At 40.7% G+C, this 230,686-nt stretch carries 177 protein-coding genes, 1 other RNA gene and 2 pseudogenes (2 of these 180 only partly in view); 67 read left to right on the plus strand and 113 right to left on the minus strand.

The window, feature by feature from the left end; genetic code table 11:
- Nucleotides 1–1,226 carry the 5' portion of a YfcC family protein gene (locus tag HMPREF1532_RS03265; protein WP_005924765.1) on the minus strand. It extends 370 nt beyond the left edge of the window, so only the first 1,226 of its 1,596 coding nucleotides appear in the window; the start codon lies at nt 1,224–1,226; its stop codon lies beyond the left edge, outside the window.
- A gap of 215 nt (nt 1,227–1,441) precedes the next feature.
- Between HMPREF1532_RS03265 and HMPREF1532_RS21470 the strand changes: the two genes are divergently transcribed.
- The 5 genes from HMPREF1532_RS21470 to HMPREF1532_RS03285 all read left to right on the plus strand — a co-directional run bounded on the left by HMPREF1532_RS21470 (nt 1,442) and on the right by HMPREF1532_RS03285 (nt 6,665).
- Nucleotides 1,442–1,579 (plus strand): hypothetical protein, encoded by a 138-nt coding sequence (locus tag HMPREF1532_RS21470; protein ID WP_005924766.1) that lies wholly within the window; start codon nt 1,442–1,444, stop codon nt 1,577–1,579.
- 158 nt (nt 1,580–1,737) lie between these two features.
- On the plus strand, nt 1,738–2,241 hold the full coding sequence (locus HMPREF1532_RS03270; RefSeq protein ID WP_005924768.1) for an RNA polymerase sigma-70 factor: 504 nt from the start codon (nt 1,738–1,740) through the stop codon (nt 2,239–2,241).
- 71 nt (nt 2,242–2,312) lie between these two features.
- Nucleotides 2,313–3,155, plus strand: a complete 843-nt coding sequence (locus HMPREF1532_RS03275; RefSeq protein WP_005924770.1) for a FecR family protein — start codon at nt 2,313–2,315, stop codon at nt 3,153–3,155.
- Complete coding sequence (locus HMPREF1532_RS03280) at nt 3,152–5,653, plus strand: TonB-dependent receptor domain-containing protein (RefSeq protein WP_005924771.1); 2,502 nt, start codon at nt 3,152–3,154, stop codon at nt 5,651–5,653. The genes HMPREF1532_RS03275 and HMPREF1532_RS03280 overlap by 4 nt, the downstream gene beginning before the upstream one ends.
- A 7-nt stretch (nt 5,654–5,660) precedes the next feature.
- Complete coding sequence (locus HMPREF1532_RS03285) at nt 5,661–6,665, plus strand: DUF4249 domain-containing protein (protein WP_005924773.1); 1,005 nt, start codon at nt 5,661–5,663, stop codon at nt 6,663–6,665.
- An 11-nt stretch (nt 6,666–6,676) separates the two neighbouring features.
- On the opposite strand, the gene dinB is transcribed toward HMPREF1532_RS03285, so the two are convergent.
- The 4 genes from dinB to ssrA all read right to left on the minus strand — a co-directional run bounded on the left by dinB (nt 6,677) and on the right by ssrA (nt 12,435).
- Complete coding sequence (dinB, locus tag HMPREF1532_RS03290) at nt 6,677–7,765, minus strand: DNA polymerase IV (protein ID WP_025819683.1); 1,089 nt, start codon at nt 7,763–7,765, stop codon at nt 6,677–6,679.
- A gap of 130 nt (nt 7,766–7,895) precedes the next feature.
- The gene (locus HMPREF1532_RS03295) at nt 7,896–8,792 is read right to left on the minus strand and encodes a response regulator transcription factor (RefSeq protein ID WP_005924777.1); all 897 of its coding nucleotides are present in this window, start codon (nt 8,790–8,792) and stop codon (nt 7,896–7,898) included.
- Nucleotides 8,793–8,923: 131 nt separating this feature from the next.
- Complete coding sequence (locus HMPREF1532_RS03300; RefSeq protein WP_005924778.1) at nt 8,924–11,644, minus strand: ligand-binding sensor domain-containing protein; 2,721 nt, start codon at nt 11,642–11,644, stop codon at nt 8,924–8,926.
- 394 nt (nt 11,645–12,038) lie between these two features.
- Nucleotides 12,039–12,435, minus strand: a transfer-messenger RNA (tmRNA) gene (gene ssrA, locus HMPREF1532_RS20745).
- Between the two features lie 309 nt (nt 12,436–12,744).
- Here ssrA and HMPREF1532_RS03305 point away from each other — a divergent pair.
- The 6 genes from HMPREF1532_RS03305 (at nt 12,745) to HMPREF1532_RS03330 (ending at nt 20,108) form a co-directional block, all read left to right on the plus strand.
- Complete coding sequence (locus tag HMPREF1532_RS03305; protein ID WP_005924782.1) at nt 12,745–13,884, plus strand: ABC transporter substrate-binding protein; 1,140 nt, start codon at nt 12,745–12,747, stop codon at nt 13,882–13,884.
- Entirely contained in the window at nt 13,881–14,897 is a 1,017-nt protein-coding gene (locus HMPREF1532_RS03310) for a FecCD family ABC transporter permease (RefSeq protein ID WP_005924785.1), read from the plus strand. Before HMPREF1532_RS03305 ends, HMPREF1532_RS03310 begins: the two co-directional genes overlap by 4 nt.
- Entirely contained in the window at nt 14,894–15,649 is a 756-nt protein-coding gene (locus HMPREF1532_RS03315) for an ABC transporter ATP-binding protein (RefSeq protein WP_005924789.1), read from the plus strand. The genes HMPREF1532_RS03310 and HMPREF1532_RS03315 overlap by 4 nt, the downstream gene beginning before the upstream one ends.
- 153 nt (nt 15,650–15,802) lie before the next feature.
- Nucleotides 15,803–18,643 (plus strand): glycoside hydrolase family 3 C-terminal domain-containing protein, encoded by a 2,841-nt coding sequence (locus HMPREF1532_RS03320; RefSeq protein ID WP_005924793.1) that lies wholly within the window; start codon nt 15,803–15,805, stop codon nt 18,641–18,643.
- A gap of 2 nt (nt 18,644–18,645) precedes the next feature.
- On the plus strand, nt 18,646–19,770 hold the full coding sequence (locus HMPREF1532_RS03325) for a lactonase family protein (protein WP_005924796.1): 1,125 nt from the start codon (nt 18,646–18,648) through the stop codon (nt 19,768–19,770).
- 104 nt (nt 19,771–19,874) lie between these two features.
- Entirely contained in the window at nt 19,875–20,108 is a 234-nt protein-coding gene (locus HMPREF1532_RS03330) for a hypothetical protein (RefSeq protein WP_005924799.1), read from the plus strand.
- 195 nt (nt 20,109–20,303) lie between these two features.
- On the opposite strand, the gene HMPREF1532_RS03335 is transcribed toward HMPREF1532_RS03330, so the two are convergent.
- Nucleotides 20,304–21,662 (minus strand): transposase, encoded by a 1,359-nt coding sequence (locus tag HMPREF1532_RS03335; RefSeq protein WP_005924805.1) that lies wholly within the window; start codon nt 21,660–21,662, stop codon nt 20,304–20,306.
- Nucleotides 21,663–22,046: 384 nt separating this feature from the next.
- On the opposite strand from HMPREF1532_RS03335, the gene HMPREF1532_RS03340 reads away from it, so the two are divergent.
- The gene (locus HMPREF1532_RS03340) at nt 22,047–22,526 is read left to right on the plus strand and encodes an ATPase (RefSeq protein ID WP_005924808.1); all 480 of its coding nucleotides are present in this window, start codon (nt 22,047–22,049) and stop codon (nt 22,524–22,526) included.
- Between the two features lie 64 nt (nt 22,527–22,590).
- On the opposite strand, the gene HMPREF1532_RS03345 is transcribed toward HMPREF1532_RS03340, so the two are convergent.
- From HMPREF1532_RS03345 to HMPREF1532_RS03375, 7 genes are all read right to left on the minus strand, one after another.
- Complete coding sequence (locus HMPREF1532_RS03345) at nt 22,591–23,250, minus strand: B3/B4 domain-containing protein (RefSeq protein ID WP_005924811.1); 660 nt, start codon at nt 23,248–23,250, stop codon at nt 22,591–22,593.
- Between the two features lie 164 nt (nt 23,251–23,414).
- Nucleotides 23,415–24,227: a peptidoglycan editing factor PgeF gene (pgeF, locus tag HMPREF1532_RS03350; RefSeq protein ID WP_005924816.1), complete on the minus strand. Its 813-nt coding sequence runs from the start codon at nt 24,225–24,227 to the stop codon at nt 23,415–23,417.
- A complete protein-coding gene (gene obgE / locus HMPREF1532_RS03355) occupies nt 24,224–25,384 on the minus strand; it encodes a GTPase ObgE (RefSeq protein WP_005924818.1) in 1,161 nt (386 codons plus the stop codon). The genes pgeF and obgE overlap by 4 nt, the downstream gene beginning before the upstream one ends.
- A gap of 50 nt (nt 25,385–25,434) precedes the next feature.
- Nucleotides 25,435–25,800, minus strand: a complete 366-nt coding sequence (locus HMPREF1532_RS03360) for a four helix bundle protein (RefSeq protein WP_005924820.1) — start codon at nt 25,798–25,800, stop codon at nt 25,435–25,437.
- Between the two features lie 45 nt (nt 25,801–25,845).
- Nucleotides 25,846–26,415, minus strand: coding sequence for an adenylate kinase (locus HMPREF1532_RS03365; RefSeq protein ID WP_005924822.1), 570 nt, complete (start codon nt 26,413–26,415; stop codon nt 25,846–25,848).
- Nucleotides 26,416–26,576: 161 nt separating this feature from the next.
- On the minus strand, nt 26,577–27,113 hold the full coding sequence (hpt, locus tag HMPREF1532_RS03370; RefSeq protein ID WP_005924824.1) for a hypoxanthine phosphoribosyltransferase: 537 nt from the start codon (nt 27,111–27,113) through the stop codon (nt 26,577–26,579).
- A gap of 40 nt (nt 27,114–27,153) precedes the next feature.
- The gene (locus HMPREF1532_RS03375; RefSeq protein WP_005924826.1) at nt 27,154–28,698 is read right to left on the minus strand and encodes a peptide MFS transporter; all 1,545 of its coding nucleotides are present in this window, start codon (nt 28,696–28,698) and stop codon (nt 27,154–27,156) included.
- Nucleotides 28,699–28,902: 204 nt separating this feature from the next.
- Here HMPREF1532_RS03375 and HMPREF1532_RS03380 point away from each other — a divergent pair, with 204 nt between their 5' ends.
- From HMPREF1532_RS03380 to HMPREF1532_RS03390, 3 genes are all read left to right on the plus strand, one after another.
- Complete coding sequence (locus HMPREF1532_RS03380; RefSeq protein ID WP_005924828.1) at nt 28,903–30,414, plus strand: bifunctional ADP-dependent NAD(P)H-hydrate dehydratase/NAD(P)H-hydrate epimerase; 1,512 nt, start codon at nt 28,903–28,905, stop codon at nt 30,412–30,414.
- A gap of 71 nt (nt 30,415–30,485) precedes the next feature.
- Complete coding sequence (locus HMPREF1532_RS03385; protein ID WP_005924831.1) at nt 30,486–31,547, plus strand: DUF4831 family protein; 1,062 nt, start codon at nt 30,486–30,488, stop codon at nt 31,545–31,547.
- Nucleotides 31,548–31,577: 30 nt separating this feature from the next.
- Nucleotides 31,578–31,859 carry a hypothetical protein gene (locus tag HMPREF1532_RS03390; protein WP_005924834.1) on the plus strand — a complete coding sequence of 94 codons (282 nt, stop codon included), beginning with the start codon at nt 31,578–31,580 and terminating at the stop codon, nt 31,857–31,859.
- Here the strand turns inward: HMPREF1532_RS03390 and HMPREF1532_RS03395 are convergent.
- The 36 genes from HMPREF1532_RS03395 to HMPREF1532_RS03565 form a co-directional block, all read right to left on the minus strand.
- Nucleotides 31,849–32,199, minus strand: a complete 351-nt coding sequence (locus tag HMPREF1532_RS03395) for a PqqD family protein (RefSeq protein ID WP_005924837.1) — start codon at nt 32,197–32,199, stop codon at nt 31,849–31,851. The two genes, HMPREF1532_RS03390 and HMPREF1532_RS03395, sit on opposite strands and share 11 nt — an antisense overlap.
- A 5-nt stretch (nt 32,200–32,204) precedes the next feature.
- Nucleotides 32,205–33,599, minus strand: a complete 1,395-nt coding sequence (locus HMPREF1532_RS03400; RefSeq protein ID WP_005924840.1) for an MFS transporter — start codon at nt 33,597–33,599, stop codon at nt 32,205–32,207.
- 156 nt (nt 33,600–33,755) lie between these two features.
- Nucleotides 33,756–34,139 carry a preprotein translocase subunit SecG gene (secG, locus tag HMPREF1532_RS03405; RefSeq protein WP_005924843.1) on the minus strand — a complete coding sequence of 128 codons (384 nt, stop codon included), beginning with the start codon at nt 34,137–34,139 and terminating at the stop codon, nt 33,756–33,758.
- A 6-nt stretch (nt 34,140–34,145) separates the two neighbouring features.
- Entirely contained in the window at nt 34,146–34,919 is a 774-nt protein-coding gene (locus HMPREF1532_RS03410; protein ID WP_005924846.1) for a hypothetical protein, read from the minus strand.
- A gap of 5 nt (nt 34,920–34,924) precedes the next feature.
- Entirely contained in the window at nt 34,925–35,452 is a 528-nt protein-coding gene (locus HMPREF1532_RS03415) for an LptE family protein (RefSeq protein ID WP_025819665.1), read from the minus strand.
- Nucleotides 35,439–36,638: a sigma-54 interaction domain-containing protein gene (locus tag HMPREF1532_RS03420; RefSeq protein WP_005924851.1), complete on the minus strand. Its 1,200-nt coding sequence runs from the start codon at nt 36,636–36,638 to the stop codon at nt 35,439–35,441. The genes HMPREF1532_RS03415 and HMPREF1532_RS03420 overlap by 14 nt, the downstream gene beginning before the upstream one ends.
- 32 nt (nt 36,639–36,670) lie before the next feature.
- Nucleotides 36,671–37,768, minus strand: a complete 1,098-nt coding sequence (gene pdxA, locus HMPREF1532_RS03425; protein ID WP_005924854.1) for a 4-hydroxythreonine-4-phosphate dehydrogenase PdxA — start codon at nt 37,766–37,768, stop codon at nt 36,671–36,673.
- A gap of 6 nt (nt 37,769–37,774) precedes the next feature.
- Entirely contained in the window at nt 37,775–38,821 is a 1,047-nt protein-coding gene (locus HMPREF1532_RS03430; RefSeq protein ID WP_005924857.1) for a DUF4837 family protein, read from the minus strand.
- A 74-nt stretch (nt 38,822–38,895) separates the two neighbouring features.
- Nucleotides 38,896–39,930, minus strand: a complete 1,035-nt coding sequence (gene rlmN / locus HMPREF1532_RS03435; RefSeq protein WP_005924860.1) for a dual-specificity RNA methyltransferase RlmN — start codon at nt 39,928–39,930, stop codon at nt 38,896–38,898.
- A gap of 162 nt (nt 39,931–40,092) precedes the next feature.
- Nucleotides 40,093–42,231 (minus strand): peptidylprolyl isomerase, encoded by a 2,139-nt coding sequence (locus HMPREF1532_RS03440; RefSeq protein ID WP_005924863.1) that lies wholly within the window; start codon nt 42,229–42,231, stop codon nt 40,093–40,095.
- 120 nt (nt 42,232–42,351) lie between these two features.
- The gene (locus HMPREF1532_RS03445) at nt 42,352–43,608 is read right to left on the minus strand and encodes a hemolysin family protein (protein ID WP_005924865.1); all 1,257 of its coding nucleotides are present in this window, start codon (nt 43,606–43,608) and stop codon (nt 42,352–42,354) included.
- A gap of 3 nt (nt 43,609–43,611) precedes the next feature.
- Complete coding sequence (gene lptC, locus HMPREF1532_RS03450) at nt 43,612–44,190, minus strand: LPS export ABC transporter periplasmic protein LptC (protein ID WP_005924867.1); 579 nt, start codon at nt 44,188–44,190, stop codon at nt 43,612–43,614.
- Between the two features lie 42 nt (nt 44,191–44,232).
- Entirely contained in the window at nt 44,233–45,558 is a 1,326-nt protein-coding gene (locus HMPREF1532_RS03455) for a hypothetical protein (RefSeq protein ID WP_005924869.1), read from the minus strand.
- A 45-nt stretch (nt 45,559–45,603) separates the two neighbouring features.
- Nucleotides 45,604–46,866 (minus strand): BamG family beta-barrel-assembly machinery protein, encoded by a 1,263-nt coding sequence (gene bamG, locus HMPREF1532_RS03460; RefSeq protein WP_005924871.1) that lies wholly within the window; start codon nt 46,864–46,866, stop codon nt 45,604–45,606.
- Nucleotides 46,853–47,584: a type III pantothenate kinase gene (locus HMPREF1532_RS03465; protein ID WP_025819658.1), complete on the minus strand. Its 732-nt coding sequence runs from the start codon at nt 47,582–47,584 to the stop codon at nt 46,853–46,855. Before HMPREF1532_RS03465 ends, bamG begins: the two co-directional genes overlap by 14 nt.
- Nucleotides 47,585–47,718: 134 nt before the next feature.
- Entirely contained in the window at nt 47,719–47,814 is a 96-nt protein-coding gene (locus HMPREF1532_RS21240) for a smalltalk protein (RefSeq protein ID WP_005924877.1), read from the minus strand.
- A 119-nt stretch (nt 47,815–47,933) separates the two neighbouring features.
- Entirely contained in the window at nt 47,934–48,407 is a 474-nt protein-coding gene (locus tag HMPREF1532_RS03470; RefSeq protein ID WP_005924880.1) for an HU family DNA-binding protein, read from the minus strand.
- Between the two features lie 168 nt (nt 48,408–48,575).
- Entirely contained in the window at nt 48,576–50,135 is a 1,560-nt protein-coding gene (locus HMPREF1532_RS03475; RefSeq protein WP_005924883.1) for an ATP-binding protein, read from the minus strand.
- A 505-nt stretch (nt 50,136–50,640) separates the two neighbouring features.
- Nucleotides 50,641–51,780 (minus strand): DegT/DnrJ/EryC1/StrS family aminotransferase, encoded by a 1,140-nt coding sequence (locus tag HMPREF1532_RS03480; protein ID WP_005924886.1) that lies wholly within the window; start codon nt 51,778–51,780, stop codon nt 50,641–50,643.
- 14 nt (nt 51,781–51,794) lie between these two features.
- Entirely contained in the window at nt 51,795–52,415 is a 621-nt protein-coding gene (locus HMPREF1532_RS03485; RefSeq protein WP_005924889.1) for an MBL fold metallo-hydrolase, read from the minus strand.
- Complete coding sequence (locus HMPREF1532_RS03490) at nt 52,393–53,154, minus strand: SDR family NAD(P)-dependent oxidoreductase (protein WP_005924892.1); 762 nt, start codon at nt 53,152–53,154, stop codon at nt 52,393–52,395. Before HMPREF1532_RS03490 ends, HMPREF1532_RS03485 begins: the two co-directional genes overlap by 23 nt.
- Nucleotides 53,151–54,209, minus strand: a complete 1,059-nt coding sequence (locus tag HMPREF1532_RS03495; protein ID WP_005924895.1) for a 3-oxoacyl-ACP synthase III family protein — start codon at nt 54,207–54,209, stop codon at nt 53,151–53,153. The genes HMPREF1532_RS03490 and HMPREF1532_RS03495 overlap by 4 nt, the downstream gene beginning before the upstream one ends.
- Nucleotides 54,210–54,211: 2 nt before the next feature.
- A complete protein-coding gene (locus tag HMPREF1532_RS03500) occupies nt 54,212–54,433 on the minus strand; it encodes an acyl carrier protein (protein WP_005924898.1) in 222 nt (73 codons plus the stop codon).
- Between the two features lie 21 nt (nt 54,434–54,454).
- Nucleotides 54,455–55,102 (minus strand): acetyltransferase, encoded by a 648-nt coding sequence (locus HMPREF1532_RS03505; protein WP_005924901.1) that lies wholly within the window; start codon nt 55,100–55,102, stop codon nt 54,455–54,457.
- A gap of 6 nt (nt 55,103–55,108) precedes the next feature.
- Nucleotides 55,109–55,717, minus strand: coding sequence for a sugar transferase (locus tag HMPREF1532_RS03510; protein ID WP_005924903.1), 609 nt, complete (start codon nt 55,715–55,717; stop codon nt 55,109–55,111).
- Nucleotides 55,710–56,828, minus strand: coding sequence for a glycosyltransferase family 4 protein (locus HMPREF1532_RS03515; RefSeq protein ID WP_005924906.1), 1,119 nt, complete (start codon nt 56,826–56,828; stop codon nt 55,710–55,712). Before HMPREF1532_RS03515 ends, HMPREF1532_RS03510 begins: the two co-directional genes overlap by 8 nt.
- Nucleotides 56,825–57,967 carry a polysaccharide deacetylase family protein gene (locus HMPREF1532_RS03520; RefSeq protein ID WP_005924909.1) on the minus strand — a complete coding sequence of 381 codons (1,143 nt, stop codon included), beginning with the start codon at nt 57,965–57,967 and terminating at the stop codon, nt 56,825–56,827. Before HMPREF1532_RS03520 ends, HMPREF1532_RS03515 begins: the two co-directional genes overlap by 4 nt.
- Nucleotides 57,968–57,969: 2 nt before the next feature.
- Entirely contained in the window at nt 57,970–59,178 is a 1,209-nt protein-coding gene (locus tag HMPREF1532_RS03525; protein ID WP_005924912.1) for a glycosyltransferase family 4 protein, read from the minus strand.
- A gap of 1 nt (nt 59,179) precedes the next feature.
- Nucleotides 59,180–60,331 (minus strand): glycosyltransferase, encoded by a 1,152-nt coding sequence (locus HMPREF1532_RS03530; RefSeq protein ID WP_005924915.1) that lies wholly within the window; start codon nt 60,329–60,331, stop codon nt 59,180–59,182.
- Nucleotides 60,332–60,335: 4 nt separating this feature from the next.
- A complete protein-coding gene (locus HMPREF1532_RS03535; protein ID WP_005924918.1) occupies nt 60,336–60,896 on the minus strand; it encodes a serine acetyltransferase in 561 nt (186 codons plus the stop codon).
- Nucleotide 60,897: 1 nt separating this feature from the next.
- Nucleotides 60,898–62,022, minus strand: coding sequence for a hypothetical protein (locus HMPREF1532_RS03540; RefSeq protein ID WP_227097001.1), 1,125 nt, complete (start codon nt 62,020–62,022; stop codon nt 60,898–60,900).
- A gap of 20 nt (nt 62,023–62,042) precedes the next feature.
- Nucleotides 62,043–63,137, minus strand: a complete 1,095-nt coding sequence (locus HMPREF1532_RS03545) for a glycosyltransferase family protein (protein ID WP_005924924.1) — start codon at nt 63,135–63,137, stop codon at nt 62,043–62,045.
- Between the two features lie 2 nt (nt 63,138–63,139).
- Entirely contained in the window at nt 63,140–64,399 is a 1,260-nt protein-coding gene (locus tag HMPREF1532_RS03550) for an EpsG family protein (protein ID WP_005924927.1), read from the minus strand.
- A 72-nt stretch (nt 64,400–64,471) separates the two neighbouring features.
- Nucleotides 64,472–65,446: an ATP-grasp fold amidoligase family protein gene (locus HMPREF1532_RS03555; protein ID WP_005924929.1), complete on the minus strand. Its 975-nt coding sequence runs from the start codon at nt 65,444–65,446 to the stop codon at nt 64,472–64,474.
- A 1-nt stretch (nt 65,447) separates the two neighbouring features.
- Nucleotides 65,448–66,587 carry a CapA family protein gene (locus HMPREF1532_RS03560; RefSeq protein WP_005924932.1) on the minus strand — a complete coding sequence of 380 codons (1,140 nt, stop codon included), beginning with the start codon at nt 66,585–66,587 and terminating at the stop codon, nt 65,448–65,450.
- The gene (locus HMPREF1532_RS03565; protein ID WP_005924934.1) at nt 66,574–68,064 is read right to left on the minus strand and encodes an oligosaccharide flippase family protein; all 1,491 of its coding nucleotides are present in this window, start codon (nt 68,062–68,064) and stop codon (nt 66,574–66,576) included. The genes HMPREF1532_RS03560 and HMPREF1532_RS03565 overlap by 14 nt, the downstream gene beginning before the upstream one ends.
- Before the next feature lie 90 nt (nt 68,065–68,154).
- Here HMPREF1532_RS03565 and HMPREF1532_RS21245 point away from each other — a divergent pair, with 90 nt between their 5' ends.
- Nucleotides 68,155–68,463 (plus strand): hypothetical protein, encoded by a 309-nt coding sequence (locus tag HMPREF1532_RS21245; protein WP_148301720.1) that lies wholly within the window; start codon nt 68,155–68,157, stop codon nt 68,461–68,463.
- Between the two features lie 224 nt (nt 68,464–68,687).
- Here HMPREF1532_RS21245 and HMPREF1532_RS03575 read toward each other — a convergent pair whose 3' ends face one another.
- The 7 genes from HMPREF1532_RS03575 to HMPREF1532_RS03605 all read right to left on the minus strand — a co-directional run bounded on the left by HMPREF1532_RS03575 (nt 68,688) and on the right by HMPREF1532_RS03605 (nt 76,190).
- A complete protein-coding gene (locus tag HMPREF1532_RS03575) occupies nt 68,688–69,914 on the minus strand; it encodes a nucleotide sugar dehydrogenase (RefSeq protein ID WP_005924937.1) in 1,227 nt (408 codons plus the stop codon).
- A gap of 42 nt (nt 69,915–69,956) precedes the next feature.
- The gene (gene wecB, locus HMPREF1532_RS03580; RefSeq protein ID WP_005924940.1) at nt 69,957–71,132 is read right to left on the minus strand and encodes a non-hydrolyzing UDP-N-acetylglucosamine 2-epimerase; all 1,176 of its coding nucleotides are present in this window, start codon (nt 71,130–71,132) and stop codon (nt 69,957–69,959) included.
- Between the two features lie 18 nt (nt 71,133–71,150).
- Nucleotides 71,151–71,765 carry a serine O-acetyltransferase gene (locus tag HMPREF1532_RS03585; RefSeq protein WP_005924943.1) on the minus strand — a complete coding sequence of 205 codons (615 nt, stop codon included), beginning with the start codon at nt 71,763–71,765 and terminating at the stop codon, nt 71,151–71,153.
- Nucleotides 71,766–71,784: 19 nt separating this feature from the next.
- Complete coding sequence (locus tag HMPREF1532_RS03590; protein WP_005924946.1) at nt 71,785–74,223, minus strand: GumC family protein; 2,439 nt, start codon at nt 74,221–74,223, stop codon at nt 71,785–71,787.
- 19 nt (nt 74,224–74,242) lie between these two features.
- Nucleotides 74,243–75,034, minus strand: a complete 792-nt coding sequence (locus HMPREF1532_RS03595) for a polysaccharide biosynthesis/export family protein (protein ID WP_005924949.1) — start codon at nt 75,032–75,034, stop codon at nt 74,243–74,245.
- 40 nt (nt 75,035–75,074) lie between these two features.
- Nucleotides 75,075–75,557, minus strand: a complete 483-nt coding sequence (locus HMPREF1532_RS03600; RefSeq protein ID WP_005924950.1) for a UpxZ family transcription anti-terminator antagonist — start codon at nt 75,555–75,557, stop codon at nt 75,075–75,077.
- Between the two features lie 81 nt (nt 75,558–75,638).
- Nucleotides 75,639–76,190 (minus strand): UpxY family transcription antiterminator, encoded by a 552-nt coding sequence (locus tag HMPREF1532_RS03605; RefSeq protein ID WP_005924953.1) that lies wholly within the window; start codon nt 76,188–76,190, stop codon nt 75,639–75,641.
- Between the two features lie 1,056 nt (nt 76,191–77,246).
- Here HMPREF1532_RS03605 and HMPREF1532_RS03610 point away from each other — a divergent pair.
- Both HMPREF1532_RS03610 and HMPREF1532_RS03615 read left to right on the plus strand, forming a co-directional pair.
- Nucleotides 77,247–77,594 (plus strand): SH3 beta-barrel fold-containing protein, encoded by a 348-nt coding sequence (locus HMPREF1532_RS03610; RefSeq protein WP_005924960.1) that lies wholly within the window; start codon nt 77,247–77,249, stop codon nt 77,592–77,594.
- 211 nt (nt 77,595–77,805) lie between these two features.
- A complete protein-coding gene (locus tag HMPREF1532_RS03615; protein WP_005924962.1) occupies nt 77,806–78,579 on the plus strand; it encodes a DUF4373 domain-containing protein in 774 nt (257 codons plus the stop codon).
- A 130-nt stretch (nt 78,580–78,709) separates the two neighbouring features.
- Here HMPREF1532_RS03615 and HMPREF1532_RS03620 read toward each other — a convergent pair whose 3' ends face one another.
- The gene (locus HMPREF1532_RS03620) at nt 78,710–79,978 is read right to left on the minus strand and encodes a sensor histidine kinase (RefSeq protein WP_005924964.1); all 1,269 of its coding nucleotides are present in this window, start codon (nt 79,976–79,978) and stop codon (nt 78,710–78,712) included.
- A 590-nt stretch (nt 79,979–80,568) separates the two neighbouring features.
- Between HMPREF1532_RS03620 and HMPREF1532_RS03625 the strand changes: the two genes are divergently transcribed.
- From HMPREF1532_RS03625 to HMPREF1532_RS03655, 7 genes are all read left to right on the plus strand, one after another.
- Nucleotides 80,569–81,318 (plus strand): class I SAM-dependent methyltransferase, encoded by a 750-nt coding sequence (locus tag HMPREF1532_RS03625; protein WP_005924967.1) that lies wholly within the window; start codon nt 80,569–80,571, stop codon nt 81,316–81,318.
- A gap of 23 nt (nt 81,319–81,341) precedes the next feature.
- Nucleotides 81,342–81,857: a P-loop nucleotide/nucleoside kinase family protein gene (locus tag HMPREF1532_RS03630; RefSeq protein WP_005924970.1), complete on the plus strand. Its 516-nt coding sequence runs from the start codon at nt 81,342–81,344 to the stop codon at nt 81,855–81,857.
- Between the two features lie 296 nt (nt 81,858–82,153).
- Nucleotides 82,154–83,359, plus strand: coding sequence for a lipoprotein N-acyltransferase Lnb (gene lnb, locus HMPREF1532_RS03635; protein WP_005924973.1), 1,206 nt, complete (start codon nt 82,154–82,156; stop codon nt 83,357–83,359).
- The gene (locus tag HMPREF1532_RS03640) at nt 83,356–84,930 is read left to right on the plus strand and encodes an alkaline phosphatase family protein (protein WP_005924975.1); all 1,575 of its coding nucleotides are present in this window, start codon (nt 83,356–83,358) and stop codon (nt 84,928–84,930) included. The genes lnb and HMPREF1532_RS03640 overlap by 4 nt, the downstream gene beginning before the upstream one ends.
- A 48-nt stretch (nt 84,931–84,978) precedes the next feature.
- Nucleotides 84,979–88,296 carry a preprotein translocase subunit SecA gene (secA, locus tag HMPREF1532_RS03645; RefSeq protein WP_005924977.1) on the plus strand — a complete coding sequence of 1,106 codons (3,318 nt, stop codon included), beginning with the start codon at nt 84,979–84,981 and terminating at the stop codon, nt 88,294–88,296.
- A 219-nt stretch (nt 88,297–88,515) separates the two neighbouring features.
- The gene (locus HMPREF1532_RS03650) at nt 88,516–89,613 is read left to right on the plus strand and encodes a DUF6340 family protein (RefSeq protein ID WP_005924980.1); all 1,098 of its coding nucleotides are present in this window, start codon (nt 88,516–88,518) and stop codon (nt 89,611–89,613) included.
- A 66-nt stretch (nt 89,614–89,679) separates the two neighbouring features.
- Nucleotides 89,680–90,126, plus strand: coding sequence for a hypothetical protein (locus tag HMPREF1532_RS03655; RefSeq protein WP_005924983.1), 447 nt, complete (start codon nt 89,680–89,682; stop codon nt 90,124–90,126).
- A gap of 114 nt (nt 90,127–90,240) precedes the next feature.
- Here HMPREF1532_RS03655 and HMPREF1532_RS03660 read toward each other — a convergent pair whose 3' ends face one another.
- Nucleotides 90,241–92,874, minus strand: a complete 2,634-nt coding sequence (locus HMPREF1532_RS03660; protein WP_005924986.1) for a valine--tRNA ligase — start codon at nt 92,872–92,874, stop codon at nt 90,241–90,243.
- Nucleotides 92,875–93,049: 175 nt separating this feature from the next.
- Here HMPREF1532_RS03660 and HMPREF1532_RS03665 point away from each other — a divergent pair, with 175 nt between their 5' ends.
- Nucleotides 93,050–94,114, plus strand: coding sequence for a DUF3810 domain-containing protein (locus HMPREF1532_RS03665; protein ID WP_005924989.1), 1,065 nt, complete (start codon nt 93,050–93,052; stop codon nt 94,112–94,114).
- A gap of 51 nt (nt 94,115–94,165) precedes the next feature.
- Nucleotides 94,166–94,954 (plus strand): aspartate dehydrogenase domain-containing protein, encoded by a 789-nt coding sequence (locus HMPREF1532_RS03670; RefSeq protein ID WP_005924992.1) that lies wholly within the window; start codon nt 94,166–94,168, stop codon nt 94,952–94,954.
- Here the strand turns inward: HMPREF1532_RS03670 and HMPREF1532_RS03675 are convergent.
- Nucleotides 94,937–95,821: an NAD(P)-dependent oxidoreductase gene (locus HMPREF1532_RS03675; protein WP_005924995.1), complete on the minus strand. Its 885-nt coding sequence runs from the start codon at nt 95,819–95,821 to the stop codon at nt 94,937–94,939. The two genes, HMPREF1532_RS03670 and HMPREF1532_RS03675, sit on opposite strands and share 18 nt — an antisense overlap.
- Before the next feature lie 219 nt (nt 95,822–96,040).
- Here HMPREF1532_RS03675 and mazG point away from each other — a divergent pair, with 219 nt between their 5' ends.
- Nucleotides 96,041–96,826: a nucleoside triphosphate pyrophosphohydrolase gene (gene mazG / locus HMPREF1532_RS03685; protein WP_005925003.1), complete on the plus strand. Its 786-nt coding sequence runs from the start codon at nt 96,041–96,043 to the stop codon at nt 96,824–96,826.
- Nucleotides 96,827–96,977: 151 nt separating this feature from the next.
- On the opposite strand, the gene HMPREF1532_RS03690 is transcribed toward mazG, so the two are convergent.
- The 8 genes from HMPREF1532_RS03690 to HMPREF1532_RS03725 all read right to left on the minus strand — a co-directional run bounded on the left by HMPREF1532_RS03690 (nt 96,978) and on the right by HMPREF1532_RS03725 (nt 104,591).
- A complete protein-coding gene (locus tag HMPREF1532_RS03690) occupies nt 96,978–97,415 on the minus strand; it encodes a hypothetical protein (protein ID WP_005925005.1) in 438 nt (145 codons plus the stop codon).
- A gap of 25 nt (nt 97,416–97,440) precedes the next feature.
- Nucleotides 97,441–97,848, minus strand: coding sequence for a hypothetical protein (locus HMPREF1532_RS03695; RefSeq protein ID WP_005925007.1), 408 nt, complete (start codon nt 97,846–97,848; stop codon nt 97,441–97,443).
- Between the two features lie 17 nt (nt 97,849–97,865).
- A complete protein-coding gene (locus HMPREF1532_RS03700; RefSeq protein ID WP_005925009.1) occupies nt 97,866–98,417 on the minus strand; it encodes an RNA polymerase sigma factor in 552 nt (183 codons plus the stop codon).
- 14 nt (nt 98,418–98,431) lie between these two features.
- Nucleotides 98,432–100,249 carry a L,D-transpeptidase family protein gene (locus HMPREF1532_RS03705; protein ID WP_005925011.1) on the minus strand — a complete coding sequence of 606 codons (1,818 nt, stop codon included), beginning with the start codon at nt 100,247–100,249 and terminating at the stop codon, nt 98,432–98,434.
- Between the two features lie 7 nt (nt 100,250–100,256).
- Nucleotides 100,257–100,619, minus strand: a complete 363-nt coding sequence (locus HMPREF1532_RS03710) for a T9SS type A sorting domain-containing protein (RefSeq protein ID WP_005925013.1) — start codon at nt 100,617–100,619, stop codon at nt 100,257–100,259.
- Nucleotides 100,620–100,650: 31 nt separating this feature from the next.
- A complete protein-coding gene (locus HMPREF1532_RS03715; RefSeq protein WP_044097411.1) occupies nt 100,651–101,565 on the minus strand; it encodes a ribonuclease Z in 915 nt (304 codons plus the stop codon).
- 72 nt (nt 101,566–101,637) lie between these two features.
- Nucleotides 101,638–103,434 (minus strand): 30S ribosomal protein S1, encoded by a 1,797-nt coding sequence (gene rpsA, locus HMPREF1532_RS03720; protein WP_005925017.1) that lies wholly within the window; start codon nt 103,432–103,434, stop codon nt 101,638–101,640.
- Nucleotides 103,435–103,598: 164 nt separating this feature from the next.
- Complete coding sequence (locus tag HMPREF1532_RS03725) at nt 103,599–104,591, minus strand: GIN domain-containing protein (protein WP_005925020.1); 993 nt, start codon at nt 104,589–104,591, stop codon at nt 103,599–103,601.
- A gap of 319 nt (nt 104,592–104,910) precedes the next feature.
- Here HMPREF1532_RS03725 and HMPREF1532_RS21250 point away from each other — a divergent pair, with 319 nt between their 5' ends.
- A complete protein-coding gene (locus HMPREF1532_RS21250; RefSeq protein ID WP_005925022.1) occupies nt 104,911–105,051 on the plus strand; it encodes a hypothetical protein in 141 nt (46 codons plus the stop codon).
- A gap of 126 nt (nt 105,052–105,177) precedes the next feature.
- Here HMPREF1532_RS21250 and HMPREF1532_RS03730 read toward each other — a convergent pair whose 3' ends face one another.
- From HMPREF1532_RS03730 to HMPREF1532_RS03750, 5 genes are all read right to left on the minus strand, one after another.
- Complete coding sequence (locus HMPREF1532_RS03730; RefSeq protein WP_005925025.1) at nt 105,178–107,727, minus strand: M6 family metalloprotease domain-containing protein; 2,550 nt, start codon at nt 107,725–107,727, stop codon at nt 105,178–105,180.
- Between the two features lie 99 nt (nt 107,728–107,826).
- A complete protein-coding gene (locus HMPREF1532_RS03735; protein ID WP_005925028.1) occupies nt 107,827–108,726 on the minus strand; it encodes a T9SS type A sorting domain-containing protein in 900 nt (299 codons plus the stop codon).
- A 42-nt stretch (nt 108,727–108,768) separates the two neighbouring features.
- Nucleotides 108,769–110,529, minus strand: coding sequence for a RagB/SusD family nutrient uptake outer membrane protein (locus HMPREF1532_RS03740; protein WP_005925032.1), 1,761 nt, complete (start codon nt 110,527–110,529; stop codon nt 108,769–108,771).
- Between the two features lie 29 nt (nt 110,530–110,558).
- The gene (locus tag HMPREF1532_RS03745; protein WP_005925035.1) at nt 110,559–113,645 is read right to left on the minus strand and encodes a SusC/RagA family TonB-linked outer membrane protein; all 3,087 of its coding nucleotides are present in this window, start codon (nt 113,643–113,645) and stop codon (nt 110,559–110,561) included.
- 12 nt (nt 113,646–113,657) lie between these two features.
- The gene (locus HMPREF1532_RS03750; protein WP_025819112.1) at nt 113,658–116,228 is read right to left on the minus strand and encodes a zinc-dependent metalloprotease; all 2,571 of its coding nucleotides are present in this window, start codon (nt 116,226–116,228) and stop codon (nt 113,658–113,660) included.
- A gap of 136 nt (nt 116,229–116,364) precedes the next feature.
- Here HMPREF1532_RS03750 and HMPREF1532_RS03755 point away from each other — a divergent pair, with 136 nt between their 5' ends.
- Nucleotides 116,365–118,863 (plus strand): leucine-rich repeat domain-containing protein, encoded by a 2,499-nt coding sequence (locus HMPREF1532_RS03755; protein WP_005925041.1) that lies wholly within the window; start codon nt 116,365–116,367, stop codon nt 118,861–118,863.
- A gap of 330 nt (nt 118,864–119,193) precedes the next feature.
- Here the strand turns inward: HMPREF1532_RS03755 and HMPREF1532_RS03760 are convergent, their stop codons facing one another.
- Nucleotides 119,194–121,380 carry a DUF5686 family protein gene (locus HMPREF1532_RS03760; protein ID WP_005925045.1) on the minus strand — a complete coding sequence of 729 codons (2,187 nt, stop codon included), beginning with the start codon at nt 121,378–121,380 and terminating at the stop codon, nt 119,194–119,196.
- Nucleotides 121,381–121,755: 375 nt separating this feature from the next.
- On the opposite strand from HMPREF1532_RS03760, the gene HMPREF1532_RS03765 reads away from it, so the two are divergent.
- From HMPREF1532_RS03765 to HMPREF1532_RS03775, 3 genes are all read left to right on the plus strand, one after another.
- Nucleotides 121,756–123,945 carry a glutamine synthetase III family protein gene (locus tag HMPREF1532_RS03765; protein ID WP_005925048.1) on the plus strand — a complete coding sequence of 730 codons (2,190 nt, stop codon included), beginning with the start codon at nt 121,756–121,758 and terminating at the stop codon, nt 123,943–123,945.
- Nucleotides 123,946–124,178: 233 nt separating this feature from the next.
- A complete protein-coding gene (locus HMPREF1532_RS03770) occupies nt 124,179–124,880 on the plus strand; it encodes a Crp/Fnr family transcriptional regulator (RefSeq protein WP_005925051.1) in 702 nt (233 codons plus the stop codon).
- 42 nt (nt 124,881–124,922) lie between these two features.
- Nucleotides 124,923–127,358: a family 20 glycosylhydrolase gene (locus tag HMPREF1532_RS03775; RefSeq protein ID WP_005925054.1), complete on the plus strand. Its 2,436-nt coding sequence runs from the start codon at nt 124,923–124,925 to the stop codon at nt 127,356–127,358.
- A 100-nt stretch (nt 127,359–127,458) separates the two neighbouring features.
- Here the strand turns inward: HMPREF1532_RS03775 and trxB are convergent, their stop codons facing one another.
- From trxB to HMPREF1532_RS22000, 4 genes and pseudogenes are all read right to left on the minus strand, one after another.
- A complete protein-coding gene (gene trxB, locus HMPREF1532_RS03780) occupies nt 127,459–128,406 on the minus strand; it encodes a thioredoxin-disulfide reductase (protein WP_005925056.1) in 948 nt (315 codons plus the stop codon).
- Nucleotides 128,407–128,457: 51 nt separating this feature from the next.
- Nucleotides 128,458–129,099, minus strand: a complete 642-nt coding sequence (gene lolA1, locus HMPREF1532_RS03785) for an outer membrane lipoprotein periplasmic chaperone LolA1 (protein WP_005925059.1) — start codon at nt 129,097–129,099, stop codon at nt 128,458–128,460.
- A 19-nt stretch (nt 129,100–129,118) separates the two neighbouring features.
- Nucleotides 129,119–130,762, minus strand: a pseudogene (locus tag HMPREF1532_RS03790) (DNA translocase FtsK); the annotation flags it as partial.
- A 119-nt stretch (nt 130,763–130,881) separates the two neighbouring features.
- Nucleotides 130,882–131,632, minus strand: a pseudogene (locus HMPREF1532_RS22000) (DNA translocase FtsK 4TM domain-containing protein); the annotation flags it as partial.
- Nucleotides 131,633–131,876: 244 nt separating this feature from the next.
- Here HMPREF1532_RS22000 and HMPREF1532_RS03795 point away from each other — a divergent pair.
- The 9 genes from HMPREF1532_RS03795 (at nt 131,877) to HMPREF1532_RS03835 (ending at nt 140,826) form a co-directional block, all read left to right on the plus strand.
- Nucleotides 131,877–132,536, plus strand: a complete 660-nt coding sequence (locus tag HMPREF1532_RS03795; protein ID WP_005925063.1) for a DUF5063 domain-containing protein — start codon at nt 131,877–131,879, stop codon at nt 132,534–132,536.
- Nucleotides 132,537–132,545: 9 nt separating this feature from the next.
- Nucleotides 132,546–133,187, plus strand: a complete 642-nt coding sequence (locus HMPREF1532_RS03800; RefSeq protein WP_005925065.1) for a 3'-5' exonuclease — start codon at nt 132,546–132,548, stop codon at nt 133,185–133,187.
- A 50-nt stretch (nt 133,188–133,237) separates the two neighbouring features.
- Nucleotides 133,238–134,416: a class I SAM-dependent rRNA methyltransferase gene (locus tag HMPREF1532_RS03805; RefSeq protein WP_005925068.1), complete on the plus strand. Its 1,179-nt coding sequence runs from the start codon at nt 133,238–133,240 to the stop codon at nt 134,414–134,416.
- 376 nt (nt 134,417–134,792) lie between these two features.
- The gene (locus HMPREF1532_RS03810; protein ID WP_005925070.1) at nt 134,793–136,046 is read left to right on the plus strand and encodes a nucleoside permease; all 1,254 of its coding nucleotides are present in this window, start codon (nt 134,793–134,795) and stop codon (nt 136,044–136,046) included.
- Nucleotides 136,047–136,048: 2 nt separating this feature from the next.
- The gene (locus tag HMPREF1532_RS03815) at nt 136,049–136,618 is read left to right on the plus strand and encodes a bifunctional nuclease family protein (protein WP_005925073.1); all 570 of its coding nucleotides are present in this window, start codon (nt 136,049–136,051) and stop codon (nt 136,616–136,618) included.
- 9 nt (nt 136,619–136,627) lie between these two features.
- Complete coding sequence (locus HMPREF1532_RS03820; protein ID WP_005925076.1) at nt 136,628–137,320, plus strand: 16S rRNA (uracil(1498)-N(3))-methyltransferase; 693 nt, start codon at nt 136,628–136,630, stop codon at nt 137,318–137,320.
- A gap of 79 nt (nt 137,321–137,399) precedes the next feature.
- Nucleotides 137,400–138,956 (plus strand): DUF4836 family protein, encoded by a 1,557-nt coding sequence (locus HMPREF1532_RS03825; protein ID WP_005925079.1) that lies wholly within the window; start codon nt 137,400–137,402, stop codon nt 138,954–138,956.
- Nucleotides 138,957–138,966: 10 nt separating this feature from the next.
- Nucleotides 138,967–139,611, plus strand: coding sequence for an ATP-binding cassette domain-containing protein (locus tag HMPREF1532_RS03830; RefSeq protein ID WP_005925081.1), 645 nt, complete (start codon nt 138,967–138,969; stop codon nt 139,609–139,611).
- A 9-nt stretch (nt 139,612–139,620) separates the two neighbouring features.
- Nucleotides 139,621–140,826 (plus strand): ABC transporter permease, encoded by a 1,206-nt coding sequence (locus HMPREF1532_RS03835; RefSeq protein WP_148359702.1) that lies wholly within the window; start codon nt 139,621–139,623, stop codon nt 140,824–140,826.
- A gap of 401 nt (nt 140,827–141,227) precedes the next feature.
- Here HMPREF1532_RS03835 and HMPREF1532_RS03840 read toward each other — a convergent pair whose 3' ends face one another.
- The 9 genes from HMPREF1532_RS03840 to HMPREF1532_RS03870 form a co-directional block, all read right to left on the minus strand.
- The gene (locus HMPREF1532_RS03840; RefSeq protein WP_147398872.1) at nt 141,228–141,644 is read right to left on the minus strand and encodes a hypothetical protein; all 417 of its coding nucleotides are present in this window, start codon (nt 141,642–141,644) and stop codon (nt 141,228–141,230) included.
- A 120-nt stretch (nt 141,645–141,764) separates the two neighbouring features.
- Entirely contained in the window at nt 141,765–141,914 is a 150-nt protein-coding gene (locus tag HMPREF1532_RS21255) for a hypothetical protein (RefSeq protein ID WP_153881779.1), read from the minus strand.
- On the minus strand, nt 141,911–142,435 hold the full coding sequence (locus HMPREF1532_RS03845; protein ID WP_005925086.1) for a hypothetical protein: 525 nt from the start codon (nt 142,433–142,435) through the stop codon (nt 141,911–141,913). The genes HMPREF1532_RS21255 and HMPREF1532_RS03845 overlap by 4 nt, the downstream gene beginning before the upstream one ends.
- Nucleotides 142,435–142,929 carry a hypothetical protein gene (locus HMPREF1532_RS03850; protein ID WP_005925089.1) on the minus strand — a complete coding sequence of 165 codons (495 nt, stop codon included), beginning with the start codon at nt 142,927–142,929 and terminating at the stop codon, nt 142,435–142,437. Before HMPREF1532_RS03850 ends, HMPREF1532_RS03845 begins: the two co-directional genes overlap by 1 nt.
- A gap of 108 nt (nt 142,930–143,037) precedes the next feature.
- Nucleotides 143,038–143,541 carry a hypothetical protein gene (locus tag HMPREF1532_RS03855; protein WP_005925092.1) on the minus strand — a complete coding sequence of 168 codons (504 nt, stop codon included), beginning with the start codon at nt 143,539–143,541 and terminating at the stop codon, nt 143,038–143,040.
- Between the two features lie 7 nt (nt 143,542–143,548).
- Complete coding sequence (locus HMPREF1532_RS21690) at nt 143,549–144,295, minus strand: C39 family peptidase (protein ID WP_244266401.1); 747 nt, start codon at nt 144,293–144,295, stop codon at nt 143,549–143,551.
- 175 nt (nt 144,296–144,470) lie between these two features.
- Entirely contained in the window at nt 144,471–144,917 is a 447-nt protein-coding gene (locus tag HMPREF1532_RS21695; protein ID WP_005925099.1) for a hypothetical protein, read from the minus strand.
- A 50-nt stretch (nt 144,918–144,967) separates the two neighbouring features.
- The gene (locus HMPREF1532_RS03865) at nt 144,968–146,314 is read right to left on the minus strand and encodes an O-antigen ligase family protein (RefSeq protein WP_224206952.1); all 1,347 of its coding nucleotides are present in this window, start codon (nt 146,312–146,314) and stop codon (nt 144,968–144,970) included.
- Between the two features lie 474 nt (nt 146,315–146,788).
- On the minus strand, nt 146,789–148,555 hold the full coding sequence (locus HMPREF1532_RS03870; RefSeq protein ID WP_224206951.1) for a hypothetical protein: 1,767 nt from the start codon (nt 148,553–148,555) through the stop codon (nt 146,789–146,791).
- 605 nt (nt 148,556–149,160) lie between these two features.
- Here HMPREF1532_RS03870 and miaA point away from each other — a divergent pair.
- The 13 genes from miaA to HMPREF1532_RS03935 all read left to right on the plus strand — a co-directional run bounded on the left by miaA (nt 149,161) and on the right by HMPREF1532_RS03935 (nt 164,582).
- Nucleotides 149,161–150,081 (plus strand): tRNA (adenosine(37)-N6)-dimethylallyltransferase MiaA, encoded by a 921-nt coding sequence (miaA, locus tag HMPREF1532_RS03875; protein ID WP_005925111.1) that lies wholly within the window; start codon nt 149,161–149,163, stop codon nt 150,079–150,081.
- A 148-nt stretch (nt 150,082–150,229) separates the two neighbouring features.
- Complete coding sequence (locus HMPREF1532_RS03880) at nt 150,230–151,156, plus strand: diacylglycerol/lipid kinase family protein (protein ID WP_005925113.1); 927 nt, start codon at nt 150,230–150,232, stop codon at nt 151,154–151,156.
- Between the two features lie 163 nt (nt 151,157–151,319).
- Complete coding sequence (gene kdsA, locus HMPREF1532_RS03885) at nt 151,320–152,123, plus strand: 3-deoxy-8-phosphooctulonate synthase (RefSeq protein WP_005925114.1); 804 nt, start codon at nt 151,320–151,322, stop codon at nt 152,121–152,123.
- 181 nt (nt 152,124–152,304) lie between these two features.
- Nucleotides 152,305–155,124 (plus strand): M16 family metallopeptidase, encoded by a 2,820-nt coding sequence (locus tag HMPREF1532_RS03890; protein ID WP_005925120.1) that lies wholly within the window; start codon nt 152,305–152,307, stop codon nt 155,122–155,124.
- The gene (locus HMPREF1532_RS03895; protein ID WP_005925123.1) at nt 155,121–156,608 is read left to right on the plus strand and encodes a DUF5687 family protein; all 1,488 of its coding nucleotides are present in this window, start codon (nt 155,121–155,123) and stop codon (nt 156,606–156,608) included. Before HMPREF1532_RS03890 ends, HMPREF1532_RS03895 begins: the two co-directional genes overlap by 4 nt.
- A 149-nt stretch (nt 156,609–156,757) precedes the next feature.
- On the plus strand, nt 156,758–157,519 hold the full coding sequence (locus HMPREF1532_RS03900) for an ABC transporter ATP-binding protein (RefSeq protein ID WP_005925126.1): 762 nt from the start codon (nt 156,758–156,760) through the stop codon (nt 157,517–157,519).
- 120 nt (nt 157,520–157,639) lie between these two features.
- A complete protein-coding gene (locus HMPREF1532_RS03905; protein ID WP_025819107.1) occupies nt 157,640–158,152 on the plus strand; it encodes a C40 family peptidase in 513 nt (170 codons plus the stop codon).
- A 19-nt stretch (nt 158,153–158,171) separates the two neighbouring features.
- Nucleotides 158,172–159,050 (plus strand): TraB/GumN family protein, encoded by an 879-nt coding sequence (locus HMPREF1532_RS03910; RefSeq protein ID WP_005925131.1) that lies wholly within the window; start codon nt 158,172–158,174, stop codon nt 159,048–159,050.
- Between the two features lie 199 nt (nt 159,051–159,249).
- Nucleotides 159,250–159,906: an HAD-IA family hydrolase gene (locus HMPREF1532_RS03915; protein ID WP_005925134.1), complete on the plus strand. Its 657-nt coding sequence runs from the start codon at nt 159,250–159,252 to the stop codon at nt 159,904–159,906.
- A gap of 222 nt (nt 159,907–160,128) precedes the next feature.
- Nucleotides 160,129–160,446, plus strand: a complete 318-nt coding sequence (gene rplU / locus HMPREF1532_RS03920; protein WP_005925137.1) for a 50S ribosomal protein L21 — start codon at nt 160,129–160,131, stop codon at nt 160,444–160,446.
- 21 nt (nt 160,447–160,467) lie between these two features.
- Nucleotides 160,468–160,737: a 50S ribosomal protein L27 gene (rpmA, locus tag HMPREF1532_RS03925; RefSeq protein WP_005925140.1), complete on the plus strand. Its 270-nt coding sequence runs from the start codon at nt 160,468–160,470 to the stop codon at nt 160,735–160,737.
- A 145-nt stretch (nt 160,738–160,882) separates the two neighbouring features.
- Nucleotides 160,883–162,157, plus strand: a complete 1,275-nt coding sequence (gene serS, locus HMPREF1532_RS03930; RefSeq protein WP_005925143.1) for a serine--tRNA ligase — start codon at nt 160,883–160,885, stop codon at nt 162,155–162,157.
- A gap of 136 nt (nt 162,158–162,293) precedes the next feature.
- Nucleotides 162,294–164,582, plus strand: a complete 2,289-nt coding sequence (locus tag HMPREF1532_RS03935; protein WP_005925146.1) for a bifunctional dihydroorotate dehydrogenase B NAD binding subunit/NADPH-dependent glutamate synthase — start codon at nt 162,294–162,296, stop codon at nt 164,580–164,582.
- Nucleotides 164,583–164,675: 93 nt separating this feature from the next.
- On the opposite strand, the gene panD is transcribed toward HMPREF1532_RS03935, so the two are convergent.
- Together panD and panC are read right to left on the minus strand one after the other, a co-directional pair.
- Entirely contained in the window at nt 164,676–165,029 is a 354-nt protein-coding gene (gene panD / locus HMPREF1532_RS03940) for an aspartate 1-decarboxylase (RefSeq protein WP_002559520.1), read from the minus strand.
- Nucleotides 165,030–165,051: 22 nt separating this feature from the next.
- The gene (panC, locus tag HMPREF1532_RS03945) at nt 165,052–165,900 is read right to left on the minus strand and encodes a pantoate--beta-alanine ligase (protein WP_005925152.1); all 849 of its coding nucleotides are present in this window, start codon (nt 165,898–165,900) and stop codon (nt 165,052–165,054) included.
- A 246-nt stretch (nt 165,901–166,146) separates the two neighbouring features.
- On the opposite strand from panC, the gene HMPREF1532_RS03950 reads away from it, so the two are divergent.
- The gene (locus HMPREF1532_RS03950) at nt 166,147–166,971 is read left to right on the plus strand and encodes a glycogen/starch synthase (protein WP_005925155.1); all 825 of its coding nucleotides are present in this window, start codon (nt 166,147–166,149) and stop codon (nt 166,969–166,971) included.
- A gap of 25 nt (nt 166,972–166,996) precedes the next feature.
- Complete coding sequence (bamH, locus tag HMPREF1532_RS03955; protein ID WP_005925158.1) at nt 166,997–168,541, plus strand: BamH family beta-barrel-assembly machinery protein; 1,545 nt, start codon at nt 166,997–166,999, stop codon at nt 168,539–168,541.
- A 92-nt stretch (nt 168,542–168,633) separates the two neighbouring features.
- On the opposite strand, the gene HMPREF1532_RS03960 is transcribed toward bamH, so the two are convergent.
- The 3 genes from HMPREF1532_RS03960 to HMPREF1532_RS03970 are packed head-to-tail and all read right to left on the minus strand — an operon-like array spanning nt 168,634 to nt 173,303.
- A complete protein-coding gene (locus HMPREF1532_RS03960; RefSeq protein WP_005925161.1) occupies nt 168,634–170,064 on the minus strand; it encodes a glycoside hydrolase family 57 protein in 1,431 nt (476 codons plus the stop codon).
- Nucleotides 170,065–170,079: 15 nt separating this feature from the next.
- Nucleotides 170,080–171,348, minus strand: a complete 1,269-nt coding sequence (locus HMPREF1532_RS03965) for a glycosyltransferase (protein ID WP_005925163.1) — start codon at nt 171,346–171,348, stop codon at nt 170,080–170,082.
- A gap of 14 nt (nt 171,349–171,362) precedes the next feature.
- Nucleotides 171,363–173,303: a glycogen debranching enzyme N-terminal domain-containing protein gene (locus HMPREF1532_RS03970; protein WP_005925166.1), complete on the minus strand. Its 1,941-nt coding sequence runs from the start codon at nt 173,301–173,303 to the stop codon at nt 171,363–171,365.
- A gap of 165 nt (nt 173,304–173,468) precedes the next feature.
- On the opposite strand from HMPREF1532_RS03970, the gene HMPREF1532_RS03975 reads away from it, so the two are divergent.
- Nucleotides 173,469–174,170: a rhomboid family intramembrane serine protease gene (locus HMPREF1532_RS03975; protein WP_005925169.1), complete on the plus strand. Its 702-nt coding sequence runs from the start codon at nt 173,469–173,471 to the stop codon at nt 174,168–174,170.
- Nucleotides 174,171–174,256: 86 nt separating this feature from the next.
- Here the strand turns inward: HMPREF1532_RS03975 and HMPREF1532_RS03980 are convergent, their stop codons facing one another.
- The 19 genes from HMPREF1532_RS03980 to HMPREF1532_RS04070 form a co-directional block, all read right to left on the minus strand.
- On the minus strand, nt 174,257–178,549 hold the full coding sequence (locus HMPREF1532_RS03980; RefSeq protein ID WP_005925172.1) for a hybrid sensor histidine kinase/response regulator transcription factor: 4,293 nt from the start codon (nt 178,547–178,549) through the stop codon (nt 174,257–174,259).
- A 165-nt stretch (nt 178,550–178,714) separates the two neighbouring features.
- Nucleotides 178,715–182,434 (minus strand): pectinesterase family protein, encoded by a 3,720-nt coding sequence (locus tag HMPREF1532_RS03985; RefSeq protein ID WP_005925175.1) that lies wholly within the window; start codon nt 182,432–182,434, stop codon nt 178,715–178,717.
- Nucleotides 182,435–182,465: 31 nt separating this feature from the next.
- Complete coding sequence (locus tag HMPREF1532_RS03990) at nt 182,466–184,418, minus strand: GDSL-type esterase/lipase family protein (RefSeq protein ID WP_005925177.1); 1,953 nt, start codon at nt 184,416–184,418, stop codon at nt 182,466–182,468.
- A gap of 172 nt (nt 184,419–184,590) precedes the next feature.
- Nucleotides 184,591–186,477 (minus strand): GxGYxYP domain-containing protein, encoded by a 1,887-nt coding sequence (locus HMPREF1532_RS03995; protein WP_005925179.1) that lies wholly within the window; start codon nt 186,475–186,477, stop codon nt 184,591–184,593.
- A gap of 25 nt (nt 186,478–186,502) precedes the next feature.
- Nucleotides 186,503–189,034: an alpha-L-arabinofuranosidase C-terminal domain-containing protein gene (locus HMPREF1532_RS04000; protein WP_005925181.1), complete on the minus strand. Its 2,532-nt coding sequence runs from the start codon at nt 189,032–189,034 to the stop codon at nt 186,503–186,505.
- 3 nt (nt 189,035–189,037) lie between these two features.
- Nucleotides 189,038–191,554, minus strand: a complete 2,517-nt coding sequence (locus HMPREF1532_RS04005; RefSeq protein ID WP_005925183.1) for a glutaminase family protein — start codon at nt 191,552–191,554, stop codon at nt 189,038–189,040.
- An 8-nt stretch (nt 191,555–191,562) separates the two neighbouring features.
- On the minus strand, nt 191,563–193,254 hold the full coding sequence (locus tag HMPREF1532_RS04010) for an alpha/beta hydrolase-fold protein (RefSeq protein WP_005925184.1): 1,692 nt from the start codon (nt 193,252–193,254) through the stop codon (nt 191,563–191,565).
- Nucleotides 193,255–193,276: 22 nt separating this feature from the next.
- The gene (locus HMPREF1532_RS04015) at nt 193,277–195,910 is read right to left on the minus strand and encodes a family 78 glycoside hydrolase catalytic domain (RefSeq protein ID WP_005925185.1); all 2,634 of its coding nucleotides are present in this window, start codon (nt 195,908–195,910) and stop codon (nt 193,277–193,279) included.
- A 12-nt stretch (nt 195,911–195,922) separates the two neighbouring features.
- The gene (locus HMPREF1532_RS04020) at nt 195,923–198,616 is read right to left on the minus strand and encodes a family 78 glycoside hydrolase catalytic domain (protein WP_005925186.1); all 2,694 of its coding nucleotides are present in this window, start codon (nt 198,614–198,616) and stop codon (nt 195,923–195,925) included.
- 31 nt (nt 198,617–198,647) lie between these two features.
- Complete coding sequence (locus HMPREF1532_RS04025) at nt 198,648–200,894, minus strand: GH92 family glycosyl hydrolase (protein WP_005925187.1); 2,247 nt, start codon at nt 200,892–200,894, stop codon at nt 198,648–198,650.
- Between the two features lie 34 nt (nt 200,895–200,928).
- On the minus strand, nt 200,929–201,801 hold the full coding sequence (locus HMPREF1532_RS04030; protein WP_224203893.1) for a secretion protein Por: 873 nt from the start codon (nt 201,799–201,801) through the stop codon (nt 200,929–200,931).
- Complete coding sequence (locus HMPREF1532_RS04035; protein WP_005925189.1) at nt 201,794–203,809, minus strand: GxGYxYP domain-containing protein; 2,016 nt, start codon at nt 203,807–203,809, stop codon at nt 201,794–201,796. The genes HMPREF1532_RS04030 and HMPREF1532_RS04035 overlap by 8 nt, the downstream gene beginning before the upstream one ends.
- Before the next feature lie 12 nt (nt 203,810–203,821).
- Nucleotides 203,822–204,592, minus strand: a complete 771-nt coding sequence (locus HMPREF1532_RS04040) for a DUF3823 domain-containing protein (protein WP_005925192.1) — start codon at nt 204,590–204,592, stop codon at nt 203,822–203,824.
- 18 nt (nt 204,593–204,610) lie between these two features.
- Nucleotides 204,611–206,404 (minus strand): RagB/SusD family nutrient uptake outer membrane protein, encoded by a 1,794-nt coding sequence (locus tag HMPREF1532_RS04045; RefSeq protein ID WP_005925195.1) that lies wholly within the window; start codon nt 206,402–206,404, stop codon nt 204,611–204,613.
- Between the two features lie 14 nt (nt 206,405–206,418).
- Nucleotides 206,419–209,568, minus strand: a complete 3,150-nt coding sequence (locus HMPREF1532_RS04050) for a SusC/RagA family TonB-linked outer membrane protein (RefSeq protein ID WP_005925198.1) — start codon at nt 209,566–209,568, stop codon at nt 206,419–206,421.
- Between the two features lie 131 nt (nt 209,569–209,699).
- Nucleotides 209,700–211,013, minus strand: coding sequence for a T9SS type A sorting domain-containing protein (locus HMPREF1532_RS04055; RefSeq protein WP_005925201.1), 1,314 nt, complete (start codon nt 211,011–211,013; stop codon nt 209,700–209,702).
- Between the two features lie 105 nt (nt 211,014–211,118).
- On the minus strand, nt 211,119–213,374 hold the full coding sequence (locus HMPREF1532_RS04060) for a GH92 family glycosyl hydrolase (RefSeq protein WP_005925204.1): 2,256 nt from the start codon (nt 213,372–213,374) through the stop codon (nt 211,119–211,121).
- 8 nt (nt 213,375–213,382) lie between these two features.
- Nucleotides 213,383–215,683, minus strand: a complete 2,301-nt coding sequence (locus HMPREF1532_RS04065; RefSeq protein ID WP_005925207.1) for a GH92 family glycosyl hydrolase — start codon at nt 215,681–215,683, stop codon at nt 213,383–213,385.
- A gap of 686 nt (nt 215,684–216,369) precedes the next feature.
- Entirely contained in the window at nt 216,370–217,410 is a 1,041-nt protein-coding gene (locus tag HMPREF1532_RS04070; RefSeq protein ID WP_005925210.1) for a glycoside hydrolase family 43 protein, read from the minus strand.
- Between the two features lie 222 nt (nt 217,411–217,632).
- Between HMPREF1532_RS04070 and HMPREF1532_RS04075 the strand changes: the two genes are divergently transcribed.
- Nucleotides 217,633–220,197 carry a hypothetical protein gene (locus HMPREF1532_RS04075; protein WP_005925213.1) on the plus strand — a complete coding sequence of 855 codons (2,565 nt, stop codon included), beginning with the start codon at nt 217,633–217,635 and terminating at the stop codon, nt 220,195–220,197.
- Nucleotides 220,198–220,364: 167 nt separating this feature from the next.
- Here the strand turns inward: HMPREF1532_RS04075 and HMPREF1532_RS04080 are convergent, their stop codons facing one another.
- A complete protein-coding gene (locus HMPREF1532_RS04080; protein WP_005925215.1) occupies nt 220,365–220,970 on the minus strand; it encodes a MarC family protein in 606 nt (201 codons plus the stop codon).
- Nucleotides 220,971–221,200: 230 nt separating this feature from the next.
- Here HMPREF1532_RS04080 and HMPREF1532_RS04085 point away from each other — a divergent pair, with 230 nt between their 5' ends.
- Both HMPREF1532_RS04085 and HMPREF1532_RS04090 read left to right on the plus strand, forming a co-directional pair.
- Nucleotides 221,201–221,887: a Crp/Fnr family transcriptional regulator gene (locus HMPREF1532_RS04085; RefSeq protein ID WP_021937388.1), complete on the plus strand. Its 687-nt coding sequence runs from the start codon at nt 221,201–221,203 to the stop codon at nt 221,885–221,887.
- A gap of 62 nt (nt 221,888–221,949) precedes the next feature.
- A complete protein-coding gene (locus HMPREF1532_RS04090) occupies nt 221,950–222,597 on the plus strand; it encodes a porin family protein (protein ID WP_005925219.1) in 648 nt (215 codons plus the stop codon).
- Between the two features lie 93 nt (nt 222,598–222,690).
- On the opposite strand, the gene guaA is transcribed toward HMPREF1532_RS04090, so the two are convergent.
- On the minus strand, nt 222,691–224,214 hold the full coding sequence (gene guaA, locus HMPREF1532_RS04095) for a glutamine-hydrolyzing GMP synthase (protein WP_005925221.1): 1,524 nt from the start codon (nt 224,212–224,214) through the stop codon (nt 222,691–222,693).
- A 122-nt stretch (nt 224,215–224,336) separates the two neighbouring features.
- Here guaA and HMPREF1532_RS04100 point away from each other — a divergent pair, with 122 nt between their 5' ends.
- The gene (locus HMPREF1532_RS04100; protein ID WP_244266402.1) at nt 224,337–225,086 is read left to right on the plus strand and encodes a DUF5039 family protein; all 750 of its coding nucleotides are present in this window, start codon (nt 224,337–224,339) and stop codon (nt 225,084–225,086) included.
- Nucleotides 225,087–225,102: 16 nt separating this feature from the next.
- Here HMPREF1532_RS04100 and mscL read toward each other — a convergent pair whose 3' ends face one another.
- Complete coding sequence (mscL, locus tag HMPREF1532_RS04105) at nt 225,103–225,546, minus strand: large-conductance mechanosensitive channel protein MscL (RefSeq protein WP_005925225.1); 444 nt, start codon at nt 225,544–225,546, stop codon at nt 225,103–225,105.
- Between the two features lie 141 nt (nt 225,547–225,687).
- Between mscL and gap the strand changes: the two genes are divergently transcribed.
- The 5 genes from gap to HMPREF1532_RS04130 form a co-directional block, all read left to right on the plus strand.
- The gene (gene gap, locus HMPREF1532_RS04110; RefSeq protein ID WP_005925227.1) at nt 225,688–226,689 is read left to right on the plus strand and encodes a type I glyceraldehyde-3-phosphate dehydrogenase; all 1,002 of its coding nucleotides are present in this window, start codon (nt 225,688–225,690) and stop codon (nt 226,687–226,689) included.
- Nucleotides 226,690–226,908: 219 nt separating this feature from the next.
- The gene (locus tag HMPREF1532_RS04115) at nt 226,909–228,969 is read left to right on the plus strand and encodes a M3 family metallopeptidase (protein ID WP_085930780.1); all 2,061 of its coding nucleotides are present in this window, start codon (nt 226,909–226,911) and stop codon (nt 228,967–228,969) included.
- Nucleotides 228,970–228,985: 16 nt separating this feature from the next.
- Nucleotides 228,986–229,504 (plus strand): DUF4847 family protein, encoded by a 519-nt coding sequence (locus tag HMPREF1532_RS04120; RefSeq protein WP_005925231.1) that lies wholly within the window; start codon nt 228,986–228,988, stop codon nt 229,502–229,504.
- Nucleotides 229,505–229,516: 12 nt separating this feature from the next.
- Complete coding sequence (locus tag HMPREF1532_RS04125; RefSeq protein ID WP_005925233.1) at nt 229,517–229,936, plus strand: dCMP deaminase family protein; 420 nt, start codon at nt 229,517–229,519, stop codon at nt 229,934–229,936.
- A 61-nt stretch (nt 229,937–229,997) separates the two neighbouring features.
- Nucleotides 229,998–230,686, plus strand: partial view of a S41 family peptidase gene (locus tag HMPREF1532_RS04130; protein WP_005925235.1) — the start only. 1,057 nt of this gene lie beyond the right edge of the window; only the first 689 of its 1,746 coding nucleotides appear in the window; the start codon lies at nt 229,998–230,000; its stop codon lies beyond the right edge, outside the window.

Genomic DNA, 230,686 nt, shown 5'->3' on the forward strand with positions numbered 1-230,686 from the left:
TGAAGAATAGGATCGATAATATGACCGTCTTGTAATATTTGAATAATCCCACCGGCAAGGCCGACTACTATGGCAGCCGAAAGCATATCCTTTGCCCCGTCCAGAAACTGCTTGATAATCGTATCCGTCTGTTCGCTGTTGGCAAAACCGGAAAGTATCCCCATCGCCAAAAAGATAGCGGAAATCTCGGGCAGATACCAACCATGCCCCATTACACCGACAATCAAATACAGAATAGTAAAAGCAAGCAGGACAAGAATAAAAAAATGATTGGATTTACGCAACCCTAACCAACCGAAAACAGCATACAACACAGTAAGAAAAGGAACAGCATACCAACTGACGGACGATTCTCCTAACACAAACGTACTTTGAGGATAACAAACAGAAAATACAACCAATGCCATCAATACCAATACATAGACTATATACGCCGAACGTGTGGTAGCATAAGCAATCTGTTCCGACATCCCTTCTCCTCTTTTTCTCCAATAAGCATCGGCACGATACATTGGCGACTTCTCCGGATTCCTTTTAATGACAGAGGCATAACGGAGCACACAAGCTATAAGTAGGACAGTGAGCACCACCCAGCAAAACATACGATATTCAAAGCCCGAGAACAGGGGTAAATCGGAAAGTCCCTGAGCAATACCTATCGTAAAAGGATTGAGTACAGCACCGGAAAAACCTACATGAGCCGCCACATACACCATACAAAGCCCCGTGATAGAATCATACCCCATAGAAATAGCCAACGGCACAATGATAATAACGAATGCCAGCGTTTCCTCACTCATACCGAACACTGCTCCAAAAAGGCTGAACAATATGATAATCAAAGAGATTACCACATTATTAACTCCCAGCATCTTAATAAACCGATACCTCTCGAGCCCTTTCGTGAATCCTAAAAAAGAGAATATTCCGGCATCAATGGCCCGGCTGCTATTCATAATCTGAAAAGCTCCTCCCATGATTAAAAGAAAAGCGATGATGCCGGCCTGGCGTTCAAAGCCATCCAGCAAAGCACTGAACACCTGCCAAGTCTGCGGAGCCTGTTCTACCGGATGAAAAGAGTGGTCGACAATCACGGTACGCGGCACTCCATTGACCTCCACTGTCTGACGCACATATTCTCCGGCAGGGATAATCCAAGACAATACAGCACAAAGTAATATCACAGAAGAGATGATCGTGTAGGTGTGAGGAATTCGTTTCAGCATATTTCAGGTAATTGATCTGCCACAAAGTTATGTAATATATTTGTAATATTCATCCGGACATACACACTCTTTCGAGAGAAAAGAGTCTCAAAAGCATATTTTTTATGTTGTAGAACATATTTTCGTGAACTTTTTGTATCTTTGCAACGTTATTAAAGAAAACAAGATGTAAAACCCGCTCTTCAAAACGTGGAGAGCAAAAAAAGATGAAGATTATGAAAAAGAATTCAAATGAAAAGATTATGATGTTGCAGTACCGTATCAAACGTTATCATGCAATGGGAAATGGAACCATGTGCCAAACCTTGAATGGCCAACTTCAAAAACTGCTTTCAAAGCAGACTGCCATGTAAAATACACTACCTCATTATATGAATAAAGCAGAGAATCATTTACCGGTTCTCTGCTTTTTTTATATGGTATTTTACAAAACACAATTCTCACTGATCATTTGTTTTACTGAAAAGTATTCTTACTTTTGCATCCAAACTAACGAAACTCTAAATAAAAAATGACAGACATCTCAGAATTTGAAACAATTTTCCGATGCCATTATCGTCCACTCACCATGTATGCTTTGCGTTATACGGAAAACATAGATGACGCAGAAGATATTGTACAACAATCATTTATAGATATATGGGAAAGATTGTCCGGCGGAATGGCTATTGATAATTTGAAAGCTTATTTGTATACAGTAGTTCGAAATGGCAGTCTGACCCGTGTTATCCATTCCCCTCAGAAAAGTACGATTCAAGAAAACGAAATGGAAGATATCAGCGAAGAAGAACGAATCATCCGTTCAGAACGGGATGCACAATTATGGACAGCCATTGACAGACTGCCTAAAGCTCGAAAACGTATTTTCTTGCTATCAAAACGTGACGGACTCACTTATAAAGAAATAGCCGATGAGTTGGGAATATCGATCAAAACCGTCGAACACCAGATCAGTAAGGCCATTAAAACCTTACGAAATACAGCAATCAAAGTTTATTTTTTCTTTTTCTCATAAAAAAACAAAGGAAATGATGGGGGGATTTTCCTAAAAACATGTCTTACTAATAAAAGACAAACTTTCAAAACATGGAAAAGAATCCTAAATACCCCACACCGGAAGAAGAGAGTATCCGGTTCATAAGTCGTTTTTACAGTGAAGGAAAGGCCGACACTTCAGCAGCATGGAAAAAGATTACCAGAGCCATCCACAAACAACCTTCCTCCAAACGCCGTATCCCGATATACCGCATCGGTATAGCAGCGGCTATCCTTACCGGAATTATTGCAGGGATAGGTTACCACCGGATGAAAACACAGGCAGACTGGATCATAATTGCTGCACAAGCTGAAAAGCAGGAAATCGTTTTACCGGATCATAGCGCCATAACTCTATCTCCGGGAAGTTCCATCCGATACGACCGTTTGTCTTTCGGTAAAAAGGAACGATATATAGAATTAGCCGGAAAAGCATTTTTTAATGTGAATCACCTCAAAAATGTCCCTTTTCATATCAATACCCCCTTAGCTGATATACAAGTATTAGGAACACAATTCCAAGTGGTTTCCACTAAAGACAGCACAGTGACATGGATTGTTTCCGGGAAAGTCCGCTTCAGCACTTCAAGGCAGTGTACAGACCTTACACAGAATATGCGGGCCATAGTAAACCGGGAAAACGGACAAATTCAAGTCTCCGTAAAAGATCATCTGAACGAACTGGCCTGGAAAACCCACCGACTCGTTTATCAAAACACCCCGTTGCGAGAAGTAGTGGCAGATTTGGAAAAACTCTATCAAATAAAACTAAAAAATATACCTCCACAAAATCTGAAACTAACGGCAACTTTCGACACAATGGAGATTTCAGACATACTTTATATTATCAACCAAACACTCGACACGAACCTAACTATCACCATACAACAATGAAAGAATCTGTTATCTGTTTCAAATTTCTGTTGATCGTGCTGCTGAGCCTCTTGCCTACGGCAAAGGTGAAAGCAGCACCATCCGGCGAACCGCTCATCAGTCTGGAAGTTGCCAACGCCAGCCTGCAAAAGTTGTTACCCTTGTTGGAAGAGCAGGCCGGAGTTACTTTCACTTATGAATCTTCCCTGCTAAAAAATATGCCACAAATTAATATTTCTTTTTACCGGACTCCATTTTCCGAATGTATGCGTAAACTGTGTGTGCTTCTGTCTATCAGCTACAAGCAAGAAGGACATTTTATCATTCTGAAACGGACAAACATACATGAAGTTTCTACCAACGGATTACAATTCGACAGTATTCAGCATCTGCAAGAGGTCGTTATCAGTGCAACGTCTTTGCAAAAAAACTTATTGCTAAACCCACAAATGGGACAAGCCCGATTCGGCTATGAAAATATTAAAAGTACCCCTGTTCTTTTCGGAGAGGCCGATATTATAAAGATAATACAAACACAGCCGGGAGTATCGCCCGGAATAGCCGGATTTGCCGATATGTATGTACGAGGCGGCAATAACGACGAAAATCTCTATCTATTGGAAGGAAATCCACTCTATCAAGTGAACCATGCGGCAGGACTCTTCTCCGGATTCAATGTCGAAGCGATAGAAAGTACAGATTTCTATAAGTCAGCCTTTCCTGCACGCTACGGAGGCAGACTTTCCAGCGTAGTCGACATCCGGACTAAAGACGGAAATTTAAGAGAACACCACGGTAACATCATGTTGGGACTCACCTCTGGCAGCTTCAATCTGGAAGGTCCCCTTATTAAAGATAAAACTTCTTTCAATTTAAATCTACGACGCACCTGGTTTGATATACTATCGGCTCCGGCATTGGCAATCATGAATGCAACCAAACAGGACGGAGCAGATAAAACCATAGCCCGCTATGCCTTTACTGATCTCAACTTAAAACTCACACACCATTTCAACTCTCACAGCCACGCCTTTGCCGGTATTTATTTTGGTCGTGATTATCTCAAAGGAGGAAGTAAAAGTACAGACGAAAATGACAAAGAAGAAGATATCAGCCGATTACGCTGGGGAAATGTCATGGGATTTGCCGGATGGTCACATTCATTCAATTCCAGATTTTACAGCAACATCAACGTTGCCTACACCCATTACGCCTCCAAACTTCAAAGAAATCTTAAGGAACAGAATGACGAAAAACAAACCTATTACCAAACATCCAGCCTAAATGGAATAGATGATATCAGTCTACGAACCGATTTTAATTATCTACCGACAACCAACCAGCACATCCGCTTCGGAAGCCAGTATATCTATCACCGTTTCCGACCAGAATATAGCTCCGTCCGATCCTCTTCCGATGCAACCCTCAACAGAGACAATCGGAATCAGCAACTCCATGCACACGAATTAGGAATTTATGCCGAAGACGAATGGAAACTCAACAATGCAATCCGTTTAAACACCGGTCTACGTTTCAGCCTATACAAAATAAACAATAAAACATACACCAATTTAGAGCCACGCATAAGTACCGCATTCCATGTTGCCCCCCAATGGAGCATAAAAGCATCATATGCCAGAATGAATCAATATGTACATCAGATCAGCGAAAGTTACATCAATTTACCTACGGATACATGGATGCCCGTAAATAATAAATTCAAACCCTTGTGTAGCGACCAACTTTCCGCAGGAGTTTATTACACTCCAAATAAGAATTATGCTTTTTCTGCCGAAGGATATTATAAATGGTTGAACCATATTTTAGACTATAAAGACGGTTACAACTACCTGTCTTCCTTTGCCGAATGGGAAAACAAATTCACTGCCGGTAAAGGTAACACGTATGGTATAGAACTTTTTGCCCGAAAAGAAACGGGGAAAATAACCGGCTACATCGGTTACGCTCTAAGCTGGAATAACCGCCAATTCGACGAAATCAACCATGGAAAATCTTTTCCGGCCAAATTTGACAATCGCCATAAATTAAACATTGTAGCCAACTGGCAAATAAACAAAAAGGTCGAACTGAACGCATCGTGGACCTATATGACGGGAAATAGAGTGACCGTATCTTTTGAAAATCAGCAAATTCTGGGACAGGTACAAAGCCCACAAACCGGGAATATCTACCCGGGACAGTCACTGCTCCCTCACTTCCATCCGGATGAAGGAGTCGGATATTACACCACCCGAAATAATTTTCGTCTGCCGGCCTACCACCGTCTGGATTTAGGTATCAACATTTATCGTTCACTAAAGAAAGGTAGAACCGGCATATGGAACATCAGTATCTATAATGCTTATTGTTATATGGCGCCTGTAGGTATATACAAAAGATTCTGGACCCAGAATCCAATGGGATCGGGTTACTACCCGGAAAATAAATCAGATTGCTATTTTGAAACTCTCCGGCTTATACCAATAATACCATCCGTATCGTACACTTATAAATTTTAACATTATCATGAAACAGAAATATTATACATTTATTCTTTTACTTCTCAGTTTGTCATTAAGCAGTTGCTACAAAGAAATAGACTTGGATAAATACCGTACACAACCCAAAATAGTCATAAACTGTGCCATTTCACCGGATAATGTCATCATGGCCAGTGTCACACGCACCTGGTTCTATCCCGAAAGTACCCCTTACGTTAAACTTCCTCATGCCAAAGTAGATTTATACATCAACGACGAATATGTCGAACAAATGAAATGGGAACAATACAACAAAAATGACCATTCAAGCGCCTCTCCCGATTCAGTTTTCACATCGCACATCACTCCAAAAGAACAGGACAAGGTAAAAATTGTAGTTTCCGCCAAAGGCTATGAAACCGCTGTTGCCGAAGAGACAGTTCCCCGTCATGTTCCCATCCTAAAAACCGGTTATCATAATATCACCAAACGTCCTAATACGGATGTTACATATATCGATCCTGACGGCAACCTCATAGAACAATTTATTTATGAAATAGAATACGAAATCACTTTTCAAGACAAAAATGAGACATCCGACTTTTATGCGTTGACTACTTCAAGAACAAAAACATATTCCTGGGGAGAGGATTTCTATCAAAACGAACTGCAAACAACAGATCCGGTTTTATCCGAGAATATAAATATCTTGGACGGTGCTATGGGATTTGATGGTTTGGATAATCATTCTTTCCTATTCACAGACAAACAAATATCCGAGCAAACATATACACTCAAATTTAAAGAGACTTGTAAAGAAAATCCCGACGGCAGTACAATCTCAATCTATCTTTACAGCCTGTCTCAATCTTATTACCAATACATCCTGTCAATACAGAAAATATCAGGAAGTACTCTGGAGGGAGCATTGGGAAATCTTGGCTTCGGAGAACCTATCCGTGTATACAGCAATATAGAAGGGGGAAGCGGCATTTTAGGTGCCTGCAATATATCTGTTCAAAAAACAACTATCCACTACAAAGAGCCATAGACTTTGACCGATCACTCCCAATCACTGAACTCAAAACTCAGTTGTTCCCAAGCACCATGCTCCTCTGCTTCTTCCTTCGGATTGGAAACAGAAAGCCCAATCAGACGGATCGGATGATGTTCGTAGTCCACCTCTTTCAACAGTTGTTTGGCCAAAGGAAGTATTTTATCCAAAACCGTTAATTCCTGTGCTTGAGTGATGCTACGTGTAATCTGACTAAAATCATGAAATTTGATCTTTAATGTCAGTGTATTCCCTTTAAAATCTTTCCGGTTCAAACGTTCGACCAACTCTACCGCCACATGATACAATTCTATAATAACAGAGGAATGCAAAGAGATATCTTTTTCCAAAGTTCGTTCACAACCGATCGATTTACGTATACGGACAGCTTCTACCGGACGCAGATCCACACCGCGGGCAAAATCATAATACAATGCCCCCACTTTGCCAAACTGCCGTACCAACATATCCAATGAGCACATACGCAGTTGCAATCCGTTATGAATCCCCAATGTATGCATTTTTTTTGCCGTTACCGGTCCTACTCCCCAAAATGATTCGATAGGCAAAGCACCGATAAAGTTCATAGCCTGATCCGGATGGATGGTACAAAGCCCGTCGGGCTTACGATAGTCCGAAGCTATTTTAGCCAGGAATTTATTATAGGATACACCTGCAGAGGCTACCAGATTCAGTTCGCCACGAATACGTTTTTTGATCTCTTTCGCTATATCCACAGCCAAAAAGATACCTGCCTTGTTCTCTGTAACGTCCAGAAAAGCCTCATCCAAAGAGAGCGGTTCGATGATATCCGTATACTCGTGAAATATTTCATGTATCCGGCGTGATACGGATTTATATACCTCCATTCGTCCGGGAACAAAAATCAAATGAGGACACAAACGCTTCGCCTTTTGCGACGACATAGCCGAACGTACTCCATACCGGCGCGCCTCATAACTGGCTGCGGCAACTACTCCCCGCTCTTCAGCATGTCCTACAGCAAGAGGTTTACCACGTAATTCCGGATTGTCCCGTTGCTCTACAGAAGCATAAAATGCATCCATATCAATATGTATGATCTTTCGTTCCATGATCTTGATTCAAGAGTCAAATATAAGGAAATGCAGGTATACACGGCAAGCATTTATTCACAAATTTCGATAATAGAAACAAAAAAATCCGCATGCCGGTCATGCGGATTTCTTTCTCATTATCCTCCTTTCCTTACAAACTATTCACAAACTTCCTGGGAGATTCTCCATAATATTTCTTAAATACCTCCCGAAAATATTTCGGATCACTAAATCCGGTAAGCTCGGCTACTTCCGTCACCGTATACTTCTTGCTTATCAGTAAAACCAGTGCTCTGTTCAGCCTTACGGTACGAATATAATCGGCCGGTGCCTGATTGGTAACCAACTTTATTTTTGCATAAAAGCCGGAGCGGCTCATATTCATCTCCGCACTGAGCATATCGATATTAAAATCCGGATTAGAAAGATTCTCCTCAATCAATTTGCGTACCTTGCCAATAAAGTCCTGTTCGTCTCCCGGCAACGTATTTTCAATGTCCGGCCCTAACATGTCCTCAGCCCCCAATACCAGTTTGATGTATCTTTTCCTTATAATACCCCGGTTAAATATCAAGTTGTCTACTTCGGCCCGCAGACGGGAGATGTCAAGAGGCAACGTCAGACAGCAGTCGGCTATCCGATGACTGTCGTTCCCTATATTTACGGGGTCTTTCAACAATACAACGGGGATATGAGCGGTTTTTACATCCGATTTAACTTGCAGACAAAGCGCTTCTCCCGACAAATTCGTAAAGGTACTGGCCAGTAGAATAACATCCGGCTGTTCTTTAACTATTGTTTCACAAGCAGACTCCGCCTCGGATACGGCACAAATATTATACTCCCCTGATAAAACCTGTATCAGGAAAGAACGTAATTCTTCATTTTCTTCAACCAGCAGAATGGTATTTTTTTCTTTCAACTTCTTTTGGGAAAAATTTTCCGAAGTTAAAGCACGCTTTATAGAAGAGAATGTACCGTCTTTTTCATGGTTCTTATCGACAGGCTGTGACCGAAACAACGAAGTTCCCGGCAGTAGTTCCGGCAACTTTGAGAAAGACTTAAGAATGATAGGAAAAATCAAAATGACAGAGATACATCCATTTTTCTTTGAAGAAAAGACAACTTTTCCTTTATGTAATTGTATTAATCTCCGGATTAACAACCAACTTGCTACACCTAATGAATTGGTACCGGTTCCTTTTTTGCTGAATAGAGTTTTTTTTTAACACAACCACCATCAGAAAATTCCAGTTTCATCTCCCAACTTCGGGAAGTATAGGCAGTGGTCAATTCAATTTCTTCCCCATCGTCCACATTATCCACGATTATTTCCAACATTCCTCTTATGATAGCCGTCATTTTCTCTTTATCAATCCAGACGCGCAGAAAACCGGGAGTACCATCCCAATGCAATTCTACGTTTTTCTGTTCTATTACCGGAGTTAACTGTTCTATGGTTTCATTCAAAAACATAGTCAGCTCCGTTTCCAGTAAGAAAAGTTTCTTAGGATGCGATGAAATACGCCCTATGGTAACTAAGTTAGTAAACATATAATCTATTCCCTTCACTTGCTGCAAGATGTCTTTAAATGTGTCAGAAGAATACTTTTGATATAAATTCTCCAACGGGCTCTTTATCAATGTCAAAGGCATACATATATCTTTGGCGGCATTGATAAAAACCTTTATAGTCTCGTGTGACAGATTCCTGTCTCTCCAAATCAATATGAACCGTACTGACAATATTCCAAGCAATACGACAACAATACCGTAAAACAAAAAAGCCCCTTTTGTTTGCCACAAAGGAGGATGTATGATTATTTGCATGTTTCTTTGTGCAATAGGATTACCATTTCTTACAGACAGGGCACGTACGGATACAAGATGTTTTCCCGAACTAAGATTTGAAAAATGAATAAGGTTCTTTGAAGTAGGCGTAGTCCATGCCTGGTTATTCAATTTCCATGAATACACAATACCCTCCGGTGCATCATAATTGATAGAAGTGGCAGTGAAAGAAAAAGTGTTCTGATTATGATTCAATTTCAGAATTCCAGTATAATTGATAGATAACTGTAAAGGAGACTTCTCTGAGGAAACCGTTACAGGCTGATGGAATACACTGAAATTATCCAGATATATGCACGGATGATTCCTATACAAAGTTTGAAGCGTATGTTTACCAAATCGGAATACCCCGTCGGACGTGCCCAACATAAAAGTTCCGTCGTCCAATAAAACACCGGAAGTCAGATAACCGTTCACACTGGATGAAAGCCAATGAAACTGTTTGGTATCCGGAATAAAGCTATAAAGAATTTTATCCGTACCGACCAACAACTTTTCCTTATCCGGCAAAATGAAAGAAATATTACGAATATCCCCGGATGTCTGTAATTTCGCTTCTTTTTGTCCCGGTGTTACTACAAACATCCCATACCCCCGGGTACCAATATACAAACCACTTTTCTCCTCATACAAAGCACATACAGGAACCCTGTGATATCCGGAAAATCCGATCGGCTTCAATGTGGTATCTTTCACATTAAAAAGCGATAATCCGGCATCCGTACCAACCCATATGTTGTCAGCATCCTTCCGAAGCAAAACATTGACAAAAGGAATATCGGCATACCTACTTCCGGTTTTCATCTTATCCTTGCTAATGATAAACAGTCCATGCATATAATTGCCCGCACAAATCTTTCCCGGAGATATTTCACAAAGAGAAGTATATTGCTTACAAGATAAATCGGAAGCCACATGTCTCCATTTTCCCGTTCGCGAAAAATAACAGGAAATACCATTATCCGTAGCAAACCAGATATCTCCTTCCGAATCTTTCAACAATGCATTTACCCGATCGTTGATAAGTGACTGTTCATCTCCCGACACATGTTTATACCATCCATGTTCCTCCAAATCGAGACCATCTACCATACTGACCCCGTCCGGAAAATCAGCTACCCATATACGTTGATGCTCATCCACAAATAAATCGGAAATCCGGTTGCTGCGAATCGATCCCCCTTTCTCAGAATCAGCATTCAGAAAGGAGGAAATCTGATAATTATCCATATTCAGACAATAGACACCAATTCCTTCGGTAGCAATCAGCACTTTTCCATCCCTATACTTTTTCAAGGAGGAGACCCGGTGTCCTTTCCAATCGCTTCGCGCATGCAACAACTGTTTCGTAGAACAATCATATACCTCCATTCCAGCCGAACGGTCGGCAAGAACAAGACGATGAACTTCCGGAACATAAAGCATCTTATAAACCTGCGTACATTCACTGAACAAATCAGAAGAGACGTTGATCGGAGTATCACCGGAAGAGACAAAAGAATAAACTCCTGTTTCGGAAGCTAAATAATATTTCCCGTCTCCCACAGATAGTAATCCGGAAATATTTCCAAAAACATGCTGCATCCGATGTAACTTTCCTGTCGGCAAATGAAAAATGTATAGCTCCTTATTACTACCTAACCACGCATTATCTCCATCATCCATACAAAGGAAAGAGAAAGTCCCCCTAACTTTCTCTTTTAAATCAATGTACTTTTCAAACCGATCGCAGAGACGATTGTATAACCATATATTCCCATCTTCGCTAAACAGCCACAATTCATTCTTACTATCCGTACATAAATTATAAGAGTACAGACACGAGCGAACAGAATCATTACCCCAATTTAAATCATACCGCTTCAGGTGTGTACCGTCATAGCGGTTTATTCCATCGTAAGTCAAAAACCACATATATCCGCACAGATCTTTCTGTATTTTGAGAACAGACCGGTTATCCGTTTCGGTACCTCCCGAAACATGCTTACAGATGGCTGCATGACACAATATGCCTTGTATCATCATAATGATGAATAAAATATATCTCATTGTTTGTATAATTTTAAAATAAGAAAGTCACTTGTAAGAATACCACACAGAAAGAATGAGGGGGGAAAAACAGCCCTATCCATACACAATGGGTAGGTGATCTGATTCTTTGTGTCTCCGTCATACGCGCTAACATACAATCATACATGGTATAGGAAAACAATCAAAGAAGCCAATTGAATCATCATACACTAATTATTAATCAACTCATAAATACAAAATACGAATTTAGCGATTACATATTATCAACAGACTTATAGACTAACGAATTTAGCTTTTGAATTGTTTAGCAGAATAGCAAAGATGAACAAAAAAGAAGCTACAACATTCACACCACCGACAAAAACAATAAAAGCCACTTCCAATATTATATTGAAGTGGCTTTTATTATCTCCGGTGGACCTGGAGGGAATCGAACCCTCGTCCAAACGAGGAAATCATAAGCTTTCTACATGCTTATCTTTGCCTAATTTTTCGTGTAACGGCAGAACCAAAGCCATCAACCATTACCTTATCCTCTTAATTTTCACCAAAAGTGCGAGGCCACTTTAGGCTATCCCCGATGTAACTGCACCACTGGATCGGAATACTTCGGAGCAACAGCTTCCGAGTGATGTCTCGTCCTGGCACCTTGTGCCTGGATTAAGCTAATCTACTATGATTCGATTAAGCAGCAAGAGCGTAATTAGTTTCGCCAGATAAAATTTTGAGGACTGAGATTTAAGTGCCAATCAACGACGCACTGCATGCTTACTCACCATTTCTGCCCGCTGTCAAATCCAGTCAAGCCCAAATTATGATTTTGCAAAGATAAAACTTCTTTTGCTATGTTGTGCAATGTATTCACAAATATTATCAATAGCAGGAATAATAAGACAATATGCAAATAGGTTAATGTGCCAATTGCCATATGACATATCAGCACAACCTATCGGCACATTATTAAATTAAAAAGTCAGTGGAAAAAGGGGAAATATTCTCAAAGAGAACTATCTTTGTGGCATTATTTTTATTCTTTGACGCAGTACTTTATTGGATGCATAATGTATTGTAAAAAAGCTAAAGCTCAACAATAGAATAAGTTGTCAAATTCAATAATCATGAAAAAGAAATCGACCATTTCAATTCTTACATTACTATGCCTTTTTGTTCTGACAGGCTGCGTATCTAATAAAAAAACTTCTTTAGAAGCATTCAAACAGGATGTATATACGCCTGAATATGCCACCGGATTCAAGATACTGGGTGCAGATAACAGTGCCAGTACTCTGATACAAATCTCTAATCCGTGGCAAGGTGCCAAGAATGTAGAAATGTCCTATTTCATTTCGCGCAATGGCGAACAGGCCCCAACCGGATTTACCGGCCCGGTGATTCGTGCCGGCGCCAAACGTATTGTGTGTATGTCTTCTTCCTACATTGCCATGCTCGATGCCATAGAACAGACAGACCGGATTGTGGGAGTATCAGGCATCGACTATGTATCGAATCCCTATGTCCTTGCACATAAAGAATCGATCAGGGATATGGGTGCTGAAATGAATTACGAACTATTAATCGGACTGAAACCGGACGTCGTTTTGCTTTACGGCATCGGAGATGCCCAAACTTCGGTAACGGACAAAATGAGGGAACTTTCGATTCCTTACATGTATGTAGGAGAATATCTGGAAGAATCGCCACTGGGCAAAGCCGAATGGTTAATCGCACTATCCGAACTCACAGACAGCCGGGAAAAAGGGATCGAAGTATTCCGTGAAATTCCGAGACGCTATCAAGCGCTGAAAACTCTCACAGAGTCTGTTGAACAACGTCCTACGGTCATGTTCAATACCCCGTGGAACGACAGTTGGGTAATGCCTTCAACTCAAAGTTATATGGCGCAATTGGTTGCCGATGCAGGAGCAGACTACATTTATAAAGAGAATGTTTCTAACAGCTCGACACCTATCGGACTGGAAACAGCCTACGAACTGATACAGAAAGCAGACTACTGGATCAACGTCGGTGTTGCCTCCACGCTGGATGAACTGAAAGCGGTCAACCCTAAATTCGCAGATGCAAAAGCCGTACGTGAAAAAACAGTCTATAACAACAATCTGCGACTGACTCCCACAGGAGGAAACGATTATTGGGAATCGGCTGTCGTACGTCCCGATGTAGTTTTACGCGATCTGATCCATATCTTCCATCCCGAACTTGTAACCGATTCACTCTATTACTACCGACACCTGGAATGAGACAAACCCGTAAACGCAATGTTCTTTTATTTACCACATTAGGAATTGTTGCCGTACTGTTACTACTGACAGATATGGCAACAGGAGATGCTTATATTCCTATCTCTAAAATAGGGGCGGTACTGACCGGAGGTGAATGCGATGAAATGACACGCAACATTCTCCTCTCTATCCGGTTTATACGGGTAGTAGTGGCGGCACTGATAGGTATTTCCCTATCCGTTAGCGGTTTGCAGATGCAGACCGTTTTCCAGAACCCACTGGCCGATCCCTATCTGTTAGGAGTCAGTTCCGGGGCAGGATTGGGAGTAGCCCTGTTCATATTAGGAGCTCCATTATTGGGATGGTCGGAATTTCCATTACTTCAATCGATGGGAATCGTAGGCTCCGGATGGATAGGAACTGCCGTTATCTTACTGGGAGTGGCCATCATCAGTCGGAAAGTAAAAAACATTCTCGGTGTCCTCATTATGGGAGTAATGATCGGCTATGTAGCAGGTGCCATTATTCAGATTCTGCAATATCTGAGTTCCGCCGAACAACTCAAGATGTTCACATTGTGGTCGATGGGATCACTCAGCCATATCACAACGACTCAGTTAGGAATCATGATCCCTATCGTATGTATCGGTCTGCTGATTTCCATCTCCTGCATCAAATCACTGAACTTATTATTGCTCGGAGAGAATTATGCGCGTACAATGGGAATGAATATCAAACGTTCGCGTACCCTTATCTTTGTATCCACCGCACTACTGACAGGAACCGTCACCGCTTTTTGCGGACCGGTAGGTTTCATCGGGCTGGCAGTGCCACACATCACCCGATTGATATTCAATAATGCCGATCACCGGATACTCATTCCCGGCACAATGTTAACAGGATTAATCGGTATGTTGCTTTGCGATATTATTGCTAAAAAATTTCTATTACCGGTCAATTGTATCACCGCTTTATTGGGAGTTCCGGTTATTTTATGGGTAATCGCTAAAAATCTGCGTATAATCAAATGATTCAACTCAAAGAATTGACATTAGGATACGGGCAACGAATCTTGTTGGATAAAGTTTCTGCCCGGATAACAGGGGGGCAACTCGTTGCGCTGTTAGGACGTAACGGAACAGGAAAAAGTACCCTGCTCCGTGCTATAATGGGACTGGAAAAACCGCAAACCGGAGAAATCGTGCTACAAGGAAAGAATATCGCTTCACTGAAACCGGAAAAGCTGGCCCGGAATATCAGCTTTGTAACAACTGATAAAGTACGCATCGCCAATCTGCGTTGCGAAGATGTCGTTGCATTGGGACGCGCTCCCTACACCAACTGGATCGGGCAATTACAACCGGCAGACCAGGAGCGCGTAGACAAAGCCATGCAACTGGTAGGCATGTCCGGATATGCCGATAAAACAATGGATAAGATGTCCGATGGTGAATGCCAGCGTATCATGATCGCACGTGCGTTGGCACAGGACACTCCTGTCGTCCTCCTTGATGAACCGACTGCTTTTTTGGATCTGCCCAACCGCTACGAACTTTGCCTGTTGCTTAAAAAGTTGGCACAAGAAGAGGGAAAATGTATTCTCTTCTCCACGCACGACTTGGACATTGCTCTGTCTCTCTGCGACTTTATCATGCTGATAGATAATCCGCAACTATATAGCCTGCCTACCCCGGAAATGGTGACCAGCGGGCATATAGAAAGGCTTTTCCGAAACAAATCCGTCACATTCGATGCACGGGAGATGAGAGTCCGAATCAAATAAGTACAAGTAATCATACGGTAAATCATACTGAGACGAAGCTCACTTTCAGACCTCTTGGATATTTTCACTCCCGTTTATGGACAATTTTATCCATCTTTTCTCACAAAGATGCATTATCTTTGACACTCAGAACATAATTAATAAAAAGATACCATGAAAAGACTAATCATCGCAACCCTTTTATTAGGAAGTATCTCGCCGCTACCGGCACAAAAATCAATGAAAATACCGGCCGTATACAAACCTGTGAAAACCGAAATGTATAAAAAAGGCTGGATCGATTTTAATAAAAACGGAATAAAAGACATATACGAAGATCCGACTGCCCCGATAGATGCACGCATCGAGGACCTGCTCAGTCAGATGAATCTGAACGAAAAGACCTGCCAGATGGTGACTCTTTACGGATATAAGCGGGTATTGAAAGACGATCTGCCTACTCCCGAATGGAAGCAGATGTTGTGGAAAGACGGCATGGGTGCCATCGACGAACATCTGAATGGTTTTCAACAATGGGGGTTGCCGCCATCGGACAATGAATATGTATGGCCTGCTTCCCGTCACGCCTGGGCACTGAATGAAGTACAACGCTTTTTTGTAGAAGAAACCCGTCTGGGAATACCGGTGGATTTCACCAACGAAGGTATCCGGGGAGTGGAAAGCTACAAAGCAACCAATTTCCCGACACAACTCGGTTTGGGACATACCTGGAACCGTAAGTTGATTCATCAGATAGGACTCATCACCGGCCGTGAAGCCCGAATGTTAGGATATACCAACGTATATGCTCCCATCTTGGATGTAGGGCGTGATCAGCGTTGGGGACGTTATGAAGAAGTATATGGTGAATCACCTTATCTTGTTGCCGAATTAGGCATCGAAATGGTTCGGGGCATGCAACACAACCATCAAGTTGCCGCTACGGGAAAACATTTCATCGCTTACAGCAACAACAAGGGTGCCCGTGAAGGGATGGCGCGTGTAGATCCGCAAATGTCACCTCGCGAAGTAGAAATGATTCATGTATATCCCTTCAAACGGGTGATACAGGAAGCCGGATTGTTAGGAGTGATGAGTTCGTACAACGACTATGACGGATTCCCGATACAAAACAGTTATTATTGGCTGACAACACGCCTGCGCGGTCAAATGGGCTTTCGCGGATATGTAGTTTCCGACAGTGATGCCGTAGAATATCTCTACACCAAACACGGCACAGCCAAAGATATGAAAGAAGCCGTGCGTCAAAGTGTGGAAGCCGGACTGAATGTACGCTGTACTTTCCGCTCACCGGACTCTTATGTACTGCCACTACGCGAACTTGTACAGGAAGGCGGATTAAGCGAAGAAGTCATCAACGACCGTGTACGCGACATCCTGCGTGTGAAGTTCCTTGTCGGATTGTTCGACGCTCCTTATCAGACGGACTTGAAAGGAGCAGATGACGAAGTAGAAAAAGAAGAGAATGAAGCGGTAGCTTTACAGGCCTCCCGCGAATCGATTGTCTTGTTGAAAAATGAAAACAACACCCTTCCATTGGATATAACTTCTGTGAAGAAGATTGCAGTTTGCGGTCCGAATGCAGCAGAGAAAGCATATGCACTGACCCATTACGGCCCATTGGCAGTAGAGGTTACTACGGTAGTAGACGGACTTCGCGAAAAGCTGAACGGAAAAGCGGAAGTGCTCTATACCAAAGGTTGTGATCTGGTAGATGCCCACTGGCCGGAGTCGGAAATCATCGATTATCCACTAAGCAAGGATGAACAGTCGGAAATTGATAAAGCCGTGGCCCAAGCCCAAGAGGCAGATGTAGCCGTAGTAGTGCTGGGAGGAGGACAAAGAACTTGTGGAGAGAATAAATCGCGCAGCAGCCTCGACCTTCCGGGACGCCAGTTGGATCTGCTGAAAGCAGTACAAGCCACAGGAAAACCAGTGATATTGGTACTCATCAACGGCCGGCCGTTGTCTGTAAACTGGGCGGATAAATTTGTACCGGCCATTCTGGAAGCCTGGTATCCGGGATCTAAGGGAGGAACGGCGATTGCCGATGTACTGTTCGGTGATTACAATCCGGGAGGTAAACTCACGGTGACTTTCCCAAAGAGTGTAGGACAAATACCGTTTAATTTCCCTCATAAACCTTCTTCACAAATCGACGGTGGAAAAAATCCGGGAACCAAAGGAGATATGTCACGCGTCAACGGTGCTCTTTACCCTTTCGGATACGGTTTAAGCTATACCACATTCGAATATTCGGATATAAACATCTCTCCCAAAGTAATTACTCCCAATCAAAAGGTACAGGTACGCTGCAAAGTTACCAATACAGGCAAACGTGCAGGAGATGAAGTGGTTCAGCTTTATGTACGCGATCTTCTCAGCAGTGTCACAACATACGAAAAGAATCTCGAAGGCTTCGAACGCATTCATCTACAACCGGGTGAAACAAAAGAGGTATCCTTTACCCTCGACCGGAAAGCACTGGAACTTCTGAATGCGAAAAATGACTGGGTAGTAGAACCCGGAGATTTCAGTATCATGTTGGGAGCCTCCTCAGAAGATATCCGGCTAACCGGTACATTGACCGTAAAAGAGCACGGAAGCATCGACATGGAAAAAGCAAAAACAGACAATCCCGTCAGTGCCAGCACCAATATGGAGATGACCGGCAATACGCTTGATCATAATTTATCCACCTCTTGGGAGGGAAATAAAGGAGATTATATTACCTTTGCCTTAGAGAACGGAGCCAAAGTGGACGGACTTTCCATCGCTTTCAGCCGTGAAAACGGACTCCCGGCAGAATTCGAAATTCAACTTTCGGGTGGTGGAGGACAGTTCCTCACTGTGTATTCCGGAACAGTCAATGAATACAACAAACTGCTCCCGTTCCGCTTTAAAGGAACCACCGCCAGCGACCTGCGTATTGTATTGGGCAGTGACCGGGTAGGTATCTCCGAAGTGAAACTGGAACAATTGAAAAAGAAATAATTATGTTCAGTAAATTGATTATGGGAGTGTGTGCCGTCAGTATGCTGTCATCAGCCTGCACCACCCGGAATGCTTCACAGCAACGGGCAGAAAATGAATTGACTATGCTTGTGGGGACTTATACTTCGGGCAATAGCAAGGGAATCTATACTTTCCGTTTCAACCAGGAGACAGGGAGTGTGTCTCCACTCAGTGAAATAGAAGTGTCCAATCCGTCTTATCTTACCTTATCGGCAGATAACCGTTTCGTTTATGCTGTCAGCGAACAGAACGACAGTACGGCAGCCGTCCATGCTTTTTCCTTCAATAAGAAGAACGGGACGCTCCAACTGCTGAACAGTCAAAAAACAAGAAGCGAGGATCCCTGTTATGTATCTACGGATGGCCGAAAAGTACTGACCGCCAATTATAGTGGCGGTACCATGTCCGTTTTTCCTATCCGGTATGACGGTTCTCTCGATCCTTCTGACACGTTGTTCCAAGGATCGGCCTCGGGACCGGATACCGACCGGCAAGGCACACCGCATATTCATTGCGCCATCTTCTCACCGGATAGTAACTATATTTTCGCTACAGATTTCAGTGCAGACCGTATCCTACGATATGCAGTACACTCCAAAGAGGAACTTCCACGCCCCCTATCCGAAGCTGTCGACATACAGCCCGGTTCGGGCCCCAGACATCTGATATTCAGCAAAAACGGGAAATACGCCTATCTAATCAATGAACTATCGGGCAAGGTAATTGCTTTTGCATATGCCGATGGAAGATTGAATGAAATCCAAACCATCACAGCCGATACCATTCAAGCCCAGGGCAGTGCAGACATTCATCTGAGCCCGGATGGTAAATATCTATATGTCAGCAACCGATTGAAAGAAGACGGTATCGCCATCTTTGAAGTCAATCCGGAAAAAGGGACATTAGCAAAAGTAGGTTATCAGCTAACGGGAAGTCATCCACGCAATTTTAATATCACTCCGAATGGGAAATACCTGTTGGTAGCTTGTCGGGACAGTAATGCCATACAGATATTCGAACGGGACATCGTAAGCGGTTTGCTGAAGAAGACGGGAGAAGAAATAAAAATGGACAAGCCGGTATGTATTCAGTTTGCTGGAGAATAGTAAAGAATGAATAGTTTTCTGTAAAATAGGATAAAACAGTTGTCAATACAGACTAAAAAGCTTATATTTGAAAAAACTCTTAAATCAACAAAAAAATAAAAGGTATGAATAATAAAAAGATTGGAAAAGAGACAGATGAGGAAGTTCTGATACAAACTGCTTTATCAAAATATGGCAGAAGAGCTTATGATACCTCTATTGCTGAAGGGCATTGTGTTTCTGTCCTTCGCGGAAACAGCATCCTTTGGGTAGATTCAAGTGGGATCAGAAAAAAAATAGCGACCGTTAAGCAAGCTAAGACTAAAATTACCCAACGGAAATTCAGTTTAAAAAAATAAAATGAAAAGGTTAAGAAGGGACATTCAGTAAATGTCTTTAAAAAGACACTGGCATATGAAGATGACTTATTACTATCATCTCATATGCCATTTTTATTATATATTTTCTCTCCCTGACCTAAAATTTTATCCGTTTGGGCATGATGTTCTGGAAGAAGCCTGACAGCTTCTTCTAATAGTTTCTTTATACTCATGCTATGCGGCTTTCTTCTGTCTGTTTTTGGTTTTATCAATCATCAATATGGCGTTTGCTGTATGTATTCCAAAGAAAATCCACAGGATTTCCGTTTTCCTGTTCCGTGCTTTGACTTTCGATAGCGAGTAATGCTGTTTTTGCGTACCGAAACTGCCTTCAAGCCTGGTGGCTCTTTCCCTGGAGAGTTCACTCCTGAGAACCTTCCTCACCGCCTCGTCCTTTGCTGCTCTTCCCTTGCGTACAAAGGAGGTTGATATCCCATATCTTGTACAGAACTTCCTGTTGGCATTATTGGCATATATAGAATCGGCGGCCACACACCTTACCCTTACATTCATCAACTTCTGATGCATACGGATACAATCCTTCAGACGTATTCCTTCATTGAATGCCTTGAAAGAGACGTGCTCGATGAACGAGATCCCGTCTATCTGTATGTTATTAACCTTTGCACCGAACTCGACAGATTTTGTCTCCTTACCCCTTACGATAGGGTGTACGTAATGACGGTCAATACTGACAATACGGTCACTGACCTTCTGACCTTCAAAGAGTTTCTTTTCCTGTACAAGAACCTTTCTGATTATGGAAAGCCGTTTCTGATAATCCTGTGTGTATCTGAGTGAAGATCCGTGTTCCCTGTGAATGTCATCCCGTTGTATGATGAGTTTTTCCAGAAGGCTGATCATGCGACGTTTCAGCATCCTTGTCCTCGAAGCCTTTCTCTTTCTTTTCTTGCAATAGGATAGATAGGATGCTGCAATATCTGTGTATTTGTTACGGGGACGTCTTATGCCGAGTTTCCCACAATGCATGCAGATATGTCGGTAGAGCCATTCGATGCTTTCCCAAAGGAGCTTCATGTCCGTAGGGAAACGCATATGACTTTCATAGCATGTAGCATCGGTCATACATACGTGAAGGTTCTCAAGATAAGGTTTCCAGTGTGAGGCAAGAATCTTCTGAAGGGAATCGATGTCAAGACGGGATGCAACCTCATTACGGATCGCACTGATTATCTTGTAGTTGGTCATAGGGCAGGACGGGTCTATCATGATACCGCAAAACAGCTGATAATGTATGTTTCCGTTAAGATGTTCTACCAGCAGCCGGTCAGAGAAGCCCGTGTAAGCCTTCAGTACCATAAGAGCTATCTTCGAGGAAGGACTGAAACAGTTCCTGCGACCCAAGCGGGATTGTGAAAGGCCGATCTCTTTGGCTATCCTCTCGAACGGAAACACGGAATAAAGGCTGCCAAGTTCACTCGCATGAAAACTCTTACGGTATTTTTCCAGAATATCGAATTCTGTAAAACCCAAAGTAGGGTGAATTTCTGAAATATTTTGTATCTTCGCCATATCTTTGTGTGGAGATTTCCCCCGTTTTGGTCGTCAAACCCTATTTTAGGGGGAATATCTAAAGATACAAAAAAGCCAACTAATTCGCAATACTATAAGTATGAATTAGTTGGCTAATTTTATAGGATTTACTGAATACCCCTAAGAATATTTGCCGGTCCTAATGGTTCCGGCAAATCTACTATTATAAAAGTAGTAACTGATGCAGGAGTTCATCTTGGTTTGTATATAAATGCAGATGAATATAAAAAAGAACTGAATAAGACACATTGCTTTAACTTTTCCAATCTAAATATCATACCATCCGAACAGGATTTTCAAGACACATACCATAATTCATTATTATTCGATTCATCGGATGGAAAAAATATTTCCCGACTAATAATGTTCAACAAAGAGGGATTTGCATTACCTTCAGAATATATGGTAAATGATTATTTCACCTCCTTTCTTGCCGATTATGTGCGAAATAAGCTATTAGGTAATTGCAATAAGTTTACATTCGAAACAGTCATGTCCCATCCTTCTAAATTAGATTTTATTTGTAAAGCCCAAGAAATGAAATATAAGGTTTACTTATATTTCGTTTCATTAAGCGATCCTACCTTAAATCTAAATAGGGTACAACAACGAGTTCAACAAGGAGGCCATGACGTTCCACCAGAAAAAATAAAAGAAAGATATTATAGGACAATGGAACTTCTACTTGATGCCATCAAACTTGTAGATAAAGCTTATATATTCGACAATAGTTATTCCGAACCTAAGCTTTTTGCATCAATTGAAAATGATGAAATTAAGATTAGTGACAATATAGACTACATTCCTACTTGGTTTCAAGAATATGTACTGAATAAGCTATAAATCACCACTACTATACTATCATTTCTCATACAATGAACAATCCCGGAGTTACCGCAGAAACGTATTACTCAAAGAAAAATACTTCACCGCCATCAGAGCCGGCATATTTTCTCAATAAATCCTGTATCATAGCAGCAGCCTCAGACAGACCTGCCTTTCCGCTATATCCATTGACAATAGCAAGGATATGAGTCGTATCCAATCCCATTTTTGTACGTTCATTATCACTGGTAGGCGTACCGATACCTCCGATTTCATCCCTATACACCGGAAGCCCTTCAATATTCAATATCCCCCTGCCGATACCTTCAAACGGTTCGCCGGATTTGCCTATTCCGAGTTCCAGTGTCTTGCCCTGTATCTTATCGGCATCAAACCCACCGATGGAATACCCTGTACGAAGTGAAACCAGATTAATCAAATCCACCAACGTATCAATCTGATACAACGGAATCCCCCGCATCAGACGCCGGCGCAAAGCTTCGGCCGAAGGACGATAACGTCCGGGATCTTTTCCACATCTTTTATATGCCTCACGCGTAGCGGCAATAGCAGGTTGCAACTTGATATCTTCCATCTTTGTGTTCGAAGTCAACTCCCGGGTAAAGGCATCGATTTCCTTCCAAAGTCCTTCACTGTAAGTTGTATTTCTTACTTCCGCATAAACAGCTACTCCTGCAAAACCAGGACATGCAGCTTTTATTTCATTTGATAATGTAATCATAAATAATGTGTCAATGAGTCAATATGCCAATGTATCAATAAGTCAATATGCCGAATGCCATGCCATGCAGAACAACACAGTTCAAACATCCTAAATAACAACGCAATGAATATACCCAAACCGAATGCAAGCGCAGCCAATTGACACATTGGCATATTGGCAAATTAATTAATTATTAGTATTCCCGACAAAATACGACCGGAAGCAATTCCCAACCGTCGAGCCGAAAAGAACTCTTCATGATGAATATAGGTACAAATACCGGCTACCTCGATTTGTGAAGAAGGAACACCGAAATCCAACAACTGCTGACGGTTTGTTTCCCATAAATCGATATGAAACTTTCCCGTATTCGCATTCCGGCAAGATATCCGTGACATATCGAAACCATTCAAACGAAAAGCTTCATAAACCTCATCGCCCACTTCAAAAGATTCCAATGAGATGCCAGGACCGATACAAGCCACAACCTCTTCTCCCACCGTACCATAAACCGCCCGCATGCGCTCCAATGTATGGCCGACTATAAAATTCACCGTTCCCCGCCACCCGGCATGCACCGCAGCAATTGCCTGATGCTGCTTATCGTACAATAATATAGGAATGCAATCGGCCGTAGAAATACAGATACAGCAGCCGGGAATATCAGTCATCAGCGCATCGATACCTTCCAACCGCACACGTCTTTCTCCTTCCGAAAGCGCAAGAAAAGCTCTGTCTATCACCAGATTTTTCACACCATGCGTCTGATGCGGAATAATCAGTTCCGAAAGTTTCACGGGCATCGCCTCAAACAACAACTCCTGATTCCGGCGTACATGCTCCATTTCATCATCGGTAAAAGGCGAACAATTAAATGTGGCATACGCATCCTTGCTGCAACCGCCTCTACGGGTCGTCACAAAATGAGAAATGTTGGAATACGAACCAAGCGACCCGTATCCCAACATCTTTTTATCTTCTGCAAGCGAAATCATTTCTCTTCCCAGTCTTCTTCTTCGTACTCGTATTCCAAGTCATCGTCATCATCCTCTTCCTCATATTCATATTCAAGGTCTTCATCCTCTCCCATGGCTTTGAGTTCGTCCTGCAATTTACTTACGTCCTTCGGACGATGTACGATAGCCTCTATTTTATTGCTCTCTTTGTTCAATTCTTCCCACAGAATGTCTTTCAGAACAGAAATACCGAGACCGGAAACCGAAGAGATAAACATGTGTGGAATATTATCCGGCAACGTAGGTTCTATTTCATCCATCAGCTCCTGATCGAGCATATCGCTCTTGGTAATAGCAAGCACCCGTTGTTTATCGAGCATTTCCGGATTAAAGGTTCGCAATTCATTCAGTAAAATCTCATACTCCTTACGGATATCATCACTGTCCGCCGGTACCATGAATAACAACAGAGAGTTACGTTCAATATGACGCAAGAAGCGCAATCCGAGCCCTTTTCCTTCACTGGCCCCTTCAATAATACCGGGAATGTCTGCCATCACGAATGATTTTCCATCGCGATAAGAAACGATACCCAAATTCGGCTCCAATGTGGTGAAAGGATAATCGGCTATCTTCGGCTTGGCAGCAGAAACAGCCGACAACAATGTAGACTTGCCCGCATTCGGAAAACCTACCAGGCCGACGTCCGCCAAAAGCTTTAACTCCATAATTACCGTCATCTCCTGCATCGGTTCGCCAGGCTGTGCAAAACGAGGCGCCTGTCGGGTAGCTGTCTTGAAATGCCAGTTACCCTGTCCGCCACGGCCGCCCTTCAGCAGAATTACTTCTTGTCCGTGTTCGGTTACATCGCAAATGTACTCTCCCGTTTCGGCATTGTACACTACTGTCCCACAAGGTACTTCAATTACTTTATCTGCTCCGTCCTTGCCGAAACTCCGGTTTTTACTACCCGACTCTCCATGACCGGCCAATGCATGACGGTCATATTTCAGATGAAGCAGCGTCCAATAGTTACGATTACCGCGCAGAATAATATGGCCTCCTCTTCCGCCATCGCCCCCATCGGGACCTCCGTTAGGAACATATTTCTCGCGCCTCATGTGCGTAGAGCCTCTTCCGCCCTTACCCGAGCGACAGTATATCTTTACGTAGTCAACAAAATTCGATTCAGCCATACTATTTAGTAGTTAGAATTTAGTAGTTAAGTAGTAAGTAGAAGATAGATTTAGTAATATTTCAGCAAACCCTGACAATATGCATTTAACATTTTACTCACTTCGGAAGCCGACACCAACAGTATCGTTTTATCTTCCTCTGTTATATACTCCAAGTCTCTGGAAAGAATAACAAAATTTCTTGTTTCTTCTAACGATCCTTGTGATATATTGTAAAAATGCAATTTATCTTTTTGCCCTATTCTTACAAACCCTTCTGCGATGTTAGCAGTAATAGAAGCAGAAGCACGCCTCATCTGATTAACCAACCCAAACATTTCTTCTTTGGGAAATCCCTTAGTTATCCGGTAAATGCTTAAAACATACTGATGAGCCTTTTGCCATACTAAAAGATCCTCAAATGATTGCGTCGACATTACTACTTTACTACTTACTACTCACTACTTAACTACTTTCATTATTTATAATGCACTCACCGCCTTGCAGATGTCCTCAAAAATAGCTTCCATCGAACCGAGTCCGTTGATATGCTGATACTTACCCTCACCTTTATAGAAATCTTTTAGCGGGGCAGTCTGAGTATTATATACAACAAGGCGTTTCTTAATTGTCTCTTCATTATCGTCGGCACGACCGGAATCTTTACCGCGTTTGATCAGACGGGTCATCAGTTCATCCTCAGGCACATCCAGATCGATCATTACAGAAATATCCTGTCCACGTTCTTTCAACATGACTTTCAACGCTTCTGCTTGCGGAATAGTTCTTGGAAATCCATCAAAAATCACACCTTTACTATCTTTGAAGCTATCAAATACATTTGCCAGTATATCCACCATTAATTCATCGGGAATCAATTGTCCCTGATCGATATACCCTTTAGCAGTTTTACCCAATTCTGTGCCGTTTTTAATTTCTGCACGCAATACATCTCCGGTAGAGATATGGTTGATACCATACTTTTCTACGATACGTTCGCTTTGTGTTCCCTTTCCAGAACCGGGAGCACCGAAAATTACAATGTTCAACATTTTGTTATTAACAATTTTACAATTTAAATCTATTACCTATCTTGCAATCTATTATTTTTATTCTCATTTTATTCTCAATCAGCAGTTCCATCCTACTTAACTACTCTGACTACTTGACTACTTAACTACTTTATTACTCTGACTACTTAACTACTTGACTACTATTCTACCACCGTATAAATATCAGGATAGTTACGTCCGAATCCATCATAGTCGAGTCCGTATCCCACGATAAAATCATTAGGAATCTCCATTGCAACGTACTCAATATTCAAATCGACCTTGAGTTTTTCCGGTTTCACCAACAATGAAGCAATATGAATCTCTTTCGGACCACGCGTACCTAAAGTCTCGAGCAAACGCTGCATAGTCAATCCCGTATCCACAATGTCTTCTACAATCACTACCGTGCGTCCGGAAATATCCTCGTTAATACCGATCACCTCCTTTATCACCCCGGTAGACGATACCCCCTGATAAGAAGCCAACTTTACAAATGAAATTTCACAAGGGATTGTAATATGTTTTATCAAATCGGCCGTGAACATGAATGATCCGTTCAGCACACTGAGGAACAGAGGATTTTTACCTGCCAAGTCGCGGTTAATTTCGTTCGCTACGCGAATCACTTCTTTTTGAATGTCCTGTTCTTTGATAGAAACAGTAAATAGTTTGTCTTTTATCTGAATGGTATTCATAACCGGTAGTTTAAAAAAGTTGGATGCAAAAATACGATTTTTATTCCACTCCATGCATCATCTTTTGCAATTTCTTTGATAGAAGGAACAGAATCAGAGAAGCAACTCCCGACATCACGACAAACACCATAAAGAAATCATACATGCTGGCAATCTGATATCCAAAGAGACTTTTCACCTTTCCTGCTTCGGGATAGAGACCTGCAAGCATCCCGGCAAACTTATTGGCCGTAGCCGTAGAGAGATACCAGATGCCCATCATCAGTGAAGCAAAACGAATCGGAGTCAGCTTGTTCACCATTGACAACCCGATAGGTGACAGAGCAATCTCTCCCATTGTATGTATAAAATACAGCCCTGTCAGCCAAATAATACTTACTTTTACTCCCGGTTGGGCATCTTTCACCCCAAAACAGATGAAAAGATAACCTAAAGAAAGAAGCAGTAATCCGATGGCCTGTTTGGTAGGTGAAGAAGGCTCCATATGACGCTTATTAAGAAATCCCCAGATACCGGGCATGATATAAGCAAGTAGCACGACAAAGAACGGATTGAAAGATTGGAACCAGGATGCCGGCATCTCCCAACCAAAGATATCACGGTTGGTCTGATCGGCTGCAAAAAGAGTCAAAGAAGCTCCTGCCTGCTCATAAGCCGCCCAAAAGAAGATAACAAAGAATGCCACAATATAAATTACAAAAATACGGCTACGCTCTATTTTTGTCAAAGAGCCATCCAGCAAAATGGTAATCGGAAACACGATACAAGCTGTAAAAATGCCGATGCTGATCCAATCGTCACCGAACCATGCGTAAAAAAGAGTTCCCAATACCAACGTCAATGCAATCAGGATTACCGCATTCCGCTTTTTCCGGCTATTACTCAATTGCGGATGTATTTTCTTCTCTTCCGCATCTATCTTCTTTTCTTTCTTCGCATCCGGAATGATCCCCAAAGGTTCTCCCGTAGGAGAAATCAGATACTTATTCTTTTGTGTTTCGAACAGCAGAATTGTCAGTACAATCATAAATGCCGCTATCAAGAAACCCCATTTGAAATCTTCGGGATTACCCGTATCCCCGAAATATCCGCATACCAACGGAGCGATAAACGAACCGACATTCACCCCCATATAAAAAATGGTATACCCGGCATCAAGCCGTTTATCTCCGGGCTTATAAAGCTGTCCCACCAACGATGACACAGTAGGCTTAAAAGAGCCGTTTCCTAAAATCAGGAAAGTCAATCCACCATACATCAGCCAATGAGACAATACCACCCTATCCAACATAGAAGCACTGAGGAACATCATCAACTGCCCGATTCCCATCATTACGGCACCCCAAAAGACGGAACGACGTATCCCCCAATATTTATCGGCAATGTATCCGCCAATCAAAGGAGTAAGATACACCAAACCGGTATAACTGCCATAAATAGATGCCGCAGACTCGGTATCGAATAATAAAGCTTGAGTTAAAAAAAGAATAAAGATGGCGCGCATTCCATAATAGCTGAAACGTTCTGCCGTGCTTGTAGCAAAAATAAGATAAAGGCCTTTCGGATGGCCTTGCAATGTCCCCATGAAATTCTATGTTTTGTAGTTTATGGGACACAAAGGTACGAAAAAACGACAAAAAACAAATTTATCTCCCACAAAGAAAAACTTATCTATTCACCTTCCACAAGCTATCTACCAACAATTAGCATGTTTTCTTCATGCAACAAACGGAAAAAGTCGGAAGAATCATGTACATTTGTAAGTCGAAAACTAAAAAAGAACATCACAATGAAAATATTTCCAAGTAGTACTATCAAAAAACTGGATGCTTATACCATTGAACATGAACCGATTCAATCGATCCAACTAATGGAACGTGCCGCCCATGCATTAACAGAAGCCATCATAAACCGATGGGACAATGGAACGCCCGTTACGGTTTTTGCCGGACCGGGCAATAACGGTGGAGACGCTTTGGCAGTAGCCCGCATGATGGCGGAAAAAGGATATAAAGTAGAAGTTTTTCTCTTCAACACCAAAGGAGAACTTTCACCGGATTGCCAAGCCAACAAAGAACTGGTAGAAATCATGGACGAAATAACTTTCCACGAAGTCAGTACCCAATTTGCTCCTCCCGCTCTGACAGAAGACCATCTGGTAATCGACGGCTTGTTCGGTTCAGGGCTGAATAAACCACTTAGCGGAGGGTTTGCAGCCGTAGTAAAATACATCAACGCATCACCGGCCACTGTAGTAGCCATCGATATCCCGTCAGGGTTGATGGGAGAAGAAAACACCTTCAACATCCGGGCCAATATCATTAAAGCGGATGTTACCCTCAGCCTCCAATTACCCAGACTGGCCTTTCTCTTTGCTGAAAATGCAGAATTCCTCGGAGAATGGGAATTGCTCGACATCCATCTGAGTGAGGAAGGAATCGAAGAACTGGATACCGATTATGAAATGTTGGAAGTGGAAGAAATACGTTCCCTCATCAATCCCCGAAAGAAATTTGCCCACAAAGGCAACTTCGGACATGCACTATTAATAGCCGGTTCTCGAGGAATGGCGGGAGCATCCGTCCTGTCAGCCCGTGCCTGCCTGCGTTCCGGCGTAGGGTTACTCACCGTACATGCTCCCATTTGCAACAACGACATTTTGCAAACTTCCGTACCGGAAGCAATGGTCGAACAGGATGCCAGTGAAACCTGTTTTGCCGTGCCAACCGATACGGACGATTATCAAGCAGTAGGCATCGGTCCCGGATTGGGGCAGAACGAAGAAACGGAAGCTGCCCTTCTGGAACAATTGGACGGTTGCCAAACTCCCCTTGTCGTAGATGCCGATGCGTTAAATATATTAGCCAATCATCGCCATACGCTCACCAATCTCCCTAAAGGTTCTATACTCACTCCCCATCCCAAAGAGCTGGAACGCCTCGTCGGCAAGTGTCAGGATTCTTACGAACGTCTGACCAAAGCCATCGAACTGGCTCATGCAGCCAAAATCCACATTGTCTTGAAAGGAGCCTATTCAACCATTATCACTCCTACAGGAAAATGCTTTTTCAATCCTACCGGTAATCCGGGCATGGCAACTGCCGGAAGCGGAGACGTACTTACAGGTATCATTCTGGCACTACTCGCCCAGGGATATCCGGCCGAAGAGTGCGCTAAAATCGGCACATTCGTACATGGACTTGCCGGTGACTGTGCCTGTAAAAAGTTAGGGACAATCAGTCTGACGGCAGGAGATATCATTAGCCATCTGCCGATGGCATGGCGCCTTGTAAGCGAATAAAGGTTAAGAACTTATGGATTTATCAATAAGTTCATTAACTTTGTTATCAAATCAGTTAAAAAGAAACCAATATGAAAAGACTAATTATACTGACAGGATTGCTGGCTACCACCATCATAGCATCTGCACAGACAGAAGTTGTAACCGGCGTGATGCGCGGCAAAGATTACGGAGTGACTTATGCACTTCCGAAAACCCAGATAGAAATCGAAGTTAAAGCCAATAAAATAACCTATATCCCCGGAGAATTCAGCAAGTACGCCGATCGTTATCTTCGTTTGAATAAAGTATCCGCCGATCCGGAAGAATATTGGGAATTGACGAGCGTACAAGTCAAACCGGTAGGTATACCGGACAAAGACAACGTATATTTCGTAAAGATGAAAGATAAAACCGTTGCCCCACTCATCGAATTGACCGAAGACGGTATTATCAAGTCCATCAATGTCCCTATCGATAAGAAAGCGGCAATTCCGGTCCAATCATTAGTACCTGCACAAAAGAAAAAAGTAAATCCGCGTGATTTTCTTACAGAAGAGATACTAATGGCAAACTCTACCGCAAAAATGGCAGAACTTGTCGCTAAAGAGATCTATAACATCCGTGAAAGCAAAAATGCCTTAGTACGCGGACAAGCCGATAACATGCCCAAAGACGGTGCACAACTCAAACTGATGCTCGATCATCTGGATGAGCAAGAACAAGCTATGACTGAAATGTTCTCGGGAGTACTCAACAAAGAGGAAAAAATATATACCATCCGCCTAACTCCCGGTAAAGACATGAACAACGAGGTCGCTTTCCGCTTTTCTAAAAAGCTGGGAATAGTAGCCAACAATGATCTTGCAGGTGAACCGGTATACATCACTCTTAAGAATCTGAAAACGGTCAAAATGCCAGAAGACGACGGAAAGAAAAAGGTAGACGGTGTAGCCTACAACGTCCCCGGTAGGGCTTCTATCGTATTGAAACAGGAAAAAGAGATATTGTTTGAAGATGAGGTGCCTGTTACCCAATTCGGAACAGTAGAGTATTTAGCTCCTACTTTGTTCAATAAAAATTCAACGGTAAAAGTAACATTCAATCCCGTAACCGGTGGATTGGTAAAAGTAGATCGCGAAGAGAATAAATAACCGATTATCCTACAAAAAACAACTTATGATATGGGTGGTGAAGGACATATGCTCGACATGATCCGTCGACTGAAAGAGGGAAGAGATTCTTCCCGCCTGCGGCGTGAACGGACCAATGAAAGGATGAAACGCCTGCAAAAAAGAGAGCCTTACCCCATGCCCGATACATCCCCAGAAGAGATGGGACGCATTATCCGTCAATCAGAAGAGAAAAAAGAGGCGGACGACCGTTATTTCGTATTCGGGACCCTCATCATCATAGGAATCCTTCTCCTATGTGCCGTTATACTATGGGCCATCTTCATTCGCTGACAGCTAATTTAATGAACCCGTCTTTTTGTAACTGAGAGAAATAAGCCAATACACGAGACTCGTAGTTCTCTTCATCGTTGAAGTGGGCTGCGAGTTTCTCTATAATCTCACGCACTGTACTTTTACCATCGATCAGCTCCCACACAGCAGTACCATGTTCCTCCAGACGGACATGAATATCAGGAGACATTCCTTTAGGAAGCAGAAAGCGACGCATCCAGTCGTATTTAAACCGGGGAAAAGCGATGACAACAGTGCCATCGCTTTCTTTTTCGGTCGTTATATGCGTACTACGGAAAGGAATAACATCCAACAGGTTTATTTTTTCTTTCGTAGCCATATCGTTTATTTCTTTATGTTAGCTTCCTGCAAACCATAACCTTTCTTCTTGTCTTCCGCTTTCAGCATCAAGGCTACAATCAAAGCCAAAACACCGAACACAGCAAAAATACTCATTGGCAAAGTATAGTCATACGTCTGTATACCATCTACAACAGGCCCCTTGCAGAAAGAGTTCAATACCCATCCTATCAAGAGAGGAACCAGCATCAATCCCCAATTCTGCACCCAGAAAATAAGTGCATAAGCTGTTCCCAACTGGTTTTCGGGAATAATTTTAGGTACGGAAGGCCACATCGCAGAAGGAACCAAAGAAAAAGCAATCCCCAACACGATCATTACAAAAGTAGCAAACCACCATGCATTCAGAATCGGAAGTGCAAAAAGCACGTGTACACCGATCAACAGCCAAGCTCCCGTAATCATCAAAGAAGCACCTTTTCCTATACGGTCATACAAAGTTCCGAAGAGGGGAGTAAGGAATAAAGTCCCCAATGGCAAAAGACTTGGAATGGTACCGGCCAACTCCGGATCCACATGATATTTCTGTACCATCAGATCGGCTGCATACTTAATGAACGGGAAAACAGCTGAATAGAATAATACACATAATAAAGCGATCAGCCAAAAGCCTTTATTGCGCATAATAACAAACACATCTTTTGCGCGGAAAGGTTCCTCCGGTTCTTCACCTTCCGCTTCAAGAGAAGCATCCAGCTTTTTATCATAGAAAGTATAAATGAAAAATGCAATGGTTCCTACACAAAGCATCACCAGACAGAACAATACAGGAGCCGGAATATTAGAATGGAATACTCCGCTTTCATCCGTATGCCCGAAGAAGTTGGAAATAGGTACGGTTATTGCCATAGCCAGCATGGTTCCGATACGAGCCGTAGCCATTTCAAGTCCCATAGCTAAAGCCATTTCCTTCCCTTTAAACCACTTTACAATAATCTTGGAGACCGTAATACCGGCAATCTCCACTCCTACACCAAAAATAGCAAATCCCAATGCGGCCAATGCAACTTGAAGTTTCAATGTCATTCCGAAAAATTCCAGATTTCCGGTAATATCCGTAGAAATGGCATAATATTTAAGTCCGCAACCGAAGACCATGAATAAACAGGCTCCCATTCCGGTGAAACGTACCCCCATTTTATCAAGAATGATACCACCGAAGATAAGCATCAATAAAAATACATTGAACCACCCGTAAGCACTGGTAAAAATACCATAATCCAAACTATCCCAAAGGAGTTCTTTTTCAAGCATCGGTTTTAACGGAGACATTACGTCAGTGAGGAAATAGCCGCACAACATTGTAAAAGCGACCAAGGCGAGCACACTCCAGCGTAGTGCTTTAGAGTCACTCAGATTTTTTTTCAATTGTTCTGTCATTGTAATATTTAAAATCTTTATTAGTATTAGTACAGTTTACAAAGGTAACTAAATATATAACAAAAAGATAGATTTATAAACAAAAAAGAAGCGAAACTATAACTTTCAAATGAAAATTATAGCTTCGCTTATAACCAACCAAAAGCTTCTCTGTTATTAGTTAGCAGGCGCTTCTGTTGCCGGTGTTTCTGTTGCAGGCGCATCAGCGGCAGGTGCTTCAGTAGCAGGTGCGGCTGTACCTGTAGGCATATTGTACGGATTTGTTTTTTCTTCTTGCTTAGCTTGTTCCAGAATCACATCTTGTGTTTTTGAGGAAGAAGTAGGAACAACATAAGCTGTAGCGATGCTCATTACAACCATAAATGCAGCTAATCCCCAAGTAGCTTTTTCCAAGAAATCTGTAGTTTTGCGAACACCCATAATTGCATTAGATGATGAAAAGCCTGATGCAAGACCTCCACCTTTTGAGTTTTGAATCAGTACGATAAAGCACATCAATATGGCTGCAATAACCATTAAGATAACGAATACTAAGTACATTTTTTGTTATTTTGATTTAGCGTTAATAATCAGTTTCTCCAAAAATCTTATTTGGTCTGCAAAGTAAGCATTTTTTTTTGGATATTTCAAACTTAATTTTTTAATAATTTCAAGAGCTTTGGAATATCTTTGCTGTTTAACATAGATTTTCGCCAATGTTTCGGTAAAACAACTATCATCTTCCTCCTCTTCAGACTTCGATTCGTCAGAAGACAAATCCTTGGCAGCTTCCTCTGCGACGGAATCCTCTCCGGGCAGAAGAGGTTTCAATCGGATAGCCGATTCATTCTCACTCTTTTCTATAAAGCCGTCGATCAGTTCAAATCCGCGAAGTTTAGGAGCTTCAGGCTGTTCGCCGACAGAAGCGTCATTGTCTTGCAACAAGTATGCCGTATAATCCATCGCATAATCCAGATCGGTCCGGGCAGTAACTTCCTCGGGAACCGTAGACAAAAAAGCGTCGATCAATGTCAATGTCCGATCAAGACTGAGCTCTGTTTCCGGCAACTCTTCCGTAACCGCCTTCTTCTTACGGGAAAGTACATACTTGTCCCCTTCGATCAGATAAAACAGTGAACGCCGATCGGCTACGTATAAAATCGCTTTCCGTAATTCCGCCCCGAAAGTGATATCATGCAATAAATACAAATTCTTAAGATACAACAGACGGAGCGACTGAAAATAAGGATAACGTGTGAGCTGCGTACGAAGCTCATACAACGTGTCTTTATTCAACATTTCAGGATGCTGAATCCATTGTCGAAGGTTAGCAGAGATCATTTAAATTACCAATTTGCCACAGTCGCGTTAAATATCTGATCAGTTATCTCTTTGGTTATTTCAGCAATCGTTGCGTCCGGTATATTGGGCAATAAAGAGTTCGGGTCGAGGTCGGAACGGAAAGCCGAGAATTGTTGTTCAAAATCTTCCTGATGGTTCGTGTTGTTCACATAACGTACATTTACCGTAATGGTCACTTTGGCTTTCGAAGAATAACCATCGGCTGCAACGGCCTCATTATATACATTAATACCGGTTATTTCTCCCTCGATCTGCAAATCTGCATTGGCCGATCTTACCAATTGCAACCGGGTCTGGCGGGTAAAGATGTCTTTCAAATCATCATTAAACTTATTAGCCAAAGGCTGATAAACGTAAGTAGACTTTATAGGGAAATCAGCAATCGAAATCGTCTTTACCTTATCATAGTTAATAGACGCCCCGTTAAACTTATAAGAGACGCTACACGCCAGAAGTATTGCCGGTAAAACCAGCAATAACATCCATTGTGGCATTTTTTTAATCCAAACCATATTCTTTTATTTTTCTATAAAGGGTACGCTCGGAAATATTCAGATCCTGTGCTGCACTTTTTCTATTTCCGTGATGCTTTTCCAAAGCTTTGCGTATCATTTCTTTCTTCACTTCGTCCAACGAAAGGGACTCTTCCACATATTCCTCTGTATCTTGTATATCGTCATCTACCGGACAGGGAGCTTTCACCGGATGAATAATCGTAGGTACCGACGCAGGAGGTACCGGTGTCACAAGCGACACATTTCCCTTTTCCGCCATCAGATTATGTACCATCTTCTTCAATTCCGATACTTCCTGTCGCATATCAAACAAAACAGAATAAAGAATCTCACGCTCGCTCTCGAAGTTCTTACTGTCCTTTATCCCGAACAAAGCAGGAAGCCGTTGCGTGTTCTGCACCGGAAGATACCCTTGCAGAATAGCAGCGTTAATTTCCCTATTGGTCTCTATTATCGAAATCTGCTCTGTTATATTCTTCAACTGGCGTACATTACCCGGCCATGGATAGGCAAGCAATACCTGCTTGGCATCTTCCGTCAGTTGAATGGCAGGCATACGGTATTTCTCTGCAAAATCACCGGCAAATTTACGGAACAACAATAAAACATCCTCCCCACGCTCACGCAAAGGAGGTATCTGGATAGGAACCGTATTCAAACGATAATACAGATCTTCACGAAAACGACCGTCAGCAATCGCTTGTGTCAGGTTCACATTCGTTGCGGCAACAATACGTACATCTGTTTTCTGCACTTTTGACGATCCTACTTTGATAAATTCACCGCTTTCAAGCACACGAAGCAAACGCGCCTGAGTAGGCAAAGGCAACTCCCCTACTTCATCCAGAAAAATCGTTCCACCGTCCGCTTCACCAAAATATCCTTTGCGCTCACCGATAGCACCGGTAAAAGCACCTTTTTCATGTCCAAACAATTCCGAGTCGATTGTCCCTTCGGGAATGGCGCCGCAATTCACTGCAATATACTGTCCATGCTTCCGACGGCTATATTGATGAATGATCTGCGGAAAGCTCTCCTTTCCCACCCCGCTTTCTCCGGTTATCAGTACGGACAAATCAGTGGGAGCAACCTGGATGGCTACATCAATGGCGCGCGACAAAGCCTCCGTATTACCAATAATACCGAACCTGAGTTTTACTTGTTGAATCTCCGCTTTCGTCATAACTGCACTATAAATTCCTTCTCCAATTTCATTTATACATCATCGTCCACAGTGTCAAGTTTCAGCTTGTCACTATCGTCACGTTTCTCGTAATATTGCTTTCTCAACGGATTGGCATGAGCAGCCTTATCACGCTGCCGGTTACGGAATACATCTATCGCCACATATACCGCCTGACGGAAAGAATCTTCACAAGCCAATCCCTTACCGGCGATATCATAGGCTGTTCCATGGGCAGGTGAAGTACGTACCACCGGAAGACCGGCCGTATAGTTCACTCCTTCATCCATAGCCAATGCCTTGAATGGCGCCAACCCCTGATCGTGGTACATAGCCAGCACACCATCAAAATGAGTAAAGTTACCTGATCCCATAAAACCGTCTGCCGGATAAGGTCCGTAGCAGAGCATTCCTTTCGCAGCCATTTCCTGAATAGCCGGAATGATAATTTCCTGTTCCTCCGTACCGAGCAATCCCTCATCCCCGGCATGCGGGTTCAGTGCCAATACAGCTATGCGAGGTGCACCGATTCCAAAATCCTGTTTGAGGGACTGATGGAAAATAGTCAGCTTGTCTTGAATAAGCTCTTTAGTGATAGAAGAAGCAATTTCACGAACGGGAATATGTCCGGTCACTAATGCTACCCGGAAATCATCCTTCATCAGAATCATCAGCGACTTGCTGCCATTGCCCAATTTCTCCTCGATATATTCAGTATGGCCGGGAAATGAAAATCCCTCCGACTGAATCGTATGCTTATTAATGGGTGCCGTCACAATGACATCGATCAACCCTTCTTTAAACTCTTCGATTGCTTTTTCCAGCGCACCGAGAGCAGCCTTACCGGCTTCCGGATCGGGTTTCGAAAATTCTACTTTCACCTCGTCGTCCGTACAATTCACTACACTCAAACGATTGTGAGCAGCTTCCGAGGCAGAATTAACAATACTGAAGTTAGTCGGCAAATCCAAAGACTTACGATGATAAGCAGCCACTTTAGGCGAACCGTAAATAATCGGAGTACACAACTCCAACATAACCGGATCTGCAAAAGCCTTCAATATCACTTCATAGCCGACGCCGTTAATATCTCCCTGGGTAATACCAATCCGTATTTTAGAATCTTCCATGTGTCGTTATTTATTAGTTTGTTCCTCTCTGGCGACGTTGCCCATCGGAATTTCTCCCTGTACTTTCTCTGCAGGAAGTTTCAGCGTATAGAGTGATGCTTCGAGCATGCGTACCAGATTGCGTTTTAATTTATCAGGTGAATATACAAAAATCTCTGCTGTAATTATACGCTGGTTGGCTTTATCCAAACGGGTATGCGATACGAACGGGCCACCCATAAAATCGCCCTTCATTCGCCAAAGCCCACGGGCTTCCATCGTATAATCTCCATGTACATCAATAGGTCTCACGTCCACCGTTATAGAATCCGTAGACATATACATCCCTTCTTTTGCCCCCGGAATATTCGCTTTCATCACCGAATCACGCTTATGAATAAAATATTCCTTCGTGAATGTATTCTTATCGGTATACGGATAAGAATATATAACAAAATTCTGATCGCCGGTAGCTGTATTGGTAGATGCCCAGAAGAAATCCTTTCCCTCTTTGGAAGAAGCGAGTTCCGCCGGAAGCCAGATATCACAATCGAATTTACTACCTACTTTAGTAGATATATAATCATTGTGCTTATGCTGCAACTGAGCTATCTGACGATTCATCTCGGCGCGCGTAAAGAAATCGATAATCTGCTGCTTATTCTCTTCTACAAATTTCTCAAATTCCTGTTCATTAGGTGCCTGTATGGTAAGAATCAACTGCGGGGCCGCATAAACATCCTTAGCATATTTAAAAGCCGGTTTTGTATAAATATCGCGTACGTCCACGATGATGATATTACGTATCAGCTTCAAAGTAGAATCGTAATCTTTCGGAGAAGTATACATAATCCTAAAAGAACGTTCCGACTGCGGCAAACCCGGCACATCCGTGTCGAGCACATCATACAAAGCCCTTCCTGCCGGACGCTCCCACAAAGCATGATCAACAACTACAAGAATCTCATACGCACGACCGCTGGAGGTCGGGGTAAATACACCCTTCTTACCATTACAAGAAGAAAAAATCAATGCTACAAGAGCCATACCGAGGAAAAACAGATACTTCTTCATATTGATCATTTTTTATGTTTTTACAAAACTACGACAAGTTCGTATATTTTCATCCGATAAGTTAATAATTTATATTAATTCTTGTTATTCTCTTCCTGCTTCGCCGTAGACAACATACCACAAGCAGCAAATATATCCTCCCCTCTTGAAGAACGGATAGTAGAGAACAAGCCATGCGAAGTCAGATAATCACGGAAAGCCGTCATCGTCTCCATATCAGCACCGTTCAGATCGACATCGGGAATAGCATGAAAACGAATCAGATTCATCCGGCAATCCAACCCACGAAGCAATTTCACAAGTTCCTTAGCATAAATCAACGAATCATTAACACCCCTAAAAACAATATATTCGAACGAAAGTCTACGTTGTTTACTAAAATCATAGTTCTTTAACAAATCTACGATTTCAACTATTGAGAAAGCACGTTCGGCAGGCATCAAATCCGAGCGTTGAGAAGGAAGCGGCGAGTGCAAGCTAATCGCCAGATGGCAATCGCTCTCTTCTATAAAATGCTGCAGCCCCTTACGCAATCCCACAGTAGAAAGAGTGATCCGTTTAGGACTCCACGCGTAGCCATAAGAAGCTGTCAAAATTTCCAAAGCCTTCAGCACCTCATCCAAATTATCCAAAGGTTCACCCATTCCCATCATGACAATATTGGTCAGCTTATCGCACTCCGGCAATGAGTTTATCTGATTCAGTATTTGATTAGAAGTCAGATTCGCCGTAAATCCCTGCTTTCCGGTCATACAGAACTTGCAATTCATTTTGCACCCCACCTGTGAAGAGACACAAAGAGTAGCACGGTCGTCATCCGGAATATACACTGCTTCCACGAAATGATTCTCTCCTACCCGATAAAGATATTTAATAGTGCCATCGACCGAATGCATGGCATCGACAGGCGCTTCCCCTCCTACTTCATAATCGGCCTTCAATGCTTCCCGGTGTTTCAATGACAAATTAGTCATTTCATCAATAGTAGCCACCTTTTTATCATAAAGCCATGATGCAATCTGCTTAGCGGCAAATCCCGGCATTCCCAAGCCTCTGACTACCGATTGCAACTCAGCAAGAGTCATTCCCAAAAGAGGATATTTAGACATATTCTTTACAAATCAACGTTATTTATGCAAATGTAAGGAATTAAAGTTAATTTCAGAGCAGACTACAGACAAAAGTTAACGTAAAAAGGCCGTTCCCATCCAGGAACAGCCTTTTACATATCTTCATTCAGTTTTAGACCCTATTTAAACAGCCTCTTATTATCAGAAGAATAAATAACGTGAATCCTTCACTTCACCCTTCAGATAAAGATCATTCATCAAACGTCCTGCCAAACGAGCGTGCATATTTTCCAATGTAGCTTCTTCTGTTTTCGCATCAAACGTTTCATTTAGCTTATCTTTCGCATACATCTGCAGCACAAACACTCCGGCATTTCCTTTAATCGGAGCACTCAATTTATTAAGTTCTGCTACTGAAGCATAAGCACCTACCAACGGCTCACTGCTACGCAAAGCGGCAATATAAGCAGGAGCAGCGAAAGTAACATGTTTCACAGAATCACTCACCGCATTGGCCATTGACTTGTACTGATCAAAAGAAGTTGCATTAGCAGCTTTCATATCGGCCATTATCTTTTCAGCCTTCTTATCTTTTACAATCTCCGCTCTCAACTGATCTTGTACCTGTTGCAACGAACGATAGCCTTCAGGAGTTACACCAGCCAGCGCAACCACCAGCAGTCTGTCGCTTTCACCACATTCATATAATCCGGAAACTTCACCCGGCTTAGCAGAGAACGCCCATTTCAAAGCTTCTTTGGTACCTCTGACACCACCAATTCCATGCTCAGAGCTATACAAATCGTTTCTTTCCAACAATCTATATCCGGCTTCTTCTGCATTCGCCACCATTTTATCCAAAGAAGGATTAGCAGCAATAAACTGGCTGAAATTATTATAAGCTCTATTATAAGTTTCCTTGCTGAAATTTACCGGACGCTTGATCACGGCTACTTTATATTTATCCTTAACAGCCTTTTTATTGGTCACTTGAAGAATAATATTAGCCTGTCCGAAAGCCAAATTAGCTACCTCTTTTACTCCCAAATTATTGATAGTAGAGATAAATTTCAAATTCTCATTATCAATCTGTTGATTCTCATAACTTGCAGCAGCCAGCCAGTTGGCATCTCCGGTCTGACCATACTTCTTTGCCAGTTCAGCAAAGTCCGCACCACCTTTAATGGCATTATAAATACTGTCGGCCAATGTTTTTGTTTTGGCAGCATCTTCTGCATATACCTGAATCTGACGGAATTCGATTGAGTCGGGGGCAGCCGCCTTTGCAACTACCTTGAAAGAATTAATCGTATTATCAGCACCGTTATAATAAGGACCATATACTTTACCGATCGCAGCAGAGTCCATACGGGCAATTACATCTCTCGGGAAAGCTGTTTTGTTATAAAACAAATCAACATACGGCTGTTCCGAACCGGTAAAACGGATGAAAGAAGTATAATCATTATCCGTAGCAGCCAACTGCTGAGTATAATCCTCAACCTCTTTTTCGATAGCAGCTCTGTCTTCAGGGCTTGCAGTTACCTGTACATCGATATATTTGATGTCACGGGTTTCCACATACTGTTTGAACTGTTCCTTTTTCTTATTATAAAGATCTTTCAATTCCGATTCCTTCACTGTAATTGTAGAATCCACGATAGAAGAATAAGGCACTGCTGCAAGCAACACATCCATTTGATTTACTCTTGCATCAAAAGCATCCTGTGCCTCTATCGGATTAGACAAAAGTGATTTCGAAATCAAAGCCTGATATTTTTCTGCCAGACGGTTCTGAATCAAACTCTTTTCTACAAACGACCAGAATTTATACATCATAGTGTATTGTTCCACGTACTGAGCCGGCATTTGAGAAGGATTCATTTTCGAATACTCTACCAAGAACTTCTTCAACATATCTTTATCAAAAGCACCTGTTTGTGGATTCCGGAACGGAGTCTGCTGCAAAAGCGGATGAACACCGGCATCGATGATTGCCTGAATCTCTGCTTTTGACACAGTAAGTCCGAGTTTTTTTGCTTCGTTTTCAAGAAGTTTATTATTTACGTACGTACGCCATACTTCATCTTTTACTTGATTGGTCTGATCGTCACTCAACGAAGTCGTCCCACTTGAGAACTTTATTATGTCAGTATACTCTTCTACCAATGCCTGATAGTCTTGAGCGGAAAGTGCGTCCCCGTTCACCTCTCCTACGTCATGTGACTGGTGCGGCTGCAATACTTTCCATGCGTCACCCGCAATGAAAGCAAACAACGCCAAGCCAATAACGATCACCAATAAAGGTCCTTTCGATCTAATGTTTTGTAATGTTGCCATTTTAATTAATACAGTTTATTTGTTTATTATTATTTTCTCCTTAGTTGTTTTAGCGCACGAAGATACAAAAAATGCTAATATACATCTATTTATTAGCGAAAAAAATGGAGGTATACAGCATTATTCCGCAACTTTCAGCCGTACAAGCTCTATTTTTGTCGGTGTAACCTTAATAATTTTAAACTCATACCGCCCGATAGAAATAATTTCATGCAATTTCGGGAAGCTCTGATATTGACTAAGAATCAATCCGCCAACCGTCAGATAATCGTCTGATTCGGGCAGGTCAAGATCAAAGGTTTCGTTCACTTTTTCTATTTCCAGACGTCCGGAAAGCACATACTCCCCTTCTCCTATCTGCTTACAAATATAAGATGTATTATCGTGTTCATCCTCTATATCACCGAATATTTCTTCTACCAGATCTTCCAAAGAAACAATTCCGGAAGTTCCTCCGAACTCATCCACTACCACGGCAATTGTTTTCTTTTGCTGCATAAAAAGTTTCATCAATTTGTGGGCGGCCATTGTCTCCGGTACGATAGGTACCTCCTTTACGTTCTCCCGCCAATCTTTGGGATTACGGAACATTTCCGACGAATGAATATAACCCACCACATTATCGATGTTCCCATCATAAACAATAATCTTGGAAATCCCGGATTCCACAAACCGGTTTTTCAAATCTTCCAGCGTAGTAGACAGATCGACAGCTACCACCTCTGTACGGGGCACAATACAATCCCTTATTTTTATCGTTGAGAAATCCAGAGCATTCTGAAATATCTTCACCTCCGTATCCAGTTCTTCACTGTTATCGGCATTATCTATGCCGGACTGCACAAAATAATCCAAATCGACCTTTCCAAATGCCTTTGCGGATGCCTCCTTGTTTATTTTCATCCCGAACAGACGCAGGAACAAATAAGATACTCCGGAAGCAAATTTAGAAATAGGATAAAGAATAATATAACAAAAGAACAAAGGAACCGCACAGACATTCAATACCAGATTAGGGTTAATTTTAAACAGCGTTTTGGGCAAAAACTCCCCTGTCACCAAGATAATCAGAGTTGAAATAACAGTCTGTACCAGAACCATCACAAAGTGATTCGTAATAAATCCGGATAAAAGATTATCACCAATAATCTGTGCCATCAAAATACCGTAAATAACCAATGCTATGTTGTTACCCACCAACATAGTAGAAATAAAGTTATTCGGATTTTTAAAAAAGATAGATAAGATTCGCGATGAGATTCCTCCTTTCCGTTCCAGTTCAAATCGCAATTTGTCTACTGAAATGAAAGCAATTTCCATTCCCGAAAAGAAGGCTGAGAAAGCCATGGTTATCAAAAGGTAAATAATAATGCTCATAATCTAATTTACAGAATCCGCAGGTGCCTTTTGATCTTCTTCGTCCACATAGAACACCCCTCCCATATTTCTTATCTGATAATTCGTCATTTGCTGGTTCGAATCAAAACCATATCCGGTGATAATCCGATCCGGTTGCTCGATACGTATGAAACGATCCGAATAAACCTTTTCCGTCGCTTGATTCCAATACAACAGCTCCGTATTGAAACGTTCCCCTTTCCGGTTCTTAATATCAACATGTCCCATCAACTTCCAGAGTTTTTGCTTATCATAATAATAAGCAGTATCCGCTTTTATACTGGCATCCACATTAAACACAGAATCGAACTGTTCCAGATAGACCCCTTTTTCAAAAGCCCAATAGGAAGGCTTCTTGCGGTCGTATACCAGCCATTCGTCAGCATCCATGCGATAGCGCGTCACTCCTGAATCAGAGATATAGGTAACCACGTCCATAGTAGCCATCGAAGGCAATGAATCCCGTTCCGTTATGGCCTCGCCGAGTTTTTTCTCCTTTCCTCCGCAAGAAGGAAATAAAAGAAGCATAACAATTGCCCCAAAGGCAATTGTTATGCTCATATTTTTACTAAATAAAAAGTTACTTTTCTGTTGTAACATATATTATCTGATCGTCGTAGTCTCCCCGATCCATCCACCAATAGTGATACGGTCTCCTGCTTTATAACCCAACATAAAGAGGTCTTTAGCTTCCGGAGTATAAGCTGAATAAGAAGAGATTAACTTATTTGCTTCTTCAGCAACACTGGGATCTACCGCTTTTGCTCTTTGCAACTTGTCAATAGCAGCAAAGAAAGTACATTTATTCAATGCCGGCTCATCGTTCCATTTATAATTACCTGCATACAGCTGCGCAATCAAAATATAAGGAGCCCCAAAGTTCTCATTGAAGCTGATAGCCTTTTGTGCATAACTTCTTGCCTGAGAAAGTTTTTTAGCTGAAGCCAATACACTCGCAGCTTTATAAGCGTTATCCGCTTTCTTTGCATTGTCTGTTTCAAGGTTTATAGCTTCATCAAAAAACTTAACCGAACCGTCGATATCTCCTTTCTTGAATGCCATTGCAGCACAACCTACGGCAGCATCCGCACTCGGTTCCAGTTTGTATGCATATAAAGAAGCCTGCAGATATGCATCACTGTCTTTACAGCCCATTAATGCCATTACCTTGATCACTTCTTTCAGCGCCTCCAGATTAGCCTGGTTAGCTTCAACTTTCGGAGCATATATTTCCTGTAATGATTCACAAGTAGCAGCACCACTGTTAATAAACTGAGCGTCCAATCCTTCTCTTACCGATTTCAAAGCAGTCTTAAGAGCTTCTTTATCTGTATTGGCAATAGCTTCATCCGTATATTGAGTATCAAGCAGATAATCCTTGATAAACTGCTCCTTGTGAGACGGATCAGCTTTCAACTTCTGCAAAGACATATCCAAGAAGAAATGCATTACATTAGGAGAAGCTTCCGCTTTCGTGTTTTCAAGAGATTCTTTAAACCATGCATAAGCTTGGTTCACATCTGGTGACGGAGCATACTGAATATATGCAAGCGCCTTATCTCCAAGCGCATCCGCAACAGAAGGTACTCCTTTCATTCTCGTCTGGAAATCTGGAATATACTTCATACGTACATCATGCGTATGCATCAACTCCTCAAAATACTTTTTATATTCAGGACTGTTCTTATCACTGATTTGTTTCATTAATCCCTCTAAAATCAAGAATCCGTCCTTAAATGTATAATAACGAAGTGTAGGACAAGTTTCCAACACAATCTTCCACGGCGCATAGGCATCCTTGAAGTTACCTGCTTTCACAGCTTCATGTGATACACTACTGTTAGGGATACAGATACTGTCACTCTGTGCCATAACAGAGGTTGCACCCGCCGAAAGGAACAACACAGCCATTAGCGTTTTAATCTTCATTGTATCTAAATTTTAGTTGTTATATAATTTGTCTATTCTTCAATATTAATCCACCTTACGTTTAAAGAACCAACGTTCATTAAATGTAATGCCGATACTGAATCTCAAAATATTTTCATTCAGCATGCCTGCCTGCAAACCTTCCACGCGCACATATTGTGCCGTAACACTGACAATCGAACGTGAACGGGGAACAGGCAAACCAAAACCGGCCGTTACACCATATTCACGAGAAGCTCTTTCACCGGCTTCCGTTTTATAATAAGGAGTCGTATAATACCCTCCCAAACGATATTTTACATGTCCGAAATAGTTTCTTCCTATTTTTGAAGGAATATACTCCGCACCCACAGAAATCTTCGTACGGTCACAAAAAGCGTTCGGTTGATTCATGTACGTTACATCTCCCCATTTCTGCAGACTATAGTCAACACCTACAGTCAGCCGGTCGTCGTATTTATAAGTAACACCTGCCCCGAAGCAATTCGGTGTACCAAATGTCGCTATCGTATCTTTTACGGTAATTACGCTCGTATTTGTCTGCACATAAGTATCATTATTCAAATTGTGCTTCGGGGTAAACACCGCTCCCAGCGTCACAGAATGTTTCTTCCCAATCGGCTGAGTATACTGTATACCAAAATCCAGTTTATAATCACGCACTGACATACCGGTAGTTTCTACATACGAATTCGACACCGTCTGTCCGTAAATATCCGTGTAAGAAGGATAAACCATACCCAATGTCCGTGTGATATCTCCCCAAAAATAAGAGACATTCGCACCGATAGACAGGTTATTCAAAACCTTCACACCCAATCCGACATATAATTGATGCAAACCGCCGTCACCAAGCAATTGTTTTGTATAAGCAGGGCTGGTAGATGTTTCCGAATACGATTGCGACACATTGTATCCCACATTCGAAAAAGGTAACAACCCGATACTCATCGCCACTCTTCTATGCAGACGGAACTGCATGGCAATATAATCAAAGCTGGAATTCTTTACATTCAGCTTTACCGAACCGTCACTTATGTTAGAATTCTGCAAACTCGCCCCACCTTCAAACAAGAATGTCAGCGAATCGATAGCTGTATATGAAGCAGGATTCAACGGATTAATCTGTGAGCCGTCTCGCAATCCAAAAGCAATCCCTCCCATTGCTTTGCTGTTTCCAAAATTCTGATTGACTAAATCGCCATAGCCATATCGTGTATAGGGAGAGTTTGTATTATTTTGAGCGACTGTCACCCCTGCAAAAGCCATGAGCAAAAGCGCACAAAGTGTCTGTTTAAATCCTACCATTATTATAGTTTAAAATTCTATTTAATCCTTTCAACACTAAAAATCTATCTGCAAAGATGACACTTTTTACGTTCGTATCAAAAGAAAAATCATCTCCACCCGTTAAAAAAACCAAAAGTTCAGGATATTTATGTTTCATAGCCGTAATATAACCTGATATTTCATACTCGATTCCTTTCTTCACACCGGCACGTATGGCAGTCTCCGTATCCTTTCCCAAATCCAAAGAACGTCCTTGAGGGTCAACCAGTGGCAGGCGTCCGGTAAATTGATGTAACGCTTTGAAGCGCATCTGCAGCCCCGGTGAAATATTTCCACCATGATATTGTCCTTCAGAATCAATAAATTCATAGGTTATACAGGTACCGGCATCGATCACCAATATATTTCTATCCGGAAATTGTTCATGGGCAGCCACCACAGCCGCCATCCGGTCATACCCCAAAGTATCAGGAGTTTCGTACAAATTGATTACCGGTAAAGGAGTATCTTTATCCAGCCAGAGCAAAGGTATAGGAAGTTTACGCAAACGCTCGGAAACACATTCATTCAGATCGATAACAGTGGCTACAATTCCCTGTTCAACCGGATGCTCAATGCAAATATTCTCCAGGCAATCCAATGACTGATTAGAATCATAAATTACATTCACCATCGTCTCCCCATCAAAAAGGGCTACTTTGGCTATCGTATTTCCTATATCGACAATTAAATTCACTATACTTATCGTTTTTGAGCGTGCAAAGATAGGCATAAAAATTAAAGCATGTAGCACACTTATACAAAAAACTCCCGGGAAGTTCTTTCACCAAACTTCCGGGAGTCTCCTTAAATCAATTATATTTTCTTATTTTAGAATGTCATTGCCTGACCACCTATTACGCCTGCAATAGCACTTGCCACTGCAATAACCACTTTCAAAATTGTATTCCAAACCGTTTTCTTCATATTTCCGTTCTTTTTAATAATTAAGGAGCAAAAGAATCAAGTTCTGCGCAGCCACCTTTTACCCCTCAACTTTCAATTTTCAACTCTCAACTTTTAACTAAATAAGGCTTTCAGCTAAATTAAGCTGCCGGATCTTCTCCTTCTCCGGCTCCCCCGACATTGCTATCCACCACTTTTCCTATCAAGTCGGCATGGGCAAAAGTCATTCCCTGTGTCAATGCACGAGTAGTGCCCACTGCTATCGGACGGAAATATTCGGGAGTAAACCGGCAATGTACCGAGGTGATCTGATTCGGATTCACCTTTTCTTCCGTATCCACCCCTTTTCCTCTCGACCGTATTCCCATGGTAAAAGTTCCCAATCCTTCCAGACGTACAGAATGGCTATTCAACAGATGCACACGCATCACCGAGAGCAGGTTTCGCACCACATTCTGTACATCACCCGGCGTCAGTGAAGCCTTCTCTGCAATCCCTTCCGCCATCGTTTGTGTATTAATCACTTTTTTCATTTTCACCAAAGCCGGATGCCATGTTTTCACCCCCTCCTTATTTGCTTTTGCAGCTTGTATTCCCTTGTAAAATAAAGGCATAGTTACCTCCTGTTTTTAATGTTACCAATCGTTTTTTTCATTCACTTGTTTTGTTGATCAACGATACAAAGGTGAAGTTTTATTTTCAGTGCACCAAGCAAAAAAATACCTCCGAAGCAATTGGCAACGGAGGCATTTTACAATTATCTATATATCAGCATTTTACTTTCACAGATTTTCATCTGATTTTACTTTCCAACCATCTATATTTCTCGTCTTCGAACTAAAATTAACCCCCATTACGATCAATTGCCTTGGATCTTTCCGGAAAGGAACGGCATATCTTTCTTCTATCTGCTTCAAAGCCTCATCGGCCGTACCATCAAATTTAAACTCCATCACATAAACATACTTATCCGTTTTCAATATCATATCGATACGACCATTAGAAGTATGATATTCCGCCTGAACATAAAAGCCGAGTAATTTATAGATGATAAAAAGAACATTCTGATAATGCAACTCCAAATCGCGTACAAGCTCATAAGGAGTATCGGCAAAGAAACTTTGCAAGCGACAGAGAAAAGCATCATAATCGCCGTGCTCTATTTCATAAACAAAACGGGATATATGAAATATGGATTTCCCTTCGTCCATATTGACATAAAAAGGAAGCAGATACTTTATAAAAACCTCTTCCACCTCGCGATTGGGAAATCCCAAACGGTACAGATCGAAGCGTGCGTCATATCCCTTGATAGTCAGATAACCGCTCTGATAGATCACCGGCAGAGGATTTCTTGAAGCAGAATCAATGCTGTTCAACATATCGGAAGTGACTTCATCATGTGCCAAACGCTGCAAGTCATAATGATCACGTTGCAAGAGTTTCACCAGATAAGAAGGAGTACCCGTCTCGAACCAATAACTGCCGAACGACATCTTATAAAATGTATTGAGCAGACTAAAAGGATTGTATATCCCCACGGAGTTGTAAGTGAAATGATAACCATCATAACGTTCCTTTAACTCCTGACACGTCTGTTCATATGTCATCCCTTGAGATTCGGAAAGTTCATACAGATCAGGCTCCAGATCACGGTGAATTTCTGATTCCGTGATGCCACATAGTTCCACGTATCTCCTGTCCATAGAGATATCATTCAGATTATTCAAGTCACTGAACACGCTGACCTTGCCAAACTTCGTGACACCCGTCAAAAGAGCAAAACGGATATAGCCATCCAAACTTTTCAGCACCCCGTAAAAAGGTTTCAATGCATTGCGATATTTCTCCTGCAAGTCCTCGTTACCAATAGTTTGCAACATCGGTTTATCATATTCATCCACCAAAACAACCACCCGCTGTCCTGTCTTCTCAAATGCTTTTTGAATCACCCAATAAAAGCGTTCTTCCGGTGCACGGTCTGCATAAGGGGAATCATATTCTTGCTCCCACTTTTCCAGATGCTTGTTCAACTCTTGCAACAAAGATTCTTCTTTGTCGTATTTCCGGGCATTAAGATCCAAATGCAAAACAGGGTATTTCGTCCAATCTTTCTCCAATTGCTCTATAGCCAAGCCCTGAAACAACTCCTTCTTTCCTTGAAAATAGGCTTCCAAAGTAGAAATAAGCAGACTCTTCCCAAAGCGACGGGGACGGCTCAGAAAATAATATCGACCGGTATTAGCTAATTCATAGACAAGTTTCGTCTTATCAATATAAAAATACCGATCTTTTCTTAAACTTTCAAAGTTCTGTATGCCGATAGGATAAAGCTTAGCCATAACACTTATTCAATTAACGTTTCACTCACAAATATACAGGATTAGTCCCATTTTAATAGCGGATATGACAAAAATAAATTTCCTGTATAAATGGAATACAAATATGATTTTTGAGATCTTTAAAATCAAAGATAGCCAAACTCCTCCATAAAACGGAGAAATTTGGCTATTGATAGCTACATTTGAGATGAAAAGAATGCAGCATCATTATTTTAAAAAGGATACATCCAAATAAAGGCCCTCCTTTAATTTAATAAACCACGCCAGGCCTTATAAAGGAGGGCTACACAAACAAACAATAATATTAAGCAGAATTACTATGATTCACATCAGAGTAATCCGGCATTCCTTACGTCATCTAAATCTTTTTAGTAAGGAAGAAAGCATTGAACGAATTCAATGTTTACTTTATACGGTCGTTTTCTTCTGTTTCCAAACAAAATAGGGAACGCAGAAAAACAAGAAAAGTCCTTTCAGTAAATTCAAAAAAGTACTCATCAAGAGCTTATTTCTTCATACAGTTTTTAATCTCTGTAACTATATAAGTTACATTCTCATCCGTTACACAAGGACCTGCAGGGATACAAAGTCCCTTATTAAACAGTTTCTCGGAAGTACCGTCTATGTAACAGGGATTATTTTTGAATACCGGTTGCAAATGCATAGGTTTCCACAACGGTCGTGTCTCGATACCCTTAGTATCAAGAGTTACCCGCAGTTCTTCATAATCAAACCCCGTAAGTTCCTTATCGATCAGAATTGTGCACAACCAATAATTCGCATTAAAACGGCTGTCCGGATTAGACATTAAAGTAATACCTTCCATATCGGCAAAAGCCTTCTCGTACAAATCATGTACATGCCGGTGATGGGCGATATGGTCATCCAGAACCGTCATCTGCCCACGACCGATACCGGCACAGATATTACTCATACGATAATTATATCCGATATGTTCGTGTTGGTAGTACGGAAACGGTTCACGAGCCTGAGTAGCATAATACATCGTCTGTTTCTTGGCAGCTTCATCCGCTACGACCAAAGCGCCTCCACCGGAAGTCGTGATCATTTTATTACCATTAAAACTCAAAGCGCCGAATGTACCGAACGTACCACATTTGCGCCCATTAAATTCCGAGCCTAAAGCCTCCGCAGCATCCTCTAATACAGGTATTTCATATTTCTCAGCTATCGCACAAATCTCATCGATCTTTGCCGGCATGCCATAAAGATGAACGGGAATGATCGCTTTGGGCTTCTTACCTGTCTTCGCCATCCGGTCTTTAATCGCTTTTTCCAAAAGAACCGGACTCATATTCCAGGTATCCTCTTCACTATCCACAAATACAGGTGTAGCGCCTAAGTAAGTAACCGGATTGGCGGAAGCACAAAAGGTAAAAGACTGACAGACCACCTCATCACCGGACTGTATCCCCAATTGGATCAATGCCAAATGGATAGCAGCCGTACCGGCAGACAAGGCCACTACTTTTTTATTATCACCTACAAAACTTTCAAGTTCTTCCTCAAAAGCATTCACATTAGGACCAAGAGGAACTACCCAGTTGGTATCAAAGGCTTCCTTTATAAAACCCTGTTCTTTACCGCTCATATGAGCGAGACAAAGATAAATTCGTTTGTCCATTGTTCTATTATTACTTAATTAGTTACAGATTCGACATTCCCATGACCAGGAAAGATTTTTGTTATATCAGCAAGAGTCAATATTATTTCTGTAGATTTTGCAGCTTCTATCCGATTACTCTTAGGAAAAGTCGTCACGACTTTTAAGCCGGGTATGTAAGAGTCTCCCGTAAACAACCAACTACCAATTTTGTAAGTCAAACAACTCCAATCATGACCAGGTGTTTTAATTATGTGTAACATAACACCAGGCCACAACTCCATTATCTGTTTATCCGACAAAATACACACATTACTTCCCGCATAAATAAACGGACAATGGTGATATCGAGAAAAATTCCATTTATCAGAATACAATCCTTCCCGGCCTTCCGGTGAAGTGAAAACTATCATATCCGGATACCTATCCAGTAATTGATTCAATCCATAAATATGGTCAAAATGAGTGTGAGTCAACAATACCCCTTTCAACTTTTTTGAATGTTCTTCAATCCATCGGATAATAACGTCCGCATCTCCTACATCCACCAACCATGCTTCATCGTGCTGAAACCGGTACAATATGTAAGAATTCGAAGCATATACCCTATTTACAATTTGCGTCACTTCCATGTCACCTGGCAGTATATCCTCCATCGACACACAAATCAATACCTGTCACCCATTTTGAAGCATCGGACAAAAGGTAAATACATGCATTAGCTACGTCTTCCGTTTCACCCAACCCAAGGAGATGCTGCTGTTCTAAAACAGCTCTTCTTTCGGGATCAGCAATATGAGGTAAATTATAATTAATAGGAGTAATAACAACTCCAGGAGAAACCGTGTTAACACGGATCTTTTTCTTTGCAAGTTCACAAGCCAGAGATCGTGTACCGGAAACTAATGCCCCCTTAGTCATCCCATATAAAGATTTTCCATTTTCACCGACCTTTCCCATTACAGAAGAAAAAAAGACAATGCTCCCCCCTTCCTTTGAGAAGTTCCCCATCTTACAAACCTCCCTTGTCAGATTATAGGCTGAGAAAACATTTGCTTGAAAGAACTCATCCAATTTCTCAGGAGTAACCAACTTTAAAGGTAACGTGGTCGAGATTCCCGCACAATGTAATACTCCGCTAATTCTTCCAACCTGACTTACGATATTCTTAACCACCAACTCTACCGTGGCATACTCTGTCAAATCAACAGGAATAATAACATGCTTATCCGGATTATCCATTATTGATAGAGTCTCATGTAACCGTTGTTCATTACGCGCCAACAGAACTACAGTTGCCCCCATCCGGCTACAACTTACAGCACATTGTCTGCCTATACCGGAAGAAGCACCGGTCACACAAATCACCTTATTACTCAGATCAAAGGGATTCATACCTCCACGATATCACTAATTTTACAATTATTGAAGTTAATTATTGCAGTAGCCCAAGTCATACCAACCCCAAAAGCGCTCAATAATAACTTCTTATCACCATCCAATTTCCCTCTAAGCTCGCTTACAATGGTCAAAGGGACAGAAACAGATGAAGTGTTTCCGTATTTGGCTATAGTAGAAGGAATCTTAGTTGTGTCCAACTTAAGCTTTTTAGCCAGATAAGAATTAATAAAGTTATTCGCCTGATGAAAAACCATATAATCAAATTCATCCTTATCAGTTTCCGCATATGCAAGCAGTGCCTTAATATCTTTAGGAATTTCCCTTATCACAAAATTAAAGACATCCCCTCCATACATATATCCCTGTTCCTCACTACGTATATTACCATACTCATCAACAACGCGCTCTTTCACAGTCTCTACAGAACTCATTTTTCGGTAACCTCCCGCATCAACCTTAATAAGTCCTTCACGTGATCCGTCCGAATTCAGTGAGAAATAACTTTTACCAAAACATTCACCTCTCTCTACCAATGCAGCTACCCCTCCATCGCCAAAAAGAAATGCAGTACGTCTATCTTTTGGAGAGTAAACTTTAGAGCGTGTTTCCCCATCCAAAATCAAAGCCTTACGCAATCCTTTTTGTTGCATCAAAGCGTATACCACACTCATGCCATACATAAATGCCGAGCAACCTAAATTTATATCAAACGCAATCGTAGAGTTAGACAAGTGCAACCGATCCTGCAAAATAACCGAAGTAGCCGGCATTCTATAATCAGGGGTTTGAGATATGAACACAAGCAAATCTATTTCCGATCGATCTATATTATTATCGGCAATCAACTTTTCAGCCGCAGCATAACACAAATCGGAAGAACAGGTATTCTCATCAGCAAACCGACGTTCAAATATTCCCACTTTATCCACAACCTCTTTTACCTGATCAGCCGGAAAATACTGGGTATACTCATAATTATTTATCACAGTGCGAGGTACAGCTGCCGCCAGTGCAGTAATACCTACTCCTTCATATTGCAAAAAGGCCATTATTATTTTTTTATTGCAGCGTTATACAAATCTCCAATTGTCTGTAGTTTACGAAAATCAGCTTCTTCTATTTGGCAATCGTACTCCTCGTCCAGCATTGCAATAACAGACAAATAAGCTAATGAGCTCCATTCTTCATATTCCCGAAAATTATCATTCATATTTATTTCACGGTCTTCAATTTCCAAAACATCTTTGATTAATTCTATAAATTTCTCTTCCATAACGTTTATTTTATTGATTAGTTATTGTATTCTTATCATTTTCGCTGGGTTACCAAAATAACTCATGCCGTCTTTTGTTTTTCTCATAACAACGCTTCCGGTCCCTATCCTCACACTATTTCCTATTGTCAAACCTTGCAATACAGTACATCTGACTCCTAGAAAGTTAGCATTACCGATATTTGTTTCTCCGGATATTCGAACCTCCGGCTGCATCACGTTACAATCTCCGATTGTAACATCATGTCCCAATGAGACACAGCCATTCATCAGATTGAAATTTCCGATCGTGACACCGCAACTTACCCTTCCTCCGAATGTAATTACATTTCCCTGTCCGATACGAATTGACTCCTCATCAAAAAAAAGAACATTAGGTGCTATAATGTTAGGAAAATAGATACAAGGATTATGAATCCTGCCTGTGATGTTTTGCAATACAGCAGGAGAAGCAATAGCCATTACAATAGCAAGTGGTGATCCATTGTACTGATTTACAGTTTCCATATTCCCCAAAACCCTGCCATATTTATTCGCTTCTCCAACAGAATGCCCGTCATCAAAATAGCCGATAAAATTCCATGTCGGAGTAGCTTGATTGATGGCATTGATGACACAAGCTATTTCCCGGCCAAATCCACCAAATCCATAAATTGCAATATCTTTCATAATCTGCTAATTCTTACCATTAAAAGGTTCCATCGTGGTCTGCCCTTCCTGAGAAATCCCCTCCCGTATGAATACCTTTTTTATTGTTTTAAAAATAATACACAGATCCAGCCATAACGAACAATGATCTACATACCACACGTCAAGTTCAAACTTCTTTGTCCAACTGATTGCATTACGCCCATTCACCTGTGCCCAGCCGGTAATACCGGGACGGACTTCATGCCTGCGCGCCTGTTCCTTCGAATAAAGCGGAAGATAACGAACCAGTAACGGCCTGGGACCAATCAATGCCATGTCGCCTTTCAATACATTGATTAACTGAGGAAGTTCATCAACAGAAGTAGAACGAACCAATTTGCCGATTTTAGTAATTCGCTGAGAGTCCGGTAATAATTTGCCATCGGCACCCCGTTCATCGGTCATTGTTTTAAACTTAATTACTTTAAAGATTTTTTCATTTTTCCCTGGACGTTCCTGAAAAAAGAAAATTCCAGCTCCTTTGTTGGCAAAATGGAGCCAAATACTTATAATAAGTAAAAAAGGCCAAATAAGCAGAAGAACTATTAAAACAATGATAAAGTCAATTGCACGTTTAAAACAGTTTTTATACATAATTTTGTGCATTTCGATATGTAAAATCTTTCGCTGCATTGAATGAATTGCCACTCAATCGTTTCTGCAATTCCGAATTGTTTTTTAAAGTTAAAATATAGTCCGCCATTAAACGAACCTGTTCCTTATCAAAACAAGCCCCATTATCATAACGATCCACCAAGTGTGCCAATTCCGAACATTTAGGTGCTATACATAACAATGGAGCTCCTACAGCCAATAAATTGTACGTTTTACTAGGTACGCTCACTTGTGCCGTTTCATCATTCAAGGTCACCACTCCCACATCAGCAGCAGCCAATGAATAAGGTAATGTATCCCTATCCTGCCATGTAAAGAAACGGCATGAAGACAATCCATACTCTTTCGTCAGGTTAATCAGAGTCTCTTTCTTTTTTCCCTCTCCAATTATTAAAAACTGAATATCAACTTCGTTTTTAAGCAAACGTGCAACTTCTATCAAACACTCCACATTATGTGTATATCCAATATTGCCAGAGTACAAAACGATAAACTTTTCACCCAAAGAATGCTTATGTAAAAACAAATTGTCATTTTTCTTTACAGGACGAAATTTTTCAGATGCAGTCCAATTAGGAATCACACGAATCCGGCCTTTATCCACATACTTCTCCAAAACTTTCCTCATACCTTCACTTAACGTAATTACGTTTAATGCTTTGGAGAAGACAATTCGATTCCATCCTATCCACCATTCATACAAAAAATTACTTTCCTTTATGCCTATATTCCGCAATGCATCTGGATATATATCATACACGATCACCGAAAAAGGATGACGAAGTAATAAAGGCAACAAATAACACATAGGCGGGTTAGTAACATACACTATTTCATATCCCCTATAATTAAATAAGAGTTTAAAAAAAATTTGTATGGTTCCCCAACACCATGTAAAAATCCTTTTCAAAGAAGAATCTCTGTTGTATGCTATTATTTTATCTACTTCTACCCCATCTTTCAGAGAACGTTCCGTTACCTTGATACTGCCTGCCATTAAAGAAACGCGATCGTATTTACTTGCATAGGCATTAACAATATCAACCATTAAATATCCTGTACTCTGATTGATCAGAACTACTTTTTTCATTTCTGTTCCGAAGCTATTAAATCCCCCAATTCGCTCGATGTCATAAACTCTATATCCGGCCATTTTTTAAGCATTCTGCTCAATAACTCTTCCAACTTCTTCAATGATCTTTCCCTGTTTTCCGAGTGCAGAAAGCCAATATAATTCACACGGTGAGAACTGATAGTAGCCGGTTTACGCCACAAAAATGCAACTTCCATCTCTTTCAGACAATTCCCCACCCAATCCGTACTGGCAGGGCTTTCCATACTGGAAGGCTCAAAAAAACAGTTACGTGTCAGATAAATCTGCCCTACCCCATTCTTTTGTCCCAAAAAACGTATATGCTTTTTAAATTCCCCATTACCTAAAGGTTCCATCTGAATTTTTCCGGAATTAACATACCTCACCCCGTTATCAAACAGAACTTTTTCCAACGAATTATTAAAAGGTCCATTAGTAGGAACAAAATACTTCGAACGATAACCGTATAGTCTTTCAAATAGATCCAATCCTGTATTTAAGACCTCCTCCATATAAGGAAGGTCATCCATCGTATCCAAATCGAATGCCGCTTGAAATTTGGGTATCGGTTCTCCATCAATTCCATTATAGATTCCTGTAACGCCATTTTCAAAAGCAAGTAAAGTAGAACGATGCCCACTTCTTAAAGCACGTAGCCAACGTTGTACATTCAGATGCTCACGTCCATGAAAAATAGGGACAAACAATCGTTTCTCAATACCTTCTTTCCATAATTCATACACCCTGTCATGAGCCGGATAACGTTTTAAAGTTTCCGTATAAGGTTCATAAAAATATTCCGTATATCCGGTTTCTTTAATTCGCTCAAATACCGGATTGGCGACAACGTTCACTCCCGTCATTACCGGTGCTTTCCCATTCTTATCCTTAAAATTAGATAACGTTTCAAACAAGCACTCCAAATCACGATTGCTTTCCAATGAGTCATACAAATTATAATGATTGCGATCCTCTCTCATACCTGCTTTTAATAAATTTTTAAAAGCTTCTAAAGAAGACATCCGAATGCTACCCCAATCGTCAGATTCAATAACGACTATTTTTCTATTTGTACGCCATCCCGGTATATTGCTGACATGTACCGACAATAAAGATTTCCATGTATTTCTATACATAATTATAATAACGCTTTATATAGTTCTATATAATCCTGATAACGTTCTTCTTTATTGAAAAGAAGTTCGGCACGTTGCCTGCAAAAAGTCTGATAATATATTCTATCTCCGCTTAAAACCTCTGATATAGCTTGATATAAAGCTGAAATATTCCCTTTTTCAACCACTCGTCCTGTATCTTGCGAGATAGCTTCCGGACTCCCCCCGGTTTGATATGTAATCACAGGGGTTCCACAGGCCAAAGCCTCTATATTAGTTGTAGGAAAATTATCTACCCAAGTAGGATTAACAAAAACATCTGCCATTGAATATAGCGCGGCTAACTCATGCACATTTTCTGTGCGATTAATCCCTATTATTCCTTTTGGCAAACATCGAATTTGTCCTGAACTTAATCCTACCAATACAATCTGTTCGTTTTTTGCCAGTAATTGGTTTAGTTGGACAAAATCGGCTAATCCTTTTCTACGATCCCATATACTGGCAACTCCTAAAATAATTTTGTTATTAACATCCAGACCATACTTTATCTTTATACTTTCAGAAACTACAGGTTTGAAAACAGCTAAATCCACTCCATTATGAATTACCCTCACCGGATACGCACTCAAAAAGGAACGTTTAACAATATTCTTTAACCAATGGGACGGAGTCACAAAAGTTATATTATCAACAGATGTAAAAGTTTGCTTTTTTCTAACAAAATTATCTTTCGACCTGTCTACGAACATGGTAGCAGGATACCCTTTCAAATTGGGACACTTATGACATTCCGTTTCCCACTTATTACAGTTCACATAATCAAAATAGGAACAATGTCCGGTCATTGGCCAGCAATCATGTAATGTCCAAACGACCGGTATTTTTGTCTGAGATAAATAACGAAATAATATTTCTACATTCAAGTAATAACCGTGCAAATTATGAAAATGAATAATATCCGGATTTATTCTTTCCAGTTCAGCAATAAGCTTTTTGGTTACACGAGTAGAAGAAAAGCCGTGCCCATCCCACAACCGAGTAGCCAAAACATGACATTTCACATCCCAATCATCTCCTATACGGATAAGAGTAGATTGACTATCTCTAGCTACCCTACCGTAAGCAATGTAACTCTCCATCCCATTACTAATGGCAGTTCTACCGATTTCTTCTGCAATACGTCCGGTACTGCCAGTATTCACGGTAGTATTTAGTTGAAGAATTTTCATTTCAAATTATAAATTTCTGTACTACATTTTCCGGTAATACATTATGAGCAAATCTAAAAGGTAGATTCTCATATTTCAATAAGTCAATATATTCCAAAGCCCATTTCAAATTAAATACATCAATTTCTGAATCACCAGTATTAGATGTTATAATTCCGTCCTCAGCTATATAATAACCTTTTAACCGAGGATTATATTTTTCCACACAATTCAAGATTTCCCATACACCCTCTGAAGAATTTGTAGAAATAACAGGAGTATTCAAAAACAAAGACTCTATTAATACACCAGGTAATCCTTCACTAAAAGAACAGGAAACTAAAACTTTAGCCATTCTCATATACTTATAAGGATTTTTTCTTACTCCCAAATAATGTACATTTTCAGTTATTCCCATTCGAGCCGCCATTGTATCCAATCCATCCCACAAATGATCAGTATCTGTACCGATATATACCAAATGATATGAATTTTGCAATAAATTAGATTCTCCGAATGCCCTTAATAATCTCTCTGGAGCCTTATTTCTATCCAATCGACCACAATAAAGAACCACAGGGTTTTTAAATATCTTTTTTTCCTCATCATTCAAAGACTCAACAGATAAAGTAGAGATTCTATCCGTATCGTGAATGTTATATACTACTTCTACTTTCTTGGATGATATAAATGGAAAGGATTCCAAAATGGATCTTTTCACCTCATTACTAACACAATATAATTTATCCAAAAAAGGATATACTATATTATAAATTAACAGAGTCGATAAATATACAAACATTCCCAAAGGCTTCACTTGTTGGTGAGGAGAGTGAAATATTCCTATTTTAAAATCTCCTCCTCCAGTAAAGACATTTATCGTAGAACAACTAAATAAAGTAGAAATAGTAATATCCGGAACGAAATTCTTTTTGATTTTTTTTAACCAAATAAATTGTCTAATAGCTTCCCTAAAACGTTGTATCCCCGATGAAACATAATCGACACACCATTCACAATCTTCAAATTCTTTAAATCCGTCCGAATATTTATGAATTACTACACATTTTACAACTATGTTTTCAACCTTTCGTAATGCAGTATATACATTCAATGAGCACAAAGCTATTGTCCCTTTATTACTTGGCACAACAATAAGTACTTTTTTTTTCATTACATCAATTGAAGTTTACTTTCATACCATCTTTCTTGATAATTTTTGCAGGAATTCCAGAAACGACACAATTATCCGGTATATCTTTTACCACTACTGAGTTCGGAGCTATAATCACGTTATTCCCAATAGAAACTTTACCTATAATCTTTGCCCCTAAAGCAATCTCCACATTATCTCCAATGGTTGGTACGTTATCAAAAGTATGTTTCGTTCCTATTACTACTCCTGGAGTTATTATGCAATTTTTCCCTACTCGTGATCTTGCTACAACTATAAGAAAACCAATATGAGGTATATACAAACCCGGTCCGCAGGTATTTATACCAATCCTCATTTTTGTTCTAAAACATAAACGTCTATAATTCCAAAAGGCATAATAATATTCTATCTTCCGAAAAATATTTTTCTTTATATTAGTTAAATACTCCAAACGGCGTAAAACTCTCAGATACTTCAATGTCTGATAATTCTCACTGAATATAAAACGATCTATAAACCTTACATGATATCGTTTCAAATCCTCTGCAAGATAATACTTGTAGTCAACTTTATTCCTTATCATATTAATTACCTACTATATTTCTTCCTAACTCATCAGAAGATATAAATTCAACATCAGGCCATTTTTTCACAATCCCATTTAATAGCTTTCGAAATAGAATCAAATTTCCATCCCTATTTTGGCTATCTATATTTCCAATAAAATTCAACCTATGCGAACTTATTACTGCCGCTTTTCCCCACCTAAAAGCAATATTAATTCGTGATAAGCACTCATCTACCACATCAAACTTACCTCTAAAATGGGACGGTTCAAAAAAACAATTCCGCATCAAATACACCTGACCTAATTTAGTTCTCTTTCCTTGATAATTATTTTTCTTAAAATAAAATTTTGTTCCCGAATCAAGAGGAATACGTTGTGATACTAATCCTTGAATATATTTAACCCCATTTAAGTTCAAACTTGATTCAATAAGAGGACTCCATGTATATGTAGTAGCAATAAAAGATTCCGAACGGTATCCAAATAAATTTTCAAATAAGTCTAAACCTTCTTTAATTATCTTATCATATCGCTTAATATCATCTTTCTCTGCAGAGTCAAATGCTCCCATATAATTACCTTGTATACTCTGATTCACTTTAGAAGTCAACCCAAAAGTACCTAATTCAAATGCCCTTTTAGTAACAAGGTCTTTCCCTTCTCGAAGTACAGAAAGCCATTTTTTTACATTCAAATGCTCTCTCCCGTGAAACTGTGGATGAAAAATACCTTCTTTAATCCCTTCTTTCCATAAATCAAAGACACGCTCATGAGCAGGACTATTTGCCATAGTCACAGTAATTGGTTCATAAAAATACTCACAAAAATCAGCTTCCCGTATCTTTCTGAAATCAGGATTAGCTACTACTGCATCAGCTGTAAATACAGCATAATTACCATTTTTATCCTTAACAGAAGTCAATACATCAAACAATGCTTCCAGATCTTCCTTATTCGCTAAACTATCATATCGACAATAAGGATCATTATCTACCCTAATTCCTTCCTTTAAAAACTGATTATAAGCCTCCTTAGATGGCATACGTATAGCTCCCCAATCATCCGATTCAATAACCACTAATTTACGCTTAGTATACCAACCGGGAATATTAATTAAATTATGTGATAGTGTCTTTATCATTTTATCAAAAAACATGCAGTTTATTTTATCAAATTAAGAAACTGAGAAGCAACATTCTTTATATCATATATTGACAAATCAGGCACTTTTAATTGGTTATTATATATTCCAGATAAGAACTCATCTACCTTCTTTTTATCCAACACATATGAATTTATAGATAAAATCGGTCGATTTGCTAAAGCATAATCAATTAATTTACTCGGAGACTGAACAGATGTTACACCATTTTCAATATTAACTAAGAAATCAGCTCTGCTCATCTCTGTTATCAGTTCTATTCGTGAAATATACCCTTTTATAATTAATTTATGCCCAAGAATATGCCTAAACGAATCAATCAAGTTACTATTATTTGTATAAATTATAAACTTGAAATTTATTGAAAGGTTAGAAAGATATTCTAAAAATATTTTAGGATCTCTTATATGTGGAATTAATGTACCTGCATAAATAAATGTCGGCACTTTATTTTTTGAGAAATTAGAATTTAAATTTATGCCATCAAAATCAAATCCTTGAGGAATAATACGTATTTTATCATGAAACTCAGAATAATATCCAGACTTCGCAGATTCAACCGGAATAGTTATATAGTCACAAAGCCGACACCACCGTTTCTCTATATATTTAAAATAAAATAAAGGTTTAAAAGAATCCGTTTTACAACCCATATACGGATCTCCACAATCCGCTACCCATGTTTTACATAAGTCTTTATGCGATTGTATATAAAATGAAATACCCCAATGAATTTGATGCGGAACAGCAATAGATACAAGTAAATCATACCCACATTCCTTTTTAAGTATCATTGGCATTTTACAAGATATTTCAATGGCCGGAAATGCAATCAACAAAGATAGAATTCGATTAATACTTCTTGCAATCAATGACTTACTCTGAAAAATAGAACACTTTAAGTTCACAATTTGAACTTCTACATTATGCTCTTTCTCAAAACCGGAATAATCCACATCAGATAGTAATTTACTAAATACAATCACTTTTACTTGATGTCCCTGTCTGCCGAGTTCTTTGGCCAATTCAGTAGTTCTAAAACTGCGAGGTGTATTTATCGGCTCAAAATAGCCGGATACAATCAATATTTTCATAATCAAATTAAATTTTTTATCCAACTAATAATCGGTACATCCGTTTGTATAAAAAAAGCTGTTAAATAATTGCATATCAATAACGAAGCTCCATAATAATCAATACCGACACGTAATTGGAAAATAATAGAAAACAGCAATACAGGCAATACCACATTACATTTTTTAATTAAATCATTATACAGATATTCTATCGAAAAAATAATAGTAGGCAAAACAAACATATGTGATAGAATTACGAAACGTCCACCAGAGGGTATTAAAGCCAAAATATTGGATATGCCATAAATCAACAATGAAAAAGAGAATAATTTTAATATTTTCTCATTTACCATATAAGATTTCCTCACCGCCATCCATGTCAATACAATATAAAATTGAACAATCCAATATGCAATCTTGTTAGCCAAAACAACGTGTAAAGACAATTGCTCTTTTGCTTCAACCACCTTTTCCATATACATTTCTCCTACATAACTCAACATGCGTTCTCCAACAATCGGTACATTTACTAACAGGTTTCTAATAAATTCAACATCAATTTCTTTTATAAATAAAGTGACAATATAAAACGCGAAAAGGGCATTCAAATTAGTTACTTTCAAAAAAGAATAAAAAATCAGTATAATCAATGGAATAAAAAATGAAAAATGAACAAATAGTGCCAGAACACAAAACAATAGTTTTGATTTATTCCCCTCATAAACAAAAGGCATTGCACCATAAATAAATATATGCAAAGCTGTCCACATACGAACACCGTTAATATTCCATATAGGACATATCAATATATAAAATAATATCAAAATCCATGTATATTTTTTCAGATTCAGAGGTAAACGGTCAAAAACATACCATAAATTACGAGTATAGAAAAACCCAAAAACCAATGAAAAACATGCAAACAGGACATGAGGGTCATCTGTAAATCTTGACACAATGAAAGTCAATATGGGCTGATATAAATCAACATTACCTCCTTCTATCCATATATTCCCCAAAACAGCAGAAAGAGAACTCAGATTATACATCCTATACAAATCCAAAGCATATCTACCCGCATCAATTCCATCACCTAACATAGTACCTTCAGGATGGTATATAAATATCAGTCCAAGAAAAACACAAATCAGCCATGAAATATTCTTTGCCCACTTGCTTCTCCAATGCAATATTGTACAGACAAGACCACTTATAGGAGATAAAACTGTTATAAACAGAGCTAATTGTTTATTTATTATATACCTATTTACACCGAGCATAATAATTTAAAGTTAGTACTCAAATTAGAGCCAATCTGTTTAATTCATATTTCAGTTTGCATTTATGTAACATCACAATTTTGGCTTGTTCATTTCTCTCAATTTCCTAACTTTACTCAAGTCTATTTTTGAGCCAAGATATTCATACCAAACTTCACTATGAGAACCATAACCACTGGTAAATGTCATCTCTCCCAATACAAGACGACCATCGATGTCATAGAAATCTACCCGAACCTCAGGGAAATCAGCAGAAAGGATGGTTGCATACTTTATCATTCCATCCAAACACTTCGGTCTTGGCAAATCAATGCCATCAAAATGGCAGCTGTTTTTGTTGAGTGCCTTATCCGAAATGTTATTCCAGCCGAGATCGTAGGCTGATGTTTTATAACCCTTGCCTGGACCTCTGATAATCCTATCGTGGACGACAAGAATATACTCCGGCTTTCCTTCAAAACACCATACCTTATAATCTATCAAAGATTGACGCTTTTCATTTACAGACAGATATTCTTCCGCAATAATACACGGTTCAATGCGCGAGTAGTGAATCTGTGCATCGATAAATCCGTATTTTAGTCTCATCCACGTGTTCAGCAATTTGTTTGTTTCCAAAATATTGAGTTCGGACTTATCCGGGACAATAAGCACTTGTCCACAACCATTCGTTGTTTTCAGTACGAAACTTTGCGGTAATTTGTCGTAGTCAATATCTTCCGCCACTTCCCAATGACCATATAATTTAGGAAGCAGATGACCGCAACCCTTGCTTTCCACATATTCACGCATACGATATTTATCAGCGCATTTTGTCCACAGTGTCGTGTCTGTAAACAGTTGCAGCCAATAAATTTTTTCAATAAGATTCCGAGGGGATTCCCAATCAATGTCTTTATGAAAGACATTTTTGTACTCGCGATTAGCATTGATACGGGGATCTTGCAATGCTCTTTTTCTAAATGTACGTTGACGATAAAGTTTCAGTATCTGCTTCGAACCGGGAATTCTTTCCATAACAGCGACAATCTGATTCTTAAAGCTCATATTATAATTCTGTTTTAGATAACAATTTGTTTGCACGTATCATAAGCCAACGTGTACTCTCTTCACGTAATTGGTGCAAAAAAAGACGCCTGTTCACTTTCAATTTTAAAAATCCCACAAAAATGCGGCACATTTGTCGTAATGACTTCGGGTACATTCCAACAGCCCCATAACCACTCAACAGCCATTTTTCGTATTTGGAATATAGAGAGAGAACGAAACGGTTGACCTCTTTCATATAATCGGAGTCATCGGTCAGTATGTTGCAAAGGTGACGGAAGTGTCGTATAGACTCCACCCTCGCGTCAACCTCAACGACATGATCCTCGTTAAGGTAAGTCAGTATAGGCTGCACTTGTACGTCCTTTTCGGTGATTTCTATCAACACTGCCACACTATTGTACCAATGCAACAAAGCGCACCGATCATCCTTCTCAAAAGCGAAATTCCCAAGACTATAGAAAATAGGTTTTCCTGCATACATTTCAAAACCTTGCGGAACATGGGGATGGGATGCCATGACGGCATCCGCACCTGCATCAATCAACGACTTGTAAATATCCCTCCATTCAGGAAGAGGTACATCCATATATTCCACTCCGGCATGCGGCAAAACAATGAGATAATCACATGTACCCTTTGCTTCTGAAATAATCGATGATACAGAAATATGATTTATCCACGCACAACCATACTTACCATCGTCAGTCCATCTGTCTTTCAAAGTAGCCAAATCCGCAGAAGAAGCCGAGAAAAAGCCTATAGTCTTATTCTTTACTTTCAAATACTTTACCCCGTAAGCCTCATTCCATTTCCCACAACCGATAGCAAGGACGCCTTCGAATGCTTTCTTGGTCGCCTTTAGCCCCTCTTCTCCGAAATCGAAAGCATGATTGTTAGCAAGCCCGATCACATTGAATCCATTATTCAACAGCCATTCCGGAGACAGGTGAGATTGCCTTAAGTAAAATTCACCGGCTGTATGTTTCTCCCCTACTTGCAGAGGACCTTCAAAGTTAACAACTCTGATATCACTGAGGTTTATGATTTTTTTCAGCTCATGACCAAGTGACATCCTTTCGGGATGATATACACAGAAGTCACCTGCTATAAAAATTTTAATTCCGTTACTTCTTTCCATTCCTACGCGAATTAATGAGTAAAACAACCGACTCAAGATATTTGAGACCAAAAACTTTTTGGGTAGCAATCAACAGAAGATAGAAAAAGCATCCTGAGATTACGATAAACAAGAACACGTTCATTTGTGACATTAAGGTATGGCGTAAAATCAACAGCATGCCAAGAACGGTGCAACAATGCAAAGTGAGCTTCCCCACATACCGAAGAACCTGTCCCGGAACAAGTGAAATATGCGTCTTCTTAAAAATGAAGATAAAAGCCGTAATAGAACATGACAGATGAAAAAGACTGCTGACAAAAACAATTGAAGGAGGCGGAACAAAAAATCGAACCAAAAGGAAATCAACCGTCCAAATGGCTAAAGCTCCAACAACGTGCATATTCATGTACAGCCTTGAATAACCGAGAGCCATGAGCACAGAGAAATAGGGGAATATTTGTAGAAAATCCCTAATTATGTAAAGGCGCAGATAACCTTGCGAAACACTGTATTGTCCACCAAACAATACGACCATGACATCACCGGCAAAAAACAGACAAAAGAACAGCATCGGCATGATAATAGTCGCTGTCTTCTTAACGGCATTGTTATAGGACAAGACGGCACTACTCATGTTGCGTTCCGCATCGGCTTTCGAGAACAAAGGCAGCAGTACATTCTTGACACTGGCCGCAACCATTCCTACTATAGGGATGCTAAAACAACCGCTGGAAAACTCGGCAAATGCCTGTGTACCATAATAGCGGCTAACAAAAAACTGGTCTGCCGAATTGCAGAAGAATCCCGCTATGAAAGCGCCTGTAAGAGGAAGCGAATAACTAAATACCTCCTTATACAAATTCGGTATCGTCTTGTTGTCAACATTCTTGTAAGGAGAGTTTTTCATGTACATTGCCACAAGAAAGGTTACGAAAGAAGCAAATCCCCACCCTATGATGGCTTCCCGATAACCTGTATGCCACACCATAACGGGTAGGACGATACAGAAAAACATCAACGTTTTAGAGAATATATGATAAATGGCAATCTCCTTTGTCCTACGGATTGCCGTGTATATTCCCTCAACCCCCATGGTAGGCAATGTGAACAACGGAAATGGAGAAAACAACTTAATACCAGTAGAAAGTTCCGGATTCTTCAGCAAACCTGCTATGAGGTCAGCTCCAAAGAACAGTGCCAAAGAAAAAATAGCACCTAAACCAAGAAACATCAAAGTGAGCCTGTTTATGAGCAACTTCTGTTGTCCCGTATTCAATCTCGGAATGAAATAAGCGAACACGGAAGGAAGCCCCATGGTAAACAATGCCTGAAGGCTTGAATAGACATATAGGATTTGCCTGTATGTGCCGTATTCATTTTTATCAAAATATCTAACAAGGATGGGCGCGGTAAGAAACGCTATGAGAAATGTACACAGCGAACCTATTCCTAACCATAGGGCCTGATTGAAGTTACTACTTTTATTATTATCCATTATCTTATTTTACAAGTTATTATTTCTTTACTGTCATACCAAGTACTTCGCGATGGGACTTTCTCTCAACAGCCTACTAACTACAACCCTTTGAACAGAATATATAATGACAGCAGACATAAAAACCAAGTGGTACCTTGTCGTCCAATTGGGGAGACAGTTTACCCACTATGGAAGTACTGCAATGCCATTAAAATACTGACACACACCAGCACACCTACATCCGACCTGATTTTCCTATTGACGAAGATCACAAGCGGAGTGACCAGCAGCAGAAACACCTTAAATCCAGATATAGCCTATACCGTTGTGAAGCAGGAACGAGTCTATAACAGTTTCCACTTTATAGAAATCAAACACGATGCCGGTATGATAGGCTACATAAAAAATAAGAAATAGACGACAAGGACTATCCAAACCGAAAAAAACAACCGTTGGGTACGCTTCCTTATATATTCTTTGTAACCCGTAATAGTTTTTTTGCCCGCTGCCAACCCCAACACGAACACCATCAAGCAAACATCAAACGCCCTTAGCTGTTTAAGCATGCATGTACTATATGATCGAAGCAAGCCCCAGAAAATGCAAAAAATCTATATAAGCGTCTCTTTTCATTTATATACTTAGATATGATATATTTTCTCCCCATCCATGTGAATGACATTACAGCAGTCGAGGACTATTTTACCACGCAACTTTTCCTGATTTTCTATAATTTGAGAATGTTTCACCATTACAACAACAAGGTCTACATCCCCAATGAACTCATCAAGGTCGTGGAACTGATTCTGTACCACATCCTCCCCGATGAATGGATCATAAACTTTCAGTGGACGGGCAAGATGACACGCTTGTGACTCAAGCATCTGGAGAGTCGGACTCTCGCGACAATCATCAACATTTTCCTTGTATGTCAAACCATAGAGACCTACCTTGCGGTTATCAGTAATGTTATTTTCTTCCATGATATCATAGATACGGTTTAACACATACTCCGGCTGTGCATCATTGGTTTTCATTGATTCATCAATAACCTTGGCAAGACGTGGATAGTCACCAACCAAGAACCAAGGATCAACAGAGATACAATGACCACCCACCCCGGGACCGGGCTGTAGGATGTTGACACGTGGATGCATGTTGCATATCTTGATGATTTCATAAACATCCATGTTGTCGTGGCGGCAAATACGTGCAAGTTCATTAGCAAAGGCGATGTTGACAGCACGGAATGTATTCTCAACAACTTTGGTCATCTCCGCTGAGCGAATGCTTGTCACTACAATTTCACCCTGACAGAACGAAGTATAATATTCTTTCACTCTTTCACCGATAACACGATCATCAGCACCGATAGTACGGTTGTTATGGATCAACTCGTAAACCATATTACCCGGGATAATACGTTCTGGAGCATGGACGAGGTTGATATCCTCACCAATAACGAAACCAACTTCCTCGATAGCAGGACGGACAAAACGGTCTATAGTACCGGGGCTGACAGTTGACTCGATAACCACTATTGCACCTTTCCGGCAAACCTTCATAACTTCCTTGACAGCAGCCACTACGTAACAAGCGTCAACTTTCTTCGAAAATTTGTCATAAGGAGTAGGAACGCTGACAATGTACATGTCGGTCCTCTGATACTCGGTTGAGAACTTGATACCGGCTTTCACCGCAGCATCGAAAAGTTCATCGAGACCATCCTCCTTAAAAGTGGTCTTCCCTGCATTAAGAGTTGCTACAAGCTCCTTGTTATAGTCTGTTCCAATCACTTCTACACCATGCGATGCCATCATCAATGCTGTAGGCAGACCTATGTAGCCCAATCCGATTACGTTTACCATAATTCTATACAATATTAAAGTTCTAATTATTATTTTTTCATTTTAGCACACATCATAACGATCAGTTTCCTTGCCTGCAAGCACATCTGCAATTCGGCGGCATGCTTGTCCGTCACCATAGGGGTTAACAGCCTTGCTCATTGACTCGTATGCCTTAACATCATCAAGGAGAGTACTGACCTCATTCATAATCTTATCGTAATCAGTACCTACAAGATGAACAGTACCGCTGGCGAGAGCCTCCGGACGCTCGGTGGTGTCACGCATCACGAGTACAGGCTTGCCAAGGCCTGGAGCCTCCTCTTGAATGCCACCTGAGTCAGTAAGAACGATGTTAGCTTTGCTCATTAGATAAACAAACTCAAGGTATTGCAGTGGTTCGATGAAGAAAAAATTGGGACGGCTGAGGTTTTCACCAAACACTTCGTGGACGGACTTGCGTACGTTGGGATTGAGATGCATAGGGTATACGAAATCAACCGTGGGATACTTCTCAGAGAGATCCTTCATGGCGGTCACCATGCGAATAAAACCATCACCAAAGTTCTCGCGGCGATGACCGGTGATCAGAACAAGTTTCTTACCATTAGCAAGACGAGTTATATCATAACCTGCTTGTGAAAGTACATTGTCCTGCTCCCTGGCAAGGGCATCGTCAGTCTTCAACTTATCTATCACCATATGAAGAGCATCGATTACGGTGTTTCCTGTTACATAGATGCTTCCGTGAGCCTTCTCCTCCTTCAGATTCTTCTCAGAGAGTGGAGTTGGTGAGAAATTGTAGACAGCGATGCGACCTGTTATCTGACGGTTCATTTCTTCCGGCCATGGAGAGTAGATATTATGAGTGCGTAGACCTGCTTCTACATGACCGACAGGGATCTGTGCATAGAAAGCAGCAAGGGCACCTGCAGTAGAGGTTGTAGTGTCACCATGAACGAGAACAATGTCCGGATGACACTTTTTGAACACATCACGGAGTCCGGTGAGGACTCGAGCTGTTACATCGGTAAGATCCTGACCTTGCTTCATGATGTTGAGATCATAATCCGATGTCACATCAAAGATTTTGAGAACCTGATCAAGCATTTCGCGATGCTGACCGGTTACACAAACGACAGTTTCGAATTCATCCTTACGCGTCTGGAATTCCTTTACAAGCGGACACATCTTGATAGCTTCAGGACGGGTGCCGAAAACAAGCATAATCTTTCTCATATTTAAAATTGTATCTTTTTACAGAGGTATATTACATCTTACACCATCTTTTTTCTTTATAATAGCAGGATTACCTACTACCAGACAATTATCCGGCACATCTTTAACCACTACACATCCAGCTGCTATGGTTACATTATCACCTATATTTACTCCACCTATTACGATTGCACCAGTCGCAATTCGAACATTGTCACCTATTACAGGTGATTTTACCCCTACTACTCCAATGGTTACATTCTGGTTTACATAACAATTCTCCCCCATTGATTTACAATTAATAAATGTAGAATCTCCATGGACTACTACTAATCCTTTGCCTATTCGAGATCCAGGAAAAATATGTAAAGTAGGATTTCCTTTCATGAAAAAATTTAGAATTATACCAATTTTACCAAATCGATAGTATAAAACATTTCTAAATTCTTTATTTATTACTAAAACTCTTAGTAGATTTAATCCCCCTCGATATTGTAGTCGGTATAAATCTGCATCTATTATACACCGCCTTTCTTTATTAAAGAAATAAAGAAAGAGACAAATGACTAAAACAGGAGAATATATTATAAACTTGAAGAAATAAATTATACGCATTGTGTAAAAAAAAATAATAGAACTGTTATTATGATCCATATCTTTTAAAGATAATGTTTCAAAATCGGGAGAAAAGATTCTTCAAGCTTTTACGCTTTTTGTTATGACTATGGCTCTCGTTTCCATAACCATAACCATAGCCATAACCATAGCCATAACCATAGCCATAACCATAGCCTTTATGGTCTGAAGGAACACCATTCAATATCACAGACATATTACGAAGCTGCTCCTGACGATACATATTCTCCAATTCTGGCAACTGACGACGATCCATCACACCCGAACGGACTACGAAAATGGTAAGATCGGCTACACGATTGACAATAGAAGCATCGGCAACCATACCGGCAGGAACATTGTCAACAATGATATAATCATAACGTTTACGAAGTTCCGTTATCAGACGATCAAAACGTTCGCTCAACAACAATTCGGCAGGATTGGGAGGAACAGGACCGGAGAAGATGACATCCAATTTATCATACTCCTCACTCCTACCAACAATATCATCTAACTTATCCGTACTCCCCGAAAGGTAATGCGTCAATCCCATACGGTTGGAGGAATTAGAAAAAATACCGCTCAAGGTACCTTTACGGATATCAACGTCAATCAGAACAACCTTCTTGTTCGTCTGGGCAATACTCATAGCGAGATTGCTCGATACAAACGTCTTACCTGCCCCAGGATTCGCAGAAGTAAACATGACTACCTGTAACTTTTCAGACTTCACACGCATAAAGTCCATGTTTGTACGGATGATACGGAAAGCCTCGGAAACAGAATCACGACTGTTCTCACGGACAACAATACCATCCGAATCCTCACCCTTATTATTGCCGTGACGGGGAATATTGCCTAAGAAAGGAATAGTAAGCACTCCATCCAATTCCTTACGAGTACGAACCTTGGTATCAGTCACATTCAACAACCAAAATACACCTACAGGAATAGCTAATCCTAAAACAATGGAAGCCAAGAAAATTGTCATTGTTTTAGGTGCCACCGGAGCACTGCTACCCGAAGCAGCATCTATGATACGGGCATTACTCTCGGTAATAGCCTGTGTCAAGGCATTCTCCTCACGCTTATTCAACAAGTAAAGATAAAGTTCCTCCTTGATCTTCTGCTGACGCTCCACTGTAAGCACATATTTCTGCTGGGCAGGCACAGCCTCAATTCGCTTCGTGGTCTGTTCTTCCTGTTCACGAATATTCTTCAACTGGATATTCAGACCGACAATCAGATTATCAACCGAACGGATAATCGTCTGCTTCATAGCACCTAAAGAATTGTTCAAATCCATCACAATCGGATTTTTACTGCTACTGCCTACCACCAGTTTATCACGTTTCAAAAGAATATCATTGTATTCCTTGATCTGGGATTCGACACTGTTATCCGATATACCAGTATTGGCAGGAATCAGATCCGAACTTTTCTGAGGATCCGTCAAATACTCTTTAATATATTTGGCAATACTCAACTGGTTCTCCAGACTAAGTCCCTCCTGCTGATAACGACTCGTATTGGCAAGATACATACCCGTCTCGGAAGTGATGTCCGTCAACTGGTTCTCGCGTTTAAAGCTTTCAATATTGGCATCCACGCTACCCAATTCACGTTCAATGATAATCAGACGTTCATTGATAAACTTGGAGGTATTTACAGCTATCTGGTTCTTGTCATTGATCACATCTTCATTATAGACGGCAATAAGCATATTCAAAATATCTTCCGCACGGGCAGTGGATACATCCTCCAAAACCAGGTTGATAATAGTTGTTGTTTTACCGGCAAGAGAAACTTTCAACCTGCCACGATACCCTTCGATGATACCCTCCAAATTGGATTTAACCACATTTACGGGCTTACCATAAAATACATCTGTATAATATAGCGTAGGGGTAATTACCATCGGACCGATCGGAGTAGAAACCGTATCATTCAGATGTACATCCAAAACTTCCTCCGAATGAATTTCCCCTTCGCCTACAGCCAAAGAAAAACCGGAAAGACGTACCGTAGCGGAATCAACAGGAGTAACCACTACTTTTATAACCTGACGCTCCTCCGCCTCAGGAAAAGAAACTGTTACCGGAGCATGGGTGTAAAGCTCATCATTACGCAGGCCATTCTTCACTTGATAACTCATATCCAAATGCAAACGGCGGGCAACCTCTTCCATCAAATGACGGGATTGAAAGACAAGTACCTCATTATCCACATTACGCTTACCACCCAAAAGAGAAAGGTCAGAAAAAGCCGCCGACTCACTCATACCACCACCTTTGGAATCATCGCGGATAAGAACGGATGCCATACGGCTGTATACCTTGGAAGAAGATTTTAAATAAAAGAAAGCTACCCCGCCACAGACCAGAACAGAAAGTACAAACCAGTACCAGTTAGCCAATACAAGATGGAAGATATCGCTGATATTAATTTCAGACTCCTGCTTACGGGCATCGTTGTTTTTATATTCAGTATTCATTGTTCTTTTTATATCCGGATTATTTAAACATGGTTACCATTAAAGAAGCTACGGAAGCCAATACCGAAACGGCAGACAGCCAAACACCTACAGAATTATTGGAGTTAATACGACTCTGTCCTGTCTTCGCCTTGTTAGGTTCTACATACACGATATCATTCTGCTGCAAATAGTAACAGGGAGACTGAAAAATATCAGAAGAGCGAAGATCATGATAAAGAATACGACGTTTACCGTCTTTTTCACGGATAACAGCCACACGGTCACGACGGCCATAAATAGTCAAATCACCTGCCATACTCAAAGCTTCCAATAGCGTTATTCTATCACCGGAAATATCAAATGTACCCGGACGAGCCACTTCACCCATTACAGAAACTTTAAAATTCAGAAACTGAACAGTGACAATAGGATCCTTTATCAAATCCTCATTCATTAATTTCTGTTTTATCAATTCCGTCACCTGCATGCGCGTCAGTCCTTCTACATGAAGCCTGCCTAAGATGGGAAAATCAATATCACCATTCTGGTCGACAAGATAACCTAATACACGCTGTTGTCCCAAATTTTGATTTCCAATTTGGAAACTTATCAACGGCATATTGAACGGCAACGCCAGTTCCGGATCTTTACTGTTCACCAAAATAGCCAATAAATCATCTTTATGAATGATTACCTCATAATTCTTATCGATAGTTTCTTCTTTCAAAGAAGTAATATCCTGCAAATAAAGTACCTCTTTAGGAGCAGAGCAGGATGCCAAAAGTGCCAATAAGCACAGCAAACAATTATTCAGAAATTTCATTCTCATATAATAGCTATAAATGATTTCTTACCGTTATTTATCTTAATTATTCATCCAATTCCCAAGCTGTCCAGGGATTAGTTTCCAAACTATTCAGATATTCAGAAACTTCCAACTCTGCCGGAGACAATTCATGATCTTTCCAAGTATCGATAATGGCATGCGCTTCTTGGGCCAGTTTCTCATCATAAACCTCACCATAGCAAGCTACTAAAAGCTGGCATTTCAACAACGAAACAGAAAGCTGTTCGAGCACGTTCCAACTACGGTTAAGAATAGATTGTATTTTTTGATTCTTATCACCATGATCATAGATGGTGGCATGAAAACCGGTCAGCAGAGCATAACAAAGCCGTGCTTCTTCTTCGGCAGTAGAACCATGTGAAAGAAAAAGAGCCTCGGACTGACGATAAACCTCCGTATTCAATTCACAAAAACGATTGGAATAAAGAGGAGTGCCATCAAAACCTAAATTGAGAAGCTCATTGGTAACATGACACAGAGCGTCAATTTGTGATTGCAAAGACATATATTTGAATATTTAGATTGAACGATGACTATTTACAATTGAAATAAAATCAATATGGATAGAGTCCAAATGAACAGGTCGCTATTTATGAACAGGGTCGGAAACAAGTTCCATTAAAGAAGGATGAACATAAGCAGTAGCCACCGCCATAACTCCTTTGATGCAGACTGATACACGACGATCGCCTTTGACACGAAGAATAATTCCTTCAACTCCCTCAAAAACGCCACCGGTGATACGAACACGGTCACCTTTCTGTAAAGCGGTGACAGCAGGGTCGAGATAAACGATCTGCTCTTCATAATTGCCCGAAACGGCAATAAAGCTACGCATCTGCGAATCCGGTACAATAAGAGGCCGATTGGTCTCACGATCGATAATATAACGGACGGCTAAAGAAAGTCCGACAGATTGTTTTATCCGATCGATACACGCAAGTGAACTATGAACAAATACGAGATTGTGCACTACGGGCACTAATTTACGCACCTTACGATCTGCTTTTTTCACATACTCGTAATGCATCGGAATGAAGTTCTCGATATTTTCGGCATCAAGAGCTTCCTTCAAAAGAAGTTCACGGCTATAGGTAACACGGAGCGGATACCAAAACACATCGGTAGATTTGTTCACGAATGGATATTCTTTAGGGACACCGAAATTATAGAATTACTTTCGGTCAAGCGTGTATAAAACAAAAATTTAATATTTTAGTACACTGGCTCTCAACTGTATCCCTATCCCAGGAGATAAACAGGAGGAGAGAAATATGTAATGCACAAAGTTTTGTTCAATTTAGTGCACAAATCACTATAAACGAGATATTTGACACATAAAAGTGTTTCAATAAACGTTCGTTTAATGGCACACTTATATATCGTCTTCTCGTATTAGATTAATATTCGACAATATATAGTAGGTGTACATATACTTATTTAATTTTATTTATTGATTAATAAATTAATATCTATATAAATGAATAAGTATAAAATCATCAAATTGGGAAATATTAATCTCATTAGAAAATCGGAAAAATATTTGTGCCATTAAACGAACGTTTATTGAAACACTTTTAGGAAAAATAAAGTCCAAAATATCAATATTATATTCCGTAAAAGTACTTTTCTCAATTTTTTCATCATTTAATCATCTCCGAATCATCATTTTTAACAATCTTTGCACGATATAAAAATCATTTAAAACCTAAAAAAATGACAAGCAAAGAAGAAAAAAAACGGATTTTAGTGGACACATTAAAATCGAACTCACCGATGGAATAATCATAGAAGGCAGTATTAAAGCACAAAGCCATGACAAACAACCGATTGATGACAGGACAGTTATCAGAATAGCCAAAGGAGAATTGATAAAAGCACTTACTCGTTCGTTGACAGATGAAAAAAGAAACATCACAACCGCTACTGACATTGCCAAAGAAATCAGAAGAATATTCCGCATTGAATATAGAGATCATGGAACTTACAAAGAAATGGAATACAAATCATTAGTAACAGAAGTGAGAAGAATTTTAAATAGTATGAAAAGAAAATAGAGATAGAAAAAAGAAGACATAAAAAATCGCCCAAAAGGCGATTTTTTATGTTAAATAGAGCGATTAGTTCTATCCAAATATAATCCCGACATTGCGGCCTTAATTCAAAAAAATACAATCTTATTAAAGTAAACGCAATGAAAAAAAGAAATTCAAATTTTATCATGGAGAACACAAAAAATCAGTGGGTAAAACTTATTATGCAAGAAAAAGGATATACGGAAATTACTGCCACATGGATGTCAAATCGTATTGAAGCCTTAATAAATCATATGCAGTACGGACATGCAGTTATTGCTTATCGCCGGGCTATCGATGGAGAATTTCAATTTGTAAAGGCAACCCTGATTTATTACCGGCATGATTTCAAACGGGAATATGAAGGAAATAAAATACAAGAAGCTGTCATGTATTGGGATGTAGAAGAGAGAAAATGGAAGCGTTTCCGTATAGAAAACTTCTTGGAATGGAAACCAGTGGTATAATTGATAGTTAGGAGCTGGTAGTTAGGAGTCAGAAGTTAGGAGTTAGGAGTTAGAATCTATGCAGAGGGTTAGTTTTGGCATATATACAGAAAGAATTTTAACTATCGGCTACTTACCACTAACTTCCAACTACTAACTTCTAACTACCAGCTTCTAACTACCAACTTCTAACTACCAGCTTTTAACTACTAATTACTAATCACCAACCATCATGGCTACAGAATTTTTCGGGATCGTTTATTTCCCTACCAAATCGGCTTTCTTTGAGGGGGCTATTCCAGAATCAATGGAAGCAAAATACGGCATCAAAGGACCTTATTTTCTTATAAAAATACTTTGCAAAATCTATAAAGAAGGATATTACATCCCATGGGATGAAGAACAGTGTGAAATATTTGCCTACAAATTGGGTAGAGAATACAGCAAAGAAGAAGTGACAAGCATGGTAAGCCTGCTACTCGAAAAAGGATTTTTCGACAAGGAGAGCTATCAGAAACAGCAGATACTGACTTCGCTGGATATTCAACGTGTCTGGTTGGAGGCTACAAGCCGCAGAAAAAGAGATTTGACCAAACTCCCCTATCTGTTGGAAGAAATAAAATGCAGACAGAACACAAGTTCGAAGTCAGAATGTGCAGACATTCCTCCTGCTCAAATGGAATTGAATCTGGAAAATGCAGACATTTCCCGACAAAGTAGAGTAGAGGAAAGTAAAGTAGAAGAAAATAGGAAGAAGAAGGACGAAGATCTTGTCTTATCTCCTCCGCCGGAATACGCACTCAATACAAAAACACACAATTACGGTGGCCTGCTATTGGCACTGGAGCAAATCAAGATAATCGATATCGGAGAAAAAAAAGCGATTTTACGAATGTCCAATTATGGAGAAATCGGTACAGCCGTATGGAAAATACTGGCACAAACTCCGTGGAATAAAATCGGAATGCCCGGGAAATATCTTATAAAATCACTTAGAAACAGTTGATAATCAACAGATATAAGAATATATATTTTTGTATACCAAGAGTGTATATTCTTATCATCCAAAAGTGTATATCTCTGTACAAAAGAAGTTTATACCTTTATAAAAAGCTTATAATCATCACTGAAAAAAGTCACAGGGAGATAGCACGATGAGCAGTCATTTTCTCATAAGGCAGCGTAAACCAGAAAGTAGAGCCTTTCCCAAACTCGGACTCCACTCCTATCTCGCCTTTAAGCTCCTTGATGATGTTCTGCGAAATGGCCAATCCCAATCCGGTACCTTGCTTGAAAGAATCCAACTTCACAAACCGGTTGAATACATCCTGCACATTTTCGGGTGGTATACCGGTACCGGTATCTGTCACGAAAAAACGAATATGTCCGTCTCGAGGTTCTTCATACCCGAACAGGACGCTTCCGTTGCGGGTAAATTTCATGGCATTGCTGATAAAGTTGTTCAAAACCTGTGTCACTCTGCGCCGGTCGGTATACAAAAAAAGATCGGGCAGAGATGTCACCGCACGTATAGTGACCTCCTTGTTCGTTTGCTGCATTCTGGCAGCTTGTTCTATTTCCAGCAACATACTATTGACATCTACGTTCACATAGACATACTCCAACGTACCTGCTTCCATCTTCGACAAATCCAGAATATCACTGATGAGTTGCAGCAATATGGCATTGTTGTGCTCGATAATACTCAGATATTCAATTCTTTCCTCTTCGGAAACATCCGTAGCCAATAAACTGGAAAATCCGATAATGGCGTTAAGCGGAGTACGTATCTCATGACTCATATTAGCCAGAAAAGCCGACTTTATGCGATTGGATTCTTCGGCCTCTTCCTTCGCCAAGCGCCAGTTCCGCTCCAATTTCTTCATGTCGGTAATGTCCCAGGCCGTATAGATGATCCATTTGCGCCCGTTGGAAAAAGAGAGCAGATTATTATTCTGAAAAGTAAACCGTTCTTCGTTCTTATTAGTAAAGAAATGCCGGACACCGGACTGTGCGATACCGGTTCGTACCAATTCTTCGTCCTCTTCCCTTATCATCCCGGCAGCTTCGGGCATGGTATCGAAATCAGTCTTCCCGATAGCACTTCCGGCCGGATATTCAAAAAGCTCTTCAGCCTTCTTGTTCCAGAAAGTATAACGCCAATTATTATCCACGTCTTTCACCTTGGCGGCAATCGGAAGGTTATCAAGAATCCCTTCCAACAGGCGCAAATGTTCTTCCTGATCCTTTTCTTTCAACGCCTTTATACGCATCTGCATAAAGAAAAACAAGGTAAGCACAATAATCACTCCTGCTATACTTACCATATAAACAATATCTTTTTCTATGAAACCGACCGGAGCGGCATCATAAAAAAGACATAAGAACAGATTCTGATTAGGCATATTTAAGGTAATATTTTAATATAAAACAGCAAAGAATCACTCGTTTAGTTTTCGCAAAGTTAGAAAAAAATAAATGATTCAGCAGTTTCCGCCTCCTTTATTATACTGTCTATCAGCGAAATATTTACAAAATTCCTCATATTTGTACTGTTTTAAAAAAACACATAGCGGAATTGCAAATTTGAGCAAAGTGTAGCGAATTAGCTAAAACAGCGTTCGTTACGTTTTGCTTTTCTATTGGGCAGAGCCAACGGAATGCCACCTCGAAGCCAAACGGTGCAGAAATTCAGTTACCACCTCATTACCCCCGCAACGGGTGCGGATTTCTTGCTAAATAATTCTTTTACTGTGTTTTGCGGCATTTTACATAGTTGTCGGTAACTCACTATAAACTACTGAAACTGTAATTCCCTCATTACATTAAAGTACAATAAAAAGTGCCGCTCATAAACGGCTGATGTGCGGTATTTTTGCTAATTTTACATCGAATAATATGAAAAATGAAAAGCAAGAGAGGTATAAACACTATATAAAAACAAAGTAATTAATCTTACAGAATTAAATAATTGAGAATAATATATTTACATAAGATGCTTGAAGAGAAGAACTATTACGGAAACCTTTGTACAGAGATGTACGAAATCTTGCATGCAGAAGCACCGCAAGACGAATTGAATTTTTATCTTTCTTATGCTGAAAAAGGAAAAAAGATTTTAGAACCTTTATGCGGCAGTGGACGTTTTCTTGTCCCATTCGTGGAAAGAGGGCTTGATATAAGTGGCATAGACTTATCCAATGAAATGTTACAAAAGTTAAAACAGAAATTGCCTGAGGCAAAAGTCGTTCAGGCTGATATTATGAAATATTCTCCAAGAGAAAAGTTTGATTATATATTTATCAGTTCGGGCTCTGTGTCATTATTTACCGATATTGATTTGTGTAAACAAATCTTGTGCAGAATAAAAGAATGGTTGTCTCCAATGGGTAAGTTTGTATTTGCTGTTGATACAATCGCCAATAGATGTACGGATGACAATGATTATGCGATTGCGGTTTCTGTAAAGACAAAGGAGAATTTTGAACTGGTGCTAAAGTCGAAGAACCATTACGATGAGCAAAGTCAGACCCAGCTCTCTCCCGGAATTTATGAAATGTACAGTGATACGGAATTGATTCAAAGCGAATTTATGGATTTCCAGACGCACCTTTATAAGTATGGTGAAATGGAAGAATATTTGAAAGAAGTCGGGTTTACTCAAGTCAAAACTTATTCTTCTTTTGACAAGGAAATAGCCATTAACGATCGATGTGAAATGTTTTTATTTGAATGTGGGTTGTAACAACCATAATAACAAAGTCTAAAATGATTATTCTGATTGCGGGAGATACCCATACGGGGAAGACCTTGCTGGCGCAAAGGTTATTGGAATACTATAAATACCCTTATCTGTCAATAGACCATTTGAAAATGGGGCTTATCAGAAGCGGGCAGTGTGGTCTTTCCGCTGACAGCAGCGATGCAGAACTGACGGAATATCTGTGGCCGATTGTTCGGGAAATGATAAAGACCTGTATTGAAAATTCTCAGAACCAGATTGTGGAAGGCTGCTATATTCCGTTTGGTTGGGAAAAAGATTTCTCCCTTGAAGATTTGCGACAAATCAAGTATATCTGTTTAATATTTAGTAGAAAATATATAGAAACTCACTTGGATGATATTCTTCGATTCGAAAAAGTCATAGAGAAACGATTGTCTTCTGATGTAATCTTAGACGAGATAATAAAAACAAACGAGTATAACTTGGAACAATGTGTGTTACGACACTATAACCATATTCTGATTGATGATACTTATCAAATTGACATTGACTGCATATAGTTTTTTGATTGGGACATTGTAGTTTTGAATATTTGTTCTAACTTTGCATTTAGAAAATTTATTTGACAGCATAGCAACGCAAAACGCTGAAATTTGCACGGTTGCTAAATCGTTACCTATATATCTCAATAATCCGTTAAAAGTTTATTACTCAATCGGTTAAATCAAACCGATAAAAATCTAAAATAATTAAAAAGCATGTTTTTCCTTTTTTTTCGTTAGAGATACAGATTTAATATAAGCTTTGTATTACTTTTGCATGCGATTGTGGTAATCACTCTGAATAATTGTTCATTATGAAAAGAATAAAAACAATATTAATTCTATTTCTCGTATGCCTGACAGCGAAAGGAGAAGACGTTTTCCGTAACGATAACGATTCTATCCGTCTCAGCCTTCTGACTTGTGCCCCCGGAGAAGAGATATATTCTTATTTCGGACATACTGCCATCCGTTATGAAGATCCCGGCAAAGGAATCGATGTTGTTTTCAACTACGGATTGTTCAATTTCGGAGCGCCCAACTTTATCTTCCGTTTTGCCCTCGGACAAACCGACTATATATTGGGAGCCACTCCATACAACCGGTTTGCAGCCGAATATATATTCGAAGAACGCAGTGTATGGCAACAAACATTGAACCTGACTCCGGATGAAAGCCGGAAGTTAGCTTCACTACTCATAGAAAACAGCAAACCGGAAAACCGGACATACCGGTATAACTTCTTTTACGATAACTGTTCGACCCGTCCGAGAGATAAGATAGAAGAGTGCATCGAAGGAAAAATTATTTATGACTACCCGGCAAAAGACGGCACGAAGTCATTTCGGGAAATTGTGCATCAATACACCCAAGGACATCCGTGGTCGCAATTCGGCATCGACCTTTGTATCGGCAGTGAGGCAGACCGCCCCATCACCAGCCGCCAGATGATGTTTATTCCCTTTTATCTGGAAGACGCAATAGCATCGGCCAGAATTGTAAACAACGGTAATGAACGCCCTCTGGTACTGGAAAGCACATCACTTATCAGTTGTGAAGACGACGGCTCGTCACCCGGAACGATAGGATTTTGGGACCTCCTGACTCCCATACGTGCAGCATTGCTTCTGCTCATACTCACAGCAGCAGCTACCATCTACGGTATCCGGAGGAACAAAAGTCTTTGGGGAATAGACATTATATGGTTCGGCACTGCCGGCATTGCCGGTTGCATACTTGCCTTCCTCGCCCTGTTTTCCGAACATCCTACTGTCAGTTCTAATTATCTCCTTTTCGTTTTTCATCCGGGACAGCTTGTTTTCCTCCCGATCATGATAAATGCCGCCAGAAAAGGCCGAAAATGTTGGTATCATGTGTTGAACTTTACAGTTTTAACACTTTTTATACTGCTTTTTCCGCTAATACCGCAAAGAATTGATTTAGCTGTCGTACCTTTGGCACTTAGTTTGTTGATACGTTCTGCAAGCAATCTTATTTTGACTTATAAAAAAAAGAAATGAAAGGATTACTGACTTCCATAATAACCGTACTTACCATTACCGGACTACAGGCCCAGCCGATGTCATCTACTCCCAAACTGGTGGTAGGACTGACAATCGACCAGCTTCGTACGGACTATCTGGAAGCGTTCTCCTCCTTATACGGTGAAAAAGGATTCAAACGGCTCTGGAAAGAGGGAAAAGTATTCCGCAACGCCGAATATAAATTCAACAGAGTAGACCGGGCATCGGCCGTGGCCGCTATCTACAGTGGAACCACTCCGTCGATAAACGGCATCATCGCCAATCAATGGCTGGATATTTCTACCCTGCGATCGATGAGTTGTGTAGACGACCCCGCTTTTATGGGGAACTACACGGACGAGAACAGTTCACCGGCCCTGTTACTGACTTCCACCATCGCCGACGAGCTAAAAATCGCTACACGCAATAAAGGACTGGTATATGCCATTGCCCCTTTCCGCGATGCTGCCATCTTTGCAGCAGGACATACCGGGAACGGTGCTTTCTGGCTGAACGAAAATACCGGAAAATGGTGTAGCACTACTTATTATACGGAATTCCCCTGGTGGGTAAGCCAATATAACGACCGGCAGGCAATCGATTTCCGCATCGGAGAGATCACCTGGACACCGGTTCATCCGATGGAGAAATATGTATATCTCCCTGAATGGAGAGATATGCCGTTTAAATATAAATTCGACAATGAACGGCAAAATAAGTTCCGCAGATTCATTGCCAGCCCTTTCGTCAATGATGAAGTCAATCTTCTGACCGAAGAGTTGCTGGATAAAAGCACTATCGGGAAAGACGAAGTGCCGGATATGCTCTCACTGATGTATTATGCCGGCAATTATGCCCACAAGACATCACAGGAATGCGCGATGGAGCTGCAGGACACGTATGTAAGGCTCGACCAGAGCATTGCTCACCTGCTGGAAGTGCTCGACAAGAAGATAGGGCTTCAAAACATACTTTTCTGTATCACCTCTACCGGATATGTAGACACGGAAGCTGCCGACCACGGGCTTTACCGCATTCCGGGCGGTGAATTCCACCTGAACCGTTGCGCCGCCTTATTGAATATGTTTCTGATGGCTACTTATGGTGAAGGCCAATTTGTAGAAGCTTATCAGGACCAGCAAATATACCTCAACCATAAACTGATTGAAAAGAAACAACTCGACCTGGCCGAAATACAGGATAAGGCGGCTGATTTTCTGATACAGTTCAGTGGCGTGAATGAGGTTTATTCCGCACACCGTCTGCTGTTAGGCGCATGGACACCGGAAATCCATATGATCCGCAACGGTTTCCACCGCAAGCGTTCCGGAGATTTATTAATCGATGTGCTTCCGGGATGGACGGTTGTCAACGAACACAATCCGTCGGAAAATAAAATTATCCGCCACGCACATATACCGGCACCGCTTATCTTCTTTGGAAATTCAGTAAAACCGGAGGTAATACAAACACCTGTTACCGTAGACCATATTGCACCCACTCTGGCCAATGCCATGAGAATAAGGGCTCCCAATGCCTGCACTGCAACTCCGCTTACCATACGGTAAAAACACTTTTTTCAATCTAAGTAAATAATAAATAAATAGAATACACAAATGGGATTTAATGAATTTTTAAGCTCGATTTTCGGAAACAAATCCACGCGAGACATGAAAGAAATTCAACCTTGGGTAAACAAGATCAAAGCTGCTTACCCGGAGGTTGCTAAATTGGATAATGACGGTCTCCGTGCGAAAACACAGGAACTTAAGCAATACATCCACGACTCTGCAAACAAGGAACGCGCTAAAGTGGAAGAACTGAAAGCCAGTATCGAAACCGTAGAGTTGGAAGACCGTGAAGAGATTTTCACTCAAATAGACAAACTGGAAAAAGAAATTCTTGAAATATACGAAAAAGCACTCGACGAAGTATTGCCGGTGGCTTTTTCTATCGTGAAAGATACCGCAAGACGTTTTACGGAAAACGAAGAAGTGGTGGTTACGGCTACCGACTTCGACCGTACACTGGCTGCAACAAAAGACTTCGTACGCATCGAAGGCGACAAGGCTATCTATCAGAATCACTGGAATGCCGGCGGTAACGACACGATATGGAACATGATTCACTATGATGTACAGCTTTTCGGTGGCGTAGTGCTTCATAAAGGTAAAATTGCCGAAATGGCGACAGGTGAAGGAAAAACCTTAGTGGCTACCCTGCCTGTGTTCCTGAACGCACTGACCGGAAACGGTGTGCACGTTGTAACCGTGAACGACTATCTGGCAAAACGTGACTCGGAATGGATGGGACCGCTTTACATGTTCCACGGACTGAGCGTCGACTGTATCGACAGACACCAGCCTAACTCGGATGCACGCCGTCAGGCTTATCTGGCAGACATCACTTTCGGTACAAACAACGAATTCGGTTTCGACTATCTGCGTGACAACATGGCCATCAGCCCGAAAGACCTCGTACAGCGTCAGCACAATTATGCGATCGTCGATGAGGTAGACTCGGTATTGATCGATGATGCCCGTACACCGTTGATTATTTCCGGTCCTGTACCTAAAGGCGAAGACCAGCTTTTCGAAACTCTCTGCCCGATGGTGGAACGTCTTGTGGAAGCACAGAAAGTATTGGCAACCAAGTATCTGACAGAAGCGAAGAGACTGATTGCTTCTGATGACAAGAAAGAGGTGGAAGAAGGATTCCTGGCTCTTTTCCGCAGTCACAAGGCACTCCCGAAAAACAAGGCATTGATTAAATACCTCAGTGAACAAGGTATCAAGGCAGGGATGCTGAAAACAGAAGAAATATACATGGAACAAAACAACAAGCGTATGCATGAGGCTACGGACCCGTTGTATTTTGTTATCGATGAAAAACTGAACAGCGTAGACCTGACAGACAAGGGGGTAGACTTGATTACAGGCAACTCGGACGACCCGACATTATTCGTCTTGCCTGATATCGCAGCACAGCTCTCCGAACTGGAAAATGAAAAAGATCTGAGCGACGAACAGAAGTTGGAAAAGAAAGATGCCCTGCTTACCAATTATGCCATCAAATCCGAACGTGTACATACCATCAACCAATTGCTGAAAGCATACACCATGTTCGAAAAAGACGATGAATATGTCGTTATAGACGGACAAGTGAAAATCGTTGATGAACAAACCGGCCGTATCATGGAAGGCCGCCGCTACTCGGACGGACTGCACCAGGCTATTGAAGCGAAAGAACGTGTGAAAGTGGAAGCTGCCACACAGACTTTTGCAACGATTACCCTGCAGAATTACTTCCGTATGTATCATAAGCTGTCCGGTATGACCGGTACTGCCGAAACGGAAGCAGGCGAACTTTGGGACATCTACAAACTGGATGTGGTAGTAATCCCCACCAACCGTCCTATCGCCCGTAAAGATATGAATGACCGCGTTTACAAAACCAAACGCGAAAAATACAAAGCCGTTATCGAAGAGATCGAGCAACTGGTTCAAGCCGGACGCCCTGTACTGGTAGGTACCACTTCCGTAGAAATTTCAGAAATGCTGAGCAAGATGCTTACCATGCGCAAGATCGAACACAACGTATTGAACGCCAAACTGCACCAGAGAGAGGCGGACATTGTAGCCAAAGCCGGTTTGAGCGGTACGGTTACCATCGCTACGAATATGGCAGGCCGTGGTACCGACATCAAGTTGAGCCCGGAAGTAAAAGCTGCCGGCGGTTTGGCCATCATCGGTACGGAACGTCACGAATCCCGCCGTGTAGACCGTCAGTTGCGTGGTCGTGCCGGACGTCAGGGTGACCCGGGTTCGTCCGTATTCTTCGTCTCACTGGAAGACGACTTGATGCGTCTCTTCTCATCCGACCGTATCGTCAGTGTGATGGATAGATTAGGATTCCAAGAGGGAGAAATGATCGAACATAAGATGATCTCAAACTCCATCGAACGTGCACAGAAAAAGGTGGAAGAGAATAACTTCGGTATCCGTAAACGTTTGCTTGAATACGATGACGTAATGAACAAACAGCGTACGGTAGTCTATACCAAACGCCGGCATGCATTGATGGGTGAACGTATCGGAATGGATATCGTAAACATGATATGGGACCGTTGTGCCGCAGCCATCGAGAACAATGCCGACTACGAAAGCTGTAAACTGGATCTGCTTCAGACTTTGGCCATGGATGCTCCTTTCACAGAAGAAGAATTCCGTAATGAAAAGAAAGAGAAATTAGCAGAAAAGACATTCGATGAAGCAATGGCTAACTTCAAACGCAAATCGGAACGTCTGGCTCAAATAGCCAACCCGGTAATCAAACAGGTATATGAGAATCAGGGACATATGTATGAAAACATTCTGATTCCTATCACAGACGGCAAACGGATGTACAACATCTCCTGCAACCTGAAAGCGGCCTATGAAAGCGAATCTAAAGAGGTGGTGAAATCTTTCGAAAAATCAATCCTGCTCCACGTTATCGATGAGTCGTGGAAAGAGAACCTGCGCGAACTGGATGAATTGAAACATTCTGTACAGAACGCCAGCTATGAACAGAAAGATCCGTTGTTGATCTACAAACTGGAGTCTGTCAACCTGTTTGACACAATGGTAAACAAGATCAATAATCAGACAGTCTCTATTCTGATGCGCGGACAGATTCCTGTACAGGAAGCCCCCGAACAGCCACAACGCGTGGAAGTACGTGAAGCCGCTCCCGAACGTCGTCAGGATATGAGTAAATATCGCGAACAGAAACAAGATCTGAACGATCCGAACCAGCAAGCCGCCGCACAGCAGGATACCCGCGAAGCAGTAAGACGCGAACCGATACGTGCTGAAAAAACAGTAGGACGTAACGATCCTTGCCCATGCGGTAGCGGTAAGAAATACAAGAACTGCCACGGGCAAGGGAAGTGATTAAAAGATAGGAGATGGAAGGTAGGAGTCAGAATCCATGCAGAGTATTAGCTTTGGTACACATGCCGAAAGGATTCTAACTACCAACTACTAACTTCTAAATTCCACCTCCTAACTACCTGCTCACCTCCTAAAAAAGTTCAAAACAATTAAATATTGTTTTGGACTTTTTTTTATCCACACAAAATCGTATTTTTGCTAAATAAAGAAAACAAGACTATGGCAAAATATTCATTCTTTCTTACATTGCTTTCTTGTCTGATATTTGGTTCATGCCAAACCATCGAACAGATATCCATCGATTACATGATGCCGGCTGAAATCAATTTTCCTCCCGAACTGCGTCGGGTAGCTATTGTAAATAATGTCAGTGCAATCCCCGACAATAAATGGATAGAAGCAGAAAAGCCGATATCGGGTAATGAAGTAGCCCGTGCCATAGCCTACACCCACGGAGATGCGGGCATAGCAACAGAATCATTGGCCAGAGCCATAGCGGACGGAAATTATTTCGATGAAGTCGTCATTTGTGACTCTGCATTACGTGCCGATGATAAAATAGCACGTGAAGAGACATTAAGCCAAGAAGAAGTAGGCGAACTGACCGACAAATTAGATGTAGATTTTCTGATAGCTTTGGAAAACCTGCAATTGAAAGCCACAAAATATATTCACTATCTTGCCGACTGGCAATGTTATTATGGTACTATCGACCTGCTGGCACAGCCAACGGTAAAAATTTACGTTCCGAACCGGATACGCCCCATGCTAACTATCACTCCGAGTGACAGTATTTTTTGGGAAGAATACGGCAACACGCCTGCTTATGTGGAAAACCATATGATCAAAGAAGAACAGATGCTGAAAGAGGCCTCCGAATTTGCCGGAACCATTCCCGTCAAGCATCTCCTGCCCTATTGGACTTCGGCAACACGCCAGCTTTATGCCAACGGCTCTGTATATATGCGAGATGCCATCATATACGTCCGTGAGAATTCATGGGACAAAGCTTTCAATCTCTGGCAACAAGCCTTTGAAACAAGCAAAAGTGACAGGAAGAAGATGTATGCAGCGCACAACATCGCCGTTTATCATGAGATGAAAGATGACATCCCGGAAGCAGAAAAATGGGCATTAAAAGCACAGGAACTCGCCCGGAAAGTAGAAAAGATCGACGATGAAAAGAAAGGGAAACAAGATCTTTCGCGAATACCGAATTATGTGATGATCAGCCTTTATTTAGTAGACTTGCAGAAAAGAATGAACGGATTATCGACATTAAATATGCAAATGAGCCGATTTAATGATGATTTTTAATGAAATCATATGAAGGTTGGCATTTTTTTTATACCTTTGGACTAAATAACTAAGGAGGAAAAACCCATGAAACTGAGTCAACAATCACAATCTGTAATCGAATCGGCTATCCGAAAGGCAATCGGCAAGTTTGCTTGCGGTTGCGAACAAACGATCGTTACAGATATTCATATACAGCCTAATCAGAATTCCGGCGAGCTTTGCATCTTCGATGACGAAGATGATGAACTGGCAAACGTACTAATAGAGGAATGGTCAGCATACGAAAATGATGATTTTTATGAAAATGCCGAGCGTATACTACGTCCCATTCTCTGTAGAATGAAGGAAAGCGGAGAATTTGACAAACTCACCATCCTCAAGCCGTATTCTTTTGTCCTGGTTGATGAAGAAAGAGAGACCATTGCCGAACTGCTTCTGGTAGACGATGATACGTTACTGGTAAACGACGAACTACTGAAAGGCTTGGACCAGGAGCTTGATGCATTCTTGAAAGAATTGCTTGAAAAATAATAACTGCTTCTTTTCCTCTCCTATTTTCCGATAATAGTTTTACAAATAGAAATACCTAATAAAAAAGGCATCCCAATAATTGAGATGCCTTTTCTATTAGACGAAAAATGAAAATCATGCTTTCTTTAAAGCAGCAATACTTTCTTTCAAAGATTTTATAATACTCTCCGCATCCGACTGCTTTTTGCGTTCTATCTCGATCACAGCTGCCGGAGCATTGTTTACGAATTTCTCGTTGCTTAGCTTTTTAAGCACGCCTTGCAAGAATCCTTCTTTATGCTTGAGTTCGGCTTCCATACGGGCAATCTCCGCTTCCACATCGATCATATTTCCCAATGGTACAGCAAATTCCGTAGTTCCCACCATAAAGGATGCCGCTCCTTCGGCTTTGGCATCTACAACTGTAATAGCAGATAAATTACACATCTTGGTAATCACTGCATTGAACTCGACTACCGGATGCTCTCCTACCACCTGCAACTCGAGCGCCTCTTTCTGTGCAATGTTCTTCTGCAAACGAATAGTACGGATATTACTGATTACCTCCTTCACCACTTCAAACTGCTTCACAAAATCCGTATCTACGTACGAATCCAATGTAAGCGCACTTACCATCAGACTTTCGCCATCTTCACGCTCACACATCTGCTGCCATAACTCCTCGGTAATGAAAGGCATAAACGGATGAAGCAGATGAAGCAGATTATCCATGAAACAAAGGGTAGCATTATAAGTGCAACGATCGATGGCCTGTCCGTAAGCCGGTTTAATCATTTCCAGATACCAGGAAGAGAACTCATCCCAGAACAACTTATAAACAGCCATCAACGCTTCGCTTAGGCGATATTTACCGAACAAGTCGGCTACTTCCGCTGCCACTTCGTTCTGTTTCGATTCAAACCAATGTACAGCCAGACGGGAAGCTTCTGGTATTTCGGCATGGTCGTCCACCTGCCATCCCTTGATCAGACGGAAAGCGTTCCATATCTTATTGCAGAAATTACGTCCCTGCTCGCACAATGCATCGTCAAAGAGAATATCATTACCGGCAGGGGCTGCAAGCATCATTCCCATACGTACGCCATCAGCACCGTATCTATCAATCAGCTCCAACGGGTCTGGTGAATTGCCCAGTGATTTTGACATCTTACGTCCCAGTTTATCGCGAACGATACCGGTGAAATAGACATTCTTGAACGGCATCTGGCCTTCGTACTCATAACCGGCCATAATCATGCGGGCTACCCAGAAGAAAATAATATCCGGACCGGTGACAAGATCACTCGTAGGATAGTAATATTTTATCTCTTCATTGCCCGGATTATTAATTCCATCGAACAAAGAAATCGGCCACAACCAAGAAGAGAACCAGGTATCCAGACAGTCCTCGTCCTGACGGAGATCCGCCATCGTCAATGCCGCATTTCCGGTCTTCTCTTTTGCCAACTTCAATGCTTCCTCGTCCGTAGAAGCTACCACATAGCCACCCTCCGGCAAGAAATAAGCCGGAATACGGTGTCCCCACCACAGCTGACGGCTGATACACCAGTCTTTGATGTTCTCCATCCAGTGACGATAGGTATTCTTATATTTGGGAGGATAGAATTTCAGTTCGTCATTCATTACAGGAGGCAATGCCATATCGGCAAAATGCTGCATCTTGAGGAACCATTGCATAGAAAGTTTCGGCTCGATCACAACATTAGTACGTTCCGAATAACCTACTTTGTTGGTATAAGCCTCCGTCTTTTCGAGCAATCCGGCAGCATCGAGATCTTTCTCTATCTGCTTGCGGACATCAAAACGATCCATACCGATATACAGGCCGGCAGCTTCGCTCAGTGTTCCGTTATCATTGAAAATATCGATGCTCGGCAGATTGTACTTTTCACCCAACATATAGTCGTTCACATCGTGGGCAGGAGTTACCTTCAGACAACCGGTACCGAATTCGATATCCACATAATCATCTTCAATAACCGGAATCACACGGTTTACCAATGGCACAATCACCTTCTTACCTTTCAACCAGGCATTTTTAGGATCGTTCGGATTGATACACATAGCCGTATCACCCATAATCGTTTCCGGACGAGTGGTAGCCACCACGGCATAACGTCCTTCCGGATCACCTTCTACTTTATAACGCAAGTAATAAAGTTTTCCATGTTCTTCTTTATAGATTACCTCTTCGTCCGAAAGAGCAGTCAATGCTTTCGGATCCCAGTTCACCATGCGCACACCGCGATAGATAAGTCCTTTATTATAAAGATCGACAAATACTTTCAGCACACTTTCACTACGCTTCTCATCCATAGTGAAAGCAGTGCGATCCCAATCGCAGGAAGCTCCCAGTTTACGAAGTTGTTTCAGGATAATTCCTCCGTGTTCATCCGTCCATGCCCAGGCATGTTTCAGAAACTCATCACGGGTCAAATCCGTCTTTTTAATACCTTCCGAAGCAAGTTTATTTACGACTTTCGCTTCCGTTGCAATAGAAGCATGGTCCGTTCCCGGCACCCAGCAAGCATTTTTGCCTTCCATACGGGCACGACGAACCAAAATATCCTGAATGGTATTATTAAGCATGTGTCCCATGTGTAACACACCAGTGACGTTAGGAGGCGGAATGACGACGGTGTAAGGTTCACGGCCATCGGGTTTCGAACTGAATAATTTGTGGGTCAACCAATACTGGTACCACTTTCCCTCCACGTCAGCGGGACTGTACTTACTTGCTAATTCCATGTTACGTTTCTATATATTTAATTTATTTCGAATAATGGGTGCAAAATTAATAATTTAAATTCAAATCTTACCACTCTCCGGTTGTTTCTGCATATGGAAGGAAAAATATAGAAGTAATTTTTCGTGCAGCATTTAATAAATGCATATTTTTGTTTCCTGAAAGGAAAGACGGATCATGAAGCGAAGACAAAAAATACGATATATTGTTTTAGGAATTCTTTTATTGGTTGTGTGGAGCACTCAGGCAATATCCGTCATGGGCGAATTTTATGCACGATCCGTCTATCCTGTCATCTCACTGTGTCTGTCTTCTTTTTCCCGTCTGTTTCCTTTCGCCATAGGCGATCTGTTCATATTCCTCAGCATTATCGGCGTAATTGCTTACCCGATTTACGGACGGATAAAAAAACAACCGTGGAAAAAGATAGTGCTACGTGACGGTGAATATCTATTATGGATATATGTGTGGTTTTATTTGGCATGGGGGTTGAATTATTCGCAAAAGAATTTTTACGAACGCACCCATATTCCTTATGTGGCATATACCCCCGATAAATTCAAGGCATTTGTAAAGGAATACATCCGGCATCTGAATAATTCGTATGTGCCAATTACCGGTATCGACAAAAATAGAGTCTGCAAAGAGGCTGTCAAAGGATACAAGCAGATTAGTGACACCCTGGGGATACACCGCCCTCCCTATGATTCGCCCAGAGCAAAAACGATGTTATTCACTCCTCTCATCTCGATGGTAGGGGTAAGCGGCAGCATGGGACCTTTCTTTTGTGAATTCACCCTGAACGGAGACTTGCCTCCGTCACAATATCCGGCAACGTATACACATGAACTCGCTCATCTATTGGGAATAACCAGTGAAGCCGAAGCCAACTTTTATGCTTACGAGGTTTGTACCCGCTCTCAGGTGGAGAGTATACGTTTCAGTGGGTATTTCTCCATACTGAGCCATGTTCTCGGTAATGCACGAAGACTCCTGACAGAAGAGGAATATACGGAACTATTCAACCGTATCCGCCCGGAAATTATAGAATTAGCCCGTTCCAATCAAACCTATTGGATGGCAAAGTACAGTCCGCTGATCGGTAACATACAGAATTGGATATACGACCTTTACCTCAAAGGAAACAAAATAGAAAGCGGACGGAAAAACTATTCGGAAGTCATAGGACTATTGATCTCATATCATGCTTCCCGCACGGAAGAGAAGTCATCAGGAAAGTAAATATCACAAAGAGAGCTCATGGATTATACATAAAAGTCCTATCTTTGCTACATGAAAAAGTTAGTAATTGTTGGATGCGGACGACTCGCCGATATCGTTGCGGACGCAGTTGTCAATGGTTTATTGCCCGAGTATGATTTAACGGGCGTTTATTCGCGTACGGCATCAAAAGCCGAACGTATTGTGACAAAAATGGAAAAACACGGGAAAACATGCCGTGCATGCGCCACATTGGAAGATTTGTTGGTACTGAAACCGGATTATCTGGTAGAGTCGGCTTCTCCTGCGGCCATGAAAGAGCTCGCCTTGCCGGCACTAAAGAACGGTACTTCCATTATTACTCTGTCTATCGGTGCCTTAGCAGACACCGGATTCTATCAGGAAGTGATGAAAACAGCCAAAGCAAACGGTACACGTGTATATTTGGTTTCCGGAGCTACCGGAGGATTCGATGTACTGAGAACTGCTTTTTTAATGGGAAATGCCAGTGCACGCTTCTTCAATGAAAAAGGACCGAATGCATTAAAAGGAACGGCTGTATACGATGATTCCTTGCAATCGGAGCAACGCATAGTATTTTCGGGGAATGCAACGGAAGCAATAGGAATGTTTCCAACTAAAGTAAATGTAGCAGTTGCCGCTTCACTTGCTTCGGTAGGACCGGAGAAAATGCAGGTATCCATGCAATCCACACCCGGATTCGTAGGAGACACTCAAAGGGTAGAAATAAAGAACGACCAAGTGCACGCTGTGATAGATGTATATAGCGCTACATCAGATATTGCAGGGTGGTCGGTTGTGAACACCCTGATCAATATTACATCACCCATTGTATTCTGACAAATTGGCAAGCACCTTTTCGCTCAGGCGGTCAAACGCCTGACGGGTGCGCCCTGTAGACACCTGCATGCAACGCACATGAGGATGATCGAGAAAACGGGTTCCCCCCAATGCGCCTACCGTATCACAAAAACAAAGGTTATCTCCTTCCAGCCATCCGGCAAAAGCCGCTTCATCCCATGCCGGGGACAAACCTGTATTAAACAATATTTTTCTGTTGCCAAGCCGACGGAATTCGGCATCATGTAATAAAACCGTGTTTTTGTTAAGGCAGCAACACACAACTTCGCTATGGACAAGCAATTCCTCCAATGGCAAGAAACGATATCCTTTTTCTGCGGCATCCTGTTTCACGCTACGGGCATAATAGGTAATATCAGCACCCAGAAAATTCAGAGCATCCGCTATCATCCCGCCGGACTTTCCCAATCCCACGATCCCGACTTTCAATCCGGTGATTTCACGAGCCATCCCGTCCCACGGTTCCTGGCCAAACCCATGCAAACAACGCACTAATTCGCTGATCACATACTCTACCACTCCTTCATCCCCATAATCACGAATGCCGGTCACAGTTATCCCCCGCTCATTGGCATAACGGATATCTACATTGGCACTTTCGGGAGAATAGAGCGAACAGCACATACCGATATATTTAACATTCGGGCATTTCTCCAAAGCCTCCCGAGTAATTCGGGAAGTATAACTCAAAAGAACGGCATCGGCATCACCGATACGGGCAGCCACTTCCTCATCCCCCGCCGGTACATCGGGAAACAGGATCACTTCCTCTGCAAATGAATACAGTTCTTTTTCTGCTGACGGAACCAGACTCACCGGCTCTATTGCTACAAGTTTATGGAACATAATTATTTCAATTTGATTTGTGCGGTAAAGTTAATAAAAAGGAACCGGATAAGAAGAACGCCTTGTGATGAATTTCCTTATCTTTGCCCAGAGCGAAGACAAGCCGCACCTCGGCATAAAAAATGAACGAGTTCATTTTATTCTGCTCTCGGTTTGCATTATCTTTGCAAGAGATTTCAAATTCTAATATTCTCATATCAAACTCATATTTATAAAAAGATGCATTCAAGAAAAGAACAAATGGAAGCTTTCGGACGCTTCCTGGATATACTGGATGAACTACGTGTAAAATGTCCTTGGGACCGAAAACAAACCAATAAGAGCTTACGCCCTAACACCATTGAAGAAACTTACGAACTCTGTGATGCCATCATGCGTGATGACAAAAAGGAAATATGTAAAGAATTGGGAGATGTACTGCTACATGTCGCCTTTTATGCCAAGATAGGATCGGAAACAGGAGATTTCGATATCAAAGATGTGTGCGACCGGCTTTGTGAGAAACTGATCTTCCGCCATCCTCATGTATTCGGAGAAGTAAAAGCCGATACAGCCGGACAGGTGTCTGAAAACTGGGAACAACTGAAACTAAAAGAAAAGGATGGAAACAAAACTGTGCTCAGTGGTGTACCGTCTGCTTTACCTTCACTTATAAAAGCCTATCGCATACAGGATAAAGCCCGGAATGTAGGGTTTGACTGGGAAGAAAAGGAACAAGTATGGGATAAGGTAAAAGAGGAAATTGCCGAATTCCAAGTGGAAGTAGCCAATATGGATAAGGAAAAAGCAGAAGCCGAATTCGGGGATGTAATGTTTAGTCTTATCAATGCCGCCCGCCTATATAAGATCAATCCGGATAATGCACTGGAACTTACCAACCAGAAATTCATCCGCCGTTTCAATTATCTGGAGGAACATACCATTAAAGAGGGAAAAAACCTTAAAGACATGTCATTGGAAGAAATGGATGCAATCTGGAACGAAGCAAAAAAGAAAGGATTATGATAAATAATGTGCCAATTGAGCAATGTGCCAATATGCCAATGAAAGAATGCTTTAAATAATGTGCCAATTGGGCAATGTGTCAATGTGCCAATTATCCTGTGGAAACATAGCGCAGCTAATTGGCATATTGGCACATTGTCATATTGGCACATTATTTCTTCGCTTTTTTCAGTAACTCCTTATGAAAACGCATTTCGGCTTTCTGTACCATATAAATCTTCTTATTTGATAGAATTTTCTTATATTTCTCATAATAGGTTCTTTCCAACTGATCCGAAGCGATACGGGCATCGTACACTCCTTCCATTATTTCAGCATATTGAGCCTCTGTTGTCTTATCGTCTTTTCCTTTGCGAATCAAGCCCCAAGCTTTATCATTCAATGCTTTCTTTTTATCCTGAAGCTCAAAGTATACAGGAAAGAATTTTGCAGCTTCTTCTTTGGTCAAACCTGCCTTCTCAATGATAAACGCTTTTTGTTTGGCACGGAATTCCTCAGGCGACAAGCGTTCTTGATTACATCCATCCACCGCCCAAATCAAAGGAGAAAAACCACAAATAATAAACAGCAGAATTATCAGTCTTTTCATTTCTATAAAATCAATTTAGTTTATTTTATTCCACACTGGCATCAGTGAGATATACATACAACGAATAATCATCCATCATCGATCCTTCGAGCACCGCGTTGATATACTCGTCGGCATCGCTGTCAACTTCTACTGCTTCAATAGATGCTGTTTCAGTAGTTTCAGGCTTATAGTTTACAGAGGCCACACGAATAATAAGTGCCGCTCCGACAAACATGGCTGCCATATAAAAAAGTGGTTTCAATTTATCCCACTTCGTTGGTTCTTTCACTTCAAAGGCAGGTTGTTTTTGCTCGGGAAGCTTGTCCATAACTTCTGAAGTAAGATTTTCAAAGTAACCTTCGGGTACTTTAAAAGCATTCCCCGTGCCCACTTTCCTCAATATTTCATCTTCTTCTTTCATATAATCTTCTCCTCTCTTTTTCTTAGACATTGAATGATTTAAAAGGTTTAATCGATCCCTTCCAAAAACTTTTCGATTTTCTTCACCGCGTGATGATAAGATGCTTTCAAGGCACCGACGGATGTTCCGAAGATATCCGACATCTCTTCATATTTCATTTCCTGATAATATTTCAGATTGAAAACCATACGCTGTTTCTCCGGCAAAGACAACAAAGCCTTTTGCAACATCAATTGTGCCTGGTCGCCCGAGAAATAAGGATCGCTCTCCAGCCTCTGGACAACTGCTGCTTCCGGATCGTCAATGGCTACGGTATTCATGGCACGTTGCTTATTCAGAAAAGTAATACATTCGTTTAAGGCGATACGATAGAGCCAGGTGGAAAGCTTCGCTTCCGCCCGGAAATAATCAATATTCATCCATGCCTTGACAAACGTATTCTGAAGCAAGTCGTTCGCATCATCGTGAGAAAGCACCATCCGCCGGATTTGCCAGTACAACTGTTCGCTATATTGCGACACAATCATCTCAAATCCTTTCCGCTGTGTACTCTCATCCTGAAGGAGCAACAAAACCTCTCGTTCATTATAAGGGTTCATAAGGTTATTAGTATTCAGTATGTTATGTTTTTATGGTTCAATTTATTCAATGCTTCAAGTAAAGGAGCATCGTATTTATAGATATCATCACAGTAACTGAGCTGCCCGGCGGCATCCAGATACATTGTCTGATAATCCAGATACACAGGAACAGACTCCTTCAAACTATAATGTTTGAGTTCCCGATACGCCTGGCTGCGAGTCAGTTTCTTTCCTTCATCGCTTTTCGGTGCTATATCCATTGCGATCCGTATGCGGTCTTCCAGCAGTTCATCGGGTTCTTTCAACAGAAAGAATGCAAAATCCAATGCTTTCTCCAATCTCACACAGCCATGACTCACAGCACGATTAGCTCTGGCAAATGTTCGCCGGGAAGGTGTATCGTGCAGATAGACAGCAAAAGAATTAGGAAAACGAAAAATAATACGGCCCAATGAATTACCTTCTTTATTATCCTGTTTTACAGTAAAAGGAACACCTGCCTTGTATTTAGACCATTTTATATCACGAGGGTTTACCCGAACTCCGTTTTTATCGTATACTTTCATACGATTTCGGGTAAAATAAGTCGTATCACGAAGGTAAGACGGAATGATTTCCTTACGTATGATATTCTGGGGAACATTCCAATACGGATTTAATTCCATATAATAAATCCGGCTGGAAAGCAAAGGTGTCTTATTTCTTACTGAACCGCAACAAGTACGCATTTCAAGAATAGAATCAGTTTCTTCATTAAATGCCTGAAGCATGCAAGCCGCCACATTGACAAAGACGTATTTAGTTCCTTTCTCCAATGCATACTGCCAACGGGCACGCTCCATATTGATATGCAGCAGATCTTTGTAATAAGAAAAAGGATGATTCAAATAGCGAATGGTATAAGTACCGATTGAATGATCAGTAGCCAAGCGGTTGTTTATCCGAAAGCGGTTGACAGCTTCCAGCAAAGCAGGAGTCAACACATTCTCTATGGAATCCGAATCCTGTTGCAGTTCTCCCGTTTGCAAAAGCCTTTGTGCTATCAACGGTACAATCCGGTGTCTCTCTCCTACTTTCAATAATGTATCACCAATAAGAGGAATCGGCTCGAACTCAAATTCACCTAAAGAATCCAGACGATCCGACTCTTTCTGCAAACTCAAATAGAACCGGGAAGACGGCTGAACCTGACGAAAAGCGGAACAGGCATCTTGTTTTAACCTATCCAATGCTCCTTGCGCAAACTCCTTATCACATTTCTTCAACGGAATAAGAGATACATCTTCTTTCTTCGATTTCGTAATTGCCAGTTTACGGACATCGGAAGCCTTTTCTTCCAGATTGTTCAGGATTTCGGAAGGAGAAAGAAAACCGAATGCAAGCCCACAAGCATAATGTAAATAGGAAGCCGTCAATCGATATTCCAGACCAGCCAATAAATGGTTGACACTCTTTTCGTTCAACTGCAAAGAACGAAAACGTTCCAGATCACTGCGCATACCGGAAACAGCAAAAAGTTCGGGATTTATACCGTGGCGATAAGAATTCTCCAACCAATAAAGCAAGGAGTCCGTACGTGAACCGATTTCATCTCCGAACCAGATCAGGGTATCATTAGCAGTATAATATTCGGTAACGACCGAATCCCAAACAGCAGTATCACGGACGGCCGACAGATTCATACGGATATACCGGCGAATACTATCGGAATTTATCAAATAAGCAGGATTTACCAATTCATGAAAGGAAGACAAAGCAAGAGCTTCCAAAGTTTTCGGTTCCTTTTGCTTTTTGCAAGCAGACAATGCAACGAGCAGAATAAAAAAGCTTAATAATATCCGCTTCATCATCCGCTCTTTATTTTATTACTACTTTCCGGACCGTATCGCCTACTTTAAAAATATAATATCCTTTAGGCAAGTTCAAAGTAACTGTTTTATCGGCTGTATCAATACGTACAGACGTAATCTTTACTCCGAGAATATCATATACTTCCATCGTTGAACCCGGAGTAGCATTCTGAACACGGATCGTTGTTCCGGACACGGTAATAGTAAGAGAAACCGGCTCATGTTGAACCGTCTCCACCTTTCGTCCGTCCTGTGCCATCACAGAAGAAAAAGACAAAAGAGCCAAAACCAAGAAAAAGTATAAAAATAACCTTTTCATCTGATGCGCATATGAATCTATTTTATTCTCTACAAATATACGTTGTTCCATTCTATAAAACAAACTTTGCCCCCGAAAGTTGCTATAGATTAATACAGAGATTCTCTTTTGCCAAAATCGTAGAAGGGAAGATGGCAGCAGCCTCATCCAGCAACACCTGTTCATTTTCATAGCGGGCAGAGAAATGCCCAATGACAAGTTGTTTCACCTCTGCATCCAAGGCAATCTGAGCCGCTTGAGCAGCAGTCGTATGGAAAGTCTCTTTTGCACGGGCCGACTCTGTCTGTGCAAAAGTTGCTTCATGAAACAATAAGTCCACTCCGGAAATCTGTTGAACTATTTCTTTCCGATAAATCGTATCAGAACAATATGCATAGCGTCTGGGTGGAGCAGAAGGTCTTGTCAAGCGTGAATTTGCAATAACATCCCCTTCCAGAGTTACAAAATCTTCACCATTCTTAATACGATTCAATTCATATACAGGCACTTGATAGAAATCTATCATTTCGCGAATAATATGATTGGGACGAGGTTTTTCAGCAAATAAAAAGCCACAGCAAGGAATGCGGTGTTGTAAAGGAATAGTCGTAACCGCTACTGAACGGTCTTCGTAAATCACACTGGGTTCTTTCGTTGCAAACTCATGAAAAACGACCCGATAACTCATGTTCTTACAGAAGAAAGCCAACAACGGAGAAAATAGTTCCTCAAGTCCCTTAGGAGCATGAATATGCAATTCGGCTGTACGCCCGAGCAGTCCGAAAGTCGAGATAAGCCCAAGCAAGCCGAAGCAATGATCACCATGCAAATGTGAGATAAAAATATGATTCAAGCGCGAAAACTTCAACCGGGACTTACGAAGCTGCATCTGTGCCCCCTCGCCACAGTCTATCATAAAAAGTTTATCACGCAGGTTTATCACTTGTGAAGTTGAAAAATGCCGTGTAGTAGGTAGCGCAGAGCCACATCCCAATATATGTAATTCAAATCTCTCCATAACGGACACAAAGATAAAGAAAAAAGGGTATCAGCATGCTGATACCCTTTCTAAAAATATATTGGAAAAGAATTATTTCTTACCTTCCAACTGTTCTTTCAAAGCTGCCAGAGCGTCAATGTCACCCAAAGTTGTAGAAGCAGCCTGATTTTGGATCATCGGAGCGTCTTCTTTCTTTGAAGATGCTTTCTTTGCATTAGAAGCTGCTTTCTTTTCAGCTCTTTCTTCTGCTTTTGCAACATCTTCGAAAATGCGGCTATGAGAAAGGATAATTCTCTTAGCATCCTTGTTGAATTCGATCACTTTGAATTCAAGTTTCTCATCCAACTGAGCCTGTGAGCCGTCTTCTTTTACAAGATGTTTCGGAGTAGCGAATCCTTCAACACCATAAGGAAGAGCAACTACGGCACCCTTATCCAACATTTCGATGATTGTTCCTTCGTGTACAGAACCTACAGTAAATACAGTTTCGAATACATCCCAAGGATTTTCTTCAAGCTGTTTGTGACCAAGGCTCAAACGACGGTTTTCTTTGTCGATCTCCAATACCTGAACTTCGATGTCTGCACCGATCTGAGTAAATTCTGAAGGGTGTTTAACTTTCTTCGTCCAAGAAAGATCAGAGATGTGAATCAATCCGTCAACACCTTCTTCGATTTCTACGAATACACCGAAGTTAGTGAAGTTACGAACTTTTGCAGTATGCTTAGAACCTACAGGATACTTCTCTTCGATTGTTTCCCATGGATCTTGTTTCAGTTGCTTGATACCCAAAGACATCTTACGTTCTTCACGGTCCAGAGTCAATACAACAGCTTCTACTTCATCGCCCACTTTCATGAAGTCTTGAGCAGAACGCAGGTGCTGTGACCATGACATTTCAGATACGTGAATCAAACCTTCAACACCCGGAGCAATTTCGATAAATGCACCGTAATCAGCCATCACGACTACTTTACCCTTCACGTGATCACCTACCTTCAAGTCCGGATCAAGAGCATCCCATGGGTGCGGAGTAAGTTGTTTCAGACCCAAAGCAATACGTTTCTTTTCGTCATCGAAATCAAGGATAACAACGTTAAGCTTCTGATCGAGTTCAACCACTTCTTTCGGATCGCTTACACGTCCCCATGATAGGTCAGTGATATGGATCAATCCGTCTACGCCACCCAAATCGATGAATACACCGTAAGAAGTGATGTTTTTAACGGTTCCTTCAAGAACTTGTCCTTTTTCAAGCTTACCGATAATTTCTTTCTTCTGTTGTTCCAGTTCAGCTTCGATAAGAGCTTTGTGAGAAACAACCACGTTTTTGAATTCCTGGTTGATTTTAACAACTTTGAATTCCATTGTTTTTCCAACGAATACATCATAATCACGGATCGGCTTAACGTCGATCTGGGAACCCGGCAAGAATGCTTCGATACCGAATACGTCTACGATCATACCACCCTTAGTGCGGCATTTGATGTAACCTTTGATAATTTCTTCATTTTCCAAAGCAGCATTCACACGATCCCAAGAGCGAGTAGCACGTGCTTTTCTGTGAGACAGAACCAACTGTCCTTTTTTGTCTTCCTGATTTTCGATATATACTTCTACAGTATCACCTACTTTCAAATCGGGATTGTAGCGGAATTCATTCAAAGGAATGATACCGTCTGATTTGTAACCGATGTTCACAACAACTTCACGCTTGTTCATTGCGATTACGGTTCCGTCAACTACCTCACGGTCGTTAACTTTGTTAAGCGTACTGTCGTAAGCTTTTTCAAGATCTTCGTGGCTGGCGCCGGCGAATGATTCGCCATTCTCATACGCTTCCCAATTGAAATCTTCAACAGGAGCAATGTTCTTTAAGTTTTCCATTAATAATTACTTGTTTTGAAATACTTTAATTAAATAAGACATTATATTATCTATAAATCGGGCGCAAAGATAGAACATTTTTCGGGACTAACAAAAAGTTAGAACAAAAAAAGCCGTCTCACGACGGCTAATTTTCAGACACTTAAGTTATTCTGTATGCAATTTTACAATTTATGAGGTTTATTTCTTCCGGTCGAATGCACATTAACCGGATTACCTTTATAGCCTACATCACCGCTCCCCGAAATATCGCACTTCAATGTACCGGAAACATAGCATGAAATATCTCCGGAACCATTTACCGTAGCGTCTACATCTACGGCTTTCAAATCTTTCGCATCCAGGTCACCGGAGTTTCGCAGCATCAAGACAGCCTGTTGAACTGTACCTGTCACTTTCAAATCACCGGAACCATTCAACTCGGCTCTTACATTATTTCCCTGGATACCTGCAAAATTCAGATCACCGGCACCCAGTAAGCTAATCACAACATCACCTACCACATTTCCACCTTTCACTTTCAGATCACCCGAACCTTGAAGAGTAGCAGCCGCAGACTTTGCCGTCATATTATAAATATCGATATCACCGGAACCTATCAGATTCAAAGCTGCATTCCCAGCTTTCACGCTATTCTTAATAGAAATATCTCCGGAACCTTGCAAAGTGACCGCAAGATCATTTGCACAAACAACTTCACCGGCAGTAATATCCCCGGAGCCCTGCAATGTCAAAGACAAATTATCACATTCCAGTTTACTATCTAAGACAACGTCTCCGGAACCTTGCAGATGCACATCTTTCAACATAGGACTGGAAGCCATTATTTTAAGTCTCCCCTGTTTGCCAAATTCAATGCTGGTCCTATTCTTAAAAGAAATGGATAATACACCATCTGTTACCGTACAATCCACCAAGTCGATCACATTATCCGAACCATAAATTTTTAATGTCGACTTATTATTGGCAGACTGTGTATAAATGACTGTAGGACTTCCCAAGAGTTTGATTTTATCGAAGTCTTTGATCTTAACTTCTTTGGTTTTATACGTTCCACTGGCTTTTACACGTCTGGTCTGAGCACAAACCGTTGTTACAGAAAACAAGAATGAAAACAATGCAATCATTCCGATAAATCCCTTCATTTTACTATTCATAGGTTTCAATTTTGTAGTTTCTATATTAATAGACGACCAGCAGTGGGAAAAAGTTGCATGGCATAGAAACTTTTTTGTAGAAAATCAGAGATAAGTAATAATAAAAATATAAATCGGTACAGTTTTCATTCGCAGCGTTTCTCTCCTATCTATAAAAAAACAGATAGTTGACTATGAACTTACCCCCTTCATCTCCTTCACCTTTTTTGCTCTATCGGCTTATTCATCGGAAATTAAGGGTGAAAGCGATCCCCCTCTTGCTATGCACCGTGCTTGCCGTCAATAACAAGCGTGCTCATGACTCGTAAGAACCGCCTTTATGGTGCATAAGGACCGTGCCGACCAGGGCTTCACCCTGCATCTACGACGAATAAAGGCTTTGATTGAAAAAGGTGAAAGCGGTGAAGAGGGTAAAAACATACTGAATAAAGGCAGTTTGCAGAACAATTTCAGTTCATAAGTCAAAGATTCATGCTGAAACCGGTGGTTCTTTTGCACTTTAGAAGACAACTCAAAAAAAATCTTCCACTATCCAAACATCGATCGACATTCAAATAGTGGAAGATAATTGTCAACTAAAGAGAGATTATTTTAGCATCAATTTCCGTATCACCGGATGATTCTGATCTTGCATGAAGACATAAGCAATATACACTCCGGCTTCAAGATGGTTTATACTGATATCACAAGACTCTTCTCCCGGAGCAGTAAACAGAACAGGTTTTCCGTCTAAAGAGTAGAGAACCAAAGTCTCTATCCTATTTTCACTTTCCAAATGAAGCATTCCTTGATAAAGCGACATTGTTACTTCTGACAAAGAAACAGGTGATTTACAGATACCGGTTCCTGTAAATGATACAGTTACCGATTCCGAATCCGGTGTATCCCCAAAAGCACCTTCCGCGCGTACAGTATATACATTCTCTCCAGAAAGCGGAGCGATATCCGTAAAAGTAGAAGTTACGGAATTACCTATTTTCTCTCCATTGCGGTAGATGGCATAACCTGTTATCATTGAATGCTCTACCTGCGGATAAATAGCGACATCATCTACATGCCACCAGTAAGATAGCCCCGTCTGATTTGTATCGTATGCATGAAAAGCAATCTTCATGTTATCAGACATATAAGGAGATAAATCGATATCTACGCGGGTGTATTTGTTCACTACAGAGCAATCTGTTTTCAAATCCCAAATCTGCTTCCATGTGGTACCACCGTCCGAACTTACTTCTACATAATAAAAGTTCTGCGGGTTATTTTTTTGCGGAGCTGTAGATTTTGAATAGAAAGTTAGCGATTTTCCATTGGCAAAAACAGGAGAAATCAGATATTCATCCTGATGGATATCTTCCCATGCCTCCAACAAGCGCATTGAATAATTTCCGGCATAAGGCTCTTTATACTTCTCGTTCTTTTGCCAGAGCCATCCCCGGTTACCCTCATTTTTGATTGTCCATTTCGCCAGATTACCCGAGTCTTCAAAATCTTCCATCAACGCCGGAGTTCCTTCATGAGGTGCCACCCACGTCAATACAACCGTATTTCCTTCTTCTTTGGCAGTCAATGCAGAAGGTGACTGTATTAGATCGGAACGTTGCGACACATTAACAATAGCAGTTATCGATGGATCTTCTACTCCCTGCAAATGAAAATCAGATATACGTAGCTGCGCATTCTCATTAGCCGATTTAGCCTGAAGAACGATTGTCGACTGGCCGGCCTCTCCCTGAAGCGGGGTAATTGTCAACCAATCGGGGACATCGACTATTCGCCATGCTACATCAGACTCAACAATAACTTGAGCAGTGCTGTTTATTGCCCCTCCCAAAGTGACATTCGGTTTAGGTATATAAATCTGCGGTGTCAGTTCCAACAAATCAAAAGAAATGGTCTCACCACAAGAGGATATATTTGCCAACGCAAATTTCGCTTCTTTACCGTCGCTGTAGAAAGGCTTAAGTTCCGCATTGCCTCCGATCGCAGTACGCCCGCTTTCTGCACTAAAAGCAGCTTTTGAGATATCACCGTCAAGTGTCACTGTTCCACCCGGACGAAACAGATACTGCTCGTCCAAGCGGGTAGTTCCATTATAATTCAGATTTCCACCCGTTACATTCGGATTAATGCGATAAACCAATAACCCGGAAGACGGTAACCCTCTATCAAATGTCCCGTCCTTTCTTCTATATTCCACTATAAAGTATTCATCCGAACCTGTCGGTTTAATCTTATATGCTATATTTTCTTTTGTTGTACCTCCTACCGGATTTAAGGTATAAGTCCCCGGAGTAGATATTTCAGGAATCTCGTCAATCCATTTACAATAGCGGTATTTAGTATAAGCGCTCATCTGCTGAGGAGTTGTCAGATTATCGGACATTAAATCCCAAACTCCTACCGGATTCAAATTATCATTTACATGATAAAGATCATATGTACCGAGCGTATGTGACATCTCATGACAAAGAACTCCTGTATTCAAAGGAACAGGACTCAGAGAACTCCAACCATTCGCATCATTGAATACCATCAGATACCCCACGATCTTTTTGCCTTTCACATAAATAGCTTTCTCATCAGGTAATGCCAAATCGGAACGGTGAGGCCATAACATATATTTACTGCTCAGATCGGAATTGCCGCTTACAATTATACAAATATTGTCGAGTAAACCATCATTATTGGCATCAATCACTACATCATCAGGAAGATTTTCAGACAAATAAGCAGCAAGCTCTTTTATTAAAGCTTGCTCACGAGCAGCTTTTTCCGTTTCATTACTATACCCTAAATCATTAATACTACTCTTTTCCCGATAATATCCACGCTCATTTTTAGCTTTATAAGAAATGATCTGTGTACCGTCTGATTGGGGAAAGAAAGAACTTTTCCAAAAAAGCTGATTATAAGAAGCTTCTCGAAAATAGCTATATACAGAATTAGCTCCTTCAACTTCAGCGTTAAACATCGTTTCGTAATAGCTGATAGGTTTGTCGAATTGCTCCTTGTTGTCTTCGTCATTAAAACGCAAAAAACAAACCAAGTTGCTCAACTCACCTTTATTCTTTTCGGCAGCCGACAGCAGTAACGGAAAGAATAAAACAACGATCCAAAGAATAGGATATCTCTTCATTGTTTTATGTGTTAAAAAGTAAATAAAAAAGGGAAAACAACTACCGTCCCATCATCTCAGATTCCAATGAGTACAAGCAGGTTTTCCCTATAAAAATTATTACCGGATAACAATCTTAGTGGTACGTTCGGTAGTACCGTTCTTTGCTTTCACAATATATATACCACTTGTCAAAGGAGACAAATTCATCTTGTCTGTTATAGCCGATGCGGCCAATACGCCGGTAGTTGTATAAACCTGCACATTTGCAACCTCTCCCAAAGAAAGGGTAATACCATCAAATTCAATTTCAGAATTAATTGATGTGTCATTAATACCGGAAGGTTTAGTTGAAGTAAGCACTTTCATTCCGTGAATATACAAAGGAGCTTTTGTCAATGATTCAAACCGGGCATAAATAGGAGCATCTGATTTTAATTTGAAATAGGGTTCATTGCCACTATCCAAAGTCTCCATTCCTGTCCATTCTTTTTGTCCGGCACTCATCAATGGCTTAAACATAGTTGAATACATAGCAGAAACAATTGTATAATCTTTAAAAGGTTTATCTTGTTCCGTCGTTCCTAACAGACGTACATAAGTTTTCACGCCGCTTGATATGAATATATTAAAAGATACACATGAAGGCATACGTACTACAAAACCGCCACCATTCGTATTCATTGCAGAAGAAGAACTGGCAGTAACAATAGCACCGGTTTTAGCATCCGCACTTTCCATTTCTCCATCAGTACCTGCTCCCTTTACAGCCGGATCGGCCGTAGAGTCTTCATAATCTCCAAAATCCGCACAAATCAACTGAATAATCTTTCCATTCGGATCTATCTTTCCATCTTCATTGTTTGCCTGACCGATATACTTGTCTATCTTTTCCTGCGTATCGAACCATATCCATCCATTGGCATCCACATCAGCCGGATCAAATAGATTATACTCTTGTGCATTTGCAAACATAACCACACTTAAAGTCATTAATAAGACCGTAATTTTTCTACTCATACATTTTTTTATTAAAGTTAATAATACATTGATTGATAAAGGTTAAACTTCCTCCCATTCTGGATTTTGTTCAACGCCATGATAACGTATTTCATCCCAAGGTATGGGATAATAATATTGCATCTGACGAAACTCACGTACACGTTTAGGATACTTGTTCATATTTGAAATCGTATATATCGGATCTTTACCCTCTTCTTTTACTATTTTCATCGCTTTCAAAGGATTAGTAGCTCCACTCATTTTTTCTACGGCAACTCCCCAACGAAGCAAATCCCAATAAGTAGTCTCTTCGAAAGCCATCTCTACACGACGTTCATTCACCAGTTGTTCCCAAGTCAGACTCGGTAACTCATCCATATGTACACGACGGCGAATTTGATTTACTTTATCCAACGCATCATCAACACGATTCTGCAAAAAATCAATTTCTGCATAATCCAACAAAACCTCTGCAAACCGCCAAATAATATAATTCTGTTTACTCGCATAAGTCTCATCACTATCAATTTTCTGCTGTTCATTTACGAATTTTCCTAAATAATATCCTGTTTTTGAAACAGCAGCATTAGCAGATGTTCCGTATGGCGTCAGATCTGCTCCAGCAATCTCTTCTTTACCTTCTTTATTATAGTGAATTTCCATTTCATGATCGCGAAAAATACAACCGTCATATAAGATATTCGCATAAAAACGATAATCCCTGTTATCATACGGGTGTGTCGGATCATAAGGTTTACCATCACGCATATTATATTCATCCACATGATTTTGAGTGGGTGAATAGGCTGCTATTGTTCCGCCAAAGAAAGGAGAAACAGATTCACGATCAAGCTTATGCCCGAACCCATCTGCGAAATCACCATCATTCGAATGTTGTACTTCCCAAATTGATTCCTGACTATTTTTCGTTAGAAAAATCTGACGATACTGTTCTTTTATTTGATCTTGTGTTGTTCCGGTTATCTGTATCAACGAATAAGGCAACTTCATCAATTCATCATATGCCTTAGCAGCCTCTGTCAACATGGCATCCGATCGATCATCCGGAAAACCTAAATACGATTTCTCCTTATTCTGAAATACCTTACTGGCTACCCAAAAGTAGGTTTTAGCTTTCAGCATTAGAGCAGCTCCTTTAGTAGCACGCCCTATATCGCTGGCTTCTAACTTATCAGACAATAAAGAAGCCGCTAAATCCGCCTCTTCCACAATAAATTCCACCATTTCTTCATAAGAGGCGCGAGGAAATTTTTTATCATCAATCAACGGATCATAATTGTTCTTTATCAGTAAAGGACCTCCAAACTGTCGCAACAATAAGTAATAATAATAAGCACGAAAAAAATGTGCTTCGCCCAATATGCGTTGTTTATGAGCGCCCTCCTGTATTTTTCCTTCATTCTCTAATAAAAGATTCACAGACTGAATACGAGCGTAATAATTATTCCAATTTACAAGTCCTCTACGAGTAATTTCACTGGAAATACTCTTCAAAATATCACCATAGGCTGTATTATACCAATCCGCTCTACTTATAGTTATTTGATCACCATACCAAGGTAAATAATCACGGCATGCCCCTTTTAATAATGATGAAGAAGTAGGCATATAAATTGAAAAGCCATTACTCATATTACGATACCAAGGCAATACATATTCATCAAGCAATAATTGGCTTCCCCAAATCGTTTCTTGGGACAATTTATTATAAGGAGCGTCACGGAATAAACCATCACATCCGGAAAGTCCGAATATTCCTCCACAAATCAAAAAAGATACTATATATTTTCTCAACTGCATACTATTTCTGTTTTTAATGCCACATTATATTAAAAGCCTAAATTCAATGTCATACCATATGAGCGTTGGATCGGATATCCGCGAAGTGACTCGGGATCCATATCTTTTAAAGTAGACCATGTGCATAAATTACTTCCTTGTAGAGAGATACTGGCTGATGACAATTTGATTTTTTTCAATACAGATACCGGTAAAGCATATCCCACCGATAAAGATTTCAAACGAATAAAATCACAGTCTTTCACCCAAAAAGTGGATGCTTTCCGGTTATTGTCATTCGTATTAGCAATCTTGACACGAGGATAGGTTGCATTCATATTACTTTCAGACCACGTATCTGTAAGATGATATTTCTGAAAACGTTGCAAACTTCCGGATTCTAATGTATACAATTCAGTCAACTGTTGCTGATACCCACTAACTCCTTGAAACATCGCATTCACAAAAAAGCCTTTATACTTTACTCCCAAACGTAAACTCATTGTCATCTCCGGATTTGAAGAATTCTTCACAGCTATTTTATCAATATCTGTAAGTTTACCATCGCCATTCTGATCTTTATATTTAATATCACCGGGTGCAAGAGTAATATTACCTTGTTCATCTTGATCTACCAGATGATTATCAATTTCTTCCTGTGACTGGAAGAGTCCATCGGCTTCATATAACCACCATACCATATAACTCTTACCTACACGACGCCGAGTCGGTTCAAGAGAAGACTCATCTCCATAATCTAAAACCCGGTCTCTGGTTTGTGCCAATGTAAGAGTTAAATCATATTTCACTTTTTGAATGGAATTACGATGTGTCAAAGTCAAATCCCATCCCCATGCTTTTATCTTTGCAAAATTCATGTTGGGTGGATTACCATCTACTCCTGTCGAAGGCGGATACAAATAAGAAGGAGCTACCATAATCATATTGGTACGGTAACGCCAATAATATTCAAATGACAATCCAAACCGATTTCCCCAAAAGCCTAAGTCGGTAGCCACATTGTAATCCCTTGATTGTCCCCACTTTAAATCCGGATTAGGATAAGCACTTGTGTCCATAACAATACCTGGCTTCAGATTCCCTCCAATATTATATCCTTGACGTACAACATACATATATTTCCGCAAATACGAATAGTCGTCTATCGCTCCGTCATCCCCCAATATACCCATAGAGCCTCGAAACTTCACATTAGAAAGCACCGGTTGATCCCAATTCTTAAAAAATTGTTCATTCGAAAGTACCCAAGAAGCAGAAGCTGTAGGGAAAAATCCCCATCGATTGTCAGGGTGAAATTTTGTAGAACCATCCACCCGAAAACTACCTTCAATAAAATAGCGGTTATCATAACCATAAGTGGCACGCCCAATCATTGAAGCACGTTCGCTATACGACTCTTCCCCATTCACTTTGGGAGTAGTAGCACTTCCCATTATCTCCGGATAAATACCCGCCATATCCAAATTTTCTCCAGTCAAATAACGATTGTGATAATCTTGATAATTGATAACCAACAACCCGGAAACATCATGTTTTGCAGCAAAAGTGCGATTATAATTCACCCCAAGCTCCACTAATTTATTATCCACAAAACGATCGGTTTCTTTCAAAGTAATCTTTGCTTTCGGATAGGTAGTTTTATCATCTTCTTTTATCTCTCCGGTCTGCTTGTCATAAGTGTAAAGAGTTACAGGACTACTAAATGTTTTTTGAACAGAATTATTATTATCAAAAGTAGCACGTAAATAGGCGGAAAGCCCCTTTACCCAAGGAATATCGTATTTCAAAGTAGCAGTAATAGTATTCATGTTCATTTTATTACGAACATATCCCCCCGAACCGTCTACAGCTATCAAAGGGTTGCTACTATTTACACTGGCCAACCTACCATCTGTAAACCTAAGTACCTCTACTGGAGAAAAATTATAGGCAGCATCAATCGTAAAATAACTGGTATTCTTATTTTCCGAACGAGTTCCGTTTACATCCAATGACAATACAAGCCCTTTTAATAATGTCGCATCCAGTTTCATTGAATAATTATAGCGATCTCGTCCTACGCCGCTATACAATCCCTTCGTATTGGTATACCCACCAGACATATAATACTTCACGAAATTATTGCCACCACTAACAGAAAGACTATGAATCATGGAATACCCAAACTTATCCAGATAGTCAATCAAATTTTCGTCACCATATACATTAGGATTAGAATGGGTACGAATCATTTCAAGCTGTTCATCGGTATAAGGATTAATACCAACAGCCGATGGTGAGTTTTCCAATGCCCGATTATACAATTTAGCAAACTCATATGCATTAAGAAACTCAGGTAGATTGGTAGCCTGTTGCAAATTAAACTGTCCTCTGTAGTTTACCGATACTTTCTGATTACCGGTAGCACGCTTTGTCTGGACCAGAATGACACCATTAGCCGCCCGTGCACCATAAACAGCAGCCGCAGCCGCATCTTTCAATACGGAAATACTCTCAATATCATCCGGATTCAAATCCGAGAGACGCATTTCTCCTTCAGTCGTATTTGTACCGAAACGAGGTACACCATCAATAACGAGTAAAGGAGCACCATTAATGCCTCTAATATGTATATTCGATTCTTTAGATGAACTCGGATCACCTGTTGTAGACATCACTTGCAAACCTGCAACCTGTCCGTTCAATGCCTCATCCAAATTTATTGTAGGCATTTGTAGAAGTTCTTCACTCCGGACCACTTCTACCGAACTTGTCAAAGATGATTTTTTCTGTGTTCCATATCCTACTACTACAATCTCATCCAATTGTTGAGCATCATCTTTAAGTACAACTTTCAGGTTATTTTCTCCTGGTTTCAACCGGATTTCCTGAGATTGATAGCCTATAAAGGAAATGATCAATATTGCCCCTTTAGCCGGAACCAATAAAGAAAAATTTCCATCCAGATCAGTTATTGTTCCGATATCGGCCCCCTTTATTTTAATATTGGCCCCAACGACGGTTTCACCCGATGTGTCCTGTACTTGCCCTTTCAATGAATAGTTCTGTGTATTCTGTCCCCACACATTATAAGAAAGAAAACACAAACAAACAAATAAGTAAAAGATTCTATTCATATAATTTATTCATTAATTATTTTTCAGTGTACGTTCTATCAGTAATAACTGATAATCATAAAAATCCCGAGTATCGCCAACAGAGGCAGCTCGACGACTCTTATACAACTGAGCTATTTTATTTAAACGTCCTACCATAACCGCTGCCAGTTGTTCTTTAGAAAGTGTCGGCAAGCCAAAATTGATTCGGGTAAATGAATCCCCATTCATATAACTATGACTACAAGGAAGAGACGGTTCACATGTTTGACGCAAAACGTCTTCATAATCAGCGAGAGCAGTAGCAGTCTTCTTCTCAGCAGTTTTGTTCAAACCAGTATAATTGATCATCAATCCGACTGCCGCCGATTGAATATTCATATCTGCAGCAGACAATTTAATTCCTTGATAAGTAGGTTTAAACATTTCAGAGAAAACATCATCCAAATAGGAATTTAATGTATAATTCGCTTTTGAATCTATTTGTCCTCCCTCACTTATACGATATAATGCAGATGAATTCAATAAAGCCCCGACTACTGATGACTGCAACTTATCATTCACATTCATATTTACATCCAACTTAGCAATCAAGTCTTTCGGAGTAAGCCATTCGTTATAAGTGCGAGCCTGATTCAGCAACCATAACACCGCTTTTTTCTGTGTAGCCTTATCTATATAATTTTTTGCTGATGAATCCTCACCCTGACGAACTTCTTGGAAACGAATACCACCGACATAAGGCATTACATGACGCAAATGCCGTGTATATTGCCTTACAACTTCAATATACATATTTTCTACTTCATCATAGCGTGCTCCCTTATCAAAAGTCCACGTCTCTAAATTCTTCATTATGACTTTCAAATTCCGAATAGCCAAATCCCCAGCTTTCAAATGATCATCTCCTAAATCCTCAGACTGGTCTGTCGGATCAACCGTACCAAAAACTTGTTGCGCCCCGAATTCATACATCGGATCAGATTTCTTTTTCTCAATCCAAGCATCAAGTACCGTTTTTTCTTTCTCGGGAGTATCCGCTCCTGGAATAAGGCGATATCCCCAATCAATAGCATATATATCGTATACACCTAAATTCGGCGGTGTTAATTTTACCCCTTTCTCCAAATCTCCCGGTTGAGCAATATAATTATTTCTTGCATAATCCATAATACTGGGAGTGGTTCCATACTTTTGTGTAAACTTCGGACTGCGTAAAGAATCTACCGGAAAAGAATAACTAGCTCCCATATTATGCATCAACCCTAATGTATGTCCTATTTCATGAGCCGCAGCATAACGAATAGCCTCTTGCATCACATCATCATCAAATACCGCTTTACGTACACGATCATCAACAGCAGCAGTTTGCACAAAACGCCAATTATGCAATAAAGAAATAACATTATGATACCATATTACGTCTGCAGTCAGAATCTCCCCTGTACGCGGATCAATATGACTCGGTCCCATTGCATTAGCAATAGAAGTAGCAGCATATTTCACACAACTATAACGCATGTCATCCGGATCAAAATCGGGATTATTACTCGGATAATCCAGTGCTTTCACTACATTTTTAAACCCAGCAGCTTCAAAAGCCATATTCCAGTCTTCAATTCCCTGTTTTACGACAGTACGCCATTTCTCTGGGAAAGCAGTATCTACATAAAATACAATCGGTTTCATCGGTTCCACCAGCTCCCCTTTAAAGTAGCGTTCTAAGTCTTGTTTCTTGGGCTCTATCCTCCAACGATGAATAAAAGTTTGAGGAATAATCTTATCTTTAGAGGATGTGTATAAACTTTTATCTGAACTAAAATATCCCACTCGATTATCCTGTAATCGCATAGCCATCAATGTATCAGGCAAAACGAACAACGAACGATGTACCGTAACTGAATAAGGCTGATTCAACGGAGTGGTAGTAAATGACAACAAACTTTTTATCTCTATGTTATTAGGAAATGTTTTCACACTCAGAATATTAGATGCATCTGCCGCAAAAGTTCCTTTTAATGAATTTCCTCCACCAAATAATTTAGCTAAAGGAGTCTCTTGCTTAATAGGGCTAATACATTTTTCATTTCCACCAAAAAAGGAAGTAACATCTATAACAATATTACCTTGATTACGAGCTACAATCTTAAAGCCTTTCAATACTGGATCTGCAAAATTCTTATTAAAAGCAGATGTGATAGGATCATTCTGGTCTACCATATTACTACTTTGCACCAAATGCATATATACTTTCTGCCCATCTTTGCTGAAACGAATCATCAATGGATTAGTTGCCATTTGCCCTGCCACATAATCATGTGTATTACTTGTTTCTGCAATACGGTTCGTCAATAGATAAGTATGCGAAAAAGCTGAATCTGGAATCTCAAAATACAAATTATTTTCTTTTTTACTCAAAAAAGTAGTAAAAAGCCCTTGCTTAATAACGGCATCTTTAGTGACTTTTTTATAGTCAGCATTCACCGAATCTTTTTTCACTTCAATAGGATTAGTCACCTTTTTTTTATTCTTTTTTCCGGTTGCCGCATAGATACCCTCGCTAACAAAAAGAAACAAGAAAGACAGTAGTATTATCTTTTTCATACAATACATATATTTTTTATCTTTTCCTAATAGTTAATTCACACTCCTATATCCTTTTTCCAATAAAAAGCAATGATAATTCCGCTATTTTATTTTTTTTTCATAGTTTTGCAAAACTAATTAATTTATAATTATTATGGAAAGAAAATTACTATTTTTATTATTATTTTGCATCGCAACAATCGTGAATGCAAAAAGCGAACCTATAATTACATTAAACGTCGAGCCAGACGGATCTGAACGTACACTTGAATTTGAAGTCAGTACCCCAAATACCAAACTATTCATTGATTGGGGAGATGGAACATTAATAGAAACCGATGTGATACAAATGCCAGATCCTTATGCGAATGCCACAGTAGTAGTAGGAATTCCTAAAGGAGAAGGGTTGATTAAAATTTATGGCGAAAACATTGTATATTTCGGATGTACATCCAAAGTAGGTGAAGCCCAAGTCACAGCTGTCGACCTGACAAAAGCAACCGAATTGACTGAATTATACGTAAATACCAATAAACTGTCAACACTTGACATTAGCAAAAACAGAAAATTGCAAAAACTTTATTGTTACTCTAATCCACTCAAATCGATTAATTTATCTGAAAACATTGCCTTAACCTACATAAATTGCAATGATATTGAAACAGAAAGCCTTGATATATCAAAATGTATCGACTTAGAAACTATTTATTGTAACAACAATAAGCTAAAAGCATTAGATATTTCCAAAAACACGAAACTCAAAAGTTTATACTGCCTAAACAATCAACTGAAAAGTATAAACTTTTCCAATAACGCCAATTTAGATTACATATCGGTTAACAACAACCTGTTAACGAGTATAGATGTCACTCCATGTACAGCATTAAGATATTTATATTGTATGGGAAATCAAATCTCGGAAATTAAAGTCGGGAATATTGGAAAAACATTAAATTGCAGTAAAAACAAGCTGACTTTTGCAACATTACCAGCAACAGCAATGGGTAGTTACACATATGCACCACAAGAAGTACTGTCTATTGCAGAAGAAATCGCTATAAACAAAGAATTGGATTTATCTGCACAAAACAATATTAAAGGCATTACAGATAAAGAACAAAAAACTGCATATACCTGGAAAACTGCTGATAATGAAAAAATCTTAGAAGCTGGTAAAGATTATACAGAAAATAATGGCAAGTTTACTTTCCTTACTCTGCAACCGCAACCAGTCTACTGCGAAATGACAAGTGATGCTTTCCCAAAATTTTCAAGCGTTAATGTATTCAAGACTACCCCTATAACAATCTCAAACGCTATAGTAAAAGAACCAATAATAACTCTCAACGTTGAAGTAAACGGAATGGAACGTACATTGGATTTTGAAGTTAGTACACCAGATACCAAATTGTCTATCGACTGGGGAGATGGAGTATTGGTAGAAACCGATGTAATACAAATGCCAGATCCTTATGCGAACGCCACAGGGGTCATAGGAATTCCGAAAGGAGAAGGACTAATTAAAATTTATGGCGAAAATATTGTATATTTCGGATGTGTATCTAAAGTAGACGAAGCACAAGTTACTGCCATTGATCTAACCAAAGCAACCGACCTGACAGAATTGTACGTAAATACCAATAAGTTGTCAATACTCGACATTAGTAAAAATACAAAGTTACAAAAGCTCTATTGTCACACAAATCCGCTTAAATTCATCGATCTATCTCAGAACGTCACATTAACATATCTGAACTGTAATGAAATTGAAGCAGAAAACCTTGACATATCAAAATGTACAGCATTAGAAACACTTTATTGTAATAACAACCAACTAAAAGCGCTGAACATTTCCCAAAATATTAAACTCAAAAACTTATACTGTGTAAACAACCAATTAGAGAGTATAGATTTCTCTAATAACATCAATTTAGATTACATATCAGTCAATAACAATCTATTAACGAGCATTGATGTCACTCCATGTACAGCATTGAGATATTTACTTTGTATGGGGAATCAAATCGCTGAGATAAAAGCTGGAATTATCGGAAAAACATTAAATTGTAGTAAAAACAAACTAACTTTTGAAACATTGCCAGCAACTGCAATAAGTGGTTATACATATGCTCCACAAGAAGCACTAATCATTGCAGAAGAAATTACCACAAATAAAGAGTTAGATTTATCTGCACAGAATAATATTAAAGGTATTACTGATAAAGAACAAAACACTGTATATACTTGGAAAACTACCGATAATGAAAAAATCTTAGAAGTTGGTAAGGATTATACAGAAAATGATGGTAAGTTCACTTTCCTTACCCCACAAATCCAACCGGTTTACTGTGAAATGACAAGTGATGCTTTCCCGAAATTCTCTGGAGTCAATGTATTCAAAACTACTCCCATAACGATCCAAAAAGGAACGGGAGTTCAAAACAACTCACAAGACGACATTATTGTAACAGCTCAAATGGGTAAAGTATATATAGGAGGTTTACAAATAGCAGATAATATTCAAATTTATACCATCATCGGAGAAAAAGTTATAGAAACAAAAGCAAACAACGATGCTATGACATTCGAACTTGCTGGTAATAATTATATTATACTCATTAATGGTAAAGCTCATAAAGTAGTCGTTTTATAAAACGTACCTATATTACAAAATAATCAAAAAGTATATCAAAATCTCTCTCTTAATAAAAGGATGAGGAAACGTCGAAAACCTCTCTGAAAAAAAGGGGATGTCAAAACTCCCCTTTTATCAAAATCACCCTCGCTACAACTGTGAACTGCACTCCTAAAGTTTTGTGTCCAACTTTTGGGGTGCAGTTTAATCCTGTGGCGAGGGTGATTTTTAGTTTATGAGAATTTCGACACACCCTCCATTTTTTATACAAAATCTATTGGAAAAATATCGTTAATATTTCTTACAATATTCATCCAAGTCTTTCATTTAGATCCGAATCACTCTTATTTATCTATTGAACAGCTCGAATGTAAATTTACACCCAACCTGTTTATATTTAAAATTCTCGCTGCTTACAAAAACACCCACATCAAAAATATGCGTACCTATACCATATCCTATTTCCATATACGGATTAAGGTGCGGAACAAACAATGTATTAACATACAGACGTTCGTTTTGAACATAGCGGGTATATTTTATCAAGTGCCGCAAAAGCAGGAAAGGAGCTTCATAAGTGAAATGCGCACGAACATATTTACGGGAAGAGTTATACCAGCGTCCATCCAATAATTGAAAAACGCCGCCAATATCATCATTCCACCCTACGGGCAGGTTACTCCTTGCCAAATTAGCAAAATCGACAAAATAAAGCTGTTCCTGATTCGTAAATGCACCAAGCCCGAAACGATAATAGATATTACGCATAGGCCCCAACGGGACATGGTGTTGAAGATCAAATTCAATTCTCTCATATTCTCCCGTACTTTTAAATACACCTTTGATACCACGCTCGTAGTCAAAAGAGAAAGTAGGAAAAGACGAGTGAAGGTTCAGCTTTCTTTTCCCATTCATATAATAATACAGGCAAGGAGTCCACTCGACACGGATACGAGGAGCAAAGCTTATATATGTATCCTTAAATTTATTCATAAAATCGGGGGTAGGAGGAACTATGGGATTTACAATCACAAACTTCGATTTCTCAATAGCCGTCCTCCTGTGAGCAGAAAAGCCGACACTTAACTCCAACCCGTTGACAATCTCGATACTATGACGGAAATTAAAAAACAAGTCCTTAAAATAATCCAAATGTATCTGGTCAAAATCAAAAATACTATCTGGAATGGCTTTCAACTCATCCAATACGTCACTGCTATAAATACGGTTACCATTACCAAAATTAACATGAATAGCCCCCCTCTTCTGCGGCCAATAATCAAAATCGGCATTTGCCGACCAATAAAATTCCTTACGGGTAAAATTATAACCAATCCGGGGTACAATCCGCAATACTTTATCTCCGGAAAACAACCGGTTGTACTTAAAATCCTGCCGCCAGGAGAAGCCGTTACTACCACTATAACTCAGCAGTAACGGATTTATAATAGGAGAACATTTGACACTACCGACATGGGACAGATCCATGTTAATATCAGATAACAAAAAATCGCCCACCTCCCCCCAAAACACACGACGCCGTGAAGGAGGTTTCGAAACGGAAGTATCTTTCCTTAAAGCATAATCCTCATACAGTTTTTTTTCATCGCTGCTCAACTCGACAGGACGCAAAGAAGCAAAATGGGCACTATCCACCAGCAGAGAGTTCGTATCCGATCTCAATGTATAAGATTCCGTAAGGTCAAACTTCTTTTTTTCTTTACGATACTTACCCCGGTCATTCAACTCGATGGAATTATAATTCAATGAAGCCAGATAACTGCCATCTACCACATTACCCACAAAATTGAAACGGACCTTAAATTCATAACACACAGGCAGAAATTCATTGTCATCCCCCACCTCTCCCATTTTAATGAGATTTTCAAAAGTCAGAAGTTCAGAACGTCCGGAAAAACGTATTTCACGCAGACTCCACACATCAGAACTGACAATCATATATCCTCCCACCAACTGGTCACTTTTCGACTTAGGAATAAAACGTATTTTATAGTGCATATTATCCTGTGTCCCCATGATAGTATCTATCTGGTAACGATAATATTTTTTCGCATTTTTGGCAAGTGGCGAGAGCAGGCGGTCGTAAAGCAATGTAGGAGAATAGGCATTAACATGAAAATATTCAAGCATCGTTGCCTGGAAGCCGCCACTGAAAACAGTACCGTAACCGGCTTTTACCTTTTGATCGTAAATATTGGGAGCTGTGAAATGCAATTCACTATACGATTCCATCAAATACTCACGCACCCCTTTCTGCATGCGAAACATTTTCGGAAGGTAGCGGAACATGAAATTCTTTTTTCGGATATTCAGTTTACCTTTTATATAAAGGTCTGCCCGGTAGTCATTCACTATTTTTTCATAGAAAGGGGTAAAGGTCATCACATTATGCAAGATAGAATCCACAGTGATGGGTTCACTCGTATACAGGTTCAAAACAGAATTGGCTCTTCCTTTCGGTACTAAAAGGAATAAAACCAGAACCAAAATCCATATCAACTTATAGTGTTTCAAAAAAAATCCTTTCCATTACTATGGAACAAATATACTTAAAAACAATGAAAAGAAAAGATCTATCCGGAGATTAACACTGATTTATAAAAAAGAGTTATAGTCAACCTTTGGCTTTGATGAGCTCCGAACGATACACGACAATGTATCCCTTTTATCATGTAATGGAACAGATATCAGGCAACGCGACAAAAAAAACAGCAAAGAAAAATTCCCCAAAGAAAGACATGACGAAACACTTATCGGGTTTGTGCCATTCATCAAGGGGGATTATCTAAGAAAAAAAGATATTTTTCAAAATTACCCCCTAAAATATAGGGGTACTATCAGAAAAAACATATAATTTTGCAGCATCAACCGATAAAAAACAGACCATTTATGTCTAAAATGAGATTTTTCGCTTTACAAGAGCTCTCAAACAGAGGCCCTCTGGAGGTCATCACTCCTTCCAACAAATTATCCGATTATTATGGCAGTCATGTATTCGATCGTAAGAAAATGCAGGAATATCTTCCTAAAGAAGCTTACAAGGCGGTAACCGATGCCATTGAAAAAGGTACTCCTATCAGTCGTGAAATGGCCGATCTGATTGCCAATGGCATGAAAAGTTGGGCTAAATCGCTCAATGTAACTCATTATACGCACTGGTTTCAGCCTCTTACAGACGGAACAGCAGAAAAGCATGACGGTTTTATCGAGTTCGGCGAAGACGGAGGGGTCATTGAACGCTTCTCCGGAAAACTGCTTATCCAGCAAGAACCGGACGCTTCCTCTTTCCCTAACGGAGGTATCCGCAACACGTTCGAAGCACGCGGATATACTGCTTGGGACGTCTCTTCACCGGCTTTCGTAGTAGACACTACCTTGTGTATCCCTACTATTTTCATCTCTTATACCGGCGAAGCATTAGATTATAAAACACCTTTGCTGAAAGCACTCGCAGCCGTTGATAAAGCAGCAACCGAAGTGTGTCAGTTGTTCGACAAAAACGTAACCCGCGTATTCACCAACTTAGGATGGGAACAGGAGTATTTTCTTGTCGACTCCTCTTTATATAATGCACGTCCGGATCTTTGCCTGACGGGACGTACGCTGATGGGGCACTCTTCGGCCAAAGACCAGCAGTTGGAAGATCATTATTTCGGTTCTATCCCCCCCCGCGTCACTGCATTTATGAAAGAGTTGGAAATAGAGTGCCATAAACTGGGAATTCCGGTAAAAACCCGTCACAATGAGGTTGCTCCCAATCAATTTGAATTAGCTCCTATTTTTGAAAATGCCAACCTCGCCAACGACCATAACCAACTCGTTATGGATTTGATGAAGCGCATTGCCCGTAAACATAACTTTGCCGTATTGCTACACGAGAAACCATATAGCGGAGTCAATGGATCGGGGAAACACAATAACTGGTCGCTCTGTACCGACACCGGCATTAATCTTTTTGCCCCGGGAAAGAATCCGAAAGGCAATATGCTTTTCCTCACCTTCCTGGTAAATGTATTAATGATGGTTTACAAAAATCAAGATTTGCTACGTGCTTCTATCATGAGCGCCGGCAACAGTCATCGTTTGGGTGCTAATGAAGCTCCTCCCGCTATTCTTTCTATTTTCCTGGGCAAACAGCTCTCTGCCACTTTGGACGAAATAGTACGCCAGGTAGGAAGCAGCAAAATGACACCGGAAGAAAAAACAACATTAAAATTAGGTATAGGGCGTATTCCGGAAATTTTACTGGACACCACAGATAGAAACCGTACTTCCCCGTTCGCTTTCACTGGAAACCGTTTTGAATTCCGTGCAGCAGGTTCCTCTTCCAACTGTGCTGCCGCCATGATCGCCATCAATGCCGCCATGGCCAATCAGTTAAACGAATTCCGTGCTTCTGTCGAAAAACTGATGGAAGAAGGAATCGGCAAGGACGAAGCCATTTTCCGTTTGCTGAAAGAAACGATCATTGCTTCCGAACCGATCCGTTTCGAAGGTGACGGCTATTCGGAAGAATGGAAACAAGAAGCAGCCCGCCGTGGATTGAGCAATATCTGCCATGTGCCTGAAGCGTTGATGCATTACATGGATAACCAATCCAAATCGGTATTGATAGGCGAACGTATTTTCAACGAAACGGAACTGGCCTGCCGTCTGGAAGTAGAGCTGGAGAAATACACCATGAAAGTTCAGATAGAAAGCCGCGTATTGGGCGATCTGGCCATCAACCACATCGTTCCGATTGCCGTAATCTATCAAAACCGCTTATTGGAGAATTTAAGAGGACTGAAAGAAATATTCCCTCCGGAAGAATATGAAATCATGAGTGCCGACCGTAAAGAACTCATCAGAGAAATTTCACGCCGCGTCACTGCCATCAAGGTATTAGTCAGAGACATGACAGAAGCCCGCAAAGTGGCCAATCATAAAGATAATTTCCAGGAAAAGGCATTTGCCTATGAGGAAACCGTACGGCCTTATCTGGATAATATCCGCGATCATATCGATCATCTGGAAATGGAAATCGATGATGAAATATGGCCTCTGCCCAAATACAGGGAATTGTTATTCACTAAATAACAGCCATATAGCGGAACCTATCGCCCCCTTTATAAAAGTGTATACTTCCATTCATGAAAAGTATACACTTTTATGATACAAGAATATATACTTTCGCCATGTGAAAGTATACACTCCTGCCATCCGCATTTCGACACACAAAATCCACTTGTGTGCAATCTTTTTTTCATTTTGTTCTTTTTCTCATTTTTTCTTTCTACATTTGTGCTTTATAACACAGTTTTGCAGCACTTATGGTAAAGACAAACTTGTCAGACATAGATATCGCGGAAAAACTTTCCGATATGTGGGCTCCTTTGAATAACGAACAAAGAGAGTTCCTGGCGAATAATTTTACTCTACAAAATTATAAGAAGAACGAAGTTATTTATTGCGAAGGTGAAACGCCTACCCATCTAATGTGTCTCCTTAGCGGAAAAGTGAAAATATATAAGGAAGGAGTCGGAGGACGCAGCCAGATTATACGCATGATGAAGCCGACCGAATATTTTGCTTATCGTGCTTTTTTTGCCAAAGAAGATTTTGTAACCGCTGCAGCAGCTTTCGAACCATCTCTCGTGGGATTGGTGCCAATGAGTGCTATCATGACTTTAGTTACTCAAAACAATGACTTAGCTATGTTTTTTATCCGTCAGCTCTCTGTTGATTTAGGAATTGCAGATGAACGGACGGTAAACCTGACCCAAAAACATATTCGCGGCAGATTGGCAGAATCTCTCTTGTTCCTCAAAGAAAGTTACGGGCTTGAAGAAGACGGATCGACCTTAAGCATTTACCTCTCACGGGAAGACTTGGCAAACCTCTCCAACATGACGACCTCCAATGCTATCCGCACCTTATCAAACTTTGCAACTGAACGCCTTATCACAATCGACGGAAGGAAAATAAAAATCATTGATGAAGAAAAGCTGAAGAAGATCAGCAAAATAGGATAATTTTTTTATCTCAATTATATAACTTAACACACATTTAGTACCATGAAAAAAGGATTTTCCTTCTTTCTTTTGTCTCTCCTGTTCATCACCCCCGGATGCAAGGATTCAAAAGAAATCGTGAACGAGTACAACGTCGTTCCGTTGCCCAATCAGATGGTCCCCCAACAGGGACGGTTTGATTTGAATAAAAAAGTAAAGGTCATTACGACCGGTTGCTCACCGGAAGTACAATCGATTGCCGACAGTCTTATCAACCGACTGGCTATGACAGCCGGTATCTCATTGGAGCGGACAGATAAAGAACATACCGGAATTCCTGCCATCACATTCAACACACAGGAAGGATTGCCGCAGGAAGGATATAAGTTATCCGTAACCCCTGCCAATATCACTATTACGGCTTCACAACCCAACGGTTTTTTCTATGCTTTGCAAACACTTTATCAACTTCTCCCCCCGGAGGTTTACGGTAAAGTACGTAACAAACGCGCCAACTGGTCTGTACCAGCCGTCGAAATAGAAGATGCTCCCCGTTTCTCTTACCGTGGAATGATGCTCGATCCATGCCGGAATTTCGCTTCGATAGATTATGTATACAAGTTTATCGACATGCTTGCCATGCACAAGATGAACATTTTCCACTGGCACCTGACGGATGATCAAGGATGGAGAATTGAAATTAAAAAGTTCCCCAAACTGATGGAAATCGGTTCTAAACGAAAAGAAACTTTGGTAGATTACTATTATACCAACTATCCTCAAATCTTTGACGGGAAAGAAGTCGGAGGATATTATACTCAGGAACAGATAAAAGAGGTAGTGGCTTATGCAGCCAGCAAATACATTACGGTCATCCCGGAAATCGAAATGCCGGGCCATGCCATCGCTGCCATAGCCTCTTATCCGGAGCTTTCGTGCACGCCCGATACGACTTATGACGTGACGGGTACGTGGGGAGTATTCGATCAAGTGTATTGCCCCAAAGAAGAAACTTTTGCCTTTTTGGAGGGAGTGCTGGATGAAGTCATAGAACTCTTCCCAAGTGCATATATCCACATAGGAGGCGACGAATGTCCCAAGACATCCTGGAAGAATTGCACACACTGCCAAGAACTTATAAAGAAATTAGGATTAAAAGACGATACGACTCCGAATTCCATTGACGGAAAACTACACAGTAAGGAGGACAAGCTGCAAAGCTATTTCGTTACCCGCATGGAGAAATACCTGAACGGTAAAGGGCGCAACATCATCGGTTGGGACGAAATCCTGGAAGGAGGTTTGGCCCCCAACGCTACCGTCATGTCATGGAGAGGTGTGGCAGGCGGAATGAACGCTGCCAAGTTGGGACACAATGCTATCATGACTCCAAGTCCGTATATGTATGTGGATTACTATCAGGAAGATCCGGAAACAGCACCGGTCACTATCGGCGGATATGTCACCCTTAAAATGACCTATACCTACAATCCGGTAGAAGATAATGCTGATGAACTGGTAAAGAAACACATCATCGGCGTACAGGGAAATGCATGGGCGGAGTACATGCAGACCGACGACCGTCGCGACTATCAGATATTTCCCAAAGCCATTGCCATTGCCGAAACCGGTTGGACACAAAATCAAAATAAAGGCTGGGAAAGTTTCTGCCGACGTATGGCCGGAGAGTTCGAAAGACTGGATATCATGAATGTCAAAGCATGCCGTAATTTCTTTGATGTAAACATTAATACCCACGTAGAAAACGATACGCTAAATGTAGTATTAGAATGCTATTATCCGGATGCGGAAATTCATTATACGACCGACGGAAGCGAACCGACACTTCAATCTACCCTCTATACCGCACCTTTCCCGCTACAAGGAAATATCGATTTGAAAGCAGCCGCTTTCAAAAACGGTAAAATGTTAGGGAAAGTTCGCCACAAGCCTCTCTACGGCAACCTCATCAGTGGAAAAAGCTTCACCGTGACACCTGGTACTGGATGGATAGCCGGAGATACTTTTGGAGAAAACGATCTGTTCGGAGCTGATAAAACAACTTTCGGACTGACTAACGGTAAACGTGGAAACAATGCCTCTTACACTCCGTGGACCAGTTTCGCCATGAACGATCAGCGTACAGAAGTCATATTCACAGTACAACTGGACAAACCGGTACAGATTAGTAAAGTCGTATTCGGTTCGCTGTTCAACCCGGCTTACCGTATCCTGCCTGCCGGCAGTGCAAAAGTAGAAGTCTCCGATGATGGAAAACAGTACCGCGAAGTAGCAACTGCTTCATTTACAAGGCAACTGCCCGAAAAGGGAAGGAAAGCATACACCGATTCTCTCTCTTTTTCCCCTACCGAAGCCGGTTATGTAAAAGTGACCATCCGCAATGGAGGTACCCTGCGCAACGGAATCGATTTCAAAACCGATTCTCCGAAAAAGCTTCTGCAGGCCGACCTCTACATTGATGAGATAGAAATCTATTAAAAAAAGAGATTAAAACGGATTATAAAATTCACAAAAACGGGCTGTGCAACTTTTCATCGCACAGCCCGTTTCTTTTAAATCCTATTTTCTATTTCTTTAATTAAATAAGTCCCTTTTCCGACAAATAACGTTCAGCCTCAATAGCAGCTTTACAACCGCTTCCGGCAGCCGTTATCGCCTGACGATAATGCGGATCGGCCACATCTCCGGCGGCAAAAACACCCGGTATCTTCGTACAAGGCTTGTCGGGTGTCGTTATGATATATCCCACTTCATCCGTATCCAGATAAGGTTTAAAGATATCAGAATTCGGTTTATGTCCGATGGCCAGGAAGAAACCATCGACAGGCAATGTGTAACGTTCCTCATCCGGTTCTCCCCAACGTTTCACAAGGCTCATACCTTCTACACCGTTTTCACCGAAGAGTCCTGTCACATTATGTTCAAACAGCACCTCGATCTTCTCATGATTCCGCACACGTTCCTGCATAATTTTCGACGCACGCAGATAGGGTTTACGAACCACCAAATATACCTTTGAGGCTAATCCGGCCAGATAAATCGCCTCTTCACAAGCCGTATCACCACCGCCGACAACAGCAACCACTTTCTTCCGGTAGAAGAAACCGTCACAAGTGGCACAAGCGCTCACACCCATTCCGGCGTATTTCTTTTCGTCGTCCAATCCCAAGTATTTGGCCGTAGCTCCGGTTGCAATAATCAATGTTTCCGTTTCGATTTCCTTGTCGCCGTCAATTGTAATCTTATAAGGAGCCTTACTCAAATCAGAGGCAGTGGCAATACCAAAACGGATATCCGCACCGAAACGCCCTGCCTGTGCACGTAAATCTTCCATCAATTGCGGCCCGCTGATCCCTTCAGGGTATCCGGGAAAGTTCTCCACGTCTGTGGTTGTAGTCAACTGCCCGCCGGGCTGAAGTCCTTCATAAAGCACAGGAGACAAATTAGCACGTCCTGCATATATCGCCGCCGTATATCCGGCGGGGCCCGAACCTACAATCAGGCATTTCACTTTTTCTATTTCCATCGTTCTATTTGTTATTTTACAATTTACTATTCAAGGTTGAAAAACTACTGTTTATCTCAAATCTATGACTTCGGCAGTAGGGTATTGTTTCTTATCGAACACAAACACAGAGTCAGCCAGCTTTAATCCTGTCTGATACCGGGTGATTGTTATCTCGCTCCGGCTGCCGTCTCTCTGTTCTACAGCAATAAAAACAGGTTCGTAAGTATCTTTCGTCACATAAAGCACAATGCGCGATAAATCCTGTTTCTTATTCGTTGCAGTAAGAACAACCTCGCTGACGGGCGTTCCTCTAAACTTCTTTTCAACTCCCAGTTTATAATCAAAGCCTTTCTTATAAAGATAAAGCAACGCGTAAGGATTCATACCCTGCAATTCTTCTTCCGTAGGAGTACTGATGTTCACCTCATCATTTTGCGTTAAATAGCTCCATTGGGTTTCCCCGTCAAACCAAGAAATTGTTTCAGATGTTTTCAATAGAAACTTCTCCCCCTTCAGTTTTATGTTCCCGATGGCTTTACCTAACGAGCCTCCCTTATTAAAAGCCTCTACAGTAAAATCGGCTTGTACACCGCTGGCCTTCTCAAAAGCAGCAGCCGTCTTATCCAGCATGAGTTTTGCCTGCGCTTGTTTTTGGGCAAACACAGGCAAAGTCAGTAAAGCTATCAAAATGCTAAAAATGTACTTTTCCATTTGTTGTATTAACGCTTACTTATTGTAAATTGTTCAATCTCATTTCCAGGTCGTTTTCATCGATACACAACACATCGCGCGCCTTGCTTCCCTGAGTAGGGCCTACGATTCCTGCTTTCTCCAATTGGTCCATAATACGGCCGGCACGGTTATAACCGATAGAGAACTTACGTTGTATCAACGAAGTAGAGCCTTGTTGATGAATAACAATCAGACGAGCGGCATCCTCAAACAACGGATCGAGACGTCCCATATCCACATCACCCAGATCACTGCCCCCATCTTCACTGACATACTCGGGCAGGAAGAAAGCAGTGGGATAACCTTGCTGCTTCGCTATAAACTTCGTTATCTCTTCTACCTCCGGTGTATCGATAAACGCACATTGCACACGAACCGGATCGGCACCTTGCAGGAACAACATATCTCCCCGTCCAATCAGCTGGTTGGCTCCCGGACGGTCGAGAATGGTACGCGAGTCCATCATAGCCGATACACGGAAAGCGACACGTGCCGGGAAGTTCGCTTTAATCGTACCTGTTATAATATTCGTCGTCGGACGCTGGGTAGCGATAATCATATGGATACCTACCGCACGGGCCAACTGGGCAATACGGGCAATAGGCAATTCAATCTCCTTGCCGGCAGTCATGATCAAGTCACCGAACTCATCGATCACCACGACGATATAAGGCATAAACTTGTGCCCCTTTTCCGGATTCAAACGACGATTGACAAACTTCTCGTTATATTCCTTTATATTGCGCACATGTGCCATTTTCAACAAGTCATAGCGGGTGTCCATCTCCACACAGACAGAGTTTAAAGTCTGCACAACCTTGGTTACATCTGTTATAATGGCATCTCCACCATCAGGCAATTTGGCAAGGAAATGGTGTTCTATCACCGAATAAATACTGAATTCCACTTTCTTCGGATCGACCAGAACAAATTTCAGTTCGGCAGGATGTTTCTTATAAAGCAGCGAAGTAATGATCGCGTTCAGACCGACAGATTTACCCTGTCCGGTAGCACCGGCCACAAGTACGTGGGGCATTTTGCAGAGGTCGACCATAAACACTTCATTTGTAATCGTTTTACCAAATGCAATCGGCAAATCATACGTCGATTCCTGGAATTTCTTACTGCCGATAATACTTTGTCCCGAAACGATTTTCGGATTGGAGTTCGGAACTTCGATACCGATCGTTCCCTTCCCCGGAATCGGAGCAATAATACGGATCCCCAATGCAGAAAGGCTGAGAGCAATATCATCCTCCAGTCCGCGTATTTTGGAGATACGCACCCCTTGTTCGGGAGTAATTTCATAAAGCGTCACTGTGGGTCCCACCGTTGCCTTGATCGTGCTGATCTCAATACCAAAACTACGCAATGTATTGATAATCTTATCCTTGTTTGCATTTTGCTCTTCCATATTGATGGTAGGTTCATTATTTTCATAATGCCTCATCAGGTCAATGGTAGGAAAACGGTAATTCTCAAGATCGAGTTTCGGATTATAAGGCTCCGTCTCCTTGCCACGGTAGTTTTCATCATCATCTTCAGCAACCTCTATTTCAAATTCCGGTTCTTTATCTGCCTGTTTATCCACCGCAGGCAACGGATCGGGAGTTGTTGGTTCGAATGTCATCGTCACTTCCTCTCCTGCCGGCAGTTCATGCTCCGTATTCGCCGGAACAACAAATTCCGGTTCCCGCACATCCGGTTCCTGTACCTCCGGCTCTTTCACCTTTGTCTCTTTCGAAGCAGGTACCTGCTGGAAAGTCCTGTCCATGGAGAATTCCACTTCATGAGGTTTTGGATTGACAAATTCCGGTTTCGGCTGTTGATCGGCAAAAGCCGGTTTATCTTCTTCTGTCTCTTCCTTCTTAGTACGCTTGAGGAAACTAAGAGTAAAAAGTTTACGCAACCATATCACCGTACGTGCACTGACATAAATCAAGAAACAGATGGCTGTCACGAGCAGTATCAGCCACACTCCCGGCTGTCCGACTTGAGAAGTCAACCAATTGGCGACATTATATCCATGCCGGCCTCCCAGATAGATAAATGAATCCTGATAAGTATCCATAAAGGCGAAACCGAAAAATACGGAAAACCAAACAAGCAATAACGAACAACCGATAAACCATTTCCACAACCGGACAATTCGCACACGCATCAGCTTCAAACCGGCCACCGCCAGAAAAACAAGGATAAAAAACGACGATATACCGAAACAGTCGTTAATCAGATAGCTGGCCAGTTGAGCCCCGCGTGAACCGGCATAGTTTTTCACATGATTATTCACCGTCGATAAATCATGCGGATTTCCACTGTCAATAATGCTCTGGTCGGCTGCCCCTGTAAAGAAGAAGGAAGAGAATGCCAACAATAAATATACAGAGAATATCACCAGTACCAACCCGATGACAAAATGAATCGTCTCGTTCTTAAAAAATGCTGTAAACTTATTAGTAGAAGGTACTTTAGATTCCGTATCTTTCTCTTTATCTGATTTCTTTTTTGCCATGAGTATTCTTTTACCTTTATATTATATTAGAGATGCAAAAGTAGTAAAAAAACAATTTTCTTCCTAACTGTTACCTTTAAAGTTATTGCCTATTCCCAATTATCCTCCGGCCATACAAGATACAAGAAGCCCGCCTTCTGCCATATGACGCTGTGTATCTTTAAGCAGCTTTAGATTGTTTTATTACTAATCCCCGCTCTCTTTCAATCCTTTTTCTTACCTTTGCGTTTCAAATTAAGCAGATATGAAGAAAGAGAGTCAGACTATATTCGATAAAAATGTAATAGAATTCGTTACGGTAGCCGCAGAATTCTGTGCTTTTCTGGAACGTGCCGAGGGCATGAAACGTAAGGCTTTTGTCGATACAACCCTAAAAATACTTCCATTGCTTTATCTCAAGGCATCCATGCTCCCTAAGTGCGAAACAATAGGTGATGAAGCACCGGAAACTTATGTGACAGAAGAGATGTACGAAGTTTTACGTATAAACCTGTCGGACATTCTGGCTGAGAAAGACGACTATCTCGAAGTTTTCCTACCGGACATGGCATACAGCGACCAACCGATCAAGAAAAACATTTCGGAAGATCTTGCCGACATTTATCAGGATATCCGTGATTTTATTTTCGTATTTCAACTCGGTCTGAATGAAACGATGAACGATTCTCTTGCCATCTGCCAAGAAAACTTCGGAATGTTATGGGGGCAAAAGTTGGTAAATACCCTTCGTGCACTCCATGATGTGAAGTATAATCAGGAGCCGGATGAAGAAGAGGAGACTGAAGAAGAAGATGAGTATGAATCAGACAATGACCATTGCCATTGTGATGACGAAGACTGTCATTGCGAAGAGGGCGATTGCCACTGCCACGACCATGGCTGTCATTGCCACGACGATGAATAAGAAAAGAAAATGGTTATAAAAAGAACAATAAGCAAAGAAGAGATAAAGGAACTGCCGAAAGCTGTCTTTGAGGGACCGATATATGTGATCCAAAGCGAAAAGGAGGCCGACAAGGCAGTAGCGTATCTGCAGGCGCAACAGATATTGGGTATTGACAGCGAAACCCGCCCGTCATTCACCAAAGGGCAGTCTCATAAGGTAGCGTTACTGCAAATCTCGTCAGACGAATGCTGTTTCCTGTTTCGTTTAAACATGACAGGACTCACACAATCGTTAATAGGACTATTGGAAAACCCGGAAATAATAAAAGTGGGATTATCACTTCGTGACGATTTCATGATGTTGCATAAACGTGCACCGTTCAATCAGCAGGGTTGCATAGAACTACAGGATTTCGTACGTCCTTTCGGCATTCAGGACAAAAGTCTGCAAAAGATATACGGCATTCTGTTCAAAGAAAAGATTTCCAAGTCACAACGCCTATCCAACTGGGAAGCAGATGTACTGACGGATGCTCAGAAACAGTATGCGGCAACAGACGCATGGGCCTGCCTGAACATCTATAACCGGTTGCAAGAGCTAAAACGTACCGGCAACTTTGAAATAGAAGAAGCCACCGTAACCGCCGAAGACGAATCGCAGGCAAAATAGCCTTTCTTCCCTTTTCATAAATCATCATCATTCATAAATCATAATTCACAATGTATAAAGTATACTTAAAACCCGGCAAAGAAGAATCATTAAAACGTTTTCACCCCTGGATTTTCTCCGGTGCTATCGCCCGTTTTGACGGAGAACCGGAAGAAGGTGAAGTTGTGGAAGTATACACCTCTAAAAAAGAATTTATAGCCGAAGGACATTTCCAGATAGGAAGTATCGCGGTGCGCGTGCTCTCTTTCAAACAGGAGCCAATCGATTCCGACTTCTGGAAGCGTAAATTAGCAATAGCCTATGACATGCGCAAGAGTATCGGAATCGCCACCAATCCCACCAACGACACCTATCGTCTGGTGCATGGCGAAGGAGATAATCTGCCCGGCCTGGTAATCGATATATACGCCAAGACAGCCGTCATGCAAGCCCATTCTGCCGGTATGCACGTCGACCGGATGGCCATTGCCGAAGCTTTGTCGGAAGTGATGGGCGACAAAATAGAAAATATTTATTATAAATCAGAAACAACCCTGCCCTTCAAAGCCGATCTTTTCCCGGAAAACGGTTTTCTGAAAGGCGGAAGCACCGATAATATCGCCCGCGAATACGGTTTGCTGTTTCATGTAGACTGGTTGAAAGGACAGAAAACAGGCTTTTTTGTAGACCAACGTGAGAACCGGGCTCTATTGGAACGTTATGCCAAAGACCGTTCGGTACTGAATATGTTCTGCTATACGGGAGGATTCTCGTTTTATGCAATGCGCGGCGGTGCCAAGCTTGTCCATTCCGTAGACAGCTCGTCCAAAGCAATTGATCTGACAAACAAAAACGTCGAACTGAACTTCCCCGGTGACCCACGTCATGAAGCATATGCAGAAGATGCCTTTAAGTATCTTGACCGGATGGGTGACCAATACGACCTGATCGTTCTTGATCCGCCCGCTTTTGCAAAACATAAAGACGCGCTACGCAATGCCTTGCAAGGTTATCGTAAATTGAATGCCAAAGCTTTTGAAAAAATCAAACCGGGTGGCATACTGTTTACTTTTTCCTGTTCACAGGTAGTAACCAAAGATAATTTCCGTACTGCCGTGTTTACCGCAGCTGCCATGTCGGGACGTAGCGTACGTATTTTGCATCAGTTGACGCAACCGGCAGATCATCCTGTCAATATTTACCATCCGGAAGGAGAATACCTGAAAGGATTGGTTCTATATGTGGAGTAAGGCCCGATAACAGAATAAAGGAATTACCAAAGTTAATTAAGGTTAACAAACCGCAGATTTATAGCAAAACATTATGTTCTAAAACATAAAACCATTTATCTTTGCACTGTGTTTTTCATGGTATTAGATTTAAGGTTAATAAAGATTGGCTGTCTGGGATAGATAGCCTTCTTTTTTTTATATACCTGTCCCATCCCTATTTTCCTCTTGAAACAGGCTCTTTTCTCCACACTTTTGGTGCGCAATCAACGAAAAACATTATATTTGCAGCTATATTGAATAGTAACGAGCTACAAACGAAGTCGCATTGTACAGTAATACCACCTGACTAAAATTGCAGCTTATTACCCGTAACCTGTAACTAAATGAAAACAATATGAGCATCAAGTATCGATTGATTATTATGAACTTCCTGCAGTTCTTTGTGTGGGGATCGTGGTTAATTTCGTTAGGTGGCTATATGGGCGGTGTTCTGCACTTTGAAGGTGGACAAATAGGTGCCATCTTTGCTACAATGGGGATCGCTTCACTTATCATGCCGGGCCTGACAGGTATTATCGCCGACAAGTGGGTAAATGCCGAAAGACTGTACGGTATTCTTCACCTTTTGGGCGCAGCCTGTCTTTTCTATGCTTCCACAGCCACTGATTACAACCATATGTATTGGGCAATGTTACTCAACCTGTTGGTATATATGCCAACCTTGTCATTGGCCAACACCGTTTCATACAATGCTCTTGAACAATATAAATGTGATATCGTCAAAGATTTCCCTCCCATTCGTGTATGGGGAACTATCGGTTTCATTTGCGCCATGTGGGCGGTAGACTTGACAGGATTCAAATCCTCCTGTGCGCAACTTTATGTAGGCGGTGCGGCAGCACTCATTCTAGGTTTCTATTCTTTTACGCTTCCCGCCTGTCCGCCTGCCAAAAGCGAAAACAAAAATATGCTTTCCGCTTTCGGACTCGATGCACTGGTATTATTCAAACGCAAGAAAATGGCTATTTTCTTCTTTTTCTCCATGCTGTTAGGGGCTGCTTTGCAAATCACAAACAGTTACGGAGATCTTTTTTTAGGCAGTTTTGCTTCCATACCCGAATTTGCCGATTCATTCGGGGTGAAGCATTCCGTCATCCTGCTTTCTATCTCACAAATGAGTGAAACCCTGTTTATTCTTGCCATACCCTTCTTTTTGAGACACTTCGGAATCAAACGGGTGATGCTTATCAGCATGTTCGCGTGGGTATTCCGCTTCGGCCTTTTCGGACTCGGCGACCCGGGATCCGGACTATGGATGCTGATACTTTCAATGATCGTTTATGGGATGGCATTTGATTTCTTCAACATTTCGGGTTCTCTGTTTGTTGAATTAGAAGCCAAACCGGAAATCAGAGCCAGTGCCCAAGGACTATTCTTTATGATGACCAACGGATTGGGAGCCATCATCGGAGGATATGCCAGTGGTGCGGTAGTAGATGCTTTCTCGGTTTATTCGGATGGAATGTTAATCAGCCGCGAATGGCCGGATATCTGGTTTATTTTTGCGGGTTATGCATTAGTCATCGGAATTTTGTTTGCACTGGTTTTCAGATACAAGCATCAACCCGAAGAATTAAGTAAAAAATAACAATGGATAAAAAGATAGAATTACAAGTATTAAACATCTCCAACAGCCAGGCACAGGTAGGTGCCTATGCCTTGGTGTTAGGAGAAGTGGACGGGGAACGGCAACTGCCTATCATCATAGGTCCTGCCGAAGCGCAAGCCACTGCCTTATGTCTGAAAGGTGTAAAGGCACCACGCCCGTTAACGCACGATTTATTCTACACTTGCCTGAACATTCTGGGAACCAAAATGCTCAGAGTTCTTATTTACAAAGCAAAGGAAGGTGTTTTCTACTCGTACATTTATCTGCAAAAAGAGGAAGAGATTATCCGTATCGATTGCCGTACTTCGGATGCCATCGCACTGGCTGTGCGTTCCGACTGTCCGATCTATATTTATGAATCCATCCTCGATAGAGAGTGTATCCGTTTGGATGATGACGATGAACGTCCCGCAGAGAATCCGGATAAAGAAAATGAAACCAGTGACTCTACCAATATAAATTCATTGGAAAACGCATTAGAACAGGCTATCAAAGACGAAAATTATGAGTTGGCAGCCCGCTTGCGTGATGAGATAAACCGAAAAAAATAAAACCAGAATATGCACGTTTTTTATACCCCCGATATACTGACCAAACCGGAACTTCCAGAAGAAGAAGCACAGCACTGCACGCGTGTATTGCGTCTCGGTATAGGTGACGAGATTACCCTTACGGATGGTAAAGGCAATTTCTACCGTGCAGAAATCACTGCGGCGACTAATAAGCGTTGTTTAGTAAAACTGATTGAAACCATTCCGCAAGCACCTCTATGGTCGGGACATTTGCATATTGCCATGGCACCGACCAAGAATATGGACCGCAATGAATGGTTTGCCGAAAAAGCAACAGAGATCGGTTTCGATGAACTGACATTTCTTAATTGCCGCTTCTCTGAACGGAAAGTCATCAAAACGGAACGTATCGAGAAAATACTCGTATCTGCCATGAAGCAATCACTGAAAGCACGTTTGCCTAAATTGAACGAGATGGTGGAATTTGACAAATTCATAGCCCAAGATTATCCGGGACAAAAGTTCATAGCACACTGCTATGAAGGTGAAAAGCCCCTTTTAAAGGATATACTGGAACCGGGGAAGGACGCTTTAGTACTAATCGGCCCGGAAGGAGACTTCAGTGAAGAGGAAGTCAAAAAAGCGATCGGGAAAGGTTTCCGCCCTATTAGCTTAGGTAAATCGCGGCTACGAACAGAAACGGCGGCACTGATGGCAACAATGGTAATAAATAGCGATTAGCGAGCTGCGCTATCACTCCGCATGGCACTTATCACTAATCACTATTACTGAATACTTTTCACTTAAAAAACAAATAATTATGGTAAAGAAGATGATTTCCCGACTTTTAGTATCAGCAATGCTGATTGTATTCATTGCCGCATGTTCTCAAAAATCGGAATACACAAGTGCCATTCCGGCAGATGCCTCAGCTGTAGCGTCTATCAACCTAAAGTCTCTCGCTGACAAATCGGGCCTGAAAGACAAAGAAAACGAAGCAGCTAAACAAAAAATGATAGAAGCCTTGAAAAGCGGAACTACGGCGGCCACTTTCCAACAATTGGAGAAAGTATTGAACAATCCGAAAGAGTCGGGAATAGATGTGGACGCACCCGTTTACGTCTTCACCTCTCCTTCTTTCCCATACGCATCCTTAGTTACCAAAATACTCGACATCGATAAATTGCGTACTTCGCTGGATGTCATGGTAAAAGAGCAGATTTGTCAACCTGTGGAAGAGACTGACGGATATAGCTATGCCGTAGTGGCCAACCAAAACATATTCGCTTTCAACGAAACAACCGCAATGCTCGTGCAAGTAAACCGGAAATCGCAAATGGAAAATGCACAGAAAGCCATTGGTGAACTGATGAAACAGACTCCCGAAAAGAGTATCGCAGGCAACGCCGGTTTTCAGAAAATGCAGAAACAAAAAGGAGATGTCAACTTCCTGGCATCATTGGCCGCACTGCCACAAGCATATGCCCGCCAATTAAACATAGGACTGACAAGTATCAAGGTAGATCCCAAAGATATCATGGCCCTCGGCAACCTTAATTTTGAAAAAGGAAAAATAGCTCTGCAATTTGAATATTATACAGAAAACGAGGAAGCCAAAGCAATGCTGAAAAAGCAAGAAAAGGCAACTACAAAGCTAAACACAACTTTCCTTAAATATTTCCCGGCCTCAACGATTGCATTTATGAACATAGGAGCCAACGGGGAAGAACTATACAATTTATTGCAAGAAAACGAAGAATTCCGTAATACGGTATCCATTTCCAAAGCGGAAGAAGTAAAGGCATTGTTCGCCTCCTTCAACGGTGACATCTCTGCCGGACTGATCAATATAACCATGGGAAAAGACCCGGCTTTCGTAGCATATGCGGATGTGAAAAACGGGAATGCACTGAAAGCACTTTATGACAACAAGAAAGCATTGAATCTGAAAAGAGGAGAAGACATCGTGCTACTGAGTGATAATGAATATGTGTACAAATCAAGAGCCATGAACATTTTCTTCGGATTCAAAGATAACCAGATGTACGCCACCAATGACGAATTACTATACAAAAATATCGGCAAAGCGGCTGATAAGTCGATAAAAGATACCAGTTATGCATCGGACATGAAAGGTAAGAACTTCTTCTTTGTCATCAATATGGACGCCATTCTCGAACTGCCGATAGTGAAAATGATGACAGGCTTCGGAGGAGAAGAATACCAGACTTATTATAATCTTGCTTCACAAGTCAGCTATCTGGAAGTGAGCAATGTAAGTGACGGTGTAAGTGAAGTAGATCTTATTCTAAAAAACAAAGATACCAATTCGTTGAAACAAATCGTAGACTTCGTCAAGAAGTTTACCGGCATGTAATATTGAAGATATGAAAAGTATCCACCTGCGGCAGACACTTCCACAAGTGTTTGCCGACCGTAATTCTATCACATCGGATATCTGGCATAAAAATGTCGTATTCAGCAAGGGCGAGATGTATCTGATAGAAGCAGCATCCGGAACCGGAAAATCATCGTTATGCAGTTATATTTACGGTTACCGGAACGACTACCAGGGGATCATTAATTTCGATGAAACAAATATCAAAGCATATTCAGTGGAGCAATGGGTCAACCTCCGAAAACACTCGCTGAGTATGCTTTTTCAGGATTTACGCCTGTTTACCGAACTGACGGCACTCGAAAACATCCAGTTGAAGAACAACCTGACCGGCTACAAGAAAAAAAAGGAGATCCTTGCACTTTTCGAAACAATGGGTATTGCAGACAAAGTTCATATAAAGGCCGGCAAGTTATCTTTCGGACAACAACAACGGGTGGCCTTTATCCGGGCGCTCTGCCAGCCTTTCGACTTTATCTTTCTGGACGAGCCAATCAGTCATTTGGACGATTGTAATGGAAAGATCATGAGCAACCTGCTTCTGGAAGAAGCAGGAAGACAAGAAGCCGGAATCATCGTTACTTCCATCGGGAAACACATCGAATTACCCTATAATCATGTTTTACGCCTGTAATACAACCCAATTATGACACTCATCTGGAAGCTTCTTCGCCAACATATCAGCATCGGTCAACTTGCCGGTTTCTTTTTTGCCAACCTCTTTGGCATGATGATCGTATTACTCAGTATACAGTTTTATAAAGATATCATCCCGATGTTTACTGAAGGAGACAGCTTTATGAAAAAAGATTATATCATCGTCAGTAAAAGAATCAGTACGTTAGGATCTTTCGCCGGCAAAAGCAATACCTTCTCTCCGCAAGAAATAAAAGAACTGAAGGAACAGCCTTTCACCGAAGAGATAGGTATCTTTACCCCTTCACAGTTTAAGGTATCGGCAGGTCTTGGCATGCAGGAAGCCGGTATCCGCCTTTCCACAGATATGTTTTTTGAAGCAGTGCCCGATGAATTTGTCGATGTAAAACTCGACAAATGGCATTTTGACGAAGAAACGCGCAGCATACCTATTATTATCCCGCGCAATTATTTAAATCTGTATAACTTCGGTTTTGCCCAAAGTCGAAGTCTCCCCAAGCTTTCGGAAGGTGTAATGAGCCTGGTGCAGATGGATATCACTCTACGTGGTAACGGACAGACAGAGCAATACAAAGGCAACATTGTCGGTTTTTCCAATCGGTTAAATACGATATTAGTTCCGGAGTCCTTTATGGCATGGGCCAATAATAACTTTGCACCGGAAAAAGAAGCACAACCGGCACGTCTTATTGTTGAAGTCGGTAACCCTGCAGATGCTTCTATCGCCAAATACTTCCAACAAAAAGGTTATGAAACGGAAGACGGAAAACTGGATACCGGAAAAACCACTTACTTTTTGCGCCTAATCGTAGGCATTGTGCTCGGTGTCGGTTTATTCATCAGTATTCTGTCCTTTTATATCCTGATGCTAAGCATCTTCCTTCTTCTTCAAAAAAATACGACTAAGTTGGAAAACCTGCTACTGATAGGATATAGCCCTGCACGCGTAGCACGCCCTTATCAAGTCTTAACTTTAGGGCTGAACACCATTGTACTGGCCATCTCTCTCTGTTTGGTCGCCTGGATACGACATTCCTATACCGGTGCACTCTATCTATTGTTTCCACAACTGGAAATCGGATCGCTTTGGCCGGCCGTCAGCGTAGGCGTCTTCCTGTTTATCATTGTATCTGTCATCAATATTCTGGCAATCAGAAGAAAGATACTATCGATCTGGATGCATAAATCCTGATGTCTCCCGAGTATGGGTGATCCCCGAGTATGGATAATATTCCATCTCCATTGAGGATATGAATAGATAAGTTACTAACAATAGGATATAAACATCTTTTCCTTAGGAGAAAAACATCTTCGTATCCTATTCTAATCTATAACCGCAACTTTTGGTTTTACATCCAAAAGTTTTAGTTATACAATTACAAGTTTTAGTTTTATAACCAGAACTTTCGGTTATAGATTTTCTCTAACCTTAAACAACTTTATTACCGAAGGAAAGGTACTTCATAAAGGAAGAAATAGGATTTACAAATATATGTTCTACAAGGGTAGATCCCCACAGCTTCATCACACTACTCTGTATACTGATTAATGGTTGTTACATATCGGCAAACTTTTCCATTTCTATCCACACCTTCAATAACGACATCTTCCGGAGAGGTGCTGTCCGGAGTATATGAGTTGCTTGTAACAGACAGCAGAAAGTACAATGCCCTCAGGACGGACAGGAGGGAGATCAAAGCGCTTGATGACATGATCGGATGAGGTGAGAATGGCATGATAAGATTCCCCAGCTACCGGAGTCAAAGTAAATGATCCCATTCCGTCGTGCTCAGAGCAGATATGCATAAGAGTATCTCCACGCGCATTCAACACGTATCCGGCTGCTTCCCTCGACAGTCCGTCCGCTCCCAGGATTTTGAATGCTATGTTCTGAAGCAGAACAGGCGACAACGGGCCTCCCTCCGGGAAAAAAGCAGCATCAAAATCATTGGAAAACACCGGTAGATAAAAAGTCCTCCGATAGATATACTCAGGGCTGTCGAATTTCACTTCAATCCTTCTCCGTCCCGGCTCTTTAATCCGGCTGAGCAATATATATATTCGTCCGTAATCGTCGGTTTTCTCTCTTCCGCGCTTTTGTGAAGTATCGATATTTCACCGGTATATTACTTAACGCCTTGCTTCCGCTACGGGTAAAAAAGAAACGATACTGTCCGGGGTGCTTTGTGCCGGAAGTGTCCGAGAATAGACCAACCATAATTGAATAGAAAAGACAACAACCAAATACCGGCTCGCTTTAACAGAAATATATTTTTTCATCGTAACTTATCTTTCTTTGATCTACTTTTTTTCTTCATTAGCTTACTAAGCTTCGTTCTTTTGTTCGCTTTATAAACTCTTTTATATCTTGGATCGTTGTCATTTAGAATGAAACGATCTCCGGTAAACTCTATTATTTCATAAACAGACAAAATATTCTTACCGGACAATGTCACCCAGTAACGTCCGCGTTTCATATTACCAACTTTCTCATGTTCAAAAACAGAAGGAACAGAATCAGAAAGATAATAAGGATAAGTCCCCCAATAGCTACATTCGTATTCATTAGGATAATGAGTAGCATAGAATGGATTGTTGCTCCGTCCATAAGCCAAAATAGAAACCGAATCTTTATCAAAATGATAATAGATTAGAAAATTAGTATTTACTTGCCATATCCAATCCCGACGAGTCAAGGCTTTCAAAGTCAGTTCTCTTTGTGTTTGGGCATGCAAACTTAGGCTGCAAAAACACAGTGTACAGACAGCCATTAAAAAGATAAATATTTTAATACTTTTCATCAAGGGTTTATTTTAAGTTGTTCCCGTACCTTCTTTTTCATTTTACTTATAAACCTCTTTTTCTCTGCTGTATAGACAACGGGATGCCCTCCCCCGATACTTCTATGCAAAGAGTCCAAACAAAGCCTTATTACAAGAGAATCGGATGTTAATTTCATTATTTCAAAGACATCCGTGTCCCGTCTTCCTCTTTCCACAATATATTTTCCATTCTTCACCATCCCGACACTATCCTCTTGATAGGAGCGTACAATTGTATCAGAAAGATAATAATCACGGCATCCACTTAACTCTTCCTGCTTAGAAAAGAAAGTACTACATTGCTCTCTTTGATCATATTGCTCATACACAAGACTACCTATCCTGAAAGCTTCTTTATATACCCAATACTTATTTTGCAATAAATCCATTGTTGTAGGAGCAGGTTTCTGAGCACACAAAAGTGTCCCTATCCACAAATTTCCAACTAACAACAGTAAAGCTTTATAATTCATTTTGTTCTATTTTTGAAAATATTAATTTCATCAAAGATAGCCCTGAAAGATTCTTTCAAGCAATCATCTTCAGGGGCTATCACTTTAAGATCAGTTTTTAATAATTTATCATTTTCTATCTACCATTTTTTTCAACTCTTTCTTTTTAATTGCCCTATAGAATGTTTCATTTTTTGAGTAATTATCTCTTAGGACAAGACTATCCTGATCAATTTTTACTATCTCAAGAACAGATGACATAATAATTCCTCTTGTAGATAACACCAAATAGTGCCCTCGTTTCGTATTATTAACTTTATCATATTCAAAAACGGTAGGAATAGAGTCTGAAAGATGATAAGGATGAGACTCGGAGTGAATACTATTATATTTATTTGGAATATGAGTATTAAACCTCCAACTCCAACTGCTACGACTATACATTGTTGCAGTAACAGTCTTTTTATCAAAATGCATATAAATAAACATGTTATCAGAACATTGCCATATCCAATCCCGATGAGTCAAACTTCTGATAGTTGTTTTTCCTGTTTCTTGGGCATCTAAATTTAGACTACAAAAACACAGTGTACAAACAGCCATCAAAAAGATAAATATTTTAAAATCCTTCATCAAAAATTTATTTTAAATTAGATATACTAAAATAATAATCGCCTAAGAAAAAAGACTCTGGAGCTTCTCTCCAATGTCCGACTTCAGGATCCATATAGATGAGATCGCCATTCGTATGATATCCTATCACTAATACATTATGTGCAGAATTAGCCATTTCTGAAGGGATATCCACCATAACAACATCACCTCTATCAATGGAACTCTTAAAATCGGAAAAAGGATTCAACTCGAAGTTCTCTCCTACAAAATCTGCCAATAAGGATAATTCTACACCTCCTGTTTCAGTATTAAAATAAGTATCAATAGTAATATCAAATCTCCCTTTGGAATTTGCCAAATTTATATATTCTTGAATAAGCTGTCCTTCTTTCTTTATATTAATGTGATCTCCAAAAATTCTATAAATTAATTCCATTACAGCAACAACACATCCATTAGGCAACTGTTTCTCCATCGTTGCCGGCAATTTTCCAACCACAATTTTATCTCCAACTTTAGATTCAAAATCTTTTCCTTTTGCAGGTGGAGTAAGTGGAGGAGGATTATACCCTCCGGAACCGCCATCATGAGGTTCATTTATATATCCGTCATTATCATGATTATAGCCATCCTCGTTATTATTAGGATAGTTATCGTCAGGGTGCTCTACCCAGCCACCACCAGGAGGATAATCCCCCCAATCCGGTTTAGGATCAGGTGTCACAATTATATCCGGGAATGTTCCTCCATCATAGAGCGGATCATCTTCCATTCCAGCACGCGTAGCAGGTGGAGTATAGAGTTGAGGAGTTACCTCGTACCGTGCAGGTATTGATCGGAAAACCAATCTGTCAGCATCCGGAAAATCATCCCACCGTTTTTTACGTATTTTGCTTACCACTTTTCCTCTTTCATATTTCCATCCGTTTACAAATTTACCATTTAAATCATGGAATAATAATAGTCATCAAAAATCCTGTTTCTGTATTCGTTTTATAGTTTTTCATATATACAAAACGAGTATATGAACGACGATATTTCCATTCTTTTGTCTGTTGATAGAAATCCCAATTCTCTTTCGTCACAAAATCCTGACATACACGATCCGTTAAATCTACATCTACAACTAATAAAGAATCATTCCGGTTTATAGCGTAAAATTCCCAACTGGGACTATCTGATAGAACCGGAATAGGATTCACATCAAGATTATCACTACGGGTTTCCATTCCGTGAGCAATCTGTTGCTGGTTATACCAGTTTCTCGCAATATCAAGATCTGACTTTATATCGATATCCCTTGATTTATTTGTCAAGATATCGTAGTCCTCCGTACATGCACACAATAGTAGTATGATTAAAGATACTCCTTTTAAATTTTTTAAATGATTCATGTTTTTATTTTTAATTAATTATATATTAAAATTACAATCTCCTGATTACATCACAAAACACCTCCTTTCTTTGCCTGTTTCAAATAATTGCTCACTCTCTTCTTTATAAAATTAGTCTTGGCCGAAACTATTTTAACAGGCATATTAATGATATTCTGTGCAGTCTCCAGAGCCAAATCATCTCTTCCAGTGGCCACATATATCCGAAAAAGTTCATATAAGGGAAGTAAACGGCAAGGAATCATATTAGAAGCTGTTTTAAAATACCCTTCTGCACAATGCATATTTTCCATTTCTAAATAATTATATCCTTGAAGTAACTGTACATCATAATCATTCATCTTTTTACTGCATTTCAACAGGATATCATTACTTTTTCTGTATTCTCCTGCTTGGTGTAACACAACACCATAATTATATAAGAAAGCAGATTGTTGTCCCAGAAAAGAATTTTGATACAACTCTTCATAACCACACATATTTTTTACATCGCAAGGATTTTCACTCTTCAATAAGTCAGTCCATTTTATGTCATAAAATCCTTGATAAAATGTATTTATTAAAAGAATAGTTGAGAGAAAAAAGACAATCCATCGATGTACTTTTACTTTTACTATTCTTCTATTATCTGATATGAGCGGATGAAGTATCAGTATAAAAAAAGAAGATATAAATACTACCCTTACAATCTCATATTCAAACGAATACGAGAAAAAAGAACATATTGCTATCGCGACAAGACTCCAAAATGCACTTTTTTGTTCCCGGGTACTATGCCCATAATAGCTGTTAATAGAATAGACTATAATACCAATAATCGGAATAAAACCAATTATACCTCTTTCCGCCACAACCTCTAAGTATTCATTAAAAGGATGGCGAATATTATCACTCAACAGTATAGCCCAGAGTTCATTGGAATGTTTTGTAAGAAAACACGCTTGATCTAACATATACCAAGCCGTGAATTCTCCTGCTCCCAATAAAGGATTATCAATAATGGTTTGGGCACAACATCTCCAAATCAAAAGTCTTCCGTTTGCAGAATCAGGCTTCATTAAATAAAGTAGTACCAATAATAATCCCACGCAACATACAAATAGAAGTTTTCTCTTTAAAAAATAACCCAAAAAAATAGCAATCATTGCAAGTATAGCTGCTCTGGCATTAGATAGAATAATGGAAATCACGACCATTACACAAATTATAATTGACATATTACGACTCAATTTACTTCTTGAAGAAAAGAAATAAAAAGTAAAAGGCAATAAAGCAGCTAATACAGCCGAAATACCAGCCGGATTATCAAATGTAGCTGTTATAACAAATGTAGAACTATAAGAGCTAAAAATACCGAACAGTTGCAAAAAAGCAATCAAACATACGCTGCCAGCCAAACTTATTAACAAGAAGTAAAACGGGGAATAATATGAATGATTCGCAAAATAATAATATAATAGTAACAATACCATATTATCTGTAAAAAAGAGACTAACCGAATTATAATTTAAGGAAGATGTAAGCACCCAACTAATTCCCCAACATAGGTATAAAGCTATCAAAGAAACAGGTATATGAAATATCATGCCTTGGTATTCCAGAATGGATATAATAATCCCCAATATACCCAACAAACACCCTATCCAAAGCAAAATCGGAGTATGAAACCTGTCTGCACACCAATCCGGTATAAAATAAACAGTCCCTATAAATAAAAAGGAAATGCAAACGAATATTATCTTAAAAGAAATATCGTGATTATGTTGCAAGGATGTTTCAATACAATTCTTCATCAGTATTATATCAGGTGAATTGAATAAGTACAATTTTATAAGCTAAATTAGATTCAAGATTTATCAATACAACAACAGCTACATAAATTCATTTATAAACACCTGCCGGCCATTCCTATAAAAAAAGGGCAATTCTTCTTTTCCTTTATCTAAGTTCATCAACCAATATATGGTATTCGCCGGAACAGAATCAATATCTAAAAAGTTATATTCTGAAATTACTTCCTTAAATTCAACCCACTGATTATTTTGATAATACAACAATCGATAATGACACCCTGGTTCTATGACGTTCGTTGCAGTTCGGGGTAAGAGACGAATATGAGTTATACAAACTGGCTGCTTAAAATCCATACCGAAGAAGCCCCACCTTGCAAAAGTTTCCGGATTACCATCATAGGCTTTATAATACAAAACTCCCGTATGCATCGGCTCGCCATTTATTCTCTTCAGTGATTTACTTTCCACTGACATATCATTAGTTTTAAACACCGGTAATGCAGACGGTCTATCTGTATTATGACCAGCAGCATCTTCTCCTAAAAATTCCAATTCGGCAATGTCTATCGGCACGCTATCACGATGAAGCCGGTAATAACGGTACTTCTTGTTATTTCCCAATATGTATTCTTGCCAATACGGATCCGGAACTTCACAAATGGTGTATAAAGTATCGTATGGCCCCGTCCATTGGTCGCTACCTAAAATACGTGTACCTTTCAGATTCCTTCTGTCGTGCACCAAATGTCGTTTGGAAGGGTATTTACGCAATAGATGCATCCGGACGGTTTGAGCCGTATCGCATTTCAATTCTTCCTTAATGGCACAATCGGTGATGCTGTCTTTACGCAATATAAATGGCTTTCCGAAAGGAACAATTCGTCCATCTTCGGCTATATAAGATGGAAAAAAAAGCATATTAAATGGAATCTTCTTAAAAGTAACGCTATGTTTCCAACTACTAATTTTACCCCATGCCACAGGAGACAATTCTTCCTTAGTATTGAAAAATGAGAGATAAGCCAATCGGTTAGAAGTATTAACATGCATCGGTATCGTTATTTCCGTACATTGATGATATCTGTCCGTCACATCCTTAATAGTAGGAACATCGAAAACAGAAGGAAGCATCTCATCCTCGTTTTTCAGAAAATAAGGAGAATCTTTCATCGCAGCAAATGTTCTTTGGTACACTTTACCGACATATTTCAAATCTAAAGGCCAATCTTCCAACAAATTATTGTAGGGAGGAGTATACGGTTGGAGTACATCGGTAGAGTCTGGAGATGCACACCAGTAATGCCTGCTATCCTTATCGGGCCATTGTGGTGTGAACTCGTATACGGTAGGTATACCGCAAGCACGGAAATAGTTGCAAGTGTAAACAGCCAGATTACTGCAATCCATTTTGAATGCAGGAATAAAAAGATCGAACGGACCTATATGTTTATCAGAAATCACCTGCCTGTTCATCTCCTTTTGCCACCGGACATATTTTTTATAATTCTCAATAACTTCATAAATAGTTCCGGCATTGCCAGTAAACAGTTTATCATAGATGATTGACCTTAGCATCGGTTTATTTCCGACAAAATCCTCATCGACAGTGCGATATGGCAGAATCCACTCTTTAAAATCATCAAAAGATATGCTTTTGAGCAACGGAGAATGCTGCCATTCATAAAAAGCATCATCTATATTCTCTATCAGAAATTCTGCTGTAAATCTTTGAATATCATCTAACGTATTAACTTTATCATGCGGAAAGGCCAACGAAGCGTATTGTTGTCCCAAAACCTTTGTCAATGAATCATTATGATTGGCATCAGGAATTAGAGTTCCCATGGAATCAACCATTTTAAAATACGTAAAATACGATTTTGGTAACTCTATATTATATCCACTTTTATGATATGGCATATTACTTATCAGAAAGCAAGCAGCTTTAAACTTCAATCGGTCGTTACTCCTATAATGCTCTAAAACCCGGACTAACTCTGCCCGGTTATTGCCTAATACAGAAAGAGCCTTTTCCACTTCTTCGGGATAAGAAGAACAAGACGAAAAACAAAACATACATACTACATGAAAGATAAACAATATCTTATTATAAGCCATAGTCTTAGATTTACAAAATTTTCATACAGCAAAAGTAGATACATTCCAACAATCTGATGTTCGAAAACATTCTTTCTTTTTCTAAAAACATACCGAATCGAACGATATAAATACAAATCAAGAAAAGCCGATCGATGGATAAAAGATTTAATTGTCCACCTAAAATATCAGGAAGCACACTTAACAAAAAGAATTTCAAACAATTAGCCTGTCCCCCATTATTCATGAAAATATTTATAAAGTTTATAACATGATTTTACCCTCTCCTCTCCATTTTTCGCAGCCTTTTTCCTATCTTTGTCCGCATCTATTATTAATAAAGAGAATAAACTATGCCGGACTATGATTTAATCGCCATTCTTGGTCCCACCGCTTCAGGGAAAACCCCTTTCGCCGCCGCACTGGCATCGGAACTAAACACCGAAATCATCAGTGCCGATTCGCGACAAATATACCGGGGCATGGATTTGGGAACAGGCAAAGATCTTGCCGACTACACCGTCAACGGTCGTCAAATCCCCTATCACCTGATTGACATCGCCGACCCGGGTTATAAATACAATGTATTCGAATACCAACGGGATTTCCTGAAAGCCTATGAGGCAATCAAACAAAAAGGCTGCCTACCTGTTCTATGTGGAGGAACGGGAATGTATCTGGAATCGGTATTGAAAGGATACAAGCTAATGCCGGTACCCGAAAACACGGAGCTGAGGACAAGATTGGCCGATAAGTCGCTGGATGAATTAACCGCAATCTTGAGTCAATACAAAACGCTTCACAATTCCACAGATGTAGATACAGTGAAAAGAGCTATCAGGGCAATTGAAATAGAAGAGTACTATGCTGCCAATCCGGTAGCAGAACGGGAATTTCCACAACTCAACAGCCTTATCATCGGTGTAGATATCGACCGTGAATCGAGAAGGGAAAAAATAACCAGACGGCTGAAACAGCGATTGGAAGAAGGTATGGTAGATGAAGTACGACAACTGCTCGCACAAGGTATTCCAGCCGAAGACCTGATCTATTACGGATTAGAATACAAATACCTGACACTGTATGCCATTGGAGAATTGAATTATGAAGAAATGTTCAGCCAACTGGAAATAGCCATCCATCAGTTTGCCAAGAGGCAGATGACCTGGTTCCGGGGGATGGAACGACGCGGATTTACTATCAATTGGGTAGACGCAACGCTATCGACAGAAGAAAAGATAGCCTTCGTAAAGCAGAAACTCGAAGGGATTTAGTATCTTTGGCATCAGAAAGATAATAAGAATAATCCCGCAACAGAGAAAGCATAAAGGGAGAAGTTAAAAAAGAATCACTTGTAATCAGGCGATTCTGCATAGAGGCAGCGAGAAGCGAAAGGTGATAAGAAAATAACATATAGGAGCAATGAGCGTAGAAGCTGGAAAATGGGGGGTGATCTATAACCCTAAAGCCGGGACACGGAAAGTGCAAAAACGATGGAAGGAAATAAAAGAGTACATGGACCAGAAGGGTGTGGCATACGACTATGTGCAATCCGAAGGTTTTGGCTCGGTAGAACGGCTTGCCGGAATTCTTGCCAACAATGGATATACCACCATTGTCGTAGTGGGAGGTGACGGTGCATTGAACGATGCCATCAACGGTATCATGCTTTCCAATGCCGAACACAAAGAGGACATTGCCATTGGAATTATTCCAAACGGTATCGGAAATGATTTTGCCCGATACTGGGATATCGGAATGGACTATAAGCAAGCAGTAGACTGGATTATCAAAAACCGCCATAGAAAAATAGACGTGGGATTCTGTAATTTCTACGATGGTGAAAAGCATCAGCGCCGTTATTTTTTGAATGCCATTAACATCGGGTTCGGTGCACGCATCGTAAAAGTAACCGATGGAACCAAACGTTTCTGGGGAGTCAAATTCTTGTCTTATCTGGCAGCTTTCTTCCTGTTATTCTTCGAACGAAACCTATATCGGATGCATCTCCGCATTAACGACGAACACATCCGAGGACGTATCATGACGGTATGCGTAGGCAGTGCCTGCGGATACGGGCAAACTCCCAGTGCCGTACCCTACAACGGTTGGCTGGATGTTTCGGTTATCTATCGCCCCCAACTCCTGCAAACCATGTCAGGATTGTGGATGTTAATTCAAGGACGGATATTGAATCATAAAGTGGTGAAAAGTTACCGCACCAAAAAGGTAAAGGTGCTCCGTGCCAGAAATGCCGCAGTTGACTTGGACGGACGAATCTTACCCAAACATTTCCCATTGGAAATCGGTATTCTACCGGAGAAAATTACATTAATCATACCGGATTGATAATGATTCAATGCGCCAGTATGTCAATGTGCCAATTATAAAGAATAACCAAACGGGTGAATGGACAAACACAGGCGAAATGGATCAGTAAACGAATGGGAAATGCAAGATCAAAAAGGTTAGGAAGTAACCGGAACTTTGATAAATTTACATATTATACATTATGATAGAGCAATTAAAAAACAATCCCGCCGGCAATTTCTTTTTACTTGCCGGTCCCTGTGTGATAGAGGGAGAAGAAATGGCAATGCGTATTGCCGAACGAGTAGTAAACATCACCGATACTCTAAAAATTCCGTATATATTCAAAGGATCCTATCGTAAGGCCAACCGTTCTCGTCTCGACTCATTTATGGGAATAGGCGATGAAAAAGCACTTAAAATTCTCAAGAAAGTGCATGATACTTTCGGTGTTCCTACCGTTACCGACATCCATTCTGCCGATGAAGCGACAATGGCTGCCGAATATGTGGATGTGCTGCAAATACCCGCTTTCCTTTGCCGCCAAACAGATATCCTGATTGCAGCAGCCAAAACAGGAAAAGTAGTGAACATAAAAAAAGGGCAGTTCTTATCTCCCATGGCCATGCAGTTTGCAGCCGATAAAGTGCTGGAAGCCGGCAACAAAGAAGTGATGCTTACCGAACGCGGAACGACATTCGGTTATCAAGACCTGGTCGTTGACTATCGTGGCATTCCCGAAATGCAGACATTCGGTTTCCCTGTTATCCTGGATGTTACTCACTCTTTACAGCAACCCAATCAGACCAGTGGAGTAACAGGCGGCATGCCACAATTGATCGAAACCGTAGCCAAAGCCGGAATCGCGGTGGGTGCTGACGGGCTGTTCATCGAAACACATGAAAATCCGGCGGTAGCCAAAAGCGACGGTGCCAATATGTTGAAACTCGATCTTTTAGAAGGATTGCTCACTAAATTAGTAAGAATCAGAGAAGCGATAAAATAACGAGCAGCGATTTAGTGATAAGTGATTAGCGAGTAGCGATAAAATCGCAAAGAGTGCTAACCAATGACCTTGTATAGCGCAGCCCGCTTATCACTAATCACTATTTTTATTTCTCTTTTTTGTGATTTATCCCACCCCTCTCCGACAGATAATGCAAAATACTCATTAAAATTCATTATATATGAAACAATTACTTCATGGTTTATTTGTTGCAGCCGCAATCGTATGCTGCAGCTTCCAGCAGGTTTTTGCCCAGCAATTGCCTCCTGTTCCTGTAGATCCGAACGTACGTATCGGTAAACTCGACAACGGACTAACGTACTATATCCGTAAAAACGCACTTCCGGCAAACCGGGCTGATTTCTACATCGCACAGAAAGTAGGTTCAATCCAGGAAGAAGAAAGCCAACGGGGTCTTGCCCACTTCCTGGAACATATGTGCTTCAACGGAACGACCCACTTCCCCGGCGATGCCCTGAAACAGTATCTCGAACATATCGGCGTGAAATTCGGAGAAAACCTGAATGCCTATACTTCAGTTGACGAGACTGTCTACAATATCTCGAACGTCCCTGTCACCATGCCGGGAGCAATCGATTCTTGCCTTCTAATCCTCCATGACTGGTCTAATGATCTGACTTTGGATCCCAAAGAAATAGACAAGGAACGCGGCGTCATCAATGAAGAATGGCGTACCCGCATGAGCGCCATGCAACGTATGCAGGAAAAAATGCTCCCGCAGATGTTTGCCGGAACGAAATATGCCACCTGTTTCCCGATCGGTACGATGGATGTAGTAATGAACTTCAAATATCAAACATTGAGAGATTACTACGAAAAATGGTATCGTCCCGACCTACAGGGCATCGTTGTCGTAGGTGATATCGACGTAGATGCAGTGGAAGCCAAAATCAAAACAATGTTTGCCGATATCCCGGCACAACCCGATGCAGCCGAACGTATCTATTATCCGGTAAATGACAACAAAGAACCTATCATCATTATCGAACAAGATAAGGAACAACCTCATATTCAAGTGCTCGTATTCAACAAACACGACGCTACCCCCGACGACCAAAAGGGTAATATGGGATATCTGGTACAAAACTATGCTACCAACCTTATCAGCAGTATGCTGAACGCCCGCCTGAACGAATTGACACAAACGGCTAATCCTCCGTTTATCTATGCCGGTACTTTCGAAGGCGATTTCTTTGTGGCTAAAACGAAAGACGCATTCACCGGTGTAGTCGTTTGTAAAGAAGGCACCGTAGAAGACGGCATCGCCAATCTGTTACGCGAAATGGAACGTGCCCGTCAATTCGGCTTTACAGAAACAGAATACAACCGTGCCCGTGCCGAATACCTCCGCCAGTTGGAATCCGCTTACAATGAACGTGACAAACGTAAAAATGAAGAATACGTAAACGAATACGTTCGCCACTTCCTTGATAAAGAACCGATTCCGGGCATTGAAAACGAATATGCCATCATTAATCAGATCGCTCCGAATATCCCGGTAGCGGCACTGAATCAAATGATGCAGGCTTTGGTGACAGATACCAACCAGGTAGTTGCCATCTTCGGCCCGGAAAAAGAAGGTATACAGATGCCTACTAAAGATGCTGTATTGCAGACTCTGAAAGACGTAAAAGCCGAAAAATTAACGGCTTACGTAGACAAAGTATCCGATGAGCCATTAATGGCCGAGAAACCCCAAGGCGGAAAAATCATTTCCGAAAAAGAAAATCCTATTTTCGGAACCACCGAGCTGACTCTGTCCAACGGTGTAAAAGTCATCTTAAAAAAGACAGATTTCAAAGCTGACGAAATTCGTATGAAAGGTACCAGCCTGGGTGGTAGTTCACTGTTCCCCGACTCGGAAATCATCAACATCAAATCACTCGATGCTATCAGCGCAGGAGGTTTGGGTAATTTCAGCGCAGTAGACCTGGAAAAGGTTTTAGCCGGAAAGAAAGCATCCGTCAACTACGGTATCGGCGATAAGACAGAGAACGTAACCGGTAGCTGTTCTCCTAAAGACCTTGAAACTATGTTGCAGCTCACTTATCTCACCTTCACTGCCCCACGCAGAGACGATGACGCTTTTGCTTCTTACAAAAACCGCAATAAAGCTGCCCTCCAAAATCAGGAACTCAATCCGAATGTGGCATTTGGCGACTCCATACAGGCTGCCATCTATATGCACCATCCGAGAGCTATCCGCATGAAATCCGATATGATCGACAAAATCGATTATGACAAACTCATGGAAATGTACAAAGACCGCTATAAAGATGCAAGCGACTTTACATTCATTTTCGTTGGGAACATCGACATTGCAAAAGACAAAGACCTCATTGCCGAGTATCTGGGTGCCCTCCCTGCCATCAACCGCAAAGAGACATTCAGAGACACCAAACTGGAAATGCGTAAGGGTACTTACAAGAATGAATTCATCAAACAGCAGGAAACGCCGAAATCATCCGTGTTCGTGGTTTACAACGGTAAATGCAAATACAATCAGAAGAATAACATCCTGATGAGCATGACCAGCCAGATCCTTGATTTGGTATACACAGAGAAAGTCCGCGAAGAGGAAGGCGGCACATACGGAGTATATGTAGGCGGCAGTCTTTCTAAATATCCGAAAGAGACAGCGCTCCTGCAAATTATCTTCGACACGGCTCCCGACAAAAAAGACAAGCTGATGAAAATAATCTTTGCCGAAGCTGAAAATCTTGCCAAAGCAGGTCCGTCGGATGCCAATCTTAAAAAGGTAAAAGAATATATGTTGAAAAAGCATACCGAAGATTTGAAAGAAAACAGATTCTGGCTGGGTAGCATCGACGAATATATCTTCACCGGAGTAGATATGATAAAGGACTATGAAAATCTGGTCAACAGCATCACAGCAAAAGAAGTCCAGAAATTTGCCGATGATTTGATGAAACAGAAGAACGAAGTAGAAGTCACGATGGTTAGCCCTGAAAAGAAATGATGCTTTTTAACGAATTGCGCAAACACGGTAAACTGGCTGCCAAGCGGCACCCGATGTACGATAAAAACCGGTTCGGAAAATACGCCATGTATGCCATGGCGGTTTTCTGGGCAGCGTATCTGATCTTCTTCGGAACCACTTTCGCTTTTGCATTCGATACGAATAGCATGGAGCCTTACCACATCATGAACAGTGGTCTGGTATTTGTCCTTGCACTCGATTTCATATTGCGCTTTCCGCTACAAAAGACCCCGACACAGGAGGTAAAACCTTACCTCCTGATGCCGGTCAGGCGGAACAGGGTAATTGATTTCTTATTGATCCGTTCCGGACTGAGCAGCTACAATCTTATCTGGCTCTTCATGTTCGCACCATTCGCTATCATCACCATTCCGAAATTCTTCGGGCTTTGGGGAGTTCTCACCTATTGTGCCGGTATCTGGCTGCTAATGGTCTTCAACAACTATTGGTTTCTGTTGTGCCGCACACTGATCAGTGAACGAATCTGGTGGGTACTGTTGCCTTTGGCCGTATATGGAGGCATTGCCGCCGCCATTTTCATTCCCGAAGACAAGAGCGTGGTTGCCAACTTATTCATTGATCTGGGCGAAGGATACATCGAAGGGAATTTATTGGCTTTCATCGGTACATTAGCGGCAATCGCCCTCATGTGGCTTATCAACCGGAAACTGATGGCAGGCCTGGTGTATGCAGAACTGAACAAAGTGGAAGACACGAAAGTCAATGCTTCCGAATACAAGTTCTTCGAAAAATACGGAGAAGTAGGCGAATATATGCGTCTGGAACTAAAAATGTTGCTGCGCAACAAGGTTTGCAAAAACTCGCTCCGAATGGGCATTCTGGTCGTAATAGCTTTCAGCCTGTTACTGAGTTTCACCGAAGTATACGACGGTACAGGTATGAAAAACTTTATTACAGTTTACAATTTCGCCATTTTCGGAATTCTCTTCCTATTGCAAATTATGAGTTACGAAGGTAATTACATCGATGGGCTTATGAGTCGTAAAGAGTCTATCTATACCTTACTCCGTGCCAAATACATACTATACAGTATCGGTATTCTCATTCCTCTCATCCTGACGATACCGGCAATGGCCATGGGTAAAATCAGTGTACTGACTTCCATCTCATGGGCAGTGTTTACCATCGGCTGTATCTACTTTTGCCTGTTCCAACTTGCTGTTTACAACACCAAAACGATACCCTTGAATGCCAAAATCACCGGCCGGCAAAACTCCGGTTCAGGATTGCAAAGTCTGATTAGCGGCGCCACTTTCGGTATCCCATTGCTACTTTATGCCTTGCTCAAAATTTGGTTGGGAGAGACTACGACTTCATGGGTGTTGCTCGTTATCGGACTGGGATTCATTCTCACTTCGCGCATATGGCTGAAGAATGTATACAACCGGTTTATGAAACGCCGTTACAAAAACATGGAGGGGTTCAGAGACAGTAGACAGTAGGAGATTTATGATTTATGAATTATGAATTAATTAGTGGAATGTAAATTCCGGTGATGCCTAATAATAATTTTCCGAACCATAAATCATAATTCATAAATCATAAATCCTTTAACTCATCAATCATAAATCTTAATTCATAAATCATCAATATGATTACCATAAATAAACTTCAAAAAAACTTTGGTGAAAAAAAGGCTGTAGATATCGAGAGCTACATGATCGATCAGGGAGACATGCTTGGCCTGGTAGGTAACAACGGAGCCGGTAAAACCACCCTCTTTCGCTTGATACTGGATTTGCTAAAGGCAGATGCAGGAAATGTAACGATCAATGATGTAGATGTCAGCAAAAGTGAGGAATGGAAAAAATTCACGGGTGCTTTCATTGACGACGGATTTCTGATAGATTACCTGACGCCTGAAGAATATTTCTACTTCATCGGTAAAATGTATGGATTGAAAAAAGAAGAAGTAGAGGAACGTTTAAAGCCATTCGAACGTTTTATGAACGGAGAGGTGACCGGACAAAAGAAACTGATCCGTAACTTCTCAGCCGGAAATAAACAGAAAATCGGTATTATCTCGGCAATGCTCCATTATCCGCAGTTGCTCATTCTGGACGAACCGTTCAACTTCCTCGATCCGAGTTCACAATCCGTCATCAAACATTTACTGAAAAAATACAACGAAGAGCACAATGCTACGGTTATTATTTCCAGCCATAATCTCAACCACACGGTAGATGTATGTCCACGTATCGCTCTGCTCGAACATGGTACCATTATCCGTGACATCCGGAATGAAAATAATTCGGCCGAAAAAGAACTCGAGGATTATTTCAATGTCGACGTGGAAGAATTTACTCCGGAAGAAAATATTCCGGAACAGGAGGTAGAAGAACCGAGAGAATAATTTTTCAATGTGATAATATGCCAATGTGCCAATTAGTTGTGTTATAATGACAGAATTCAAAATTAAGAAAACAGGCTAATTGACGGCATTATGGCAATGGAATACAAAAAACGGGAAAAGATGAGAAAAAACTTTTTATATATTCCGGTAATATTGGGACTGATATTCAGTCTCAGTTCCTGCCGTTCAGTTGCCCCCAGATTGGATTATAAGACATTAGCACGTGCTTCTGTCCGTTTGGGCATAGACATTCGTCTGGAAGATAATCACAAACTCTATCTGGAAGCGGCCGAATGGATCGGCGTCCCTTACCGCACAGGAGGAGATTCGAAACGGGGGACCGATTGTTCCGGATTTACCAGCCATATATATAAAAAAGTATACCACACGAAACTGTCCCGCAGTACGGACGGACAAAAGAAAGAGAGTAATAAGGTGGCAAAACGCAACTTGCGGGAAGGCGATTTGGTCTTTTTCACCAGCAACCGCTCCGGAAAGAAGGTAGCCCATGTAGGCATCTATCTGAAAGAAGGCAAATTCATTCATGCCAGTACTACCCGGGGTGTGATTGTAAGCCAACTGAATGAGCCCTACTACACAAAGCACTGGATTTCCGGCGGACGAACACGTTAATAATAAAAAACAATTCATTATGAAAAAGTATTTGGGAACACTTCTTTTATTTTGCGTTGCAATCAGTACAAATGCACAGTTATTATGGAGAATATCCGGCAACGGGTTGACAGAGCCTTCTTACATTATGGGAACGCATCATCTTGCTTCACTCAGCATCAAAGACAGCATCCAGGGATTACAGGCAGCACTCGACCATACCCGGCAGGTATACGGCGAATTGAAAATGAGCGAAATGCAAGATCAGACCAAAGCTGCTGCTCTATTGCAGAAATATATGACGACAGAAACGGATACGACTTTCAAGTCGCTCTTCACTGACGAAGAATACGAGCTGATCAACAAATGTTCGAAAGAAAACCTGATGTTTGATATTGCCATGTTACCAAAAGTCAAACCGGCTTTTCTCAGCAACAATCTGATAGTTATCCTTTATATGAAACATGTCGGCGGATTCAATCCGCAGGAGCAACTGGATACCTATTTCCAGACACAGGCAACTGAAAAAGGGAAAAAGACAGAGGGCTTGGAAACGATGGACTTCCAGATGGATCTGCTTTACAACCAATCTTCTCTTAAGCGCCAGGCCGAAACATTGCTCTGTTTTATAAACAACATCGATGAAAACATCGAACTGACTAAAAAGCTCACTTCGGCTTACATGACACAAGATTTGGCCGCCATGGAGAAAATCTCCGACGGAGAACTTTGCAGCATGACCCCACAGGAAAAAACAAATATGATCGATAACCGAAACCAAAAATGGGTAAAGGCGTTACCGGAAATCATGAAAACAGCGCCGACCTTTATCGCTGTCGGCGCCTTGCACCTGCCGGGAGAAAACGGAGTCCTAAACCTGTTGAAAAAGCAGGGCTACGCGGTTGATCCAGTAAAATAACCAATTGATTTTCAAAGCATAAAGAGATATATACTCTTACCTGCCAAAAGTATATATTTCTAAGGGGTAATAGTGTATACTTTCGACCGATAAAAGTATACACTATTATTTTTTCTAATTCCCCCCTCAAATCATATTATATAAAAGCATTTTTGTTTTCATAACTATCCTTTCGTATCTTTGCCAAAAATTCCGGCAAATGAAATACACGACTTACTTATTCGATTTTGACTATACACTCGCCGATTCATCCCGAGGCATTGTTATTTGTTTCCGCAATGTACTCCAACGACACGGCTATAAAGACATCACCGATACAGCTATCAAACGTACCATAGGCAAAACCCTCGAGGATTCGTTCAGTATTCTGACCGGAATTACAGATATGGAGCAACTGATCGCCTTGAAAGAGGAGTATTCCGAAGAAGAAAATCAGCACATGAACCGGAATACCCGCCTTTTTACAGATACCCTCCCTACCTTGCATAAACTAAGGCGACAAGGGGCACGTATCGGAATCATATCCACCAAAAACCGTTTCCGTATTGAAGAATTCATGAAAATGCATCTTCCCCAAGGATGGTTCGACATCATTATCGGAATGGAAGACGTAAGTCGTGCCAAGCCCGATCCGGAAGGTTTGTTACTTGCCATCGAAAAGCTGAAAGTGTCTCCGGAAGAAACTCTGTATATCGGAGACAGTACCGTAGACGCCCAAACCGCCGTTTCGGCAGGAGTCTGTTTTGCCGGGATAACAAGCGGAATGACGAAATTCGGAGAACTGGCCCAATACCCACATGTCAGCATCATCAGTAATCTTAAAGAGCTGGTATCCCCACCCCCAAAATACGGATAATCAGAATTCCAACGACCGTCTTCAAAGACATCTATTAATCATAAAGCGAGAACGAAAAAATAAGCTTTTAAAGCAGTTCTCAAAAAATAAAGAAGAAATATTTGCCTGAAAAGAATAAAAACAGTACTTTTGTGGCCGATTATTCCGCACCGGGTTCAACAAAGTGTTCTCTAAGTGATTAAAGACCACCCGACGGAGCTAACTTATACATTTATATATAAGATGTACGCAATTGTAGAAATTAACGGTCAGCAATTCAAAGCAGAAGCTGGCAAAAAACTGTTTGTACACCACATTCAAAATGCAGAAAACGGTGCAACAGTAGAATTTGACAAAGTTCTTTTGGTAGACAAAGACGGCAACATCACTGTAGGTGTTCCTACTGTAGAAGGTGCAAAAGTTGTTTGCCAGATTGTTTCAAGCCTGGTTAAAGGTGACAAAGAGCTTGTTTTCCACAAGAAAAGAAGAAAAGGTCACAGAAAACTGAACGGTCACCGTCAACAGTTTACAGAGTTAACAATTACAGAAGTAGTAGCTTAATCAATTAAAAAGTAAAAAGAAATGGCTCATAAAAAAGGTGTCGGTAGTTCTAAGAACGGCCGCGAATCACACAGCAAGAGATTAGGCGTTAAGATATTTGGTGGCGAAACTTGCAAAGCAGGTAACATCATCGTTCGTCAAAGAGGTACTGAATTCCACCCGGGTAATAACATGGGTATGGGTAAGGACCACACTCTTTTCGCTTTAGTAGATGGAACAGTTAGTTTCAAAGTAACCAAAGAAGATAGAAGATACGTATCTATCATCCCGGCTGAAGCAACAGAAGCATAAGCTTCGGGCATAACCATATTGAAAAACGGAGATGTAATCCAAGTGATTGCATCTCCTTTCTTTTTTACATCCTAAAGAGCCGCATCTCTGTATTTTTATTTATCTTTGTACCCTCAAAGAGAAATGTTCATAAAAAAGTATTGATATGCTTACTATTAAACAAATTACAGAAAACACCGACGCGGTAATCCGTGGCCTGGAAAAGAAACATTTCAAAGACGCAGCAGCAACCATTGCCAAAGTCATTGAAGTGAATGACAAGAGACGTAACACACAGAATCAATTAGATAAAAATCTGGCAGAGGTAAACTCGCTGTCGAGAACAATCGGCCAGTTGATGAAAGAAGGTAAAAAAGAAGAAGCGGAAGCAGCACGCGCACGCGTTGCCGAACTGAAAGAAGGCAACAAGGTTCTGGATACGGCCATGACCGAAGCGGCTACTGAACTTCAGAATCTTCTGTATACCATCCCCAACGTTCCTTATGACGAAGTGCCCGAAGGTGTAGGTGCGGAAGACAACGTTGTGGAAAAAATGGGAGGAATGGAAACCGAGCTTCCCACAGACGCCCTTCCCCATTGGGAACTGGCAAAAAAATACGACCTGATAGACTTTGACCTCGGTGTAAAAATCACCGGAGCGGGTTTTCCCGTATATAAAGGTAAAGGAGCACAGTTACAGCGTGCACTCATCAACTTCTTCCTGGACGAAGCACGCAAATCGGGATATACGGAAATTATGCCTCCGACAGTAGTCAACGCCGCTTCCGGCTACGGAACAGGACAGCTACCCGACAAAGAAGGTCAGATGTATCATTGTGAAGTAGACGATCTTTATCTGATCCCGACAGCGGAAGTACCGGTAACCAACATCTACCGTGACGTTATCTTGGACGAGAAGCAACTTCCGATCATGAATTGCGCTTACACCCAGTGTTTCCGTCGCGAAGCCGGCTCTTACGGCAAAGACGTTCGCGGATTGAACCGTCTGCACGAGTTTTCTAAAGTAGAGTTGGTGCGTATCGACAAACCGGAACATTCCCGTCAATCCCACCAAGAGATGCTGGATCACGTAGAAGGCCTGTTGCAGAAATTAGAACTTCCCTACCGTATTCTTCGCCTTTGCGGAGGAGATATGAGTTTCACCGCCGCTCTATGTTTCGACTTTGAAGTATATTCGGAAGCACAAAAGCGTTGGCTGGAAGTAAGTTCTGTTTCCAACTTCGATACCTATCAGGCCAACCGTCTGAAATGTCGTTATCGCAATGGCGAAAAGAAGACAGAACTCTGCCACACCCTTAACGGATCCGCATTGGCATTGCCGCGTATCGTAGCTGCATTGCTCGAAAACAATCAGACACCGGAAGGTATCCGGATACCGAAAGCATTGGTTCCCTATTGCGGATTCGAGGTTATCGATTAAAGGAAATGGTCACAGATGCATAAGAAGCCGCCCCAAAAAGGCGGCTTTTCTTTTATTATTCCCAAATAAGCTGTATCTTTGCCGAAATATCATTCTGATAGCAGTTACGTAGTAATTCCAACAAATTAATTAGATAATGAACAAAATCATTAACAAAGAACATTTTTCCGAGAAAGTGTTCAAACTGGAGATAGAAGCTCCGCTAATAGCAAAATCGCGTAAAGCGGGACATTTTGTCATTGTTCGCGTAGGCGAAAAGGGCGAACGTATGCCATTGACTATTGCGGGTGCTGATGTAAAAAAAGGAACCATCACTTTGGTTGTGCAAGAGGTGGGACTTTCTTCTACCAGACTCTGTGAACTTAATGAAGGTGATTACATCACCGACGTTGTAGGTCCACTGGGGCAAGCCACACACATCGAAAACTTCGGGACAGTAGTCTGTGCCGGTGGTGGCGTAGGTGTTGCTCCGATGCTGCCTATCGTTCAGGCTCTTAAAGCTGCCGGAAACCGTGTCATCACCGTTCTGGCCGGGCGTACCAAAGAACTGATTATCCTTGAAAAAGAGATGCGCGAAAGCTCGGACGAAGTGATTATCATGACAGACGACGGTTCTTACGGCCGTAAAGGACTCGTAACAGAAGGTGTGGAAGAGGTCATCAAACGCGAAAAGGTAAACAAATGCTTCGCTATCGGTCCGGCCATCATGATGAAATTCGTATGCCTGCTGACTAAAAAATATGAAATCCCTACAGATGTATCACTGAATACCATCATGGTAGACGGCACAGGTATGTGCGGCGCCTGCCGTATTACCATCGGCGGTAAAACAAAGTTTGTGTGTGTAGACGGTCCGGAATTCGACGGGCATCAAGTGGACTTCGACGAAATGCTGAAACGTATGGGTGCCTTCAAAAACATCGAGCGTGAAGAAATGCACAAACTCGAAGAACACTGTGAAGCCATCCCAACCACAGATGAAAACAGCCGTAATGCCCCTTGGCGCGAAGAATTACGTAAAAGCATCAAAGCCAAAGAACGTTCGAATATAGAACGTTGCAAGATGAACGAACTCGATGCCGAATACCGCTCTCACAGCCGTAAAGAAGAGGTAAATCAGGGATTAACCAAAGAACAGGCCGTCATGGAAGCCAAACGTTGCCTGGACTGTGCCAATCCGGGATGTATGAGCGGTTGCCCGGTTGGAATCGATATTCCCCGTTTTATCAAAAACATCGAACGCGGTGAATTCCTCGAAGCAGCCAAAACACTAAAAGAAACCAGTGCTCTTCCTGCCGTATGCGGCCGTGTATGCCCACAGGAAAAGCAATGCGAATCCAAATGTATCCACTTGAAAATGGGTAAAGAGGCGGTAGCTATCGGCCATCTCGAACGCTTTGCTGCCGATTACGAACGCGAAAGCGGACAAATATCCGTTCCCGAGATTGCCGAAAAGAATGGAATCAAAGTAGCTGTTATCGGTTCCGGTCCCGCCGGACTTTCCTTTGCAGGAGATATGGCTAAATACGGATACGATGTCACAGTATTCGAGGCATTGCACGAAATCGGCGGTGTATTGAAATACGGCATCCCCGAATTCCGTTTGCCGAACAAGATCGTAGATGTCGAAATAGACAATCTGGCCAAGATGGGTGTCACTTTCATTAAAGACTGTATCGTTGGAAAGACTATCAGTGTGGAACAACTGGAAGAGGAAGGTTTCAAAGGCATATTCGTAGCTTCAGGCGCCGGACTGCCTAACTTCATGAACATACCGGGTGAGAATTCGATTAACATCATGTCATCCAATGAATACCTGACTCGTGTCAACCTGATGGATGCCGCCAGTCCGGATTCCGATACTCCGGTTGCCTTCGGCAAGAATGTAGCCGTTATCGGCGGTGGAAATACAGCAATGGACTCCGTCCGTACAGCCAAGCGTCTCGGTGCGGAACGCGCCATGATTATCTATCGCCGTTCGGAGGAAGAAATGCCTGCCCGTCTGGAAGAGGTGAAACACGCTAAAGAAGAGGGAGTGGAATTTATGACCTTGCACAACCCGATCGAATATCTGGCCGATGAGCAGGGACGCGTAAAGCAAGTGGTGTTGCAGAAAATGGAACTTGGCGAACCGGACGCATCCGGACGTCGCAGCCCCGTAGCCATTCCGGGTGCTACCGAAACAATTGACATCGATCTGGCTATCGTCAGCGTAGGGGTATCTCCCAACCCGATTGTACCGAGCTCGATAAAAGGCTTGGAATTGGGCCGTAAAGGCACCATTGCGGTAAACGACAATATGCAATCGTCCATCCCGACTATCTATGCCGGTGGCGATATCGTACGCGGCGGTGCTACCGTTATCCTGGCCATGGGCGACGGACGCAAAGCGGCAGCGGCCATGAACGAACAATTAAAGAAGTAAACCCATTCCATCGGAATGATCCAATAAAAAAATCCCGCTTACTACCATGTAAACGGGATTTTTTATATATCTCAAGAGCGATGTCCTACTCTCCTATTTCACCACACTGTTCGTTACCGGATCCGGAAAAATCACTGTCGGCTTAAACGATTTTGCTTCTTCAAAATCCATCAGCGCATACGACATGATAATCACAATATCATCCGGTTGAACCTTCCGGGCTGCAGCACCGTTCAGGCAGATTTTGCCCGAGCCACGTTCACCTTTGATAATATAGGTTTCAAAACGCTCACCATTGTTATTGTCAGCGATATACACCTTTTCACCGGCAATCATGTTCGCAGCATCCAGCAGGTCTTCATCAATCGTAATGCTACCCATGTAGTTCAGATTCGCCTCCGTGACACGTGCACAATGAATTTTCGACTTCAACACTTCAATCATCATAAGGGTTTGGTCTTTTTTTAGTTTAAACTTCTTTGTATTTAATGTTATCGATCAGACGGACTTCTCCGCAAAAAACTGTAATACAGCCCACTGCATACGATGTCTCATTCCAATCTCCAATCTTCTGCAAAGTGTTTCCGTCTACTATCTCAAAATACTCCAGACGAAGCCCCGGCGCAGCAGCAATAGCATCTTCCACCATCTTTTGCGTTTCACTCACCGAATGAGTGGCTGCAAAGGTACGACTTTTAAATAATGTCCGGGAAATATTTAAAGCATTTTCACGTTCATCGGACGACAAACGGGCATTCCGGCTACTCAATGCCAATCCATCCTCTTCACGGACAATGGGACAACCCACAATTTCAAGATCAAACTTCATTTGACGCACCATCTCACGAATAATAGCCAATTGCTGGAAATCTTTCTCCCCGAAATAGGCACGATGTGGCTTCACTGCATCAAACAATTTACTCACTATCTGGCATACCCCATTGAAATGTCCGGGACGAAACGCACCTTCCATTACCGTATCCAGAGGTGCATAACCAAACTGGCGTGTATCGGGTTCAGGATACATCTCCTCTACCGAAGGAGCAAATACCAAAGTCGCCCCACAATCCTCAAGCAACTTACAATCGGCCTCCAGCGTACGCGGATATTTTACCAGATCGTTTTTATCATTAAACTGAGTAGGGTTTACAAAAACACTGACTACCGTTACGTCATTCTCATTTACACTACGCTTCACAAGTGATGCGTGCCCTGCATGCAAAGCACCCATAGTAGGTACCAGCCCCACCTTTTTCCCTTGGGCTTTCAGTACCGAAAGTCCGGCCTGCAAGTCCTCGATCGTATGTATTACTTTCATTTCAATTCGCTTCTGTTTCTTTTTTGTTTGAAAAACTGTGCAAAATAAACTATTATTTACCATATAAAGAAGAAATATCGCAAATTAATGCAAAAGGCAAGCATAGGACAAAAATAAGCAAAAGGCATTTTATTACTGAAAATCAACCACTTAACAATTCATAAGGAATTATACCGGCCGATGACTTGCTTTAATGCCCTTTTTTTTTTATATCTTTGCAGAATATTTACGAGAAGGATTGTTATTATGACAAAGGCGAATAAGGTTTTATTTATTACACAAGAGATTACCCCTTACGTTTCTGAATCTGAAATGGCTAACATTGGCAGAAATCTGCCCCAGTCCATTCAGGAAAAAGGCAGAGAGATCAGAACATTCATGCCCAAATGGGGAAATATCAACGAACGCAGAAATCAGCTGCATGAAGTGATACGTCTTTCCGGTATGAATCTGATTATCGACGACACCGACCACCCGTTAATTATTAAAGTCGCATCCATACAATCAGCACGCATGCAGGTATATTTCATCGACAATGATGATTATTTCCAAAACAGGCTGCAAACATCCGATGAAAATGGAATTGAATACGATGATAACGACAGCCGTGCTATCTTTTATGCCAGAGGAGTATTGGAAACAGTAAAAAAATTGCGTTGGACTCCCGATGTGATTCATTGCCACGGCTGGATGACTGCGTTGGCTCCCTTATACATCAAGAAAGCTTATAAAGACGAGCCTTCATTCCGCGATGCAAAAGTTGTATTTTCAGTATACGAAGACGATTTCAAAAACACGCTGAGCAGTGATTTTGCTACCAAATTAATGTTGAAGGGCATCAACAAAAAAGATGTGGCCATGCTGAAAGAGCCGGTAGATTATGCAACTTTATGCAAGTTGGCTGTCGACTACTCGGACGGAGTGATACAAAACAGCGAACATGTCAATGAAGAGATTATGGATTACGCACGCCAATCCGGAAAACCGGTTCTCGAGTATCAGACTACCGAAACATATGCCGATGCCTGCAATGAGTTTTATGACAAGGTGTGGGAAACAGAACAAGAATAAAAAATTGAACTAAGATACGACGATCATGAAAGTAAAATATCTATGGGTTATCCTATTGTCTCTAACTTTCTTCGGATGTGATGACAATACCGGTACATTGGGATTAGGGATGTTTCCGGGTGGAGATCAGAACATAAACGGTAAATTGGCAACGTTCGACGTCAAAACCCAATCGGAACTCGCCGGAAAAGTTTTTGCAAAGACAAGCGTCGGCTATCTGGGAAAATTTACTGATCCGGATTTCGGCTATTATGAGGCAGGTTTTTTGGCACAATTACATTGTAATGAAAATTTTACCTTTCCGCCGCTTTATAATAAAGATAACCCAAACGATCCCAAAGCGATCATGGTGAAAAATGAAGTATACCGCACAGAACTGTCATTGGCTTACAGCAGTTATTTCGGTGATTCACTGACAGCCTCCCGTTTGAGTGTCTACCAATTAAATAAAGATCTGGATAAGGAATCTGCCTATTATACCGATATCAATCCGGAAGATTTCTACAATAAAAATGACCCCAGTGCTTTATTGGGACGAAAAGCCTATACGGCAGTAGATTTATCCGTAGCCAGTTCGGTTAGAAATCAGAGTGGTTATATTCCTTCGGTTACTGTAACTTTACCACAGACCTTAGGCCAGAAGATTCTTGAAGCCAGCAGAAAGGCAGATGAAGATAATGTAGATTTCGCAAATGTATTCAGAGATATTTTCAAGGGAATCTATGTAAAAAATGACTATGGTGACGGTACGATCCTCTATATAGACCAAATCGAACTGCGTGTCATATATGAATGCTATGTGAAAGGAGACGATGGTGCCAATCTTAAGAAAAGCGACAATGAAACAGACTCTACTGCATACGGTTATCGGACATTTGCCGCAACCAGGGAAATCATTCAGGCTAATGCATTCAACAGTGACGAGGATAAAATCAAAGAGAAAGTGAATGAACGGGAATGGACGTATCTAAAAACTCCTGCCGGCATTTATACGCAGGTTTCATTACCTTTGAATGACATACGGGAAAAGCTAAGTCAAGATACATTGAACGTCGTTAAATTGGCATTGACCAATTATAACCAAAGTAATGATAAAAATAAATACGACTTTAGTATGAATATTCCCAGCTACGTATTGCTGGTTCGCGAAAAAGAGAAGGAAAGTTTCTTCCAGGACAATAAGATCAACGATGATGTAACCTCCTACATTGCCCAACACAATGCCATAAACAATAATCAATATGTATTCTCCAACTTATCGAGACTCATTAATACTTGTCTGGCAGAAAGAGCGGCAGCCGTAACAGCACTCAAGAATGACGGAAAAATAGAAGGTATTTTAGATGTCGATACAGGAACACCCGTTACTACCATTGAGGCATGGGAAAAAGCGACTTCATGGGATAAGGTTGCCATCATACCGGTAACTATTACAAGAGATAAAAATACCAGTACCACAAGTGGAAGTATCATCAGTATTCTCAATGACCTTAAACCCGGTTACACGAAGTTGAAAGGAGGATTAGACAGTCCACCGTTGTCATTGGAAGTTATTTATACTTCTTTCTAAACTAAGTCCAAAAGACAGATAAAAATAAAAAGGAACAGGTCGGAATTTTAAAGTTCCGACCTGTTCCTTTTTTAATGTATTTTCTTCAGTTTCTATTCTGCTTTCTTCTTACTTTTTGGAGCAGCTTTCTTTGTTGCAGTCTTTGCAGCAGTCTTTTTAGGAGCTGTCTTTTCCTCTTTTACAGCTTTTTCTACAGCAGCTTTGGGCTTGGCAGCAGCTTTTACAGCCTTTGCCTTTTCCTCTTTCGCGCGTAATTTATCCAACTCTTTATGAAGCTCTGCGATCTCTTCACCTTGATTATGGATAGTAGTCAGCAATGAATTCAATTCTTCATCATCGATATCTTCCGGGTACAGCGAATTTACCCTCTTGATAAAATCACCCAAAATATTCATATAATTGGTGAAAGCATCATATGGAGAATCATAAATACCACGATTGAGATAAATCCCCGTATTCTTTGTAGTCATAAACCGGAAATTATTACTTGCCTGAAGATAATCCCAGTCCTGCTTTATACGGCGGTCATCAGACATATGCACACGCTCGGCCACACTATACAGTTTGTTGAATGCCTCGCGTTGCATGACATTACCCAACCAGCAACTTGTATCTCTCTCTTCGTCCACCCAAGAGATAGGATACGGTACATCCAGTTGGGAAACCGATTTTAATTTAGTTACAATCTCTGTAGGCGTAGAGAAAGTGATTCCTTTTTCTTTTGCACAATACGGAAGTGCTTTCAAGAATTCCAATATATTGGAAGAAAGCGGCTGCACCATACCCAAAGCACTCAATTCCATAAATATATTGATAACCTGCTCTTCCTGAGGTAAAGCATCGATCCAGTTAATGTACTTATCGGCAAACAACGGATATTCACTCCACTCGGAATTAGAGAAACGCAAACCGATATCATCCGATAGTTTATAATCTCTCAACAACAATTTCAAGCTCGGAGCCTGATTGCAATGATATACATAATGAGGACTCTTCCAACCCAAAATATATTTAGCACCTTCCGTGAGCATACCTTTGAAACCCATAGCAGCTACTTGAGCACCAATTTCATCGGAATAAATCAGACTTGAATTACGGAATACCTTCGGTGCCTTACCAAACATCTGTTTGATTTTATCGCTCATACGCATCACCTCTTCCCGGAAGCAATCTTCATTAGCTAATGACGATAAGCCGTGTGAATAAGGCTCAGCTAAGAATTCACAACAGCCGGTATCATTAAGCTGGTGCAGCAAGTCAACTACGGCCGGCGCATGAATCTCGAGCTGCTCTAATGCAACGCCCGAAATAGACAGCGCTACTTTGAATGCCCCATTAGAATTCTTAGCCATTTCGATCAATGTGCTAAGTGCCGGAATATAAGAGCGTTCGGCAACCTCATTTATACTTATCTCATTGGCATAGTCATCATAATAGTAATGATCGGCACCTATATCGAAAAAACGATAACGTTTCAGATGAATAATTTGATGTATTTCAAAATAAAGACAGATTGTTCTCATATCTATATTATTTTATTATTTATAATTCTTTATTACTTCGTCATAGATACCACGCACTTTGTATCCGACGTTTTCCCATTTAATCTGGTCCACTTCTTTCTTCCCTTCGTCACACAGATATTCATACATCGCAGGATAAGTACAAATGGAATAAATTGCATCTGCCATCGCATGAATGTCCCAATAATCCGTCTTAATGCATTTCTCCAAAATCTCTGCACAACCGGACTGCTTGGAAATGATCGTCGGTACACTACACTGCATCGCTTCCAACGGAGAAATACCAAATGGCTCGGACACAGAAGGCATAATGTAAACATCGCTGGCTTTCAACACTTCATATACTTGCCGGCCTTTCATAAATCCGGGGAAATGGAAACGATCGGCAATTCCGCGTTCAGCAACCAAACGAATCATCTGATTCATCATATCGCCACTACCGGCCATTACAAAACGTACATTCTTGGTACGCTGCAACACCATAGCAGCCGCCTCTACGAAATACTCCGGTCCTTTCTGCATAGTGATACGTCCCAGGAAAGTAACCACTTTTTCTTTCGGATTCTTATTCGGAACAATATCCAGAATATCCTGCGACAACGGTGAAACCGCATTGTGCACGGTAGACACTTTCTTCGGATCCTGATAATATTTATGAATAACAGTCTGCCGGGTCAACTCACTTACGCACATGATGTGATCGGCATGATCCATACCGTTTTTCTCTATTGCGTATACAGTAGGATTTACATTACCACGGCTACGGTCAAAATCGGTGGCATGCACGTGGATCACCAACGGCTTACCCGATACCTGTTTGGCATGCAGACCGGCCGGATATGTCAACCAATCGTGTGAGTGTATGATATCAAACTCCTGCTGACGGGCTACCACGCCGGCCACAATGGAATAGTTATTGATCTCTTCATGCAAATTGTCCGGATAACGCCCCGAGAATTCGATGCATCCCAAGTCATTTGTATGCAGATAATTGAAATCGGCATAAATATGATCACGTAAATCATAATAAAGTTGCGGATCCATATAAGAGCCCACACGGTCTTTCACGTACTCCCAATTCACATCTCTCCAGACTACCGGTGTACTGTTCATACCGATAATCTTCAAAAAACTCTGATCTTCATCACCCCAAGGTTTGGGAATACAAAAGGTGATTTCCATATCCTGCTGGAGAGACATTCCTTTCGTTAAACCGTAACTGGCAGTTCCTAAACCACCTAAAATATGCGGGGGGAATTCCCATCCAAACATTAATACTTTCATTTTCGTCCCTCCTCTTATAAATTATACTTTGACAATAATTTCAAAATACGCAAAATCTCAGCCACGTTCATTGCAAACGACACAGCCCCACGTCCTTTGAAAGGAGGGTTACCGTCAAACAATTCGGGTAATGAACTGATGCAATGACTTGTCATCTCATCTTCAAAACCAATCAACTGACGTTCTACAAACGAAATACCGCTCATCTTATAAATCCGCAGATAAGCTTCCATATAAAAGCCCATCAGCCACGGCCAGGCAGTTCCCTGATGATAAGCATAATCACGTTGAATCTGAGGTCCTACATAATTAGGATTATAGCCGCCGCTCTTCGGACTTAATGTACGAAGGCCTTTCGGGGTAAGCAGTTCTCTCGTCACAATATCCAACACCTGTTTCTTCTGTGCCCGATCGAGAGGAGAATAATCAAAGGCTACCGTAAATATCATATTAGGCCGTACACTCCAATCCATCATATTTCCGTCTACGTAGTCGAGTAGATAGCCGTATTCATTGCGGAATACTTCTACAAAAGACTTGCCTGTCACTTCCGCCTGTCCGTCCAGCAAATCGGCCAATACCGTATTACCGCCTTCCCGAACCAAATCGGCCACAAAACGAAGCGCATTATACCACAAAGCATTTATTTCTACGATATATCCGGTACGGGGCACCACCGGACGGCCATTAACCGTTGAATTCATCCAAGTAATGGCCTTATCCGTACCGTTGGCATAAAGCAGGCCATTTTCGTGTAAGAAGAGATTGTTATGTTTTCGCTGACGGATAAATTCGATAATTTCCTCCAACAAGGATCCGTATTTCGCCCGGCATTGATCGCGTGAAGTTTCCTTGGCATACTGTTGCAATGCCCATACAGCCCACAACAGAACGTCCGGATCTTCCATTTCATAAATTTTACACCCTATAGGTTCGTCATTGATATAATTGCGAATGGCTTTCTCTGCAGTCTTCATGACATCCTCAAACTCATCCACTTCATCGACAGCCAACGTCAATCCGGGCAACGATACGAACATATCGCGTGCACGACACTTAAACCACGGATATCCGGCAAGAATATAATGCTCTTCTTCTTGTTTGTTATGAAATTGGTGCGCTGAATTTTTCAAGCAATGATAGAAGCTGTCGCGTGGCGTCCGGTCTTCTGCTTCTGTTTCAAATACCTGTTTCAAACGTCGGGGAGATATTTCGGAAATACCGGCAGAAAAGACGATACTTTCACCTTTCTTGATATCCACTTCGAAATAGCCGGGTACATAAAGGTCTTCGTTGAAATCGTATCCTCTTTCCTGTTCTTTAGGATACTCGATACCCCGATACCAGTTGGGGTCAAAATGGAATTCATTTTTCTTGTTCAATTGCATGAACAATTCCGGATAGCCGGGATACATACAGGTTTTTATACCGTTTTCCACCAATTGATAGTCACGGCTTGCCTGTGCATTTTCATGGGTATACTCCCGCACGCTTCGGAAAGCCAAAAATGGCCGGAAACGCAAGGTTGTTGCCGAATGGGCGTCGATCAAAGTATAACGAATCAGAATCCGGTTTTCGTGATGTACAAAAATTTTTTCTTTACGGAGAATAACTCCTCCCACACGGTAAGTCGTTGCCGGAATATGTTCACAATCGAATTCACGGATATATTTATGCCCATTCGGACTATAATTATTTCCCTGATATTTATGTAATCCCAGGTTAAACTCCGCACCGTGCTGAATTACCGTTTCATCAAGAGAAGATAGCAGCACATGATTCTCATCATCCAGGTTGGGAACAGGAATCACCAACAAACCGTGATATTTGCGTGTGTTACAATCTACAATCGTTGTACAATGATAAGCTCCCGCACGGTTCGTCCTAAGAATTTCTCTGGGAAGAGATTCCTCCAGATTGACCATCAGAGTCTTGTCAAAATGTAAATAACTCATAGTTGTGCATTATTTAAAGGTTAATTATATTTCTGTTATCATAATTCTAAGTATGATTCCCAAAAATACGAATTAAAGGTAAAAACAAAAATAAAATCGGTTTTTATTTTCCTTTTTCCTTAAAATATTCGCAACATTGTGTATATTTAACCAAAAAAAAGAGAAATGAAGCAGGATTTACGAAAAATTCTCTTAGCAATGATGCTTCCGTTGTTCCTTATTTTTATCCTTTATATAATAAAGATATTAGAGGTAGGTATGGATTGGGACTTCACACGCTTAGGAGTATACCCTATGGAACAAAGAGGGATGTTTGGCATTTTCGCACATCCGCTGATACACAGCAACTTTGCTCATTTATTTGCCAATACGTTACCTCTCTTTTTTCTTACGTGGTGTTTATTTTATTTTTACCGGGGGATTGCCCCTTATATATTCTTCATTATCTGGATAGGTTGCGGTGCCATTACTTTTATCATCGGAAAACCCGGATGGCACATCGGAGCAAGCGGTGTGATTTACGGATTGGCTTTTTTCTTGTTTTTCAGTGGATTATTGCGAAAATACGCCCCTCTGATTGCCATTTCATTATTGGTTACTTTCTTATATGGCGGACTCGTATGGCAAATGTTCCCTTACTTTACACCTGCCAATACTTCATGGGAAGGGCATCTTAGTGGAGCAATCATGGGATCACTCTGTGCTTTTGCATTTATCGGATACGGACCACAAAAGCCAGAACCATTTGCAGAGGAAGAAGAAGAGGAAGAAGAAGAAAAAAGTAACACTAATGAAGAAGAAATAATAGAGCAAGCGGTATCAGAAAAAGAAGAACTCACACATCATGCAACCGGCAATCCTATGTAATATCACTAACAAAGACTATAAATAAAACTCGATCCAGAAAACAAAAAAGGAAAGAGATAATTCATACTAATACCTCAGTAATATAATCAGTTTTTCATTGCTTTTCGTCTCTTATATTCATTCGGTGTGCACTGCATCTGTTCTTTAAATACGCGACTGAAGTACTGCGGTGAGGAAAATCCGCTTTGATAGGCAACTTCCGACAAACTGTATGTGTCGGCATCCAATAACTCCAAAGCCCGTTTCAAACGCATCTCTTTCACCAAATCGATCGGAGAAGCTCCTGTAAACGTCTTTATCTTACGATAGAATACGGCACGGCTCATATTCATTGTTTCAGCCAAGTCATCAATCTTGAAATCCGGATTCTGCAGATTCTCATCGACTAACCGGATCACCTCCTGAATAAAAGTGTTATTAAAGGATGGAACCGATTCCAGCACCTGCTCCAATTTCACATCCGGCTGCTTCTTTTCCGTTTTATCCGAGTCTTTCAATGAACTCCCGAGATAATACGCTGCCAAAGAGCTGCGTTGCCTTATCAACGACTCAATCCGCGCTTTCAAGTAAGCAGAATTAAACGGCTTGGCTATATAGTCATCCGCACCATACTCCAACCCTCTGACACGATCGTCAACAGACGCTTTGGCCGAAAGCAGGATCACGGGAATATGACTGGTATCGCGATTGACTTTTACTGCTGCCAGCAATTCAATGCCATCCATTTCGGGCATCATCACATCACTGACAATTAAATCCGGCAATTCCCGACCTATTATTTCCAGACCTTGCCTGCCGTCACCGGCTTCCAATACATGATAACAGTCTCTCAATATCATAGCCAGAAAACGACGGAGCTCGTCATTGTCTTCTATGATCAGAATACTCCTCTCCTTCTCCTCCTGACGGGATAACTGTACTTCCACAGGGTATTCGAACTTTACTTCATCATTCAAAACAAATTCAGCCATCGAATCGGCAGCATATGCCTCGTAAGTGCAGGGTAAGGTAACGGTGAAAACGGTTCCCTGTCCGGGAATACTTTCAGGCTGTATCGTGCCGTGCAGCAAATCCACGAATTCTTTCACCAGAGAAAGCCCGATACCGGTAGAACGGTTCGGATCTGTTTTTCCGAAAGTCTCGAAGCGGCCGAACAAGTTATCGATTTTCCGGAGATCCATCCCCTTGCCCTCATCACGTACGGAAACAAACAAGCAACCGGACTCCATACGTACCGCCATGGTAATGGACTTACCATCCGCCGTATATTTAAACGCATTGGACAGTAAATTGAAGAGTATCTTTTCCAATTTATCCATATCCGTATAACAACGTATTTCCGGCGTTTCGGGAATCAAACGGAAATGAATGGAACGTTCGTGAGCCAATTGTGTAAAGTTCTCACCAACCTGCCGACACAAGGCAACCACATCTCCCTGTTCAATACTCAACTTCATCTTTCGCCCCTGTATCTTCCGGAAGTCCAAAATCTGATTGACAAGCCTCAACATACGGTTTACATTGCGCCGGGCTACCTGCATATTCTCTGTCCCGCTCTTTTGCAGTTGTCCTCGTTCTACGATTTCTTCAATCGAACCGGATATCAAAGTCAACGGTGTACGGAGCTCATGCGAAATATCAGTAAAAAAGCGTAGTTTCAGATCGGTCAACTGCTGTTCTAAAGTTACTTTCCGTTTCAAGTTCGTGATATAGACAATGATACCGGATACCGTAAGAATAAGGATGATCGCTATAAGAACGTAAAGCACCCATGCCCATGCCGTCTCCGTGAAACGAGGCTGAATATGTATGTAAAGAGGAGTAATATTATCGCACCATACACCATCGCCATTCGTAGACTTCACCTCCAATACAAAATCACCGGAAGGCAAATTGGCAAAGCCGATGGAATGGTTCTCTCCGATATATCCCCATTGATCGCTGATACCCTTCAAACGGTAAGCGTATTGAAGTGCCTCCGAATTTGTATAATCCAATGCTGAAAAGGCAATGGTAACATTCCGTTCTTTTTTGCCCAACACCAGTGAATCGGCGGCCAGTACGGAATTGGAAACCGTACCGTCGCTGTTCTGAATATCCACTCCGGCATAAACGATGCGCGGCACAAAACTGCTCTTCTTCAAATCGTATAAACGGAGACGAAGAACACCCTGATTCGTACCGATATACATAGCTCCCTGCTGATCGATAGCCGGATGGGCCTCAGTAATCTGCAAATCCGTATGCAGATTGGCACTGTCATACGTATCGAATCCTTTGCGGTCCGCCTTGTACTTACTTATATAATTCTCAAAACAAATCCAGATATTCCCTTCTCCATCTTCCAACATCGATTGCGGTAAATCGGACGGAAGCCCGTTTTTCATATTAAGGTAATGAAAACGGATTCGTGTATTCAATAATGAATCCACATCAGCCATACAAATTCCCCCACTGTAAGCGGCAATATAGATTTTACCATCCCGGCTTTCAAGCACATCCATGACGTCATTATTACTTAATCCGTCCTCACAGTCATTGTGAAAGAATTCGATGTCTTCCGGCTTCTGAAAATCATCCGAGAAACTCAATAATCCTTCCGTAGTGCCGGCAAGTACGACGCCTTTCCGGGTACAATACAAACTACGCACTTTGTGACACATATCACCGGGGTACCCTTTCATCAGATTCTCCAAATGAATAAAACGGGGATTATCCAACGTTCCGGAAAACAGATTGATTCCCCCGCCAAGTGTACCGATCCATATCCGGTTCCGGGTATCCCGACAGATGGAATAGATGGCATCATTGCTTAAAGCATACGGATCTTGTTTATCGTGACGGAAAGTGTGAAGTGTAAATTTCCCATCATATTCCGTCGCCACTACTATCCCGTGGTTTCGTGTTCCCAACCACAAACGATGCTCGCTATCCTCAAAGAAAGTATAGACATTCCTGCCGAAAGAGATATTCCGGTTTTGCAGCAGTTTGCCTGTGGAATCCATATTACCCACATAATTACCCTGTTTGTCATACACCTCCAGCCGATTCTCCTTAGAAGCAACCCACAAGCGTTTTTTCGAATCGATAAAAACACCCCGTACCTCTTGTTCGGCCGAAGTATGGATGTAATCATAATTACGATTGGTGAAGTAAATTTTATCAAAACCGTATTTACGGCTTACCCACAGATTTTTATGGGAATCTCGCAGAAAAGCTCTTCCTTCTGTCCGGTAAGGCTCTTTCTGTCCGGTTGTATATCGATAGGCCGGTTCCAATCCGTCAGTAACAGAATTATAAGAATAAAAACTCCCGCTACGGGTCATAAACCAAATTCCTCCAAACTCATCCTCATGCACATGCCGGAAAGTATCCGTGCCGGTCAGATTCACTTGGAAAGAGGTTACTTTCCGGTCGGCAGGAGTATAACGTAGCACTCTTTGTCCGGACAACATCCAGATTACGTTTTTTCTTGAATAGTGCACACCTGTGACATGCAAAGGATCGAGAGCTGCTTCCTGTCTGTATAACTGTTCAAAAAACTTTTTCCGCGTATCATAAACAATCACTTTCTCCGAATCCGGAATCAACAATCTGCCGGATTTTATAGAAACCAATCCACTGACCGGCTTCATTGGAAAAGGATTCGGGATATGCAGAATCCCGGCATCCGGCACAAATGTATAGAGTTCTCCTCCTTCCGTCAAGAAATAAGTACTTTTATCTGCCTCCTTGACATATCTCAACCGCACATCGGTCTGTATTTCGGGATGGTTGTAAACAAAAGTACCCTGTTCGGTCAATATCCACTCGTATCCTCTTTTGTCTTGATAGACAGTGTATATCTTCTGCCCATGTCCGGCACAGGAACGGCAGGGCAAATGCACAATTCCATCAGCTTCACCCAAACGTTCCTCATCGATCCGGAACAATTCTCCGGCTTTATTACTAAACCAAAGGATCCCGCCTGTCTGCTTATATATTCGCGCTACCTCTTCATAACCAGCCAAATGAGGATAACCGGAAAAGACATTGCGAAACTTTTCAGTACGTGTATCAAAGAGATAAAGCAGGTTGTTGTAGGTAATACACCAGATGTTTCCCTTTTGGCTTTTTATAATTTGCTGAATACGATTGTATTCAAGGCGGGTATCGTCCGTAGGATATGACTTATAGTTCTGAAATGTATAGCCGTCAAACTTCTCCAATCCATTCCAGGTAGCCATCCAGATATACCCTTTATCATCCTGCAGGAAATCCGCCACAGTGTTTTGAGACAACCCGTCTTTGGCTGAATAATAACGCACGTGCATCAGGCTTTGGGCAGAAAGCACAAACGGACAAACAAGATAGAGAATGATGAGAAACAATTTAAGCATAACAAACCTTTAGACAGACAAAGGTAACGTATTTCCGGCAATCCCGAAAAATTATCGCCGGACAAGAGAGCTTACAGCATAAAAAAAGAGAGAACATTTTGCAATGATGTCCTCCCTTTCAGCTATTTATTGATTGTTCGTTATCAATTTACCGGTAGTTCGTTATCAATTTACCGATACTTTCGTAACCGAATCGTTTGCCTTCACAATATACCGGCCGGCCGGAACGGAAAGCGATACATTACGGTGAACTTCCAGATTTTGTATCAGCGTGCCGTCTATGCCGTACACATAAATACGGGTCGGTATCTCAATACCACGTACAGAAATCGTTCCTTTACTTCCTATTACGATAACCGGGCTTTCCATTGCTGTATTCTCAAGCCCCGTACCGGTATTGCCTACCGTAAATTCATCGGAAGCTTCACTCAATGCACCGTACTCATTTACCGACTGTACCGTAACCACGTCATTCAAATTAGCTTCATAACGAGTATCAACGGTAAATCCGGCAACTTTCCCATTAATAGTCACCACATAACAGATAGCATACTCATCAGCAGTCCAACCAAATGCCGTATCCCCTTCTTTACCATTGATTACCGGTTTAGAAGTCTGTTCCACCATCGGTAGCGGATTCCACATACCGGTAACAGCATCGGTACCATCACCTCCAAAAACATTTTCCAACGTATAGGAAGCGGCTTCCTCATCCGTCAGGAAGTTCTTTGCCTTGCCGTAAATCGTCTGTCCGTTTTCCTCATACCAATATTCCTCAATCGACTTTTCACTCATCTTATATCCGTTTTTATCCCAGATATTATATACCGCCCAAAGAGCCGGTATAGCACCCATCTTAGGATACCAATAACCCTCATACGGTTTCACACGGCATTCCGTATCGATAAATACCGTTTTCGGTTCATTGTGCCAGGGACGGCCGAAATACACTTGTGTCTTATCTTCCTTACCGTCGGGAGCAGTGATCGTCGTGTTTTTGAATACATATCCCCAACGTGTACAAGCTTGTGTCACATTCCCCTGACTGTCTTTCATATCCGTATAGTGTGACGGAGCAACGATGTAACCACCCGATTCACGGACAATATTCAGTGTACAATTGTCAAAGTAGACATCGCCTCCTCCATAAATAAAGTCCACTGCACCTTCAATCATCGTATTACGGAAATAATTGCGATCGTAATAATGCGGCTGGTTATTGCCCGTATTGGTATTTCCGGTCTTAGGGCTCAGGTAGGTATCCTGATAAGAACGGATGCGGCAATTATTGAAAGCTACCCGGTCCGCTTCCACATAAAGAGACAAAGCTTGTGGCCCACGGGCTTCATTACCTTCATATTTTGTCCACCATTCATTATCGATTGTCAAGTTCTCCGCATAAAAATCATTCGATTTGATAACTAACGTAGCACCTTCGGCCACGTTATACCAAGGTTGGGATTTATCTGCAGAGTTACTTCCCGCCACACGATCCTGCGCAATAGTCACCTTGTTTACATCCTCACCGATTAAATGTATAAACGGACGATCCACCACTACGATACGGCTGTCCTCCGAAGCCGGTAACTTTCCACTCTGATCCTCCCAAGTATATTTCCCGGTGGAGAAAGTACGATTATTCAAGTCATTGTAATATCCTGCTTTAATAAAGATAAGCCAAGGTTTATTATTAGTTACCGGTACGGCATCAATCGCTTCCTGAATGGTTTTATATTGACCGATCGTAGTAGAGGTAGGTGCAATGCTCGCATCCAGACTTTGGTCTACTATCGCATTAAAGAGACGGGCTTCCGGTTTTACACGTTCCATCACCGTAAAAGTTGTGTTTACAGCCGGCGCACGATTATCCGAACGGTCTGTAACATATCCCTCCGGCAGTTCCAATGTATACTGAGTAGCATAAGCCAGATTCGCATAACGGAAAGAAACAGAAGAACTCCCATATTCCGGTTCCAATACAATCGTTTTACCATTACCTGTCAGAGTAGCTTCACCCGTTCCGGCTTGAATGCGTTCATCATAAGAAATGGTAATTTTTCCATTGGCAGATACTCCGGTAGCCTTATCGGCAGGAATAATCGCTTTAATGACAGGAGCATCAGGGTCTTCGTCGATAATCGGAGTACCGAATACATAGATATTACCCAATCCGGTCTCGCTATGATCCGTGTAATTCAAACCGCTTCCCGAATCAACCTTATCAAAGTTATATTCACCATTGTTATCATTCAGAAGCTCGTCACCGGTACCGGTAAAACGAATATAGACCATCTCCTTTTCGGCGACTTCTTCGGCTGGCAATTCAAAATCAACACTGGTAGCCAACCCGTTACTCAATTTATAAACCAATTCCTCACCATTATTGATAACGGGATTATAAACAGTACCATCTGTTGAGTAAAGTACCTTCCAATTTACATTCGCCGCATTCTTTGCCACCAAAGCAGCAGTAAAACGTACGGTCGTGAATTTCTTGGTAGAGAACTGAACCTGCATAGCTACATCCGTACTCCGATATCCGTTCATGTACAAACCATTCACCGAACTGATAACCGCTCCTTTGCGCATACGTACCACCGGAGTGCCACTGGAATTACCATCCAGAGAGTTTCCATCACTGATTTTCACTACAGAAGCAGTCGCATTACGTTCCGAGTCCCACACATAATCGGCAGCAAACGGATATGTTCCCTTGTTCGCCCAGATCTCTGCCTTATCCGAATTATAAGCGGCAATAAAATCCTGTATTTCATAGTTTGCAACAATCTCCGTATTCTGCTTTACAGTTACAGTACGCTCGGGCTTCGTCACATTGGAATTTTCAAATTCATCCTCCCAGTTCAAGAATCGTGTAATAGGGAGTTCATTGGCAACAACAGTCACTACCGTACCTTCCTCGTACTTGCCTTCGGTGGATTCCGGATTCAAGGAAATAGAACCGATCTGCATTTCCAGGTCATTTATACAACGAGTTGTGAATGTATATGTATTCACCTCTTGAAAAACAGCTTTCAATGAAGTATTCGCTTTCAGTGAGAACGAATAAGGGTTCTCGGCAGACACTTCTTTTCCGGCATTATCCACCCAATTGATGAAGTGGAAACCAAACTTCGGTGAAGCAGTAACCGTCACATTCGTGCCCTCATCCATCAGGTCGCCCGCAGGCAATTGATTGACAGTACCTGCATTTTCCGGTTGCAAAGCTGTCGTAATACTGTATTGCGGCACTTCTACAGCCGTCCCGTTGACTGTACCCGTCATCACCACATTATTGAAACCGATTTCCTTATTATTAGCCAGGTTATAAACACTGATTATCAATGATATTTCTTCATCTGTTGCCGGCATACCGGTCAATTCATAAGTACATTCGGTTGCATTTACAGAAGCCCCGGAACGATTCGGCTTGACATTACTTGCCACTGTCTTTTTCATTCCATCGGCGTATTTCAGATAAATATCGATCATACCGCCACCTGTACCGAACACTCCCATCTTAAAAGAAATACTTCCCGGTTGATACATCAGACCTTTGGCGGGTTTTATAGAATAGACCAGATCGTGACCGTCGGTCGCTGCATTCATCTGGGCACTGGGCTTATAGTTATTCATACTCAAATTCTCATCGGCTCCTTTGTATTCCTGTTGTTTGGTAAAAGTCATTTCCTTCCCCAAGACAAAAGCAGTCGTACTAAAAGCATGCTCATTGCTGACAACGGCTTGTGACGGTTCATTGGCACCGCCGGACATTCCCCAAATGGCCGTTACCGTCTCATTGTCGAAAGTCTGTGCCGTAACCCATTGTGCGGCAAATCCCAGTATTCCGAGCAAACAGCCCTTTAATAAAGATTCTTTGTTCATCATATATATTCTTATTTTAGATATAAAACTCATTTCATTTTTTAATGATACGCAGTGTCTGTATCCGGTTTCCTGTCATCAGTTTACAGAGATAAATACCATTCAAGAAGCCGCCCAGACTGATTTCATGTGCATAATCCCCCGCTTCCAAGTTATCATTATAATGATGCATTGTACGTCCCTCCATATCATAGAGAGTGATATTCACCGGAGACAACTCGGAAAGCCCATAATGCAAAGTAGTCTTATCAGTAGTGATTGCCGGAGCACAATAAGCCTTTCCTACATTCCGGGGCGTCTCTATCGAAGTAGCTCCCCCTTCCGTCACTACCCCTTTCACCGTCACTCCATAAAGACAGATCGACTTCCGGTTCGACTTACTGCTATACCAGGGGTATACACGCAGATAGAGAGTCTCTTCTCCGTTCAGTTCGATAATCTCTTTCAAAGAAATGGGGTACATCGTATTGGATACATTAGTAGGGCGGTTACTGATCAACGTATATTCCCCGAATCCCGGATCTTTGGAACACATCACCCGGAAACACATGCCATTGCCACCGGAACCACCGGCATACAGTCCGATAGAATCGATATTGAAAGTGGTTCCGGCATTAGCCGTTACCGAAAATTCAATATAGCGGTTGTAGTTTACATCTATCTCATTTTCCGGCCATTCATCTCCTTCGATGATGTTGCGCTGAGTTTTCGTTTCCGGATCTATCCATCCATCTATCCAAGTCGTCGGATTTCCCGGTTTGGCATAACGGTCGGCATACATCTGGCTGAAAACCTCTTCTGCTGCCAAGATGGGACCGGTTACCACTGCTTTGGTATCCTGACTTAACTGCCAATAGGCCTGAGCCGCGACTCCTCCTTCAAAAGACACACCCTCACCTGTCAACGTTGCCGTTTTAGTATTCGTGCCATTGCTCACAGTCAGCGTTCCATTCTTTACACCTTTCTCCGTCGGCAGGAACTTTACATAAATAGAAGTCATCGGTACATTTCCATTCTCATAACTTATTTCCAAAGTAGAGGCAAATGCTTCAGTCGCGCTTCGGGAAACTTCAAATCCTTCCGAAGCGGTCACGGTTATTTTCCCGTTCTCCGGGGTCAAATCGATACCACTGACCGAAAAAGCATATACAGAACCGGCATTGAGATAACTTTTTCCGAAGTTATGCGAAACCGGATTAATCAATATATCCGGATTTGCATTAAAATACTCCGTCAATAATCCTTGTGCCGCCAATCCCTGTACAGCCAAACGGGCATAAAGTGTAGCCCCATATTCTCCGATATGAGTACCATCGCCTACATTATAAATAAGTTCTTTTGCTTTCTCTTCACCGTATTCGTCACAAATAGCACGCGTCAAAGCCGTATGGTCCACCAATAAGCAATTCAGCTCCACAGCCACTTCTTTCATAGCAGCTACATAATCCAAATCTCTACCGGAGGACATGATCACATCCGCTCCCAGATTATGCGCCCCTTTATCCGTTATCTTATTAGCGCTGAAGTAACCGCGTACAATCGGAGTGAACAAAATAGGAGTAGCATTCAATTCCCGAACCTCATTGACATATTTCCGAAGGTATTCTTTGTAAGTAGTCCACGGATAAGTTCCGACTTCTCCATCCGCTCCCGCGTGTTTCTCATCATTATGTCCGAATTGTATAATGACATAATCTCCCTCTTTTATTTGCGGTTTCACCGTTGTCCAGAAACGGCTCTCCTCATAAAATGTTTTCGAACTCGTACCGCTCTTGGCACGATTGTTCAATGTAGCACCGTTGACCATAAATTGCGGAAGCATCTGAGGCCATCCGCGTTGGCCGTTGGTATTTACGGAAGGATCGGTCGATTTCTCTTCCATCGTAGAGTCACCGATGGTATGAACAGTAGGAGCCTGCGCAGAAACTGAAGCAAGCCCAAGACTGCAAAGGGCAGTCAGAAGAAAAGATTTTAATTTGTTTTTCATGATCGATATGGATTGTTTTTCGAAAGGCAAAGCTAATGCATGCCTTTTCTTTTTTATTGCACAATCTATTCAATCTCCCGATTGAACAAATTGTGCAATAAAATCAAATAACAATCTATATCCAATTACTCAATTTTTCCACATGATGGTCAAAAAATACCATCACAGAACTTTATTCTATCATCGAATCATGCTCTTTCAGATAAATACGCAACAGCTCAAAAAACGCTGGAGCGTCCAGCAATACAATATTTTCATCCTGCGTTTTCACCTCATCCATCACCTCACAATACCAGGTAGGCTGCTTTAAAATGTTACGAAACCAATGGAAAGGCAACGCCGAACGTTCTTTCACACGCTTCACAATTCTTCCGGCAGCAACTTTCGGATCATCGTCATTAATATCCAGATCGGCACGAATGACCGGCATATTGCCATGCAGGGAGGCAGTCACAGTCTTCTGAGGTACAATGCCATTCGGACTGAAAGAAGCATAACAGTCCAAGCCTTCTTCATTCAATCCCGGAGCCTGTCCGTCGATGACAAAACCAGTAACGGATAATCCCCACTTGTCATAGTACTTCTTACAATGCTTGCCCCATACTTTCAGTCCGGACGGAAGCCCGGACAAATCACGAGGTTCTTGCAACATACCCGGCATTATATATCCCGCACCGTTATCGGCAGAAGCAAAATAATCATTCTCAGTTGCCGTCGTACGGAAATTATGCATAATATGTGGTACACGTTCGGCCAATACAGGACTGATACACCACATCAACGGTAACTTTCCACGATTAGGGTCATCCCAAATTGAGGGGGTACGTTGTGAAATCCATGCAGAAGCATCATAGTCGCCAACATAAAAGATAATAAAATTCCGCCCGGCCACATTCACTTTTCCATCAGCCGTCAATAATCCTCTTTTTTGCAGCTCCTTATGGGAAATCCAATCCTGTGTATATTTCTTTTTTGTAGGAAAGTGCTGCCAGAAAGAGGCATTCGCCAATGCACCATAGCTAATGGCATCCGCATCCTTAAAAGCATTGTATGCACTGATAATACGGCTAAACTCCCACTCTGTCGGCACATCATCATGAATACCCGAAGCATGCATCGTATATTTATAAGCCCAAGAAGGGAAACCTCCGATATAACACATCTTCTCATGCTTATTCTGTTGATAAGCCAATAACAACATTTCTTTCAAGGTTTGCAAGTCCGTACCTACCGGCTGAGAAGGATCGTCTGTAGCCGGTTCATCTCCCCAGGGAGATAAGTCAAAGAAAAAGGCCCTCTTACTTACAAAAAAATCATGATTACTCAAGGTATGGTGATTTTTTACAGCCGCAAAAGGTTTCTGCTTCCAATACTGGTCGATGTAATAAGCGGCAAATTCCGTATTGCACTTACCGGTTTTCATATATTTCTCTATAAACCATACATAAGGATCATTCTTCAGAGAGCCGGTAGAAAGACGTGACGTTTCCGGTATTTCCATTCCTTTTTTACCTGTAAACATAGAGGTTCCGTCCGGATTCAACAGCCATCTTTTTACCGGTAGCTTCGGCCCGTGTACCACAAGACGGTCATACAGACTTCCCGGAGTATCGTCGTAACGAATGGCAACCAAATTCTCAATACCAGCCACAGAAGAGGCAACATTACTGGTGGAAGGAACATTTCCATCATAGACAACCACTCCTTCTATATAAGAAGCATATGCAGTAAATAATTCCTCCATCGTCCGGTACGTCTGCGTTTCACGTCCGTATAACCACTCTCCCTTCCGACTGTATTTATTCCACCAATAACCATCAATATCATTATTACCCTCCATTACAAAATAAACATACAAGCGGGGAGTATCCCTGTTTACCACTCCTTGCAAAGTAGACACAGCATGTACATCATCCCAAGCCAAATTGAGCCCCTGTGCTGTGCTCAAATCAGCCTGAAGGGTATAACGCAAATCATAAATACCAATTTTATTTCCGGCAAAAGTGGCATTTGCCACCAGCAATAATACAACTATTATTTTCAAATATTTATTTATCATTCTTAGAGTGTTCTATTTTCATCATTTACTTCTTACACGGTATTCTCAATATCATCAACGAATTAGCCGGACAATCGACATTAAATGTACTGCCAATTCCTGATAACTCAGAAACTTCCGGAACCACTTTAAAAGGAGTACTGAAACTATTTTCCTCAAATCGCTCATTCGCTCCTAATACAATTTTAGTCCCTTTCGAAGCAATATCCATCGCATTCTCCAACTCCACTTTGACTTTCCAGTTTCCGGACTCTGCATTTACCAATTTAACAATGATCTCATTGCGTTCCCTGTCATAACCCGATACAACATATTGCTTCGTCTGAGGAGCATACGTATATTCATATTGCAGTTCGTCATCCAAAAAACATTGCCAATGGGCACCTTTGATCTCAATCCGTACCGTATACCACTGATTCGCCTTTATAGACGTATTATTCCGATAATCAAATAAAGAAATGGAACCCTCATTGTTTATCTCACGGAAAATAACCGACTCATTGGTATGACTTCCCATATCCGCCATAAAATAGTTGTTCAGATCAGCACCGCCAAAGATAATTCTAAAACCTTCCGTACCGGATATCTTTTTAGCTTTCAACTCGATGGTACAATCTTCAAACTCACAGTCTTTAAGAACAGCAAAAGCATCTATCCCCTTCTGACTTTGAAACAGGACATCTTCTTTCACATTCCAATTCCCACGGACAACCTCCCATTTATTCACAAAATCATCCCATCCGGAAACATGTCTTTCTTCACCGTTTGCCATAATTTTCAGGTCTTTAAATTCAACCTCTGTATTATTGGTTCCCAAACCGATAAATCCTTTCGTCCGGAATGCAGGGGCGGGAGAACCAACTTTCAAATCCGTATGCAGATTTACATCCGGCCGGTTCTCGGAAAACATTTTCAATACATAATAATTAGTACGACCGTAAACAGAATCATTTTTCAACACCAGCAGATGATCTCTTCCGTGAGCTGCATGCTGAATCAACGGGGCATAAGACACCATTCGAACCTTATCCGCATTCCTCTCAACTCCTGTCAGATAGGCAGCTTCTCCCAAAGATGAATAAAGAGAAGGCCGGCCGATAGCCGCATATTCTCCTACATAGATTTTATAAGGAGTATCATCGGGCAACTTATCATAAACATCAGCGTTATTATAGAACCAACCGGCCGTTTCATAGTAGTGGGGATCTAAAATATCGATTTGCTCTGCATCCTGAATATAAGGACTGAACATGAGCGCACATATAATCTCTATCTGAGGATACTTTTCCTTGATTGCCTTATAAAAGCGATTATAGTTTTTCACATATCGGAGGCCGATATTTTCATTTCCCACCTCCACATATTTCAACGGAAAAGGTTTCGCATGACCATTTTCCGCTCTTTTTTTTCCGTAAGTGGTGGTCGTATCACCTAACGCATACTCAATGGCATCCAAAGCTTCCTGGATCAAATCATTTATCTGATGCTCGCCATTCCAGTAGTCGCCATTCCGAAACAGACAGGACATGCCGGCATTACAAACAAACATACCATCGGCATCAATATCTTCACAGAACTGTAAAAACTCGTGATACCCGAACCCATAGGTGCTGCGATAGCCCCATAAGTTGTATTCTCCCGGACGTTCTACAATATCTCCTATCGTCTCCTTCCATTTAACACGGTTATCCATGGTCAAGCCTTCGACAATACAGCCACCAGGCCAACGAACAAAATCGGGATGCAACGACTCAAGCATTTCGGCAACATCTTTTCGCAATCCGTTTTTATGTCCACGAAAAGTGTTCTCGGGAAACATCGATACAAAATCAATATATACTTTGCCTTTATGAGGTAATAACAAAGCAAAACGAAGATCATTTGCTGTTACATCAACCGTAAAAGTTCCTTCATAACGATTCCAGGAACCATCCTGTACAACCCGGAATTCCTCAGAAGCCACAACCTGTTCCTCACGATCCAGCAGGACAGCTTTCACTACAGCATTCCTCAATTCTTCCGTAAACAAATGAAATTGAAAATTATACTTTTGTCCTTCGGTTACAGCTATTCCCCAGTAACCGGCATTCATAACCAATACATCAGATACGGATGCACCGAGATTTACAAATAAGGAATGAGGAGTAGCACTGTTCAATGGTTTCTCCTCCGTTATTTTATAAGAAGGAACGGTTGTACCGGAAATACACTTAACTTCCCAGCCTTCCATAAAAAGAGAATCGCTCCATGCAATACTAAAATGATTGATGGAATCATTGGAATAGCAATGTAAAGGTTTGGCTATCGCTTTTCCATCCTTCAAAACCATACCGGAGGGCAAAGTACCATCTTCAAAACCACGGTTTCTTATCATTTCCGCATATAAACCTCCATCACCGGAATGAGTAATCTCCTCAAAAAAGATACCATATAAAGAGGAAGGTATCTCGGCCTCTTCTTTTGACAAATCAATCGTTACTACATCAATAGGTTGATTGCAGGACAGTAAAGAGAACAAACCTCCAAACTGTACCATTGTTTTCACCCATGTTTTCATACTTTATTTCCTTTTATTTCTAAGATAATGATCCAATGACTTCATAAAGACACCACCAACTACCGAACGTGCCCGAAAATTAATATAATCAGCATTCAATGTTTCATACCAATCGCCTAAAGGAACTCTTGAGGAAGTTTCATTCACATATTTCCAAATAGGTCGTATCAGCTCCTGAAAGTCACTCTCCGAATCGGCCATGGTAGCGCTCCATACTGTATCATCTATTTTGCCCCATGTGAAGCGATTATCCAAAGGTAATCCATATTTATTCTGGTTTTTCAGATAGAAAGCAACTTCCTTTTTCATTATTTCAGTAGGCAACACATTCATTCCCAAAGTTTTGTCCCACACAAAATTATACTTCTGACTCCAAGTATCCGGCCGATCAAAAGCCAAGCGATAATGGTCTCCATCATTAGCCTTACGTTCCCATTCAATAGCCATCTTTTTAGCCATCTCAGTATATTTCTTAGCTTCCTCCGGTTTATTTAACATTTTAGCCAGACGTCCATAACCAGCAATAGCCATTATAGCTTTAGCGGATAGATTTGCATTATGTGCCAAATGTCCTGCAAAATCTTCAGTACATAACTGATTTTCAGGGTCCAGTCCCTCCTCTGCCAGATAATTACTCCAAATAGTCAATGTTTCCCAATGTTTGGCTGCATAGTCCGCATTTCCATCAGCAATAGCAATCGCCGTTGTCATAATCAACATATTTCCTGTTTCTTCCACAGGCATGTCTTCCTGATAAGTTTGCCCATTTGCCAATGGATATGTACCAACATCGTGTGCTGCAAAGTTTTTTTTCCAACGTCCGGACTCACTATAATCAAATATAAAATTCAGCATGGCTTTCATTATTTCCGTATTATACTGGATAAAAACAGGACAAGAAGGATACGTCACATCCACTGTACCAATAGATCCATTACTATTATTCTCTTTTGAAAAAAAGAACAATTCATCTTCAGGACCTAAGACCAATTTATGAGCCGCTACCGCCTGACGATAAGAAGCAGCACAAAGTTCGGCATACTGTTGTCCACCAGCTTCAACCGCATCTTTCATCACCTTATAATCCCACTCGTCACATCTCTGCATGGTTTTGGTATAGTTTTTTCGGGCATCGGCCAATGCAGCTTCCATCGTCGGATATTTTTTCTTCCAATACGCCTTCAAGTTTTGCCCGAAGTATTGGACAGAGGCAATGTCGTCATAGCCAATCATCAGATAGCCTTCTGCTTTTTGTTCTTTCACATTACCCATATTTTCACTATACGCCAAGAGGGTTTCGTCCTTATCTAACCGTGCGGATGTCCGGGTTGTTTTTGTAACTGGCAGTATTCCTTTTTCGGCAAAACTCTTCTGAATAGATACTGGAGCCCCCATAGACATATCAGAGGCTTCCGTCTGTTTACCTGCCAGATAAAAATACCCCCAATCAATACAAATGATATCACCGCTTTTACCTAAAACATTCTGTTCTAAAGTTCCTGTTTTTAGTACATGAATGCCAGAAGATTGATAGCTTTCTACACTAACCTCTTGTTCCGGGCTGTTAACTGCCCATTTGGGAGTTGCAGAGAAATAGATCTGTACATCATGTGCACGCTTGTCCAACGACCGAACTTCATAACTAATATAATTAACCGGACTACTCAATAAATCCAGATCGGTAAGAACCAATGGACTCGTAAACTTCAAATCCAATTGCACTGGACCGCAATAAAAAGAATAATAAGTTTGAGTAGGTAATACATTCACCTTTATTTGTTCGGCCTCCGTACCAAAAAAGGACTCTACCTCATCCTCGGTAAAAAGGCCAAAATCAACATAAGCTCCTCCCATCGTATTATGGCAATGAGCTGCAATAAGATTATCTTCTGATGTCAGAGATTTCACTTGTTCCGCATCCAAAGGTTGCACAACATAGTTTCTCCACTTATATCCTGTGTTCACCAGCATCTGCCCATTCAGATACAATTCAAAAATATCGTCATGTGAATAAATCAGATATAACTTTTTCTTGATAACATTTTTATGATCGATTGAGAATTTCCGGCGTATCCAAATATCCCCCTGGCTCCATCCGGTTTTAACGTGAGACATATCAGCACTTCCAAATGCCCCCACACCTGCCTGCCATCCCACATCATTATACTCTTTTTTATACCAATCGGCCAAAGGCAATGTATTTGTATATTTAGCCTGCCATTCTTCGTTCCGAGCATCTTTTAGTATTGCTTTTAATACTTGCTTATCCTTCCCCATAAAACGATAGCATTTACCATCTACTCTCAAAACACCTACTAAAGGATGTTCTGTTCCCGTCCAATGCCTGACGTCATCTTCATACAGTTTATCAGTATGCGACCACGCAGAAATATAAGGGTCAATTGTAATCAATGGATAAGCAGGAGCCCTGAAATGAGAAGCCGGCACTTCTTTATTATTCCCAGCTTCTACATAAAAAGACAAAAAACTTAATAGTAAAAGTAAAATATTTTTCTTCATAATTATACTCAAATTCCTGACGTATTCAATTTTCTAACATATAAGTTATCTTCTGTCAAAACATATAACTCATTCATATCTTTACCACCCAAACATAAAGAATGTATTTGTTCACCGGGTATTGGTAATATAGCTCTTACCAACCCCTCTCTGTCACAAACCTGAACTCCCAGCAGAGTCGCTACATAAAGATACCCCCTGCTGTCAAATACCATATTTCCGTTTTCAGAAGCAAAAGAATCATTGGTACTATGCAATCTGTAATAAGGCTGTTTATCAGAGAATAAATCGTTTTCCGAGGGAACATAAGAATATATCCATTGGGAATTTACTCTCCTCTGTACTAAACGTGAATGATCAGGATATATAGCCAAAAACTTCCCTCCTACCTCATCTTCATCTATTTTTTCTTTTGATTTTCTGTTCAAATTTACTTTCCATAATATATTTCCATTATCTTTCTGCTGAACTGTATATACTACTGATTCATCCACCGGTAAAATACTTTCGGTCCCTTGCATCCCCTTCAGCAATATGTCACGTTTATCATTCATGAGTCTACCCGACGAATCCAATAATAACAAGTTATTATACAATACACCTACCAAAGAGCAATCAGAGAATCGACCTAAATTCTGTATACCATCCTGATTCAGTTTATGGATATTCTGATCAATTGTTTGAAATATAATATCTCCGGAATTATTGGCAAACAGGCTACTGGATATTACTCCTGGTAACTCTATCTCCTGCCACTGTGATTGACTGTCTATAATTTCAGAAAGCATATCATTCCTCGAAACACCACACTCCACCTCTTTCGGCCATCCTTTCCAAAGCCAACGCATTACATCCGGAAAAATATTCTCAGCATGTACTCCGTCATGTCCACCATGCCCCCAAGAGTGAGCTACCTCATACCCGGAAAAGGCCAAAGCTGATTCCATCAGCAAATTACCATCAAACCAATGCCCTAAAAGAGGATTCCATGCATCTTCTGTTCCGTCTTCCAAAAAGATACGAAGAGGTTTAGGTTCCGTTTTCCGTATCAACGCTGGATATTCATTACCACCTCTCATAGCTACAAAAGAGCCAAAAGCACTAAACACACGACGAAATGCATCAGGACGTTCCCAAGCAGCAGTAAAAGCGCAAATACCTCCACTGCTTGCCCCTGCAATGGCACGGTCATTAGGATTCTTTGAAAAGTTTAATAAACGTCCGTCTGTAGTCTTTTTAGCTTCGGCATCAGGCAACAACTCCTCTAACAGGAAACGAACAAAACGGTCGTTAGTAGTATCAAATTCATAGCTTCTGTTAGCCCGGAGAAACTTTCCATTTCTTTCTATTTTACCTGGCCCCACAAAAACACCAATAGTCACTGGCATTTCCCCAGTTGCTATCAAATTATCAAAAACGGTAGTGGCTTTAAACAAAATGTCATCCATACATACGTACAAACAGGCCGGTTTATCACCTTTATAAGCTTTAGGAATATAAATCCAATAGCTTCTCTCCGTTCCCGGATAAATTTTGGAGTTGGTAAAACGAAATTCCAATACCTCACCGGCTACACTTTCGTCAACAGGCTGCTTCGCCGGATCATATGGATATTTTGCATCATATCCGGATTGGGCTGCAACATTTACGCAACAGAAAGTTACAACAATTGCCAATAAAAATCTTTCTACAGTTTTCATATCTTTCCATTTATAATATTCGTCATGGTATCACTTCAAAAGTAAATGTTCCGGATTTCAAATTCACCGGCTCGTCCTTTTGTAAAAATAACGTTGCTGTAGAGTTAGGAGGAACTGTCACTTTATAAATAATTTTTGCCCCTTTCCTATTCCATGAAGATTTAACCATGCCCTGAGGCGTAATATACGACACTTTTACATAACTAATATCTTTCAAAAAATAAGGTCTCAATATCACATTCTTAAATCCCGGACATGCAACATCCGGATTGATTCCTCCCAATGTTTTATAAAGCCAGGCACCAATTTCACCAAACATTATGTGATTTTCAGAAGTTATGGCTTTTCCATCATACTGCCACCACTCATGTAAAGTCGTTGCTCCCCGCTCAATCCAGTTACCCCATGAAGGTTCATCTGTCTGATTGGCTATTCGATATGCCTGTTCTACATTTCCTGTTGTGGTTAAAGCATCCAATAACGCCTGGCAACCAAAGATGCCGACATCCAAATGATCATTGTCCTGTTTTACTCGTGCTGATAAGTTGGCGGCTACTTTAGCACGGCAATGTTCGGGAACAATATTCCAACGCAAAGGCATACTCAACTCCGCCTGATAACCGCTTGCATAAATACCCGTTTCTTCATTCAAAAACTTTTTATTGATTGCAGTTTTTATTTTATCTGCCATTTTTCTATAAAAGAATAAATCATCCTCCTTATTGAATAACCGGGCTGCCTTTGCTATAATATCTACCATCCGGAAGAAACAGATGGATGCCGTTAATTCCTTATTAGATACCGCTTTATAAGGACACCAATCACCCAAACAAGCATCTGGGACTAAACCAGCCGGATAATGTTTCAGAAAAAAGTCTGCATGCTTTTTCATCATTTCATAATTTTCGGCTAAACAGGTAGCATCTCCATAAAATTCATAAATAGTCCAAGGAATAATGGCTACTGCACAAGTCCAATCAACCGTATTGTCCGTTTGCCCCCAGCCACCAGAAGGAATAATACAAGCAAGACGACCATTATCAAACATATTATCCTGTAAATCCCTCATCCATTTTTCATAAAAAGTAATGGCGTCGTAATTGTACAGCCCTGTTTCTATAGCCAGATGGGCATCTCCCGTCCAGCCGTTTTTCTCTCGTTGCGGACAATCAGTCGGAATTCCGATCAAATTGGACAGATAAGAATATCGGGTTGCACTCATTATCTTGTTAAACAAAGGATTAGAGCATTCAAAAGATCCAATTTCCGGAACATCCGTATGTACAAAACAAGAATTCAGACTCTTTTTATCCAGCTTTAAAGGCTTGTCTGAAGTAATTTCCACATACCGAAATCCTTTGTAGCTAAATCGAGGAACAAAATGGTCCTTTTTCCCATCTAAATAAATAATATCCGTTTGGAATTGCTCATCATCGGGGTGCTTTCCGTAACGTTCGGCATTGTAGAAACCAGTCAAACAATCATCATACACATGTTCTCTCTTTTCATCAAGACTTTCTGCATGTTTTATTTTCACACGAGTTCCCTCTATTCCCTTAAATACTCCATCAATTATTCCACACCAATTTTGTCCGAAATCAAACACATAATTGGTATCGCTAAACTTCTTAATACTTTTTGCATGTAGTCTGTCTGTTATACGAATCGGAGGCATGTTCAGAGCCACCAGTTTTTCAGCAGGAGTAGCCACTTCTATTGCCCGTTGCCAATCCCCCCCATTACTCTCTAAAGCATACGTCTCTCTGTTTTCTCTCCTGAAATCATATCCTTCACCTAAATAGATAGCATTAAAAGTTAGCGGGCTTGCTGTTGTTTCAAAAGAACGGTCCGAGGCTATCACTTCTTCTGTACCATCCATATATACGATACGAAGATTCAAACAGAAAGAAGGTCTACCTCTCCAGTCCGCCTGATGAAAATTCCATTCAGCAACCGGCTGATGATTATACCACCCATTACCTAATAAAATACCTAATATATTCTCACCCTGCTTCAAATCTTTGGTCACATCATAAGTAGCATATAACAAACACTTCGCAAAATCCGTATAGGCAGGATCTAAAATATGGTCACCAATTTTCTTTCCGTTGATAGACAACTCATACAATCCTGCTGCTGTAATATAAGCTCTCGCTGATTTAACTTTCTTACTTATACCTATATTTTTGCGGAAATAAGGAGTCGAACGATCTTCTATATCCTTACCGTCGGAAATGAATTTACCTTTCCAATTTTGCTGATCCAACATACCTGTTTCAAAAGAAGATATTACCTTCGATGATTTTTGACCGTCTTTATCAGCAATAGAAACACACCAGTAGTATCTGGTAAAAGGCTCCAATTCTTTGCCTGTATATCTAATCAGTGTATTATTACTCTTCTTTTCTTCAGACCAAAGAATATTTTCACCCTTTAATAAAGATAAAGAATCCGTACTTACCGCTACATAATAAGCAGTTTGTAAAGCATCTGCCCGTCTATCGAATAATTTCCACGATAATCGTGGTGATCTTTCATCAATACTCAACGGCCGACACAAATATTCACATCTCAAATCTATTGGATAGCATTTCTCTTTTCCATAGCAAGAAAAAGACAATAAAATACCATATAGTAAAATCAATATTTTCTTCATAATCTGTTTTTTCTACTTCATGATAAAATGATAAACCCCCGAGCCCAAAAACAAAGTATTATCCTTCATTTCCATACATTTTCCGGATTCCATGACCTCTGTATATTGTTTCGGAATGAATAGAGTAGCAGTGGTATTTGCAGGGATCTCCACTTTCACTGAGAAACCTTGCTCTCCGTCTACCTCCCATTCCGAACGGACCATACCATACAGAGAACGGAAGCTCCCTTTACAAAAGGATAAATCACCAATCGGACGAGGACATATTATAATATGCTTCATTCCCGGCCGTTCCGAGTCATAACGAATACCCAACAATGTATCGTAGAACCATGCCACCACACTCCCAAACATCGGGTGACAACGGGAACTATTCCCATGCCAGTCTTCCCATAAGCAGGAATATTCATCTCGAGTAATGTAATGACCAAAAGAAGGATAAGAGCGTTGAGTTATAAGCTTGTATGCCACGTCGCCATAATTATTCTCTGTCAGTACTTTTAATAATAAAGGAGTTGCCAAAATTCCAGTGTCAAAATGATAACCGAGCGATTCAATCTGACGTAACAACGTGTTCAGTACTTTTTCTTTTCTATCCTCGGGTACCAACCCGAAAGCTAACGGAAAAACATTAGCTCCCTGTCTACTTTCCCAATAGCCGTTCTCGTCTTCATCCCAAAAGACTTCATTAAAATTCTGTTTAATCTGCTTAGCCAACGCATCAAAATAAGGAGTATCTTCTGTTCTATTGAGAACACGAGCGACTTTAGACATAATATCTGTTACGCGATAATAATATGCCGTATTCACGAGCGACTCCGGTAATTCTATCTTATCGGGTGTACACCAATCTCCCAAACACCAGCCATTAGGCTCTTCTTTTACTACAATCCCTCTGGCATCCAAACGAGTACCAAGATATTGAATCCAATGCTTCATACCATCATAATGTCGGGATAACAGTATGGTATCACCATATTGATGATAATAGGCCCACGGCATAATCACATAGGCTGACCCCCATGCTGGTCCACCACCACCGCCACCAAAGGGAGCAGTATGAGGAACATAACCAGTCATATGGTTTTGTGCATCTGCAATATCGTCCAGCCATTTATAAAGAAAACGAGTGCAGTCAAATGCATACAACATACTTTCAACCAACACTTGTCCATCACCTGTATAAGCCAAGCGTTCCCGATGTGGACAATCACTGCTGATGCTTCCATGCATGTTGATTTTTTGAGTATGAATATACTTCCGGTAGATACTGTTAAGTATCGTATCCGATGATACAAAAGTCCCGGTTTCATCCACATCCGTATATATCTCCTTTACAATGAGACTTTGTGCATTCAATGCTACTTTTGGAGATATTACTTCTATTTCCCTGAATGTATGCCATGTAAAACGAGGTTCCCAACACTCTTCTCCATTTCCTTTCAGAATATATGTATCCGATTGTCCAAAATCAATACCTTCCTCACCAATAAACCGAAGTTTTATGCAGTCACCCGCTTCTCCGGAAACTGTCAACATAGCCCAGCCGGCAATCATTTTCGGAAGAACAAAACGATAAACAGAATCATTGACCTGCTCCTTCAATTCGGGGTGATACATTTGCATTACCTTGTCGTACGGAGCAGTCTGGGGATATAATTTACCTTCGGGAGAACGTACTTTTATCGCTTTTTGCCACAATGAATCATCATATTCCACCGAACTCCATCCATCCATTTCTTTTCGGGCATCATACACTTCTCCGGTAAATATATTATCAGAAACCAAAGGTCCGATTGCACACCTCCAACTTTCATCGGAAACGATATTTTCCATAGTACCATCCTGATAAACAATTTCCAATTGTAGCAATAAACGTGGAGTATCATACCACATATATCCCTCAACAGTCCGCCCACGTTGATTGTACCAACCATTACCTAAAATAACCCCCAAACAGTTTTTTCCTTTTTTCAAATATGAAGTTACATCAAAAGTATTATATAGTATGCGTTTGTGTGATTGATCGTCATACGGATACAGAATATGCTCTATGGTACGTTTATCATAATTAGTAACAGCAGGAGCAAGCATCTGATCTCCGATTCTATCACCGTTAATATACATTTCATAAAAACCTAATCCACAGATATAAACTCTGGCATTTTTTATCTCTTTAACAACTTCAATATTTTTACGAAAAAATGGAGCAGGGGCTACATTAGCTTCCAAAGGAGTATCATCTTCCCGGTTGGAAATCCAAGAAGCCAGCCAATCAACTGGCTCCAATCCAATAGCCCAGTTAGCAATAGCGCTCCATTCCGTCACCTGATCATTTTCATCCCAAACTCTAACTTTCCAATAAACATGTTGGCGAGATACAAGTGCTCTCCCCTTATAAAGAATTTGTTGGGATTGAGAAGAATTGACTTTTCCGGAATCCCATAAGTCACCAATATCATCGAATAGTAGTAATGAATCACTCGCTACTAATATCTGATAAGCCGACTGCATTTTATTTCTGTTCTTTCCATTGCAAACATCCAACTTCCAACCTAACCATATGAAGTTCGCTTGTATGGCTACTGGATTTGTCAGATAGTCTGTACGCAGATCAAAAACTCTCATTTCTGGTGCCTGACAAGAAAAGAAAGACAAAACAAGCAATAAGTTTCCTACCAAAATTGTACTATATATTTTTTTCATATAAAATCAGTCATTGATGTACACCATTTGGTTAGAAAGGAGTAAAAGGACGAGTCTGAGATGCAGCCCCAAACTGATAATTAGGCTTATTCCCCATATAAAATCTCAAAGTACCTCCTTTCATTATATCTTCGTACTGAATGTAAGATTTAGAATAAGTTTTTCCATTTAATTCCACTGACTGAATATAGATATTTTCATCACTATTATGAATCGTTTCAATTGTAAAGTTCTTCTTGCCGGGTAATTCAATCTTAACATTCTCAAACAACGGACTACCAAAAGCAAAGACGCCCCAAGAAGGATTTACCTGGTAAAATCCCATAGCGGACAGTAAATACCATGCGGACATCTGTCCACAATCTTCATTACCAATTATACCGTCAATTTGATCAGTATAAAAATTCGTCAATATCTGACGCACTATTTTAGCCGTTTTCCATTGCTGTCCTGCATACGAATACAAATATGCCATGTGATGACTCGGTTCATTTCCATGTGCATACTGTCCAATCAAACCGGTTATATCAACAGAAGCATGTTCTCCCATATCTCCCTCCATTGTGAAAAGAGAATCCAATTTTTGTGTAAAGAGCTTATCACCTCCATACATCTCAATTAAATCAGACGGGCATTGAGGAACATAAAAAGAATATTGCCAACCCGTACCCTCACTAAAAAAGCCATGTCCTCCATGTACTGAAATGATCGGATCATATGGAGTAGCCCATGTCCCATCAACACTTTTAGGCCTGATAAACCGAATAGTCGGGTCAAAATAATGCTTGTAATATTTACTCCTTTTAAGAAATAGATCAAACATTTCTTTATCTCCCAACTTTTGAGCCATCGCAGCAACTCCCCAATCTCCAATTGCATATTCCATAGCAATGGAAGTAGCTTCACCCAGTCTTTCATAAGGAATGTATTCCTGTTCTAATACATAGGGGATACCTTTTTGTTTCAAATAAGTGGCCGACTGAATACATGCCTGAAAAGCTCTTTGAGCATCAAATCCCTTAATATTTTTCAAATAAGCATCAGCTATTACGTTCAGTGCATTATAACCAGGCGTCTGATCGGTTTCTCCCCCAAGTAATGGCCATACCGGAAGTTTTCCCTGCTGATCGTAAATAGCCAGCATCGAATTTATAAAATCCCCCACACGCTCTGTTTGAGTAATTGTAAACAGAGGGTGTAAAGCTCTGTAAGTATCCCAAAGTGAAAATGTTGAATAATTAACACCTTTCTCCGCTTTACTTATTTTATTATCGTGCCCTCTATACTCTCCATTGATATCACAATAGGTGGTGGGAGCAATCAACGTATGGTACATGGCCGTGTAGAATATTTTCAAATTCTTCGCATTTGTATCGGACAGTTTTATGCGACCCAATTCTTTATTCCACTTTTTCAATCCTTCTTTAGACACTTTTTCCAAATCCCAATGTGGAATCTCACCTTCCACATTTAATGCTGCATTCCGACAACTTACTGACGATATGGCTACTTTCAAAGAAATATCAGAAAGATCGTTATCTAAAACTAAAACTCCTTTTACTCCTTTACTATTCAAATCTTTACTATCGACAAATGCACTATCTTCAAAAAGTAACAGGTCTTTAATCGGCTTGTTTGTTTTTAAAACAAAATAAATACGATGCTCCGGCGCCCATCCGTTCACAAATCGATAACCTTCTATTGTATAATCGTCAACTTTTTTTAAACCAGAAGCATAATCTTCAAAACCATTACCTTCTTTCAAGTTAATAAGAATATGTTTCTCCACATTTTGCTTAGGATAATGATAACGGTGTATAGCTACACGTTCTGTTGCTGAGAGTTCGACCTTAATTCCATTCTCCATCAATAAGGAGTAGTAATTAGGACGAACTATTTCATTTTCATGCTTATAATAGGAAGCATAACTACCGGATATATCGTGTTGTTCTCCTCTTTTTGTCCGCACTTTACCCGTAAAAGGCATTACTTGTACATCCCCCAAATCAGTACATCCGGTTCCATTTAAATGAGTATGAGCAAATCCAATAATCACACTATCAGAATAATGATAGCCAGAACACCAATCCCAACCTTTATGAATATTCTGCGGTCCCACCTGTATGGCCCCAAAAGGAACGGAAGCTCCTACAAAAACATGTCCATGTCCTCCTGAGCCAATATAGGGGTCAACATATTGGACATAATCTCTTGCTTCCATCACATTGAAATGGAAGAACATGCTTATCAACAAAACAAATAACTTATTATGATTCATGCGATTACCTTTTTTGTATTCATATTCAATCAAACTAAATTAATAGTTTCCGTATAATTACTTTCTTTTCAGTATTCACTATTTTCAAGACATAGACTCCCGGCACAACAGAAACTTCCTCTACACAATTATTAGATCTTAACTCCAGAATTTTCTCTCCAGATATAGAATATAACTCAATATTGCCAATAGAAAACTTAGAAACGATTCTAAATCCTTTATCCAAAAGAGAAATATTCACTTCATCATTTTTCGACAGATTGATCGAAGTGGGTTCTTCATTTATTTTATCTAAATAAACCGCTTTCACTACTGCATTCTGATTTTTCCAAAGCATTTTCAGTTGGTGTACCCCCTCTATATCCCCAATCATCGCCTTCGAAAACTTAAATGTCTTTGTAGAAAATGAACGAACCAAAGGAACTTCCGCCATAGGAGTCAATTCATTGACTATAAATGTCCTAAGACTCGAATTATGACCTCTCCAACGAATATAAATATTATGCTTTCCTAATACACTTTGTGACAGTTTAGCCGTCATCGTTTTATATTCACCTGTCATTGTTTTCTCCACCGGAACAGAAGTTATTGGCTCAGCCGCATCCTCCAAAAAAATATCAAAAAACGATCTTTCAGATAATTCCTGAGGATTTGTGTATTCAACAGAAAAAGAATTATATGTATATATTTCATCTCCCAGATTTACACTATTAATCTTAATAGCCGTATTATTACCCGTACTGATCACTGACACTGAAGCAGCATCATATGTCCCATCACCCAATATCTGCACCGAACTATTCAAATATTTACCATTTCCATTACCCGCCATAGGGACAGATAAATTATCTGCCTTACAATAAAAAACAAAAAACAGCGCGAACAATAACCCAAATAATCTATTCATATTTACCTCCATGTTCTTCAAGATATTTATTAAATGTAGCACAGAGATCCATCGGTAGCAAAAACTCATAGGTATTGGGTAGATACATTTCCAAACGGGTAAGTTCACGTTTCAACCGTTCGTAACCATCCAAGCCACCATAATTTGCAGCGATGAGATAAACATTACAAAAAACTGGTTTTTGAGTGCTGGGCTTAAATCCTGTCAAATAATTATAGACATCCCCTTCTTTCCAACAATGTGCCCCCTGTGATATTGAAACGACTCCTTCTCCATTTTTTCCTTTTTCATAACGATAGCTCACATTGTTACCGTCATAAACTCCTTGTAATCCACAAGTTCTCATATATTCCCTATAACGTTCTTCATGTGAAGTATTCCATAAACAACCGGTATGAAAACCTGCTGTAGCCAGCCATTCATTATTCATAGCCAGCCACTCATCATATTTTCCGTCGGGATCGGCAGCAGCAGTAGCAAATGAATCACCATAAATAAACTGAAAACCGGAAGGACCTGCCATCAACTCATCATTCGGAGTCAAATTTTTATAAAAATATTCCAACAAGAAAGGATTGAGTTCCTGTAAAGAAGCTGCCATTGTCACTCCAACCGGCACATCTCCTCTTCCTGGAGCACTAAACATATTGTATAAATGATTAGCATCAAATTGAATGTTGTCTCCATCACTCCACACCAAACTCACATATATCTTCCCAGGTTTGGCTTCTATGGCCTGTCCCTTACGTTGCTGAAAAGCCTTACGGGGATAAGAACACCAGAAGCTACCATTAGAGTAGAAGTCACTCACCATAAAACCGACATTATATGGATTAGTTGCTTTATTTAGTCCGTCTCCATCATCACCCGCACCATATCCCATCACAGATGAGCCTATTGGATATTTCATATGAGCACATAATTTTTGGATCATATTAAACCCTTCACTACCCTCTTTAGCTTCCAAATAAAAAATCAAGCCTTTTGTTGCAACAGCATAATCATATAACCTCCAAGGATTAGATTCGCTGTCCTCACGCAAGCCAACAGAAAAAGATAATGTTGGATGGCATTTCCCCTTATCTACAAACTCTGTTATTACCCACTCATAGGCTTCCATTTCATTACTCCATTTATCACGAATATCTTCGACCGGTAAATTTACCCCAAGTTCATCTTGAAAAAAATGCATTATATCTTCGGTCACAGGAATTGCTCCTTCTTGTGCACAAATCATTAACGCCATACACCAAGTCCATTTTTTATCTTTTGTCCAAAGCACCATTTTACTAAAATTATTTTTATAACGTTTCATAAATGATGCAAGCCCTGAATAATTGTATGTTTTTCCGTCCTTTACATAAGAATTATATTGTTCGTCTCTCAATAAATTACATTTTCCGATACCATAAGCATCTTCGAATTGTCTAATATGATGATCTTCAATAATCAGGTAAACCTCCCCTCTCTTTTGATTGATAACTCCTTGGGCAGCCTCCACTATCAATTTAGAAGTATTATCATTATTTCGTAAATCAAAAACGGTAATTGCCTCATACGGACATTGCTCATTCTTAAAATATAATCCAGATTGCGGTTTTCTATCTGTATGATAATCAATCGGAGCAATATTTAATGGAACAGAAAAACTTGTTTTAGGCGCAACCAAATCATCATCTAAATAAAATTCAAATTTAGTGTCCTCACTTACCGGATTCTGATAAGACATCTCAACCCATATGCAATCATACTTCTTATTACCAAAATCAATATTCCCCAAATCTAAAGTCAAATTATTACTCGTTCCCACAACTCCTCTCTCCTCATCAAAACTAACGGAATTCTGTGGATCAAAAAGAGTAGTTACGTTTTGACTATTCATGGGAATAATCAAGGCGTTTTCCGTCGGTTCTACAACCTCCTGCTGAATGGCTTGCGGCATTACTGCCGCACCATTCATTCCCAATAATCCAATCAATATATATTTCAAATTCATATTAAAATTCATATTTGCTCTATTTTAACTGTTTAAATCAGGAATTACTACCTCAAGTATACGAGAGAAATTATATTTCTTTCCCGGATTATTCGTACGAACCCCTATCCTTACCCAATATTTTCCAGCAGGTAAATTTTTCACATTCTTTTCTGTTACGGTAATTGGAGTACCCGGGGTATAAGTAGTAAACTTATGAACAGCTCTCACTGTATATTTAGATTCAGTGTTATTCACCCCTACGTTGGGAGACTTACTGGATATAAAAACCTGTGCCTCACTAAGAGTATACACCCCTTTGTCCACATTGGTTATATCAATTTCTTTTTGTGTATCCTCTACTGTATATTTGATAACCAAATTATTTTGTTTTGTACCACTTAAAGTTATTTCATCAATATTCACCCGGGCATAAGGAGTAACAGCATAGTTCAATTTTGTCATTTCTCCTTTTTCCAGAGTCACTATCTCTGGATCAGGAGCATAAAAAGCACCCTCCTTCAAAGTAATACGATATTCTCCGGCAAAGATTTTTGTATTTGTAAAAGTTCCGTCAGCTTTTCCCCAAAAAAATCTGGCTTGCGTATTGGCATGACCAGCTTCCTCCCAACTCAACTCATAATATTCTATTTTATAACTATTGGCTGTTTCAGAACAGTACAATTCATTAGTCTTTTTATCAACTACCGTTCCTTCTATTCCCGAATTTGGCTCTTCATAATTATCATACTCAAAATATCCGCAGGAAGATAACATAAAGACCATCAAGCACGATAATATATATAATCTACTCATATTTTAACATTTTAATGATTAATTATAATATGGATTTTGTATCAATTTTTGGTTTTTTGCAATTTCACTATCTGGAATTCTCTCGTAATACATTTTCACATCAAATGTATAACGTTGGTCATTAGCATCAACCACTTTAAAAACATACGTATTGTCTCTAAGATCGAAGTAAGGAGATAACCCTGTATAACGTTTTGACTCCATCTCTTTATCAGCGATCCTCCAGCGTCTTAAATCCCAATACGTATGATTTTCAAAAGCCAATTCAATTCTACGTTCATTACGAACTTTATCAATGGTCAAATCAGAACTATTCAAAGTTTTTACACCTGCCCGATCACGAATATCATTTATCCATATCAAAGCATCATCCAAGTGTTGTCCCATTTCTACCGCAGCTTCAACACCGTTCAATAGAACCTCAGCATACCTCATGTCAATCCAATGATGTTCGCAATAATTTTCTTTCAACTCCTCTTTCGGCAAACTCTCATCCAAATATTTACGAACATAGAATCCTGTTCCATTACCGGAATATTTAGCAATTCCACTCTTTCCTGTAACATGATAGACTTTTCCATCTATATCCGTATATGTAGATGATTCCCAGTTTTGACCTACTGTATTAATCTCAGTACCATCTCTTTTTATTATCCCTCCTTGTATATCACATTTTTCATTTTTAAATACTGCATTCGGATAGATAATAGTTCCCCAAAAACGTGCATCCATATCCTTAAATAAGTCAGCTGGATCTGCAAAATGTTGTGAAGTTCCTCTTTCTGCAAAATTAGCAGGAGTTCCGTCTTTGCGTTCAAATCTCTCTACGAATTCCAGAGGAGGACATAAATATGAAGAATATCCTCCACTGGTATACTGAAAAGGTACACAATAAGTGTCATATCCATGCGCATTCACATTCCTTTGAAAATATTTCACAAATATATTTTCAGTACTACTTTCTGCCAAAAAAAGATCTGCGTAATTTTGCTCCTTATTGGTGTTTTTTCTATATAAAGAAAACTTACCTTCTATCTGTTTTACAGCCTGATAGGATTTTTCAAAATAGTCATTTGCCAAAGAAGAATCAATCCCAACAAGACCATCCAAATCAAGTGTGCCATACCGAGCAATAGAACCAGCATACAACATTGCTCTTGATTTTAATGCCCAAGCTGCATATTTAGTAGCACGTCCCTGCCCTAAAAGAGATTCTGTTTCAGGCAACAAATGTGCAGCCCTATCCAAATCTTCTGCAATAAAATCATAACAATACTTTTCTGTATTTCTGGGTACTTTCAAACTCTCAATATCTTCTGTATATTCCTGTGGCTCTTCCAAAACAGGTACCCCACCATAACGTTTTACCATTGAAAAATAGCAATACGCACGAATAAAGTACGCTTCCCCTAACCAAGCATCTACCAAAGCTTTTGAAAAATTTCCCTGATACTCAGGCAATGTTTTTATAAAATAGTTTACTCTACGAATACGACCATAATCCCAGGCTCCCCACCAAGTACCGTCGCCTATAGAAAAAAGTTCATCACCTAAAGTAATCATAGCCTCTCCCGACACGTGAGCCAAGTGCGCCTTTCCGGCGTTATTCACATTAAAGCCATATTGGCTAAAACGAAAGTCCTCTATCGGCAAATCAGCATACAATGTAGTCATATACGCTTTAATACCTGATTCAGATTTAAATATAGCATCATCTTGTATAATATTAATTGGAGGTACATCCAAATAATCACAAGAATGGATAGTCACTACAGCGACTAACAATATTATTTTCTTTACTAATCTCATCATAATCAAACTATTAATTAAAAGGACAAATTTAAACCGAAATTAAAATTTCTCATAATTGGATACAAATATCCATAACTACCAGACGTGCGTTCAGGATCAACAAAATCCAATCCTGTTATTGTAAATAGATTATATCCATTTGCAAAAATCCGACATCTGTCAACTTTAAATTTGCGAGTAAACTTAAGAGGAATTGTATAACCAAGTTCTATACTTTTCAGACGCAAATATGAAGCATCCTGAGTAGTTTGCTGAGAGTCTTTTAAATTAGATTGACAAGCAGCCGGATCTCGTGTTGTAGGCCATTTTCCTGCTATCCAGTTACCCTCTTCATCTTGATGATAGCGGTCATAAAAATGAGACAAGCCATTACCTCCAAAACATAAAGGATACTGGAGCTGTTCTAAATATCTGACATTAAATCCCGCTCCACCTTGAAATAATATATTTAAGTCAAAACCTTTCCAATTAGCAGTTACAGTTGCTCCATAAGTCATTTTAGGATTACTATTTGAAAATTCAAAAACATTCGGATATACATCATTATCATCAATTATTCCATCACCATTCCAGTCTTCATATTTCCAATCTCCTGGTAATAATGTTGAACCACCTTTTCCATCTTGATCCGGTGAATTCCAAATATCTTCCATAGAGGTATATTGCCCATTGGAGCCATATCCCCATCCCATGTCAGAATAACGATTAGAATACTTTCCTCTCCATCTATCATAAGAATTCACAGCATCACCTTCTACTAATTTTCTATTCATTTTGCGAGTAAGAGCAAAATTCAAACTAACAGAATATCTAAAATCTCTTATTTGATTACGATGTCCTAATACAACTTCAAATCCTTTATATAAATCCTGATTCAAATTTTCCTCTGGCATCTCTGCACCAATTGTTCCCGGAACTTCCTGATTTCTTTTTCCCAATAGGCCGTCTCTATATCTCCAGAAAAAGTCTATCTGGAAAGAAAACAATCCATTGAATAAATCCAGATCAGTACCAACATTTAACGTTTTAGAAGTATACCATGTTATACTGGGGTTCGGAAGCCCTCTAAAGCCTAATCCTTTATAAGCTTCTGTCCCAAAAACATAACCTGCACCCGGATAGTCATAACCGGATAAAAATTGATAGCTTGACGAACCATCATCGCCTAACACACCATAAGAAGCTCTTATTTTCCAATTTGTTAAAAAAGACAAAGCATCAGTATCCTTAATAAAATTCTCTTCAGAGATACGATATCCTGCTGAAACAGAAGGGAAAAATCCCCACCGATGTCCTTTGGCAAACTTAGACGAACCATCATAACGGAAACTCGCCTCCAATAAATATTTAGAAGCATAATCATAATTCAAACGTCCAACAAGTCCCATATTAGTCGTTTTATATATTTGACCAGCATCTGAACTTCCTTGTTGCTCGTTATCAGAACCAGAAAATAATTGATCTACAGCATCCATTTCTAAAATTCTTTTAGCCCAAACATTATCTTCCTCTTTCGATGTTTGTTCATATAAAAATAAAAGTTTCACATTATGTTTTTCAGCGAACAGGTGCTCATAATTTAAAGAAGCTTGCAACAAGTTTTGAGAAGCTTCCCATGATTTTCTTCTAACAGCAGAAGGTGCCGCAAATGTTTGTGGAATATAATCCTGTGCTCCCTCATCATACGAATATAATGTATAAGCTTTTTGAAACTCTTTCTCTTGAGACGTTTTGTAGTCATATCCATATAAAAATTTCGCACTCAATCCTTTCAAAAAAGGAGCTTCATAAGTTAAAGAGAATGTAGTATTTAACGTTTTATTTTTATATCGTTTATAACCACTTTTATCTGCATCTGTAATAACCAATGAATTCAATCCAGAATTACTCATTACATTAGCATAATAATTTTCATTTCCATTCGCATACGGACTTTCATTAGGTCTCAAAGCCCATATGGATTTAAAGAGTTCCCAAGTATCTTTATGAGGTTGATTTTTTTCATCTGAAACTCCACTAATCAACATTTCAGCCTTTAAATGATCAGTGATCTTAAAGCCCAAATTTGAACGAATATTAAAACGGTGATAATTTAAATCACCTGACTTCCAAAGTCCATCTTCTCCATAATACCCGAAAGACAAATAATAGTTAGCCCTTTCCGTATTACCACTAGCTGTCACATTATGATGTGTCTGAGGTACCATTTTTCTTAATACCAGACTACTCCAATCCGTAGCTTGAAACTCTCCACTTCTATAACGTTCCAAATCTTCTTTTGAAAAAGTATAATCAATACCACGACCCATATTTTTATCAGCTTCGCGTACCAATTCTACATACTGTCCGGGATCTAATACCTCAGGTAATCCCGTAGGATTCTGGAATCCAAAACTCCCAGTATAATCAATTTGTGTTTTTCCACTTCCTGCCCCTTTACGAGTTGTTACAAGCAATACTCCATTAGATGCCCGCATACCATAAATAGCTGCCGATGCATCTTTCAAAACCGTAACACTTTCTATATCATTGGCCTCTAAACGCTGCAAATCAGAAGCCTCACGAACTACTCCATCAATAACAATCAAAGGACTACCCAATCCACGAATATCCATGCTGGTATCATAACTTCCGGGTTCACCAGTATTCTGTTGAATACGAAGACCGGGCAATTTTCCAGACAACATATTTTGGACATTAACTGAAGGAGTAGCAATAATCTCATCATTTTTTACTGAACTAATTGCTCCTGTCAATGATACTTTTTTCTGCGTACCATATCCAACAACAACTACTTCATCAACTATTTGGGTCTCCTCTGTCATTGTCAAGTTAACAGTTGTTCTACCTTTCACTGCAACATCTTTAGAAGAAAAGCCTATCAAAGAAAACCTCAAAATAGCATCATTAGTATTGGAAACAGTAATACTATATGCACCATCTATATCCGTTATGGTACCCGTTGAAGTACCCACTAACAAAATATTAACTCCTGGTAAAGGTTCACCTAACTGGTCACGAACCACTCCCGACACCTGTTGCCGTTGATTACTTTCTGCTAATAATATTGTACTGCTATTTACAGAAAGAAACAGTAACAAAATCAAGCGTAAATAACAAGAAAACGACAAATGCTTTCTTAGTATTAAATTTTTCACATCCATGCTCATAATTAATTAAAATCGAATTCGCATTGTATAAAATTAAAATTATCCGTATAAAGCTATTATATACTGAATAATATCTACAATTCATATTGATAACTGTTCAATATGAATTGTAGATAAATTCTGTATTACTTAGCTACCTTAAATGTCGAGGTTGCATCGCTTGATACTATATTTACGATACATATACCAGTTGCATTCAAAGAAATTGTCATACTTCCTTGTGTTGCTATTTGCTCATTCAGTAACATTCCAGTTACATCATAAATACAAATAGTTTCATTTCCTTTCAGTCCCTCTACTTTGACGCCGTCAGTAGTAGCAGATACAATGTAATTAGTATCATTATCTATATTTTTAACTCCAGTACTACCAGCTTTCTGCCATTTAAATACAGGATAATCAGAGATAGAAGGATCCATTTTCCATACATTATCAAAATCAAACCCCAATTCTTCGTAAAATTCTTGTGTAAGATCAGCTTTTGTAACATCGGCTCCATTTCTCTGATCTGCATTATTATCAGTAGTAACCAAATTTCCATTAACTTTTGCAGTCTCCAATGCATAGTTTCCTGAACTCAAATCAGGAGAACCACCACCACAAATTCGCCCAATTCCTGTTGCATCATCATTACCTGTAACATCGCACATTGCTAAACATCCGCTTATAGAACTTGAAGCATCTATCATTCCTGCAATTCCTCCCAAATTATTTCTGGCAACAACAGTTCCAGATACATAAGAAGACATAATCGCAGTCATATTTTCAGCTTTTCCAACTAAAGCAGCAGCATTATCTCCCCGTAAATCAGTTTCACTTAATTTTCCATCACATACAATAGAACCATCCACAAAGTAACAATCATATATAACAACCTGACTACCTGGACCCACAAATCCTCCAGCTTCTACACCTGTACCTATATTCTTAACCGTACAATTAATAGCACCAACTTCCCGAATAGTTGTTTTTTCAGTTTGTCCGGAAATCATTCCCATACGTCCTTCCCCTATAAAAGTGATATTCTCAAAAATAACTCTTTCAATGGTTGCTCCTTCCACAACTCCAAAAAATGTCATATCATGAGCACCTGTCGGTTTTTCTACATAGAAATTCTTAATTGTATGCCCATCACCGTCAAAAGTACCATGAAAGCGATCTGCAGAACCAGAACCACTACCCCATTCACCAATGGGCCACCATCCTCCCTCATAATCAAAATGCACATTAGAAAAATCCAAGTCTGCAATTAGTTTATAAGAAGCTCCACGGGCATCACGCATCCTATCAAACTGTTGTGGAGTAGCAATCAAATAGGGATCATCAGGGGTACCTGTTCCACCTGCAAATGGACTTTCGTCCTGCGCCATTACATTAGTTGTAAACACTACACTACAAAAGCAAAGAGTCATTAATCCTTTGTAAAAATTCTTTTTCATAATACTAATCTTAAATAGTTAATAATACAGTTGATTATAGCAACTAACATGTAATTAATCAATAAAGACAATCACATTGCTAATATATATTAATTAATAATATAGTTAATTTATGTCAGTTTCTACAGATGATTGAGTGATCATACCAAATTGTTCATTCGGTCGATTTCCCATTGTAAATACTAATGTACCGCCAGCCATAATATCTGCGTGAGAGATATAAAGTTTATTGTAAGGTTGTCCGTTCAGTTCTATAGATTGTATATACTTATTCTCCGCGGAATTATTGTTTGCACGTATCTCAAAAACCTTATTTTCCGGCAGTTTTAACACAACCTTATCAAATATCGGCCTACCGAAAACATACATACCGTCAGACGGATTAACCGGATAGAAACCTAATGCAGAGAAGACATACCAGGAAGACATCTGCCCGCAATCTTCATTGCCCTGCAGCCCATCCGGCAAGTCGCTATACATATGCGATAGGATATAATCCACCTTTTCCGCCGTTTTCCATTGCTGGCCGACAAAGGAATAAAAATATACCGTGTGATGTCCCGGTTCATTACCGTGAGCATACTGCCCGATCAGACCGGAAATATCCGGAGAAGCCGCATCACCCAAATCTTCATTTACAAGGAACAGGCTGTCCAACTTTGAAACAAATGCTTCCTTACTTCCGAACAAAGATATCAAGCCTTCGACATCGTGAGGTACCAACCAAGTATATTGCCAGCCGTTTCCTTCACAGTAAGCATCGTTACGGTGAGTAGAATGCACAGGGTTGAACGGAGTTACCCATGAACCATCTCGATTTTTTCCTCTGAAGAAATGTGTATCTTTATCCCAATAGTTCTGATAAGCTAAAGCACGCTTGGAAAAATACTCATAATCTTCCGTCTTACCTAACTTCCGTGCCACCTGTGCCACTCCCCAATCGGCAATAGCATATTCCAGGCCTTTGGCAACCGATTCATTTTCTTTGTCTGCCGGAATATATTCCAGATCCGTCACATACGACAGTCCTTTGTAATCGGACATCATGGATGCTTTCATCGCCTGATAAGCACGTTCATAATTGAACCCTTTGACATCTTTCAATATCGCATCTGCAATCACCGGAACGGACTGGATACCAATCATCTCATTCGTATCCGAACCATATAGATGCCATACCGGTAAACGTCCCTGTTGCTCGTAAATGGCAAGCATCGAGTTTATAAAGTCGGGAACACGTTCCGGTTGTACTAATGTGTACAAAGGATGAGCTGCACGATAAGTATCCCATAAAGAAAATACAGTATAATTGGTAAAGCCCGGATCGCCATATATATTTTTATCGGTTCCACGGTACTCCCCACTACAATCATTAAACATGATCGGCTGCATAAAGGCATGGTACAAGGCCGTATAGAAGATACGTTTTGCCACCGTATCGGTTGTTTCTACCTGTAACTTCGATAATTCCGCATTCCATTTACCGGTTGTTTCAGCAACGATATTCTCAAAATTCCAGTCTTTTATTTCCTGCCCGATATTATCCATTGCATTTTCCATGCTCACGGGAGAAATACCGACTTTCACTCCTAATTCCTCTACTACAGGTGCAACGGCAACATTTCCTTTCACGTCCAGTCCCTGAAGACGATTTCCCGCTACTTGCACCGAATCATGATACAAAGTCAGATGTACAGGTTGGGAGAAAACTGCAGAAAAATAAATCTGCTGTTTTTTTGACCAGCCTGTGGAATACCGGTATCCTCTGATGACCGTATCATTGATTTGCTCCAGATATGTATCAGTCGGACGATCGTCTCCATTTGCATCTTTCAAGTTAATCATTACATGTTTTTCCACATCTTTCGGGAAAGTATAGCGATGGAAAGCCACCCGGTCCGAAGCAGTAAGTTCCACTTTCGTACGATGAGTTTTCAGTAAAACTTCGTAATATCCCGGCAACGCCCGCTCGTTATCTTTCGAATAATAAGAAGCATAACCGGACAAAGGGTCTTGTTGCGTTCCCGGTTGCGTACGTGCCTTACCGGTATATGGCATGAACAGAATATCGCCGGTGTCACTGCAACCAGTCCCGTTGAGATGGAGATGTGAAAAACCAATCACGATAGAGTCGGAATAATGATATCCTGAACACCAGTCCCATCCTTTATTGATATTATTAGGACCGATCTGTACGGCTCCGAAAGGGGCGGTAACTCCCAAGAATGTATGTCCATGTCCTCCGGTTCCGATATAAGGGTCTACATAAGCCACCGGATTTATCACTTCCGGTTTGTCTGCACCGGTGCACCCGAAAGCACACATGAGACAGCTTAATAATAAAAACTTCTGTAAATTCATTTATATTCTTATTTGTTTTCGTTAGTCAAAGAATAAGGGAAATCTTCATCATTTACTCCCCGCTGTGTATTTGGTGTATGGCTCATATTGAAATCAAGAACAGCACCGTTCATTAATTCCTCATGTTTCAACCAATTGTGGTTATATTCCTTACCGTTCATTTTCAAGGAACATATATATCTATTGTTATTTGTGTTGTCGGGAGCATTCAAAATAACCTGCTTTCCATTTTCCAGTGTAAGAATTGCTTTTTTAAAGAGAGGGGCTCCCATTACATACTCTCCTGAACCCGGACATACCGGGTAAAATCCTAAAGCAGAAAATATATACCAGGCAGAAGTCTGACCGTTATCTTCATCTCCACAATAGCCGTCCGGATAAGGGGTATACAGCTTATCCATTACCTCCCTTAACCAATATTGCGCTTTCCAAGGCTGTCCTGCATAATTATAAAGATAGATCATATGCTGAATAGGTTGGTTACCATGCGCATAATTGCCCATATTCATAATCTGCATCTCCTTTATTTCATGAATGCACTGCCCGTAATAACTGTCGTCGTAAATAGGAGGAACTACAAATACAGAATCCAGCATGGACACAAAGCTCTCCTTTCCTCCCATCAGATCGATAAGCCCCTGCACATCATGAAATACACTCCAGGTATAATGCCAACTGTTACCTTCTGTAAAGGCATCTCCCCATTTATACGGACTGAAAGGAGACTGAAATGTACCGTCTTCGTTCTTTCCGCGCATCAGTTTGCTCTCTTTATCAAAAACGAACCGATAGTTTTTACTTCTTTCCCGATAAAGGTCTATTTCTTCCTGCGGACGATTCAATTGTTGCGCCAATTTCATGATACACCAATCGTCATAAGCATATTCCAGGGTACGGGCCACATTTTCATTAATACCTACATTATAAGGTACATACCCCTGCCGATTATAATATTCATATCCTAATCTTCCGGTTGAAGGAACTTGTGGATGTACATGATTTGCCCCATGCAGTACGGCTTCATACAACAGTTCTATTTCTTCTGTCCGGCATCCTTTCAGATAAGCATCGGCCACCACAGAAGCTGAATTATTACCCACCATGCAATGACGGTGTCCCGGACTGGCCCATTCGGGCAAAAAACCACTTTCTTTATAACTGTTTGCCAATCCCTCCTGAATTTCCTTGTTAACAGAAGGATACATCAGGTTCAAGAAAGGGAATAAAGCACGGAACGTATCCCAAAAACCGGTATCCGTATACATATACCCACTCTTCACTTCACCGTTGTAAGGACTGTAATGAACAATATTTCCGGATTTATCTATTTCATAAAACTTACGTGGAAACAACAAGGAACGATATAAGCAAGAGTAGAAAGTACGAAGTTGTTCATCCGTACCGCCTTCCACTCTTACTTTATCCATTACATCATTCCAAGCATTCCGGGCTGCTTCTTTTACCTCATTAAAATCTTTGCTACCTATTTCTTCCAAATTCAACCAGGCCTGTTCTTCACTAATAAAAGAAGAACTTACCTTCACACCAATCTTTTCACCTTTGCTTGTCCTGAATCCTAATACAGCCCCGACATGGTTATCCTTTACCTCCTTTTTACCTTCTATAATTTTGTCTCCACTCCACACTTCTGCCGTGACGAAAGGTCTATCAAATTTCATCACGAAATAATTTTTAAAGTTATCCGGCACTCCTCCGCTATTCTTTGTTGTATAGCCGGTTATCGTGTTGTTCTCCTTATCTATCCGAATAAAAGAACCGTTATCAAATGCGTCTACCACGACATACGAATCTTCACTTTCCGGGAAAGTAAATCTAAAATAAGCAGAACGTTCTGTCGGAGTGATCTCCGTCTTTACATCGTGGTCAGCCAAATATACACTATAATAATAAGGTCTTGCCGTCTCAGCCTTATGAGAGAACCAGCTACCTCTCTCGTTTTGCAGAAACTTTTTATCCCCGGTCACCGGCATCAAAGAAAACTGCCCGTAATCATTAATCCACGGACTGGGCTGATGTGTCTGCTTAAATCCTTTTATCTTATCATCTGTATAACAATAGGTCCATCCATATCCCATATCTCCCGTTTGCGGTGTCCAGAAGTTCATTCCCCAAGGCAACGCAACGGCCGGGTAGGTATTACCTGTAGATAATGTAAATTTAGATTGTGTTCCGACTAACGGATTTACATAGTCAACCGGAGAAAAAGAAGTAGAGTCAGTAACCACCTCTTTACTTCTGCATGACACAAGTAAAATAGATAAGAATACAATTAAAGGAACTTTTTTCATGGTATCGTTTTTATTTTCGTTTGATGCAAAAGTAGGTTGATGCAATTAATGAAACCATTAACAGAACATTAATAATCGTGGCTACAGATACTTTCAAAGCACATTTCCGGATTGAAAACATTAACAAGACATTAATCGCTTCCCATAAAAGAAGATTCTGTCGCATATATTCATTTTCCCTAATTACAATTCTCCATATTTAGCATTATCAATCACTCTTGCCACATATTAATTCTTGCTTTGCAAAGAATACATTTCCTAATAAGAAGGAATATATTCTTTGCCTAATAGGAGTGGAGAATATTTATATATAAAAGATTAAAGTTATCCTCAGATAACACACATGTAAACAATTCCGTCAAACAGAAAACAGAAGAAAAACAGAATCGGGAATTTTATAAGTAGAAAATTATCAACAAAACTCAAAATTAACAGTATATTGATTACCAATACATTATAAATTGATATTTTTCCTCTACGACAAACGACCCGTTCCTCTACGACTTTCAAGTCGTTCCTCGTAGAGGAAGGTTCTATCTCTCTACGGGGAAATTAATCAAAAATCCATAAGATATAACATCCGGGTATAGGCAAAAGAATAGGGAACACTTATTTTGTAAGAAAAAAACATGTTTTTCTTCAAAAGAAGCATTCCCTATCGACAAAGATATCCTATTGTTTCGTACTTAATCCGGAAGTCTATTTATACCTACACCTTTGAAAGTCATTTCCACCGGTTTAATAAAACCATTTTCATCAAAATACATACGGTCGATACAAACCTCCCTGTGATTCGGAGCTGTATCGCCCAACGGATGACGATGATAAACAATATACCACTCGTCCTTTCCCGGGATCTGAATCACCGAATGATGTCCCGCTCCTGTACCCACTTTTTCATCCTGCTGTAATATTTTTCCGATACGTTTGAACGGGCCGAATGGCGAATCTGCAATAGCATAAGCCACACTATAGTCCGAACCGCCCCAACTGCCTTCCGACCACATAAAATAATATTTATTATCCCGTTTCAACATAAAGGGACCTTCCACATAATTCTCGGGAGTGACAGATTTATAATACGAACCATCATCAAAAGGCACAAGACTTAATAAATCCGGACTCAGCTTCACCATATTACAATGATGCCAGCCACCATAATACATATAATAAGTACCATCATCATCTTTAAAAACAAACTGATCGATCGGCTGGGCACCATTCACAATTTTATCAATCAAAGGTCTGCCTAAAGCATCTTTAAAAGGACCGGCCGGATGATCGGCTACAGCCACCCCGATTCCCCCATACTGTTCGTCATTCTGGATATCATTACCGCCGAAAAACAGATAATATTTACCATTCGCCTGAACAACAGAAGGCGCCCATAAAGCAAACTCCAGCCATTTTATATTCTCAACAGACAATACTTTGGGATGTTTAGTCCAGTGTACCATATCCTTGGATGAAAAAGCATCCATATATGTCTGGATATTATAGACCTGATGGATGGCCCGCGTTTCTTTTTGCCATCCTGTAAAATCTGTACTATCAGCTCCGGGAGGAAGATCGGACAAGGTGGGATATATCCAATACTCATTATCAAAAACGACCCCTTCCGGATCGGCATACCACCCCTCCACAATAGGATTACCGCTAAACTCTTTTTTATCACCACATGCTACCAAGAATAGCATCAACCCCAATACTGTAACAACATTTTTCATATTTCTTTCTTTAATTAACAAGTAGCAAAAATAATCATCAACCGTTAACAAAGGTATTAATAATTCATTAATAAATCTTTTCCAAGCCCAAGCAGGGATGTGCTGAACATTAACATTTTATTAATTTTTATAATCCCGCAAAGGGTCTTACAAAAATATAAATCTTTTTTTTGCAAATCTCATAAAGCATATTACCTTTGCATAGAAACAACCGCGAGTATTATGCAAAAAACGATTATTTTTCTGCTCTTAATATTAAAATCGATACTACTTGAATCACAAAATATTTCATCCGGATTATATTTTGCCGCCCATAGTGCCATTAAAGAAGAGAGGACTTCTTTAACACTGTCTCCCGATTTTGATGCCTCAAAAGGCTTTACACTGGATTTCGACATTAAGTTCAGATCAGAAGAACATAATTACGGATATGTCTTCAGAATCATAATTGATGACGAAAGAAGTTTCGATTTAATAGCCAATATCACCCCGGGAAAGAAAACGTTGAATCTGATAGAAGGTAACAATGTCTATCTGGCTCTCGACGAAGAGCTGCTCAAGCAATATACATGGAACAAATGGGTGCATATCCGATGTTCCATTTATCCGGACAGTCTCCGGCTTATTTTCGATAACGAAGCACTGCAGGACCAGTATGAACCCATAAATATCAAAAACGTGAAATTCTATTTCGGATATTCCGATCACGAAAAATTTCACTCTTCGGACGTTCCTCCGATGTCTATACGTAATATAAAAATTACAAATGACAAAAATACAACAATTGCATACTGGCCACTGAAAGAACATCAGCCATACTCCTGTTCGGACAGCCTGCATCACATTCCGGCCAAAGTAACCAATCCCACATGGGAGATAAACAAACATACCAAATGGGTAAAAGAAAAAACATTGGAGTTGCCGATATATACACAAATCTGTCATGCTCCTTCGAAAGGCGCCATCTACTTTGCCAATAGTTCATCTGTTCTCGCCTATTCGACTACCGACAACACACTGAATACGATTTATCCTGTTCACGGAGTTCCATATACGGAAATAAACAACCAACTTATTTACCATCCGTATTACAATGAGTTATGGTCATATGATTTCGATACCCCGCAATGGATATCCATTTTCAATTTTGAGAACAAAACATGGACAAACGATGACCGTGTAATAAAGAATCCGGAGTATTCGCAACACAATGCTTTTATATCCCCCTATGATTCCTGCCTGTATATCTTTGGCGGATACGGCAACTATCGGTATAAGAACCAGATACGCAAAAAGAACCGTATACAGGATAATTGGAAAACAGTGTCGTATAGTGAAGAAATACCTCCGCGTTATCTGAGCGGATCAGGCTATAAAAACAAAGATACGTTGCTGATATTCGGTGGATGCGGCAACCCACAAGGGAAACAGGAGTTAGGGGTCGTCAATTACTACGATCTCTATGCAATAGACATCAATACATTCAAAACCAATAAATTATGGTCTATTCCCGGCGATGCAAAAAATTTCGTTATCGGTAATAACATTGTTGTAGATGAGAAAAACAATAAGCTGTATGCCTTATGTTTTCCGAACGACTGCTCGAACAGCTACATCCTATTAAGATCTTTCGACCTGGATAGCGGAAAGAACAGCACGAACTATGCAGATACCATTCCTTTCTCCTTTAACGATGTAAATTCATTCTGCACACTTTATTACGATTCATTACAGTCACAACTATATGCAGTGACCAATTATAATCACAACAATCAATCAAACATTGACATTTATTCATTGGCTTACCCGCCTTTAAAAATAGAAGATACGCTGCAAGCAGATACAGAACGTAAAGCATATTCTGCATTAACAAAATTCTTTATAGGGCTGGGAATCTGCATGATTGCAGGTATGGGTTGTATCTACTTCTGTTACCGGAAAAGAAGAAAAAAAGGAAGTTTTTCTCCCGATTCTCCAACCACTACAGCCACAGACGGTCTCCACGAAGAAACTTCGGAAGAAGAAAGTTACAAGCCCCAGCCAACAGCTCACAAAAAATCATCTATTCTTTTTCTGGACGGATTTCAAGTATGGGACAAAGATGGAACAGATATCACCAAATCATTCACTCCCATCTTGAAACAGTTGCTGATTCTCATCATATTATACAGCGTGAATAATAAGAAAGGTATTTCGAACGTCACTCTGCGGGAACTGCTTTGGTTTGATAAAATGGATGAAAGTGCCCAAAACAACCGACGGGTGAACATTCGGAAACTAAAACTCTTACTGGAAAAACTGGATGGTGCCGAACTTGTGAAAGAAAGTACCTATTGGTCTGTCAAGTTTACTCAAACTTACTGCGACTATATAGAAGTATGTAACTTTATAGACAGAGTAAAAAAAAATGAACCGATCACAGCAGCCAACATCCATGATCTGCCTTTAAACTTGCTATCAGGTCAATTATTACCATACGTTCAAACAGACTGGCTGGATTCTTTCAAGTCCAATTATGCCAATTCCGTATTGGACGCGGCAATCAGCCTATCCAAACAAGACTATATAAAGGAAAACAATGAATTACTAATTCAGATAGCCAACAGCATGTTTGCGCATGATAAAACAGACGAATATGCGTTAATTCTCAAATGCCAGGCACTGTATAAAAATGGCAGAACCAGCTTGGCCAAAACCACATTCGACACATTCTGCAATGAATATAAAGCAATGCTGAATACGGATTATTCAAAAACATTCAATGAAGTAATCAATTGTCAACTATAATCTCAGTCTGGCATAAAAGCCCATAAAAAAACGTATGCTCTTGTTTTGCAGACAAGAGCATACGTTTTACTGACAAAATATTTCCAAATGCTTATTTAAAAGTTCTATTTTCCTCTTAAACAAGACTCTGTTTTCTAAAACGAAAGATTCTTCGGAAAGATTCCTTTTTATGGCAAATGCTTCTGCAACGCCTCTACCATCAAGGTTATATTACTCATAAACAGCTTTACGGAAATAGCTAACAAAATAATCCCGAAAAACTTACGAATGATATAAATACCGCCTTTTCCAAGAAAACGCTCTACCCGCCCTGTCATACTCACCACAAAATACACCCAAATCATATTCAGCACCAAGGCTATGATGATATTAACACTGGCATATTCCGCACGCAATGACAACAGAGTAGTAAAAGCACCGGCACCGGCCAAAAGCGGAAAGACAAGCGGCACCAATGTAGCTTCTTTAATGGGTCCCTGATTCTTGAATATTTCGACATCGAGAATCATCTCCAAAGACATCAGGAATATGACGAAAGCACCGGCCACAGCAAAAGACTCGATATCTACATGAAAAAGCTTCAACATCATATCGCCGGCATAAAAGAATCCGATCAGCAGAACGAATGAAATTACGGTTGCCTTCATTGCGTTTACATCTTTTCCTTTCTCCTTCAAATTGATTATGATTGGAATAGAGCCTATAATATCGATTACAGCAAACAATACGATAAACGCACTGATCATCTGTTGAAAATTAAAATCTGCAAACATATTTCCTCCTTTCTTTTATGGCAAAGATAATCTATTTTTATGCATTTCGCAATATTTCTTTTCTTGAATCAGAAACAGTTTTGATTCAAAAAAAGAAATCCTATAAAATCAAAACAGTTTCTCAGTACGTTCAATTAAGAAATAATAAAAAAAACAAAAAGAGTACCGGAATGGTTACAGCAAGCTTTGATTATAGTTACATTTGTCTCAAATTTAGAAGATTACACTATATGGAGACGATGTTTGACACTTTGCTGCAATTGCCTTTATTCCAAGGGCTTTGCCATGAAGATTTTACAAATATACTGGAGAAAGTAAAACTGCATTTCACTAAGCATAAAGCCGGAGATGTGATTGTAAAAAGCGGAACTCCGTGTGATAAATTAATCTTTTTACTAAAAGGGGAAATATCCTTGCAAACCACTTCGAAAGATGGATTTCTTACTTTTATAGAACATGTAGAAGCTCCTTATGTCATTGAGCCACATGCTTTATTCGGTATGAATCTGAGTTATGTATCTTCTTATGTAGCCCGTACAGAAGCACATTCCATAAGTATCAGCAAATCTTTTGTTCTTTCCAATCTGCTCAAATATGATATATTCCGCCTTAATTACATGAATATCATCAGTAATCGGGCACAAAACATGCACGCCCGCTTATGGGAAAAAGCACCTGTGGATATTGAAGATAAAATTATCCGGTTCATACTTACCCATACGGAAAAACCGATAGGTGAAAAGATTATGAAAATCAAGATGGACGATTTCGCCCGTTGTGTCGATGATGCACGGTTAAATGTATCCAGAACTCTAAACACCTTGCAAGAACAGGAACTGTTGAAACTGCACCGGAAAGAAATCATTATTCCGGATGTTGCAAAGCTTGCCATGTGGAATGAAGAAAGACAGAAATAAAGGCGGTTTCCAATAAAGCCGACACGACAAAACGACAATCGCATTCTTTAAATAAATACAATATGAAAAAAATCATTCTGCTTGTTGCACTGACAAGCCTGTCTTTCATAATAAAAGCACAAACCTGTTTTGGAGTTCACACGGGATTAAATTACTCTACCTTTTCGGAAATTAAGGAACTGACAGATAATTCGCCTTATCTCTGCGGATTACATCTTGGTGTTTTTATGAATTACAGAATAAATAACATCATCGATTTTCAACCCGAAATAAATTATGCACAAAAAGGCTATAAATGGAGCATCGACTACACAACCTTCCCTAATGATATTTCCAAAAAGATAAGAATAAATTTCAAATACAATTTCATTGAAATTCCTGCATTATTCAAATTCTTCATCGGTCAGAATTTTAATATCAGTATAGGCCCCCAGTTAGACTTGTGTTTAAATAGAAAGATTGCAGTAAAAGAAGGAGAAGAAGTTGTCAATGAAGGTCAGAATGGCAAAGGGTATTATCCTGGCTATCATCGTATCAGTCTTTCATTAACCGGAGGTATAGGATATGATTTCAAAAATGGAATCATGTTATCTGCCAGATACAGCAACGGGCTTACTTCAATAGACAAAGATAACATGTCGTCCAGAACAAGCAGAAACTTTCTGTTCGCCATAGGATATAAAATATTTAAGTTACCATCCAAAAAATAAAATCAGTTATACAAAAAAATCAGCTATTCACTTTTGCAAACAGCTGATTTTTCATGCTCTGAAGAGAGATTATATTGATAATCAAAAGTTTTCTTATTCCCACTCAATAGTTGCAGGCGGTTTGGAACTGATATCATAGGTTACACGATTCACCCCTTTTACCTTATTTATTATATCGTTGGAAACTTTACCCAAAAAGTCGTAAGGTAAATGTGCCCAATCGGCAGTCATCGCATCGGTAGATGTCACGGCACGCAAAGCAACAGCTCTTTCATAAGTACGCTCATCTCCCATCACACCCACAGACTGAACCGGCAGCAAGATTACACCTGCCTGCCATACCTGGTCATACAATCCCCAATCTCTCAATCCCTGAATAAAAATATCATCGGCATCTTGCAGGATACGTACTTTTTCCGGAGTAATATCCCCCAAAATACGTACTGCCAATCCTGGACCCGGGAACGGATGACGCGTAATCAAATGTTCGGGCATCCCCAACTCACGACCTACACGGCGAACTTCATCCTTAAACAACAAGCGAAGCGGTTCGCACAGTTTAAGATGCATCTTTTCGGGCAATCCGCCTACATTGTGATGACTCTTGATCACCGTACCCGTGATAGACAACGACTCGATGCAATCGGGATAAATAGTTCCTTGTGCCAACCATTTCACATCTTTCAATTTATGAGCTTCCGCATCAAATACATCGATAAAACCTTTACCTATTATCTTGCGTTTACGTTCCGGCTCGGTAATACCTTCCAATTCCGCAAAAAACTTAGCACTGGCATCCACACCGATTACATTCAAACCGAGACACTCATAATCGTGCATCACATTCTTGAACTCGTTTTTACGAAGCATACCGTGATCCACAAAGATACAAGTCAGATTCTTACCGATCGCCTTATTCAGCAAAACAGCAGCTACCGAAGAATCCACTCCGCCGCTCAAACCCAACACAACCTTGTCATCACCCAACTGTGCCTTCAGCTCGGCAACCGTACTTTCGATGAACGAAGCCGGAGACCAGTCCTGTTTGCAACCGCAAACATCCACTACGAAATTTTTCAGAATCTGCGTACCGTCTTCACTGTGGTATACCTCCGGATGGAACTGCACGCCCCACACCTGTTCACCCTCAATCTGATAAGCAGCAATTTCCACTTTGTCGGTAGAAGCGATCTTCTTGAAGTTTGAAGGAATAGCCGTAATCGTATCTCCATGGCTCATCCACACCTGAGTATTTTCTTTCACCCCTTTGAACAAAACATTGTCCTTACAGAAAGAAGTCAGATGTGCACGGCCATACTCACGCGTACCAGCCGGTTCTACTTTCCCGCCATTGGTATAGGCCATAAACTGCGCACCGTAGCAAATACCCAAAATAGGATATTTACCCCGTATCTCGCTCAAATCTACCTTGAACGCGCTTTCATCATATACCGAGAAAGGACTTCCGGAAAGAATCACACCTTTTACACTTTCATCTCCTTTGGGAAATTTGTTGTAGGGAACAATTTCACAATACGTATCCAGCTCGCGTACACGACGACCGATAAGCTGCGTAGTCTGCGACCCGAAATCAAGGATTATTATTTTTTCCTGCATATAAATGGTTGGATTTTGAATAAATTATCTGCAAAAGTATAAAAAACTATGCAATCTACTTGAACAAATAGTAAGAATTTCTATTCTTGCAGATAAAACAAGCCACAAAAAGTACTAATACCATGAAGAACTCCACCATTATACTATTGTTTACAGCCTGTATCGGATGCTCCGAACTCTTCCCGCTTTCTGCTCAGGAAACCAAGAAAGGAACAATACCTGCAAAATGTATCACTTCTGAAAAGCAAATGCAACAATTAGAAGAATCGTTGAACAACATCAGTGCCGATTTACAAAAAAAAGAATTGGAGTTCAGTTGGTTACTTACTGAAAGATACCTGAATTATTGTGATAAAACCAACAAACACATTAATATTACCAAAGATGACTATCTGAAGATTCTGACTTTTGAAAGAAAGCCGGAAGATTTGAAAGTGTTAGAAGACACTTACGAAAATGCTAAAAAGGAACTGCAAGAACTCCTGAATTCAGATAAAGAATATACCAGATTATATACCTCACTCAAAGAGAGCGTCAACGAAGAAGCACGCAAACAAGCCAGTGCCGCTCTAAGCAATTATTACTCACGCCGTTGGAGTGACAATGAGACATACAAAAATTTACGGAACAAAGAACAAAAAACTCTCAGACAATATCGTATTGAAACAGTGCGTTATGCACTCAATGAATGCAAAGCCCAACAACAAGTCATGTCTACCCAATTCATTGATTACGGCGACCGGGAAAATATTCTGTCATCAGACTCTGCACTTAGACAACTGTCTGTAGAAATCAGATTACTAAAAGACCTGCAACAAGAAACCATCCGGAAATACCAACAACTGAAATATAAAGTCAGCATTCCGGAGTAACCGTTTCGGTTTATACTCATTTCTTATTTTGTTCTTTCAGCAGGTCACGTATCTCGGTCAACAGCACTTCTTCTTTCGTCGGAGCCGGTGGTGCGGGAGGGGTTGCAGGCGCAGCAGCCTCTTTCTTTGTGGTCAGTTTTGTCAGCAAACGTATAAATAAGAATATGGAAAAGGCAATGATCAAGAAATCAAAAGTAGCCTGCAAGAAGTTACCATAATTCAAGGTTACGGCAGCGATTTCTTTTCCATCCACCACTTCGGCCGGCTTCATCACCCATTTCAAATCCGTAAAGTTCACTCCGCCCACCAATAGACCGAGAGGAGGCATTATCACATCGGCAACCACCGATGATACTATTTTACCAAACGCGCCGCCAATGATAACACCGACAGCCATATCGATTACATTTCCCTTCATGGCAAAAGCCTTAAAGTCCTGTAAAAAAGTACTCTTTCCCATCTTTTTTTATATTTAATATTAATTTAATGTGCGAATATAAAAACATTTTCTTACTTTTGCACCGCATTTAAAAGATAAAACAAATGCAAGTTCGAAATATATTTGGACAATATAATAAAAACCCTTAAAAGTTTAAACAAAATGATTAAAGTAGGTATTAACGGTTTCGGCCGTATCGGACGTATGGTGTTCCGTGCTGCAGTAAAAAACTTTGGTAACGATATTCAGATCGTAGGTATCAATGACTTGTTGGATGCTGACTACTTGGCATATATGCTGAAGTATGACTCAGTACACGGTCGTTTTGATGGTGAAGTTGCTGTAGAAGACGGCGCTTTGATTGTAAACGGTAATAAAATCCGTCTGACTGCAGAGATGGATCCTGCTAATTTGAAATGGAACGAAGTTGACGCTGACGTTGTTGTTGAATCAACTGGTTTCTTCCTGACAGACGAAACAGCTCGCAAACATATCCAGGCTGGTGCAAAGAAAGTAATCATGTCTGCTCCTTCTAAGGATGCTACTCCTATGTTCGTATATGGCGTTAACAGCGACACTTACGCAGGTCAGGACATCATCTCTAACGCTTCTTGTACTACTAACTGCTTGGCTCCTATCGCTAAAGTATTGAACGACAAGTTCGGTATCGTTAAAGGTTTGATGACTACAGTTCACGCTGCTACTGCAACTCAGAAAACAGTAGACGGTCCTTCTAAGAAAGACTGGAGAGGTGGTCGTGGTATCCTTGAAAACATCATCCCTTCTTCAACAGGTGCTGCTAAAGCCGTAGGTAAAGTATTGCCGGTATTGAACGGTAAACTGACTGGTATGGCATTCCGTGTTCCGACTTCTGACGTTTCTGTAGTTGACTTGACAGTAGTTCTGGAAAAACCGGCTACAATGGCAGAGATCAACGCTGCTATGAAAGAAGCTTCTGAAGGCGAATTGAAAGGTATTTTGGGTTACACTGAAGATGCAGTTGTTTCAACTGACTTCCGTGGTTGCGCTAATACTTCAATCTACGATGCTAAAGCCGGTATTTCTTTGGATTCTAACTTCGCTAAAGTTGTTTCTTGGTATGACAACGAATGGGGTTATTCAAACAAAGTTTGTGAAATGGCTCGCGTTATCGCTAAAAAATAATCATTTACAATATGATTTTTCAAGAAGCTGCTTCGGGAGACCGGAGCAGCTTTTTTTATCCGGAAGCGAAATAAAATCAATACTTTGTTAAAAAGGGAACCATTCCTATCCTAAGTATCTACTATTTTAGTAATTTTGTAGTTCATAAGCCATTAGTCGGCTTATTCTTATCAGATTCACATGAGAAGATTAAATGTCACATTCGTTTTAATTTGCATAATTACTAATATGATAGACGCTCAAAATCCTTTTTTCGAAAAGTATAACACCCCGCATGGAACTGTCCCATTCGATAAAATAAAAACAGAACATTATGAACCCGCCATCCGTGAAGGTATACGCCAACACATCGCGGAAATAAATGCCATCACCGATAACCCGGAAGTACCTACTTTCGACAACACTCTATTGGCTTATGAAAAATCAGGAGACTTATTAAACCGTGTCGTCACCGTATTCAGCAACTTGCGCAGCGCAGAGACCAATGATGATCTGCAAATATTGGCTCAGAAAATGATGCCGCTTTTAAGCGAACACGATAATGATATCAGTCTGAACGAAAAGCTGTTTGAGCGCATAAAAACGGTCTATGACCGGAAAGAACAATTAAACCTCACGGCGGAGCAGATGAAACTGCTCGAAAACGTTTATGATGGCTTCATTCGCCAAGGAGCCAATCTGAAAGGGGAAGCAAAAGAGGAATATCGCCGTCTAACCAAAGAACTGAGCAGCCTGACACTGGAATTTAGCGAAAACAACCTAAAAGAGACCAACAATTATCAGTTGATACTGACTGACAAGGCACAACTTGCCGGATTGCCGGAAAGCGCCGTAGAAGCAGCTGCCGAAACTGCCAAAGAGAAAGGACTGACAGGCTGGGTATTTACACTGCAAGCTCCCAGCTATATCCCTTTCATGACATATGCCGGCAACCGTGACCTACGCAAAGAGCTCTACTTGGCTTACAACACAAAGTGTACGCATGACAATGAATACAACAACATAGATATTGTCAGAAAAATAGCCAACACCCGAATGAGCATTGCACAATTATTAGGATATGACAACTTTGCGCAATATACATTAGAAAAACGAATGGCACAAAACAGCGAAGCTGTCTACAACCTGCTGAACCAATTATTGGAAGCATACACTCCTACTGCGCAAAACGAATATAAAGAGGTACAGGAACTTGCACACCGGGAACAAGGAGCCGATTTCACGGTTATGCCATGGGATTGGAGTTACTACTCCAATAAACTGAAAGATCAAAAGTTCAATATCAATGAAGAAATGCTTCGTCCCTACTTTGAACTGGAAAAGGTGAAAGAAGGAGTGTTCGGGCTGGCAACACGCTTATACGGCATCACTTTCAATAAGAATACCGATATTCCGGTATATCATAAAGATGTGGATGCTTACGAAGTATTTGATAAAGACGGTCAGTTTTTAGCAGTACTTTACACCGATTTTCATCCGCGCGAGGGAAAACGTGCAGGAGCATGGATGACGGAATACAAAGGCCAGTGGATCGATAGTGAAACAGGTGAAAACAGCCGTCCGCACGTTTCTGTGGTAATGAACTTTACGAAGCCGACTGAGAATAAACCCGCACTGCTGACTTTCAACGAAGTAGAAACATTTCTACATGAATTTGGCCATAGCCTGCACGGCATGTTTGCCAATTCCACTTATGAAAGCCTGAGCGGTACCAACGTATACTGGGACTTCGTGGAGTTACCCTCACAAATCATGGAAAACTTTGCCATTGAAAAGGATTTTCTGAATACATTTGCCAGACATTACCAGACAGGCGAAAACCTACCGGAAGAATTAATGAAACGCATGGTGGATGCAGCAAATTTCAATGCAGCCTATGCCTGTTTGCGACAGGTAAGCTTCGGTTTACTGGATATGGCTTGGTACACCCGTCATACCCCATTTGAAGGAGATGTTAAAGAATACGAACAGAAAGCATGGGCAAAGGCACAAATACTGCCGGTTGTAAAAGATGCTTGCATGAGCACTCAGTTTTCACATATTTTCTCCGGAGGATATTCTGCGGGATATTATAGTTATAAGTGGGCGGAAGTATTGGATGCCGATGCATTTTCATTATTCAAACAAAAAGGAATATTCAATCGTGACGTAGCCGGCTCTTTCCGCCAGAACATTCTTTCCAAAGGAGGTACCGAACATCCGATGACACTTTATAAACGTTTCCGTGGGCAGGAGCCGACCATTGATGCATTGCTGATCAGAAACGGTATTAAAAACTAAAGATGAAATAAGTCAAATGAGAAGAGATACAGTGAAATATATCGCATTATTATTCTGCCTAACACTTGTCATCCCCTTTCTGAGCGGATGCAATGATACGGACGATGTACAAAAAATATTCACGGGAAAAACGTGGAAAATGACATACATCACCAAAAAGAATGAACATAGCTGGTATAAATTTACAGATGTCAGTGAAGCCATATACAAATCTTACGACCCGATAAACGGTACAAAAGCATTCAAAATAGCTTTTACCGGAAGTACGGAAGACAACATTATTCGCGGAGAATTCAGTGGAAGCGGTTCTGTGACTTTCACTGGCACTTGGCAAGCGGACGGCAAAAGCAACGAGTTCAGGATAACAGGTATCAAAAACCAACCTTCTTACGGTGACTCTAAAGATACACTGGCCAAACACATTGTTGAAGGACTCGAAAATGCGACCTCTTATGAAGGGGATGAAAGAAATCTATACCTCTATTTCGAATATGAAAAAGAGACACTCTGCATTGCATTCACACCCGAAAGATAAAACAATACGACAATGAATAAACAATCGGAATTAGACAAGCGTTATATACGCATGGCCAGCATTTGGGCAGAAAATTCATATTGTCAGCGACGTAAAGTCGGTGCCCTTATCGTGAAGGACAAAATGATTATTTCTGACGGTTACAATGGAACCCCTTCCGGTTTCGAGAACATTTGTGAAGACGAAAACAATGTCACAAAGCCATACGTGCTCCATGCAGAAGCAAACGCCATAACCAAAATAGCACGCTCTAACAACAGCAGCGACGGTGCTACCATGTATGTCACCGCTTCTCCCTGCATAGAATGTGCCAAATTAATCATTCAGGCCGGTATCAAGCGAGTGGTTTATTCCGAAAAGTATCGCCTGGAAGACGGTATCGAACTACTGAGACGGGCCGGTATCGATGTAGTATATGTCGGTGAAGAATAATCAGTAATCCTCCGGCACAGCTAAATTATAAATTGTAAATGATTAAATCGTAAATAAACTCATGAGTACAAAAAACTCTTCCCGTTTTACCCCTGTCATCATTGCTATCAGCGTAGTAATAGGAATCCTTATCGGTACATTCTATGCCAAGCATTTTGCGGGCAACCGCCTGGGTATTATCAATGGCTCATCCAACAAACTAAACGCCTTATTACGTATTGTCGATGATCAGTATGTAGATACGGTAAACATGACAGATCTCGTAGAGAAAGCAATGCCCCAGATTCTGGCAGAACTCGATCCGCACTCTACCTATATCCCGGCGCAGAACCTGGAAGAGGTTAATTCCGAACTGGAAGGCAGTTTCAGTGGTATCGGCATTCAGTTCACGATACAAAACGACACCATCCATGTTAACGCAATCGTTTCCGGTGGTCCTTCCGAGAAAGTGGGCTTAATGCCGGGCGACCGTATCGTCACTGTAGACGACAGCCTGTTTGTCGGAAAACAGGTTACGAACGAACGTGCCATGAAAAAATTAAAAGGTCCGAAAGGAAGTCAGGTAAAATTAGGCATCAAACGTGCTACGGAAAAGGAATTGCTGAACTTCACCATCACCCGTGGCGATATTCCTCAAAATACGATAGACGCCGCATACATGCTGAATGACGATTTCGGATATATCCAGATCAGTAAATTCGGACGTACTACCCATGTAGAACTCTTGAATGCCCTCGCACAACTGAATCA

Origin of the sequence: Bacteroides salyersiae WAL 10018 = DSM 18765 = JCM 12988 (genome assembly GCF_000381365.1) — a bacterium.
Lineage (GTDB): Bacteria > Bacteroidota > Bacteroidia > Bacteroidales > Bacteroidaceae > Bacteroides > Bacteroides salyersiae.

Excerpts from the sequence above, each read along its gene's own strand:
- HMPREF1532_RS03995 (WP_005925179.1), bottom strand. The coding sequence starts at position 186,477 with ATGATAAATAAATATTTGAAAATAATAGTTGTATTATTGCTGGTGGCA.
- HMPREF1532_RS03735 (WP_005925028.1), bottom strand. The coding sequence starts at position 108,726 with ATGAGTAGAAAAATTACGGTCTTATTAATGACTTTAAGTGTGGTTATG.
- bamG (WP_005924871.1), bottom strand. The coding sequence starts at position 46,866 with ATGGTAGGATTTAAACAGACACTTTGTGCGCTTTTGCTCATGGCTTTT.
- HMPREF1532_RS04050 (WP_005925198.1), bottom strand. The coding sequence starts at position 209,568 with ATGGATGTGAAAAATTTAATACTAAGAAAGCATTTGTCGTTTTCTTGT.
- HMPREF1532_RS04000 (WP_005925181.1), bottom strand. The coding sequence starts at position 189,034 with ATGAAAACATGGGTGAAAACAATGGTACAGTTTGGAGGTTTGTTCTCT.
- HMPREF1532_RS04120 (WP_005925231.1), top strand. The coding sequence starts at position 228,986 with ATGAGAAGAGATACAGTGAAATATATCGCATTATTATTCTGCCTAACA.
- HMPREF1532_RS03485 (WP_005924889.1), bottom strand. The coding sequence starts at position 52,415 with ATGGAGGATATACTGCCAGGTGACATGGAAGTGACGCAAATTGTAAAT.
- HMPREF1532_RS04080 (WP_005925215.1), bottom strand. The coding sequence starts at position 220,970 with ATGTTTGCAGATTTTAATTTTCAACAGATGATCAGTGCGTTTATCGTA.
- HMPREF1532_RS03950 (WP_005925155.1), top strand. The coding sequence starts at position 166,147 with ATGACAAAGGCGAATAAGGTTTTATTTATTACACAAGAGATTACCCCT.
- HMPREF1532_RS04060 (WP_005925204.1), bottom strand. The coding sequence starts at position 213,374 with ATGAATTTACAGAAGTTTTTATTATTAAGCTGTCTCATGTGTGCTTTC.
- HMPREF1532_RS03535 (WP_005924918.1), bottom strand. The coding sequence starts at position 60,896 with ATGATAAGGAATAAAGTTGACTACAAGTATTATCTTGCAGAGGATTTG.
- HMPREF1532_RS03555 (WP_005924929.1), bottom strand. The coding sequence starts at position 65,446 with ATGAGCTTTAAGAATCAGATTGTCGCTGTTATGGAAAGAATTCCCGGT.
- lnb (WP_005924973.1), top strand. The coding sequence starts at position 82,154 with ATGAAAAGAATAAAAACAATATTAATTCTATTTCTCGTATGCCTGACA.
- HMPREF1532_RS03740 (WP_005925032.1), bottom strand. The coding sequence starts at position 110,529 with ATGCAGTTGAGAAAATATATAGTATCTTTTTTGATTTGTGGAGGAATA.
- HMPREF1532_RS03445 (WP_005924865.1), bottom strand. The coding sequence starts at position 43,608 with ATGAGCATTATTATTTACCTTTTGATAACCATGGCTTTCTCAGCCTTC.
- HMPREF1532_RS03400 (WP_005924840.1), bottom strand. The coding sequence starts at position 33,599 with ATGACAGAACAATTGAAAAAAAATCTGAGTGACTCTAAAGCACTACGC.
- HMPREF1532_RS03910 (WP_005925131.1), top strand. The coding sequence starts at position 158,172 with ATGAAAAAGTATTTGGGAACACTTCTTTTATTTTGCGTTGCAATCAGT.
- HMPREF1532_RS04035 (WP_005925189.1), bottom strand. The coding sequence starts at position 203,809 with ATGAATTTTAATATGAATTTGAAATATATATTGATTGGATTATTGGGA.
- HMPREF1532_RS03440 (WP_005924863.1), bottom strand. The coding sequence starts at position 42,231 with ATGGCAACATTACAAAACATTAGATCGAAAGGACCTTTATTGGTGATC.
- HMPREF1532_RS03610 (WP_005924960.1), top strand. The coding sequence starts at position 77,247 with ATGAAAAAAAGAAATTCAAATTTTATCATGGAGAACACAAAAAATCAG.
- HMPREF1532_RS03810 (WP_005925070.1), top strand. The coding sequence starts at position 134,793 with ATGAGCATCAAGTATCGATTGATTATTATGAACTTCCTGCAGTTCTTT.
- HMPREF1532_RS03965 (WP_005925163.1), bottom strand. The coding sequence starts at position 171,348 with ATGAAAGTATTAATGTTTGGATGGGAATTCCCCCCGCATATTTTAGGT.
- HMPREF1532_RS03360 (WP_005924820.1), bottom strand. The coding sequence starts at position 25,800 with ATGTCGACGCAATCATTTGAGGATCTTTTAGTATGGCAAAAGGCTCAT.
- HMPREF1532_RS03640 (WP_005924975.1), top strand. The coding sequence starts at position 83,356 with ATGAAAGGATTACTGACTTCCATAATAACCGTACTTACCATTACCGGA.
- HMPREF1532_RS04030 (WP_224203893.1), bottom strand. The coding sequence starts at position 201,801 with ATGAATAGATTATTTGGGTTATTGTTCGCGCTGTTTTTTGTTTTTTAT.
- HMPREF1532_RS03770 (WP_005925051.1), top strand. The coding sequence starts at position 124,179 with ATGGTAAAGACAAACTTGTCAGACATAGATATCGCGGAAAAACTTTCC.
- HMPREF1532_RS03550 (WP_005924927.1), bottom strand. The coding sequence starts at position 64,399 with ATGCTCGGTGTAAATAGGTATATAATAAATAAACAATTAGCTCTGTTT.
- lptC (WP_005924867.1), bottom strand. The coding sequence starts at position 44,190 with ATGAGCATAACAATTGCCTTTGGGGCAATTGTTATGCTTCTTTTATTT.
- HMPREF1532_RS03850 (WP_005925089.1), bottom strand. The coding sequence starts at position 142,929 with ATGAATTATAAAGCTTTACTGTTGTTAGTTGGAAATTTGTGGATAGGG.
- HMPREF1532_RS03725 (WP_005925020.1), bottom strand. The coding sequence starts at position 104,591 with ATGAATAGTAAAATGAAGGGATTTATCGGAATGATTGCATTGTTTTCA.
- HMPREF1532_RS03825 (WP_005925079.1), top strand. The coding sequence starts at position 137,400 with ATGGTAAAGAAGATGATTTCCCGACTTTTAGTATCAGCAATGCTGATT.
- HMPREF1532_RS03430 (WP_005924857.1), bottom strand. The coding sequence starts at position 38,821 with ATGAAGAAGTATCTGTTTTTCCTCGGTATGGCTCTTGTAGCATTGATT.
- HMPREF1532_RS03815 (WP_005925073.1), top strand. The coding sequence starts at position 136,049 with ATGGATAAAAAGATAGAATTACAAGTATTAAACATCTCCAACAGCCAG.
- HMPREF1532_RS03620 (WP_005924964.1), bottom strand. The coding sequence starts at position 79,978 with ATGCCTAATCAGAATCTGTTCTTATGTCTTTTTTATGATGCCGCTCCG.
- HMPREF1532_RS04065 (WP_005925207.1), bottom strand. The coding sequence starts at position 215,683 with ATGAAAAAAGTTCCTTTAATTGTATTCTTATCTATTTTACTTGTGTCA.
- secG (WP_005924843.1), bottom strand. The coding sequence starts at position 34,139 with ATGTACTTAGTATTCGTTATCTTAATGGTTATTGCAGCCATATTGATG.
- HMPREF1532_RS03275 (WP_005924770.1), top strand. The coding sequence starts at position 2,313 with ATGGAAAAGAATCCTAAATACCCCACACCGGAAGAAGAGAGTATCCGG.
- HMPREF1532_RS03830 (WP_005925081.1), top strand. The coding sequence starts at position 138,967 with ATGAAAAGTATCCACCTGCGGCAGACACTTCCACAAGTGTTTGCCGAC.
- HMPREF1532_RS03880 (WP_005925113.1), top strand. The coding sequence starts at position 150,230 with ATGAGCGTAGAAGCTGGAAAATGGGGGGTGATCTATAACCCTAAAGCC.
- HMPREF1532_RS03970 (WP_005925166.1), bottom strand. The coding sequence starts at position 173,303 with ATGAGTTATTTACATTTTGACAAGACTCTGATGGTCAATCTGGAGGAA.
- HMPREF1532_RS03590 (WP_005924946.1), bottom strand. The coding sequence starts at position 74,223 with ATGAATACTGAATATAAAAACAACGATGCCCGTAAGCAGGAGTCTGAA.
- HMPREF1532_RS04075 (WP_005925213.1), top strand. The coding sequence starts at position 217,633 with ATGCAAAAAACGATTATTTTTCTGCTCTTAATATTAAAATCGATACTA.
- mazG (WP_005925003.1), top strand. The coding sequence starts at position 96,041 with ATGCATTCAAGAAAAGAACAAATGGAAGCTTTCGGACGCTTCCTGGAT.
- HMPREF1532_RS03800 (WP_005925065.1), top strand. The coding sequence starts at position 132,546 with ATGGTTATAAAAAGAACAATAAGCAAAGAAGAGATAAAGGAACTGCCG.
- obgE (WP_005924818.1), bottom strand. The coding sequence starts at position 25,384 with ATGGCTGAATCGAATTTTGTTGACTACGTAAAGATATACTGTCGCTCG.
- HMPREF1532_RS21470 (WP_005924766.1), top strand. The coding sequence starts at position 1,442 with ATGAAAAAGAATTCAAATGAAAAGATTATGATGTTGCAGTACCGTATC.
- HMPREF1532_RS04070 (WP_005925210.1), bottom strand. The coding sequence starts at position 217,410 with ATGAAAAATGTTGTTACAGTATTGGGGTTGATGCTATTCTTGGTAGCA.
- HMPREF1532_RS03520 (WP_005924909.1), bottom strand. The coding sequence starts at position 57,967 with ATGTATAGAAATACATGGAAATCTTTATTGTCGGTACATGTCAGCAAT.
- HMPREF1532_RS03325 (WP_005924796.1), top strand. The coding sequence starts at position 18,646 with ATGTTCAGTAAATTGATTATGGGAGTGTGTGCCGTCAGTATGCTGTCA.
- HMPREF1532_RS04015 (WP_005925185.1), bottom strand. The coding sequence starts at position 195,910 with ATGAAGAAAATATTGATTTTACTATATGGTATTTTATTGTCTTTTTCT.
- HMPREF1532_RS03470 (WP_005924880.1), bottom strand. The coding sequence starts at position 48,407 with ATGCCTTTATTTTACAAGGGAATACAAGCTGCAAAAGCAAATAAGGAG.
- HMPREF1532_RS03765 (WP_005925048.1), top strand. The coding sequence starts at position 121,756 with ATGTCTAAAATGAGATTTTTCGCTTTACAAGAGCTCTCAAACAGAGGC.
- serS (WP_005925143.1), top strand. The coding sequence starts at position 160,883 with ATGCTTACTATTAAACAAATTACAGAAAACACCGACGCGGTAATCCGT.
- HMPREF1532_RS03380 (WP_005924828.1), top strand. The coding sequence starts at position 28,903 with ATGAAAATATTTCCAAGTAGTACTATCAAAAAACTGGATGCTTATACC.
- HMPREF1532_RS03675 (WP_005924995.1), bottom strand. The coding sequence starts at position 95,821 with ATGTTCCATAAACTTGTAGCAATAGAGCCGGTGAGTCTGGTTCCGTCA.
- HMPREF1532_RS03960 (WP_005925161.1), bottom strand. The coding sequence starts at position 170,064 with ATGAGAACAATCTGTCTTTATTTTGAAATACATCAAATTATTCATCTG.
- HMPREF1532_RS21255 (WP_153881779.1), bottom strand. The coding sequence starts at position 141,914 with ATGAAAAAATATATTTCTGTTAAAGCGAGCCGGTATTTGGTTGTTGTC.
- HMPREF1532_RS03480 (WP_005924886.1), bottom strand. The coding sequence starts at position 51,780 with ATGGACAAACGAATTTATCTTTGTCTCGCTCATATGAGCGGTAAAGAA.
- HMPREF1532_RS04020 (WP_005925186.1), bottom strand. The coding sequence starts at position 198,616 with ATGAAAAAAATATATAGTACAATTTTGGTAGGAAACTTATTGCTTGTT.
- HMPREF1532_RS03750 (WP_025819112.1), bottom strand. The coding sequence starts at position 116,228 with ATGAAAAAGATAATACTACTGTCTTTCTTGTTTCTTTTTGTTAGCGAG.
- hpt (WP_005924824.1), bottom strand. The coding sequence starts at position 27,113 with ATGAATACCATTCAGATAAAAGACAAACTATTTACTGTTTCTATCAAA.
- HMPREF1532_RS03305 (WP_005924782.1), top strand. The coding sequence starts at position 12,745 with ATGAAAAAGAAATCGACCATTTCAATTCTTACATTACTATGCCTTTTT.
- HMPREF1532_RS21250 (WP_005925022.1), top strand. The coding sequence starts at position 104,911 with ATGGTGCATAAGGACCGTGCCGACCAGGGCTTCACCCTGCATCTACGA.
- HMPREF1532_RS03410 (WP_005924846.1), bottom strand. The coding sequence starts at position 34,919 with ATGATCTCTGCTAACCTTCGACAATGGATTCAGCATCCTGAAATGTTG.
- HMPREF1532_RS04125 (WP_005925233.1), top strand. The coding sequence starts at position 229,517 with ATGAATAAACAATCGGAATTAGACAAGCGTTATATACGCATGGCCAGC.
- HMPREF1532_RS03695 (WP_005925007.1), bottom strand. The coding sequence starts at position 97,848 with ATGTCTAAGAAAAAGAGAGGAGAAGATTATATGAAAGAAGAAGATGAA.
- HMPREF1532_RS03500 (WP_005924898.1), bottom strand. The coding sequence starts at position 54,433 with ATGGAAGAGAAATTTATAGAATTAATCAAAGATGTTTTGGAAATTGAA.
- HMPREF1532_RS03615 (WP_005924962.1), top strand. The coding sequence starts at position 77,806 with ATGGCTACAGAATTTTTCGGGATCGTTTATTTCCCTACCAAATCGGCT.
- HMPREF1532_RS03650 (WP_005924980.1), top strand. The coding sequence starts at position 88,516 with ATGGCAAAATATTCATTCTTTCTTACATTGCTTTCTTGTCTGATATTT.
- HMPREF1532_RS04025 (WP_005925187.1), bottom strand. The coding sequence starts at position 200,894 with ATGAATCATAATAAGTTATTTGTTTTGTTGATAAGCATGTTCTTCCAT.
- HMPREF1532_RS03340 (WP_005924808.1), top strand. The coding sequence starts at position 22,047 with ATGTTCAACAAAGAGGGATTTGCATTACCTTCAGAATATATGGTAAAT.
- HMPREF1532_RS03575 (WP_005924937.1), bottom strand. The coding sequence starts at position 69,914 with ATGGTAAACGTAATCGGATTGGGCTACATAGGTCTGCCTACAGCATTG.
- HMPREF1532_RS03820 (WP_005925076.1), top strand. The coding sequence starts at position 136,628 with ATGCACGTTTTTTATACCCCCGATATACTGACCAAACCGGAACTTCCA.
- HMPREF1532_RS03365 (WP_005924822.1), bottom strand. The coding sequence starts at position 26,415 with ATGTTGAACATTGTAATTTTCGGTGCTCCCGGTTCTGGAAAGGGAACA.
- HMPREF1532_RS03505 (WP_005924901.1), bottom strand. The coding sequence starts at position 55,102 with ATGAAAGATATTGCAATTTATGGATTTGGTGGATTTGGCCGGGAAATA.
- HMPREF1532_RS03805 (WP_005925068.1), top strand. The coding sequence starts at position 133,238 with ATGTATAAAGTATACTTAAAACCCGGCAAAGAAGAATCATTAAAACGT.
- bamH (WP_005925158.1), top strand. The coding sequence starts at position 166,997 with ATGAAAGTAAAATATCTATGGGTTATCCTATTGTCTCTAACTTTCTTC.
- HMPREF1532_RS03745 (WP_005925035.1), bottom strand. The coding sequence starts at position 113,645 with ATGAATAGAATCTTTTACTTATTTGTTTGTTTGTGTTTTCTTTCTTAT.
- lolA1 (WP_005925059.1), bottom strand. The coding sequence starts at position 129,099 with ATGGAAAAGTACATTTTTAGCATTTTGATAGCTTTACTGACTTTGCCT.
- HMPREF1532_RS03705 (WP_005925011.1), bottom strand. The coding sequence starts at position 100,249 with ATGATGAAGCGGATATTATTAAGCTTTTTTATTCTGCTCGTTGCATTG.
- HMPREF1532_RS03975 (WP_005925169.1), top strand. The coding sequence starts at position 173,469 with ATGAAGCAGGATTTACGAAAAATTCTCTTAGCAATGATGCTTCCGTTG.
- HMPREF1532_RS03280 (WP_005924771.1), top strand. The coding sequence starts at position 3,152 with ATGAAAGAATCTGTTATCTGTTTCAAATTTCTGTTGATCGTGCTGCTG.
- panD (WP_002559520.1), bottom strand. The coding sequence starts at position 165,029 with ATGATGATTGAAGTGTTGAAGTCGAAAATTCATTGTGCACGTGTCACG.
- HMPREF1532_RS03560 (WP_005924932.1), bottom strand. The coding sequence starts at position 66,587 with ATGGAAAGAAGTAACGGAATTAAAATTTTTATAGCAGGTGACTTCTGT.
- HMPREF1532_RS03700 (WP_005925009.1), bottom strand. The coding sequence starts at position 98,417 with ATGAACCCTTATAATGAACGAGAGGTTTTGTTGCTCCTTCAGGATGAG.
- HMPREF1532_RS03330 (WP_005924799.1), top strand. The coding sequence starts at position 19,875 with ATGAATAATAAAAAGATTGGAAAAGAGACAGATGAGGAAGTTCTGATA.
- HMPREF1532_RS03315 (WP_005924789.1), top strand. The coding sequence starts at position 14,894 with ATGATTCAACTCAAAGAATTGACATTAGGATACGGGCAACGAATCTTG.
- HMPREF1532_RS03890 (WP_005925120.1), top strand. The coding sequence starts at position 152,305 with ATGAAACAATTACTTCATGGTTTATTTGTTGCAGCCGCAATCGTATGC.
- HMPREF1532_RS03710 (WP_005925013.1), bottom strand. The coding sequence starts at position 100,619 with ATGGAACAACGTATATTTGTAGAGAATAAAATAGATTCATATGCGCAT.
- rplU (WP_005925137.1), top strand. The coding sequence starts at position 160,129 with ATGTACGCAATTGTAGAAATTAACGGTCAGCAATTCAAAGCAGAAGCT.
- HMPREF1532_RS03625 (WP_005924967.1), top strand. The coding sequence starts at position 80,569 with ATGCTTGAAGAGAAGAACTATTACGGAAACCTTTGTACAGAGATGTAC.
- HMPREF1532_RS03525 (WP_005924912.1), bottom strand. The coding sequence starts at position 59,178 with ATGAAAATTCTTCAACTAAATACTACCGTGAATACTGGCAGTACCGGA.
- HMPREF1532_RS04100 (WP_244266402.1), top strand. The coding sequence starts at position 224,337 with ATGAAGAACTCCACCATTATACTATTGTTTACAGCCTGTATCGGATGC.
- HMPREF1532_RS03565 (WP_005924934.1), bottom strand. The coding sequence starts at position 68,064 with ATGGATAATAATAAAAGTAGTAACTTCAATCAGGCCCTATGGTTAGGA.
- gap (WP_005925227.1), top strand. The coding sequence starts at position 225,688 with ATGATTAAAGTAGGTATTAACGGTTTCGGCCGTATCGGACGTATGGTG.
- HMPREF1532_RS03595 (WP_005924949.1), bottom strand. The coding sequence starts at position 75,034 with ATGAGAATGAAATTTCTGAATAATTGTTTGCTGTGCTTATTGGCACTT.
- HMPREF1532_RS03980 (WP_005925172.1), bottom strand. The coding sequence starts at position 178,549 with ATGCTTAAATTGTTTCTCATCATTCTCTATCTTGTTTGTCCGTTTGTG.
- HMPREF1532_RS04085 (WP_021937388.1), top strand. The coding sequence starts at position 221,201 with ATGGAGACGATGTTTGACACTTTGCTGCAATTGCCTTTATTCCAAGGG.
- rpmA (WP_005925140.1), top strand. The coding sequence starts at position 160,468 with ATGGCTCATAAAAAAGGTGTCGGTAGTTCTAAGAACGGCCGCGAATCA.
- HMPREF1532_RS03385 (WP_005924831.1), top strand. The coding sequence starts at position 30,486 with ATGAAAAGACTAATTATACTGACAGGATTGCTGGCTACCACCATCATA.
- HMPREF1532_RS03600 (WP_005924950.1), bottom strand. The coding sequence starts at position 75,557 with ATGTCTTTGCAATCACAAATTGACGCTCTGTGTCATGTTACCAATGAG.
- HMPREF1532_RS03985 (WP_005925175.1), bottom strand. The coding sequence starts at position 182,434 with ATGATGAACAAAGAATCTTTATTAAAGGGCTGTTTGCTCGGAATACTG.
- HMPREF1532_RS03915 (WP_005925134.1), top strand. The coding sequence starts at position 159,250 with ATGAAATACACGACTTACTTATTCGATTTTGACTATACACTCGCCGAT.
- HMPREF1532_RS03345 (WP_005924811.1), bottom strand. The coding sequence starts at position 23,250 with ATGATTACATTATCAAATGAAATAAAAGCTGCATGTCCTGGTTTTGCA.
- HMPREF1532_RS04090 (WP_005925219.1), top strand. The coding sequence starts at position 221,950 with ATGAAAAAAATCATTCTGCTTGTTGCACTGACAAGCCTGTCTTTCATA.
- HMPREF1532_RS04005 (WP_005925183.1), bottom strand. The coding sequence starts at position 191,554 with ATGAAGAAAAATATTTTACTTTTACTATTAAGTTTTTTGTCTTTTTAT.
- HMPREF1532_RS03510 (WP_005924903.1), bottom strand. The coding sequence starts at position 55,717 with ATGTATAAAAACTGTTTTAAACGTGCAATTGACTTTATCATTGTTTTA.
- HMPREF1532_RS03690 (WP_005925005.1), bottom strand. The coding sequence starts at position 97,415 with ATGAAAAGACTGATAATTCTGCTGTTTATTATTTGTGGTTTTTCTCCT.
- HMPREF1532_RS21695 (WP_005925099.1), bottom strand. The coding sequence starts at position 144,917 with ATGAATCATTTAAAAAATTTAAAAGGAGTATCTTTAATCATACTACTA.
- HMPREF1532_RS03715 (WP_044097411.1), bottom strand. The coding sequence starts at position 101,565 with ATGGAGAGATTTGAATTACATATATTGGGATGTGGCTCTGCGCTACCT.
- HMPREF1532_RS03310 (WP_005924785.1), top strand. The coding sequence starts at position 13,881 with ATGAGACAAACCCGTAAACGCAATGTTCTTTTATTTACCACATTAGGA.
- HMPREF1532_RS03775 (WP_005925054.1), top strand. The coding sequence starts at position 124,923 with ATGAAAAAAGGATTTTCCTTCTTTCTTTTGTCTCTCCTGTTCATCACC.
- HMPREF1532_RS03390 (WP_005924834.1), top strand. The coding sequence starts at position 31,578 with ATGGGTGGTGAAGGACATATGCTCGACATGATCCGTCGACTGAAAGAG.
- HMPREF1532_RS03845 (WP_005925086.1), bottom strand. The coding sequence starts at position 142,435 with ATGAAAAGTATTAAAATATTTATCTTTTTAATGGCTGTCTGTACACTG.
- guaA (WP_005925221.1), bottom strand. The coding sequence starts at position 224,214 with ATGCAGGAAAAAATAATAATCCTTGATTTCGGGTCGCAGACTACGCAG.
- HMPREF1532_RS03660 (WP_005924986.1), bottom strand. The coding sequence starts at position 92,874 with ATGGAATTAGCAAGTAAGTACAGTCCCGCTGACGTGGAGGGAAAGTGG.
- HMPREF1532_RS03730 (WP_005925025.1), bottom strand. The coding sequence starts at position 107,727 with ATGAAGAGATATCCTATTCTTTGGATCGTTGTTTTATTCTTTCCGTTA.
- HMPREF1532_RS03900 (WP_005925126.1), top strand. The coding sequence starts at position 156,758 with ATGATTACCATAAATAAACTTCAAAAAAACTTTGGTGAAAAAAAGGCT.
- HMPREF1532_RS03270 (WP_005924768.1), top strand. The coding sequence starts at position 1,738 with ATGACAGACATCTCAGAATTTGAAACAATTTTCCGATGCCATTATCGT.
- HMPREF1532_RS03285 (WP_005924773.1), top strand. The coding sequence starts at position 5,661 with ATGAAACAGAAATATTATACATTTATTCTTTTACTTCTCAGTTTGTCA.
- HMPREF1532_RS03665 (WP_005924989.1), top strand. The coding sequence starts at position 93,050 with ATGAAGCGAAGACAAAAAATACGATATATTGTTTTAGGAATTCTTTTA.
- HMPREF1532_RS03495 (WP_005924895.1), bottom strand. The coding sequence starts at position 54,209 with ATGGCCTTTTTGCAATATGAAGGAGTAGGTATTACTGCACTGGCGGCA.
- pgeF (WP_005924816.1), bottom strand. The coding sequence starts at position 24,227 with ATGATTTCGCTTGCAGAAGATAAAAAGATGTTGGGATACGGGTCGCTT.
- mscL (WP_005925225.1), bottom strand. The coding sequence starts at position 225,546 with ATGGGAAAGAGTACTTTTTTACAGGACTTTAAGGCTTTTGCCATGAAG.
- HMPREF1532_RS03855 (WP_005925092.1), bottom strand. The coding sequence starts at position 143,541 with ATGAAGGATTTTAAAATATTTATCTTTTTGATGGCTGTTTGTACACTG.
- HMPREF1532_RS04040 (WP_005925192.1), bottom strand. The coding sequence starts at position 204,592 with ATGAGTAGATTATATATATTATCGTGCTTGATGGTCTTTATGTTATCT.
- HMPREF1532_RS03300 (WP_005924778.1), bottom strand. The coding sequence starts at position 11,644 with ATGAGATATATTTTATTCATCATTATGATGATACAAGGCATATTGTGT.
- wecB (WP_005924940.1), bottom strand. The coding sequence starts at position 71,132 with ATGAGAAAGATTATGCTTGTTTTCGGCACCCGTCCTGAAGCTATCAAG.
- HMPREF1532_RS03990 (WP_005925177.1), bottom strand. The coding sequence starts at position 184,418 with ATGAAAAACAAATTAAAATCTTTTCTTCTGACTGCCCTTTGCAGTCTT.
- HMPREF1532_RS03545 (WP_005924924.1), bottom strand. The coding sequence starts at position 63,137 with ATGAAAATATTGATTGTATCCGGCTATTTTGAGCCGATAAATACACCT.
- HMPREF1532_RS03870 (WP_224206951.1), bottom strand. The coding sequence starts at position 148,555 with ATGGGAACTCTAATTCCTGATGCCAATCATAATGATTCATTGACAAAG.
- HMPREF1532_RS03490 (WP_005924892.1), bottom strand. The coding sequence starts at position 53,154 with ATGAATCCCTTTGATCTGAGTAATAAGGTGATTTGTGTGACCGGTGCT.
- secA (WP_005924977.1), top strand. The coding sequence starts at position 84,979 with ATGGGATTTAATGAATTTTTAAGCTCGATTTTCGGAAACAAATCCACG.
- HMPREF1532_RS03655 (WP_005924983.1), top strand. The coding sequence starts at position 89,680 with ATGAAACTGAGTCAACAATCACAATCTGTAATCGAATCGGCTATCCGA.
- HMPREF1532_RS03755 (WP_005925041.1), top strand. The coding sequence starts at position 116,365 with ATGGAAAGAAAATTACTATTTTTATTATTATTTTGCATCGCAACAATC.
- HMPREF1532_RS03905 (WP_025819107.1), top strand. The coding sequence starts at position 157,640 with ATGAGAAAAAACTTTTTATATATTCCGGTAATATTGGGACTGATATTC.
- HMPREF1532_RS03420 (WP_005924851.1), bottom strand. The coding sequence starts at position 36,638 with ATGACGAAAGCGGAGATTCAACAAGTAAAACTCAGGTTCGGTATTATT.
- pdxA (WP_005924854.1), bottom strand. The coding sequence starts at position 37,768 with ATGGAAGATTCTAAAATACGGATTGGTATTACCCAGGGAGATATTAAC.
- HMPREF1532_RS04055 (WP_005925201.1), bottom strand. The coding sequence starts at position 211,013 with ATGAAAAAGAATTTTTACAAAGGATTAATGACTCTTTGCTTTTGTAGT.
- HMPREF1532_RS03540 (WP_227097001.1), bottom strand. The coding sequence starts at position 62,022 with ATGATAAAGACACTATCACATAATTTAATTAATATTCCCGGTTGGTAT.
- kdsA (WP_005925114.1), top strand. The coding sequence starts at position 151,320 with ATGATAGAGCAATTAAAAAACAATCCCGCCGGCAATTTCTTTTTACTT.
- HMPREF1532_RS04045 (WP_005925195.1), bottom strand. The coding sequence starts at position 206,404 with ATGATGAGATTAGTAAAGAAAATAATATTGTTAGTCGCTGTAGTGACT.
- HMPREF1532_RS03320 (WP_005924793.1), top strand. The coding sequence starts at position 15,803 with ATGAAAAGACTAATCATCGCAACCCTTTTATTAGGAAGTATCTCGCCG.
- HMPREF1532_RS03630 (WP_005924970.1), top strand. The coding sequence starts at position 81,342 with ATGATTATTCTGATTGCGGGAGATACCCATACGGGGAAGACCTTGCTG.
- HMPREF1532_RS03670 (WP_005924992.1), top strand. The coding sequence starts at position 94,166 with ATGAAAAAGTTAGTAATTGTTGGATGCGGACGACTCGCCGATATCGTT.
- HMPREF1532_RS21690 (WP_244266401.1), bottom strand. The coding sequence starts at position 144,295 with ATGGAAGATGATCCGCTCTATGATGGAGGAACATTCCCGGATATAATT.
- HMPREF1532_RS03895 (WP_005925123.1), top strand. The coding sequence starts at position 155,121 with ATGATGCTTTTTAACGAATTGCGCAAACACGGTAAACTGGCTGCCAAG.
- miaA (WP_005925111.1), top strand. The coding sequence starts at position 149,161 with ATGCCGGACTATGATTTAATCGCCATTCTTGGTCCCACCGCTTCAGGG.
- HMPREF1532_RS03375 (WP_005924826.1), bottom strand. The coding sequence starts at position 28,698 with ATGGGGACATTGCAAGGCCATCCGAAAGGCCTTTATCTTATTTTTGCT.
- HMPREF1532_RS03395 (WP_005924837.1), bottom strand. The coding sequence starts at position 32,199 with ATGGCTACGAAAGAAAAAATAAACCTGTTGGATGTTATTCCTTTCCGT.
- trxB (WP_005925056.1), bottom strand. The coding sequence starts at position 128,406 with ATGGAAATAGAAAAAGTGAAATGCCTGATTGTAGGTTCGGGCCCCGCC.
- HMPREF1532_RS03455 (WP_005924869.1), bottom strand. The coding sequence starts at position 45,558 with ATGAAGATTAAAACGCTAATGGCTGTGTTGTTCCTTTCGGCGGGTGCA.
- HMPREF1532_RS03935 (WP_005925146.1), top strand. The coding sequence starts at position 162,294 with ATGAACAAAATCATTAACAAAGAACATTTTTCCGAGAAAGTGTTCAAA.
- HMPREF1532_RS03515 (WP_005924906.1), bottom strand. The coding sequence starts at position 56,828 with ATGAAAAAAGTAGTTCTGATCAATCAGAGTACAGGATATTTAATGGTT.
- HMPREF1532_RS04010 (WP_005925184.1), bottom strand. The coding sequence starts at position 193,254 with ATGAAAACTGTAGAAAGATTTTTATTGGCAATTGTTGTAACTTTCTGT.
- HMPREF1532_RS03475 (WP_005924883.1), bottom strand. The coding sequence starts at position 50,135 with ATGGCTAAGCTTTATCCTATCGGCATACAGAACTTTGAAAGTTTAAGA.
- HMPREF1532_RS03415 (WP_025819665.1), bottom strand. The coding sequence starts at position 35,452 with ATGGTTTGGATTAAAAAAATGCCACAATGGATGTTATTGCTGGTTTTA.
- panC (WP_005925152.1), bottom strand. The coding sequence starts at position 165,900 with ATGAAAGTAATACATACGATCGAGGACTTGCAGGCCGGACTTTCGGTA.
- HMPREF1532_RS03530 (WP_005924915.1), bottom strand. The coding sequence starts at position 60,331 with ATGAAAAAAAAAGTACTTATTGTTGTGCCAAGTAATAAAGGGACAATA.
- HMPREF1532_RS03585 (WP_005924943.1), bottom strand. The coding sequence starts at position 71,765 with ATGGATCATAATAACAGTTCTATTATTTTTTTTTACACAATGCGTATA.
- HMPREF1532_RS21240 (WP_005924877.1), bottom strand. The coding sequence starts at position 47,814 with ATGAAGAAAACGGTTTGGAATACAATTTTGAAAGTGGTTATTGCAGTG.
- HMPREF1532_RS03795 (WP_005925063.1), top strand. The coding sequence starts at position 131,877 with ATGAAGAAAGAGAGTCAGACTATATTCGATAAAAATGTAATAGAATTC.
- rpsA (WP_005925017.1), bottom strand. The coding sequence starts at position 103,434 with ATGGAAAACTTAAAGAACATTGCTCCTGTTGAAGATTTCAATTGGGAA.
- rlmN (WP_005924860.1), bottom strand. The coding sequence starts at position 39,930 with ATGTCTAAATATCCTCTTTTGGGAATGACTCTTGCTGAGTTGCAATCG.
- HMPREF1532_RS03335 (WP_005924805.1), bottom strand. The coding sequence starts at position 21,662 with ATGGCGAAGATACAAAATATTTCAGAAATTCACCCTACTTTGGGTTTT.